General features: G+C 66.3%; 233 protein-coding genes, 1 tRNA gene and 6 pseudogenes (2 of these 240 running past the window's edge). 122 read left to right on the top strand and 118 right to left on the bottom strand.

Annotation, left to right across the window (positions count from 1 at the left end):
- The 12 genes from MNOD_RS12020 to MNOD_RS11965 form a co-directional block, all read right to left on the bottom strand.
- Window positions 1-33, bottom strand: partial view of a hypothetical protein gene (locus tag MNOD_RS12020; protein ID WP_015929160.1) — the start only. The gene continues 384 nt to the left of window position 1, outside the view; 33 of the gene's 417 nt are visible here — the first part of the coding sequence; it begins with the start codon at window positions 31-33; its stop codon lies beyond the left edge, outside the window.
- 2 nt (window positions 34-35) lie between these two features.
- Complete coding sequence (locus MNOD_RS12015; protein ID WP_015929159.1) at window positions 36-482, bottom strand: hypothetical protein; 447 nt, start codon at window positions 480-482, stop codon at window positions 36-38.
- Window positions 483-492: 10 nt separating this feature from the next.
- Window positions 493-978, bottom strand: a complete 486-nt coding sequence (locus MNOD_RS12010) for a hypothetical protein (protein ID WP_015929158.1) — start codon at window positions 976-978, stop codon at window positions 493-495.
- A 3-nt stretch (window positions 979-981) separates the two neighbouring features.
- Complete coding sequence (locus MNOD_RS12005; protein ID WP_015929157.1) at window positions 982-1,938, bottom strand: recombinase RecT; 957 nt, start codon at window positions 1,936-1,938, stop codon at window positions 982-984.
- A gap of 20 nt (window positions 1,939-1,958) precedes the next feature.
- Entirely contained in the window at window positions 1,959-3,035 is a 1,077-nt protein-coding gene (locus MNOD_RS43045; RefSeq protein WP_015929156.1) for a PD-(D/E)XK nuclease-like domain-containing protein, read from the bottom strand.
- Entirely contained in the window at window positions 3,032-3,259 is a 228-nt protein-coding gene (locus tag MNOD_RS11995; protein ID WP_015929155.1) for a hypothetical protein, read from the bottom strand. Before MNOD_RS11995 ends, MNOD_RS43045 begins: the two co-directional genes overlap by 4 nt.
- A gap of 5 nt (window positions 3,260-3,264) precedes the next feature.
- Window positions 3,265-3,579, bottom strand: coding sequence for a hypothetical protein (locus MNOD_RS11990; RefSeq protein ID WP_015929154.1), 315 nt, complete (start codon window positions 3,577-3,579; stop codon window positions 3,265-3,267).
- Window positions 3,576-3,860 (bottom strand): hypothetical protein, encoded by a 285-nt coding sequence (locus MNOD_RS11985; protein ID WP_015929153.1) that lies wholly within the window; start codon window positions 3,858-3,860, stop codon window positions 3,576-3,578. Before MNOD_RS11985 ends, MNOD_RS11990 begins: the two co-directional genes overlap by 4 nt.
- Entirely contained in the window at window positions 3,860-4,267 is a 408-nt protein-coding gene (locus tag MNOD_RS11980) for a hypothetical protein (RefSeq protein ID WP_015929152.1), read from the bottom strand. Before MNOD_RS11980 ends, MNOD_RS11985 begins: the two co-directional genes overlap by 1 nt.
- Window positions 4,264-4,512 (bottom strand): hypothetical protein, encoded by a 249-nt coding sequence (locus MNOD_RS11975; RefSeq protein WP_015929151.1) that lies wholly within the window; start codon window positions 4,510-4,512, stop codon window positions 4,264-4,266. Before MNOD_RS11975 ends, MNOD_RS11980 begins: the two co-directional genes overlap by 4 nt.
- Window positions 4,512-4,769 (bottom strand): hypothetical protein, encoded by a 258-nt coding sequence (locus MNOD_RS11970; protein ID WP_015929150.1) that lies wholly within the window; start codon window positions 4,767-4,769, stop codon window positions 4,512-4,514. The genes MNOD_RS11975 and MNOD_RS11970 overlap by 1 nt, the downstream gene beginning before the upstream one ends.
- A gap of 83 nt (window positions 4,770-4,852) precedes the next feature.
- A complete protein-coding gene (locus MNOD_RS11965) occupies window positions 4,853-5,485 on the bottom strand; it encodes a helix-turn-helix domain-containing protein (protein ID WP_244424715.1) in 633 nt (210 codons plus the stop codon).
- Window positions 5,486-6,346: 861 nt separating this feature from the next.
- Here MNOD_RS11965 and MNOD_RS11960 point away from each other — a divergent pair.
- Window positions 6,347-6,574: a hypothetical protein gene (locus MNOD_RS11960; protein WP_015929147.1), complete on the top strand. Its 228-nt coding sequence runs from the start codon at window positions 6,347-6,349 to the stop codon at window positions 6,572-6,574.
- On the opposite strand, the gene MNOD_RS11955 is transcribed toward MNOD_RS11960, so the two are convergent.
- Window positions 6,571-6,864: a hypothetical protein gene (locus MNOD_RS11955; RefSeq protein WP_015929146.1), complete on the bottom strand. Its 294-nt coding sequence runs from the start codon at window positions 6,862-6,864 to the stop codon at window positions 6,571-6,573. The two genes, MNOD_RS11960 and MNOD_RS11955, sit on opposite strands and share 4 nt — an antisense overlap.
- A gap of 107 nt (window positions 6,865-6,971) precedes the next feature.
- Between MNOD_RS11955 and MNOD_RS11950 the strand changes: the two genes are divergently transcribed.
- The 12 genes from MNOD_RS11950 (at window position 6,972) to MNOD_RS11895 (ending at window position 15,388) form a co-directional block, all read left to right on the top strand.
- A complete protein-coding gene (locus MNOD_RS11950) occupies window positions 6,972-7,304 on the top strand; it encodes a hypothetical protein (protein WP_043748570.1) in 333 nt (110 codons plus the stop codon).
- A 554-nt stretch (window positions 7,305-7,858) separates the two neighbouring features.
- Complete coding sequence (locus tag MNOD_RS46390; RefSeq protein WP_157091438.1) at window positions 7,859-8,266, top strand: hypothetical protein; 408 nt, start codon at window positions 7,859-7,861, stop codon at window positions 8,264-8,266.
- Between the two features lie 98 nt (window positions 8,267-8,364).
- A complete protein-coding gene (locus MNOD_RS11940) occupies window positions 8,365-8,754 on the top strand; it encodes a VRR-NUC domain-containing protein (protein ID WP_015929142.1) in 390 nt (129 codons plus the stop codon).
- A 2-nt stretch (window positions 8,755-8,756) separates the two neighbouring features.
- The gene (locus MNOD_RS11935; protein WP_015929141.1) at window positions 8,757-9,182 is read left to right on the top strand and encodes a hypothetical protein; all 426 of its coding nucleotides are present in this window, start codon (window positions 8,757-8,759) and stop codon (window positions 9,180-9,182) included.
- Window positions 9,183-9,239: 57 nt separating this feature from the next.
- On the top strand, window positions 9,240-9,746 hold the full coding sequence (locus MNOD_RS11930) for a PDDEXK-like family protein (RefSeq protein ID WP_015929140.1): 507 nt from the start codon (window positions 9,240-9,242) through the stop codon (window positions 9,744-9,746).
- Window positions 9,739-10,305 (top strand): MT-A70 family methyltransferase, encoded by a 567-nt coding sequence (locus MNOD_RS11925; protein WP_015929139.1) that lies wholly within the window; start codon window positions 9,739-9,741, stop codon window positions 10,303-10,305. The genes MNOD_RS11930 and MNOD_RS11925 overlap by 8 nt, the downstream gene beginning before the upstream one ends.
- Before the next feature lie 4 nt (window positions 10,306-10,309).
- The gene (locus MNOD_RS11920; RefSeq protein ID WP_015929138.1) at window positions 10,310-10,558 is read left to right on the top strand and encodes a hypothetical protein; all 249 of its coding nucleotides are present in this window, start codon (window positions 10,310-10,312) and stop codon (window positions 10,556-10,558) included.
- Window positions 10,555-11,652, top strand: coding sequence for an ATP-dependent DNA helicase (locus tag MNOD_RS11915; protein WP_015929137.1), 1,098 nt, complete (start codon window positions 10,555-10,557; stop codon window positions 11,650-11,652). The genes MNOD_RS11920 and MNOD_RS11915 overlap by 4 nt, the downstream gene beginning before the upstream one ends.
- Window positions 11,649-12,218, top strand: a complete 570-nt coding sequence (locus tag MNOD_RS11910; RefSeq protein WP_015929136.1) for a hypothetical protein — start codon at window positions 11,649-11,651, stop codon at window positions 12,216-12,218. Before MNOD_RS11915 ends, MNOD_RS11910 begins: the two co-directional genes overlap by 4 nt.
- Entirely contained in the window at window positions 12,215-13,843 is a 1,629-nt protein-coding gene (locus MNOD_RS11905) for a hypothetical protein (protein WP_050783314.1), read from the top strand. Before MNOD_RS11910 ends, MNOD_RS11905 begins: the two co-directional genes overlap by 4 nt.
- 366 nt (window positions 13,844-14,209) lie before the next feature.
- Window positions 14,210-14,614 carry a Ros/MucR family transcriptional regulator gene (locus tag MNOD_RS11900; RefSeq protein ID WP_015929134.1) on the top strand — a complete coding sequence of 135 codons (405 nt, stop codon included), beginning with the start codon at window positions 14,210-14,212 and terminating at the stop codon, window positions 14,612-14,614.
- Window positions 14,615-14,701: 87 nt separating this feature from the next.
- Window positions 14,702-15,388: a transcription termination/antitermination NusG family protein gene (locus MNOD_RS11895; RefSeq protein WP_015929133.1), complete on the top strand. Its 687-nt coding sequence runs from the start codon at window positions 14,702-14,704 to the stop codon at window positions 15,386-15,388.
- A gap of 177 nt (window positions 15,389-15,565) precedes the next feature.
- On the opposite strand, the gene MNOD_RS11890 is transcribed toward MNOD_RS11895, so the two are convergent.
- Complete coding sequence (locus MNOD_RS11890) at window positions 15,566-15,841, bottom strand: hypothetical protein (RefSeq protein WP_015929132.1); 276 nt, start codon at window positions 15,839-15,841, stop codon at window positions 15,566-15,568.
- A gap of 420 nt (window positions 15,842-16,261) precedes the next feature.
- Here MNOD_RS11890 and MNOD_RS43025 point away from each other — a divergent pair, with 420 nt between their 5' ends.
- Window positions 16,262-16,753: a DUF3828 domain-containing protein gene (locus tag MNOD_RS43025; protein ID WP_015929131.1), complete on the top strand. Its 492-nt coding sequence runs from the start codon at window positions 16,262-16,264 to the stop codon at window positions 16,751-16,753.
- A 655-nt stretch (window positions 16,754-17,408) separates the two neighbouring features.
- Here MNOD_RS43025 and MNOD_RS11885 read toward each other — a convergent pair.
- Window positions 17,409-20,477 (bottom strand): tetratricopeptide repeat protein, encoded by a 3,069-nt coding sequence (locus tag MNOD_RS11885; RefSeq protein ID WP_015929130.1) that lies wholly within the window; start codon window positions 20,475-20,477, stop codon window positions 17,409-17,411.
- A gap of 1,027 nt (window positions 20,478-21,504) precedes the next feature.
- On the opposite strand from MNOD_RS11885, the gene MNOD_RS11880 reads away from it, so the two are divergent.
- Window positions 21,505-21,981, top strand: coding sequence for a hypothetical protein (locus tag MNOD_RS11880; RefSeq protein ID WP_015929129.1), 477 nt, complete (start codon window positions 21,505-21,507; stop codon window positions 21,979-21,981).
- 381 nt (window positions 21,982-22,362) lie between these two features.
- The gene (locus MNOD_RS41360) at window positions 22,363-22,992 is read left to right on the top strand and encodes a hypothetical protein (protein ID WP_015929127.1); all 630 of its coding nucleotides are present in this window, start codon (window positions 22,363-22,365) and stop codon (window positions 22,990-22,992) included.
- A gap of 37 nt (window positions 22,993-23,029) precedes the next feature.
- Here MNOD_RS41360 and MNOD_RS11865 read toward each other — a convergent pair whose 3' ends face one another.
- Window positions 23,030-23,212 carry a hypothetical protein gene (locus tag MNOD_RS11865; RefSeq protein ID WP_015929126.1) on the bottom strand — a complete coding sequence of 61 codons (183 nt, stop codon included), beginning with the start codon at window positions 23,210-23,212 and terminating at the stop codon, window positions 23,030-23,032.
- A gap of 385 nt (window positions 23,213-23,597) precedes the next feature.
- Here MNOD_RS11865 and MNOD_RS47995 point away from each other — a divergent pair, with 385 nt between their 5' ends.
- On the top strand, window positions 23,598-24,575 hold the full coding sequence (locus tag MNOD_RS47995) for a phage tail tip lysozyme (RefSeq protein WP_015929125.1): 978 nt from the start codon (window positions 23,598-23,600) through the stop codon (window positions 24,573-24,575).
- A 209-nt stretch (window positions 24,576-24,784) separates the two neighbouring features.
- Here MNOD_RS47995 and MNOD_RS11855 read toward each other — a convergent pair whose 3' ends face one another.
- A complete protein-coding gene (locus tag MNOD_RS11855; protein WP_015929124.1) occupies window positions 24,785-25,291 on the bottom strand; it encodes a Ros/MucR family transcriptional regulator in 507 nt (168 codons plus the stop codon).
- A gap of 402 nt (window positions 25,292-25,693) precedes the next feature.
- Between MNOD_RS11855 and MNOD_RS11850 the strand changes: the two genes are divergently transcribed.
- Together MNOD_RS11850 and MNOD_RS11845 are read left to right on the top strand one after the other, a co-directional pair.
- Window positions 25,694-25,909, top strand: coding sequence for a hypothetical protein (locus MNOD_RS11850; RefSeq protein WP_157091437.1), 216 nt, complete (start codon window positions 25,694-25,696; stop codon window positions 25,907-25,909).
- Between the two features lie 270 nt (window positions 25,910-26,179).
- On the top strand, window positions 26,180-26,389 hold the full coding sequence (locus MNOD_RS11845) for a hypothetical protein (RefSeq protein WP_015929122.1): 210 nt from the start codon (window positions 26,180-26,182) through the stop codon (window positions 26,387-26,389).
- A 29-nt stretch (window positions 26,390-26,418) separates the two neighbouring features.
- Here the strand turns inward: MNOD_RS11845 and MNOD_RS46385 are convergent, their stop codons facing one another.
- Entirely contained in the window at window positions 26,419-26,580 is a 162-nt protein-coding gene (locus MNOD_RS46385) for a hypothetical protein (protein WP_015929121.1), read from the bottom strand.
- 477 nt (window positions 26,581-27,057) lie between these two features.
- Between MNOD_RS46385 and MNOD_RS11840 the strand changes: the two genes are divergently transcribed.
- Window positions 27,058-27,432 carry a nucleotidyltransferase domain-containing protein gene (locus tag MNOD_RS11840; RefSeq protein ID WP_015929120.1) on the top strand — a complete coding sequence of 125 codons (375 nt, stop codon included), beginning with the start codon at window positions 27,058-27,060 and terminating at the stop codon, window positions 27,430-27,432.
- Between the two features lie 50 nt (window positions 27,433-27,482).
- On the opposite strand, the gene MNOD_RS46380 is transcribed toward MNOD_RS11840, so the two are convergent.
- The 5 genes from MNOD_RS46380 to MNOD_RS11830 all read right to left on the bottom strand — a co-directional run bounded on the left by MNOD_RS46380 (window position 27,483) and on the right by MNOD_RS11830 (window position 29,646).
- Window positions 27,483-27,635, bottom strand: coding sequence for a hypothetical protein (locus tag MNOD_RS46380; RefSeq protein ID WP_015929119.1), 153 nt, complete (start codon window positions 27,633-27,635; stop codon window positions 27,483-27,485).
- Window positions 27,636-27,723: 88 nt separating this feature from the next.
- Complete coding sequence (locus tag MNOD_RS46375; RefSeq protein ID WP_157091436.1) at window positions 27,724-27,882, bottom strand: hypothetical protein; 159 nt, start codon at window positions 27,880-27,882, stop codon at window positions 27,724-27,726.
- 1 nt (window position 27,883) lies between these two features.
- Window positions 27,884-28,381: a Ros/MucR family transcriptional regulator gene (locus MNOD_RS11835; RefSeq protein WP_015929118.1), complete on the bottom strand. Its 498-nt coding sequence runs from the start codon at window positions 28,379-28,381 to the stop codon at window positions 27,884-27,886.
- Window positions 28,382-28,788: 407 nt separating this feature from the next.
- Window positions 28,789-28,983: a hypothetical protein gene (locus tag MNOD_RS46370; RefSeq protein WP_157091435.1), complete on the bottom strand. Its 195-nt coding sequence runs from the start codon at window positions 28,981-28,983 to the stop codon at window positions 28,789-28,791.
- 381 nt (window positions 28,984-29,364) lie between these two features.
- Window positions 29,365-29,646 carry a hypothetical protein gene (locus MNOD_RS11830; RefSeq protein WP_157091434.1) on the bottom strand — a complete coding sequence of 94 codons (282 nt, stop codon included), beginning with the start codon at window positions 29,644-29,646 and terminating at the stop codon, window positions 29,365-29,367.
- 784 nt (window positions 29,647-30,430) lie between these two features.
- Between MNOD_RS11830 and MNOD_RS11825 the strand changes: the two genes are divergently transcribed.
- From MNOD_RS11825 to MNOD_RS11670, 32 genes are all read left to right on the top strand, one after another.
- Complete coding sequence (locus MNOD_RS11825) at window positions 30,431-30,577, top strand: hypothetical protein (protein WP_157091433.1); 147 nt, start codon at window positions 30,431-30,433, stop codon at window positions 30,575-30,577.
- A 147-nt stretch (window positions 30,578-30,724) separates the two neighbouring features.
- Window positions 30,725-31,330: a hypothetical protein gene (locus MNOD_RS48950; protein ID WP_015929114.1), complete on the top strand. Its 606-nt coding sequence runs from the start codon at window positions 30,725-30,727 to the stop codon at window positions 31,328-31,330.
- On the top strand, window positions 31,293-33,242 hold the full coding sequence (locus MNOD_RS11815) for a terminase gpA endonuclease subunit (protein ID WP_244424713.1): 1,950 nt from the start codon (window positions 31,293-31,295) through the stop codon (window positions 33,240-33,242). The genes MNOD_RS48950 and MNOD_RS11815 overlap by 38 nt, the downstream gene beginning before the upstream one ends.
- A 164-nt stretch (window positions 33,243-33,406) precedes the next feature.
- On the top strand, window positions 33,407-34,858 hold the full coding sequence (locus MNOD_RS11810; protein ID WP_244424712.1) for a phage portal protein: 1,452 nt from the start codon (window positions 33,407-33,409) through the stop codon (window positions 34,856-34,858).
- Window positions 34,859-34,860: 2 nt separating this feature from the next.
- Window positions 34,861-35,106 (top strand): hypothetical protein, encoded by a 246-nt coding sequence (locus MNOD_RS11805; protein WP_015929111.1) that lies wholly within the window; start codon window positions 34,861-34,863, stop codon window positions 35,104-35,106.
- Window positions 35,107-35,127: 21 nt separating this feature from the next.
- Window positions 35,128-36,513: a S49 family peptidase gene (locus MNOD_RS11800; RefSeq protein ID WP_015929110.1), complete on the top strand. Its 1,386-nt coding sequence runs from the start codon at window positions 35,128-35,130 to the stop codon at window positions 36,511-36,513.
- Between the two features lie 50 nt (window positions 36,514-36,563).
- Window positions 36,564-37,211, top strand: coding sequence for a head decoration protein (locus tag MNOD_RS11795; RefSeq protein ID WP_015929109.1), 648 nt, complete (start codon window positions 36,564-36,566; stop codon window positions 37,209-37,211).
- 76 nt (window positions 37,212-37,287) lie between these two features.
- Window positions 37,288-38,313 carry a major capsid protein gene (locus MNOD_RS11790; RefSeq protein WP_015929108.1) on the top strand — a complete coding sequence of 342 codons (1,026 nt, stop codon included), beginning with the start codon at window positions 37,288-37,290 and terminating at the stop codon, window positions 38,311-38,313.
- Window positions 38,314-38,322: 9 nt separating this feature from the next.
- Window positions 38,323-38,712, top strand: a complete 390-nt coding sequence (locus MNOD_RS11785) for a hypothetical protein (protein ID WP_015929107.1) — start codon at window positions 38,323-38,325, stop codon at window positions 38,710-38,712.
- Window positions 38,712-39,482: a hypothetical protein gene (locus MNOD_RS11780; RefSeq protein ID WP_015929106.1), complete on the top strand. Its 771-nt coding sequence runs from the start codon at window positions 38,712-38,714 to the stop codon at window positions 39,480-39,482. The genes MNOD_RS11785 and MNOD_RS11780 overlap by 1 nt, the downstream gene beginning before the upstream one ends.
- A gap of 3 nt (window positions 39,483-39,485) precedes the next feature.
- Window positions 39,486-39,746 (top strand): hypothetical protein, encoded by a 261-nt coding sequence (locus MNOD_RS11775; protein ID WP_015929105.1) that lies wholly within the window; start codon window positions 39,486-39,488, stop codon window positions 39,744-39,746.
- Window positions 39,747-40,042: 296 nt separating this feature from the next.
- Window positions 40,043-41,377, top strand: coding sequence for a hypothetical protein (locus MNOD_RS11770; protein ID WP_198157595.1), 1,335 nt, complete (start codon window positions 40,043-40,045; stop codon window positions 41,375-41,377).
- Between the two features lie 65 nt (window positions 41,378-41,442).
- The gene (locus tag MNOD_RS11765) at window positions 41,443-41,814 is read left to right on the top strand and encodes a phage tail tube protein (RefSeq protein ID WP_015929103.1); all 372 of its coding nucleotides are present in this window, start codon (window positions 41,443-41,445) and stop codon (window positions 41,812-41,814) included.
- A 52-nt stretch (window positions 41,815-41,866) separates the two neighbouring features.
- Complete coding sequence (locus MNOD_RS11760; protein ID WP_015929102.1) at window positions 41,867-42,250, top strand: hypothetical protein; 384 nt, start codon at window positions 41,867-41,869, stop codon at window positions 42,248-42,250.
- 70 nt (window positions 42,251-42,320) lie between these two features.
- Window positions 42,321-45,587, top strand: a complete 3,267-nt coding sequence (locus MNOD_RS11755) for a phage tail tip lysozyme (protein ID WP_015929101.1) — start codon at window positions 42,321-42,323, stop codon at window positions 45,585-45,587.
- The gene (locus tag MNOD_RS11750) at window positions 45,587-46,153 is read left to right on the top strand and encodes a hypothetical protein (protein ID WP_015929100.1); all 567 of its coding nucleotides are present in this window, start codon (window positions 45,587-45,589) and stop codon (window positions 46,151-46,153) included. The genes MNOD_RS11755 and MNOD_RS11750 overlap by 1 nt, the downstream gene beginning before the upstream one ends.
- A 7-nt stretch (window positions 46,154-46,160) precedes the next feature.
- Window positions 46,161-46,640 (top strand): DNA circularization N-terminal domain-containing protein, encoded by a 480-nt coding sequence (locus MNOD_RS11745; RefSeq protein ID WP_015929099.1) that lies wholly within the window; start codon window positions 46,161-46,163, stop codon window positions 46,638-46,640.
- Window positions 46,640-47,380, top strand: coding sequence for a hypothetical protein (locus tag MNOD_RS11740; RefSeq protein ID WP_015929098.1), 741 nt, complete (start codon window positions 46,640-46,642; stop codon window positions 47,378-47,380). The genes MNOD_RS11745 and MNOD_RS11740 overlap by 1 nt, the downstream gene beginning before the upstream one ends.
- A 10-nt stretch (window positions 47,381-47,390) precedes the next feature.
- Window positions 47,391-48,551, top strand: coding sequence for a phage baseplate assembly protein (locus tag MNOD_RS11735; protein WP_015929097.1), 1,161 nt, complete (start codon window positions 47,391-47,393; stop codon window positions 48,549-48,551).
- Window positions 48,548-49,033: a phage baseplate assembly protein domain-containing protein gene (locus MNOD_RS41355; RefSeq protein WP_015929096.1), complete on the top strand. Its 486-nt coding sequence runs from the start codon at window positions 48,548-48,550 to the stop codon at window positions 49,031-49,033. The genes MNOD_RS11735 and MNOD_RS41355 overlap by 4 nt, the downstream gene beginning before the upstream one ends.
- Window positions 49,034-49,051: 18 nt before the next feature.
- Window positions 49,052-49,624, top strand: a complete 573-nt coding sequence (locus MNOD_RS41350) for a phage GP46 family protein (RefSeq protein WP_015929095.1) — start codon at window positions 49,052-49,054, stop codon at window positions 49,622-49,624.
- The gene (locus MNOD_RS11720) at window positions 49,611-50,723 is read left to right on the top strand and encodes a baseplate J/gp47 family protein (RefSeq protein WP_015929094.1); all 1,113 of its coding nucleotides are present in this window, start codon (window positions 49,611-49,613) and stop codon (window positions 50,721-50,723) included. The genes MNOD_RS41350 and MNOD_RS11720 overlap by 14 nt, the downstream gene beginning before the upstream one ends.
- A 5-nt stretch (window positions 50,724-50,728) precedes the next feature.
- On the top strand, window positions 50,729-51,691 hold the full coding sequence (locus tag MNOD_RS41345) for a YmfQ family protein (protein WP_015929093.1): 963 nt from the start codon (window positions 50,729-50,731) through the stop codon (window positions 51,689-51,691).
- Window positions 51,692-51,767: 76 nt separating this feature from the next.
- On the top strand, window positions 51,768-52,910 hold the full coding sequence (locus tag MNOD_RS41340) for a glycine-rich domain-containing protein (protein WP_015929092.1): 1,143 nt from the start codon (window positions 51,768-51,770) through the stop codon (window positions 52,908-52,910).
- A 12-nt stretch (window positions 52,911-52,922) separates the two neighbouring features.
- On the top strand, window positions 52,923-53,432 hold the full coding sequence (locus MNOD_RS11705) for a DUF4376 domain-containing protein (RefSeq protein ID WP_015929091.1): 510 nt from the start codon (window positions 52,923-52,925) through the stop codon (window positions 53,430-53,432).
- A gap of 13 nt (window positions 53,433-53,445) precedes the next feature.
- On the top strand, window positions 53,446-53,799 hold the full coding sequence (locus tag MNOD_RS11700; protein WP_015929090.1) for a hypothetical protein: 354 nt from the start codon (window positions 53,446-53,448) through the stop codon (window positions 53,797-53,799).
- Window positions 53,799-55,196 (top strand): hypothetical protein, encoded by a 1,398-nt coding sequence (locus tag MNOD_RS11695; protein ID WP_015929089.1) that lies wholly within the window; start codon window positions 53,799-53,801, stop codon window positions 55,194-55,196. The genes MNOD_RS11700 and MNOD_RS11695 overlap by 1 nt, the downstream gene beginning before the upstream one ends.
- Before the next feature lie 103 nt (window positions 55,197-55,299).
- Window positions 55,300-57,822, top strand: a complete 2,523-nt coding sequence (locus tag MNOD_RS41335) for a tail fiber domain-containing protein (RefSeq protein ID WP_015929088.1) — start codon at window positions 55,300-55,302, stop codon at window positions 57,820-57,822.
- A 31-nt stretch (window positions 57,823-57,853) separates the two neighbouring features.
- On the top strand, window positions 57,854-58,495 hold the full coding sequence (locus MNOD_RS11685; RefSeq protein ID WP_015929087.1) for a glycoside hydrolase family 108 protein: 642 nt from the start codon (window positions 57,854-57,856) through the stop codon (window positions 58,493-58,495).
- 101 nt (window positions 58,496-58,596) lie between these two features.
- Window positions 58,597-59,160, top strand: a complete 564-nt coding sequence (locus tag MNOD_RS11680; protein WP_015929086.1) for a hypothetical protein — start codon at window positions 58,597-58,599, stop codon at window positions 59,158-59,160.
- Window positions 59,161-59,185: 25 nt separating this feature from the next.
- Window positions 59,186-59,746 (top strand): hypothetical protein, encoded by a 561-nt coding sequence (locus tag MNOD_RS47990; RefSeq protein WP_015929085.1) that lies wholly within the window; start codon window positions 59,186-59,188, stop codon window positions 59,744-59,746.
- Window positions 59,721-60,131, top strand: coding sequence for a hypothetical protein (locus MNOD_RS11670; RefSeq protein ID WP_015929084.1), 411 nt, complete (start codon window positions 59,721-59,723; stop codon window positions 60,129-60,131). The genes MNOD_RS47990 and MNOD_RS11670 overlap by 26 nt, the downstream gene beginning before the upstream one ends.
- Before the next feature lie 413 nt (window positions 60,132-60,544).
- On the opposite strand, the gene MNOD_RS48945 is transcribed toward MNOD_RS11670, so the two are convergent.
- Entirely contained in the window at window positions 60,545-60,685 is a 141-nt protein-coding gene (locus tag MNOD_RS48945) for a hypothetical protein (protein WP_015929083.1), read from the bottom strand.
- Window positions 60,686-60,764: 79 nt separating this feature from the next.
- On the opposite strand from MNOD_RS48945, the gene MNOD_RS11665 reads away from it, so the two are divergent.
- Window positions 60,765-61,100 carry a hypothetical protein gene (locus MNOD_RS11665; protein WP_015929082.1) on the top strand — a complete coding sequence of 112 codons (336 nt, stop codon included), beginning with the start codon at window positions 60,765-60,767 and terminating at the stop codon, window positions 61,098-61,100.
- Window positions 61,101-61,348: 248 nt separating this feature from the next.
- On the opposite strand, the gene MNOD_RS46365 is transcribed toward MNOD_RS11665, so the two are convergent.
- Both MNOD_RS46365 and MNOD_RS11660 read right to left on the bottom strand, forming a co-directional pair.
- On the bottom strand, window positions 61,349-61,894 hold the full coding sequence (locus MNOD_RS46365) for a hypothetical protein (protein ID WP_157091432.1): 546 nt from the start codon (window positions 61,892-61,894) through the stop codon (window positions 61,349-61,351).
- 516 nt (window positions 61,895-62,410) lie between these two features.
- Window positions 62,411-64,867 (bottom strand): tetratricopeptide repeat protein, encoded by a 2,457-nt coding sequence (locus MNOD_RS11660; protein ID WP_015929081.1) that lies wholly within the window; start codon window positions 64,865-64,867, stop codon window positions 62,411-62,413.
- 479 nt (window positions 64,868-65,346) lie between these two features.
- Between MNOD_RS11660 and MNOD_RS48940 the strand changes: the two are divergent.
- Together MNOD_RS48940 and MNOD_RS11655 are read left to right on the top strand one after the other, a co-directional pair.
- Window positions 65,347-65,549 (top strand): annotated as a pseudogene (locus MNOD_RS48940) (IS5/IS1182 family transposase); the annotation flags it as partial.
- A gap of 202 nt (window positions 65,550-65,751) precedes the next feature.
- Window positions 65,752-66,552: a tetratricopeptide repeat protein gene (locus MNOD_RS11655; RefSeq protein WP_157091431.1), complete on the top strand. Its 801-nt coding sequence runs from the start codon at window positions 65,752-65,754 to the stop codon at window positions 66,550-66,552.
- 49 nt (window positions 66,553-66,601) lie between these two features.
- Here the strand turns inward: MNOD_RS11655 and MNOD_RS11650 are convergent, their stop codons facing one another.
- Window positions 66,602-66,811 (bottom strand): hypothetical protein, encoded by a 210-nt coding sequence (locus MNOD_RS11650; RefSeq protein WP_015929079.1) that lies wholly within the window; start codon window positions 66,809-66,811, stop codon window positions 66,602-66,604.
- 595 nt (window positions 66,812-67,406) lie between these two features.
- On the opposite strand from MNOD_RS11650, the gene MNOD_RS11645 reads away from it, so the two are divergent.
- The 4 genes from MNOD_RS11645 (at window position 67,407) to MNOD_RS11630 (ending at window position 70,645) form a co-directional block, all read left to right on the top strand.
- Entirely contained in the window at window positions 67,407-67,709 is a 303-nt protein-coding gene (locus tag MNOD_RS11645; RefSeq protein WP_043748558.1) for a right-handed parallel beta-helix repeat-containing protein, read from the top strand.
- 89 nt (window positions 67,710-67,798) lie between these two features.
- Window positions 67,799-69,049, top strand: coding sequence for a calcium-binding protein (locus MNOD_RS41330; protein WP_050783313.1), 1,251 nt, complete (start codon window positions 67,799-67,801; stop codon window positions 69,047-69,049).
- 480 nt (window positions 69,050-69,529) lie between these two features.
- Window positions 69,530-69,742, top strand: coding sequence for a hypothetical protein (locus tag MNOD_RS11635; RefSeq protein WP_015929078.1), 213 nt, complete (start codon window positions 69,530-69,532; stop codon window positions 69,740-69,742).
- Between the two features lie 585 nt (window positions 69,743-70,327).
- Window positions 70,328-70,645: a helix-turn-helix domain-containing protein gene (locus tag MNOD_RS11630; protein WP_015929077.1), complete on the top strand. Its 318-nt coding sequence runs from the start codon at window positions 70,328-70,330 to the stop codon at window positions 70,643-70,645.
- Between the two features lie 1,013 nt (window positions 70,646-71,658).
- Here MNOD_RS11630 and MNOD_RS46360 read toward each other — a convergent pair.
- Window positions 71,659-71,808, bottom strand: coding sequence for a hypothetical protein (locus MNOD_RS46360; protein WP_157091430.1), 150 nt, complete (start codon window positions 71,806-71,808; stop codon window positions 71,659-71,661).
- Window positions 71,809-71,872: 64 nt separating this feature from the next.
- Between MNOD_RS46360 and MNOD_RS46355 the strand changes: the two genes are divergently transcribed.
- Window positions 71,873-72,112: a hypothetical protein gene (locus MNOD_RS46355; protein WP_157091429.1), complete on the top strand. Its 240-nt coding sequence runs from the start codon at window positions 71,873-71,875 to the stop codon at window positions 72,110-72,112.
- A gap of 176 nt (window positions 72,113-72,288) precedes the next feature.
- Here MNOD_RS46355 and MNOD_RS43005 read toward each other — a convergent pair whose 3' ends face one another.
- The 3 genes from MNOD_RS43005 to MNOD_RS49925 form a co-directional block, all read right to left on the bottom strand.
- Window positions 72,289-73,707: an ATP-binding protein gene (locus MNOD_RS43005; protein WP_015929076.1), complete on the bottom strand. Its 1,419-nt coding sequence runs from the start codon at window positions 73,705-73,707 to the stop codon at window positions 72,289-72,291.
- A gap of 121 nt (window positions 73,708-73,828) precedes the next feature.
- Complete coding sequence (locus MNOD_RS11625; RefSeq protein WP_015929075.1) at window positions 73,829-74,209, bottom strand: hypothetical protein; 381 nt, start codon at window positions 74,207-74,209, stop codon at window positions 73,829-73,831.
- A gap of 48 nt (window positions 74,210-74,257) precedes the next feature.
- Window positions 74,258-74,839 (bottom strand): LysR family transcriptional regulator, encoded by a 582-nt coding sequence (locus MNOD_RS49925; RefSeq protein WP_015929074.1) that lies wholly within the window; start codon window positions 74,837-74,839, stop codon window positions 74,258-74,260.
- A gap of 174 nt (window positions 74,840-75,013) precedes the next feature.
- Between MNOD_RS49925 and MNOD_RS11610 the strand changes: the two genes are divergently transcribed.
- The 4 genes from MNOD_RS11610 (at window position 75,014) to oiaK (ending at window position 80,052) form a co-directional block, all read left to right on the top strand.
- Window positions 75,014-76,366, top strand: a complete 1,353-nt coding sequence (locus MNOD_RS11610) for an MFS transporter (RefSeq protein ID WP_015929073.1) — start codon at window positions 75,014-75,016, stop codon at window positions 76,364-76,366.
- 21 nt (window positions 76,367-76,387) lie between these two features.
- Entirely contained in the window at window positions 76,388-77,218 is an 831-nt protein-coding gene (locus MNOD_RS11605) for a phosphogluconate dehydrogenase C-terminal domain-containing protein (protein WP_015929072.1), read from the top strand.
- Between the two features lie 216 nt (window positions 77,219-77,434).
- On the top strand, window positions 77,435-78,679 hold the full coding sequence (locus MNOD_RS11600; protein WP_015929071.1) for a ribulose-bisphosphate carboxylase large subunit family protein: 1,245 nt from the start codon (window positions 77,435-77,437) through the stop codon (window positions 78,677-78,679).
- Window positions 78,676-80,052 carry a 3-oxo-isoapionate kinase OiaK gene (oiaK, locus tag MNOD_RS11595; protein WP_015929070.1) on the top strand — a complete coding sequence of 459 codons (1,377 nt, stop codon included), beginning with the start codon at window positions 78,676-78,678 and terminating at the stop codon, window positions 80,050-80,052. The genes MNOD_RS11600 and oiaK overlap by 4 nt, the downstream gene beginning before the upstream one ends.
- 42 nt (window positions 80,053-80,094) lie before the next feature.
- On the opposite strand, the gene MNOD_RS11590 is transcribed toward oiaK, so the two are convergent.
- A complete protein-coding gene (locus MNOD_RS11590; RefSeq protein WP_015929069.1) occupies window positions 80,095-80,625 on the bottom strand; it encodes a type 2 periplasmic-binding domain-containing protein in 531 nt (176 codons plus the stop codon).
- An 18-nt stretch (window positions 80,626-80,643) separates the two neighbouring features.
- Window positions 80,644-80,892: a hypothetical protein gene (locus tag MNOD_RS11585; RefSeq protein WP_015929068.1), complete on the bottom strand. Its 249-nt coding sequence runs from the start codon at window positions 80,890-80,892 to the stop codon at window positions 80,644-80,646.
- Between the two features lie 374 nt (window positions 80,893-81,266).
- Here MNOD_RS11585 and MNOD_RS46350 point away from each other — a divergent pair, with 374 nt between their 5' ends.
- Window positions 81,267-81,470 carry a hypothetical protein gene (locus MNOD_RS46350; RefSeq protein WP_015929065.1) on the top strand — a complete coding sequence of 68 codons (204 nt, stop codon included), beginning with the start codon at window positions 81,267-81,269 and terminating at the stop codon, window positions 81,468-81,470.
- Between the two features lie 314 nt (window positions 81,471-81,784).
- On the opposite strand, the gene MNOD_RS11575 is transcribed toward MNOD_RS46350, so the two are convergent.
- From MNOD_RS11575 to MNOD_RS11555, 4 genes are all read right to left on the bottom strand, one after another.
- Entirely contained in the window at window positions 81,785-82,024 is a 240-nt protein-coding gene (locus tag MNOD_RS11575) for a hypothetical protein (RefSeq protein WP_015929064.1), read from the bottom strand.
- A 437-nt stretch (window positions 82,025-82,461) separates the two neighbouring features.
- Window positions 82,462-82,746, bottom strand: coding sequence for a hypothetical protein (locus MNOD_RS11570; protein ID WP_015929063.1), 285 nt, complete (start codon window positions 82,744-82,746; stop codon window positions 82,462-82,464).
- A gap of 350 nt (window positions 82,747-83,096) precedes the next feature.
- Complete coding sequence (locus tag MNOD_RS11565) at window positions 83,097-83,363, bottom strand: PilZ domain-containing protein (protein ID WP_015929062.1); 267 nt, start codon at window positions 83,361-83,363, stop codon at window positions 83,097-83,099.
- A gap of 1,057 nt (window positions 83,364-84,420) precedes the next feature.
- On the bottom strand, window positions 84,421-85,044 hold the full coding sequence (locus MNOD_RS11555) for a translation initiation factor IF-2 (RefSeq protein ID WP_015929059.1): 624 nt from the start codon (window positions 85,042-85,044) through the stop codon (window positions 84,421-84,423).
- A 1,002-nt stretch (window positions 85,045-86,046) separates the two neighbouring features.
- Here MNOD_RS11555 and MNOD_RS11550 point away from each other — a divergent pair.
- Together MNOD_RS11550 and MNOD_RS42990 are read left to right on the top strand one after the other, a co-directional pair.
- Window positions 86,047-86,706: a TAXI family TRAP transporter solute-binding subunit gene (locus MNOD_RS11550; protein ID WP_157091427.1), complete on the top strand. Its 660-nt coding sequence runs from the start codon at window positions 86,047-86,049 to the stop codon at window positions 86,704-86,706.
- A 387-nt stretch (window positions 86,707-87,093) separates the two neighbouring features.
- On the top strand, window positions 87,094-87,699 hold the full coding sequence (locus tag MNOD_RS42990) for an AAA family ATPase (RefSeq protein ID WP_157091426.1): 606 nt from the start codon (window positions 87,094-87,096) through the stop codon (window positions 87,697-87,699).
- A gap of 254 nt (window positions 87,700-87,953) precedes the next feature.
- On the opposite strand, the gene MNOD_RS46345 is transcribed toward MNOD_RS42990, so the two are convergent.
- The 3 genes from MNOD_RS46345 to MNOD_RS11540 form a co-directional block, all read right to left on the bottom strand.
- Entirely contained in the window at window positions 87,954-88,166 is a 213-nt protein-coding gene (locus tag MNOD_RS46345; protein WP_015929056.1) for a hypothetical protein, read from the bottom strand.
- A 427-nt stretch (window positions 88,167-88,593) separates the two neighbouring features.
- Window positions 88,594-88,806 (bottom strand): hypothetical protein, encoded by a 213-nt coding sequence (locus MNOD_RS11545; protein WP_244424710.1) that lies wholly within the window; start codon window positions 88,804-88,806, stop codon window positions 88,594-88,596.
- A 417-nt stretch (window positions 88,807-89,223) separates the two neighbouring features.
- Window positions 89,224-89,838, bottom strand: coding sequence for a TetR/AcrR family transcriptional regulator (locus MNOD_RS11540; protein WP_015929054.1), 615 nt, complete (start codon window positions 89,836-89,838; stop codon window positions 89,224-89,226).
- Window positions 89,839-90,001: 163 nt separating this feature from the next.
- Between MNOD_RS11540 and MNOD_RS46340 the strand changes: the two genes are divergently transcribed.
- The 4 genes from MNOD_RS46340 to MNOD_RS11525 all read left to right on the top strand — a co-directional run bounded on the left by MNOD_RS46340 (window position 90,002) and on the right by MNOD_RS11525 (window position 93,278).
- Entirely contained in the window at window positions 90,002-90,244 is a 243-nt protein-coding gene (locus tag MNOD_RS46340; protein ID WP_157091425.1) for a hypothetical protein, read from the top strand.
- A 30-nt stretch (window positions 90,245-90,274) separates the two neighbouring features.
- Entirely contained in the window at window positions 90,275-90,610 is a 336-nt protein-coding gene (locus tag MNOD_RS11535) for a hypothetical protein (RefSeq protein ID WP_043748545.1), read from the top strand.
- Window positions 90,611-91,267: 657 nt separating this feature from the next.
- Window positions 91,268-92,530 carry a class I SAM-dependent methyltransferase gene (locus MNOD_RS11530; RefSeq protein WP_015929052.1) on the top strand — a complete coding sequence of 421 codons (1,263 nt, stop codon included), beginning with the start codon at window positions 91,268-91,270 and terminating at the stop codon, window positions 92,528-92,530.
- A 277-nt stretch (window positions 92,531-92,807) separates the two neighbouring features.
- Window positions 92,808-93,278 (top strand): MgtC/SapB family protein, encoded by a 471-nt coding sequence (locus MNOD_RS11525; RefSeq protein ID WP_015929050.1) that lies wholly within the window; start codon window positions 92,808-92,810, stop codon window positions 93,276-93,278.
- A 39-nt stretch (window positions 93,279-93,317) separates the two neighbouring features.
- Here MNOD_RS11525 and MNOD_RS11520 read toward each other — a convergent pair whose 3' ends face one another.
- Entirely contained in the window at window positions 93,318-93,806 is a 489-nt protein-coding gene (locus tag MNOD_RS11520) for a cupredoxin domain-containing protein (RefSeq protein ID WP_015929049.1), read from the bottom strand.
- A gap of 127 nt (window positions 93,807-93,933) precedes the next feature.
- Here MNOD_RS11520 and MNOD_RS11515 point away from each other — a divergent pair.
- Window positions 93,934-94,281, top strand: a pseudogene (locus MNOD_RS11515) (IS66 family transposase); the annotation flags it as partial.
- A gap of 198 nt (window positions 94,282-94,479) precedes the next feature.
- Entirely contained in the window at window positions 94,480-94,698 is a 219-nt protein-coding gene (locus MNOD_RS11510) for a helix-turn-helix domain-containing protein (protein ID WP_050783309.1), read from the top strand.
- Window positions 94,699-95,127: 429 nt separating this feature from the next.
- On the opposite strand, the gene MNOD_RS11505 is transcribed toward MNOD_RS11510, so the two are convergent.
- On the bottom strand, window positions 95,128-95,496 hold the full coding sequence (locus MNOD_RS11505; protein ID WP_015929048.1) for a DUF1476 domain-containing protein: 369 nt from the start codon (window positions 95,494-95,496) through the stop codon (window positions 95,128-95,130).
- 1,095 nt (window positions 95,497-96,591) lie between these two features.
- On the opposite strand from MNOD_RS11505, the gene MNOD_RS11500 reads away from it, so the two are divergent.
- The 5 genes from MNOD_RS11500 (at window position 96,592) to MNOD_RS11480 (ending at window position 101,367) form a co-directional block, all read left to right on the top strand.
- Window positions 96,592-97,359, top strand: coding sequence for an ABC transporter substrate-binding protein (locus MNOD_RS11500; protein WP_015929046.1), 768 nt, complete (start codon window positions 96,592-96,594; stop codon window positions 97,357-97,359).
- Between the two features lie 19 nt (window positions 97,360-97,378).
- Window positions 97,379-98,032: an amino acid ABC transporter permease gene (locus tag MNOD_RS11495; protein WP_015929045.1), complete on the top strand. Its 654-nt coding sequence runs from the start codon at window positions 97,379-97,381 to the stop codon at window positions 98,030-98,032.
- The gene (locus tag MNOD_RS11490) at window positions 98,029-98,760 is read left to right on the top strand and encodes an amino acid ABC transporter ATP-binding protein (protein ID WP_015929044.1); all 732 of its coding nucleotides are present in this window, start codon (window positions 98,029-98,031) and stop codon (window positions 98,758-98,760) included. The genes MNOD_RS11495 and MNOD_RS11490 overlap by 4 nt, the downstream gene beginning before the upstream one ends.
- Window positions 98,761-98,783: 23 nt before the next feature.
- Complete coding sequence (locus MNOD_RS11485) at window positions 98,784-100,070, top strand: NAD(P)/FAD-dependent oxidoreductase (protein WP_015929043.1); 1,287 nt, start codon at window positions 98,784-98,786, stop codon at window positions 100,068-100,070.
- Window positions 100,071-100,386: 316 nt separating this feature from the next.
- Window positions 100,387-101,367, top strand: a complete 981-nt coding sequence (locus tag MNOD_RS11480; protein ID WP_015929042.1) for an ABC transporter substrate-binding protein — start codon at window positions 100,387-100,389, stop codon at window positions 101,365-101,367.
- A gap of 174 nt (window positions 101,368-101,541) precedes the next feature.
- Here MNOD_RS11480 and MNOD_RS11475 read toward each other — a convergent pair whose 3' ends face one another.
- Together MNOD_RS11475 and MNOD_RS11470 are read right to left on the bottom strand one after the other, a co-directional pair.
- On the bottom strand, window positions 101,542-103,269 hold the full coding sequence (locus MNOD_RS11475; RefSeq protein ID WP_043748543.1) for a cache domain-containing protein: 1,728 nt from the start codon (window positions 103,267-103,269) through the stop codon (window positions 101,542-101,544).
- A 704-nt stretch (window positions 103,270-103,973) separates the two neighbouring features.
- Entirely contained in the window at window positions 103,974-104,540 is a 567-nt protein-coding gene (locus MNOD_RS11470) for an NADPH-dependent FMN reductase (RefSeq protein ID WP_015929040.1), read from the bottom strand.
- A 91-nt stretch (window positions 104,541-104,631) separates the two neighbouring features.
- Between MNOD_RS11470 and MNOD_RS11465 the strand changes: the two genes are divergently transcribed.
- Window positions 104,632-105,039, top strand: coding sequence for a winged helix-turn-helix transcriptional regulator (locus tag MNOD_RS11465; RefSeq protein WP_015929039.1), 408 nt, complete (start codon window positions 104,632-104,634; stop codon window positions 105,037-105,039).
- Between the two features lie 216 nt (window positions 105,040-105,255).
- Here the strand turns inward: MNOD_RS11465 and MNOD_RS11460 are convergent, their stop codons facing one another.
- From MNOD_RS11460 to MNOD_RS11450, 3 genes are all read right to left on the bottom strand, one after another.
- On the bottom strand, window positions 105,256-105,489 hold the full coding sequence (locus MNOD_RS11460; RefSeq protein ID WP_015929038.1) for a hypothetical protein: 234 nt from the start codon (window positions 105,487-105,489) through the stop codon (window positions 105,256-105,258).
- Window positions 105,490-105,762: 273 nt separating this feature from the next.
- Entirely contained in the window at window positions 105,763-106,014 is a 252-nt protein-coding gene (locus MNOD_RS11455; protein ID WP_015929037.1) for a recombinase family protein, read from the bottom strand.
- A gap of 385 nt (window positions 106,015-106,399) precedes the next feature.
- On the bottom strand, window positions 106,400-106,744 hold the full coding sequence (locus MNOD_RS11450; RefSeq protein ID WP_043748542.1) for a DUF3459 domain-containing protein: 345 nt from the start codon (window positions 106,742-106,744) through the stop codon (window positions 106,400-106,402).
- Window positions 106,745-106,961: 217 nt separating this feature from the next.
- Here MNOD_RS11450 and MNOD_RS11445 point away from each other — a divergent pair, with 217 nt between their 5' ends.
- A complete protein-coding gene (locus MNOD_RS11445) occupies window positions 106,962-107,432 on the top strand; it encodes a hypothetical protein (RefSeq protein WP_244424709.1) in 471 nt (156 codons plus the stop codon).
- Between the two features lie 318 nt (window positions 107,433-107,750).
- Here the strand turns inward: MNOD_RS11445 and MNOD_RS11440 are convergent, their stop codons facing one another.
- Window positions 107,751-107,993: a hypothetical protein gene (locus tag MNOD_RS11440; RefSeq protein WP_015929035.1), complete on the bottom strand. Its 243-nt coding sequence runs from the start codon at window positions 107,991-107,993 to the stop codon at window positions 107,751-107,753.
- A gap of 946 nt (window positions 107,994-108,939) precedes the next feature.
- Between MNOD_RS11440 and MNOD_RS11430 the strand changes: the two genes are divergently transcribed.
- Window positions 108,940-109,821 (top strand): hypothetical protein, encoded by an 882-nt coding sequence (locus MNOD_RS11430; RefSeq protein ID WP_015929032.1) that lies wholly within the window; start codon window positions 108,940-108,942, stop codon window positions 109,819-109,821.
- 144 nt (window positions 109,822-109,965) lie between these two features.
- Here the strand turns inward: MNOD_RS11430 and MNOD_RS11425 are convergent, their stop codons facing one another.
- The 9 genes from MNOD_RS11425 to benA all read right to left on the bottom strand — a co-directional run bounded on the left by MNOD_RS11425 (window position 109,966) and on the right by benA (window position 118,727).
- Complete coding sequence (locus tag MNOD_RS11425; RefSeq protein WP_015929031.1) at window positions 109,966-110,808, bottom strand: 3-oxoadipate:acetyl-CoA acetyltransferase; 843 nt, start codon at window positions 110,806-110,808, stop codon at window positions 109,966-109,968.
- 81 nt (window positions 110,809-110,889) lie between these two features.
- Window positions 110,890-112,245 carry an MFS transporter gene (locus MNOD_RS11420; protein ID WP_015929030.1) on the bottom strand — a complete coding sequence of 452 codons (1,356 nt, stop codon included), beginning with the start codon at window positions 112,243-112,245 and terminating at the stop codon, window positions 110,890-110,892.
- Window positions 112,246-112,336: 91 nt separating this feature from the next.
- Window positions 112,337-112,615, bottom strand: a complete 279-nt coding sequence (catC, locus tag MNOD_RS11415) for a muconolactone Delta-isomerase (RefSeq protein ID WP_015929029.1) — start codon at window positions 112,613-112,615, stop codon at window positions 112,337-112,339.
- Window positions 112,616-112,619: 4 nt separating this feature from the next.
- The gene (locus tag MNOD_RS11410; protein WP_015929028.1) at window positions 112,620-113,789 is read right to left on the bottom strand and encodes a muconate/chloromuconate family cycloisomerase; all 1,170 of its coding nucleotides are present in this window, start codon (window positions 113,787-113,789) and stop codon (window positions 112,620-112,622) included.
- A gap of 175 nt (window positions 113,790-113,964) precedes the next feature.
- Window positions 113,965-114,894 (bottom strand): catechol 1,2-dioxygenase, encoded by a 930-nt coding sequence (catA, locus tag MNOD_RS11405; protein WP_015929027.1) that lies wholly within the window; start codon window positions 114,892-114,894, stop codon window positions 113,965-113,967.
- A gap of 33 nt (window positions 114,895-114,927) precedes the next feature.
- The gene (locus MNOD_RS11400) at window positions 114,928-115,731 is read right to left on the bottom strand and encodes a 1,6-dihydroxycyclohexa-2,4-diene-1-carboxylate dehydrogenase (RefSeq protein ID WP_015929026.1); all 804 of its coding nucleotides are present in this window, start codon (window positions 115,729-115,731) and stop codon (window positions 114,928-114,930) included.
- Window positions 115,728-116,744, bottom strand: coding sequence for a benzoate 1,2-dioxygenase electron transfer component BenC (benC, locus tag MNOD_RS11395; RefSeq protein ID WP_015929025.1), 1,017 nt, complete (start codon window positions 116,742-116,744; stop codon window positions 115,728-115,730). Before benC ends, MNOD_RS11400 begins: the two co-directional genes overlap by 4 nt.
- A gap of 13 nt (window positions 116,745-116,757) precedes the next feature.
- Window positions 116,758-117,249, bottom strand: a complete 492-nt coding sequence (gene benB / locus MNOD_RS11390; protein WP_015929024.1) for a benzoate 1,2-dioxygenase small subunit — start codon at window positions 117,247-117,249, stop codon at window positions 116,758-116,760.
- A gap of 128 nt (window positions 117,250-117,377) precedes the next feature.
- Window positions 117,378-118,727, bottom strand: a complete 1,350-nt coding sequence (gene benA, locus MNOD_RS11385) for a benzoate 1,2-dioxygenase large subunit (RefSeq protein ID WP_015929023.1) — start codon at window positions 118,725-118,727, stop codon at window positions 117,378-117,380.
- Between the two features lie 253 nt (window positions 118,728-118,980).
- Here benA and MNOD_RS11380 point away from each other — a divergent pair, with 253 nt between their 5' ends.
- The 5 genes from MNOD_RS11380 to MNOD_RS11360 all read left to right on the top strand — a co-directional run bounded on the left by MNOD_RS11380 (window position 118,981) and on the right by MNOD_RS11360 (window position 122,122).
- On the top strand, window positions 118,981-119,886 hold the full coding sequence (locus MNOD_RS11380; protein ID WP_015929022.1) for a LysR family transcriptional regulator: 906 nt from the start codon (window positions 118,981-118,983) through the stop codon (window positions 119,884-119,886).
- Between the two features lie 122 nt (window positions 119,887-120,008).
- Window positions 120,009-120,533: an acyltransferase gene (locus MNOD_RS41325; RefSeq protein ID WP_015929021.1), complete on the top strand. Its 525-nt coding sequence runs from the start codon at window positions 120,009-120,011 to the stop codon at window positions 120,531-120,533.
- A gap of 282 nt (window positions 120,534-120,815) precedes the next feature.
- On the top strand, window positions 120,816-121,346 hold the full coding sequence (locus MNOD_RS11370; RefSeq protein ID WP_015929020.1) for a Ros/MucR family transcriptional regulator: 531 nt from the start codon (window positions 120,816-120,818) through the stop codon (window positions 121,344-121,346).
- Window positions 121,347-121,627: 281 nt separating this feature from the next.
- Window positions 121,628-121,870, top strand: coding sequence for a dodecin family protein (locus tag MNOD_RS11365; RefSeq protein ID WP_244424708.1), 243 nt, complete (start codon window positions 121,628-121,630; stop codon window positions 121,868-121,870).
- Between the two features lie 51 nt (window positions 121,871-121,921).
- Entirely contained in the window at window positions 121,922-122,122 is a 201-nt protein-coding gene (locus tag MNOD_RS11360; protein ID WP_015929018.1) for a hypothetical protein, read from the top strand.
- A 120-nt stretch (window positions 122,123-122,242) separates the two neighbouring features.
- Here MNOD_RS11360 and MNOD_RS11355 read toward each other — a convergent pair whose 3' ends face one another.
- The 6 genes from MNOD_RS11355 to MNOD_RS11330 all read right to left on the bottom strand — a co-directional run bounded on the left by MNOD_RS11355 (window position 122,243) and on the right by MNOD_RS11330 (window position 127,567).
- Window positions 122,243-122,575 (bottom strand): cytochrome C oxidase subunit IV family protein, encoded by a 333-nt coding sequence (locus MNOD_RS11355; protein WP_015929017.1) that lies wholly within the window; start codon window positions 122,573-122,575, stop codon window positions 122,243-122,245.
- Window positions 122,576-122,584: 9 nt separating this feature from the next.
- On the bottom strand, window positions 122,585-123,310 hold the full coding sequence (locus MNOD_RS11350; RefSeq protein WP_015929016.1) for a heme-copper oxidase subunit III family protein: 726 nt from the start codon (window positions 123,308-123,310) through the stop codon (window positions 122,585-122,587).
- Window positions 123,311-123,327: 17 nt separating this feature from the next.
- Entirely contained in the window at window positions 123,328-124,029 is a 702-nt protein-coding gene (locus MNOD_RS11345; protein ID WP_015929015.1) for a cytochrome c oxidase subunit 3, read from the bottom strand.
- A complete protein-coding gene (gene ctaD, locus MNOD_RS11340; RefSeq protein WP_015929014.1) occupies window positions 124,026-125,801 on the bottom strand; it encodes a cytochrome c oxidase subunit I in 1,776 nt (591 codons plus the stop codon). Before ctaD (MNOD_RS11340) ends, MNOD_RS11345 begins: the two co-directional genes overlap by 4 nt.
- Window positions 125,802-125,812: 11 nt before the next feature.
- Entirely contained in the window at window positions 125,813-126,655 is an 843-nt protein-coding gene (locus MNOD_RS11335) for a cytochrome c oxidase subunit II (RefSeq protein ID WP_015929013.1), read from the bottom strand.
- A gap of 120 nt (window positions 126,656-126,775) precedes the next feature.
- The gene (locus MNOD_RS11330; protein WP_015929012.1) at window positions 126,776-127,567 is read right to left on the bottom strand and encodes a DUF2189 domain-containing protein; all 792 of its coding nucleotides are present in this window, start codon (window positions 127,565-127,567) and stop codon (window positions 126,776-126,778) included.
- Window positions 127,568-128,015: 448 nt separating this feature from the next.
- Here MNOD_RS11330 and MNOD_RS11325 point away from each other — a divergent pair, with 448 nt between their 5' ends.
- Window positions 128,016-128,318, top strand: coding sequence for a hypothetical protein (locus MNOD_RS11325; protein ID WP_050783308.1), 303 nt, complete (start codon window positions 128,016-128,018; stop codon window positions 128,316-128,318).
- Window positions 128,319-128,719: 401 nt separating this feature from the next.
- Here MNOD_RS11325 and MNOD_RS11320 read toward each other — a convergent pair whose 3' ends face one another.
- On the bottom strand, window positions 128,720-129,223 hold the full coding sequence (locus MNOD_RS11320) for an Hsp20/alpha crystallin family protein (RefSeq protein WP_043748525.1): 504 nt from the start codon (window positions 129,221-129,223) through the stop codon (window positions 128,720-128,722).
- 311 nt (window positions 129,224-129,534) lie between these two features.
- Between MNOD_RS11320 and MNOD_RS11315 the strand changes: the two genes are divergently transcribed.
- Window positions 129,535-129,777, top strand: coding sequence for a hypothetical protein (locus tag MNOD_RS11315; RefSeq protein WP_015929009.1), 243 nt, complete (start codon window positions 129,535-129,537; stop codon window positions 129,775-129,777).
- A 474-nt stretch (window positions 129,778-130,251) separates the two neighbouring features.
- On the opposite strand, the gene MNOD_RS11310 is transcribed toward MNOD_RS11315, so the two are convergent.
- The 10 genes from MNOD_RS11310 to MNOD_RS11265 form a co-directional block, all read right to left on the bottom strand.
- Window positions 130,252-130,653, bottom strand: a complete 402-nt coding sequence (locus MNOD_RS11310) for a c-type cytochrome (RefSeq protein WP_015929007.1) — start codon at window positions 130,651-130,653, stop codon at window positions 130,252-130,254.
- Window positions 130,643-131,596, bottom strand: coding sequence for a cytochrome c oxidase assembly protein (locus tag MNOD_RS11305; protein ID WP_015929006.1), 954 nt, complete (start codon window positions 131,594-131,596; stop codon window positions 130,643-130,645). Before MNOD_RS11305 ends, MNOD_RS11310 begins: the two co-directional genes overlap by 11 nt.
- Entirely contained in the window at window positions 131,593-131,982 is a 390-nt protein-coding gene (locus MNOD_RS11300; RefSeq protein WP_015929005.1) for a hypothetical protein, read from the bottom strand. Before MNOD_RS11300 ends, MNOD_RS11305 begins: the two co-directional genes overlap by 4 nt.
- A gap of 7 nt (window positions 131,983-131,989) precedes the next feature.
- Window positions 131,990-132,631 carry a cytochrome c oxidase subunit 3 gene (locus MNOD_RS11295; protein ID WP_015929004.1) on the bottom strand — a complete coding sequence of 214 codons (642 nt, stop codon included), beginning with the start codon at window positions 132,629-132,631 and terminating at the stop codon, window positions 131,990-131,992.
- Entirely contained in the window at window positions 132,628-134,544 is a 1,917-nt protein-coding gene (gene ctaD / locus MNOD_RS11290; RefSeq protein ID WP_015929003.1) for a cytochrome c oxidase subunit I, read from the bottom strand. The genes MNOD_RS11295 and ctaD (MNOD_RS11290) overlap by 4 nt, the downstream gene beginning before the upstream one ends.
- On the bottom strand, window positions 134,541-135,557 hold the full coding sequence (gene coxB, locus MNOD_RS11285; RefSeq protein WP_043748524.1) for a cytochrome c oxidase subunit II: 1,017 nt from the start codon (window positions 135,555-135,557) through the stop codon (window positions 134,541-134,543). The genes ctaD (MNOD_RS11290) and coxB overlap by 4 nt, the downstream gene beginning before the upstream one ends.
- Window positions 135,554-136,117 carry a c-type cytochrome gene (locus MNOD_RS11280; RefSeq protein WP_015929001.1) on the bottom strand — a complete coding sequence of 188 codons (564 nt, stop codon included), beginning with the start codon at window positions 136,115-136,117 and terminating at the stop codon, window positions 135,554-135,556. Before MNOD_RS11280 ends, coxB begins: the two co-directional genes overlap by 4 nt.
- Entirely contained in the window at window positions 136,114-136,947 is an 834-nt protein-coding gene (locus MNOD_RS11275; RefSeq protein ID WP_015929000.1) for a substrate-binding domain-containing protein, read from the bottom strand. The genes MNOD_RS11280 and MNOD_RS11275 overlap by 4 nt, the downstream gene beginning before the upstream one ends.
- The gene (locus MNOD_RS11270; protein ID WP_015928999.1) at window positions 136,928-138,763 is read right to left on the bottom strand and encodes a methanol/ethanol family PQQ-dependent dehydrogenase; all 1,836 of its coding nucleotides are present in this window, start codon (window positions 138,761-138,763) and stop codon (window positions 136,928-136,930) included. Before MNOD_RS11270 ends, MNOD_RS11275 begins: the two co-directional genes overlap by 20 nt.
- A 105-nt stretch (window positions 138,764-138,868) precedes the next feature.
- Window positions 138,869-139,582 carry a LysR family transcriptional regulator gene (locus MNOD_RS11265; protein ID WP_015928998.1) on the bottom strand — a complete coding sequence of 238 codons (714 nt, stop codon included), beginning with the start codon at window positions 139,580-139,582 and terminating at the stop codon, window positions 138,869-138,871.
- A 439-nt stretch (window positions 139,583-140,021) separates the two neighbouring features.
- Here MNOD_RS11265 and MNOD_RS11260 point away from each other — a divergent pair, with 439 nt between their 5' ends.
- The 7 genes from MNOD_RS11260 to MNOD_RS11230 all read left to right on the top strand — a co-directional run bounded on the left by MNOD_RS11260 (window position 140,022) and on the right by MNOD_RS11230 (window position 146,108).
- The gene (locus MNOD_RS11260; protein WP_015928997.1) at window positions 140,022-140,885 is read left to right on the top strand and encodes an alpha/beta fold hydrolase; all 864 of its coding nucleotides are present in this window, start codon (window positions 140,022-140,024) and stop codon (window positions 140,883-140,885) included.
- Between the two features lie 64 nt (window positions 140,886-140,949).
- Complete coding sequence (locus MNOD_RS11255; RefSeq protein WP_015928996.1) at window positions 140,950-141,672, top strand: GDSL-type esterase/lipase family protein; 723 nt, start codon at window positions 140,950-140,952, stop codon at window positions 141,670-141,672.
- A gap of 54 nt (window positions 141,673-141,726) precedes the next feature.
- A complete protein-coding gene (locus MNOD_RS11250) occupies window positions 141,727-142,038 on the top strand; it encodes a hypothetical protein (RefSeq protein ID WP_015928995.1) in 312 nt (103 codons plus the stop codon).
- 57 nt (window positions 142,039-142,095) lie between these two features.
- On the top strand, window positions 142,096-142,665 hold the full coding sequence (locus MNOD_RS11245) for a DNA-3-methyladenine glycosylase (protein ID WP_015928994.1): 570 nt from the start codon (window positions 142,096-142,098) through the stop codon (window positions 142,663-142,665).
- A 752-nt stretch (window positions 142,666-143,417) separates the two neighbouring features.
- A complete protein-coding gene (locus MNOD_RS11240; protein WP_015928993.1) occupies window positions 143,418-144,161 on the top strand; it encodes a CBS domain-containing protein in 744 nt (247 codons plus the stop codon).
- 115 nt (window positions 144,162-144,276) lie between these two features.
- On the top strand, window positions 144,277-144,612 hold the full coding sequence (locus MNOD_RS11235; protein WP_015928992.1) for a phasin family protein: 336 nt from the start codon (window positions 144,277-144,279) through the stop codon (window positions 144,610-144,612).
- 1,208 nt (window positions 144,613-145,820) lie between these two features.
- Window positions 145,821-146,108, top strand: a complete 288-nt coding sequence (locus tag MNOD_RS11230) for an MTH1187 family thiamine-binding protein (protein WP_015928990.1) — start codon at window positions 145,821-145,823, stop codon at window positions 146,106-146,108.
- Window positions 146,109-146,406: 298 nt separating this feature from the next.
- Here MNOD_RS11230 and MNOD_RS11225 read toward each other — a convergent pair whose 3' ends face one another.
- The 5 genes from MNOD_RS11225 to MNOD_RS11205 all read right to left on the bottom strand — a co-directional run bounded on the left by MNOD_RS11225 (window position 146,407) and on the right by MNOD_RS11205 (window position 152,923).
- Complete coding sequence (locus tag MNOD_RS11225) at window positions 146,407-146,679, bottom strand: hypothetical protein (RefSeq protein WP_015928989.1); 273 nt, start codon at window positions 146,677-146,679, stop codon at window positions 146,407-146,409.
- Between the two features lie 212 nt (window positions 146,680-146,891).
- A complete protein-coding gene (locus MNOD_RS11220) occupies window positions 146,892-148,163 on the bottom strand; it encodes an arsenic transporter (protein WP_015928988.1) in 1,272 nt (423 codons plus the stop codon).
- A gap of 139 nt (window positions 148,164-148,302) precedes the next feature.
- Window positions 148,303-149,631 carry an MFS transporter gene (locus MNOD_RS11215; RefSeq protein ID WP_015928987.1) on the bottom strand — a complete coding sequence of 443 codons (1,329 nt, stop codon included), beginning with the start codon at window positions 149,629-149,631 and terminating at the stop codon, window positions 148,303-148,305.
- Window positions 149,632-150,068: 437 nt separating this feature from the next.
- Window positions 150,069-151,469 carry a sigma-54-dependent transcriptional regulator gene (locus tag MNOD_RS11210; protein ID WP_015928986.1) on the bottom strand — a complete coding sequence of 467 codons (1,401 nt, stop codon included), beginning with the start codon at window positions 151,467-151,469 and terminating at the stop codon, window positions 150,069-150,071.
- Window positions 151,454-152,923 carry a sensor histidine kinase gene (locus MNOD_RS11205; RefSeq protein WP_015928985.1) on the bottom strand — a complete coding sequence of 490 codons (1,470 nt, stop codon included), beginning with the start codon at window positions 152,921-152,923 and terminating at the stop codon, window positions 151,454-151,456. The genes MNOD_RS11210 and MNOD_RS11205 overlap by 16 nt, the downstream gene beginning before the upstream one ends.
- Before the next feature lie 297 nt (window positions 152,924-153,220).
- On the opposite strand from MNOD_RS11205, the gene MNOD_RS11200 reads away from it, so the two are divergent.
- Window positions 153,221-155,431, top strand: a complete 2,211-nt coding sequence (locus MNOD_RS11200) for an NADP-dependent malic enzyme (protein ID WP_425277507.1) — start codon at window positions 153,221-153,223, stop codon at window positions 155,429-155,431.
- Window positions 155,432-155,584: 153 nt separating this feature from the next.
- Here the strand turns inward: MNOD_RS11200 and MNOD_RS42985 are convergent, their stop codons facing one another.
- From MNOD_RS42985 to MNOD_RS41320, 9 genes are all read right to left on the bottom strand, one after another.
- The gene (locus tag MNOD_RS42985; RefSeq protein WP_015928983.1) at window positions 155,585-156,181 is read right to left on the bottom strand and encodes a hypothetical protein; all 597 of its coding nucleotides are present in this window, start codon (window positions 156,179-156,181) and stop codon (window positions 155,585-155,587) included.
- Window positions 156,182-156,305: 124 nt separating this feature from the next.
- Window positions 156,306-156,656, bottom strand: a complete 351-nt coding sequence (locus MNOD_RS11185; protein ID WP_015928982.1) for a phasin — start codon at window positions 156,654-156,656, stop codon at window positions 156,306-156,308.
- Window positions 156,657-157,101: 445 nt separating this feature from the next.
- A complete protein-coding gene (locus MNOD_RS11180) occupies window positions 157,102-157,341 on the bottom strand; it encodes a hypothetical protein (RefSeq protein ID WP_015928981.1) in 240 nt (79 codons plus the stop codon).
- 12 nt (window positions 157,342-157,353) lie between these two features.
- Entirely contained in the window at window positions 157,354-157,695 is a 342-nt protein-coding gene (locus MNOD_RS48925) for a hypothetical protein (protein WP_244424706.1), read from the bottom strand.
- Window positions 157,696-157,825: 130 nt separating this feature from the next.
- The gene (locus tag MNOD_RS11170) at window positions 157,826-158,500 is read right to left on the bottom strand and encodes a dienelactone hydrolase family protein (RefSeq protein ID WP_015928979.1); all 675 of its coding nucleotides are present in this window, start codon (window positions 158,498-158,500) and stop codon (window positions 157,826-157,828) included.
- Window positions 158,501-158,660: 160 nt separating this feature from the next.
- Window positions 158,661-160,670, bottom strand: coding sequence for an erythromycin esterase family protein (locus MNOD_RS11165; RefSeq protein ID WP_015928978.1), 2,010 nt, complete (start codon window positions 160,668-160,670; stop codon window positions 158,661-158,663).
- A gap of 431 nt (window positions 160,671-161,101) precedes the next feature.
- Entirely contained in the window at window positions 161,102-161,560 is a 459-nt protein-coding gene (locus tag MNOD_RS11160) for a DUF6691 family protein (RefSeq protein WP_015928977.1), read from the bottom strand.
- A 3-nt stretch (window positions 161,561-161,563) separates the two neighbouring features.
- On the bottom strand, window positions 161,564-161,989 hold the full coding sequence (locus tag MNOD_RS11155; RefSeq protein ID WP_015928976.1) for a YeeE/YedE family protein: 426 nt from the start codon (window positions 161,987-161,989) through the stop codon (window positions 161,564-161,566).
- 5 nt (window positions 161,990-161,994) lie between these two features.
- Window positions 161,995-162,222, bottom strand: a complete 228-nt coding sequence (locus MNOD_RS41320) for a hypothetical protein (protein WP_015928975.1) — start codon at window positions 162,220-162,222, stop codon at window positions 161,995-161,997.
- 59 nt (window positions 162,223-162,281) lie between these two features.
- Between MNOD_RS41320 and MNOD_RS11145 the strand changes: the two genes are divergently transcribed.
- Complete coding sequence (locus MNOD_RS11145; protein WP_015928974.1) at window positions 162,282-162,740, top strand: YgaP family membrane protein; 459 nt, start codon at window positions 162,282-162,284, stop codon at window positions 162,738-162,740.
- 130 nt (window positions 162,741-162,870) lie between these two features.
- Here MNOD_RS11145 and MNOD_RS11140 read toward each other — a convergent pair whose 3' ends face one another.
- From MNOD_RS11140 to MNOD_RS11130, 3 genes are all read right to left on the bottom strand, one after another.
- Window positions 162,871-163,068: a polyhydroxyalkanoate synthesis regulator DNA-binding domain-containing protein gene (locus tag MNOD_RS11140; protein WP_015928973.1), complete on the bottom strand. Its 198-nt coding sequence runs from the start codon at window positions 163,066-163,068 to the stop codon at window positions 162,871-162,873.
- A 163-nt stretch (window positions 163,069-163,231) separates the two neighbouring features.
- Window positions 163,232-163,555: an ArsR/SmtB family transcription factor gene (locus MNOD_RS11135; protein ID WP_015928972.1), complete on the bottom strand. Its 324-nt coding sequence runs from the start codon at window positions 163,553-163,555 to the stop codon at window positions 163,232-163,234.
- A gap of 217 nt (window positions 163,556-163,772) precedes the next feature.
- Entirely contained in the window at window positions 163,773-165,776 is a 2,004-nt protein-coding gene (locus MNOD_RS11130; RefSeq protein ID WP_015928971.1) for a tetratricopeptide repeat protein, read from the bottom strand.
- A gap of 1,053 nt (window positions 165,777-166,829) precedes the next feature.
- On the opposite strand from MNOD_RS11130, the gene MNOD_RS49920 reads away from it, so the two are divergent.
- Window positions 166,830-166,958: a hypothetical protein gene (locus tag MNOD_RS49920; protein ID WP_015928969.1), complete on the top strand. Its 129-nt coding sequence runs from the start codon at window positions 166,830-166,832 to the stop codon at window positions 166,956-166,958.
- A gap of 677 nt (window positions 166,959-167,635) precedes the next feature.
- On the opposite strand, the gene MNOD_RS11115 is transcribed toward MNOD_RS49920, so the two are convergent.
- Genes MNOD_RS11115 through MNOD_RS11105 form a run of 3 tightly spaced genes read right to left on the bottom strand, consistent with a single transcriptional unit; the run spans window position 167,636 to window position 172,723 of the window.
- Window positions 167,636-169,435 (bottom strand): hypothetical protein, encoded by a 1,800-nt coding sequence (locus tag MNOD_RS11115; protein WP_015928968.1) that lies wholly within the window; start codon window positions 169,433-169,435, stop codon window positions 167,636-167,638.
- 4 nt (window positions 169,436-169,439) lie between these two features.
- Window positions 169,440-171,311 carry a flagellar hook-associated protein FlgK gene (gene flgK, locus MNOD_RS11110; protein WP_015928967.1) on the bottom strand — a complete coding sequence of 624 codons (1,872 nt, stop codon included), beginning with the start codon at window positions 171,309-171,311 and terminating at the stop codon, window positions 169,440-169,442.
- A 41-nt stretch (window positions 171,312-171,352) separates the two neighbouring features.
- Window positions 171,353-172,723: a flagellar hook protein FlgE gene (locus tag MNOD_RS11105; protein WP_015928966.1), complete on the bottom strand. Its 1,371-nt coding sequence runs from the start codon at window positions 172,721-172,723 to the stop codon at window positions 171,353-171,355.
- 241 nt (window positions 172,724-172,964) lie between these two features.
- On the opposite strand from MNOD_RS11105, the gene MNOD_RS11100 reads away from it, so the two are divergent.
- Together MNOD_RS11100 and MNOD_RS11095 are read left to right on the top strand one after the other, a co-directional pair.
- Window positions 172,965-173,432 carry a BLUF domain-containing protein gene (locus MNOD_RS11100; RefSeq protein WP_015928965.1) on the top strand — a complete coding sequence of 156 codons (468 nt, stop codon included), beginning with the start codon at window positions 172,965-172,967 and terminating at the stop codon, window positions 173,430-173,432.
- Window positions 173,433-173,548: 116 nt separating this feature from the next.
- A complete protein-coding gene (locus MNOD_RS11095) occupies window positions 173,549-174,001 on the top strand; it encodes a response regulator (protein WP_015928964.1) in 453 nt (150 codons plus the stop codon).
- Window positions 174,002-174,081: 80 nt separating this feature from the next.
- Here MNOD_RS11095 and MNOD_RS11090 read toward each other — a convergent pair whose 3' ends face one another.
- Together MNOD_RS11090 and MNOD_RS11085 are read right to left on the bottom strand one after the other, a co-directional pair.
- On the bottom strand, window positions 174,082-175,704 hold the full coding sequence (locus MNOD_RS11090; RefSeq protein WP_015928963.1) for a peptide chain release factor 3: 1,623 nt from the start codon (window positions 175,702-175,704) through the stop codon (window positions 174,082-174,084).
- 211 nt (window positions 175,705-175,915) lie between these two features.
- Window positions 175,916-176,677 (bottom strand): SDR family oxidoreductase, encoded by a 762-nt coding sequence (locus MNOD_RS11085; protein ID WP_015928962.1) that lies wholly within the window; start codon window positions 176,675-176,677, stop codon window positions 175,916-175,918.
- Between the two features lie 116 nt (window positions 176,678-176,793).
- Between MNOD_RS11085 and MNOD_RS11080 the strand changes: the two genes are divergently transcribed.
- The 7 genes from MNOD_RS11080 to MNOD_RS11050 all read left to right on the top strand — a co-directional run bounded on the left by MNOD_RS11080 (window position 176,794) and on the right by MNOD_RS11050 (window position 181,666).
- Window positions 176,794-176,868: transfer RNA gene (locus MNOD_RS11080), tRNA-Gln, on the top strand.
- A 904-nt stretch (window positions 176,869-177,772) separates the two neighbouring features.
- Complete coding sequence (locus MNOD_RS11075) at window positions 177,773-178,012, top strand: hypothetical protein (RefSeq protein WP_015928961.1); 240 nt, start codon at window positions 177,773-177,775, stop codon at window positions 178,010-178,012.
- 1,673 nt (window positions 178,013-179,685) lie between these two features.
- Window positions 179,686-179,994, top strand: a complete 309-nt coding sequence (locus tag MNOD_RS11065) for a hypothetical protein (RefSeq protein WP_015928959.1) — start codon at window positions 179,686-179,688, stop codon at window positions 179,992-179,994.
- A gap of 90 nt (window positions 179,995-180,084) precedes the next feature.
- Entirely contained in the window at window positions 180,085-180,279 is a 195-nt protein-coding gene (locus MNOD_RS46330) for a ribbon-helix-helix domain-containing protein (RefSeq protein ID WP_015928958.1), read from the top strand.
- The gene (locus tag MNOD_RS11060; protein ID WP_015928957.1) at window positions 180,276-180,557 is read left to right on the top strand and encodes a YARHG domain-containing protein; all 282 of its coding nucleotides are present in this window, start codon (window positions 180,276-180,278) and stop codon (window positions 180,555-180,557) included. Before MNOD_RS46330 ends, MNOD_RS11060 begins: the two co-directional genes overlap by 4 nt.
- A gap of 91 nt (window positions 180,558-180,648) precedes the next feature.
- Window positions 180,649-180,870 (top strand): hypothetical protein, encoded by a 222-nt coding sequence (locus tag MNOD_RS11055; RefSeq protein ID WP_015928956.1) that lies wholly within the window; start codon window positions 180,649-180,651, stop codon window positions 180,868-180,870.
- A 580-nt stretch (window positions 180,871-181,450) separates the two neighbouring features.
- Entirely contained in the window at window positions 181,451-181,666 is a 216-nt protein-coding gene (locus MNOD_RS11050) for a hypothetical protein (RefSeq protein WP_015928954.1), read from the top strand.
- A gap of 481 nt (window positions 181,667-182,147) precedes the next feature.
- Here the strand turns inward: MNOD_RS11050 and MNOD_RS48920 are convergent, their stop codons facing one another.
- Both MNOD_RS48920 and MNOD_RS42965 read right to left on the bottom strand, forming a co-directional pair.
- On the bottom strand, window positions 182,148-182,480 hold the full coding sequence (locus MNOD_RS48920; protein ID WP_244424705.1) for a DUF5602 domain-containing protein: 333 nt from the start codon (window positions 182,478-182,480) through the stop codon (window positions 182,148-182,150).
- Window positions 182,481-182,740: 260 nt separating this feature from the next.
- Window positions 182,741-183,706 (bottom strand): TAXI family TRAP transporter solute-binding subunit, encoded by a 966-nt coding sequence (locus MNOD_RS42965; RefSeq protein WP_244424704.1) that lies wholly within the window; start codon window positions 183,704-183,706, stop codon window positions 182,741-182,743.
- A gap of 295 nt (window positions 183,707-184,001) precedes the next feature.
- Here MNOD_RS42965 and MNOD_RS48915 point away from each other — a divergent pair.
- Both MNOD_RS48915 and MNOD_RS11035 read left to right on the top strand, forming a co-directional pair.
- Window positions 184,002-184,258 (top strand): annotated as a pseudogene (locus tag MNOD_RS48915) (hypothetical protein).
- Between the two features lie 117 nt (window positions 184,259-184,375).
- Window positions 184,376-184,696, top strand: a complete 321-nt coding sequence (locus tag MNOD_RS11035) for a hypothetical protein (RefSeq protein ID WP_015928951.1) — start codon at window positions 184,376-184,378, stop codon at window positions 184,694-184,696.
- A 263-nt stretch (window positions 184,697-184,959) separates the two neighbouring features.
- Here MNOD_RS11035 and MNOD_RS11030 read toward each other — a convergent pair whose 3' ends face one another.
- Both MNOD_RS11030 and MNOD_RS48910 read right to left on the bottom strand, forming a co-directional pair.
- The gene (locus MNOD_RS11030) at window positions 184,960-185,295 is read right to left on the bottom strand and encodes a hypothetical protein (protein WP_043748487.1); all 336 of its coding nucleotides are present in this window, start codon (window positions 185,293-185,295) and stop codon (window positions 184,960-184,962) included.
- Window positions 185,296-185,426: 131 nt separating this feature from the next.
- Window positions 185,427-185,534: pseudogene (locus tag MNOD_RS48910) on the bottom strand (SOS response-associated peptidase); the annotation flags it as partial.
- Window positions 185,535-185,730: 196 nt separating this feature from the next.
- Here MNOD_RS48910 and MNOD_RS46320 point away from each other — a divergent pair.
- The 3 genes from MNOD_RS46320 (at window position 185,731) to MNOD_RS11020 (ending at window position 189,175) form a co-directional block, all read left to right on the top strand.
- Entirely contained in the window at window positions 185,731-186,069 is a 339-nt protein-coding gene (locus tag MNOD_RS46320; RefSeq protein ID WP_015928949.1) for a Rap1a/Tai family immunity protein, read from the top strand.
- Window positions 186,070-186,388: 319 nt separating this feature from the next.
- Window positions 186,389-186,571, top strand: coding sequence for a hypothetical protein (locus MNOD_RS41315; RefSeq protein ID WP_050783307.1), 183 nt, complete (start codon window positions 186,389-186,391; stop codon window positions 186,569-186,571).
- 402 nt (window positions 186,572-186,973) lie between these two features.
- Complete coding sequence (locus tag MNOD_RS11020; protein ID WP_015928947.1) at window positions 186,974-189,175, top strand: glycoside hydrolase family 3 N-terminal domain-containing protein; 2,202 nt, start codon at window positions 186,974-186,976, stop codon at window positions 189,173-189,175.
- Window positions 189,176-189,444: 269 nt separating this feature from the next.
- On the opposite strand, the pseudogene MNOD_RS46315 reads toward MNOD_RS11020, so the two are convergent.
- The 3 genes and pseudogenes from MNOD_RS46315 to MNOD_RS11010 form a co-directional block, all read right to left on the bottom strand.
- A pseudogene (locus MNOD_RS46315) lies at window positions 189,445-189,660 on the bottom strand (IS5/IS1182 family transposase); the annotation flags it as partial.
- Between the two features lie 212 nt (window positions 189,661-189,872).
- Window positions 189,873-190,547, bottom strand: coding sequence for a class I SAM-dependent methyltransferase (locus tag MNOD_RS11015; RefSeq protein WP_015928946.1), 675 nt, complete (start codon window positions 190,545-190,547; stop codon window positions 189,873-189,875).
- A gap of 106 nt (window positions 190,548-190,653) precedes the next feature.
- A complete protein-coding gene (locus tag MNOD_RS11010) occupies window positions 190,654-191,292 on the bottom strand; it encodes an HD domain-containing protein (protein ID WP_015928945.1) in 639 nt (212 codons plus the stop codon).
- 89 nt (window positions 191,293-191,381) lie between these two features.
- On the opposite strand from MNOD_RS11010, the gene MNOD_RS11005 reads away from it, so the two are divergent.
- On the top strand, window positions 191,382-192,386 hold the full coding sequence (locus MNOD_RS11005) for a GlxA family transcriptional regulator (RefSeq protein ID WP_244424703.1): 1,005 nt from the start codon (window positions 191,382-191,384) through the stop codon (window positions 192,384-192,386).
- Between the two features lie 372 nt (window positions 192,387-192,758).
- Here the strand turns inward: MNOD_RS11005 and MNOD_RS11000 are convergent, their stop codons facing one another.
- On the bottom strand, window positions 192,759-193,172 hold the full coding sequence (locus tag MNOD_RS11000) for a PaaI family thioesterase (RefSeq protein WP_015928943.1): 414 nt from the start codon (window positions 193,170-193,172) through the stop codon (window positions 192,759-192,761).
- A 271-nt stretch (window positions 193,173-193,443) separates the two neighbouring features.
- Here MNOD_RS11000 and MNOD_RS10995 point away from each other — a divergent pair, with 271 nt between their 5' ends.
- The 5 genes from MNOD_RS10995 (at window position 193,444) to MNOD_RS10975 (ending at window position 200,644) form a co-directional block, all read left to right on the top strand.
- A complete protein-coding gene (locus MNOD_RS10995; protein ID WP_015928942.1) occupies window positions 193,444-195,618 on the top strand; it encodes a carboxypeptidase-like regulatory domain-containing protein in 2,175 nt (724 codons plus the stop codon).
- Window positions 195,619-195,674: 56 nt separating this feature from the next.
- Window positions 195,675-196,484: a fumarylacetoacetate hydrolase family protein gene (locus tag MNOD_RS10990; RefSeq protein WP_015928941.1), complete on the top strand. Its 810-nt coding sequence runs from the start codon at window positions 195,675-195,677 to the stop codon at window positions 196,482-196,484.
- Window positions 196,485-196,611: 127 nt separating this feature from the next.
- Window positions 196,612-197,574: a TAXI family TRAP transporter solute-binding subunit gene (locus MNOD_RS10985; RefSeq protein ID WP_015928940.1), complete on the top strand. Its 963-nt coding sequence runs from the start codon at window positions 196,612-196,614 to the stop codon at window positions 197,572-197,574.
- A 1,666-nt stretch (window positions 197,575-199,240) separates the two neighbouring features.
- Window positions 199,241-200,110 (top strand): Hint domain-containing protein, encoded by an 870-nt coding sequence (locus MNOD_RS50580; protein ID WP_244424702.1) that lies wholly within the window; start codon window positions 199,241-199,243, stop codon window positions 200,108-200,110.
- A gap of 279 nt (window positions 200,111-200,389) precedes the next feature.
- Window positions 200,390-200,644, top strand: coding sequence for a hypothetical protein (locus MNOD_RS10975; RefSeq protein WP_015928938.1), 255 nt, complete (start codon window positions 200,390-200,392; stop codon window positions 200,642-200,644).
- Window positions 200,645-200,702: 58 nt separating this feature from the next.
- On the opposite strand, the gene MNOD_RS42935 is transcribed toward MNOD_RS10975, so the two are convergent.
- The 6 genes from MNOD_RS42935 to MNOD_RS42920 all read right to left on the bottom strand — a co-directional run bounded on the left by MNOD_RS42935 (window position 200,703) and on the right by MNOD_RS42920 (window position 204,485).
- On the bottom strand, window positions 200,703-200,987 hold the full coding sequence (locus MNOD_RS42935) for a helix-turn-helix domain-containing protein (protein WP_083786671.1): 285 nt from the start codon (window positions 200,985-200,987) through the stop codon (window positions 200,703-200,705).
- Window positions 200,988-201,098: 111 nt separating this feature from the next.
- On the bottom strand, window positions 201,099-201,824 hold the full coding sequence (locus MNOD_RS42930; RefSeq protein WP_015928937.1) for a DUF2270 domain-containing protein: 726 nt from the start codon (window positions 201,822-201,824) through the stop codon (window positions 201,099-201,101).
- Between the two features lie 119 nt (window positions 201,825-201,943).
- Window positions 201,944-202,261 carry a LysR family transcriptional regulator gene (locus MNOD_RS50575; protein ID WP_083786370.1) on the bottom strand — a complete coding sequence of 106 codons (318 nt, stop codon included), beginning with the start codon at window positions 202,259-202,261 and terminating at the stop codon, window positions 201,944-201,946.
- A 390-nt stretch (window positions 202,262-202,651) separates the two neighbouring features.
- Window positions 202,652-203,278, bottom strand: a complete 627-nt coding sequence (locus tag MNOD_RS10970) for a 3-oxoacid CoA-transferase subunit B (RefSeq protein WP_015928936.1) — start codon at window positions 203,276-203,278, stop codon at window positions 202,652-202,654.
- A gap of 4 nt (window positions 203,279-203,282) precedes the next feature.
- Complete coding sequence (locus tag MNOD_RS10965) at window positions 203,283-203,930, bottom strand: CoA transferase subunit A (RefSeq protein WP_043748485.1); 648 nt, start codon at window positions 203,928-203,930, stop codon at window positions 203,283-203,285.
- A gap of 144 nt (window positions 203,931-204,074) precedes the next feature.
- The gene (locus tag MNOD_RS42920) at window positions 204,075-204,485 is read right to left on the bottom strand and encodes a hypothetical protein (RefSeq protein WP_015928934.1); all 411 of its coding nucleotides are present in this window, start codon (window positions 204,483-204,485) and stop codon (window positions 204,075-204,077) included.
- Between the two features lie 160 nt (window positions 204,486-204,645).
- Between MNOD_RS42920 and MNOD_RS46310 the strand changes: the two are divergent.
- Window positions 204,646-204,768 (top strand): annotated as a pseudogene (locus tag MNOD_RS46310) (IS256 family transposase); the annotation flags it as partial.
- Between the two features lie 312 nt (window positions 204,769-205,080).
- Here the strand turns inward: MNOD_RS46310 and MNOD_RS10955 are convergent.
- From MNOD_RS10955 to MNOD_RS50570, 6 genes are all read right to left on the bottom strand, one after another.
- Window positions 205,081-206,751: a SulP family inorganic anion transporter gene (locus tag MNOD_RS10955; protein WP_015928933.1), complete on the bottom strand. Its 1,671-nt coding sequence runs from the start codon at window positions 206,749-206,751 to the stop codon at window positions 205,081-205,083.
- 349 nt (window positions 206,752-207,100) lie between these two features.
- On the bottom strand, window positions 207,101-207,529 hold the full coding sequence (locus MNOD_RS10950; protein ID WP_015928932.1) for a potassium channel family protein: 429 nt from the start codon (window positions 207,527-207,529) through the stop codon (window positions 207,101-207,103).
- A 1,019-nt stretch (window positions 207,530-208,548) separates the two neighbouring features.
- Window positions 208,549-209,085 carry a GNAT family N-acetyltransferase gene (locus MNOD_RS10940; RefSeq protein WP_015928931.1) on the bottom strand — a complete coding sequence of 179 codons (537 nt, stop codon included), beginning with the start codon at window positions 209,083-209,085 and terminating at the stop codon, window positions 208,549-208,551.
- Window positions 209,086-209,118: 33 nt separating this feature from the next.
- Window positions 209,119-209,583, bottom strand: a complete 465-nt coding sequence (locus MNOD_RS10935) for a hypothetical protein (RefSeq protein ID WP_015928930.1) — start codon at window positions 209,581-209,583, stop codon at window positions 209,119-209,121.
- A gap of 118 nt (window positions 209,584-209,701) precedes the next feature.
- A complete protein-coding gene (locus MNOD_RS10930; protein WP_015928929.1) occupies window positions 209,702-210,790 on the bottom strand; it encodes an AraC family transcriptional regulator in 1,089 nt (362 codons plus the stop codon).
- 1,273 nt (window positions 210,791-212,063) lie between these two features.
- Complete coding sequence (locus MNOD_RS50570) at window positions 212,064-212,795, bottom strand: DEAD/DEAH box helicase family protein (RefSeq protein WP_198157684.1); 732 nt, start codon at window positions 212,793-212,795, stop codon at window positions 212,064-212,066.
- On the opposite strand from MNOD_RS50570, the gene MNOD_RS42905 reads away from it, so the two are divergent.
- Window positions 212,679-213,029 carry a hypothetical protein gene (locus tag MNOD_RS42905; RefSeq protein ID WP_083786368.1) on the top strand — a complete coding sequence of 117 codons (351 nt, stop codon included), beginning with the start codon at window positions 212,679-212,681 and terminating at the stop codon, window positions 213,027-213,029. The two genes, MNOD_RS50570 and MNOD_RS42905, sit on opposite strands and share 117 nt — an antisense overlap.
- 483 nt (window positions 213,030-213,512) lie before the next feature.
- Entirely contained in the window at window positions 213,513-214,535 is a 1,023-nt protein-coding gene (locus MNOD_RS10915; protein ID WP_015926997.1) for an IS110-like element ISMno14 family transposase, read from the top strand.
- Window positions 214,536-215,089: 554 nt separating this feature from the next.
- Here the strand turns inward: MNOD_RS10915 and MNOD_RS10910 are convergent.
- Together MNOD_RS10910 and MNOD_RS10905 are read right to left on the bottom strand one after the other, a co-directional pair.
- Complete coding sequence (locus tag MNOD_RS10910) at window positions 215,090-216,250, bottom strand: alpha/beta hydrolase (protein WP_015928925.1); 1,161 nt, start codon at window positions 216,248-216,250, stop codon at window positions 215,090-215,092.
- Between the two features lie 287 nt (window positions 216,251-216,537).
- The gene (locus tag MNOD_RS10905) at window positions 216,538-217,518 is read right to left on the bottom strand and encodes an aldo/keto reductase (RefSeq protein WP_015928924.1); all 981 of its coding nucleotides are present in this window, start codon (window positions 217,516-217,518) and stop codon (window positions 216,538-216,540) included.
- Between the two features lie 260 nt (window positions 217,519-217,778).
- On the opposite strand from MNOD_RS10905, the gene MNOD_RS10900 reads away from it, so the two are divergent.
- A protein-coding gene (locus MNOD_RS10900; protein WP_083786670.1) for an alpha/beta hydrolase crosses the window boundary here: on the top strand, window positions 217,779-217,888 show its beginning. 904 nt of this gene lie beyond the right edge of the window; only the first 110 of its 1,014 coding nucleotides appear in the window; its start codon is at window positions 217,779-217,781; the stop codon falls past the right edge of the window.

Here is a 217,888-nt window from a genome sequence, read left to right as displayed (position 1 = left end):
AAAGTCGAATTCGCGGAGATCAGCAGCGCGCATGGTCAGGCGTCTCCCGGGATGGCGACGAGGCGGAGGGAGCCGCCCCAGATGGTCTCGATGTGCAGGTGTAGACGGGCGAGCACCGCGTTGGCGCGGCGCACGAGCTGGGATTGCCGGGCGTCGCTCATCGGCTTGCCGGGCCGGGCCGCAGCCATGGCCTCGGCGCGGCTCACCGCGAGCCCGACCCGCTCGCTGAACAGGAAGGCGAGCAGCTCGAACGTGCCGACCTGACGGAGGTCGAGGCGATGCCGGCCGCACCGGAGGCAGCGATAAGCCTTGTCCAGCACCACGGCGCCGGGGTTGGCGAGCGCGGTGTCGTAGCCGCAGGCCTTCACGATGATGATCGTCGGCAGCGGCAGGACAGGCCGCTCCGCCGCCTCGCGCGCCGCATGGGCGCGGCGCGAGCGGATGTTGTGGCGGACGGCCTGGGGCGCGGTGGTGCTGAGCATCGCAGCGCCCTCAGAACAGGATCTCGGCGTCCTTCACCCCGCGCGCCGCATTGGCGGCACCGAGGAGAAGGCTGCGCACCTCACGCAGTCGCTCGAGGCACGGTGCGCGATCGTCGGTGGTCGTGGCATCGGTCGGACGCGCGGCGTTGAAACCCTTCGCCCACCAGAGCAGGTCGGCGAGGCCGGCCGCGATCTGGTAAGCCGTCTCGGCTGGCAGGCGGATCTCCGCCATGTCCGGCGCCGGCGGCTCCTCGCGCCGTGGGACGCACGGAACCACATCGGGAGCGACCTCGCCCCGCTCCGGAGCGGCCACCGCGCGGACCTTGCTGATGCCGTACGGCGCAGACTGGATCTCGGGGTGGGTGAGCACACCCACCATGCCGAGGAGCTCGTCCCACGCGAGGCCGGTCGCGTGCTGGGTGTTCTCGCCGTTCCCGATAGCGAGGTTGAAGTGCCCCGAGTCGTCGGCCGTGATCGTGATGGGGAGGGCGCGCATCGGTCAGGCCTCCCGCCTGGACGAGCGGCGGCCCGTGCGCATGTCGCTCAGGGCGTCGTTGCCCGGGAAATCGTCTGCGGCGCCACCCAAGGCCGGGTCGTGCTCCTCGCCGGCCTCACCATCGTCGGCGGCCTGGGCGCCCCTCTCGGCCTCGTCGTCCGCCAGCGGTGCATCGGCGCCAGGTGCCTGATCCGGCTGGTGCTCGATCGTGTCGGACAGCGGGTTGGCAACCGGCTGGAACAGGCCCGTGATCTGCCCGTCTTGGCCCGGCTTGCGGCTGAAGTCGTACAGCTCATCGTCCCGCCGGATCAGGTCATCGAGATCCGACGAGAGCGGCAGCACCTTGCTGTGGCGGCGCGCGACGGTCTTGCGCGCCATCTCCTCCCACCACTGCGACCAGGGGCCGCCGTTCCGCGCCCGGCTGACCTTCCGGACCTTCTCGATTTCCTCGACGGTCATGACCTCGCGGGAGCGCTCGCCGCTCTTGAGCACCGCGATGGAGTAGGCGGCGATCGGCTTGCCGCGGTTCACGAGGACGGGCCGATGGATGATCTTCGGATCGTCGCCGAGCTGGTACTCGAACTCGTCGTTCTCGAAGACGACGTTCGCCTCCCAGGTCGAGACCTCGCCCGAGTTGCGCACCTTCTTCCGGATGCCGGCGATCATCGGCATCCACTGTGCGCGCCCGTTGAACTCGACGATCGCGCCTTCGCGCCCGTCCGGCAGCAAGCCGTCCTGAGCCGCCCGCATCGCGGCGTTGAAGAAGGAGCGGCGCTCCAGCTTCAGGAGGTCCGGATTGTTCTGGACCGCGGTGAGAAGCACCCGCTTGAACCGCTCGACCGGGATGTGGGCGGGCAGCGCCGCGGCGAACTCGGCCTCGCGGCTCTGGATCTGCTCGCGCACCAGGACGAGCGGATTGGCGGGCGGATTGCGCTCGGCGACGGCCGTGGATGCAGCCATGGAAGTTCTCCTGTCGGGATTCAGCGGGACAACCACACGGGCAGGTCGGAGAGTTCGATCTCTTCGAGCGGGGCGTGCTCGACCCACGGCGCGTCGAGGCCGTGTGACCGGCGAGCGGCGACGTAGTTCCAGAGAGCGAGGTCGATGGTCTTCTCGGCGATGCCGAGCACTTGGTTGCCGGGCGAGAGCGCGACGCCCCACGTCAGCGGCGCGTCGCCCGTGCTCCAGAACACGAAGACGAAAGCGAAAGCCGGCGCTGCTGCGACCCGGGCCAGCCAGGCCGGATCATGGTCGCCGAAGACCCGGCCCTCGCCCGCGAGCCGCGCCAGCTGCGCGCGGGCCTGCAGGTAGGCGGCGGCCTGCACCGGGTAGCCGTATTCGGCCATGGCGCGCAGGCAGTTCGCCTTGAACGACGTCGGGCGGCTCGGCCGCGTGCTCTTGAGGTCGATGACCGCGCGCGGCTTCAGGTAGTCGAACCGTGCCTTGCGGCGCACCGGCTCGCCGTCCACCTCGTCGGTCCAGAAGAGCGACACCTCGGACATGCCGCCGGTGAAGGAGGCGGCGAGGTGCGGATTGGCCAGGATGCTCTCGGCAGCCCCGCGAATCCGGTCGAAGTCGTCGGCCTTGAGGATCTGGCGGCCGGCGCGGGCGGCCTCGGCCTGGATCAGATCCAGAACCGGAGGCATGGTAAGCGGAGGAGCGCAAAGCTCCTGAAGCATTTCGATCTTGCCGGACTTGCTGCGGGGGATCTTCACCGCACCGCATTCACGGAACAGGTAATCGGCAAGATCTGCGTCCGTCCGGAGCACATCGTCGCCAGTCGCCTCGCGCTCGAAGGCTGCCGAGAACGATTGCTCGCCCTCCAGCACCAGCTTGTGCACCGCCTTGCCGATGATCTGCGAAGGCGTGGAGTCCTCGGCCGGCCGGTTCGGGTTGAGCACCGAGCCGAACCAGTAATCCGCCGGCTCGGCCGCGAGGCGCTTCAGGTCGGAGGAGCCAAGCGCTGGGTCGACATGGTAGAGCGCCTCGTCCAGGCTGAAGTAGATGCCGTCTGCGAAAGTGGTGGCAGCCGTGTCGGTGCCGTCCATCATCTTCATGACGCAGACTCCGCCAGACGCTTCGCTTCGGCAGCCTGCTGCTTCTTGACGTAATCCTCGTGCAGCTCGTCCTCAGCGGCCCGGACAAGGCATGACGCCATGGCGGACGCATCCTTGTTCGGATGGTCGTTGAAGTAGCGAGCGACGCGGCCGGCGAAGCGGTCCATCTCGCGCCACGACGTCTCAATGACGCCAGCCAGAAGCTTGTCGCGCTCGTAACTCATCGCCGTCACTCCCCCGCCGCAGCGCCAACGCGCCGGAGGAAATGCGCCGTCTCGGCCGACAGCGCGTCGAGGTGGGCCGGGTCGAGCGGCGCCATGGCGCCCGCCGGCAGGACACCGGCCATCGCGTTGACCGCCGAGCAGATCAGCTCGGCCCGCTCATGCACGATGGCCACCGAGGCGACCGGCATCGCCGAAGCGCAGGGCTTGCCCTCGGCGTCCACGATCATGCGGCCGGACCGCTCAACGACTGCCCACGGGGCCGGGCAGCCGAGCGCGTCGAGGTAGGCGCGGAAGGTCTGGGAGGCTTCGGCGGGGCTCACGGACGCACCCTCCCCGCCTGCACCGCGGCTGCGGCCCGCAGCTCCGCGATGATCACGCCGCCGGCGTGGCTCAGGAGAGCATCGACCTGCGCACTCGTGACTGGGTCGGCGATGGCGAGCAGGCTCTTGATGCGCAGGAGGTCGTCCGCCACGACGAGAAGGGCACCAGCTTGCTCGGCAGCGAGGGTAGCGCGCTGTTGGGCCCGGAAATCCGCGAAGGCCGGCAGAGTGACGGGATCCACCGGGCGGCCGGTGACGAGGCTGATGACGGGCGACATCATCACAGCCCCCGCCCGTGCACCTGGAAGACGTATTCGCGGCGGCCGACCTCAATGAAATCGAGCCCATCCGGCACGCGCGGCGCCTTCTCGGCCGGCCCGGTGACGCCATGGCGCCGGGCCGCATCCTCCAGGCTCGCCGGCAGCGCATCGCGATCGTCGTCGTGATCGATCAGGTCGACGACCTTGCCGAGCGCCATCGCAGTGACGTTGCGGGCGACCGGCGTCAGCGGGTCGGTGATGTCGAGCTCGTAGACCTCCTTCAGCGTCGAGCCCTGGCGCTCGTCGGCGGCAAGGAATGCCGTGATCGCGGTGAGGCCGTTTTCGACGGTGGTTTCCTCGATCCACTTCCGGCCCGAGGCATCGACGAAGTGGGCGAGATACGTGCGGGGCGGCTCGCGGCGGCTCATTGCGCGCCTCCCCGATTCATCTGCCGCACGACGGCGCGCGTACCGAGGTAGTCGACGCCGGGTACCGGGTTGCACGGCTCGTTGCGGAGCGATGGCGTGAACTTCGGGCCGCGGATGTGGGTCTTCAGGACCTCGGCGGCCTCGGCGCGGGTGACCGCGCGGATGGTGCCCTTCTCGCTCGTGAAGTCCTTCAGCTCGCCGTAGCGGATGGTGCGCGGGTCGCGCCGGGAGGCCGGGGTTGCCATCACAGCACACCCCCACGCACCGCGTTGACCAGCGCGCCGCCGCTCAGGGCCAGCGCGATGAGGATCGCCGCCGCGAAGATGACGAGGCCCGTCGCGAGCCAATCGCGGTCCGCGGGCTCGCGCTGAGGCTCATCTTCAGGGAGCGGCTCCCGCAGGAACAGCGGCGGCTCGAAGGCAGGGAAGATCTCAGTGGGGAAGTGCGGCGCCCGCGGGGGCGGCGCAGAGGCGAACGGGTCGGGTTGGGGGCGGGTGAGCATGTGGGGGCATCCGTGGTGGATGACCCCATAATCGCGGTTTTCGCGATTTGGTCAACAAGGAAATCGCGATTTTGTCGATTATCTCAGAAGCGGGTCCCCGATCGGATGAAATCCAGGACAAAGCCGATCACGCGGACGTTGTCTCCGCCGTCACCTGCAACGACGAGTGGTCGCTGAAAACGGCCGTCGTTGCTGTCAGGCCACAACTCCCATGCGCCCTCACTGCCCCGCACCTGTTTTACGGTTGTCTCGACGAGGTCGCCGCACCGCTGCTCAACGACAACCCAGTCGCCCAACTGGTACGGGCGCGGCGCTGCATTTGCGTCAAGTACGATGATGTGATCCCCGTCACGGGCCTGACGGTTAATGCTCTCCCCGCGTACTATGTACGCGGTTATGGCTTCTTTAGGCCAACGCGGATCAGCGACGTAGGGGATGTCGTAGTCTACGAAATCGACATACTGCATGTCTACAAAGGCGCCTGCCGCGACCTCTCCCACGACCTTAACGTAAGACACATCGCGCGCGGGGAGTTGTGCTGTCAATGGTGGGCTAACACCTAAGAACGCGCAAATGCGCTTGAGTTCGTCGGCTTTGATCGTGCGCTTGCCAGACAGCATCCGACTGACCGCGTCCTCGCTGAGGCCGATCGCGGACGAGAGGGCTTTCTGCGGGATCCGTCGATCGCGCAATTGCCCAGCGATCCATTCTCGCAACAATTCCCGATCCCCGTTGGATGCTGCTCTCCGGCGCCTTTTTGGCACCCTAGGCACGGATGTCATTCGACTATTTCCCAACGGGGGTGGGCGAGGGCCGTAGACAAAATCGCGATATGGCTTGACATGGCTTGTGAATATCGCGATTTCTGAAGGCATGACGAGCCGCACCCGCCCCGCCTCGCTCCGCTGTGAGCCGGCCCGATCCATCATCCTGAAGCTCGGGGGGATAGATCCCGTAGCCGAGGAGTGCGACGTGCACCGGAGCCGTGTCTGGGCGTGGGCGCAGCCCCGCGAGCGGCACAGAGCTGCGACGGGCGGGAACGTACCGCAGCGCCACCACGTCCGGCTGCTCAATATGGCTCGTCGGCTGAATGTGCCTATGACCGCTGAAGATTTCCTTCCCGTCCATAATAACGAGTCTCTCTCGGTATGCGTAGCTGCTGCGCCAGACGCTGTAGCAACATTGTGATGTATTTCAAAATGTAGCTTGCCGGTGATCATCTTATCACAACCGTTACTAGAGCGGATTGGGCCAGCCGAAGAGAGGTGCGAACACTCAATACAGGCTTGAATGTACCTAATCTACGTTCGACGCCGGTGGTTGAGAGCGCGCAATATTCTTGGTGCGGATTGGGGGTCGATAGAATGGTGCCCGCGCATATTGCAGCTTTTGCCGTGCAGAATGTGGCGACACGCGCAGTGGTGATTGCGCGACCTGCAACCAGAGGTGCTCTTGAGAGCGCTCAATCAGACGGGCCCGCAGCAGCCTCGGCGGCAACCCCTCCCAACACCCCTACTCCTCCCACCATGGCGGAGGCGGCGCGATGATCCGCCTCCTCACACATCAGGAGACACACCATGCGCAGTCGCTCCATCAGGCTCGATTTCAAGGGCCGCATGCATGCGCCGTCCAAGCCGGCCAAGCGCGCCGGCAAGAAGCTGCCGGCGCGGCCGGAGAAGCGCACGGGGTACTTCGGGTTCGTCACGCGCGGACTGGAGCGGGCCGCATATCATGCCGAGCGGCGCGCGGAGGTCGCCCGCATCCGCGCCGCGCGCGAATTCGAGCGGCGGATGCGCGCCGCCTAATCGATCTCGGGCACCTTGCCGCCATAGGCGTCGGCTTGACGACGCCATCTTCGCTGGAGCGCGGCCACGCCCTCGCCGGCGCTCACCGACGATCCGCCCTCGATCGCCTGCCGCAACAGATCGGCGTGGAACTCCTCGCCCTTGTTGCCTGTCGCACCCTCGATGAGGGAATCCACGATCTCGCTGCGGAGATCGTCGGTCAGCATCCCGTCTTTGCCCATGTGCTGGATCAGGCTCAGCACGAGCCGCTCCAGCACGGCCACACGATCTTCGAGCTCGTCGCGGGTCACGGTTATCTCCCTGTCCGTGATCTTCGGCGCGAGAGGCCGGGCCGCTACCCGGCCTCTCACCGATCCATGCTGTCGTCATCCTACACCTTCCGCAAGGGAGCCGCCGCGTGATCCGGCCCGCTTCGCAGAAGATCGGCCCGCTCCGCGTCGCTCCGATCGGCAATCTCGTGCGCGGGCAAATTCCTGAGGCCGGCCCATCTGCCGATTTTCAGCTCACGCGCACCGAGGCCGTTCAGCTGCGGGCGTGGCTCGACCGCTTTCTGGACGGCGACGCCGTAATGGCGAGCGGTGGCCCGCACCAGAGCGGTCCGCGCCTCGTCCGCGGCCTCTCTGCCGACGGCGACCCGCCCGTGTTCGAGAAGGCCGGCGATGCGCTCAGCGGCGGCACCAGCCCCGCACCAGCCCAGCGTCTTCACTCGTCCAGTCGCGGGGAGGCGTGAGCCGTCATGCGCTCCGCCTCCGCCCCCGAGACCCGCCGGTCCAGCAAGCCTGGCCCAGCCGGCGGCGCGCCCGGTCCGGCAACGACCGGCCCCTGTCCGTTCCGGGCCGGGCGCAACCCTCTTCGCGGAGCTCAGCCCAGCAATTCTGTTCGCGCCGGCCGCCCGGCCCGCGCTCCGAGGCCCCGGCCGGCGGTGGCGTCGCCGGTCGGAGCACTGCCCGTCGTGGGCGATTCCTCCCTGACTGGCCCCCTCTCCCTGTGCGGAGAGGGGGGCTTCTTGGGGCCTCAATTCCGACGTGCCGCGCTCGGCGGCGCGTGCGCCCGCGCCATCAAGGTCTCTCGCATCGCTGACCGCGCGGGCGCTCTCCTTTTCCTGGTTTCGCGTGACCGCTCGCCGGCAAGCATCGTCGGTCGCGCGCGTGTTGTCCTGCGTATCCCTGTCCACCTCCTGCATCTCGAAGTTCCTTTCGGTTCGACGCTGTTGAACCACAGGAGCCTTCCGACGTGCCGGGAAAACATACCGAGGGCTCGGAAAAGTATTCCGAGGGCGGTCGCATGACGACGGTCGATCAAGCCTCTCAGCTTCTGCGAGAGCTCGCCGAACCGCGGCCGGTCGGCGACACCGTGAAAGCTGCCATCACGCGCGCCGCGCGCGCGGTCTCTGCCGTTCTTCAGGAGCCGATGAGCTATGGCCGTGCCGAGGATATCTGGCGGCGCGAGGCTCGCCGGATCGACGCCGCCGAGATGGACGCCATCCGGGCCGCGCATGCCCGCCGCGCCGGCGAGCTTCGGACCGAAGTTCAGAAAGCTGCGGCGTTGGCTCAACGCCTTGAGCGCCTGGTTGCCCAAGCATCTCCTGCTTCAAGCGGCGAAGATCTGGAGCAGCTCCGGTCTACGGCAGATGAGGCGTGGAAGGCGGCGCGTACGCTTCGCCGTCTTGCTTCGGAAGCGCGCGGAGCGTGACCGGCGATGACTGGCTTCGTCGATTTCAGTCCCTCCGAGTTCACGCCGCCGGAGACGGGCCGGCCGGCACCGACCGATGGCCGCGCGGGAGGCCAGCGATGACCCGCGCCCGCCCCGAGCAGGTGATCCAGACCAAGATCGTCGTGGCCATGCACCGGCGGTTCGACTGCCGGTGCGTGCACGTGCCGAACGGCGGCCGCCGCGGCAAGCTCGAGGGCGTGGCGTTCAAGGAGATGGGCGTCGAGGCGGGGCACCCCGACCTGATCGTGTACGGCCGGGGCGGTCGGTGCTTTCTCATCGAGGTCAAGGCGCCCGGCGGGAGCCTCAGCGCGAGTCAGCGCGCCTTCCTCCCTGGCCTGCGGGAGCGCGGCTTTCCGGTGCACGTGGTGGACTGCGTCGAGGACGCGCTCGCGGCCGGCGCGGCATTTGGGCTGCCGCCAGCCGCGGCGCGGCCGCGTCCGGCGCCCGAGCCGGCGACGGAGTTCTGAGCGTGGCGGCGCTCCAGTCCCATTCCGAGAGCCGCCGCAGCCGCGGCCCGGCGCAGATGCGCCTCTCGGGGCTGGAGGCCGAGATTCGGCTGCGCGAGGACGAGCAGCTCTCGAAGCTCTACCGCGCCTGGAAGCGGCAGAAGCTCGAGGCGCTGCTCGCCGGTCCTCACGGCGAGGAGATCCGCGACCTTGATCGGTTCATGCGCCGGATGGGCCTCGCCGACGGGCCAGCCCTGATCGCGCGCGTCGAGGCCGCGGCGTGGATCCAGGAGATGGACGCCGACGCCCGCCACGATCTCCTCAGCCTGATCGGACGCCGCATCGCCCTGATGCGCGAGCGGAACGGGCTCGAGCCCTTCAACGACGGCGTGCCCGGCGATCCGCCGCGCGCCTTCGAGCGGATCAAGACCCTGATGGGGTGCCGATGACCTGGCCCTTCGACCCGCTGCCGCCTCTGTCGTTCGGGCTGATCATGGGGGGTCGTCATGAACGTTGACCACGACGTTCTGCGGCGGCTCGCTAAGGGTGGCGCCAACGCGCTCGACATCGGCAAGGCGGCTGAGCATCTGGTTTGTGCCGACCTGATCTTGTCCGGCTACAGGTGTTATCTCAGCGATCAGGGGCTTTCCTACGACATCGTCGTCGATGTTGAGGTCCGCCTTATCAGAGTGCAGGTCAAGGCGACCTGCTTTCCATCGAACATGAACGCTCGAGGGCGTGCAGAGCGCATCGGTTATACGTTCCATGTGAGGAAACGAGGAAAGCTTGCTCGTGGACGGCGTCTCAGTGAGGAGCATTGCGATTTAGTCGCGCTAGTTGCTCTAGACATTCAAGCCGTCGCTTATCTGCCGCTGCGCGAAGTTGGCCAGTGCTGTCAGCTTATGCCGCCTGGCCATGCATTCGCCGGTAAGTTCAAGCGCAGTCGCATCGTGCCTATTACGGGCTTGCCTTTCGCGGATGCGCTCAAGCGAATGGGAGGCCAGAATGTTTGACTGGCCTTTCGGAGATCTCCGTCCGCTGTCTTACAGCATGCTGATGGTAGATCCACCCTGGTCCTACGACCTCTGGTCCGAGAAGGGCATGAGGAAATCGGCCATGGCGCAGTACGCGTGCATGTCCGATGAGGCGATCTGCGCCCTGCCCGTCGGCCAGCTCGCCCGCGGCGACGCCGTGCTGTGGCTGTGGGCCACCGGCCCGAAGCTCGACGTCGCGCTGCGCGTCATGGCGGCCTGGGGCTTCCGGTACCGGACCTTCGGGACCTGGGACAAGCAGCGCTGGGGCACGGGATACATCATGCGCTCCGTCGCCGAGCCGTTCCTGATCGGCACGCTGGGGCGTCCCGTGTTCGACGGGCGCAGCATCCCGAACATCATCCGCGGCGGCGCGCGCCAGCACAGTCGCAAGCCGGAGGAGGCCTACGCGATCGCCGAGCGGCTCGTGCCGGCGGCGTACCGTTGCGAGCTCTTCAGCCGCCAGTCGCGCACCGGCTGGGCCACCTGGGGCGACGAGGCCGGGCGCTTCGACGCGCCCGTCCTGCAGGCCGCGGAGTGACACCATGGCGGGCTTCCGCTCCCTGCCCGTCTTCCGTCCTGGCCTCGTCGGCGTCCACACGCGCGGGGCGGACGCGGTGCGCCTCTCCGGAGCGCTCGTCGGCGTGCCGGACGCCTATCCGGCCGCTGTGGCGCTGGGCGATCCATCCATCCCGGAGCGGCGCGCCCGCGCGCTGCGGATCCTGGAAGGGCTGCCGGCGCGCCAGCGGGAGCGGATCCTGGCGGCCTACGAGCGAACGGGGCAACGCGCATGACGGCGTGGTCGCCCCAGCAGGATCAGGCCCTGCGCGCCGTCAAGGCGTGGCTCAAGAGCCCGGGCCGGGCGCCGTTCTACCTCGGCGGCTACGCCGGGACCGGCAAGACCACGCTCGCCCGGCACCTTGCCGAGGGCGTCAAAGGCGATGTGCTCTTCGCCGCCTTCACCGGCAAGGCTGCGCTCGTCATGCGGGCGAAGGGCTGCACCGGCGCCACCACGATCCACTCGCTGATCTACCGGCCGAAGCCGCGGCGCGACGGCAGCGTGACCTTCGTGCTGAACGAGGACAGCCCCGTCGCATCGGCCGCGCTCGTCATCGTCGACGAGTGCTCGATGGTCGGTCCTGAGCTTGGCCGAGACCTGATGAGCTTCGGCACCAAGGTGCTCGTGCTCGGCGACCCCGCGCAGCTGCCGCCCGTCGACGGCGCTGGCTACTTCACGGGCGGCGACCCCGATTTCATGCTCACCGAGGTGCATCGGCAGGCCGCGGACAACCCGATCATCGCGCTGTCGATGCGCGTGCGCCAGGGCGGGCGGCTCGCCGCCGGCGCCTACGGCGAGAGCCGCGTCATCCAGCGCGCGGCGCTCGGCCAGCGCGCCGTGCTCCGCGCGGACCAGATCCTGGTCGGTCGCAACCAGACCCGGCGCGGGCTGAACGCGAAGGTGCGACGGCTCTACGGTCGCGACCCGGCCGGCCCGGAGATCGGCGACCGGCTCGTTTGCCTGCGCAACAACAAGGACAAGGGCCTGCTCAACGGCGGGCTCTGGGAGGTCGCCGACGTCGCGCAGAACGACGGCGCCATCGTCGAACTTGAGGTCATGCCGGACCACGACCCGGACGCCGCGCCGGTCCCGGTGGAGGTACGCAGCGAGTTCTTCCACGGCCAGGAAGAGGCGCTGAGCCCGAAGCAGCGCAGAGGCTTCGACGAGTTCACGTACGGCTACGCGCTCACCGTGCACAAGGCGCAGGGCTCGCAGTGGAATCGCGTGGTGCTGTTCGACGAGAGCTGCGCCTTTCGCGAGACCGCGCGGCGCTGGCTCTACACCGGGCTCACGCGCGCGGCCGATGCCGTGACGGTGGTGCTGTCATGAGGGCGCGGCCCGCCCTCGACCCGGAACGGGAGCAGGCCCGTGGGCTGCCGCTGGGGCGCGCCGACTTCGCGGCGTTCCGGCGCCGCGGCGTCGAGGGCCGGCATCTCGCCTGCGCTCGGCATGGCGTCGACCTGGTGCTGCGCGACCTCGTGGTGTTCGGGAAGCGACAGCGCTTCGGCTTCGCGCGGCACGACGGCGGCGAAGGGCCGGGCGCGGTCGAGGCCTACACGATCCCGGCCCGGGACGCCGGCGGCGCGCTGGTCGACGTCGTGGCCTGGGATCCCGCCGCAGGCCGCCTCGCGACGTGGCTCGGCGCGGTCGGCATGCTCGGCGAGGACAGCCTGTGGCGCCCGCTCGCGGACAAGGAGCCGCTCGTGGTGCACCGCGACCCCGTCGGCTGGCTGGCGGCGGGCTGGCGCGGCGTGGTGGTGATCAACGACGCCCTTGCCCGGCCTGCGCTCCTGGGAGCCGGCACGCTGCTGACGCAGGACATCGCCCACGGCGAGGCCGTGGAGGCGATGCTCAGGAAGGTCAGGATGCCCCGCATCCTGGTCGAGGCACCATGATGACGGCGCCGATCGACCTCGATCAGGCCCGCCGGGCTAAACGGCTTCGTGATGCCGGTGCCCAGGGTGCCGGCGGCGCGTCGGGATCGTCGGGTCTCCTGCCGGTGATCAAGGTGGTGGCCTCCGAGCTGCCGCGGGTCGTCGACGAGGCCGAGGACGCCCTGATCGAGAGCGGGGCCGCGGTGTTCGCCCGCGCCGGCGCGCTGGTGCGGCCGGTCGTGGAGCCGACCCCGACCGCCAACGGCGGCCTCGCCCTCGTCGCCAAGCTGAAATCCCTGACCGCAGATTCCCTGGCCGACATCCTGGCCCAGGTCGCCAAGTTCCAGCGCTTCGACGGGCGCGCCCAGCGCTGGGTGAACATCGATCCGCCCGACAAGGCCGTGGCGATCCTGCTGTCGCGCGAGGGCCGGTGGCGGCTTCCGCCGATCTCCGGCATCACCACGATTCCGACCCTGCGGCCCGACGGCTCGCTCCTCGACGAGCCCGGCTACGACCCCGCGACCCGGCTCTTCCTGATGCCGGACGAGGCCGTGGTCATGCCGGCGATCCCGGAGCGGCCGAGTCGCGCCGAGGCGCAGGCCGCGCTCGCGCTTCTGCTGGGGCCCCTGCAGGAATTTCCCTTCGTCGGGCCCGTGGATCGCGCCGTGGCACTGTCCGGCATCCTGACCGCGGTGCTGCGGCCCACGCTGCCCTCGGCGCCCTGTCACGGGATCCGGGCCTCCTCCGCGGGCACCGGCAAGTCGTATCTCGTCGATCTGATCGCCGCCATCGTCACCGGGCGCCCCTGTGCCGTCATGGCGGTCGGGCGCACCGAGGAGGAGACCGAGAAGCGTCTCGGCGCACTCCTTCTCAGCGGTACGCCCCTGATCTCGCTCGACAACGTCAACGGCGAACTCGGCGGAGACGCGCTCTGCCAAGTGACGGAACGGCCGGTGGTCAGGGTGCGCATCCTGGGCCGATCCGAGGTGCCGGAGATCGAGTGCCGGGCCGCGGTGTTCGCCACCGGCAACAACTTGACCTTGATCGGCGACATGACGCGGCGGGCCGTGCTGTGCCGGCTCGACGCCGGCGTGGAGCGGCCGGAGCAGCGCGAGTTCGCGTCGAACCCGATGCAGGCCGTGATGGCCGACCGCGGCGCCTACGTGGCCGCCGCCCTCACCATCGCCCGGGCCTACCGCGCCGCCGGCGCGCCGCGGGTCTGCGGCCCGATCGGCTCCTACGGGGCGTGGTCGGACACGGTCCGCTCCGCGCTGGTGTGGCTCGGCGAGGCCGACCCGGTCGCGAGCATGGACATCGCGCGGGGCGAGGATCCCGAGCGCGCCGCGCTGTCGGAGCTCATCACGGCCTGGGGCGAGCACCTCATCGAGGGCGCCTACTACGCCACCGGCGACATCGCCGCGGCCGCGCAGGAGACCGGCACCGACGGGCACCCGCTGCGGCCGTCCTTGCGCGAGGTGCTGATGCGCCAGGCCGGCAAGGGGTCCGCGATCTCGACCCGCAGCCTCGGCCGCTGGCTTACGGGCGTCCGCGGTCGCGTCGTGGCCGGCATGCGCATCGAGATGGTCGCCGACGAGAAGCGGGGCAACCGCTACGCGCTCTGCAAGGCGCCGGAGGAAGGGAGGTGAGCACGCGCGAATGGGGTTTCTGCTGGGGTTTGTGGGGTTTCGAAAAATGTAACCCCACCGGAAACCCCACGGAAAATCTGACGGTGGGACAGGGGTTTATGGCCGATTTGGGGGTTTTCGGGGTTTTTTCGCCAATCTTCACGCGCGACCTTTCCTGCGCACGCGTAAGAATGAGAAAAAACCCCAATAACCCCCAAAACACCTCTAAGTCTCTGACAGATCAGCAGATTTTGGTGTGGGGTTTCTCGAAAAAAAACCCCACCCTAACCCCCCAAAACCCCACCGAAACCCCAGGACCGGACTGGTGCGCCACCGCCGTTCCAGATGAAGAACAGTTGGTAGTTCAGAGACATAGAGGAGATCCCGATGCCCGAGATCGACACCCAGTCCCCCGACCTCGCCGGCCTCACCGGCCGCATCGTCAGCGCCTACGTCGCCCACAACGCCGTCCCTGCCGCGGAACTGCCCGTGCTCATCGCGTCGTTGCACGGTGCCCTTGCAGGCCTGGGCCAGCCGGCCGAGCCCGAAGTGCCGGCCCTCGTCCCGCCCGTGCCGATCCGCAAGACCGTGACGCCGGACGCGATCATCTCGCTGGAGGATGGCAAGCCCTACAAGACGCTCAAGCGGCACCTTGCCGGGCGCGGGCTGACGCCCGAGCAGTACCGGGCGAAGTGGGGCCTGCCGCCCGACTACCCGATGACGGCGGCAAACTACGCTGCGCAGCGCTCCGAGCTGGCGAAGAAGACCGGGCTGGGCCGGTTGCGGGCCTGAAGACCGGCGCTTGATCCTGCCGGCGGCCGGGCCTGTTCCGGCCGCCGGCGATCGTCTCCCTGTCGCCTACCGAGGAGCCCAGCGAGCATGGCCCGGAAGCGGAACCGCCGCCGCAACCGCACCAAGATCTTCGACGCGAAGGTCACCCCGACACACCACGTGCGGCTGCATCGGCTGCGGGTCGTGGTCGATGGAGACCGCCGCTGGTACGTCGTTCGGATCGACCCCACCCGCGAGCGGAAGATCCGCGAGGGGCTGGAGACGGCAGGCTTTGCGACCTGCGTGCCCGCCAGCAGCGCCGTAATCGAGCATCGCGGTCGGTACCGGGAGACGCGCCGCCGCGCCGTCCCGGGCTATCTGTTCGTCGGGGCGGATCGTGGCATGGACGGGCGCGCGGCGCTCTGGGCCTACCACGACCGCGTCATGGCGAGCCTGCCGCCCCGCGTGTTCGCGCTAGAGGACGAGGGCCGCCTCGTCCGGGTCCGGCAGCAGGGCGAGGCGGAACGCCCCTTCTACCGCGTGATGGGGCCGTTCGGGCCTGAGCAGCTGCAGCGGTTCTCGGACAAGGTCGGCGCCGAGCTCGTGGCGGTGCTCTATGCGGGCACGGAGCCGGTCGGGCAGTTCCCGGCTGCGGCCGCGCGCATTCTGGAGGGGCAGCGCCTGGACTTCTGCGAGGTTGGCGACTTGGTACGCAGAGGGCCTTCGGGGCCTCTATATGTAACAGCTGGCGCGACGCGCAGACCTAACCCTTTGTATGCTGAGATCCGCCAATGAGCGCCGAAGTGAGTTTTTCAACAACATCCGGCAGGAGCGGAAGTTCGACCAACACAGCGAGAACGACCACTCCTGCTCATATAGCTGCCCCTGTTGAAAGCCGTGTAGTTAGCTTGGCGTTTGCGCTTCACCTCGGTGAACCGCCGGCTTGAGCTGGTGGTAGAGGGCTGAGGAGGGTTAGCGCCAGCAGCTTCCCCAATGGAGGAAGCGGCCCGTCCGCCGGTTCATGCAGTAGACCCGCGGCCGCGACACGCGGCGGCAATACCCCCAGTGGAGGAAGCGTCCGGTTCGTCGGTTGTAGCAGAAGACCCGCGCATCCTGCACCAGCGGGTTCTCCTGCAGAGAGCCGAGGATCGCCGCGCCCTGGACCGGCGCGCTCCATCCGCTGGACGGGCTGCACAGCACGAAGCCAGTCACAGCCGCTGCAAGCATCCATTGGCCATGATGCGCCATGAATACCTCCTGACCAGACTCAATCTCCGGGCGATCTCGACCGCCAGCCTCGCTCGGGGGTGGCAAATCAAGGCGTCAGGAAAGACTATTGCTCCAAGTATGGCGAAGATCTCTCCGGTGTCAATGATTTGGACCGACTCGGTGCACCCTCGATGGGGGATCCTGCACGGAGAACGACTCGGTGCACCCTCAACGGGGGATTCCGCACGCGCTGCGCGGATCACCACACTGCTTTCCGGTACTACCGTGTCATAAAGATTTATAACCTATTGATATTGAACGCTTTTGCGGTAAATGATGTCAGGGATTGCGGAGCTATGTCTTCCGCCGGGGCTTTTTGCTAAACTGGTCCTGAGAGCCCGCTGCTTGTTTAGCGAGGCTGCCGTCCTGCCGACGGAGCAAAAATTTGAGGAGCTTAATATGGCTGCCCTCATGCGACTGCTGCTATTCGTATTCGCAACAGGTATCATATCGTTCGAAGTATCGACTGCCGTACAGGCTCAGTTTGCGACGCCGGAAGCTGCCGTTCAAGCGGTCTACGCCCAATATCAGGGTTCAAGCAAAAGGCCAAATTTGCTTTCACTTCGCTTGGACAGCGCGGCTGCGAACCATTTCTTCGAGCCAGAGCTTGCAAGGGCATGGCTCAAAGATCTCGCCAGTGCATCAAACGGCGACAATGTCATTGATGTTGATCCGTTCATCGGCGCCCAGGACGCAAACGTTTCAAAGCTGTCGATCGAACGGAGCAAAATGATGGGCGAATACGCAGTCGTCCAAGCGAATCTCCGCAACTTCAGCAAACCCACGCATGTCACATACCGTCTGAAGCGCGCTCCAGATGGCTGGCGCATTTACGATGTCACATCCAACCAAGCGCAGGGACTCCGCCGTATGCTAGGCTTGAGAGACTAATTGTGCTGTTTGCTTAGGGCAAAGCGGTTACGGTAGATTTGAACCGGCGAATGTTTTCATGTGGATTTTTGCTGTTCTTGTCTGTTCTTGATATAGTCGAGTAGTTGTATTCGGGACAAGACAGCATGATTACGAGCGGGTGCCCTTTGAACATAACATTGTCCTGGGTGGGCAATTTGCTCAGACTGAGGAGAATTACAAATGCGTGTAATGCTTATTTCTTCCGTCCTCTCGCTAATCGCAATCTCGCCAGCGGAGGCGACCTGTACGTTGCGCTCCGAGGGACATTGCCTCAGCGAATCCGAAGAGGGCCGATGCTTAATTGAAATCGGGGGAAAGAAGTATCTTAACGGCAGGTGCAACATCGAGATTAGCTCAGATGGAAGTTTTTCAATCGGAACCGGAGATCGCCGCCGCGCTTCGCGCTTCTTTGCATATATAAACAAAAACGAGGACGGCACAGCTGAAGGCAGCTGGAATGGAGTACACGGAGGGAGTCATGCTCATGATAGCCTCGGAACCTTAAGGCGAGAAGGAAGCGCATGCTGGGTCAACTCAACCGCAAAAATTTGCGCATGGAGATGACGGCACCTGATCCGCGCCCACAGCGGCAGATCAACTGACGGCGGTCGGGCAGAGGCAGCCGTCACATACGTTAGCGCATACTGAAAAAGTAATCCTCACCTCCGAGGGCACCATAAACGAAAGGCTCCTGCTTGCGACCTGTGCTTGCCATGACATCATCGTGTACTAACCCAAACATCTTTCGGATCTCAGTGTCAGGTTTTGCAATGTTCTTGATCAAGGCCGTTGCGAAAGGGCTATTTGCCTGACCATCCTGCACATCTAGTGCAACTTGGCCGTGCTTGGCTGCAAAAGCCACCAGTGTGCCACTTGTCTCTGGCTCGATCTTCGCCAAGCCGCGCCCCACTGATCGTGACGAAACTGTGCGCGTCATCTGCTGCAGGAACGGATTGTCACGACAGGCATCCAAGATCACAAGACGGAGCTTACGTGCGCCTTCGATGCTGCCCAGCACTTGATCAAGTGGAACCGCTTCGAACTGCACGGCCCGGTCCGTCTTCAGCTGGGCATCGACAGGCACAAGGTAGTTAGTGCCCCCGACTTCAATGCCGTGCCCAGCGTAATAGACCACGGCCCAATCAGCCTGGTCAGCCTCGGCCGAGAAGCTGTTCAGAGCTCGCCGCAGATCATCATAGCGGAGGTCATTTTCCAAACGAACGCTCTTGAAGCCAGCTTGACGCAAAGAGCGCGCGATAGCGCTGGCGTCTCGCGTCGGATTGTCGAGTGCGGCGACGGAGGTATACGCACCGTTGCCAATCACCAGCGCGACCCGCCTCTCGGAAAGTGGTGTGATGACCGACATCGTGGGCGGAGACACGACCGGCGAGGTCTGGACGGCTGTAACAACTACGGCGGCTGCGGTCCGGCTAGTTTGAGCTGCCTGCGCCTCGCGGCGGGCCGTGAGAAAGGCTGCATCGTCCTCAAGCTCAGGCTTCAGCCGTGCAGCCTCAGCGAAATCTGCAAGAGCCCGGTCCGGTTCCCCTCTGGCCTGGTACGTGATGCCCCGATCTTGATAAGCCTCGGCGTACTTGGGATTAAGCCGTATGGCCTCACTCAAATCAGAGATACTGTGATCAAGGTTGCCTTTAAAGCTGAAAACCGTTCCACGATGATAATATGCGTTTGCTAACCCAGGTTTAAGCAGCAACGCATGATCGTAATCCGCAATTGCGAGGTCATACGCACCCTTGCTTTGGAAGGCGAACCCGCGATTGTTGTAGGCGACTGCAGATTTGGGATCGAGTTGCAAGGCGCGATCATAATCTGCGATTGCCCGATCGTATTCACTCTTCTTCTGGAACGCAAATCCCCGATTGACAAAGGCGGTTGCGTACTTGGGGTCAATCTGCAGGGCATGATCGTAATCTGCGATTGCCAGGTCGTACTCCCCTCTGTTTTGGAAGCATAGTCCACGATTGTTGTAGGCAAGCACGTTATTGTGGTCAAGTTCGAGACCTTGATTATAATCGGAGACCGCCCGATCGCACTCACCTTTGCTGCGAAAGGCATCCCCACGATTGATGTAGGCGACTATGTATCTGGGATTAAGCTGAAGGGCTTGGTCGTAATTTGCAATCGCCCGGTCGGGCTCACCCTTATTTTGGAGGGCTAGCCCACGATTGTTGTAAGCTACTACGTATTTTGGATTGAGCTGGATGGCTTGATCATAGTTTGCAATTGCTCGATCGTACTCACCTTTGCTCCGAAAAACATCCCCACGATTGGTGTAGGCGATCGCGTACTTTGGATCGAACTGCAAGGCGAGATCATAGTCTGCAATTGCTCGATCGTATTCACCCTTGCTCTGGAAGACGAACCCGCGATTGGTGTAGGTTATCGCGGACTTGGGATTGAGCTGTAAGGCTTGATTGTAGTCTGTGATTGCTCTATCGTACTCACCTTTGCTTTGGAGGGCGAACCCACGATTGTTGTAGGCGATCGCCGACTTGGGATCGAGCCGGATGGCCTGTTCATAATCTGCAATCGCTCGATCGTACTCGCCCTTGTTCTGAAAAGCCAGCCCGCGAGTGTTGTAGGCAGTACTGTAACTTGGATTTAGACGGAGGGCTTGATTGTAGTCAGCGATCGCGACGTCATTTTCACCTTTGTTTCGAAAGGCGTCCCCGCGATTGACAAAGGCGATTACGTATTTGGGATCGAGACGCAGGGCTTGGCTGTAGTCTGCAATAGCTCGATCGTATTCACCCTTGTTCTGAAAGGCCAATCCTCGATTGTTGTAGGCTATAGCGTAATTTGGGTTAAGATGGAGGGCTTGGTCGTAGTCAACTATTGCGCGATCGTACTCACCCTTGATCCGAAAGGCATCTGCACGATTGACAACGGCAATCACGTATTTAGGTTCGAGCCGTAAGGCTTCAGTGTAATCCGAAATTGCTCGATCGTATTCGCCCATATTCTGAAAGGCGAGACCGCGATTGTTGTAAGCGATTATGGGCTTAGGATCGAACTGTAGGGCTTGATTATAGTCGGCGATCGCCCGGTTGTACTCACCTTTGCTCCGAAAAACGTCCCCACGATTGGTGTAGGCGATTGCGTATTTGGGGTCGAGACGCAGGGCTTGGCTGTAGTCTGCAATAGCTCGATCGTATTCACCCTTGCCCTGAAATGCAAATCCGCGATTATTGTATGCAAATGTGTAATTAGGATCAAGCTGCAGGGCTTGATTGTAGTCTGCAATTGCTCTGTCGTACTCTCCTTTGCCGTGAAAGGCGAACCCGCGATTGTTGTAGACGATCGGATGCTTGGGGTCCAACTGTAAAGCTCGGTTATAATCTGCGATCGCTCGCTCATAGTCGCCTTTGTGGTAGAAGGCGTCGCCGCGATTATTGTAAGCGATTACAGACCTGGGGTCGAGCCGTAAGGCTTGATTGTAGTCGGCGATCGCCCGATCGTACTCACCCTTGCTTCGGAAGGTGAACCCACGATTGACGTAAGCGGCGGTCAATTTGGGGTCGAGCCGTAAGGCTTGATTGTAGTCGGCGATCGCCCGATCGTACTCACCCTTGTTCTGAAAGCTGTACCCGCGAGTATTGTAGCCGGCCGCATCTAACGCAAGAGCTGTCGAGCTCGATTGGCCAATGAGCCCCAAGGCAAGCAGCAATGCATGTGTTTTGCGCATGGCTTCACCCTGCGACTATAGTACCTGTCGCAACTTCGCGACACGGGTAACTGTTTTAGTATAAAGGCTGAAGGGAGCGTACTGCAAACTCGGAGAGAGATTGCGGGGCTGCATCAGCATAGCTTCATTCTTTGCTCGCCTCGGCCCGGGTCCAGAGACGTTGGTTCACTCTGGCATCGCTCTGGCCTGCAACGAGGGCAGCGCAAGTCCTTGTGCCCACGTTCCGATCTGGCGCTGTCCGTGCCGATCCCATGCGCTGGCCGTGTATCGAACGTCTGGACGACGCTCGAAAGCAGTTGCTCGCCGCGGGGGCGGCGAAGTTCCCCGCGCGGGTCAGGAGCGCTGGTTCATCAAACAGTCGTCTGTGTTCAACCCCTCAAGGGTGCCGACCGAGCTCCTCCTCTTGCTCGAATGGCGGTAGCATGCTACCTCGGCTGTTGGACGACCACGCTGTGCGTGATCCGCGAGCTTCGCGTGCATCTCCGGTGTGGCCCTGGCCCGGAAGACCCGTGCGCCGCGACAGGGGGAATGCATCCTTTGTCCAGGTCCCGTCGTGGCGGCTCAGGGACGCGCCGCCATGCTCCGAAGCGATCTGACACCGCGACGCGAGAAGCCCTGCGCTTCGCCCGTGATGTCGTCACTGCCGCGGGCGCGATCGACCCGAGGGTTGAGAACTTCGACACCCCGCAGTGCCAAAGCTGCCCGCTCAGCGGGCCTGCCAGCCTCACCGCCTGCGCGATCTGCGGCCAGGGCCCGTGCCGCGAACGGCAGTAGGGGTGAGAAGAGATTGGTGCGGGTGGGCCGGTGCTGCCCCGCCGCCGATCAGTGAGAACCCTGACCGTCGCCTACTTCACCCGCATGTCCGTGAGACTACGCGGGGCATCGGATCCGAGCAATCAATCTTCCGGGGTACCCTGGACGGTTGGTCGAAGGGTCGACCACGGATCCCACCCGAGCTGCACTGTGGCTGATCCTCCGGAAGCAGCACCTTGACCAATGCTAGCCAGGCAATGATTGAGAAGCATGCATGACTGAATTGCGACTGGTGGCCGAGCAGTCGGAGCGCGATATCGCTCTGCGCCATGCGACTGAGCGCCTTGGTGGCTGCCTACGCGAGATGCTCGCCAACCTGCTCCGCATTCAGAGGGGTGCCGGGAAGCCCGAGGAGCTGGGCAACACGGTTGTCGAATGTGCCCAGGCGTTCGACGCTTATCTCGACTTGACCGGCGGTCGGCCGGGTCGTGATGTCGTTGATGCGGCGCTGAATATCTGGCGCAGTGAGAGCGGTGCTGATGAATTTGATCGCGCTCGGGATCAGTCGGTCCGCGGCGCAATGCAGATCATCGCTTCTCGCCTACTCGGTCAGCTGACCCAGGAGCGCCATGGGCAGCACGAGTTCCACCGTGGCTTGGAGCGCATGGAGGCAGTCCGCGCCAGGAACCGTGCGGCGATCCGGTATGCACCGGTTGCGGACGGGCCGGAAAATCTCGATGCCCTGTTCTGAAAAGAGGCCGAGAGGCAGGCCACGCAAGGCGGAAGGCGTAGCGAAAAGGCCGACGCTGACGGTCCGCCTGCGTCCCACCATTCGAGAGGCTGTCGAGGCTCGCGCGCAGGCGAATGCGCACTCGCTCAGCGAAGAGGTCGAGCACCTGCTGGAGGCGGCCATCGCAGGGGAGGGCATGACCAGTCTCCTTCAGCAGCTAGCGTCAGAGGTGTCGCGCGCTGTGGCGTTGCTGGAGGAACGAGGCAAGGGAGAGCCCTGACTGACGCCCTGTCCCGCCTCTTCCTGACGAAGCGTCAGGGCCCCTGGAGGGTCGAAATCGATACGGGTGGGCGGGGCCCCGCCTGTTCCTAGCGCTGACCCCGAAATTCGAGGTACGCACCCATGGCCGACGGCGTCTCGGCAAGGCAGCTGGCGAAGGTCCTCGGCGTGACCGAGGGCGCGGTGCGGAAGGCGCTCAAGGCCAACCGGATCAAGCGCTTGCCGAATGGCCTGATTGATCCCGAGGCAGTCCGCGAGGCGTGGCAGGGCTCAACCGATCCGGCGCGTACCAAGGTGCGTACCGAGCCGCAGACGGTGCGCACCCGCGGTACGCACCCCCGCGCGGAGGTGCGCACCCCGGCCGAGGCTCGCGAGGCGGTCAGCCTGATCGCCCGGGTGCTGGCCGAGGAGGGGGTGGAGGATGCGGACGGCGGCATCGACTTCGGCAAGGCCCGCACCGCCGAGCTGATCCTGAAGGCCCGCCAGCGCAGCCTTGACCAGGCCGAGCAGCAGGGCCGCCTCATCGAGCGGACCGCGGCCGAGGCCGCGTTTTTCGACGCGGCGCGCGAGAACCGCGATGCGTGGCTGGCTTGGCCGGCTCGCATCGCGATCGAGGCCGCGGACGAGATCCAAGTCGATCCGCGGACAGGCAAGGTCGATTCTCGCTCTCTGGTGGCCGTGCTCGACGCTCAGGTGCGTCGCCACCTCGCCGAGATGGGCGAGGCCGAGCTGCCTCACTGGAGGTCCGTCTGACGAGTGCTGACAAGATCCTGTCGGGATTAGTAGCCGGTCACTCGCCGAACTCAGATCTGATGAAGGCGAGGACCCTCAGTGCCGCGAGAAGTTCGATGGCGCTCTCGCTCGACAGCCCTGTCTGCTCCCGCCCGTCCACGCGGACGGGCTCACCCGTGCCGACGACATAGACGCCCCAGCCCTCACGTGCCCTCCGCACGGTGTACCCGCGGTGCGGCATGGCGTTCCTCCGGCCCCACGCTCTCCTGGCTTGAGGGAGGCCCCCGGGACAAGAGCCTGCTCCGAGCGCGCACAGAAGAATAGCGCTGCCACTGCTCCGGCCTCGGTGCAACTCTGCCGCGCCGCGCCGTCGAACGCCCGATCAACTCTAAAACATGATTTTGCGCTCACAAATCTGTCCAGCCGGGCGAATACCCAAGCTTCATCAAAGCGCGAATTCCCTGCACGCCCAGCGCATGGGCTGAGCCAATCAGGACTGATTCTATGATTGTACGTGCGAAAACGCACGCCATGGTGCATTCAACCGCACCCACGTGCAGCGATTTCTAGCCATACAGAGCAACCTGTGAGACCCTTATCGCTAGTTGCTGATGTCGAGGTGCTCCATGGCGACTGCATTCGATAATCTCGCGCCGAGAGTCATGCGAGAGCTGATCTCCGACTTCGACCTGACGGTCGAGCAAGCAGCCGGAATCCTCGGCAACCTGGGAGCGGAAAGTGGCCTGCGAGCCATCCAGGAGCTGCGCCCAGCCATTCGTGGCAGCCGTGGCGGTTTTGGCTGGGCGCAATGGACGGGCGCGCGCCGTGTAGCCTTCGAGCGCTGGGCTCGTGCCCGCGGCTTCGATCTCACCAGTTACGAGGCGAACTACGGCTACATGAGAGCCGAGCTGACCGACGCAATCCCGGATCTTAAATTCAGCCACGCCATCACGCAGCTCAAGAAGACGACGACGGTCCGAGCTGCCGTAGAAACATTCGAAGCGCATTACGAGAAAGCCGGCATCAAAAGGATTGAGGCCCGACTCAACTTCGCCCAGCGGGCAATCGCGCTCTACTCCGCAAGCCATGCGTCCGACCTTGCCAAGGAGACACCTGCCATGCCGAATCCGTCGCTCCCCGATACAGCGGCAAAGCCCTGGTACCAGTCTAAGGCTGTCATCGGCGGCATCATGGCTATCGCGCTCCCCCTGCTTAGCGCCGCCTTTCCGGCCCTCAAACTCGTTGATCCGAATTCGGCAGCGGACTTCGTATTGAAGGCGATCCAGATCATCGGCCCGGTCGTGGGCGGCGGGCTGGCGATCTTCGGACGCGTGCAAGCCGTACAGCCGATCGCCGGGTCGAAGGCCGCCGGCATCGTCGCCGATATGCAAGCTGGGCGACAGGCTGCCAAAACGGCAGACTTGGACGACGAGGGGCCCCGCATTATGAGCATGCCGCTCGAAGCGGTGCTGGCCGAACTGCCCATCGTGATTGATGCGTTGAACCAACTCCGGCGGGCTGCCGCTCCGGGTCCTGTCGAGGTGACAGTCGCGCCGCCTCATGGAATTGCCGAGACCGTACCTCTAAGATCAGATGCCGCTTAGTCGAACCCAGGATTCAGCTTAATACATTGAGATCTTCTGTACTCTTATCAGGCAAGGTTCCGCTACTATTCATCAGAATGGCGCTGGACAGATGGGCTAATCTGAACAGCGCCAAACTCAAGCTCTTCCGAAGCGGCATGCCGAAGGACGATGGCTCTTCGGAACGTCGGCGCTGGAATTCTAAAATGCCAGCGCCGATCTGTTGCGCCTTACTTGGCAGCTGCAGGTTTGACCTTGCGGGCCCGCTTGGCCTTCGCAGGCGCCGTCACGATGGCATCAGGCGCGGCGGCCTTGGCGGCCGCCTTCACTGCCTCCTGGCGCTTCTGACCAAGCCCGATGCTCTTGGCGAGCTCCGAACGCTGGGCCGCGTAGCTTTCGGCCACCATCGGGTACGTGACGGGTAGGCCGAACTTCGCCCGGTAGTCCTCCGGCGTCATGCCGTGCTTGGTGAGGTGCCGCTTCAGGCTCTTGTACGGCTTGCCGTCGATGAAGCTGATCATGTGGTCCGGCGTGATAGACTTCCTGATCTGGGCCGGGGTCGCCTTAGGTGCCTCCTCTACGGCCGGAGCGGCCGGCTTCCCCAGAGCGCCGAGCGCTGCATGGACGCTCTGGATCAGGGCCGGCAGTTCGGATGCAGGTACGTTGTTGTTCGAGATGTAGGCCGAAACGATGTCGGTGGCGAGTTCTACGGAGTTGGTGGAGACGGAGTCGGTCATTTTGTTGCTCCTATGCGACCAGCTTCCCCCTGAGCTTGATGAACCAGCCTGTCAACACCACGATCGCGGAATCACACGCGATTTGTGAGCGGATACCCTTGAGTATGCACCAGACATTTCGCGCGATGCTCACGAAACCATCCGGAAACGAGGTCTCCTGAGTTTCGAGGATACCCCACTGCGACCCTGAGGACGGCCGTGAGTGGCATCGTCCCTGGGCCTTGCAAATCAGATGCCCGACGGCATCAGGATGTTGATGGAGGAGCAGCCTGATCTAGTTTTGGCCTACCCGGGCGGCACGGGGACGGCAAACATGTTGGAGTTGGCGAGGGCGGCCGGTGCGAGGGCGCGTGTCCTCTCGTGACGGTCACGGCCAGTCCGCGGGGCCCTGACATCGTCGCCATGGCGATCGTCAATGTTGCCTTCCGCGACGCGTATCGCGAGTTGAGCCCAGCAGAGAGGGCCACCATCTTGGTTCAAATCCAGGATGCAGTGCATCACGGTTTTACCAATCCAAAGGACATCGCCATATGCGCGCTGGAGCGTGCCGGCTATGCGCCTCGGTATGTGGTGCGTGGCGAAATTGGTCTGATCACGATCCGCGACGACGGTCGGTAGCGGCCGAGCGGATGCACAGCGGTGGACCGGCTGGAAAGCATCAGCTGGCGCTCTCACTACACGGTCGAGGTGTCCGCCAGCTCCGGCCCGCAGGCCGGACGCGCGGCATGCGCGCGGACGGGAGCGGCCGCGTCTCGGCTGGCGGGCGCTCATCCTCTCGGCGCCCGCTTGTGCGCCGAGCGCGAGCGGCCACAACGCGCGGTCAACTTCCACACATCCGACATCTTCTGGGTTTTGGCTTGCTTAAGGACTGCTCGAGGGAGGTCCGTGATGGACGTGAGCGGGAACCTGCAGGTACCGACGCAGCCGTCAGTCTCGCTGAAGGGCTTGGTCCTCACCCTGGCCGGCGTGGTGGTCGGCGGTCCGGGCTACTACTGGTCCTACATGCACCACTCGACAGCCGGAACGGTCGTGGGCGTTATCGGCGTCGCGCTGTGCATCCTCGGCACCGCCAAGGCGGAAGGGCCGGTGCACCGGTAGGGATCACCTCGCCGGCCGGAGAGAAACAACTACTGGCGCGGGATGTAGGCGGCTTGAGAGAGCGCGGGCGTTGCTTCGGCCTTGGAAGGTAGCTGAACGCTCTTACGCTCGAGATGAACGTGCAGCACGGCCAGGCTGATGAACGCGACGAGTGCTGCTGTCTTCAGGAAGCCCAGAACCAGGTCTGCCATGTGAAGGCTCCGGTCGCTATGGCAGGGCGAGCCACTCTTACATCAAGAGCAAGTCGCTGCTAGGGTTCCGCGGCGCGTCGGAAGCAGGTCGTCTCCCGGCGCCTTCTCTCAGAGCCAATTGCCGCCAATTGCGGCCGCGATCAGCGCCCTCATCTGCACGAGGGCCGCCGAGCCGAGCGTCAGGCTGCGCTTGCGCGCGGCCTGTCGCGATCGGAAGGAGCTGTGCACTTACTCGGACGCGGCGGCCTTGGGCTTGCGGGTCCGCTTGGCCGATGCCTTCACCGTTGGATCAGGAGCACCCGCCCTGGCAGCGGCCTTGCGGGCCTCGGCAGCTTCCGGCGGCGCTGACCAAGACCAGCGGGCCTGTGGGAGCTCGGAGCGGGCCTTCGCGTAGCTCTCAGCCACCATCGGATACGTCACAGGCAGCCCGAGAAGCGGCGTTGGCTTCGACGCGAAATCAGGAGGGACGAGGAGAGCATGACGCCGGACCAGCACACCATCCTGTCGTTTCTCGCCGAGCGCGTTGCTTCGCACGCCTCCATCGAGCGCATCGCTGTCTTCGGCAGCACCGCCCGGGCCGACCTCGGTCCGCTGAGTGACGTCGATGTCTATATCATCTGGTCCAATCTCGACGGCAGCGACGGGAGCCTGATCTCCGACTTCGTACAGGTGCAGACCGCGTGGCAGGATTGGGCGGAAGAGCTGGGGCGCCTCGTTGAGCGGCCCGTATCAACCCACAATAGTCATCCTTGCGATCCGCCGGACGATGCGTGGCCCGCGATCGAGAGGGGGCTCGCGAGCCCGACGGCGCAGATCGGCAAGGTGATCCTGATACCGACGCCCGCGAAATGACGCCTAGAAGCATAGAGCTCAGGCGCGCAATGCTCGCAGGCAGCCGCCCGCTACTTCGCCTGAGCCTCAACCCGCGTCGCCGGCGCGACCTGCAGCGCTCCTGCCAGCCGGTAACGCGCATCCCGGTCCATCGCCACCATCGCGGCCGCGGCGACGAGGGTGCTGATGATGAAGCTAACGACAGCAAAACGAAGGGTGTGCAAGGGCGGCGTCCTGGTTCGCGCCGCTGTAGCGCCCCGCCGTGTCTTGAGCTGCTGTTTGCATGCCACACTCTGCCGCCAAGAGCATGGCTTATCGCGGGACCGGCAGCCCTCCGCCGAAAAAGTCCTGCGCAGCGAAGACGATGCCGATCACAGCAATCACCGCGCCGAGCAGCACGAGGAGCGCCGAGGCGAGCGACAGGCTACGAGTGGGCGCAACTTGTCGCCTTCGTGAGAAGGGGCTCTTCACGCTACTCCGCGGCGGGCTTACGCGGCCGCTTGGTCTTCGCAGGCGCCTTCACGATGGCATCAGGCGTGGCGGCCTTGGCGGCCGCCTTCGCCGCCTCCTGACGCTTCTGGCCAAGCCCAATGCTCTTTGCGAGCTCCGAACGCTGGGTCGCGTAGGTCTCGGCCACCATCGGGTACGTCACCGGGAGCCCGAACTTCGTGCGGTAGTCCTCCGGCGTCATGCCGTGCTTGGTGAGGTGCCGCTTCAGGCTCTTGTACGGCTTGCCGTCGATGAAGCTGATCAGGTGGTCCGGCGTGATCGACTTCCTGATCTGGGCCGGGCTCGCCTTGGGGGTCTCCTCTACGGCCGGCGCGGGCGGGTTCGTGAGGTTGCTGAGCGTCTCATAGACGGCCTTGATCAGCTCCGGCAGGCTCGCGGCTGGCACCGGGTTGTTCGAGACGTAAGCCGAGATGATGTCACTGGCGAGTTCTACGGAGTTGGTGGAGACGGAGTCTGTCATCTTGTTGTTCCTATGCGAACAGTTCCCCCCTGATCCTGATAGGTTGCCCTGTCAATACCGTAGATACGGACTCACAGGAGATTTGCAGACGGAACGATCCTGACAGCAATATGAGAAACTCCGAAGCGCCCGATCGCCGTCGCTGCGTTCGATTGTTATCGCGCGTATTCAGCGGGTCAGGCCGACGTGCGCCGCAGCACAGTTGTGGCGCGGGAAGGCATTCATCATCCGGGCTACTATCACGGCAAGTGTCTGTATGAGGGGGCATTCCGGATCTGCGCTGCTGAAGTTGGCGACCGCAGTTTGGCGGAGGCATGATCCGGCACACCTGGAGATGTCGATGCGCAGGTGGCTGAAAACGGTGTGGTGCACCCTCGCGCACGGCGCCGATCGCCAGGAGTGGCCTCTCAACCACGGCTGGCAGTGTCACTGCAGGCGCTGCGGGCGCGACTGGATCGAATGGGACTGACCGGCGCAGGGAGATGAGAATAGACGAACAGCGCACCAAGCTGGCGGTCGATCGGCTTAACCAGATCCAGCATGCTGCCAAGCAGTTGCAGCACGACTTCGGCCAGGTGTGGCATCAGCCGCGCATGCCGCACCGCAAAGCATCCTGCCCCGGCGGGCTGGTGCGCCTCCACATCTCACGATGCCGCTCGCTAACCGGAGGAGCGTAGCACAGGCGCGTTCCGCGCGCCTGTGCTTTGTTATTTCGTATTGCTGACTTCGTTGTCGCGGCGAACGGATTCGACTTCTGCTCCGCTCCCGTCGACATCAATGATGCGTGCCATGTCGGCCGAGTGACGGATCAATCCGGCCTTTGCGAACTCCACTGTATCCTGCAGAGGGCCAGCGTGTGGAGTTGACCCTTTTTCCTCGCCTTCATAATATATGACGCGATATACCATGTTCACCGACCTAGATGTTCAAAAGGACAACAGCGCCTCAAATACTTACGTAAGCCGCAATCCGAATCAAGTGCCTCACCGCCGGCTCTTCAGTCGCTCCGTCACGGTCTCCACGCCGGCCTGCACCGCCTCGCAGATCGGCGCGGACAACTCCTCGGCCGACTCGAGCTCCGACCACTTCACCCGCCGCAGGTCGCTGTAGCTCTGGCCTGTACGGGGCGACACGCCGGTCACCGTCACGTCGATGCCCAGCACGGTGAGCGCCAGGCCCACGTCCATATTGCGATCGGCCCCGATCTCCGCTGCGTCGAGAGCGAGCCGCCGCAGCAGCTCCGGAATGCCCGCAGGATCCGCCATCGTCACGCCCCCTGGCATCCGCGTCACGCCGCCTGTCACGCCCCGTCACGGGGCGAATCGCAGCGCGTCGTAGCCCCGAATCCCGACCCACCCCGAAAACCTGTCAAGCAAAGAACACTGTTCACGGGCCGATCCGCGTTCCAAATCGGTGTAACGGGTTTTGGTGCATTTCTCCCTTCGAGAGCGTGGGGTCACGAATAGGGCACAACCCTCTGATCCCACACACGAAAACAACGTTCACGGGCGTTACAAAATTTTGTAACGGGTTTTGGCCCGTTTTTCAGCGCACGGCACTTGCCGCCCGACACGAAATCGGGCTCTGTCCCGCCCGAGGTACGGCTCGCCTTGCGCGGAGACGCCAACGCCTCCCCTCCAGCCCCGACGAGATGCACGGCTGCCGGATCGCCTCGATCGCGACCCCCTCAAGGGGCGCGAGCGAGCGAGGCGATCACCCGCGACATCAGCCGGTGCGCCTCCTCTCCCCTCGGTGCCCCTGATGAAGATCAACCCGCTGAACCAGCGTGTGAGCGAACGCGGGCCGATGACCCTCCCGGCTGGTGAGCGTGTCAAACCCCGAATCCCAGTCGAGCACTCCGCGCGCGATGACCGATTCGAGAATCTCACCGGCCGCTTCTCCACCCGGCTTCCGAAGGCCCCGTCCGCGCGAGCCTGATCCCTCCACCCCTCGCGGCCTTCATCAGCTGGGATCACGCGCATGGGATGCCGGTGTGCCGAGCGGCGGGCGGCTGTCACCGCCGCCGCTCACGCCGTCCTGCAAGGCGACATGCAGGCCGCCCGCAGAGAGGCTGGCGTCATCACCCGCACCGCCGTCGAGGATATGGCAAGGGTTATCAGACTGGCCCGGGCTGGACGCAAGACGATTGAAGACAAGACCATGATGGTGTCGGTCAATCGAAGTCAAGCCTCATGAAAAAAGATAGATAAAAGTGCGATTTATCGATGTCGAGGGGTTGACTTTAAGAACTTAAGGGACCGTAGCAAGTAGAGAGGGGGTTGCGGCCGAAAAGGGCGCGCCTCCCGCCCGTTTCTGCGCTCCCGCAGTTTCAGGTTGGAGTGGATGGCCGATACCCCCGAGCAGCCCTTCACCCCCGTCGTCGGCGATGACGGGCGGATGGATTTCGAGGTCGGGCTCACGACCCTCTGCCTCTGGGCGGACTGCTCCGACGAGACGATCCTGAAGCTCGCCCGCGCCAGCGTGATCAAGCGATACGGCAAGGGCCGGTACCGACTGCGCGAGGCCCTGGTGGCGCGACTGCGGTACCTGCAGGACGAGCAGCGGCGGGCCACGAAGTCGGCCGGCGAGAGCCGGTTGAAGGACAAGCGGGCCGAGGAGATCGACATGCGCCTCGAGGAGCGCTCCGGCGCGCTCATCAACGAGGCGCGAGCCGAGGCGCTCGCCATCGTGGACGAATTCGCCGGGCCACTCCGGGCGGACCTCATGAGCATCCCCGCGCGGGTGACGAAGGACCTCGCGCTTCGCCGGCAGATCGAGACGCACATCGATGACGCTTTCGGAGCGGCTGCGAAGCGAGCTGCAGACACGGCCGGCGGCGCTGGCCCGGCTGGCGAAGCTGTGGGAGCCAAGGCCGCAGACAAGCCCCGACGCGTGGGCACGCGCAAACCGCGTGTATCCCCTCAGCGCCGGCGTACCCGGTTCTCGTGACCCTGGGCTAACCCCTTACATCATCCCGTTCGAGCGGTTCTTCGAGGATCCGCGCTACGAGGTCTGCGCGCTCATCACGGGCACTCAGTCGAGCAAAACGGACGGGATCCTCGACGTCATCGGCTGGCGGCTCGACACTCGGCCGCGCCCGCAGCTCTACGTGGGCCCCTCGAAGGATTTCGTCTCCGAGCAGTTCGAGCCCCGGCTCATGAAGCTGTTCGACGAGGCCGAGCGGCTCGCTGGCCTCGTCGCTCGCGGCAAGCGGAACAAGAAGACCCGGAAGACGGTCAACGGCGTGTCGGTGCGCCTGGCCTGGGCCGGCTCGGCGACCTCGCTGGCCTCGGATCAGGCCGGCGACGTCTACATCGACGAGTACGACAAGATGCTCCGCGGCGTGCGGGGCGAGGGAGATCCCTTCACCCTCGCCAAGGCGCGCGCGGACACCTATGCGGACCGCAAGATTGCGGTCACCTCGACCCCGAAGCGTGGTCGGGTCGAGACCGAGCGCTGCGAGCGCTCGGGCCTCGAATTCTGGAAGGTGGCGGACCCCTCCGTCCTCGACAGCCCGATCTGGGTGAAGTGGCAGAGCGGCACCCGCCACCATTGGGCGTGGCGCTGCCCGTCCTGCTCGGAATGGTTCATCCCGCGGCTCAAGGACCTGAAGGCCCCCAAGGACGCGACGCCCGCGCAAGCGCGCCGCGAGACGTTCCTCTGCTGCCCGGTGCACGGCTGCGTCATCACCGAGGAGTTGAAGCCCGAGATGAATGCGCGTGGCGTGTTCGTCGCGCCCGGGCAGACAATCCGGCCGGACGGTGCGGTCGAGGGTGAGGCTCCCGATTCCACGGTCCTGTCGCTGTGGGTCTCGGGCCTCGCCTCGCCCTTCGTGACTTGGGGCGAGCGGGTCGAGGAGTTGATGCTCGCCCGCCTGACCAGCGACCACGAGGCGATCCAGGGCTCTGTCAACAAGGCTGGCGAGGTCTACGCCGAAGCGCCGATGAACGCGCCGAAGGCGGAATCGGTGCGGGCGAAGATCGTGCCCTACCGGCTGGGCGAGGTGCCGCGTGAGGTGATGCGCCTCGTCGCCGGCATCGACGTCCAGAGGCGCTCGATCTACTACGTGGTGCGCGGCTTCGGCGCCCGCGGCGCCTCCTGGCTGATTGAGGCCGAGGAGCTGCTTGGCCCGACCGATGGCGAGGAGATCTGGGACGACCTCGCGGACGCACTCACGAGTGCCTACGGGGGCCTCCACATCGAGAAGGCGCTGATCGATTCCGGCTTCAGGCCTGACAAGCCCGACGCCGGCGACGTCCACAAGGTCTACGAGTTCTGCCGGCGCTACGACTGGCTGGTCAGCCCGACGAAGGGCAGGGCGACCCGGACGCAGCCGCTGACGGTGAAGAAGCATGAGGTCGACGCAAAGGGCAGGGCGGCGCGCTTCAGCGTGGACCTGGCGACCCTCGACTCGGACTTCTTCAAGAGCCTCGTCACCTCGCGGCTCCTGACGCCGATCGGCCGGCCGGGCTCGCTCCACGTGCCCTCCGACGTGCCGGCCCGGTACTGTCAGCAGCTCGTCTCGGAGGTCCGGGAGATCGTCGCCGGCAAGCCAGTCTGGACGCCGATCTCGGCCGAGAACCACTTCCTCGACTGCGAGGCACTCGCGGCTGCGGCCGGCTACCTGCTGAACGTGCAGCGCATCCCGGAAGGCGTCATGCGGGACTGGGACGACACTGCGCCCCCGCCGCTGCCGGCGGCGGGGAGCGCACCACAGGTGCCCTTCGAGGAGCCCCCGAAGCCGGTTCCGGAGGTTCCAGCGCCCGCCGGACCGCCCCAGGCCGTGGTGGCCCAGAAGTCCCTCCGCGAGACGCTCGCGGCTCGCATGGCAGCCCGCGCGGCGCGCCTCAACGGCAGGTGATGCGGATGGTGTCGGTTGTGCCTCGGATCCGGCAGGGCTCGATGCCGAGCGGCGTGCCGGCCGTCTCCGGCAGCCGGCCACAGCCGCGAGCATCCGTACCGTCGTGGGCGTCCGGCTACATGCGAGGCGGCCATGGACCCTTGTTTCGCGGCTGGAACCCGCCAGTGCGCGACGCCTCCGATGAGGTCCAGCAGGCGTGGTGGCGGGCAGCGGGCCGCGCCAACGACATCATCCACAACAGCGGGTGGGTCGCTGGCGCCGTTGACCAGGCAGTGGCCAACACCGTCGGCACCGGCCTGCGCCTCTCGGCGCTGCCCGACGCCGTCGCCCTCGGTCTCACCGAGGGCGAGGCCAGCAAGCTTGGTCGGCTGATCGAGCAGCGCTTCGAACTATGGGCACGGAACCCCTACGAGTGCGATATCGAGTGCCGTCGCAGCTTCGGGCAGTTGCAGGCGGCCGCGTTCCGCGGCTGGTTCGCGCCCGGTGAGATCGTCTCCGAAACAGCGTGGAAGACCCGACCTGGAGGACAGTACGGCACCAAGGTGCGGCTCATTCCGCCCCACCGCCTATCACAGCGGTCGGAGTACCCTCGCCTCGTCCAAGGCGTGCGCATGGATCAGGACTGGGCGCCCCAATCCTACATCTTCTGGCGCCGCCAGGGCCTCTCCGACGTCGAGATCGAGGTCAGGGCGCGCGAGGCCGGCGGGCGGGTGCGCATCGGTCATGTCTTCGACGGCGTCGCGGGTCAGTACCGGGGTATCTCGCCCCTGGTGCCGGCGCTCCAGGTCGCTCGCCAGTTCGACCAGCTCGCGGACGCAACGCTGACCGCCGCGCTGATCCGCGCAGTCTTCGCGGCGACCGTGAAGTCGAACGAGCCGACCGAGGAGGTGCTCAAAGGGCTCCTCACCCCCCAGGAACAGGCGCGGATGCACAGCGAAGGCCTGACGGCCTTCGATTGCTGGGCGTCGATGCAGGATGGCTGGTACAAGGGCACGACGATCGACCTTGGGGAGAAGGGTCGCTTCGCGCACCTCTTTCCCGGCCAAGAGCTCACGTTCCATTCAGCGCAAGGATCCGCGTCCGACTACAAGGACCAAGCGCTGTTTCTGCTTCGCGAACTCCTCCGCTGCCTTGGCCTGACCTACGAGAGCGGGACCGGCGACTACACGAACGCGACCTACTCGTCGGTCAGAATGGCGACGGGTGAGATCTTCCAGATCACTCTCTACCGCCGCCGGAACATCGTCGCGCCCTTCTGCCAGCCCCATTACGAGGGCTGGCTCGAGGAGGAGATCGAGAGCGGCGCGATCCCGTTCCCAGGTGGGATCGACGGCTTCATGGCCAACCGCACCGCCGCCTGCCGCGCTGAGTGGCGTGGCTCGCCGAAGCCCCAGGCCGACGATCTCAAGACCGCCAAGGCCCATGAGACCTACCGCAACATGGGCGTTATGACCGACGAGATGATCGCCAACGACCTCGGCGTCGACATCGAGGACGTCTACCGGCAGCGCGCCCGCGAGCGAGACATGCGGGAGGAGTACGGCCTGCCCGAGAATGGCGCCGGTACCGTGCCCGACACCGTCTCCGACAAGCTCGTCACGCAAAAGGACGATTGAGCATGGCCGACGCGGTCGACTGGACCGATCCGTGCGCCCGCGCGACCGCGCTGCGCACGGCCTACTTTGGCCTCCTCAGCGGTCAGCACGAGCAGCGCATCCGCTTCCGCAACGGCGACGTCGACGAGGACGTCTGGTTCACCGCTCCCAAGATCGACCTTCTGCGCACCGAACTCGCGGATGCGGAGGCGCAGTGCGCCGCGAGGTCGCTGGGCAAGCCCCGGCGGTTCGCGTTCACCGCGGGCTGATCGGCCCGACCGAGAGGCCCCATGCAGTACCATCGCGTCGCCGGCCGGTTCTACAACCGGGCGCTCCTGCTCGCGCCCTCCGCGGCCGAGACGATCTCGGTCTTCCTGCTCTCGCGCATGGCCGCTGGCCCGGCCGCCCTCGGCAACGTGGGCGGCGTCGAGCACGATGCCGGCGAGAGCGTGCAGCTCTTCCGCAGCCAGGAGCGGGCGGACGGCTCGATCGAGGCCCACACGCCGCGGGCGAGCCGCTTCTACGGCGAGTACCCGATGGCAGAGGACGGCACCCGCCGGCCTCTGCCGTTCCGGCGCACAGCCGACGGCGTCGCGATCATCACCATGGTCGGCGAGCTCGTGAATCGCGGCGCCTGGGTCGGCGCCTCGTCGGGCCTGATCTCCTACGAGGGGTTCGCCTACCAGATGCGGATGGCCGCGGCGGACCTGCGGACGAAGAGCATCCTGCTCGACCTGGAGAGCCCGGGCGGGGAGGCGGTCGGCGCCTTCGAGGCGGCCGAGGTCGTGCGCCAGGTCGCGGCCCAGAAGCCTGTCACGGCGCTGGTGAATGGCATGGCGGCCTCGGCCGCCTACGCCATTGCCTCGGCGGCAAACCGCATCGTGACCATCCCGACCGGGATCTCGGGTTCGATCGGAGTCGTGCTCTGCCACCTCGACTTCTCGGAGTGGCTGAAGGCGGAGGGTCTGAAGCCGACCCTGATCTTCGCCGGCGACCACAAGGTCGACGCCAACCCCTACGAGCCACTCCCCGACGACGTCCGCGCCAACCTGCAGGCCGAGGTCGAGGGCTTCTACGGGAAGTTCGTCGAGACGGTCGCCAAGGGGCGCACCAATCTCGACGAGACGAAGATCCGGGGCACACAGGCCCGCTGCTTCATGGGCGAGGAGGCGGTCGCAGCCGGCCTCGTCGACGCGGTCGGCACCTTAGAGGAGGTGCTCGCCGATCTCTCCGCCGCGCCCGCCGGGCGCTCCACCCAGTCGCGATCGAATGGAGCTTCCATGAGCGACGACAAGACCGTGCCCGGCGCCACCGCTTCGGGCTTCACCCAGGCCGACCTCGACAAGGCGCGAACCGAAGGTCACGCCGCAGGCCTCGCCGAAGGCACCAGGGCCGGCGCCACCGCCGAACGCGAGCGCATCTCGGCGATCCTTGGCTGCGACGAGGCGAAGGGCCGCGAGGCGAGTGCCCGCCACCTCGCGCTCACCACCGACATGACGCCCGACGCCGCGAAGGGCGCGCTCGCCGGCCTCACCAAGAGCGGCAGCCTCGCCGATCGGATGTCCGCCCGCGAGCCGCTGGTGCTCGACCCCGAGGCCACCACCTCGCCCGAGCCGAAGAAGGCCGTGATCGACACCGATGCGATCTACGCCGCCCGCCGTCCGAAGGACGTCTGAATCGCTTCCGCGCGCCTGCTGCCCGCCACCCCTGATCTTGAGGTCCAGCGATGTTCCCCACCTATCCGACGTTCACCGAGGGTCGGCACACCGCCGAATTCCTCAAGTCCGAGGCCGAAGGCTACCGCTCGCGCGAGAACATTACCGTCGCGTCCGGCTCTGGCGTCCTGATGCCTGGCACCGTGCTGGGACGGATCACCTCGGGTGCCGCAACGGCTGCGGCGAAGGCGGGGAATGCCGGCAACGGCACCATCTCGGCCGTGACCACCGGCACCAACGTCCAGCCGGGCGTCTACCGGGTCGAGTTCACGGCGGCGACGAAGTTCGTCGTCGTCGACCCTGATGGCGAGGAGGTCGGGCAGGGCAGCACGGGTGTCGCTTTCGCGGGGCCGCTCGGCTTCACCATCACGGCGGGCGGGACCCCGTTCGCCAGCGGTGATGGTTTTGACATCACGATCGCGGCCGGATCGGGCAAGTACGTGCCCACCGATCTCGCGGCCGTGAACGGCAGCGCCCAGGCCGCGGCGGTCCTCTACCACCGCGTGGATGCCACCTCCGTCGATGTCCTGGCGGCCGCCATTGCGCGCGACGCCGAGGTCTACGGCGCCCGCCTCGTCTACCACGCTTCGGTCGATCAGCCGGGCGAGGTGGCCGCCAAGGTCGCCGAGCTAAAAGCCCTCGGCATCATCGTCCGCTGACGCGCATCCCGCTCGCCAGTCCCCTCTATCCGGCCGCCTGACGGGCGGCCTTCTGCGTTTCAGAGGACCCCCGTCCATGTTGAACATCTTCGAGAATGACGCCTTCTCGGTCGTTTCGATGACCGCCAAGGTGAACAAGCAGCCCTTCGTGCCCGGCCAGATCGGCGCGACGGGCATCTTCCAGGAAGAGGGCGTCACCACCACGACCGTCATGGTCGAGGAGATGAACGGCACCCTCGCCCTTGTCGCACCGACGCCGCGTGGCGGAGTCGGCGAAACGACAGATAATGAGAAGCGCAAGGTGCGCGCCTTCCCGGTGCCGCACTATCAGCGCGACGACAGCGTGATGGCGGACGAGGTGCAGGGCGTCCGCGCGTTCGGTGCCGAGGGGCAGGCTTCTCAGGTCGAGACCGTCGAGCGTCTCGTCGAGAGCAAGATGGGCAAGCACACGCGCGCTCTCGACGTCACGCTCGAGCACCAGCGGGTCGGTTGCCTCAAGGGACTCATCACCGACAAGTACGGGAACACGATGTTCGACCTGTACCAGATGTATGGGCTGACGCGTCCCGACCCGATCGAGTTCCACCTCGACATCGCCACCACCGACGTCCGCATGGTCTGCTTCGACGTAATTGATCAGGTCGAAGCGGCGCTCGACGGCATGATGATGTCGGGGCTGCACGCCTTCTGCGGCAACGGGTTCTGGAAGAAGCTGCTCGCCCACAAGACGGTGCGTGAGACTTACCTTAACACGATCCAGGCAGCCGAGCTGCGCGGCAACGCGCACGTCTTCCGCTTCGAGTTCGGCGGCATCACCTTCGAGCGCTACCGGACCGGAACGCAGGCCACCGCCTCGGCCAACGGCCCGTTCTTCGGGTCGGAGGAGGTGCGCTTCATCCCGGTCGGCGTCCAGGACCTCTTCATCACCCGCTTCGCGCCGGCGGACTACGAGGAGACGGTTAACACGATCGGACTGCCGCGCTACGCGCGCCAGTGGCGCAAGGAGAACGGTAAAGGTCGGAACATGGAGGTGCAGATGAACGCCATCAGCATCTGCACCCGGCCAGAGGCGCTGCTCTCCGGCGTCAGCACCAACAACTGATCGGCGGCCATGTCCAGGACCGCGCAGCGCCGCGCCCGCGTGGCGGCCGCGGTCGATCGCCAGTGGGGCGAGAGCTTCCGGCTCTCGCCCCGCATGGCGCCTGCTGGGGATCGCTCGGCGCGCCACGTCCCGGATCCCTCCCGCCTCGCCTTTGATTTCCTCGGCCGGTTCTCCGGTTCGGCCGAGGACGTCCGGGCGCGGGACCGGAACGTGTCCCTCAACATGACGCGCCCGATGGTCTCCGCCATGCCCCGGGTGACGGTTGCCAAGGCGAACCTGCTCAAGGAGGTGCGCGAGGGTGACCTCCTCGAGCGCCGGGAGACCGGCGAGCGCTTCGTTGTCGGTCAGGTCCTCGACGGCCGCTTCGACCGCGCCGTCTTGCAATTGAGGCCCGCCTGATGAGCCTGAAGCGCACGGCAGCCCGCCTCGCGATGTACCAGGGAATGCTCGCGGATCCTGTATTCCAGACGATTTGCCAGGACTGCATCTGGGACAGCCGCATCGGCAACTTCAACGCGCGCGAGCCCCATCCCGTCGTTATCCTGACCACCGAGGATTCGAGGGGGCGCGCGTGGAACCCCCAGAACGGCGGACCGCCCTTCGACGACAGCGCCGGCCTCACCTTCGAGATCGCGCTGCGTACGGTCGAGTTCGACGAGGCCGGCGAGTTCCTGGGCTATGGGACGCCTGTCACCGACCGAGAGGCCGAGGCGATCCTCGACGTGCTGGAGGATCGCATCCTCTGGCTTGCTGGGTCGAGCGCCGGCCGCCTCGTGCGCAAGGTCATCCGTCGGGTTACCGGCTATGAGAGCGAGCGCTTCGCGACCGAAGACATCGGCGAGAAGCTCGCGATCCGGTTGCTGACCGTACACGTCGAACTGATCGGAGACGAGGCGGCGTCGGTGTGGGACGCCCGGCCTGGGGAGTTCCGCGCCCTGCCGGATCCGCTGCGCACCGTCTGCGAAGCCATGCCCATCGGCTCCTCGGGCTACCAGACCTGCGCGCTGATCGCCGGGAAGTACCCGCCCGTTGCAGGTCAGCCTGCGCCGCGCCCGTTGACCGTCGGGATGACGATCGCGCCCCAGCCGCTCGTTGAGGGCGAGCCGGTGATTCCGCCCGAGCAGAATCCCCCCTCAACCTCGATCATCGTGCCGCTCGACCAAGGCTGACCCATGAAGAAGCTTATCAAGCCGGCCGTACCGGGCGCGGTGATCCCCGACATCGAACGCGGACGCGATCTCCCACCCGAGGGGCTTGTCCTCGATTGGACCCCCCATTGGGCGCTGCTGGAGCGCCGCGGCGACATCGTCGCCGAGGATGTGCCGAACGAGGGAGTTCAGGCCTCGGGCATGGCCGCAAGCACCGCGGCGCCCACGGGCGATGCAGCCACAGCGCCGACGTTCGAAGGCGCCCCTCTTCGACCCCGGCGCTGACCGCGCCATCAACCCCTGACCCCACCCCAAGGCCGCCCCACCCGGGGCGGCCTTTTCGTTGGAGCTGAAACCCGATGGCCGCCTCCCAGGTCGCGTTCAACCAGGTCCCGGGCGACATCCGGGTTCCGATCTTCGCCGCCGAGATCAATGCGGGGCCGCCGACCGCGCGCGGACCCTCGCAGCAATACGTCCTCGGGCGCTCGCTCACGGGGAGCGCCTCGCAGCCGCTGACCCCCGTGAATATCGGCTCTACCGATCCGAACGCACTCTGCGGCGTCGGATCGATCGGGGCGGAGATGATCGCCTATGCCCGGGCGATGAACCCGCTCGGCGAGATGTGGTACGTTGACGTCGGCGATCCCTCCGGCGGTCAGAAAGCGGCGGGCGCCATCACCATCAACGGCACGGCCACCGCAGCAGGCGCGCTCGTGCGCTACATCGGTGGTGAGCGATATCAGGTCGGCGTCGGGGTCAACGACACCAAGACGACGATCGCCGCTGCCCTGGCGGCCAAGATCAACGCGGGTTACGTGAAGTTCGGTCGCCGCCTCGGCGCCCCGGTCGTCGCGACCATTGACGGCACCGACACCGGCAAGATCATCCTCACAGCTCGCCACACCGGCGCGGAAGCGAACGACCTACGCATTGAGGCAGGCCTCGACGGCGACGAGGTCGACCCGGCCGGGCTCACCGTGACCATCACGGCGATGACCGGCGGCTCTGGCCTGCCTGATATGGCGAGCGTGCTCGCCTGCCTCGGTAATCGCCCGGCCGACTTCATCACGACACCATACAGCAGCGTGTCCGATCTGAATGCGGCCGGTGACTTCCTCTCGGACACCGGTACCGGCCGCGCTGCCCCCCTCGTCGGCCTCGACGGGCACTACATCACCGTCAAGAACGGCACGCTGTCGACGCTGACTGCCTTCGGTGTGACCCGCAACGACCGCCACGCCACGGTGCTCGGCATCAACCAGGTGCCGACCGCGCCCTGGTGCATCGCGGGCGCTCTCGGCGGCGCGATCGCCTTCTACAAAAACCTCGGCCGCGAGTTGAAGACGGCGATCGAGATCGCCCGGCCGATGCAGACCATCGTGCTTGTCGGCGTTCGCCCCCCCAAGGATCCGGCGGCAGTCTTCGGCATTGCGGACCGTGATTCTCTCTACCGGAACGGGATCAGCGCGCTGGTCTTCACGGCGTCCGGCGATGCCGCGCTTGACCGGGTCGTCACCACTTACCGGACTAATGCCGCGGGTCTGCCGGACACCACCTTCCTCGACATCGAGAAGGTAATGATCTCGGTCTATGTGAAGCGCCACATGAAGGCGAAGCTGCTCGGGACCTACCCGCGGCACGTTCTCCGTGAGGACAATCCGAACAGCATTCAGGGGGTGGCGACGCCTCCGCAGCTTCGGGCAACGGTGATCCACGGCTACGTGGAACTCAGCAACATTGCCGGGGTCGTGCGCCAACCAGATCTCTTCGCCGCGAACCTCGTGGTCGACCCCGATTACGATAACGACCGGGTCAACTTCTACTTGCCGGCCTCGGCTGCTGCGGCGCTGCGCGTGTTCGCGGTCAACGAGACGATCTTCACCAACCTCACCGCCGCGAACGCGTCGGGCCTCTGACGGCCGATCCGGGCGCGCGCTCTCGCGCGCCTGGACGTTGCTGATCTCTTGCCGGAGCACGGGATATGGACACCAAGGGTGGGCGCTACACCATTGACATCGGCGGCCGCCGGTTCTCCGGCCGAAGCGAAGGGAAGGTGAGACCAGCGCGAGCCGTCAACGCGAACGGCGTGAACTGGGACGGGTCGGCCTATTCGTCGGTTGCCCCGAAGCTCGCCTCGATCGAGTTGAGCTTCGACCGCGGGCAGGGCATCCCGTGGGACGAGACGATGCTGCTCCAGAAGCCGGACGTCACCTTCGAGGAGACGGACGCGGGTGTCGTCCATTACCTCACTGCGGCTGGCTGGGATGGTGAGCCGGAGATCAACACGAAGGACGGTGAGGTCACGGGCCTGAAGCTCGAAAGCGACCAGTACCGTTGGGCGCGCACGCGCTGACCTGCCCCGTCGATTCCTGCCGATATGGCTCGCCTCAACACAGGCTCTTCCCGTGGCAAATAAGATCGTCATTCTCGACCGTTCGATTACCGGTCACAAGGTCATCCACCAGCTCGAGTTCCGGGAGCCGGTCTGGAACGACATCATGGAGATTGGTGACGTCTATGTCTGGACACCGCGGGGCGATGACCGGATGATCCCGGTCCCCATGTACGGGAACATCAAGGCCTATGCCGAGCGCCTGATCGCGGAAGGCGAAAAGCCGGGCGACCCGATCACCCTCTCGCTGCTCGGCGCGTCCGACACCCGCAAGGTGCGGGACGTGATCATGGATTTTTTCCTCGACGTCGATCCGCAGGTGATCCGTGGCTCGACGTCATCGTCGAGCGACTCTTCTTCGACGTCGGAATCCAGCCCGACACCATCGGCCGAATGACCATCAGCCAGTTGCTGTGGTGGTGGAGTCGCGCAGTCGATAGGGCTGAGCGCAAGGCGCAGGGCAAGAGATGAGCAGCATCATCGAGGCCAAACTGGTCCTCTCTGGCGAGGATCGGGCTACGGCTGCCGTCGACAATGTCGTCAAGGCGCTTAAGCAGATCGAGGACGCATCGAAGGTCTCGGCCTCGGTCGACAAGCTCGCCCGCTCGCTCCTGGAGACCGAAAAGGCGCAGAAGGCCGTCACGGCGGCGATGAACGCGCGCAATGGCCTGCAGCAGGCGCAGGCGACCCTCAAGGCAGCCAGCGCCGAGGCGGCGCGGCTCGCGGGCGAGTACGACAAGGCGCGCGCCGCGGCGGCTGCCTTCAACGGGGTGCGTCTCACCAAGGGCTCGGAGCAGGCCCGCACCGCCGCGGCTGCCCGCACGGCGGTGCGCGAGCTCGGGAAGGAGTACCGGACGGCCGAGCGGTCGGTCCGGGTCGCGACCGCGGCAGTGGCCGCCCAGACCGCGACGCTGCAGCACGCCGAGCGGGCTGCGACCGCGCTTGGGGCGGATCTCTCGAACCTTGCCGGCAGGCAGCGGCAATTGAAGGCTGCGACCGAGAGCACGACACAGGCGCTGCGCCAGCAGATCTCGGCCGAGGAGCGCGCGGCCCAGGCCGCGGCGCACCACCGCCGGGAGATGCAGGAATACGCCCGGCACATGCGTCGGCACGGCGCTCTCGGCACGGCCGCCGCCGCGGCCTCGGGCTATGTCGGCGCCCACACCGTGGCGCACGGCGTGTCAGAGACTGTGCGAGCCGGCGCTCGCTACCAGCACGAGGTCGTGGCGCTCAAGAACGCGGGCCGCACCGCCCACGAGATGGAGGAGATCGAGGCGGCCTCGCGCGCGACGACCCGCGCGGTGCCGACCGCGACCTTCGAGGAGAACCTGAAGGTCATCAACGAGACGACCGGCGCGTTCGGTGATCTGCACCACGCGATCGAGAACCTGACCTTCATGCAGAAGTCGGCTTCGGTGCTGCACGCCTCGGCCGGCGACAAGATCCATGAGGGCGCGGGCGAGCTCGGCAACAAGCTCGCCCGGTTCTTCGAGATGCGCGGCACGGCCGGCAACACGCCCGTGTTCCAGCGGGAGGCCGGCGAGTTGATCCGCGCGATGGCCTTCACGCGCGGCAACTTCAACCCGCGCGAGGCGGTCAACTTCGCCCAGCAAGCGAAGGCGTCGCTGCCGCTCTACAGCGAGCGATTCCTGACCAAGATCGCGCCGTCCCTGGTGACGGAATACGGCGGCGACCGCGCCGGCACGGCGGCCAACGCCTTCAGGAACGTCATCCTCGGCAAGGCAAACGACAAGAAGCAGGCCGAGGCCTGGCTCAATCTCGGGCTGCTCGACCCGAAGAAGACGATTACGAAGGGCGGTCACGCCGTCTCGTGGTCCGGCGGGGCGGTCAAGAACACCAACCTCGCCCTGTCCGACCCGCTGGAATGGGCCCAGACCGTGCTGCTGCCGGCCCTGCGCAAGAAGGGCGTCAACGTCGACGACAAGCTGGAGCTGACGAAAGCTCTCGGCACGATGTTCCGCAACTCGAACTCGAACCTGTTCGCCGAGGCGCTGACGCAGAAGCTGTCCGTGCAACGTCTGCTCAAGGACGAGGTCAACATCAACAAGGCCGGAACTCTCGACCAGATCTATGCCCGGAACCTCTCGGAGGATCCGACACAGGCGTTCAAGGCGGTCACGGCCTCGCTTGAGAACCTGATCACCACGGCCTCGTCTCCGCTGATGGCGCAGGCCTCGGTCGGACTGAAGTCGGTTGCCGAAGGCGTGCAGAGCCTCGCGCTCGTCGCCAAGGACCACCCGAACCTTGCGGTTGCGGGCGGCATTGGGGTTGCGGGGGCGGGCTTCGGGGCGGCGGGCTATCTCTCCTACAAGCTGGCCACCGGGTTCGGCCTCTCTGGGTCGGCAACGGCCCTGACCCACTCGGCGGCCATGCTCGATGCCGCAGCCGTGCGGCTGGGCGCGGGTGGCGCGGCTGGGGTGGCAGGCACGGCCGCCCCAGCTGCGGCCGGTGTAGGCCTTGCCGGCGGCGTGGCGGCGGCAGGTGTGGCGGCCGGCGCGGCAGTCGCCGGCGTCGCGACCGCGGAACAGTTGCCGAAGGTTCTGAAGGAGAAGGGCCCGACCGCGATTGATCCGGCGACCGGTGGTGTGATCGACCAGAACCCAATGGGTGAGTTCGGCCCAGCGATCAAGGAGTGGTGGAAGAGCCATGCCCCGACGTGGTTCGGCGGTGAGCCGGCCAAGGAGGCCGGCCGCGCCGCCGGGCAGGGTATCGCAGATGGCGTCAAGGAGAAGGCGTCCGAGGTTCAGAGCCAAGGCCAGACGATCTACGATCGGATGAAGGCCCTGTTCGCGCAGGGCATCAACATGCCGATCAACCTCGCGCCCGGCGAGGGCTTCGGCGGGGGCGGCTCGTTGATCCAGCGCGCCTCCTTCGGCGGCGGCACGGCGGGCGGTGCCGCTGGCGCTCTCGCCTCGATCTCCTCGGCTGCGCCGGGCGGCAAGGGCGGCGGTGCCGTCGGTTCCGGCAGCGGGCGCTATGCCTCCCTCCCGAGTGGCAGAGGAGGCGGCCGGGATCGCTACACCGGCGCCCCGAACTGGCTCGCGGCCGGAGCTCGGGAGTCCTACGACTTCTGGATCGGGAAGGGCGCGACGCCCGCCCAGGCCGCCGGCCTCGTCGGCATGGAGCAGGGCGAGAACAACTTCAAGCCGCACGGCTACGGCGACCGGGGTACGTCCTACGGGTCGTTCATGTGGAAGATGGATCGGCGCCGCGAGATCCTCGCGGGGACAGGCATTAACGTCCACGGTGCGACCCACCAGCAGCAGCTCGAGGCGGCCTACTGGGAGATGACCCAGGGCCGCCACAAGGGCTTCTGGGGGCGCTTGCGCCAGACCACGACGCCCGAGGAAGCGGCGGCGCTTGGCGTGCGGCGGTTCGAGATCCCGGCCGACATTCCGGGGGCGAGTCGGCGCCGCGGCGGCTTCGGGCGGGACTGGTACAACCGGTTCCAGCGCGAGGACGACGAGCGCGCCAAGACGATGCAGCGCGCGCTGCCGCCCAAGCCCGCGCAGGACGACGCTTCGGCCTCGCTCCAGAACGTGGCCGCCACGCTGCGGGACATGTCCTTGCGCACGCATCACCTCGTCGAGGTCTCGGCCTCACCGGGGCTGCAGGCGCGCACCCGCGGCATGCGCGCGACGACGTCGGGTCCGATCAAGGCCGATGTCGGCGTGTCGATGCCTCAGGCGCGCTCGGAGGGGGACTGGATCTAATGCTCTCCATCCATCTCAGTACCACCGGCGTCATGGACATGGCGCGGGCACTGGAGGTGATGGGCAAGCGCCTCCCCAGCGCCCAGGCCCTCGTCCTCAACCGCGTCGGCACCCGCACGAAGGCCGTCGTCGTCGCCACGCTTCCCGAGCAAACTGGATTGCCGCGGCGGATCATCGTCAAGGCCGTCAAGATGAACCGGGCGTCGCCGAACAAGCTGCGCGTCGACATCTGGACTCGCGGCGGGGATATTTCACTGAAGTACTTCCATCCCCGGGAGGAGGGGGGAAGCGTTGTGGCGCGGGTCTATGGCGACAAGGTCGTGATCGCGGGCGGCTTCCGCCGCTCTGGCCGCGACCCGAACCGCCGGATGGTCAAGAAGCTCAACGGCCATGTCTACGTGAACACGGATGGCGGTCGCTGGCGCGGCCACATCCGCAAGGTCAAGTCGGGCGTGCTGATCCCGGCCGAGATGATCCGGGGCAAGACGCGAGCGGCTTTCGACGAGGTGGTGCACCGCGAGTTGCCGGCGGAGATCGCCAAGGAACTCGCAAAGATCCTGCCCTGAGGATCGCATGCGCAATTGGCCGAAGACCGTTCCGGGAGCCAGCTTTCGCGGGACGCCCTTCCATGTGTCCCGCGAGACCGTGGACGACGCCGGGCGCTACGTCGCGTTCCATCCCTTCGCGAAGGCGGAGACGCACGGCACCGAGGATATGGGCCGCAAGGCCTGGAAGTTCCGGGTCCAGGCGTATCTCACCGGCGATACGGTGGACGCCGACGCGATGGCCTTTCTGGAGGTCTGCTCGACGCCGGGCGCAGGCATGCTCATCCTGCCGATGCTGCCCGGGATCATGGTCCGCTGCCTTAACTGCTCCCGTGCCGCCGAGAAGAACAGTCAGGGCTATGTGCAGTTCGATCTTGAGTTCGGCGAGGCCGGCGCGCAGGGGGGCGGGTTCCCGGCGATCCCCCTCGGCGACCGCATTGCCGAGGGGGTGCTCAACACACTGCCGAGGCTGATCGGCTCCGCCCTCTCCGCCTTCGGGGTCCGCTGATGGCCGACATTCCATCGAGCGCGCTTGCCGCCTGCGCGGTCAGCGCGCAGGCGCTCGCCCGGATCCTGCTCGACCTCGCCACAGCGCTCTCGGCCCCGGCGGCCACAGCGGATCCGGTTGGGCGCCGCGCTCGCCAGATCATCCGGGTTCTGGCGCCCCGGGTGCGCGGCATGGCCGACGTCGGCGCCATCGGCCGGATGCTGGCGCAGGGCGTCCAGGATCTCGCCAGGGCGGCGAACCCCTCCGACGCGGCGACCGGCCTGTACGCGGCTGCGGCGCGCGCGAGGGACGCCTATCCCCGCACGGCCTCGCCGGTCCTGACGCGCGCCTACCGCGCTGCACAGGCGCTCGCGACCGGCATGGAGGTCGCCTGCCTGGGTGAGGCCTTCCTGGCCGAGTCGCGGTCCGCCTTTGCGGACCGTCCCTCCGGCGAGAGGGCACGGGCGCGCATCGCGGCCGCGATGGACGCCTCCGGCGACCGCATCGCCGGGCTGCTCGGGCAGGAGGTCTACGGCGCGCTGAACGCGGTGGCGCTGGAGACGGGCACCTATCTGGCCCAGCAGCTCGCGAGCCTGCGGCCGGTGGTGCGCGTCCAGGCCGCCCGCGCGCTGCCGTCGACGGCGCTCGCCTGGGCGCTCTACGGCGACCCGGCGCGCGGCGCCGAGCTGGTCGCCCGCAACAATTCTGGGACCCCGCTTTTTCTGGGGCCCGTGATCGAGGCGCTGTCCCCGAACCCGTGAGGCCTGACGCGTGTCCGCGACGTGGGAGATCGTCACCCTTGTGGTCGACGGACAGGCCCTGCAGGGCTGGCAGCAGGTCAGCGTAACCCGCTCGGCCGAGGCAGCCGCGATCTCCTTCAGCCTCGTGGCCACGAACCCGGCCTGGTCGCAACAGGCCCGCCTTCTGCGCCGCGGCAAGCTGGTGCAGATCTACACCGCTCCCGATACCGAGGGGCAAGGCTTCGGGAGCTTCAATCCCGGAGATGCCGATCTCCTCTGCACCGGTTACGTCGACGATTACGATGTTGAGATCGGCGCGAAGGGTCACCGCGAGGTCGGCGTCTCGGGCCGCTCGAAGGCGGGCGATGCCATCGACTGTCCGCCCGCCAAGCACAAGACCGGCCGGGTCGAGAACAAGGACCTCAAGGGGGTCTGCGACGAGTTCGACGAGTGGGGCATCGGCTTCAAGGCCGACATTCCGCTGAAGAAGCTGCGCGACGTACAGACCGTCCCGGGCGAGAGCTTCTTCAAGACGGTCGAGCGGGAGGCGCGCCGGATCGGCGCGCTTCTCACTGGTCAGCCCGACGGGTCCGTGAAGATCACGCGCGCAGGCAAGACCCGACACGCGGGCGCCCTCGTCGAGGGGCAGTCTCCGGTCACGAAGTGGAAGCTGCGATTCTCGATCCAGAACAAGCGCTCGCCGATCATCGTGCGCGGTCAGACCGCCCGGGGCACAGGCGGCAAGGCCCTGCGCCAGGAGGAGCGGGAAGAGGATCCGAGCGTCGAGCGCTACCGGCCCGAGATCCTGTTCAACGAGGGGTCCGACACCGCCAAGGAACTGAAGCGCCGTGCGAAGTGGCAGCAGCTGCGCCGCTCCGGATCCGGCGTCACCGCGTCGCCTTGCGTCGCGACGTGGCGTGATGCCGGCGGCAAGCTGTGGGAGCCCGGCTTCCTTGTCGCGGCACGGGTGCCGAGCGAGGACCTCGACCAGGACCTCGCGATCAAGACCATCAGCTTCGTGCAGGTGATGGGTGAGGGGGAGGGGGCCGGCACCTATGCCGATCTCGTCCTCGTCGAGCCGCGCACGCTTGGGGGCGCGAAGTCGGGCGGCGGCTCCTCGAGCGGGGATCTCGACACCGGCAGCGAATTGGGCGCCGACGGCGAGGACCAGGGCGGCGAGGAGGAACCGTGAGCGGACGTCTCTTCCGGGTCGAACATGTCGAGACCGATGACAAGGGCGACCTGCAGACCACGACGCTCCTGGGGCCCGCGGGCGAGGAGCTGAAACGGGTCCACCGCCTTCAGCCTTTCGGTTTCCATTCGAGCGTGCCGAAAGGAGCGCACGGGCTCGGGGTGCAGTTCGGCGGCGGTCCCGAAGGGGGCCGCCGCCTCAACATGGTGCTTGGGCTGGAGCACCCCGACCACCGCCCGAAGAACCGGGAGGTCGGCTCGACCGCGCTCTATGACGCGAACGGCTCGATCGTCTCGCTGGTCCAGCAGAACATCCGGGTCGTGCACTCGAAGGCGGTCCACATCGTCGCCCCGGAGATCGTGCTGGAGGGCACGGTCTACCTCGGCGGCAAGTCGGGCGCGAAGCTCGTCCACCGCAAGGACGACCTCGACAGCGACGGCGACATCGCCGTGGGAAGCGCGTCCAAGGTCTATGCGGTCTGAACCAGGGATACCGGCTCGATGCAGCTCACCATCACGCCGCTCGCGGACGCGCGCGTCGTCGTGCTGCCGCCGGACATCGTCTGGCTGCGTATCGACGGCGCCCCGGCCGGGCGGGGCGAAAGCGGCGTGGTCGGGGACTTCAGGGTCTCGACGCGGGCCGCGGACGGCCCGGTCGGCGGCTTGGTTGCAGCCAACCCGCTGCGCACCGCCACCATCATGCTGCTGTTCTCGGACTGCCGCGTCGAAGTGCATGAGCTTCGGCCCGAGCACCGCGGCGATCGGCGCGGCTGGGTCGGGGATGGGTTTGACGTCGACACGGCGAATGGCGAGGCGCCGCTCGGCTCGAAGGTCTGGCTCTACCGCCGCGAGACGCTGTCCGCGCAGATCGCGATGCAGGTCGCGGCCGAGGCCAAGCGTGCCCTCAATCCGCTCCTCATGCAGAGGGCGGTCGCCCGCATTGATACGGGCTACGACCTCATTCTGGAAAACGACCTCCTGATGCTGTTCGTCGACCTCTACGGCCGTGACGGTCGCAAGGTCTATTCCGATCGATTCGACATGTTTTGGGGGCGCAGCGATGGCGGGCTATAACATCCGCTCGCTCGCCGAACTTGGGTCACAGGCGCGCAAGTATTTTACGCAAGCCGTCGAGGGGGCGGTCGCGCTCGTCTGGGCCAACACCTTCACGGTGTTTGCCAAGGTCCTCGCCCTCCTCGACTTCGAGCACGAGCAGCGCCGCGCGTGGCTGTTCAAGCAGATGTTCGCCTCGACGGCGGACGAGATCTGGCTCGTCCGCCACGCCTTCGAGCTGGGGCTGGCGCAGGGCGCGGGTCAGACCGCCTTCGGACGGGTCACAGTCGCGGCGACGCCCGGCCTCGTCGTGCCCGCGGGTCTCACGTGGGTCCGCGAGGACGGGCTCACCTATACGACGCTGGCGCAGGCCATCGCGGCCGGCAACTCGGTCACCCTCTACGTCGAAGCCGACCTCGTGGGCGAGGTCGGGAACGTCGCAGCCGGGACCGAACTGACGCTCTCGCCCGACAGCGACGCGCCCGAGGCGCTGGGCACCGTTGCCACCGTCGTCGCGGCTGAGGACGGGTCGGGCCTCTCGGGCGGGATCGACGCCGAGGACCTGGAGTCCCTGCGCGCCCGGGTGCTCGCCCGCAAGCGCAACCCGCCCCATGGCGGGGCGGAGGGCGACTACATCGCCTGGGTGACGGAGGCGCTACCGGGCGTCGTGCGCGCGGTCTGGGTCGACAGCTTCTCGAACGACGCGCGCTCGGTTTGGGTGATGTTCACCGTCGCCGACCAGCCGAACGGCATCCCGACCGCGGCCCAGGTTGCGACGGTTCAGGCCCACATCGACGACGGCGTGCGCCGTCCCGTGACCGCCCGGGTGTTCGTGTCAGCCCCCATCGCGCACCACATCAACCTCCTGATCGCGGGCCTCTCCCCCGACACACCCGACATCCGCGACGCGATCGCCGCCGAGGTCGAGGCCGTGTTCGTCGATCGCGCCGAGCCGGGCAAGCCGACCAAGGGCGCCTTCGCCCTCTCGCGCTCCTGGCTCACCGAGGCCATCTCGCGCGCGACGGGCGAAGACCGCCACCGCCTCGTCACGCCCGCCGACGACCTCGTCTTCGGGCCGGGTCAGCTCCCGGTGCCGGGGCTCATCTCCTACACGGATTAGGGCCGATGCTGCGCCGCCTGTCCGTCGACCGGCTCAGCCCTACGGCCGACGCCACCGGCCTCACCGCCGATGCGACCGCGCTCGGCTTCATCGATCCGCCGCGCCCCCTGCCCACCGCCGACCGGCTGCTGCCGACGGTTGACGGCGAGGGCTACACGGTCGACCTGGACTATCCCGGCCAGCTGCCGCCCGGCTGGCCCTGCGCCCACCTCGGGGCGGAGCCGCCCTCCGTCTACGACATCCAGGCCGAGCCGACAGCCGAGCGAATCCTGCCGCAGCTCCTCGCGCTCACGCCGCGGGGTCCCGCCTGGGGCACGGACGAGGCCGGCGACGGGCGGGGCGCCTCGCCCGTCATGCGCCAGGTCTGGAGCGCGCTCGCGGCCTGGGTCGCGGAGGTCAACCGGGTCGAGTTCGACCTCGCGACCCAGGCCCTGCCGTCCGCCGTCTCCTGGGCTCTGCCTGATTGGGAGGCCGAGCTCGGGCTGCCGGACCCCTGCGGCACCGGCCCGACGGGACGGGAGGCGCGGGTTGCGGCGGTCCGCGCCCGCTTCGCCGCGCAGGGCGGCGCGTCGCCCGCCTATTTCATCTGTCTCGCCGCCTCGATCGGCTACGACATCACCATCGAGGAGCCGACTCAGTTCCTGTGCGACGTGTCGGAGTGCTCGAACGACTCGCTCGAAGAGACGTGGTTCACCTGTGATGAGGGCGAGTGCGACAGCACCCCGCTCGAAGGCTACATCCTCAAGCCCGACATCGAGGACACCGACCAAGTCTCCGACGAGACCCAGTGGAAATACTGGGTCGTGCACGTGCGCGGCTACGGCGAAACGTGGTTCTACCCGGACGAGGGCGAGTGCGACACGGACCCCCTCGAAGGGTTCACCACCGCGCAGGATCTGGAGTGCCTGCTCCACCGCTACGCGCCCCAGCACACAAGGCTGATCTTCGCCTACAGCCTCGCCGCCTGACCATCCTCATTCGCCTGCGCCGCTGATCGGCCGCCCCTCCGCGGCCGGGTGCGCGCGCCTGCCTGCCGGAGCCCCCATGGACTACGTGCCCCCGACCGGGTCGCTCGACCCGAACGCGCCTTATGTAAGCAAGAACACGGCTGCCGGCACCCAGGGCTCGAAGGTGCCGCCGAAGGCCATCGAGCATCCGATGCGGGAGCTGAAGGCGCTGATCGAGGGCGCCGGGCTCATCCCCAGCGGGTCTGACCTTCAGCAGGTGCTCAAGGCCGTCAAGGCGCTGATCGGCGGCGCGGCGCCGCCAAAGGCGCTCCTGCACATCGGCACCGCGACAGGGTCCGGCGGCGCGTTTGCCGTCGCGAGCCTCTACCCGGCCGTCGAGGCCCTCGAAGAGGGGATGCTGATCGAACTGATCTTCCCCACCCCGAACGTTGGCGCGACCACCGTGACGTTCACCGGGTTCGAGCCGGACATCACGCGCAGCGTCTGCCGGGCCGATGGCTCGGACCTCAAGGACAACGACGTGCTCGCGGGGGCCTTCCTGGTCGCGGTGCGTGCGGACGGCAGGCTGGGGCTTGTGAACTTCAACCCGGCGCGCTTCGCGGCGTCGGGCACGCTCATTGTGCGCACGAGCCAGAACTGGGTCGTCCCGGCCGGCGTATTCGAAATCAAGACGCTGCAGATCTGGGGGGCAGGCGGCGGCGGCGGCGGCGCCGGGGGCGCGGCGGACGGCAACGGCAACTGGTCGTCCGCGGGCACGGGCGGCGGCGGCGGCGGCTACAAGGAGCTGACGGCGATCAAGGTCGTGCCCGGCACCACCATCGCGCTCACCGTGGGCACGGGGGGCGCCCCGGGGGCGCAGGGGGGCGGCAACGGCGGGGCGGGCGGCACCACCTCGGTCGGGACGCTCGCCGCGGCGACGGGTGGCGCAGGCGGCGAGGGCCGCGCCTCCGGCTTCGGCAACACTGTCGCCTTCGGCGGCAACGGCATCGGCTCTGACGGGTTCAACGTGCCGGGCCTGTTCGGCAGCTTCCCCTACAGCCTCGCAGGCGCGCTGTTCGGCGGTGCCGGTGGCTCCAGCTACCTGGGCACCGCCCCGGCAGGCGGCTATGGCCCCTATCCCGGCGCCGATGCCAGCGCGCCGGGGTGTGGCGGCTCCGGGGCGTCCTCGAACGCCGTCGGGGGCCGCGGCGCCGACGGCCTGATCAAGCTCACATTCTGAGGAGACGCGCCCGTGGCCGTTGCCCGCCTTGTCAATGGCGTCGTGGTCGAGTTGCTTGACCCGACGCCGGGCCGCTACCCGGAGGCCCTTATCGAGCTCTGCGTGCCGGCTCCGGCGGAGGTCGGGATCAGCTGGCGCTACGATGGGGCGGAGTTTGCCCCGCCTGTCGCGCCGCCGCCCACGGTCACGGACCTCCTCCAGCACGCCGCTGCCCAGCGCTACATTGCCGAGACCCGAGGGATCACGGTCGACGGCGTCGCGGTCGCGAGCGACCGCACCTCCCAGGCCATGCTCACGGCTGCGGTCGCCTACCTCCAGTCCTCCGGCGCGCCGAGCGTCGCGTTCAAGGGGCTTGGCGGCTTCGTGATGCTGACGGCGGCGCAGGTCACCGCCATCGCCCTGGCGGTCGGCGCCCATGTCCAGAGCTGCTTTGCCACGGAGGCCGCCCTCGTGGCCGGGATCCGCGCCGAGCCACCGACCGTCACGACTCTGGCCCAGATCGACGCCGCCTTCGCGGCCTGAGGAGAGGCCGCCGATGGTCGAGATCGAGCACGTCAACATCGGGCGGGTGCCCAACGACGGGCAGGGCGACACCCCGCGGGTGTCCTTCGCCAAGGTCAACCGCAACATGGCAGCGCTCGTGGCCGCCCTCTCGGACGTCCAGAGCGCCATCGGGGCGGCGGTCGCCGCCGCTGCGGCGGCCACCGCTTCGGCCGACCAAGCGCTCAGCAAAGAGCAGGCCGCCTTCAACGCCGCCTTCGAGGCGCTGTTTGTTGCGTGGCTGTTGAGCCGCCCGACCGCGCCGGACGGGCTCGGGACCAACAAGGTGTACCGCCAGGGCGACGCGTCGGGCGGCTACACCCTCTTCGTGACGGGGACCAACACCTGATGCGCCTCTTCCTCGCGATTCTCGCGCTCGTCCTCGCGAGCGCCGCGCCGGCGCGCGCCCTCGACGCCGCCGCCCTCGCCAAGCGCCCGCCGCTCGCCGGCAAGAGCCTGGAGGCGATCACCGTGACGGCCCCGGGCGCTATCTCGGGCGGGCGCCTGGCGGTCACGGGCGGCGATGCACCGCTCGACCTCATCTCCGGCGGCATGCCCACCAGCGGGACCTGGGTCACGCAGGGCTCGCTCATGGCCGAGCCGATCCTGGGGCCGTTCTGGTCGCGCGACGGATCCGGCAACATCTCGCCGGCCCTTGTGGCGCAGGATCTGACCCGGGCTGGATTGGCGCGCTACTATACTGCCTCGCAGAACAGCGATAAGGGCGAGTACGCTAACCTGTTCAATATGAACGTGACCAACGGTTATCCCGGCAACTGGACGCCAAACACGGTCTATAAGCACCGCTCGACCGTCGTGCATGGCGGCAATATGTATGTCGTTAAGGACGGCACCTACGGCGGTACGTCCGGCAACTCGGGCGGCCCGACCGGCACCACGCCGGGCGTCGATATCCCGGATGGCACGGTGACGTGGCGCTATGAACCAAATAAGTCCCCAGCTAACGGCGGTAAGACCAATCTTGGCGTCTTCACCTATGCCGAAGATAATGCCGGGGCGACTTGGGGGGTCGCGGTCGATACGCAGATTTCGCAGGGTGACGGAAGACGGATCAACGTCTATTCGCAGGAAATCGACCTCGTCAACTACCGGACGGACTACGGAGTGGCAACACCCGGCGGTGTCGCAACGGCTCTTCAGATTTTCATGAACGGGCCGCGGCGCTCCTCGTCCGGGCTGTCCATCGCGGGCCTCGACGACGTGAGCGATCCCGCGCACGTCGTCAACGGCATCACGCTGTGCTGCGACAAGCTCGTCTCGGATAATGGCTACTACGACCTGACACACGCTGGAACGGCCATTCGATTAGGCGGGACTTATGGTGTCGGTCTCGCGTTGAGCGGCAGCTTCTCCGGATTTCAGATCCAAGGGCCCGGCTGGAACGTCAATCCGTTCGGCGACATCACCCACCACTCCCTGATCTCGACGGGTGCTCAAGGTGTCGGTCTGACCTTCGCGGGCACCTACGCCAATTTCCAAATCAACGGTCAGGGATGGAACGTCAACCCAATGGGCGTCATCACGGCCTCGGGCATTGTGATGACGGGCGGCCTCAAGTTGGCCCCCTATACGGTCTCTACGCTGTATCCATGCGTGTCCGGGTCGGAGGGCACGATGGCCTACGTCACCGACGCCACGGCGGTGACGTACAATGCCGTGCCTGTCGGCGGCGGCAACTTGAAGACCCCCGTATTCTGCGACGGGACGTCCTGGAAGATGCGCTGACACCGCCCGGTGCGGCCGCCCGACGGCTGCCGATCCCGTCCCTCATCCCTCGCCCCATCGCAGCCGCCCCACCCGGGCGGCTCTTTCGTGAGCGCGGAGCGCCATGGCCTTCGAACTGATCAACATCGGGCGGGTGCCCAATGACGGCACCGGCGACGACCTGCGCACGGCCTTCCTGAAGGTCAACTTGTTCCTGCGGGCCTATGCTGATCTCGCCGAGGCGCTCGGCACGACCGATGTGGTCGCGGCCCTCAACGGGCTCTCAAGCACCATCGCCGGCCGGCAGCCCGCGACGGAGGTGCTGAGCGCCCTGAGCACCCTCGGCAGCCTCACAGCCCTCGCAGGGGCCGGGAATCCCGTCGGCGACGCCATCGCCGCCCGCATCGCGGATACCGAGAAGGGCGCAGCCAATGGGGTCGCGACACTCGGTTCGGACGGCAAGCTCGCATTGGCGCAGCGCCCTGCGGCCGACATCCCGAACGTCAAGGACTTCGGTGCCCAGCTTGACGGTACGAAGGAAGACCTTTCGGCCTTCAGCGCAGCCCGCGCCGCAACCCCGAACAACGGCACCGTAGAAGTCCCCCCGGGTACGTGGAAGGTGAGCGGTACCCCTGCCGGAGGACCATCCACTCCGATTCTCTGGCGGTTGTCAGGCAATACAACCCCGGAGGGGTGGCCGGTCATTGGTATCGGCACCGATGTCGTTGAAACGATGGTCGAAGGTGGGAAATACTTCGCCAAGGCGAACAGCCGCCCCAATGACGGCCCGGTTGTACGTATTGACCAGACCATCAACCATTCCGGGGGGACGCTTGCTAACGTCATTCCTGCGTTTCGTGTGAATCAAACAATCACTAACGTAGGTGGGCTGAATAACTTCGGTTGGGCGAACTCTACTATTCTGACTTCGTCAGGCCGCGGAGCGGGAGAGCACGTAGCCCTTGCTTCACTTGCAACACGTCCGGCGGATGCTCTGAGTGACGGGCAAGGGCAGCGTTCCCCTATTTGGGGTCTGTACGTGGAGACCAACGACCAGACCAACCAACCCCCGGACGCTACGGGCAGCATGGTCGGGTTTGAACACGACATGTTTGCTAACGGTGAGGACCACTTCACCGGGGCTAACCGCATCAATCACCACATGGTCTTAGGGCGTCAAAACCCGACCGGACCCAAGGCGTATTTCGGTTGGGGCAGCGTCATCTCGAATAAGGATGGCGGTCTTGGCTACGCTTGGCCCGACCAATCCTATGTCGGGGTTGGCTACGGCTTACAGATCGCCTTTAACGGCGCCGGCTTCGATGCGTCCCAGGGCTTTTCAATTGCTCAGGCACCGGCCTTCAGAATGGCTGAAGGCATGTCGATCTCCTTCGACGCCGAAAACCGGCCCATGTTACGGCATGACGTCGGGGCTCTTCGCTACTACTACAACGGAACTGAACTATTTAACATCAAGGATACTGGCGAGTTTAACATCGGCGGCGCAATTTATCTACAAGAGTCGAACCCGGTTGTCTTCACGAGCGATGCAAAAAGTCAACTCAAGCATACGAGCGGCGCTCTTCGGTACTACTATAACGGAGCAGAGATCTTCAATCTCGGCGATGCCGGCGGTATGAGCCTAGCCGGCAGCGCAGCTGTGTCTGGTGTTCTAACCTCGGTCGGACTGAAACACGGGAAGAATTTTACGATAGCCGGCTCGTTCGACCTCAATACTCTCACGGAAGCCGGCTTCTACGATGGGGCTGGCATGGTCAACGCCCCGACAGCCGACTGGTATCATATCGAGGTCCAAACCCACTCGAACAGCCCGCTCTACTGCAAGCAGACCATCACCCAGCTATCGGCCGGTCGGAAGACCTACCAGCGCACCCGCGATGCCGGCAATTGGTCGGCGTGGGAGGAGATCGTCCGGGCCGGAACCGACGTCACCTTCGGCACCGTCGCCGCCACCGCCGCCAACGTGAGCGGTTTGGTGCAGTCGCTCGGCACCGGCTCAGGCTTCGTGCTCTCTGACAGAGCGGCTGGATCTACACAGTGGACCATTTACCAGTACGGTGGTCCGCTGAGACTGTTTCGGAGCGATAGCGGCGACCTCTTCACCTTCAATACCCCCTACTTCGCTCCCGGCAATGACGGCGGGATGGCGCTCGGTCAGCCAACCGCGAAGTGGAGCATGGTCTACGCCGCGTCGGGCTCAATCAACACCTCGGACGCCCGCAAGAAGACCGGGGTCGCGCCGCTGACCGAGGCGGAACTCGCATGGGCGCAGGATCTGGCCCGGGAAATCGGCGCCTTCCAGTTCCTCTCCGCGGTTGCCGAGAAGGGCGAGGACGGGGCGCGGCACCACATCGGCCTGACGGTGCAGCGGGCGATCGAATTGGGGCAGGCCCGCGGCCTCGATCCCTTCCGCTACGGCTTCATCTGCTACGACAAGTGGGACGCCGAGCCCGAGGTCTCCGAGCCGATCATCGGCGAGGATGGTGAGCCGACCGGCGAGACCCGCGTGCTGTCGCCCGCCCGGCCGGCCGGCGACTGCTACGGCTTCCGGCCGGATCAACTCGCCCTCTTCATTGCCCGCGGCCAGGAGGCCCGCCTCGCCGCGCTCGAAGTCCGCCTGGGCTGACCCCATCCATTCCCCACATTGGAGATCCCCCATGGCCGCGTCGACTTTCGACCGGGCGCTGACGCTCGTCCTGGCGCACGAGGGCGGCTACGTCGATCACCCCGACGACCCTGGCGGGCCCACCAACCTCGGGGTGACCATCGGCACGCTCTCGGCGGTGCTCGGGCGGCCCGCCACCCGGGCAGAGGTGAAGGCGCTGACGCCCGCCAAGGTCGCTCCGATCTACCGCACCCGCTTCTGGGATGCGGTGCGCGGCGACGAGCTGCCGGCCGGCGTCGACTACGCCGTGTTCGACTTTGCGGTGAACAGCGGGCCGGCCCGGGCGGCCATCGCGCTGCAGCGCCTGGTCGGCGTGGCGGACGACGGCGTGATCGGCTCGGTGACCCTGGCGGCGGTCGCGCGGACGGATCAGCGCTGGCTCGTCAAGGCGCTTTGCGACAGCCGCCTGGCCTTCCTGCAGTCGCTGACGAAGAGCTGGCCCACCTTCGGGAAGGGCTGGACCACGCGGGTGGCCGGCGTCCGGACGGAAGCGCTCGCCCTGGTCACGGCACCGGTCGTCGGGACCGCGACCACCATGGCGCGGCCTGAAGGCGGTGCGCCGAAGGCGGGCATGATGCAGACCGGCGGCCTGCTCGCGGCGCTCAAGCGCCTGTGGCGCGGCAAGGTCGCCTAACCGAACCGCCGCAAAATCTGCGGTAGTTCCCCCCGAGCCGGCCGGGCCCGCCGCGCGCACGCCCCCTCTCTGGAACAGCAGAGGGGTGGAGACCTCCTCCCATGGATTGGCTTCAACTCGCCGGGCAGCTCGCGCAGGTCGGGCTGCCCTCTCTTGGCGCACTCCTCGGCACCACGCTGGGCGGGCCGATCGGCGGCGGCATCGGGGCCGCAGTGGGCAAGGGCGCGGCCGCCGCCATCGGCGCGGCCCTTGGCGTGCCCGCAACCCCGCAGGCAATCAGCCAGGCACTGCAGGCCGATCCCTCCGGCGCCCAAGTGAAGCTCGCCGAGATCGAGGCGGCCGCAAAGCTGCAGATGGCCGAGCTGGAAGACCTCGCCAACGCTCGCCAGATGCAGCTCGGGCTGGCGCAGGCCAGTCACTGGACCGCCGCGATGCCGGCGATCGTCACGCTGGCGATCCTCACCGCCTGGGCGCTGCTGACCAGCGCGCTCTACTTCATCCAGGGCGAGATCCCCGAGCGCGTCTACCAGCTCTTGAGCCAAGCCTATGGCGCGGCCAACCTCGCGCTGGGCACCGCCATCGCCTTCTGGCTCGGCTCGTCGCGCTCCAGCCAGCAGAAGGATGCGCAGATCAGTGCCATCCTGCCGAGCGTGGTCAAGCGCTGATGCAACCGGCAGCCCGGAGGCGGCCATGCGGATCTCCAAAGGGCGCTGCTGGCTGGCTTACCTTGCGCCTTGGCACGGAACCGCCATGATCCAGTACGACCCCGACCCCATCATCAACGAGCGCATCCGCAGAGCCGTCCGCTACGGCCAGACCCGCTGGGCCGAGGTCTGGCTCTCCCTGATCATGGTCACGCTCGGGGCGGTGCTGCTCCTCCCCGAGCCCACCTTCGTCGGCCCGGAATGGCGCGTGATCGCCTCCTGTGTGACGGAGCGAACGGCCGGGACGATCTCCATTGCAGTGGGCGGGGCTCGCATCCTTGCCCTCTGGATCAATGGCCGCCGCGGCCGGGAGACCTCCCTGATCCGCACCCTCGGGTGCATGTCGGGATTCGCCTTCTGGCTCGCGACCGCGGCCGGCTTCGCGGCGGCCTACCCGCCACTCTCCACCGGCATCGCGGTCTACGGCGTCCTCGCCCTCGCCGAGCTTCATTCGTCGGGGCGGGCCGCCTCCGACATGGCGGCCGAGGACACCTTCGGCCTGCGCAAGAGGAGGCGAGCTGGTGGCCGACTCGGGCGTCTCCTTTGACAGCTGGCCGGCGATCGTCGTCGGCATCACAGCCGCGCTGGCGGGCGCGCTCGTCCCGCTGAACGGCTTCGTCAAGACCCTGCTCGATTACCGGCTGGAGGCGAAGAAAGCCGAGGCGTTGAAGCCCGAGACGGCTCGGGACATCGCTACCACAGCCGGGCCAGCGGTGTTCGATGCGATCGCCGTGGCCGACCTGACGGACGCGGTGAAGGAGCTGGCCCTGGCCATCCGCGAGGACACCGCGTCGGACACGGCCCGGCACAATGACCAGCTGATCAGCGTCTTGGAGCGTCTCACCGACCGCCTCGAAGAGCTGGAGGAAGGCGGCCGCGGGCCGCACCATGGCCAGCCTCGCGGCTCCCGCCGCGACCAGCATCCCCGCTGACCGGCCGTCGATCTGACCACCCAAGCCCGCCCGGCCCCCGCCGCGGCGGGCTATTCTGCCCGTAGATCCCGCGCACGGATGATCGCCTACCCCCGAAGAAAAGATGCACCTTACGCGGAGGATGTGCTTATCTATAGCTGCTGATAGCGAGGCTTTGCCTTTCACCCCGTCCGGCCCTGCCGCGGCGGGGCGCTTTTTGCGTTTCAGGCCTTCTCATCCGGCCACAGCACGTCCCGCCCAACCACCTTATAGTGTGCTGGCAGCGGGCCGGATCCGGTCGTGCGCCAGCCGCTCTCAGTGTGGATCTGTGCGTAATGCGCCAGGATGTCCCGGCGGACCTCCGGCCGGCGCGCCCCGCAGCGGGAGCAGCGCAGGCGGGGGGCAAAGCGATCCGAGGGCAGATCATCGGGGACTCAATCCGTCGCGATGACGGCGTTGTGCCCGCAGCCGATGCGCCGGCAGAAGACCTCAACCGTCGTGACGCCGGCCGCGCGCAACTCGGCAGTGGTGGAGGGTGGACCGCTCTCGTCGTCTCGGTCGCGGCCGCGGCGCATCGGTGCCTCCGGGGCTGCCGTTCGTTCTTATGCTGTTCTAGCATCGCTCCGCATATGAGTCTCGCGGGAATGGCAGAGCATGGGGCAGGGACGAGGCATCGGCGGCGCGCGGATCACCTGCTTAGCGCAGTATCCGTTCGTGATCGTCCGTGTGGCCTGCGGGATTTGCGCCTCCCGGCAAGACTCCTACCGCCTTGCCCGGCTGGCGGAGAAGTTCGGGGCCGACACGCCGCTCGAGCGCGTGCTGGAGAGGATCGCGGCCGACTGTCCGTACCCGCCGCCCGACAAGGTGCGCGGGAACCAGTACGTCCCGCGCTGCCATGCCTACTTCCCCGATCTGGTCGGCCCGCCAGTGCCACCGGATCTGCCGCCCGCTTTGGGAGGGCTGAAGATCATAGGGGGTGGCATGGGCTGATCACCGGGTGAGCCCGCATCCACGAAATCAGCCTGCGTAATGCGCAAACTGCGAGGCGCCCGGCTGCAATCATCACGCCATTATCTGCCTGGCATGCCGTCCATCGCGATGACGACCGAGCAACCGCTCGCCGCGACAATTTCTCAGCAAGAGAAAGGTTAGCTGCCTCTCACGATAGGAACATTTCCGCGGTCCTTAGCTATCCAACGATGTGCCAGAATCGCGGCTTCAGTGGTGGTGAGTGATTATCACCATTCGTCACCCGTTGGTCTTGCTCCACGGTTATAAAGTACGTCATGTTCTTGTTGAGTGAGTCCGCTTTTTTTGAGTCTGAATGGATCATTGGTGTTGGTTGAGGATTGAGAAGATTGACCTCTAGAGTTGATTCTCCTCATTTCTCGATTCTGTATGCGACCTCTCTCAAATGCTGCGTCATTATCGTATTTCTCTGGCTTGGCCAGCCGGTACCTCTTATTCATAATGGCGGTTGCAGCACCCGCCATAGCGCTTAGATCAATGCCTCTACCTCTATTTCTCTCAACAATTAGTTGATAAATTCGATTCGATTCTGCCTCGTATTCATCTATCGTGAGGATTTTCCTTCCAGAGGTCGTGCTCTCGCTTCTGCCGACGGACACTACGCCTCCGGCACCAGCTCCTCCACTACCTCGCATACCCGTTCCTCCTCCTCCGCTCATGCCGCCTCCGCCCCTCGGATCTGCATGAGCGGGAAACACGGTTAAAGCGCTGGCGAGGAGCACCAGGGCGAGAGGATATCTTAGGGGGAAACGCATGGACGGCTCCTTCCTTGGCATCGGACCTGCCGAAACAGCGCTGCCAATAGCCAGCGCCGCGAGGATTAGTTTCCGCCAATACCTAAGTTTGTCGCCGATTATGAGCCCGGTTTTGAACACCTAGCAAGCAAGTATGTGCTCGTTTCTAAGTGCCGTCCAGTTCAATCGGCTGCCGAGCTGATCTGCCCCAAGAAGGCTCAACGCAGAGTTGAGAGGCGGCTTATATTTGGCAATGCAGTTTTCTGCCACTAACGCTAAGCTTGCTACGGCTGAGTAAGTAGTGGCCTGTCGGGACTGCCCGGTTTATCGACAGCTCTCCATCGCACCTGCAATGCCATCGAACACACGTTCCAGCGCTTTATTGTCACGAAGACCCAATCGGCAGCATGCCTTTAGCGCACGGCCCCAACCGCCTCCGCGACCCCGTTCGAATCTCGCAAGCCGCGCCGATCACCGCCGCCCTGCCGTCCCGGCTCGCGTACAGACTCTAAGCTCGCAAGTCAGCGTCAGCCACAATCAACGCGCTCTGAAAAAGTAATCGTCTCCTCCGAGGGCGCCATAAACAAAGGGCTCCTGCTTGCGACCTGTACCCGCCAGCACATCATCATGCACCAGCCCGAACATCTTGCGAATTTCGATGCCAGGCTTGGCAATGTTCTTGATCAGCGCTGCCGCGAAGGGACTGTTCCCCGGACTGCCTTGCCCATCCAGCGCCACCTGGCCGTGCTTGGCTGCGAATGCCACCAACGTGCCGCTTGACTCCGGCTCGACCTTCGCCAGGCCTCGTCCCACCGAACGCGCCGCGATCGTACGCGTCATCTGCTGCAGGAACGGATTATCGCGACAGGCATCCAAGATGACGAGGCGCAACTTGCGCGCACCCTCAATGCTGCCCAGAACTTGATCGAGCGGTATTGCCTCGAACTGTACGGCCCGGTCCGTCTTCAGTCGGGCATCGACGGGCACGAGATAGTTGACGCCGCCGACCTCGATGCCGTGCCCCGCGTAGTAGACGACGGCCCAGTCGGCTTTGTCCGCTTCCGCCGAGAAGCTGTTCAGAGCTCGCCGCAGATCATCGTAGCGAAGATCATTCTTGAGCTGAACAGTCTTGAAGCCGGCCTCACGCAAGGAGCGGGCGATTGCGTTGGCGTCCCGAGCCGGGTTGTCGAGCGGCGCGACAGCGGCATACGCACTGTTGCCGATCACGAGCGCGACCCTGGTCTCAGTTAGCGGTGTGACAGCCGACACAGCAGGCGTGTGGACGACCGGCGGGGTCTGGACGGCCGCCACCACCGCGGCGGCTGCAGGCCGGCTGGCCAGAGCCGCCTGCGCCTCGCCGCGCACCTTGAGGAAGGTGGCGTCTGCCTCAAGCTCAGGCTTCAGCCGCACAGCCTCAGCGAGATCCGCCAGAGCCCGGTCCGACTCGCCCCGGGCCTGGAACGTCACCCCGCGTTCCTGGTAGGCGTCCGCGTACTTGGGATTGAGGCGCACGGCTTCATTCAGGTCCGCAAGCGCGCGGTCGAGATCGCCCTTGTGCCGGAAGGCCATCCCGCGATGGTAATGCGGGTTGGTGAACCCGGGCTTGAGCCGGAGGGCTTGGTCGAGGTCTGCGATCGCCCGGTCGTAATCACCCTTCTTGTTGAGGGCCGCTCCGCGACCGTTGTAGGCCGCTGCAGACTTGGGATCGAGCCGCAGGGCCTCTTCGTAGTCCGCGATCGCCCGGTCGTGCTCGCCCTTGCGGTAGAAAGCTGCTCCGCGATTGGTGTACGCCGCTGCGTCCTTAGGATCGAGCCGCAGCGCCTGATCGTAGTCCGCGATTGCCCGGTCGTACTCGCCCTTGTCTTGAAAGGCTAACCCGCGATTGTTGTAGGCAGTTGCGGACTGGGGATCGAGGCGCAGAGCTTGAGTGTAGTCTGCAATCGCCCGGTCGTATTCACCCTTGTTCCGGAAGGCATCCCCGCGATTTCTGTAGGCATAGGCGTACTTGGGATTGAACCGCAAGGCTTGGTCGTAGTCGGCGATTGCCCGGTCGTTCTCACCTTTGCTCCGGAAGGCATCCCCACGCCCGGTGTAGGCGATTACGGACTTTGGATCGAGCCGCAGGGCCTGATCGAAGTCCGCGATTGCCCGGTTGTACTCGCCCTTGCTCCGGAAGGCATAGCCGCGATTGATGTAGATATTTGCGTACTTAGGATCGAGGCGCAGGGCCTGATCGTAGTCTGCAATTGCCCGGTCGTACTCGCTCTTGCTTTGGAAGGCTAACCCGCGATGGGTGTATGCGGCTGCGTCCTCAGGATTGAGCCGCAGGGCCTGATCGTAGTCCGCGATCGCCCGGTCGTACTCACCCTTGCTCTGGAAGGTATCCCCGCGATTTCTGTAGGCATACGGGTACTTGGGATTGAACCGCAAGGCTTGGTCATAGTCTGCGATCGCCCGGTCGTACTCGCCCTTGCTCCGGAAGGCATCTCCGCGATTGGTGTAGACGACCGCGTCCCTGAGATCGAGGCGCAGGGCCTGATCGTAGTCTGCGATCGCCCGGTCGTACTCGCCCTTGCGGTAGAACGCTAACCCGCGATTGATGTAGATATTTGCGTACTTAGGATCGAGGCGCAGGGCCTGATCGTAGTCTGCAATCGCCCGGTCGTACTCGCCCTTGCGGTAGAACGCCAGGCCGCGATGGGTGTACGCGACTGCGGACTTAGGATCGAGGCGCAAAGCCTGGTCGTAGTCTGCAATCGCCCGGTCGTACTCGCCCTTGCGGTAGAACGCTAAGCCGCGATGGGTGTACGCGACTGCGGACTTAGGATCGAGGCGCAAAGCCTGGTCGTAGTCTGCAATCGCCCGGTCGTACTCGCCCTTGCTCCGGAAGGCATCTCCGCGATTATAGTAGTCAGTTGCATCCAATGCATAAGCTGTTGAGGTTGCCAGACCAAGCAACCCTAAAACAAGCATCAATACATGAGCTTGATGCATGGCTCCGCTCCGCCCCCGATGGCCGGGCATCAGCAGCTAAATTATAGCTCTAAAATCAGCACATTCTACGTTCCAATCAGCACGCGGAGTGACAATCGACACGCGGAGCGACCTGAAGAGGGGCTCGCAAGCCGAGCGGAGCGACATTCTTGGCTCGGCCGCCGTTTGGGTCACCTAGCTGGCGCTTCAGCGCCGTGTGCCGGACCCGCAGCAGCGTGAGCGAGCGGATAGGCAAGCGCAAGGTGCGCGGCCCTGCGGACGATCGCCGCGCGGCTGAACGCCGAGGCGACGGGGTGACCGCGAGGCGGGCTGGCGCTGCCCCCGGCCGTGCCGGGCGGCGCCAGCTGCGACCTGATGAACGCTTGTGCGTGGCCCCACTTGGACCCGCCCCCCTGAGGCACCACAATTCCGTTCTGGTCTCAGGCGAGGGGGCGCACCGCTGTCTGCCGCTGATGGGCCAGCTACAGCCACCTGCCGGCATCACCATCGAGATCGTCCGCAAGCTACCCGATCAAGTGGGCTTTGCAGGGCACCCACGCGGGTGGGTCGAGGCTCTTCGCCTGGATCAGCCGGGATTGGTGGCCATGGAAACACCCGGAAGCGACGCTAGCTTCCGCCCGAGCTTTCCTCTTCGCCGCCTCTTATCATGATCCTGATGCGGCTCATCGGGCGCTGGGCCTGAGTTCTTGAATGTAAACCGTGACAAGGGCCAGATCACGTGCTATCCGAATTTGCTGTCCATATAGGCGAGTAGATGGTAGTATTGCCCCTCTCAGCCTAAAGGTGGACCATGAATTTGGTGCGCTCTGCTCTCCTCACAGTAGCGGCATCTGCTGTCACTGCATCCTGAGGTTGACATGCTGAGGCGGGGTCAATGGGGAGCCATGAGCTTATGGCTCGGCTTCGTGCTGTCATTATGGACGAGCGGCGCAGTGGCCCAGGAAATGCACGTTGTCGATTACATCAATACAATCTACCAGAAACACTTTACCAGCAAAATTGATGACGATGATTACATGCAGATGCTGCTGAGCGCGAGCGTCGCCAATGTTGTCAGGGCAGCCAATCGCCTGATCGAGCGCGGAACGGCGGATTCGGAGGCGTTGGCGTATGCGCACGCCCGGCGGTCAGAGTTCTGGGGATCCAGCACGGACGCCTGGGCAGCGGCCGTCCGCGACCACGAGCAAGCTGTGCAACTGAGCATGCAATGCAAGCCCTTCTACCTGGTGAGGCTAGGAGAAATCGTCGCCGAACGAGACTGGGGGCGGGCCATGAGCTACTTCGATCAGGCCATTACCCTCAGCCCCCAGGACCCCTATGTCTTCTTTCGGCGGGGCCGCCTGCACGGGAAAGCTCAGAAAAACGAGTTGGCTCTGCGTGATTTTGATGAGGTGATCCGGCTGGTGCCGCATCGGCCGGCGGCTTATATTCAGCGGGCCGAGGTATGGCGAGCGGTAGGCGACATAGATCGAGCGCTTCGGGATTATCATGCAGCGTTTGACCGGGCAGACTCCCAATTCATCAAGAATACGCAGTGGAATTTGCGAGACAAAAAATTGTACCGAGGTGAGCCCGACGGGATCGACAACGATACGTTTCGAGCGGCGGTGTCCGATTGTGTTAGAGATCGGGGGTGCCAGGTGGTCTCGGGCTGGAGCGCCGACACCCAAGACGACAGCCCTTAACCATTGGCTGGAACCTGTTGCCATCTTCGCTGAAGTGAAAGTCTTGAGATCAACAGGCCGAGCAGCGCAGCGGGAGCGCGTTGTCAGGGAACGGCAGCTCGGCCGGGAAGCGATCGGTGCTGATGACCACGTGGTAGCCGCACCCGTGGCAGGTGACCGCCGCGGTTCGGTCGCCCTCCGCGCGCAGATCGCCGATGATCGGCGGCGGGATCTCCCGGCCGTGCTCGTTGTAGGCCCGGCGCGGGTTGCGGCGTGGCATCTCAGTAGCCCCTGTCCAAGGCTGTGCGCCCTTGATCCGTGATGCGCAGATCACGTGCCCCTACGCGGTAAGACAAGCCTGCAGCGGAACAGGCCGCGCCGCGCCTCGATTGATTCAGTGGCCATGCCTAACCCCCATGGCCCTTGCCCACTGCCGGCTGGGATCACGCATCTCCGGCCGGCTTCTTTCCTAGCCAGCGACGGCCGGCGCGCCGGCCTCGGGCAGTGTTCTCACCCGCGGTCGGCGTTCTCTTCGTCTGGAGCACTAGGAGGAGCGCGGGCCGAGTGCATGTTGATCGAGGCCCTTCACACCCGGCCCGCTGTCCCGCGCCCGGGTGGGAGACGAGCGTGGAACGGCGGCGCTCTTTGCATAGAACGTGCCCGTAGATCAACGCAGTACATCCGCCGGCCCGCGAGGCCCCGCCAGAGGCCGATAGACTGGCCCTCAACTACCTGCCGGCTCGAGGTCTGCGCGAGACCTTCCGAACACTGTCCGGAGGGGCGGAATCCGGTTCCATAAAGCCGCTTACGCGCCTCCTACCCCGACCAGAGTCACCCTGCTATCACTTCACGTGACAACGCCGGAGGGTACGCTCATGGCTGAGACGTCGGTCACGCTCACCCGTCACGATGGCACGATCGTCGCGCATAGCGGGGACGTCATCAAGGATCTCGACATCTACGTCAACAGCGGAGCTGGCATCGAGGTGAACGGTGTCCAGAACGTCACCATCAGCAACGTCCGCATCCACTACAACGGCGCGGGCAACAAGAGTGACGACCTCGGCAACAAACCCATCAATATGGGAATTAGAGCCGTCAATGCCGCCGGCCTCAAGATCGACCAGGTGGAGATCATCAACGCCGGTGCGCCGGCGTCTGGCGCTGAGCTGAGCTGAGCCCGGAGCACTATGGCATTGCGCTCTACAGTAGCCCCGGGACCCAGATCAGCAACGTCACCGTCCGCGATACCTCCACGGGCATCTATGTGCAGGACTCCCCGAACACCGCGCTGCAGGGCATCGAAGGCTACGACATGCGCGGGCCATTTCCGCGCGGACAGCTGGTGCAGTTCAACGGCTCCAGCAATAGCTCGCTCACCAACTTCTATGTCAAAAATGATTTGAACAAATCTTGGACCGAAGACAACATCAATATCGGCGGCAGCGATAACGTTCACATCAGCAATGGTGTCGTTGACGGCAACAACTCTCCGAGTGGGGTTGGTGTTATCTTCGAGAATTCCTCCTATGGTGTGGTCTCCCATGTGGATGCGATCCATATGGGCGACGGCGCGTTCTCGGACTACGGGAGCCACAACACCTTCGACTACGTCCGCTCGTTCGACAACCATGTGACCGGCTACGCCGGACGCAAACCTCCTCTCTCGAACGGCCTGATCTTCGCGCTGGCGAACGATACCACCATCACCAACGCCGCGTACCAGAACCCGGCCAACCCTGGGAACATCGTCTCCGGCGGTGGGTACACAGACGGCACCTTCACTGGAACGTTCGACGCCCATGAGATTACCGGCCAGACGCCGATGTCCGGATGGCTCAACACCTTTTCCTCCTGGTACCCTCTGGTGGAAGGTACTCCAGGCGCCGACACCCTGCAGGGCACCTTGGGCGCCGACACCTTTCGGGGCGGCTTAGGCGATGACACTTACGTGGTGAACAATGTCGGCGACAAGGTGATCGAGGTTCCTGGCGAGGGCACCGACACCGTGCTGGCCTCGGTCAGCTTCAGCTTGGCAGGTCAGGACGTCGAGAACCTGACCCTGACTGGCTCGGGCGCGATCAATGGCACGGGCAACGGCCTCGCCAACCTGATCATCGGCAACGGAGCCGCCAACGTGCTCGACGGCGGTGCGGGCGCCGACACGCTGCAGGGTGGTCTGGGCAACGACACCTTCGGTTTCAGCACCGCGCTGGTGACCGGAAGTGTCGATCACATCCGGGATTTCAGCCCGTCGGCGAGCGGCAACGACGACACCATCCAGCTGGCGCAGAGCGCGTTCCGATCACTGGCGACGGGGCCTCTTGCAGCCGCAGCGTTCAAGGACCTGGGCGTAAAGGGCGCCATGGTCGATGCCAGTGACCGCATTCTCTACAATAGCCGCACAGGCGTGCTGTCCTATGATGCGGATGGCTCCGGCACGGCATCTACGGCTGTGCCGTTCGCGACACTCGACAACAAGCCCGTGATCACTGCGAGCGACTTCACGGTCGTGTAGCGCTGGAACCGAACCTCGGCGGTGAGATGGCGAGCGGCTGCCCTGGCCTTTGGCGGCCTCATCCATTTTGGGCTGTCACTGGTAGCTTCTTACCGTGCTGATACCGACAGGCCGCTCATCCAGAGCGGCCCTTGTCGTTCGAACCCATACTGGGGCTTATGCGAATGGCCCGCCCTCACGCGCGAGGGACGATCCGGTAGCGCAGGTTAAGGCGCAGCGCCGGTAGGTGTGCTTGGCTGCGCTGGTCTGAACATGAGGATTCCTCCAGCCCGCCCGGTCCCGCCGTGGCGGGCTTTTTCGTCTGAGACGCGAGAGGCTCTGGTTCCATACAGCGCCTCACGCGCTCGGCGCTCGTTATTTGATCCAGATTTGATCCAGCTTAATGCCACGATACTCCAGCGCAGTATGCTTCAGCCCCAGTCGGGTCGGGGAATGCGCGTTCAAGAGGTCTGAGCGGGCCTTGGGCCGAGAGGACAGACCATGCTTCAGGCGCCCAACACCCTCGCCGACCTGGACCGCCTCATCACCCTAGTCGGGCAGGAGCGGGAGGAGGAGATCCGGCAGGTCGCGTGCCTGCGGCCAGACAGCCCCGAACTCGCGGAGGCGAAACGCGGCCTCGCCATCCTCACCCAGACGCTGGCTGCCTTGCACCGCTACCGGCTTGCCCTGGAGGGCTTGTTGAACCGGCAATGAGCTGGCCGCTTGAGGTGGTTCCATACACCGGCTTACGCGTCCCGCGAGCAATGACCCATGCCCCTCGCGCGCGAGGGGCAATCCAGCAAGGCAAAGGAAGGCCGCTCTTGCGGAGCGGCCCGAAGGTAGGGTGATAAAACCCCAGAAGGAGATGCTCCGCCGCGGCGCCAACGCGGCGGAGCATCTGCATTGTGCCATGCTGCGGTTGCGCCGCTTGATCCGATGAGACTCACATCGCCCTGGCCGGCCTCACGCGCGAGGGGCGATCCAGTAGCGCAGGTGAATGCGCCGCGCCGGCAGGTGTGGTTATCTGTCGGCACACTCTCTGTTTGCCTTCAGCCCGCCCGGTCCTGTCGTGGCGGGCTCTTCTCGTCCCATACTTGCGCTTATGCGAATCGCCTTCCCGCGTGCGAGGCCAGATGAGGGCATCTGAACGAGCGCGAGATCTCCACGGCCCATAGCCACATGTGGCTGGCAGCGCAGATCAGATATCGGCAAGTCTGTTGGAGTTTGTTTGACAATGTGGAAGGCTAGTGATCTAGTTCTGGCACCGATCTAGTGGTTTAGACTGTCGTTGCCGCTGACATGACAGACGAGCTTCACCAGCGCTTGCGCGCCACGATGATTGAGCAGCCACTCAGCAAGCAGCAGGTCGCGCAGCAGATGGGGATCCATCGGCGCACGCTGAGCCGCCGGCTGAAGTCCGAAGGCACGAGCTTCACACAGATCGTCGACGAGGCGCAGCTTGGCATCGCGAAGCGGTTGTTGGCTGATACCACCATGAGCATGGCGGAGATCTCGGCCGCGCTGAAGTTCTCCGAGCCGGCCGCGTTCACCCACGCTTTCCGGCGCTGGACCGGCACGACACCAAGCGCGTGGCGGAAGGACCACCGGCGTCGTTGAAAGGCCGTGTGGCGCGCGATGACCGGCTTGCCATACCTGCGTTACGCGTCCTGCGACCCCTCACGTGGACCCATGCGAGGCTCCCCGCGTGGAAACGCGGGCGGGCCATCTTGGGCCGCATCACGAAACGTCTACCGCGAAAACGTGAATCCCGGAGATGCGTGCACCTTGTGACTGCGTCTATGCGTTAACACCGGCAGCCGCCACAGCCGCCACAGCCGCAGCGGCAGCCGCGGCAGCCGCGGCAACCCCAGCAGCGACATCCTCTGCAGCCGCGCCATCCCCAGCAGCCGCGGCAGCCCCGGTAGTAGCCTGCGAGCTGCACGTCACCGCGCAACGTATCGGTCATTTCCCTGTCGAAGACGAAGAATGTCGCAAGGCTGACGTCGCTGACTTCTTCCTCGTGGAGACCGAGCGCGATTTCGGGCCGAGGCGGGCCGTCCTGCGATGCGGCATCCGCCGCAGGAGTACTGACAGCAGCGGACGCCCCGCTGGCCATCGACAATGTCAAGCCGACGACGCCAACCGCTGGCACAACTTCGCTCCGACGCTTACTCTTGGATATGCGCGACACGGTTCCCTCCATTGATGGAGTGAAGGTCCGATAAGTCCTACGCGTTCCATGCTGGCGCACGTAGTTGCGCCAGGGTGGCGCAGCATACCGGTTTTTGAAGCCGCGTCCATATAGGATAAATCGCCCAGCTCGACTTTTTGCAGATTTGCCTGTCCAGTAAAGCGTCGGAGTAGATATTTGGGAGGCTCACCCAGCAAAAGCCCTTCTGTGCGGTCCGGTGCGGTGAAGGGCTCGCATGGCGCCGACGCTCTCCGCGAGACTGCATGAATCTCGCAAGCCACTCCGGCCGCTGCCGCCCTGCTGTCCCGGCAGCCCTTGCGACGGTTCCGCTGGCCTCTGCCCTCACAGTCTTATCCCCTTGGCAAGCCACGCGAGAGCAGCTTCGAGGGCCGATTCAGTCTCTGGCCGATTCCGCTCGCCCATAATCCAGCCGGTTCGCTCACGCCGGCCTCGCCAGCAGGATCGCGGTCCGCACTGCCATGTGCCGGGCGGCTTCGCTCATTGCAGGTGGTGGGATCTCCCGGCCGTTCTCGTCGTAGACGAGGCGTGGGTTGCGGCGGGGCGTGTTAATGCTTGATCCTGTGGACAACACGCCGGCTCCGCCCCGAAATCGGCTATGGTTCCTCCCCTCTTATCAAAAAAGGGAGAACTCCGTGAACATGCGCGATGAGGATGGACCGGTTGTGGCACGATGGATCACGAACCCGCCGAGCAAGCCGGGTATTGTATCCCGGAATGGCGCACAGCGCGATTTCGCTTCCATCGGAGATGCTTTGGTCTTCATTGCGGGCTTGCCTGCCGAGCAAAGGCAGACTGTTATGATCGACTGTCAAGGCAAAACCTTGCAGGGCAACGCTCTTGAGGAGCGCATCTCTCGTATAGCTGCGCGCTGATCATCTGAGCGCTCAGCCCGAGCCGATGATAAGGCCAGCCTCGGCACAACCGGCGAAGCTGGTATCACGCCGGCCTTTCCAACAGAATCGCGGTTCGTACCGCGTTTCAGGCGGCTGACGGCCACACGCAATAATCGCCACGACCTGGAGTGACCTGCGACATTTGCGAAACACCCTCATGCCACCGGTGGACTGGCTTCATTCTCAACGGGCGCCGGTACGAGCTGCCACGCCGCAGCATTGCCCTTGCGGCCCGCTATCAGCTCAATCAAGCCCTTGTCGCGCAAGCGATAAAATACCTCCTTCATTTGGTTTTCTGACTTAATACCTGTAATCTCTCGTGCCTGCTTGTTTTTGATTTCAGGGTGCTTCTGCAGGTATTCCATTACGAGTTCCTCGGGCGAGGCCAAAGGTGTATGCGGGATGGTGACGAGCACATAGTTACCGTCTTCGACCAAAGTTGGGCTTTTTAACTTCCACTCCTTCATTTTTTCAAAGGCAGTGTTAAGGCCCTCGCCAAGATCTTTGTTGGGCGCGTCTTTATATTTTGCGAGACTGCGGACGATTTTGGAGTTACGGCTGTAACGAACGTCCAGAAAATTCTCCGTGGTTACAAACCCCGGCAACCTTCCTGGACTTCTTATCTCAATTCGGTTCTGGTATATCACAATCTGAATGTCATCGGCGATTGAGTAGTCACGGTGTATAACCGCATTAACAAGTATCTCCCATATCGCTTCGGGGGGGTATTTTACGCGCTGCAGCCCCTCAGGCGTCATAATGCTAATGCTAGACATAATGTCCGTTACTAACCGAGCAGCTTCGTGGATTTGCCTATAAAGTGGCCCCTCGACAGTTTTGTTGACCTTCAGGTGTTCTCGCTCGGGAGCTTCTTGGCGTGTATCATAGAAGATAACCTTGATTGCACAGCGGCGTGGAAACATAGGCTGCGGCCGATCAGAAAACAGGAGGACGCCGGCGCAACTTGGTGCAAAAGTCTTGCGGTCTACTAGCCCTTCGTTAACGCAGTAAGCGAGCGGATGTGTGACTGGCGCTAGGTCGCGCGTGAATGCTGCTATTTCTCGACTCTCTACGATCTCTTCAGGGTCGAGATTGAGTAGTGTGTCCTCATAACTCGCGGCGCCCTTTGCAAAAGAAAGCGCGGTTATCTTGTCCGGATCGGTAATTGGGAGCGACTGCGCTCCGACCCGCTGATAAACTTTGCCGTCGGACGCTTTCGCGACGTTCGGGCATTTGTCAATATAGACGCGCATTGCGATACCCGGCATTTTGTCTGCTTGTAGAAACTCATGCCGGAAGTCGACCGCCGGGTTCAAATTGAACAAGGCTTGTAGAATTCCATTGTAGGATTCAGGGGCGGCAGCCCCTTGCCATCTTTTGGCAGGATCAGGCTCGTCTTTGCTATCGGCAATTCCGATTACAAACTCTCCGCCATCAGAATTAGCAAAAGCGACTGCAATTTTCTCGACCTTTCTAGCTTCGATCTTTGCCGCCTTGTGGTCAAACAAGTCACCCTCATTGCGGCTGCATAGGGCCAACGCTTCGTCGTAGGAAATTTGAAAGATGTCCGGCATCGTTCGTCAGCACTCCAAAGGACGTGTTTGATGGATTTTGACTGTTCTTACAGATACGCGCTGCGCTCGTGTTTCAGGCGCCCGGTAGGTTTTGGTGCGGATCTGTTCTAAAGTGTGCCGGTCAGCCGCGCCCGAACTCCCAAACCGGCACGCCCCGATACCGCCCCGGCTTGTGCCGCGGGATCGTCCAGAGGTGCTTCCGCATGAAGTCGGCCCGCACCTCCAGGACCGGGTAGAGGCTGACCAGCAGCACGCCTGTCCAGTCGCCGCGAATCACGCCGGATTTCGGATGCACGCCGAACAGGGTGATGGTGTCCCAGCCGAGCCGATCGGCCTCGGGCCCGAAGTCGTCCACGAAGCGCCGGGCGTTGCTCAGGATCACGGCCCATTCGTCAGGCCGGAATCCCGGGCACGGCGGCTGACCGGGCGAGAGGCTGGCGAGCCCGCGGGACCATTCCAGGACGGTGGGGGAGAGGGCGTTGAGCGTGGCCGAGTCGGACATGGCGGGACGCTACCCGCGGGCGAGGCCGCGCGCGAGAGCCGCCAAGCCTCACCCGCCTATCCGTCTCACCGGAATGCCAGTAGCCTCGGCCTTGCCGATGCCACTAACCGCCCAGAGCCCGCCCGGCCTCGCCGCAGCGGGCTTTTTCGTGCTCGGAGGGTGCGGTATGGCGTGAAAATAACCCATTGCGACCAAAGGGGGCGAAATTCCCGCACCTGGGGCTAGATCCCTTGATTTTATTGAGTTTCTCGACTTCGTGTTCAACTCGACCTGCACGTCGCCGTGCACCGCGTGGAAGGCCGACATCCGCGGGATCAACCAGCACAGCATGATCGAGGCCGAGCAGGACAGGGTCAGCGGACCGGGCGTGACGCGCTCGATCGTGGCCTGGATCAGCCCGAAGGCTGCCGTCAGACCCTCGGCGAGGCAGGCGCCCTCGGGCGTCGGGTCGGAGGAGAGCGCCCCGCGCCGCATCAATGGCACGCCGAGGGCCGCCTCCAGTGCCTTGACGTGCCGGCTCACCGCCCCGTGGGTGACGCACAATTCCTCGGCGGCCCGGGTCAGGCTCCGGTGGCGGGCGGCGGCCTCGAAGGCACGCAGGGCCACGAGGGAAGGTAGGGCCTGGACCATCCGCGCACTTCCGCAGGAAAGCTCATGGTGTGAGTTTAGCTCACGTCTCGGCGCGCACAAATCGATTGTCGCGGCTGTGGAGCGCCCTCACTCTCCGGCCGGCTCGCGGCCAAGCGGGCGAACCAATCAGCCGGGACGGGGCGCCCCCGGATCCGGTCCAACCGGAGGAAGCCCATGTCCACGCCCGCTATGTCCACGCCCGGCATGCCGGCGCGGCACAGCGTCGAAGAGACCGCCATCGCCAAGATCGCGTGGCGCCTCGTGCCGTTCATCGGCCTGATGTTCTTCATCAATTTCCTGGACCGCACCGCGATCTCGTTCGCCGGCCCCAACGGCATGACGCGCGACCTCGGGCTCACGGCGGCCCAGTTCGGCTTCGCGGCCGGCATCTTCTTCTTCGGCTACATCATCCTCGAAGTCCCGAGCAACCTCGCGCTGCACCGCTTCGGCGCCCGGATCTGGCTGTCGCGGATCATGGTCACCTGGGGCATCGTCGCCCTGCTGTTCACCTGGGTGGAGAGCGCGGAGGGGCTTTACCTGCTGCGCTTCCTGCTCGGCGTCGCCGAGGCGGGCTTCTTTCCCGGCGCGATCCTTTTCTTAAGCCTCTGGGTGCCGGCGCGCCACCGCAGCCGCATCCTGGCCCTGTTCTACGTCGCCCAGCCCCTCACCATCGTGGTGGGCGCGCCGCTCGCCTCGCTGCTGCTCGGCGCGGACGGGCTGTTCGGGCTCGCCGGCTGGCGCATCATGTTCTTCGGCGTCGCCGTGCCGGCGATCGTGGTCGGCGTCGTCGCGTGGTTCTACCTCCCGGACCGGCCGGCGGATGCCCGCTGGCTCTCCCCGGCGGAACGCGACTGGCTCGTGCAGGAACTCGCCCGCGAGGAGCACGCCAAGGCGACGCCGCACGGGGTGCATGCCGGCCGCGCGATGCTGAACGGCCGGGTCTGGCTCCTGAGCCTGATCTATTTCGGCCTGATCTACGGTCTCTACGCGCTCGCCTTCTTCCTGCCGACGATCATCGCCGGCTTCGAGGGGCAGTTCGGCACCAAGTTCAACGTCTTTGAGAAGGGCCTCATCACGGCGATCCCCTACCTGCCGGCCGCCATCGCCCTCCTGCTGTGGAGTCGCGACGCCGCCCGCCGGGGCGTGCGCTCCTGGCATGTCGGCCTGCCGGCCCTCGTCGGCGCGGTGAGCGTCCCGGCCGCGCTCCAGATGGGGTCGCCCGCCGCGACGGTCGCCTGCATCACGGTCACCGCCTGCGCGATCTTCTCGGCCCTGCCGAACTTCTGGGCGATCCCCGCCCGGTTCCTGTCGGGGGCGGGGGCGGCCGCCGGCATCGCGCTCATCAACACCATCGGCAACGCCGCGGGCTTTGCCGCCCCCTACATCACGGGTGCGGTCAAGGACGCCACCGGCTCCTACGCGGCGCCCATGCTGATCGTCGGCGGCTTCATGCTGCTCTCGGCAGGGCTCTCCTTCGCGGTCGGGCGCGCGGCGCCCGAGCCCGCGCTGAGCCCCCGCACCGCCTGAACACGAATACGGAGAGACGAGATGAACGAGAGAATTGCCCTGTTCGGCGCCGGCGGAAAGATGGGGGTGCGGCTCGCCCGCAACCTCGTGAAGTCGGAGTTCCGCGTGTCCCACGTGGAGGTGGGCGAGGCGGGGCGCCGGCGCCTCAAGGACGAGCTCGGCCTCGACTGCATCGACGCCGATGCGGCCCTCGACGGCGCCGAGGTGGTGATCCTGGCGGTGCCCGACACCCTGATCGGCAAGGTCTCGCACGACCTGTCGCCGAAGCTGAAGCCCGGCACCATGGTGGTCATCCTCGATGCCGCCGCGCCCTTCGCCGGCCATCTGCCGGAGCGGCCGGACCTGACCTACTTCGTCACCCACCCCTGCCACCCGCCGATCTTCAACGACGAGACCACCCCGGAGGGCCGGCGCGACTATTTCGGCGGCATCGCGGCGAAGCAGTCGATCACCAGCGCCCTGATGCAGGGGCCGGAGGAGGCCTTCGACCTCGGCGAGCGGGTAGCGAAGGCGATCTGGGCACCGATCCTGCGCTCCTACCGCCTCACCGTCGAGCAGATGGCGCTGCTCGAACCCGGCCTGTCCGAGACGGTCTGCGCCACGCTCCTCGACGTGATGCGCGAGGCCATGGACGAGACCGTGCGCCGCGGGGTACCGGCGGAATGCGCCCGCGACTTCCTCCTCGGCCACCTCAACATCCTGGCGGCGGTCACCTTCAAGGAGGTGCCCGGCGTGTTCTCGGACGCCTGCAACAAGGCGATCCAGTTCGGCAAGCCGCGGCTGATGCGCGACGACTGGCTCGGCTGCCTGGATGAGGCCGAGATCGCCGAGAGCATCCGGCGGATTACCTGATACGGCTTCCGGTTGATTCCCTCCGAGACGAGGGCGCGCGGGAAACCTCTCTCCCACTCGGGAGAGAGGATCCCGCGCCCTCTTGTCTCCGGACGGATCAAACGGAAGCCGCAAGAGGTCTCCCTTCGTGGCCGCCCTTCCCGGGCTCCTCCCGCCAAGGTCCGGGCCTCGGCTCCGGACGGGGAGGGGCCGCCCGGACAGATTACGAGAACCCCAATGCGCGAACGCGTCCACGCCACTTACTGGATGGAGACCGGCGACGACCCGGCCCGGACCGCGGAGGTCATCGCCGGCGAGCAGTCGAGCGGGACCTTCGTGGCGCTCGCCACCGAGACGCCGGAGCTCAAGCAGCGCTCGGGTGCCTTCGTGGAGCGGCTCGAAGTGCTGGAGACGGTCTCAGGCCCGAGCCTCCCGGGTGCGCGGCCGTCCGACCGCTATACCCGGGCGATCCTCGAACTCTCCTGGCCGGTGGAGAATTTCGGCCCCTCGCTGCCGAACCTGTGGACGACCATCGCGGGCAACCTGTTCGAGCTCGGCCAAGTCTCGGGTTTACGCCTGACCGGGCTGTCGCTCCCGCCCTCCTTCACGGCGCCCTTCACGGGTCCCGCCTTCGGCGTGGAAGGGACGCGGGCGCTGTCGGGGGTCGCGCAGGGGCCGCTCATCGGCACGATCATCAAGCCGAGCATCGGGTTGTCCGCCGAGGAGACCGCCCAGCAGGTGCGGGAGCTGGTGGCCGGCGACATCGACTTCATCAAGGATGACGAGTTGCAGGCCGATGGTGCCCGCTGCCCCTTCGAGGAGCGGGTGCGCGCGGTCATGCGCGTGGTGAATGAGGCCGCCGACCGGCGCGGCCGCAAGGCCATGGTGGCCTTCAACCTCACCGGCGACCTCGACCAGATGCGGCGCCGGCACGACCTCGTGCTGAGGGAAGGGGGCACCTGCGTGATGCTCTGCCTCAACGCGATCGGCCTCGTCGGCGTGCAGGAGTTCCGCCGCCATAGCCAGCTTCCGATCCACGCCCACCGAGCCGGCTGGGGGGCGCTCACCCGCTGCCCGGCCCTCGGCTACGACTACGCGCCCTGGCAGCAGCTCTGGCGTCTCGCCGGGGCCGACCACCTGCACGTCAACGGCCTGCGCAACAAGTTCGCGGAGGCCGACGAGAGCGTGATCGCGGCCGCCCGTGCGGTCTTGGCGCCGATCGGCCCGGACGCCCGGATGGGTGCGATGCCGGTGTTCAGCTCCGGGCAGACCGGATTGCAGGCCGCCGAGACCTACGCGGCGCTCGGCTGCACCGACCTGATCCACACCGCGGGCGGCGGCATCTTCGGTCATCCGGGCGGGGTCGCGGCGGGAGTCGAGGCGTTCCGGGCCGCCTGGACGGCGGCGGCGCAGGGCGTACCGCTGCGGGAGGCCGCCTCCGGCAGCGGCGCCTTAAGGGACGCCCTGGAGTTCTGGCGGTGAGCGGAACAGGCGCCTGGCCCGAGGGCCTGCTGCTCGCCTATTACGGCGACGACTTCACGGGCTCGACCGATGCCATGGAAGCGCTGACGGCGGCCGGCGTGCCGACGGTGCTCTTCCTGGAGGCCCCGGACGCGCGCTGGCTCGCGCGCTTCCCGCATGCGCGCTGCATCGGCCTCGCCGGCTCGTCCCGCGGGCGCTCGCCCGAGTGGATGGACCGCGAATTGCCGGGGCTCTTCGCCGGCCTCGCCCGGCTCGGCGCCCCGATCCTGCACTACAAGGTCTGCTCGACCTTCGATTCCTCGCCGGAGACCGGCTCGATCGGCCGCGCCGTCGATATCGGCGTCGGGCTGATGCCGGGACGCTGGAGCCCGATGATCGTCGGCGCACCGCGCCTGAAGCGCTACCAGGCCTTCGGCAACCTCTTCGCGGTGGCGGACGGCGTCGGCTACCGGCTCGACCGGCACCCGACCATGGCGCGCCACCCGGTCACGCCGATGCGGGAGGCGGATCTGCGCCGCCACCTCGGCCGGCAGACGACCCGCCGCATCGAGCTCATCGACTTCGTGGCCCTCAAGTCCGGCGCCGCGCCGGGCCGCCGGGCGGCGCTCGCCGGCCCGGACGTGCCGGTGGTGCTGATCGACGTCCTCGACGAGGAGACCCTGGCGGAGGCCGGGCGGCTCGTCTGGGAGGAGCGGGGAGGGGGCGTGTTCTCCGCCTCGTCCTCCGGCCTGCAATACGCCCTCGCGGCCCATTGGCGGGCGCAGGGTCTGATCCCGGCGATCCCTTCGCTCCCCCCGCTCGCGCCGGCCCCGGTCGTCGCTGCCGTGAGCGGCAGTTGCTCGCCGGGCACCGCGGAGCAGCTCGCTCGGGCGCGGGCAGCGGGCTTCCTCACCGAGCGCCTCGACCTCGCCCGGGCGCTGCGAGACGCGAGCCGGGATGACGAGATTGCCCGCGTGACGGCGGTCGCCACGCGCGCGATCGCAGACGGGGTCAGCCCCATCGTCTTCAGTGCCGAGGGCCCGGACGATCCCGCCGTCACCGGGTTCGACGCCACGGCGGCCGAGGCTGGTCTCTCGCGTGGTGAGGCGGCCCGCCAGGTCGGCGCGGCGCTCGCCGAGGTGATGCGCCGGATCATCGCCTGCTCGTCCGTGCGGCGGGTGGCGGTGGCGGGCGGCGACAGTTCCGGGGAGGTGATGGGAGCGCTCGGGATCAAGGCCCTCGAAATCGCCGCCGCCCTTGCACCCGGTGCTCCGCTCTGCCGGGCCTACGCGGATGACGCGACCTATGACGGCCTGGAACTCGTGCTGAAGGGCGGGCAGATGGGGGACGCAGACTTCTTCGAGGTGCTGCGAGCCGGAAGAGACTCGTCTTGAAGGCCGACGTCACCCGCGCCTCCTGAGACCGCGATCCCGCGCTCACGCACTCGGGGCCGGAGCTTTAGAGCCGAACTCGCCACTAGGCCCGACGAAGAGCCGCTCAACCCGGGAGGCCGGTACACCGACATAATCGAGCAATGCGTCGAGGAGCCGGGCATCGTCGTCCTGGAACGGGCCCGTCGGGATAGCAACCGCCCGGCCGGCGAGGTGGCCGAGGGTGGTGACGGGGCTGTGCGGCGGCAGCACCAAGGCGACCACGTCACGACGCAAGATCGCGACGGTCTGCCCGTTCGCCGGCGGCGGAAGATCGCTGCGGATCACGGCGAGGTCGACCCGCCCCTCCTCCAAGGCCTTCGCGTTCGACGCGAGGCCGCTCTCCTCCACCGGGACGAGGCGCACGCGCGGATGCAGCCGCGCGTTCGCCGCCGCGAAGGTCGAGATCAGGCGATGGATCGCGCTCCCGGGCGGGCCCGTGGTGACGCGCAGCTCCGCATGGGCGAGCCCGGCATAGAGCGCCGCCACGGTCAGGCCCGCGAGCGCGAAGAGCCCCGCGGTCGCTCGGAGGATCAAGGCGCCCTCGGCTCCTCCTCACCAGCGGCGGAAGCCGCGCCGGTAAACCACCGTGCGCGGCCGGTAATAGCCCCGCCGCACCACGACGCGCCGTGGGCCGTAGATGCCCCGCCGGACAGCGACCGAGCCCCCCGGACCAACGCAGCCGGCCCGATATACGCCACGGGCGCAGACCACGGCGCCAGCCGGGCTCGGCGAGAGGGCGGCGAGGCCAGCGACGAAGCCGACCAGGATCAGCACGTGTCGCAGGATCTGAGCGTGTCTCATGGCGGATCTCCTTTCTGCGGCTGAGGATTACGGATCGGCGAGGAGCTTCGGGCAGGTACCGGCCTTCTCGGCGGCCGGGCGGGCGTCGGCCTCGCCGATTCGACCGGCCTCCGCGACGGAGCGGGTCTCCGTCACGACGTGTCGCACGGCGTCTCCAGACTCTTCATAGTGCGGAGCACGGCGGCCTCGCCGCCGAACACGGGGACGCCCGTGTCAGCGAGACGTGGATTGACGCGCATGACCAGGGGCTGTGCCCGAACCCGCAAGCAGAGCGGCACGGCGGCCGCACCAATGCCCATGCGCGCACATACCCTGGTGGATCTCCGTATCATGAACAGCGCCGTCCTCTCCGCTTCCGTCGCCTGAAGGGGCGGATGAGCCCGCCCCTGTTCATCCTGCGTCTTTCGATAGAGGCGCGCTTGATCGGACGAGACCTGCATTGCCCCGATTCGGCGGAACGATCTCGCACGGCTGAAACGGCGCTGCGCAGCTTCGATGGTGCCAGCTGCGACACCTGGAAGCCCGAGCGCCTGCGCTCGCCGACCGACCAGCCCTGGATCCAGAACATCACGTCATAGGCGCGGCGGCATGATCGCGGGCCTCGGCTTCAACGTCTGCTGCAATGCAACGGGCAGACCCTGCACGTGTGGCCGCGACACCCGAAGGTTCCGTCCTGTTCTTCTCTCTTCCGCTGGTACATCGCACCCGGCCAAGACCTGTGGGCGCCAGGAGCCGCAGTCTCCGCATCAGCTGCTCGGGTCCCAAGCGGTCAGTGCCTTCACGCCATCCGACGCCGGACAGGCTGGTCAGCGGCGGAAGCGCGGGCGAGTCTGGACCGGATCGCGCGCCGACCACTGCATCACCGGTTCGGGCGAGCCCTCTCGAACGACAATCACAGTCGAGCGCTCAGGCGCTCGACCTCGATCAGGATCTGTTCAAGATAGGCCTTGATGCGGCCGATGGCGGCCCTGCTTGGTCCCGTAATGCTGAAGCCGACCAGCTCGCCGCGTTCATGAACCCTTCGGACGAGGGATTCCGCCTTCATGGCCACCTCACGCTCGGTCGGGGCGCGCAGGATGCTGTGCGTCTGGCACGTCGCGATTCGGATCTCGAAAGCAGTCGGCTCAGTCATGGCACCTTCCAGACAGCAACCTCATTGAGGCGAAAGCGTGTCAGTACGGTTCAATACAAACATCGAGCGTTCGAAGGCGCACAATCGATTGATATTTATCGTTTCTTGCTTGGCCGACCCGATTCCGGTTCGGGGAAAACAGGCGCCTGTGACCAGCGCCTATCGGCAGGCGGCATGGATGCCGCCGCTGTGCGGGACCTCCCGATCGGACGGAGCGCATCATGCATGCTTCTCGGGGAGATGCATGCCGTGACGTGAATGGAACGGTCGAGCGGAGAGGTCGGCGTCAACGCCCGCGTGGGCGGCAAGCAAGCCGCATACGCATGGGCATGAGCGAGATCGGCGGACCAAGCGCCGGCCTCCGCAGTGGCGGATTCTGACTCCGCGCACCGACCCGCTCCCACGTGATCGACAGCTTGGCGGGCGGCATGGCGGCTTCAGTGACGCTGGATGGAGACAAGGGAGGGCTCATCATCGGGCAGACCCAGCATGGTCACGATCTCCGCCAGAACCCGGTTCGCAACCTGTGGCCCCCCAACCTTCTCCGGCGCATTGATGAGATAGCTCGTCAAAACGCTAATAGCATTCTGCCGAAGAGCATGGCAGACCCTCGCAAAATCGTCGAGCTTTCCTGTCTCATTAGCGTAAGGTAAAGTCTCGATCGCCTCCCGCATTACATTCATATAGACCTGAACGGTGGCGGCATGTTTGGTATGCACCATTTCTTCCTGCCCGCTTCCAATGCAATCGGCCGCTTGTCACTTGGCCTATCTTTAGTCGATGCAATATCTCCGGACATCCGGAGACGATCGCGCCATCTATGCTTGATATGCGCACCGCCCAATCACGCCGCTGCAAGCTGCGCAATCCAGCGTCCCTGGCGAAGCGGTTGAAAACCGTCGCCGATATCTGGATCACAAGTGCAGTTGCCGGATGAGCACGTGACCCTCGCCCGCCTCACGGATCTATTTGCCGGCAGCGCGCTCAGCCTCGTCATACGAGGCGGAGCGCGCCAATCCTGCAGCCGCTCCTGGTGCGAGGTGACGATCCCGATCCGTTCATCCCGTGCCAATCATGCCGCCGGCCCGAGTTCCCAAGTGAAGACGACGCCGATCTCACCCGCGCGGCGCCAGACGACTTGGCAGGGAAGCGTCTCGCGCTCTGCATCAATAACGAGGCGCAGTCGATCCGGGAAACTGATTGCGTCCGGCACCAGCAGGCGTGCTCCAGCGCTCGACAGGTCCCGCAACACGCAGGAAACGAGCCCTGGCGGAAAGTCGACTAAGATTTTACCGGAATCAGACAACATGGCACGCGCATCGATCGGACCGCGTTTCATTGGTAGTTCTCCGGTGGAGCATACCGCGAATCAACTGCCTTACTTGCTGATAATGGGTGGCATACCGAATTTCGCAGCGCAACGGCGAATTGCGGATTCTGCGCCGAGACAAACCGGATTTCGCACGTCGTGGTCGCCGATGACGCAAGCGCGCCTGTGTCAGCGTCCTGCAAATCCGCCCTCTCCCACCTCACCCTGCCCCGGGGTGCCTCGATTGCTCATCTGCAGACGGACGCCGCCCATGAGCGCGGACCCTCTCAATAGAACCTGACCGGCGTGGCAGCCGCCCCGCTCCTCATGCTGAGGTGCTCCGAAGGAGCCTCGAAGCACGCCGGACCGGTGCTCCCATCCCGCCAGAGCCTCGGACCAGCGGTCAGGCGTGCGTGCCGGCTGATGCCGGCCAGAGGCTCCGTGCGATCTTCGATCGCCAGGAGCGCCTCAGCATGAGGGCCGGGGTTGGCTGCCATGGGGCGCGCCCTCGCGGCCGGTTTCATCCGTCAGGGTCGGCGCAGCCGGTGGCGAACTCATACCGTCCGAGACCGGAACCGACGGTCATCTCCAAGGCCCGTTGGTATAAGTTGCTGGTTCATTTGGAAGATTTGGTAAGCGCGCTGGGACTCGAACCCAGGACCTACAGATTAGAAGAACGTTGATGCCGGCCAATTCAGCTGAAAGGTCAAGGGGTGCGGCTACCAAACTGCACGGCGAGAACGCGCCGAAGCCGCTGTTATAGAATGCCAGCACGGCAACCGGCGCCGTTGCCCTCATGAGGTGTGGGGCTTGATAGGCGACGGCCTTGCCTGTCGGTCCATCGGGACCCCGCCCCGATGCACGAGCTCAATTGACTTGCCCTCACCCACTATCCTCGAAGGGAGCTGTGAGCTGGCCAGCCACCATGCCCTGATTCAGGCCGGAGGCGAGGGTCGAGACGGCGGCGCCGCCAGTGCGCGAGGCGCGTGACGTGGGTGCCCGGCCCGCGGCCCTACATTGCCGGCTTGCCCGCCCCCACCATCGACGAGATGTGCAAGTTCGAGCAGGTCGACGCGGTCGTTCGGGACTACCGGCAAGTCCTGTCGAGCTTGAAGCCATGCGGACCGCTGAACCCGACGAAACGGCAGCCGCCGATGGTTCCCTCGAACCCGTAGGCATCCCGCCCGGTTTTCCAGGTCGCACCCCCGCCTCCATCCCATTTCGCCGTGCGATAGCCGACCGGGCGGTTCGTCCGGCGATAGTCGGACGGAGCCTCCACAACCTCCCTCTCCGGGGTACGGGTCCTACGCGGCGCCGGCGGCTCGTCGGCGGTGGGTTCCTGTACAGGGGCCGTTGGCTCGACCTGCGACAGGCGCTCGGGCTGAGGCCCTCTGGCCGGCGCCGCCGTCGGGGCCTGAGCCACGTAGCCCTGGTTCGGCGCGTCCGCACGGGGCAGGGCGATCACGCGCGGAGCGGCCTTGCTGGCTTGGGGCTGCTCGTCGGCATCGCTCTGCGTCACGGGGGCGAGGGTCTTCACCTCAGCGTAGGCCCGCGGTGCGGTGCGAATCGGTGTCTGCGTGAGGGTGGGTTCGGTCTGAGCACTGGGCTGAGAGGACGGCGGGGCCGGTTGGTTCAGCGTGAGATTCGCTTGTGCGACAGTGGCCAGCCCGATGGTGAAGACCGCAGCAGCGGCGAGCGAGCGCTTGATCATGGCCAACTCCGGTGAGGCAGCAGCCCGCGAAGGGCCCGCCAGGACCAGATCAGCATCGCAACCAGAGCTTTGGGACGGCGTGCTGGGGCACACCCGCCCATCACGCGCCATCTGCCGCCTCAAGCGCGACCGTCGCACGCAATCCTGCAGCAACGGGCGTCGTGCATGCCTCTCTCCATGAGACAGCGCCGCAAGCCCCGCCGCGCCTACGATGAGCATGGCCGGGAGATCCACCGTCGGCGATCGGTGAACTGCGCGCCGAGGGCGACCGGACGGCCGCCGTCCACTGCGAGGTGATCGACTGCGGCCACAGCGCGGTCATCACCGACCGCTTCCCGGCCGATCCGCCCTTCCCGGACTTTGCGCTCCGGCTGTGCTGCCCGGCCTGCGGCTCGCGGGAGGTCGGGGCGATGCGCGACACGCTGGGCATCCACGCTCGGATCCATACCAAGCCGGCTGGCGCATGGGATCTGCCAGCCCGCTGCCGGCCCACTACAAGGTCGTCGGGCGGGACGTGCCGTGGCCGGATGAGGCTTGAGACGAAAAGAGCCCGCGCAGCCGAAGCTGGCGGGCTCAGAGCGACCTCGGAGAGAGCGCAGAAGAGCACAACGTCCCCGGCAACGAAACAGCCCTCTACGGTGGGGCCGAGCGGGGTTGCCGGCTCTGTGGCGCGGGGCGCATCAGGGTCGAAACCCGGTCACCTTGTCTATGAAGGGGCCGCTACGGGTAGACAGCGGCCCTCTACCCCTTCGCCTGCGGTGACCGGGGCTGACCTGTTCCGGACGGTCGCAGCCTGTGTGCTGAATGCCCGGTTCGGAGCGTTTTTCCGGACATCTGATTTCGACACAGGATTTCGGCCCGCGAGCCGGCAGAGGCTCGAGCGCCGCACCGGGCTGGGTGCGCATGGAAGAAAATCGGTGGATCTAGGGCACTCGGCCCGGCGATCCAGGAGCATCGGGCCGTGGCGGCTGTCGCGCGGGCGACGAGGCACGCCGACCCTGATTGCCCTCGACGAGGGGTGAGGCGATCCACCGGCGCTATCCGGGATTGGAGACCGTCGAGGTGCCGGTGGGCGCCTTCCGGGGTTGGCCCGCGGTGCCGGCCGAGACCGTCAACAGTCTCGTGGTGACCTACCGGCTCGTCGTCGCGCACACGATGCTCGACATCGTGGCGGCGGCCGTTGCCCGGTCGGTTTTCACCGCCCGGGCCATGCTGACCGCCTCGACCCCGTTCGCCGGCCACATCGAGGCGCCGGACCTCGACGACAAGACCCCGCTTCTGCCCGTCCACCCAGGCGTGGCGGCCTACCTCACCAACGGCGACCAGAGCTTCTTCGACACGTCGCAGAACTATCTCTATCTCGGCGGCATTGGCCTGAGCCTCGCCGGGTCGGGGCTGGCGCTCGCGGTGAGCCACGGACACCGCCGCCGCGCGGCGCGGGAGCGGCGCCTCGTCAAGCGTCTCATCGAGATCGCGGATGAGGCCGATGCTGCGGATCGGGCCGAGCTCGAGGCCCTGTCACGCGAATTGCGAGCGCTCGTCAGTGCTGCGCTGATGGATCAGGTCCTCGCCAGTGACGGGTCGCCCTCCGTGCTCGGTACCGCCGTCGCCCACACCCGGGAGGCGATCCGAGACCGGCAGGCAGAGCTGGGGCGCGGATAGAGGTGTCGCTGGTGGGCTCTGTCGAAAAACCGTCCGATGAAAGCTTCGCCCCGTTCTCCCGGATGCATGACCATGCTCGGCGGAGATGGTCGTAGAACCAAGCTGGACCCGTCTCGTCCCAACGGGCCTTGAAAAGGACCGTTGGTTCGGTTTCGAACTTTTGCCAAGCTTCCCCACAAAGCCTCCGGCTTGGCATCGACAACGCAAGATGGGTCAACGGCCCGATGCATCACATCTCGGGCCGTCGGGATCATGGGGCAGCTCTCGGCTGGTGCCATGCATTCGCGGGTACCCCTGGACAGGGGCCGCATGTGGCGGACGATCCGGCCACATAGGTCGCGGCACCCCGTCCATATTTCAACCCTACAGCTTTCGTGCAGCACTACGATGGACTGCCGAGGCGAAATTTATGTAGAGTGCGGTACCATTTGGAGCCGAACGAGCGTGTCTGAAATCCAAAACCAATGGTACGTTATCACGGGCCCACCTTGCTGTGGGAAGTCGACAACTATAGAACTTCTATCTCGGCGTGGATTCTGGGTGAGGCCGGAGGTCGCACGAGAATATATAGATAGAGAAATGAGAAAAGGGCGAGAAATTCAGGAAATTCGCGCCAGCATGCAGAATTTTCAAGTTGACATTTTAATGAATTCGCTGGAAACGGAGCAATATCTGCCGAAAGAGAAAATTATATTTTTTGATCGTGGAGTTCCTGACAGTCTAGCCTACTTCAGATTGCATGGCATACCTGTAGAAAAATACATGAAGTTTATCAAACCAGCTCGATACAGAAAGGTTTTCTATTTGGATCCCTTAGATAACTATTCCGTCGATTATGCGAGAGTTGAAAGCGTCAATGAGAGGGACAAGCTTGCTCATCTTCTCTGGCAGGCGTATTCCGATCTGGATTTCCACGTGGAGCGTGTGCCTGTCTTGGCTGCGCAGGAGAGGGTCGAATACATCCTGCACCGTATCACGCAGGATCCGTGTTAGCTCGAGCGCGCGCTTTCCATGACGCTCCGCTCTAGATCTTTGGCTTTGCCGCATTTTCTTCGACGAACCGATGTCCACTTCGTCGAAAGATGCTCTGGTACTCTGCCAGGGTCGTTTGATGGGTCTCGCGTTATCCCTGGATGGAGGGCGGAGACGTGCGATGAAGAAGTATCATGTGACGCTCACAGCGCCGGAATGCCGGCGGTCGAACCCGTCCGGGAGCGGCGAGTTCGACCGCTACTTCGGGTCTGCGATCAGAACGTGACGCTGCCATATTTCCCGGTATACGTCTCCTTTTGATCCATGTTGATTACCTTGATGCCAGCTGAAATTCCATTTGCAACCGCATTGACAACGCCTGTAAGGACGCTGTTGATCGAGCCGCCATTCACGAGATCGAGTTGTGACTCTGTGAGCTCGCAGGTTTCTGCAGAAATCTTCTGAATCTCATTCGATGCATCCAACATCTTGGGGCTCCTGCTGGCTTGTGTCGAAGTTGTATCTTCCGGATCAGCCAATTCGAACCCGGAGAATGCTGCGATTTTTGATCTTAATCTGACATTAATCTGTGCGCCTGCGCACGTGAGAACGGGATGCCTCGGGCTTGCCCGTCACGACATGGCGACGCAACCGTGGAGCGCCCGTCTCTGCAATCTTGGCGGTGCGGTTATGTCCCGGAGCTTCAGGACAGTCCCGCCGTCGACGCGAGTGGGCCCACCCGCGTCGGCGTGCAGCAGCCGGGCCGACAGGGCCGTGATCCGGCTGCCGGTCACGGAACCCTGCCTGACCGGATCGGGCCCGAAGGGCAGCGTGACGGCGGCAACGAAATCGCCAAGAGCAGCTGGTGCGGTCGATACGACTGATTTTCTTACGTGCTGGACGTCGCATCCCGCCTCAGGCTGGATCCCAGTCGGGGAGATCCTTCACAATGGCCGAGGCGAAATCCGCGAGTGGCATCGGTGTACCGCCCGGCGGCGTGATGAAGACCTGACCGACGCCCTCCCGCTGCATCAGGCGGCCTGTCTCGATGGCCGCCTCGGCTGTGTCTCGACGCAGGGAGAGTGGTCCGACGGGCGTCTCGATCGTGACCGTGAACGTATCCATCATGCTCCCTCATCCCGTGGGAGCACACATGGTCCATCCTGGCCCGGCGGACAGATGTGAACGACGACGATACAAACGAAGCGGGAGGCTGGGGCGGCAGCCGAGGAGCCTCCGCACCGAGTTCCGCCGCCCCTGCCTCCACAGGCCGCCTGGTCCCACCTCGGCTGCAGTGAAAATCGGCATCAAGTCGGGCTCGAAGGCTCGAACCGCGGCTGTTCGTCAGGCTTCGCCACGTCCTTCGCGCAGGAGGATACCGAGGCCGCTCGCCGGCAATGCGGGGGAGCCGAAGCACGGTTTTGCTCGGATCATCGTCGATCTCGGCCGTGGCGGCCGCGAAGGTGGGCGCGGGCATCTGCGCACAACCTGTCGGGCGGCAGCGCGCAGCTGGATGCCCACCGTGACCGAGCCGGATCCGCGAGCCTATCCGCCGGACCTGGTCAGGCCGGCGAGCAGGATCTCGACGGCCGATTCGATCGCGGGTTCATCTGTCTTGCGGATCTGGTCCGTCAACAGGTGATACCAGTTGAAGCCGTTGAACATGTCGACGGCCGTCTCGATGCTGGCGCTCGCCGGGATCTCGCCGCGCTGCTGTCCACGCCCGAAGACCTGACGGGCGAAGCGTCGCCGGTCCGGCATGAACGTGTCGCGAAGTCGACGCAGGGCCTCCGGATCGGTCTGCGCCTCGGCGATGATGCCGCGGACTGCATCACCGGCCGCGGTCTCGCGCCACAGCGCCCAGTTGCTGCGCGCGAGCGCGATCAATTCCGCGGCGACCGAACCGAGATCCGGCACGTTCAGGACGTGGGCGGTCTCGCGGTCGTAGAGCTCGATGATCAGCGCCGCCTTCTGGGGCCAGCGCCGGTAGATCGTCGGCTTGGAGGCCTTCGAGAGCCGGGCGACCGCATCGATCGAGAAACCGCCATAGCCGCGCTCGCGCAGGACCTGCTTTGCGGCGGCCAGGATGGCCTCGTGGCTTTCCGAGCTGCGGACCGGGCCGACCGAGGTCCGGGAAGGCGGGGGCGAACTCGCAGGCATCCGGGGGCAACTCCCACACGAAACACTTGACGGCACGGCGTGGATGGTCCATTCAGCAATAGAAACGGTACGTATCGTTTATATGCCCATGACCGCTGTTCATGCCCGCACTCCGCTCCCGCTCCCCGCCCGGACCTCGCGCCCATGGCTGCGGCAGGTGCCCATGGCAGACGCCCCGGCACAAAGACGAGACAAAGATGATGGTAATATTCTGCGCATTTATGGGCGCTCTGCTCCTGCTCAAGGCCGCATCTCATCTTCAATCGCAGCTGGAGATGAGAGCCAAGATAAGGAGCATCTCGAAGCTTTGGTAGTCTCACCTCGTGTGCTCATGTTCGGGATCCTGCTGGGTCTCGTGCTGATCATCGACATTCTTGCCGCCACCCTTCAACTCGCCACGCTTTAGGAGCATTTGATGTGCTTTCGGTCGATATGCATGGTCGCTGCCGTCGCCACCATGGTGATTCTCCCCGCTGCCGCGCAGGCGCAGAGCCGGCCTGACGGCGTGACCTACGCAACGAAATATTCGTGCCTGCCGCAGGACGCGACGGGCAAGCCCCTCGACAACCCCAATGTGCCGTTCATCTGCGGCCAAGTGGATGCGTTCCGCAGCGACTGCGAGATGCAGATGAAGCTCGGCAACACGGCCGCCATGGCCAGCCACTGTTTCGGCTGGGAGCCTCGCCACGTCCGGGGCGGCATGCCGGCGGTGGCCCAGGAGACGGCGCCGGGGCGGACGGCGCCGCGCCGGGCTTACACGAGCGGGCGCTGAGCCCCGTCCCGGCGGAATCGGCGCGACGCGCCCCGGGCGCATCGAGCACGACCAATCGCCGCTGGGCTGCGCGCGCCTCGAGCATGGTGCGACGCGTGGATGCCGGTCCATCGCACCCGATGCGGCACGATCAATCTCGCGAGGAGGGTCCGTTCCGACCGGAGCGGACCCTCTCGTCGTGGCCCGGTCGCTTCGGAGGGTGGGCCCTGGCTGGCCTCGCGGGTCCGTAGGGTCGATCTCGCCACGACCGCAGCCTGGGCCCGTCAGGCCGAGGTGCCGCGTGTGCCGAACAGGCGGCGGGACGAAGCGCGCGGCGGGATCGCCGGTGAGATGCCGGCCGCTCGGCCGCGCAGGGCTGAGTTTCCGCTCGCGAGCGGGGGAGGGCCGGCCCCGGCACCATCAGCCCCGATGGGTGGACCATGGCGGTTGCCGCATCGGCGCTCGTCTCTCGGCAAGCTGCAGTCGAGCCTGCGGTCTCGCGACAACGACGGTGCGGAGCGGATCGTTCAACGGCCGATCGGCCAGGACGCGCCGCGGGCCGGCGAAAGCCGCGCAACCCACTCGCCGGAGTGGCGTTGTTCGTCCTGAGGGAGCACCGGATGTCATCTCCGGGCGCTTGCGCGCGCCGGAGGGCAGGGCGTTGTGCGGAGCGTTCCGATGGCGGCTCTCATCCCAAGTCTGTTCGGCCGGGCGCTGCGGTCGATCGATCTGGCCGGCAACCTCACCATCGTGTCGGCAGACGGCCGGCGCCTCACGGTCGGGGACCGCGACGGACCATCGGTCACGCTGCGGCTGCGCGACTGGGCGGCCGCCCGCAGCCTTCTCCTCGATCCCGAACTCAAGTTCGGGGAATTGTACACCGAAGGCCGGATCGTCCTGGAGAACGGCACGCTTCCCGACCTCATGCGGGTCCTTCTCGCCCGCACGCACGGCGAGGTGCCGCTGCCCTCAATGACCGCCATGGCGGCCCTGCGCCGGATCCTGCGGCGCGTCGGCCTGCGCAACACGCCGACACGCGCTCGCCGCAACGTCTCCCACCATTACGAGTTCGACGAGCAGCTCTACGCGCTCTTCCTCGATCGGGCGTGGCAGTATTCCTGCGCCTATTTCGAGACGGACGCGGACGACCTCGAAACCGCGCAGCGCGCCAAGATGCGCCACATCGCGGCGAAGCTGCTGGCGGGTCCCGGGCAGCGGGTGCTCGACATCGGCTGCGGCTGGGGCAGCCTCGCCCTCTACCTCGCGGCAGTGGCCGGCTGCGACGACGTGCGGGGCATCACGCTCTCGAGCAAGCAGCTCGCGCGGGCGCGGGCCCAGGCCGAGGTGCAGGGGCTCGCCGACCGGGTGCGCTTCGCACTGGAGGATTTCCGCCGGACGCAAGGGACCTTCGACCGGATCGTCTCGGTGGGCATGTTCGAGCATGTGGGGCGGGCGGACTACGCCCGATTCTTCCGCATCGCCCGCGAGCGGCTCGCGGAGGATGGCGTGATGCTCCTGCACACGATCGGCCGCACGGGGGCGCCCTATCCGACCAATCCCTGGATCACCCGCTACATCTTCCCGGGCGGACATCTCCCGACCCTGTCCGAGATGGCGCCGGCGATCGAGCATTCGGGGCTGATGGTGACCGACATCGAGGTGCTCCGGCTGCATTACGCCCGCACCCTGGATGCGTGGCGGGAGCGGTTCCAGGCGCAGCGGGACACGGCGCTCGCCCTCTACGGCGAGCGCTTCTGCCGGATGTGGGACTGGTACCTCGCCGGCTGCGAGGCCGCTTTCCGCTACGAGGACTTGGTGGTGTTCCAGATCCAGCTCGCCCGGCGCAACGACGTGGTGCCGCTCACCCGGGACTACATCGCCGCCGCGGAGGCCCGCCTGCGGGAGCGCGAGGCGGCCTTTCTCGTCCCCGCGGCGGTCTGACGCCCGCGCGGGCGTCAGGCCCCCTGGGGGGCGCGTTGCTCGGCGTCAGCCCGAACAGCACCCGGCCCAGACGAGGCCCGCCCCGGCGGGTGCCCCGTGCCTGCCGAACGCTTATAGAAGCATCCGACAGACAATCAGGCTGCGCAGCGCCCGGCGGAGGCCGATCGATGCTCCCGCAACACGATCTCATCACCGCGCCCTGGCCGCGGCGCCGGACCGGCGCGGCGGTCCCGGTCGTCGTTCCGGGCGCGGATCCCGGGCCGGGGCGCGGCCCCTGATGCTGCCGGACGCGACCGCCCTTCCGCTCGCGGACGTGCTCCTGAGGCTGGGGGCGGCGACGCTGTGCGGCCTGCTGCTCGGGATCGAGCGGGAGATGCGCGGCAAGGATGCCGGCCTGCGCACGCATGCGCTCGTCAGCCTCAGCTCGGCTCTGATCACCACCTCGGCGCTCAGCCTCTATGCGACGGTGCGCGAACAGGGCGGCGAGGCGGATCCGCTCCGGGTGATCCAGGGCCTGGCGCAGGCGATCGGCTTCATCGCAGCCGGAATGATCTTCGTCGCGCGGCGCAGCGTGAAGAACCTGACCACGGCGGCGAGCATCTGGTTTGCGGCCTCGGCCGGGATCGTGGCGGGCGCGGCCCAGTTCATGCTGCTCGCCGTTGCGATGGGATTGTGCCTGGTCGTGCTCGTGCTGCTCCGGTTTCTCAACCGGTTCGGCCTGTCGCGCCCGGACGAGGAGGAGCCCTGACGGTCGGGAGGCGGGCGATCCCCGGAGGGCGGCCCTGCCTCAGCGGGCCGGATCGACCAGGGTCAGCTTGCCTTCGAACGGCTTGCTCTGCTCGGTGATGCTGGTGCAGCCATAGGTATACTGGCCGGGCGCGATGGTCCGGATCCGGATCTCGCCCGTGCCCCTGGCCTTGATCAGGTACCCGTCGTTGCTCGCGACGTGGACCACGTCGCCGTCGTGGTGCAGGACGTTCTTGTTCTGGAAGATCTGCGGCGCCGTGATGGTGACGCGCGCATCGGACTGGTTGGTCACCTGGAGCGCGACGTTGCTGTTGGCGGGCAGGCGCAATTCCGCCGGATCGCATTTGGCCGCGCCGTTCTCGGACGTGATGGTCACCTTCACGGGCGGCATGACATCGCCGCCCGCCGTCGGGGGCGGAAGGTCGTTCGCCGCAACGGCGGGCAGGGCCGTCCCGGCGCCGATGAGCAGGGCAGCGGCGATCGCGACGCGGAGGCGCCGCGGCCTGGCCAGAGAGGAGTTCGGAATCATGGTTGGCTCCGTCCGGCTGGAGGTGATCTCGCAGGCCAGAACGTTGCAGCCGACGCGATGTTGCCGGCCGCGACACGAAGGCCCGCTTCGCGGCACCGGGTCGAGGGCGCCCCCAACTCTCCGGTGCGGTGTGCGTCATCAGACCTGCTTGGCGCATCTGGCGCGTGACGTCGCCTACGCGGTCGAGGTGAGTAAGGATCCGGTGCCGCGCGGCCTGACGCTCGCCTTGCAGGCCAAGATCAGCCGGGCTCGCGACCAGCTTCTGGTCTTCCTCGCTCATCCCGGCCGAGTGGCGGTCACGAACACCGCCTGCCAGCGGGCGCTGCGCCCGACGGTCGTGCAGCGGAAGGTGACGAACGGCGACCGGGCCTTGTGGGCGGCCGAAGGCGAGGCGGACGTGCGTACGGTCGTCGACACCGCCCGCCTCTCGGGTGCCGACACCTTCGGCACCATCCTCAAGACCATCGGCGCTTGATCCCGCTCTCACGGGCGTGGGTAATTACTGCGAATCAATATGTCCGTGGGCGTACATTCCACTGCGGACCCGCAACGACCACCGTTGTCCAGAAACTCCGACCGACTTTAACGAATTGTTAATCATAGCAACGCAGCTTCTCCGCGCAATCAACTGACAACGTCCAGGGGTGTCCTCGATCTTTATGAGGAGAACAGCATGGCGCAAGCGACCACTATAGCGGATGCCGAACGCAGGCTCGTGATCGAAACCCTCATTCGCTGCCGCGGCAATCGCACCCATGCAGCCAAGCTGCTTGGCGTATCAGTTAGAACGATTCGCAATAAAATTTCCGAATACAAGAAGGTTGGCATCTACCTTCCAATTTACAAAGACATCGTAGACGCCGAGAAATGCACGGACGCCAAGTTGAACTAGAGCCGTGCCTGCCCCGATTGGGTCGGATCATGGCTCTCAGGTCTTGAGGTGACACGCTCCCTGGCGCCGAACCGGTGCTCATTTCGGCGGGGAGCACTCTTGCGGGCGGATTGAGACCGACCCTCAGCAGGGCGCAAGCCGATGACCAGTGGCATCATCCATCCGCGGATGACCGCCGGAGGGCGGGGCGGTTCGCCGAGTGGTCGTCGGCATGCGGGCGGCCAGGACCGGGGGGTGACCGTCCATCGTCAGCCCCGCCCGGCCCTGCCTGCGGCAGGGGCTTTCTCGCCAGATCCCGTCTCGTCCGGTCACGGCTCGCCCCACCCGGGCGGTCCGGCCACCGATCCGCGGGCAGGGTTCAAGACGGGACGCGGCCGAACCTCGCCGAAGCCGGCTCGGGCATCTCCAATTCTCGATTGTGTCTGCGTGCTACACAACAGGCTGGCTTCTTGAGCTTTGATTCAGTTCGGCTGACATGAGGCCTGCGGCGCCGGCTGTCTGCGCTGTCGAGCGCATCAGTTCGATGCGAAGCTCGGCAAGAGGAACATCGACACCGTTTGCTGCCAGGTCGGCCTGGACGCGTGTGATCAGGGCCTCATCGTCCGCAACGCCTTCGATCAGGGTGGCAATCAGGGCGCGGGCATAAGCCTCAGATGTCTGTCCATCCACACCGAGCTTTCTCATCGCGTAAGCTGCAAGCGACCGGACTGCATAGCAATGAGCCGCGAAACGCATCTCCTCGCCTCTGACAAAAAGAAGCTCAGCTGCTCGCTCGCGCTCCTCGAAAGCTTTAAGCATTAATATTCCTCCCTGATTGCGATGCAGGCTCCAGCATCGAGTAAGCTTCCAGCAATGACATTTGTTATGGCGCAGGACGCGCAATTGCCGCGTGAGCTTGCAGGCTGCGCGACGACGTACTTTCGCACAAGGGCTCGTCGGAGGCGGGCAAGGACGGCGGCGGGCACTGACCCGGCCGCGGCCATCACGGCAGAGTTCTCCGGCACCGGTCCGGAGCGGTCGAGGATCGTCACCTGGCCCGTGAGTTCGGGCCGTCGCGCCAAGGCTCAGGCGGATGCGCAGGAAAATGCCGCCCGCGGCCCCTTGGCGCACAATTTTGCATCGAAGGGGGTTGCGAACCGACGAGGCTCTCGGTTATCACCCTCGCGCCTAGCCAGAAAAAAGGCCGCCCTTTGCGAGACGGCCGGAAGTCTAGGGAGGAAACGCCCAAAGAGGGCAGGCACAGCCGCGATGCCATCGCGGCTGTGCAGGTTCATAGTATCCCAAATTGCGATGCACAGTTCAACCGGCCCTGAATGGTATGCGGTGGTGTGTTGCAATTGTGGAACTTGCCGCGGTTCGGAACCGAGCATCCGGCCTGCGGTTCGGATCCGGGTCGGGCAGGCCCTCCCGTCGATGTCTGCGCCGGCTGCCGCAAGCGGCCAAGCGCGGATCGATGCCGGATCTGCGAGGACATCCTCACGTCCGGCCTCCGATCATCCGGGCCGTCGTCCGGCCAGCTCGGGCTCCGCCTTCCGGTCCTGACATCAATCCAACGGGCATCGACCATGACCCGTTGGCATCACCCGCGAAGCGACCGGCGCCGGAGAGCGTCGAGGGCGGGATACTCGCCGCCGGCGAGCCTGCGCGCGTTCCGCCAAGCTTCACCCTCCTGCAGTCCTCACGTGCCTGATCCGGCGGCCGGGCGGTGCGGGGGCAGGGCGAGGGCGGCTTTGCCGGCCGGGACGGGCACGATCCCGCGACTTGTGGATAAGCCTTTGATTTGTTTTGCTCATTGCGCCACTCAGCCGAGTATGCCCAAATGATCGCGTCAGTGAGATTCACGGCCGCGGAGGCCCGCCTCCGGGCGCGTCCGCCCCGATCAGGAGCATGGAGATGAAGCGTCTCATTCAGGCCGCCTGCGCAACCCTCGCGCTCGGCCTTGCGGGCCCTGCCGTGGCCCAGACGACCCTGAAGGTCGGCTCGACGCCCACCGGTATCCCCTTCACCTTCCTGGACACCAAGACCAACACCATCCAGGGCGTCATGGTCGACGTCATCACGGCTGTCGGGCGCGAGGCGGGCTTCGCGGTCCAGGTCGAGCCGCTTCAGTTCTCGACCCTCATCGCCGCGCTGACCGCCAAGAAGATCGACATCATCTCGGCCGCGATGTTCATCACGCCGCCCCGCAAGGAAGTGATCGACTTTTCGGAGCCGGTCTACACTTACGGCGAAGGGATGATCGTGCCGAAGTCCGACACGCGGGAATACGTCACCTTCGCCGACCTCAAGGGCGAGACGGTTGGGGTCCAGGTCGGCACCGCCTTCGTCGAGCCGCTCAAGAAGTCCGGCCTCTTCGCCGAGGTCAAGATCTACGATACGATCCCCGACATCCTGCGCGACGTGAATGCGGGGCGGCTCAAGGCCGGTTTCGCCGACGGGCCGATCCTCGCCTACAACCTCAAGCAGGGCCTGTTCCCGAACGTCCGGCTCGTCGAGTCCTACAAGCCGACCGTCGTCGGTTCGGTCGGCATCGGCCTACGCAAGGAGGATTCCGAGCTGCGCGCGAAGATCGACGCGGCGCTGTCCAGGATCAAGCAGAGCGGCGAACTCGCCAGGATCCTGGAGAAGTGGGGCCTCAAGCCCTCCGTGAACCCGTCCTGAGCCGGGCTCGCACCGTCTCATGGAGAGCTTCCTTGCGGATGCCCGGGAATTCGTTCCGATCCTGCTTCAGGGCGTGCAGCTCACGATCCTGATCACGGTCGGCTCGCTCGTCGTCTCGACGGCGCTCGGGCTCGTCTGGGCGATGATGCGGGTCTCGGGGATCCCCCTGCTGTCGGGGCTGAGCGCGACGTTCATCAACGTGATCCGGGGCATCCCGATCATCGTCCAGCTCTTCTACATCTACTTCGTGCTGCCGGATTTCGGCATCGCGCTCACCGCCGTGCAGGCGGGCGTGCTGGGTCTCGGCCTCGCCTACTCGGCCTACCAGGCCGAGAACTTCCGGGCCGCGATCGAGGCGATCGACAAGGGCCAGATCGAGGCGGCCCAGACCATCGGCATGGGCTGGGGCCTGACCATGCGGCGGGTGGTGCTGCCGCAGGCGCTGCGCATCGCGCTGCCGCCCTACGGCAACGTCATGATCATGATGCTCAAGGATTCCTCCCAGGCCTCGACCATCACGGTCGCGGAACTGGCCCTCCAGGGCAAGCTGATCGCCTCCGCGACCTTCAAGAACACCAGCGTGTTCACCCTCGTCGCTCTGATGTACCTGACCTTGAGCCTGCCGCTGATCCTGATCGTGCGCCATTTCGAGAAGCGGACAGGGCGGCCATGATCGAGCTCGACGGCGTGAGGAAGCATTATGGTGCGGTGCCGGTGCTCAAGGGCATCACCGCACGGATCGCGCGCGGCGAGGTGGTCTGCGTCATCGGCCCGTCCGGCTCCGGCAAGTCGACGCTTCTGCGCTGCATCAACGGGCTCGAAGCCTATGATGGCGGCGAGATCCGCGTGAACGGGCAGCGGGTCGACCGGGCCAGCCGGACGATCCGCGCGGTGCGGATCCAGGTCTCGATGGTGTTCCAGCGCTTCAACCTGTTTCCCCACCGCACGGCCCTGGAGAACGTGATCGAGGGACCCGTCTATGTGAAGGGCGAGAGCCGGGCCGAGGCGGTCGCGCGCGGACGGGACCTCCTGGCCCGCGTCGGGCTCGCCGGCAAGGAGGAGGCCCATCCGCCCCAGCTCTCGGGCGGACAGCAGCAGCGGGTCGCGATCGCGCGCGCGCTCGCCATGCGGCCGGACGCGATCCTGTTCGACGAGCCGACCTCAGCGCTCGATCCGGAACTCGTCGGCGAGGTGCTGGGCGTCATGCGGGCGCTCGCCGAGGAAGGCATGACGATGGTCGTCGTCACGCACGAGATCGGCTTCGCCCGCGAGGTGGCCGACCGCGTCCTCTTCCTCGACGGCGGCGTCATCGTCGAGGAGGGGGCGGCCCGCTCCGTCCTCACGGCCCCCGAGCATCCCCGCACCCGCGACTTCCTGCGCCGCGTGCTCCACCCCATGTAGGCCGTCCCATGATAGGCTGATCCATGACCGAACCGTTTCCGCTCCAACCCTCGCTCTGGGCCACGACGGCCGCGCCCGCGCCCGCGACAGCGCCCCTGGACGCCTCCGGGCGGGCGGACGTGGCGGTGATCGGGGCGGGGTATGCCGGCCTCTCGACGGCCCTGCACCTCGCCGAGGCCGGGCTGAAGCCGGTCGTGCTGGAGGCGCGCGAGATCGGCTTCGGGGGATCAGGCCGCAATGGCGGGCAGGTGATTCCGGGGCTGAAATACGATCCGGATGAACTCGTCGCTCAGTTCGGGCCCGAGCGGGGCGAGCGGCTCGCCGCCTTCGCGGGCGCGACCGCCGACACGGTGTTCGACCTCATCGCGCGCCACCGCATGGACGTGCCCCACACGCGCACGGGCTGGATCCAGGGCGCCCACACGGCGGCGGGGCTCACCCAGGCGGAGCGGCGGGCGGAGCAGTGGGCGCGCCGGGGCGCGCCCGTGCGGGTCCTCGACAAGGCCGAGACCGACCGGCTTCTCGGCAGCCCGCGCTATCTCGGAGGCTGGCTCGACGGGCGCGGCGGGGCGGTCCAGCCGCTGAGCTATGCCCACGGCCTGGCGCGCGCGGCGCTCCAGGCGGGCGCCGCGATCCACACGCAGACGCCGGTCACAGCCATCGACCGGCGGGACGGGGCCTTCGTTCTGCACACGGCGCACGGCCCGGATCTGCGCGCCGACAAGGTGGTCATCTGCACGAACGGCTATACTGGCGGATTGTGGCCGGGCCTCGCGCGCACGATCATCGCGGCGAATTCCTTCCAGGTCGCGACGAAGCCGCTCTCGGACAACCTGCGCCGCTCGATCCTGCCCGAGGGGCAGGTCTCCTCCGACACCCGCAAGCTCCTGCTGTATTTCCGCCTCGACCATACCGGCCGGCTGCTGATGGGCGGGCGCGGCCCCTTCCGCGAGCCGCGCGGCGCCGCGGATTGGGCGCATCTGGAGCGGATCGTGGCCAAGATCTTCCCGCAGGCCGCGGATGTCGGATTCGACCACCGCTGGTGTGGCCGGGTTGCGATCACCCGGGACTTCCTGCCCCACCTGCACGAGCCGGTCCCGGGGCTCGTCATCGACATCGGCTGCCAGGGTCGGGGCGTCGGGCTCCAGTCGAGCATGGGCCGGGCCATCGCCGCCTATATGGCGACGGGCGACGCCAGTGCTCTGCCGCTCCCCTTCAGCCCGGTGCGGCCGCTCCCGCTCCACAGCCTGCACCGCGTCTACGCCTCCGCGGTGATCGCCTGGTACCGCATCACCGACGGCGGCCTGTAGGAACCCGCTTTCGCGCCGCGACCGGCGGGCCGGTGTCGGCCACGCCCGAAGCGCACCAGCATCATTGAGGTCGGTGCGAATCCGGTCCAAGAATTCGGAAGCGGTCGATCAATCGGCGCTTCCAGAGCGGAATGCGCGGCAGCGAAGACAATTCGGGTGGGCGACACGCGCAGCCGTCCGGATCGCGGTACAGCTGCCGGATCCGGGTGACGGATGGAGGGATGCACATGGCCCTTCCAGAGAGTCTCGGTCATGGGAGCGGGATCGATGGCCATCCTCTGCGCCGATTCCGCCCATTCGTCGAAATGCCGGTCGGATGAGACGGCGCGACGTCATCGCGTTGCTTGGTGGCCTCGCCGGATGGACGCTCCCGGCGAGCGGGCAGCAGCCGGCCGTGCCGGTCATCGGGTATCTCGGCCCCGAATCGCCGGGGCGCTACGCCAGTCGCCTGCACGCGTTCCGCGAAGGTTTGGCCGAGACCGGCTATGCCGAGGGCCGCAATGTCGCGATCGAGTTCCGGTGGGCCGAAGGCCGCTACGATCAGCTGCCGAGGCTCGCGGCAGATCTGGTGAATCGGCAGGTCGCCGTCATCGTCGCGCCCGGAGGTGCAGAGATCGTGCTTGCTGCACGATCGGCCACCACAACGATCCCGATCGTCTTCGAGCTGGGCGGCGACCCGATCGCGCTCGGCGTGGTGGGCAGCCTGGCCCGGCCGGAGGGAAATCTCACCGGGGTCTCGAGCCTGAGCGTCGGGGTCACTCCGAAGCGGCTGGAGTTCATGCACGAGTTGCTCCCGAGCGCCGGCGCATTCGCCGTTGCGGTCAACCCGACCAGTCCCACCGCGAAGTCGCAGGTGAGGGACCTCCAGAGAGCCGCGACCAGCCTCGGGGTTGAGCTCCATGCGTTGCACGCCAGCACCGAACAGGAGTTCGAAGCCCTGTTCACAGCCGTGCCCCGGCTGCGGGCGGGCGGCCTCGTGTTCACCTCCGACCCTTACTTCGCGTATCGCAGTCAGCAGCTGGCTGCGCTCGCGGCTCGCCACGCCGTGCCGGCGATCACCCAGTCGCGCGACTTTCCCAACGCTGGCGGCCTGATGAGCTACGGCGGCGATTTCGAGCAGTCCCACCGGCATACCGGGATCTATGCCGGACGCATCCTCAAGGGCGAGAGGCCGTCCGGCCTGCCGGTCCAGCTCGTGACGAAAGTCGAGCTCTTCATCAACCTGAAGGCGGCCGACAGCCTTGGTCTGACCGTCCCGCCGTCGCTGATCTCCATCGCCGATGTCGTGATCGAGTGATCCCGACGGGTAGTGAATAGCAACGGTCCGGGCTGCTGACGCAGCGGACCGTTGACTCATCTCGGATCGTCGACACCAAGCCAAAGGCTTTGTCAGAGGCTTGGCGACAATGCGAGAGCGGAACCACCGGTCACATGAAAATGACCGATGGTATGACCGTTGACATCATCTGGTTCAGCGCAGGATTGCAAAGACCGGGACCCCGGAGGCCAGCCCCTTCAGCTGTCGCGCCCCGAGCGGGGTGATCTCCGCACAATCGCGCGCATTCTGGAACAGAACGGCGTCGATCAGGATCTGCCGGTCCTCCGCGGCCGAGCAGAGCCGCGCCGCGAGATTGACCACCGGTCCGATCGCCGTGTAGTCGCACCTGTCCTCGTATCCGATTCGTCCGACCGTTGCGGTTTCCATCGCGGCGCCGACACCAAACCCGATGGCGTAACCTTTGGCCCGCCACTCCGCGACGAGCGGCTGGACGGCATCCTGCATGCCGATCGCCAGCCGAACGGCGGTCAAGCCAGGGTCGGGGCAGGATACGGGAGCGTTGACCAGCACCATGAGCCCATCGCCGGTGAACGAGGTCAGGGTGGCCCCGTGGGTGGTGATCACCCGGCCGAGCGCCGTGAAGTACTCCGCCAGAACCTGCATGACGTCATCGGGCGGCGTTTTCGCCGAGAAGGCGGTGAAGCCGCGCAGATCCCCGAAGATCACCGCGACCTCGACGCGTCTCGCCTCGAGCACGCCGTCGTCGCCGGTGCGGTCGACGAGTTCGGCAACTTGGGGAGCCAGGAAGCGCTTGAGCCGCGCGATGCGCTCCTGCCGCTCTTGGGAGAGGGCGAGCTCGCCCGCCATGGCGTTGAAGCGGGCGGCGAGCCGGCCGAGCTCGTCCGCCGAGGCGATCTCGATGCGGTGGTCGAGGTGTCCGGCGCCGATCTGCTCCGTCCCGTATTCGAGCAGCCGGATGGGACCCGTCATCCGCCGGGCGAGCCAGAAGGCGAGGGCGCCAGCAAAGGCCATGCCGAGGAGCAGCAATGCTCCCGTGCGCCAGAGCGCCCCGTAGATCGGGCCGAACGCCTCCACCAGGGGCTGACTGACGATCACCGTCCAGTCGACGCCCGGGATCGGCGCCATCGCCGCGATGACGGCAGAGCCTGACGCATCCTTGCCGATTGCCGACTTGTCGCCAGCCGCTCGGATCACATCGCGGAGCGTTGACAGGGGGCGAGCGACCGCCTCGTCGCCCCCGCGCAGCACGAGGCTGATGTCGGGATGCGCGATCAGCCGCCCTGGATCGTCCAGCACGAAGGCTTGGCCGGTTTGCCCGACGCGAATGGCCGAGATGACATCCCAGATCAGCTTCAGGTTGATCTCGGCGATCGCGATCCCGACCGAGGCGCGGTTGCCCGCAACCGCAATCGTCATGAAGGGCTCGGAGCCGCGATAGAAGGTCACCGGGCCGTACCAGACCCGCGCCGCCCTGGCGCCGAGAACCGCCGCCTCCGCGGAGCGGTCGACCCCGCTCCCGATCTGATTGAGGCCGACGCGGGAGACGCGCAGGCGCTCCTTGCCGGTGCCATCGACCACCGTGAGAGTCATGACGGCCGGCACCTGTCGCAGCAACCTCAAGGCATCCAGCCGCTGCCGATCGTCGGATCCGGCGGTCCAGGGAAGCTGGACCATCCAGCCGAGCTGATCCCTGATGCCGTCGATGAAGCTCTGGATGCGGGAGGCGGCCGCACGCGCTTCGACCCCGAGCAGTTCGTTCAGCTGAGCGCGCTGATCGCGGTAGCCGAACCACGCCTCCACGATCCCGTTCGCGAAGAGAGGCACGACCACCGCAGCGAAGAACGCAAGGAAGTACTTGCGGGCAATGGAGCGGGGCGTTGGTGCCGACGCTTGTGTCATGGTCGGCTTGCCCGGCCCGGATGCGCTGGCTGCATATCCGGCCTCCCTCGCTTCCCTCATCGGCGGCATCGGCCGAGTGTCGGGCATCGTTGGTCCGAAGACCCCGTCGGTGCGAAGGGGCGGCTGGTTCGACCAGGCTGGAGCGCTGTCGCCGACATGGAGGCCGCCCCGGCGCAAGGGAGCGCCGCGCGACAGGCATCGGCGATGCGGCCCGACCCGGCGGCAGCTCGGGCCCGGCTCTCGTGCCGACCGGCGGCGATCCATCACGACACAATGTCATCTGACAGGATCAATATCGACTTGCAATTTTTCCAGTTCGGCGACGCAGAGCAATCGATAAACTCGCCGAATCTTGACAGAAGTCGCCGGCCGTCAACTTTTCCAGCTTGACCGCAGGCCGGCAGGCCCGAAGCCGCAGCGGCGATCACGATGGTTTCAGGTGTCGCTGGCTTGGCTGGCGGCTTAGCCCCATGGGGCTAGAGCATTTTCCGACGAAGTGGATCCCGGTTCGTCGCAGACAATGCGGCAAAATCAAAGAGCTAGAGCAGGATCCGTTCCACCGTGAACGGATCCTGCTCTAGAGCGCTCCCTGCCGAAGTGGAGGCCGGTTCGGCGTCAGGGAGCGCGTCACATCAAGGCTTGAGAGCCGCCGCAGGATGCGCCGGCTCACGCGCCTGCCGGCGCGACTGACGGATTGCTCGCGCTCAGGCCGCGCGCATGGGCTTCAGCGCCGCGGCCCAGCGGCTGAGTTCGTCCAGCATCGTCTTGGCGCTGAGATCGATCAGCTCATTGGAGACGAAGGCACCATCCTTCAAATGGCCGCCGACGTTCGGGATCCCGACCCCCTCGGGCGGCGTCACCATCTTCAGGGTCGCGAGGGTCTGCTTCAGGTGCTGCGCACCCCGCAGCCCGCCGGACACGCCGCCGTAACTGACCACGCCCGCGGGCTTGTAGCCCCATTCGACCACCAGGTAGTCGAGCGCATTCAGCAGCGCCGGCGACGTGCCGTAATTGTACTCGGGCGTCACGAACGCGTAGGCATCCGCGGCCGCCACACTGTGCGACCACCGCCTCGTGTGCTCATGCTCATATTGTTGCGCCCGCGGATGTTTCGGCTCGTTGAAGAGCGGCAGATCGAATTCCGCGAGGTCGACCACAACCGGCTCGAAAGCGCCATGGCGGCGGGCATAGCCGTCGAACCAGCGGGCGATGCTCGGCCCGATCCGTCCCGGCCGGGTGGAACCGATGATGACGTGGAGCTTGAGGGACAAGGCGATCTCCTTCTCGGCAGAGCCGCGAGCAGTTACTGTTTGTGCCTATCGGATACGAGTTCGGCAGGGGGCCGCACAAGGAGGCACATCCGTGAGCGACAGTGACATCCATGTGCCCGCCGAGTGCCGGCGAATCGCACCGGTCCTGCAGCGGATCGGCGACAAGTGGTCGATCCTGGTCGTGATGGCGTTGGGGGACGGATCGCTGCGCTTCAACGAGCTGAAGCGGCGGGTCGGCGGGATCTCGCAGCGCATGCTGACGCTGACTTTGCGCGGCCTGGAGCGTGACGGCTTCGTGAGCCGCACCCTGTTTCCCACCGTCCCGCCCGCTGTGAGCTATGAGCTGACGCCCATGGGGCGCTCGCTCCTCGAACCGGTCCGGGCGCTGGGTCTCTGGGCGCGGGAGCATCTCCCTGCCATCGAGGCGGCGCGGCAGCGCTTCGACGCGCATGGGCCTGGCACCGGATGGGAGAGGACCCGACGGGACGCCGCCGAATAGCGGCGGCGCACGGTCTCGACCTGCCGCCGCCCTCGCGGCCGCTTCGCCCTGCGGGAGGGAGCCGCCCTATCGCCACCTCGCCGCGGCTTCACAAAAGCGTCCCGAGCCGGTGGCCGAAGCGGCACGTGATCACGGCGAGCGTCCGCATCGCGGGAGGGCAGGGCAGGGAGACGACGTGGTCCGCGTATGGAGCTTGCCGGCTTCCGGTTCGGCTATTCAACCGCGCATCAGCGCCGCCGCAAACCTGCACTCGTCATCCTCGACCTGCTGCGCAAGCGACCGAAGATAGCTTGCGGCCGCCGCCGCGCCCTGGCGGTCGGCATAGGTTCTGAGCGCGACTTCAGCCATCGTTTCCAGGGCCACGGCTTCATCGCAGCCTTTGCTCACGAGATGCCCCAAGGCGAACTCCCACGCTTCCTGCGCGCGTTCGCGCTGCTCTACAAAGTCCATCTCGCCCGACTCATCTGCTCAGGTTGAAGCAGCTAATGGCCCAGCTTCGTGGCAAGAAAGTGATTTCATGGAGTGTATTTGAGCGTACACTCTCTGCTGCCCCAGACTACGCGGCGTGCGGTCATCCGACCTGCGGAAGAACCTCGCAGGCGAGCCTCTCTGGCTGGGAGGCTCGCTCCGTCGAAGGCAGTCCCGGCCCGCTCTCACTCTCCGGTCCGGCTCGCAGCACCCGGGACAGTTTTCGGGCGCTGATGGCGGTTGGGGAACCGATGGTCAGACCCGTTGCAACACGCGCTGCACCTGGACCGCGCTCCAGGACTTCCCCCGCGCAGTCTGGATTCCGCGATCGTTGAGGGCATTCGCAATCTCACGCAAGCTTGTGGCCCCCGCCGCCTGCACCTCGCGGATGATCGGAATAGTCACAGCCGCCCTTTGCGCCGCGGCTGCGGCGCGTATTGTCACGCTGGTCTGGACGCCTTTGTTCCGCGACCGCCTCAGCTTGTCGAACTTGTTTTGGACTTGCATTGGTCTCTCATCCGAGACCCCCCTCGCGCCCCAGCTATCATCTCGACTGCTGCTCCACAATGCCGGATTGCCGCGCGCGCGGCAGGTTCGGCGGCATGACTGTCGCGTAGTGGCGCCGTTGCACGTTCACCGGCACGCCGGGCAAGCTCGTCGTTCTGAGCCGCCCTCATGAAATCTTGCTCTTAGGGGCGATGCGACCCTATGCGACGCTTGCTCAACCGGCAGTCTGAGCATGTCTTCGTTCCATAACATACCTTATGCGAATCAAAGTGTCTCACCTGGGCCAAGTAGGAATGTCACACTCCCCTGTCCGTCGCGTGGGCGTGGGAAGCTGGTGTGAGATCGATTGTGACGGGCGAGTACGAGCCGCGGCTGGTCGTTTGGCTCATCCGCCCTCGGCCGCGGCGATCACGCCCTCGTGCGGAGACAGCGAGACTTGGTCCTCAATCCTCTCGCCCTTCCGGCCGAGATCGGTGCCGAGGATGATCCTGCCGCGGCAGGTCAGAGCTGGGGTCACGTCCGAGGCGCTGAGGTTCAGCACCACGACCAGCCCCGACCGTCCCTGCCATCGCGCAAAGGCCAGCACGCCGCCTTCACTCAGCAGTCGCCGGTAGCGGCCGGCCTGCAGTTCCGACCTGTCGCGCCGCAGGCCGATCAGGCGGCCGCGGTCGTGCAGGGAGGACGCATCGTTGGGGCTCTCCTCATCGAGCCTGTCCGCAATCTCTCTCATCGGCTCCGTCTGTGTGACTCGCAGCCTTGATGGTCGGCTGCGAGCCACCAACCGCCAGCGCTGAAGGGGCAAGGGCCAGACTCTGCAATCCTGACCGGCCGGCACAGCGACCGATCCATAAAGATCGTACGCAATTCAATTGCTGGATTGGCATCTTGCCCCTGCCCTTCGGAGGAACCGCGCCGGGGCAGATGCGATGTCCCCACGGATCGCAGCCATGGAGGATGCCATGCGGACAGCTTCGTCACTGATCAGCGCAGCCGCCATTCTGACCCTTGCCACGGCCTCGGCTCTCGCGGGCCCTTGTGTGACAGGAACGACGGGCAGCACCGGAAGCAAGGGACAGCAAGCGTCGAACCCGACCAGCTCGAGCGCCGATCAGTCCACCAAGAACCTGGCGGACGGCCAGCAGCCCAGCTCACCGAAGACGGTGGGTGCCATGAACAACGCGGCAGCCGGTCGAGCGACCTCGCCGGCTGATGTGACGCTCCAGGCTCAGGGCAAGCCGACGATGGCGGAGCAGGGCCAAGGGCAGCAAGCCTCGAACGACAAGAGTTCGAACGTGGATCGCTCCACCAAGAACATGGCTGGCGGTCAACAACCCAGCTCACCGAAGACGGTAGGCGCCATGAACAACGTGGGAGTGAACGAACTGCCGGGCAATCAGGGCGGAAACGACGGCTGCTAGAGCGCTCCCCGCCGAAGTGGACGTCGGTTCGGCGCAAGAGAGCGCGACAAATCAAAAACTGAAGAGCCGTGATCCGACCCCTTGGGTCGGATCACGGCTCTAGCAGCCGGAGCGGAAACCGGCCGCGCAGTTCCGGCGGTGAACCACCAGAATTCTATCACGGGCCCGGCATCGGCCTATGACCGCACCAGGGGGCCCGTCAGCGTCGCGGTGTGCCGGCGAGGCGGGCTGCAACGCTGAAAGCATAGCCACCGCTGCCGTCCCTACGGGCCATCGCGATGCCGCTGGTTCTCCGGCTGTGTGAGCTGCAAGCTGCGTCTACCGCCAGGCGGGGACCTCGCCGCAGCCCTGCCCTGCCGGCCGATCATCATCGGCGACCAGCCACAGTTCGACCGGCACGCACGCCTCGCCGAAATCGATAAGATAAAACTCGAATGTTTTTCGTGCCGTATTTTCTGTTTTTTGCAAAATTTGCCTCTGCCCTGAGACCAGGACGCGTCCGCGCAAGGTCGCCCCATTGATGGAGAGCGTCGCGTACGCGGGTTGTATGTTGCGGCTCATGACCAGCCTCCCCGGCATATCTGCGAGGCGTCAACGAATTTGTCTTCAAGTTGTGCCAATCGCGCGGTGCGTGCAATTAACGAAAGCTTAAGCCATTCTCTTACGCGGCGTCTGCGTACCCGCTCCAGCATCATTTCGCCCGCCCCAAGGAGGAGGCGCGCAGACGGTCCCGACCGCCTCCGGGTTTGGCCAGCTGGCAGGGAAGCAGGTCCGTAGAATGCGCCCGACCCCGTCGGAGCCCTCAGCGCCCCGGCTGCGCATCAGGATGTGCTCAGGCTGATCTTTACCAGCCGGCGAGCCTGGCGCAGTTCATCATCGTGCAGATGCCCGGCGCCCCACCCGGCCGGTGCTCATCCCTCACCCGCAGCAGGAGATACCCTGGATGCGACAGTCTCCGCCGCCCGTAGACAGCGCTGCGCCGAGCGCCATCGAGCCATGCGCATTGCGGCCGGGGTACCGGGCTTCGTCGCGGAGGCGGACCATGCACGCAATCTCGCTGTCGCCGCATCGCAGCTGCCGGCGTCATAACATTTTTCAGGAACTGTGCCTCTGTATCGGGGCTGAGGACGGGTGTAGAATCCCCGCCAGCCATGAACCCGATGAACCCATCCCACCTCTGGAACTGGTCGCTGATCGGGGCGCTGACCTTGCTCGTGCTCGGACTCGCGGTCGCCGAGGTTATGTAACTCCGCCCTCAGGTGGAGCGCACGCCTCCCTGCCCAGGGAGGCGTACCATGGCGGCTGACCCTGCCCGCGCCATCTTCATGGCCGCCCTGCCCTCCGGCATGGCCGCCGCCCGGGATGACCTCCCGCCGCGGGACGAGACGGTGTGGCGCCGTGTAGCCGCTCGTCCGGATCGCGGAAAGGCGGCGTCGCTCGCCCTTCCATGCCAGGGCGTGGCGCAGGCCGGCCGTGCCGCTCTCCGTCAAGCCCCCGAGCCACAGCCATGACCTCGCCCGCCTCGAAGCAATGCGGGGAGGTCGCGCCTGCCGGCAGGATCACCCACTCCGAGCTGGTCGAAATGTTCGGCGAGCGCCTGCCGATCGAGGCGCTCGCGCTTCTCGGCGATCCGCCGCTCTATGACACGATCGAGGAAACACGGGCCGCGCTGCGCGATCTGGCTGCCCAGCATCGGACGACCGGCGACCTCCGCGAAGCCATCGCCACCATCATCCACGATGAACTCGACGGGCTCGCGCCGAGAGGTCCCGACACCGCGGTCCAGCATGCGCTCGGGAGGATCGCCCAGAGGATACTTGCAGGCCCGCTCGCAGACCTCCGCGACAGCCTTGCCATCGCCCAGGAGACAACGATCTCTCTGCGCATGGCGCACTCGGAAGACGCAGCCACGATCGCAGACCTCCGTGCCCGCACCGAAGCCGCAGAGGCTGCCGTCGAGCGGCTGACCCGCCAGCGGGACGAGGCCCTGGCCGCTCTCTCCGCCTCGCGCACTTGCGACGGATCAGGGGGCGGCGCAGGAGAGGTGTTCGGTGCGCATTGCGCCGCCCCTCCCCCACCATCCGCTCCCGCCTCGGGCACCGGATCGCAGCCGCTGTTCCAGAGGGAGACAGCAAGAACGGGCTCGGGGCGGGAATGCGGACGCTCGCAGGACGGCACGTCCGGCACATCCGTGCTCCGCGCGGAGTGGTGCGACCATTGCCACATGAGCTGGGGCGCGATTTGGGTGCGCCAGCCGGATGGCCGCCTGAGCTCCCTCCCCTGCCCGAAATGCGGGGGCCACGGTTGCTACCTCGCTGAGGACGCGGCGGCACCCGCCACCGGCGGTCAGCACGGGGATCGCGCGCCTACCGAGGCCGACCTGCGCTGACGACAGGCCGGATGCGGTCGCCAGCGCGGCCAATCCCGACACAACAGGACACCCGACGGTGCCGGGCCACAGGATCGGGAGCCTTCAGACAATTCCGAGCCTGCCACCTCGTCTGCAAAGAGCCGGCCTCCATGTCGCCGGAGCCTAGGCGGCCGGCCTGAGGTTCAGGATCTGGCGGGCCTCGGCCGGGGTGGCGACGCGCCGGCCGTGGCGGGCCACCATCTCAGCCGCCAGCGAGACCAGCTCGGCGTTGCTCGCCGCCAGCCGCTCCTTGCTGATCCGGATGTTGTCCTCCAGCCCGGTGCGCACCGCATCCGCGCCGCGCGCCAGTGCCCAGCCCATCACCCGCGCCTGCTCGCGCCCGATCCCGGCCGCCGTCCAGGTCGCCTGCGGCAGGATGCGCCTGGTCTCGGCCAGCAGGATGTCGAGCAGGTGCTCGTCGGCCGGCATGGCGTTCTGCACCCCCATCACGAACTGCACGTGGGGCGCGGCGTCCATCAGCCCGGCCTCGATCAGCCGCTTGGCCCCGTGCAGATGCGAGAGGTCGAAGATCTCGATCTCCGGCCGCACCCCGTGCGTGCGCATCTGCGTGGCGAGCTCGGTGACCAGCGAGGCGGGGTTCTCGTAGACGATGCTGGGGAAGTTGACCGAGCCGGTGGAGAGCGAGGCCATGTCGGGGCGGTGGACCAGCGACAGCCCGCGCGCGCCCGGGTCGCGGCCGCGCCCGCCGGTGGAGAACTGCACGATCATGCCCGGGCAGTGCTGGCGCACGCCCTCCTGCACGGCGGCGAACTTGTCCGGATCGGAGGAGGGGCTCTCGTCGTCGTTGCGCACGTGGATGTGCACCAGCGTGGCGCCGGCCTCAAACGCCTGCTGGGTGGATTCGATCTGCTCGGAGACCCGGATCGGGACGGCCGGGTTGTCCTTCTTGCGCGGCACCGAGCCGGTGATCGCGACCGCGATCACCACGGGAGAAAGAGAGCTCATCGGAGGACATGTCCGTGGGAAGGGGACCCGGGCATCCTTGCGGTCCCGGGTCGGGCGGAGGCGGCGGCGCGCGATGCCGCTTCAGGAGCCCTGGACCGCCGGGGCCGGCGCCGCGACGGGCAGCACCGGAGCACCGAGCCGGCCCTTGAGGACGATGCTGATCGCCGCGACGAGCGCCGGGACCGCCACGAGGCCGAAGGTGGCCGGCAGCCCGAGACCGAGGCCGAGGAGCGAGGCGCCGACCATCGAGCCGACCACCGACCCGATCCGGCCGACCGCATTCGCCCAGGCTACGCCCGTGGCGCGGTTCGCGGTCGGGTAGTAGCTCGCCGACAGCGCGTTGATGCCGATTTGCGAGCCCGCGACGCAGAAGCCGGCGCCGAACACCGCGACAGCCAGGAGCACGACCGAACCGGTGGCGCTGCCGATCAGGGCCACGAAACCCGCCGCACAGAGATAGGAGAGGCCGAGCACCGCGTGCGGGTTCGCGCGGTCCATCAGCGCACCGAGCACGAGCCCGCCGACCGTGCCGCCGGTCGCCAGCATGACGGTGACGAGGGAGGCTTCCTTGAGGCTCAGGCCGGCGCTGCTGATGATGGTCGGAAGCCAGCTCGACAGCAGGTAGAAGATCAGCAGGCTCATGAAGAAGGTGAGCCACAGGCACAGGGTGCCGGCGACGAGGCCCGGCTGGAACAGCTGGCCGATCGGTGAGCCCTTTGGTTTGGCGATGCCCGTGAAGGTCGCCGCGGACAGATCGGCCTTTGGAGCGATGCGGTTGAGGAGCCGGGCCACCCGGGCGGACGGCGCCTGCTTGAGGACCAGGAAGCGCACCGACTCGGGCAGGCCGATGACGAGCAGCGGCAGGATGGCGAGCGGCAGGACGCCGCCGAGCACCAGGACCGAGGTCCAGCCGAAATCGGCGATCAGGTGCGCGGCCGCAAAGCCGCCGAGCGCCGAGCCGACCGTGAAGCCGCAGAACATCGCCATGGCGAGGAAGGAGCGGCGGTGCTCGGGGCAGTACTCGGAGGTGAGGGTGATCGCGTTCGGCATCGCGCCGCCGAGCCCGAGCCCGGTGACGAAGCGCAGCGCCGTCAGCATCTCGATCGAGGTCGACCATGCGGAGGCGAGGCTCGCGAGCCCGAAGAAGGCGGTGGTCACGACCAGCACCGTCTTGCGGCCGAGGCGGTCGGCGAGCGGGCCGAACAGGAAGGCGCCGATCATCAGGCCGAACAGTCCGGCCCCGAACAGCGGCGCAAGCTGCGCCTGGCTCACCTGCCATTGGCTTCGCAGCGCCGGGGCGATGTAGCCGATCGCGGCCGTGTCGAAACCGTCGATGGCTACCACGAGGAAGCACAGCATGACGATCCGAACCTGGAAGCCGGATACCTTGTGCTGATCGATGAAGTCCTGAATGTCGATGGTGCGTGACGGGGGCATTTCCTGATCCCTCTGGCATTCCGGTTTCTTGTTGCGCCGGCGCGCCAGCGCGCCGGCGAAGCGCGCCAGGGCGCCGGCGAGGTGCGGCCGTTCAGGCAATGGCGGAGGGATGACGCGCGAGCGGCGTCACCCGGATCGTCATGAACGGGAAGAGCGGCAGGGTGGACAGGATGTCGTGCAGCTCGTCATGGCTCGCGACATCGAAGATGCTGATATTCGCGTAGCGCCCCGCCACGCGCCACAGGTGGACCCACTTGCCCTGGCGCTGCAGATCCTGGGCGCGGGCCTTCTCGTCGGCCTTCAATCGGGAGACGTACTCGGGATCGAGGCCGTGCGGGATGGCGACATCCATCTCGACGCAGTACAGCATGGGATCAGCTCCGTGCGTAATGGCGCAGCTTGTCGGGATCGAGCGTGACGCCGAGGCCGGGGCCGGCCGGCAGGTGCACCTCGAAGTCGTGGAAGCGCAGGGGCTCGGTCACGAGGTCGTCGGTGAGGATCTGCGGCCCGAAATGCTCGCAGCCCCAGGCGAGATCGCGCAGCCCTGCGAAAGCCTGCAGGTGGGCTGCGGCCCCGATCGAGCTCTCCAGCAGGCACCCGCCATAGAGCCCGATGCCGGCCGCCTCCGCCACCGCCGCGACCTTGCGCAACCCGATGAGGCCGCCATGCTTGACGAGCTTCAGCGAGACGGCATCGGCGGCGGCTCCCTGTGCCACCGCCAGCATGTCGTGGGCGGTGAAGACGCATTCGTCGGCGAGCAGCGGCGGACTATCGTCCCGGGTCCGCAGGCGGCCCATGCCGGCGATGTTCCAGGCCGGCAGCGGCTGCTCGACGAGGGCAATCTTAAGATCGCGCAGGCGCGGCAGGAAGCGCCGAGCGGTGGTCTCGTCCCAGGCCTGGTTGGCGTCGACGATCAGGGTGGCGCGGTCGGCGAGCGCGGCCGCGAGCCGGGTCAGGCGCGCGAGATCGGCTTCGGGAGCCTGGGCGCCGATCTTGATCTTGAAGGTGCGGTGCAGGCGTGCGTCGAGCTTGGCGTGGGCTTCCGCGATCTCCTGGTCGGGATCGCCGGAGGCGAGCGTCCACAGGACGGGCAGGCTGGAGCGGACCGCCCCGCCGAGGAGCGCCGCGGCCGGCAGCCCCAGCGTCTTGCCCACCGCGTCGAACAGGGCGGTCTCGATCGCCGCCTTGGCGGCGTTGTTGCGCTTGGCGGCGGCGTCGAGGACGAGGCCCGCCGTGACGAAGTGGTCGGCGCGCTGCCCGATCAGGGCCGGTGCCAGATAGGCGTCGATGGTCGCCTTGATGCCCTCGACGCTCTCCTCGCTCCAGCGCGGACCGCCCAGGGTCGCGGCCTCGCCGATTCCCTCGACACCGTTCTCGAGCCGCACCTGCACGATGACGTAGCTCTGGGCCGTGACGGAGGTCTGCGAGAGCTTGTGCTGCCGCACCGTCGGCACGTCCACGATGGTGGCGCGGATCTGCGCGACCGCGAGGTCACGGGCCGGCGAGCCGGCCGCGTGGTCGTGGATCTGGGTTTTCGCGAGCATGACAGGGCCTTGGGAAGCTGGAGGGCGCTAAGGGCGCGCGGCATCCGGTCCCGCCCTGCCCTACTGCGTGGATGGTCGAAGGCCGAGGTCGGCACGCGGGAGACGCGTCCGGGCCGGGCGACCTCGTGCGGGGTGATGGCGTGGTGCTCCTCCCCGGGGAGGAGCACCGGGCGGATCAGGCGGCCTGCGCGTGCGGCCGGATCACCACCGGGTCGGGCGCGTCGGCGATCTCGGGATTGAGCGCGAAGTCGAAGCGGATCTTCGAGAACGGCTCGTTCAGGCCCGCCGCCGCGATCGCCGCCGGGTCGGTCACCCGCTCCACCTCGACCACGAGCCCGTCCCGGGTGCCGAAGGCGAAATCGTCATAGACGTAAGGGTCGTCCGCGAGGTTGATCTGGGTCGTGAGCTGCCGGTGCTCCGGCCCCGAGACGAAGAAGTGGATATGCGCCGGGCGCTGGCCGTGACGGCCGAGCTGGTCGAGGAGCTTCTGCGTCTGGCCCTGGGGCGGGCAGCCATAGCCCTTCGGCAGGATGCTGCGGAACCGGTAGCGCCCTTGTGCATCCGTCTCGATGCGGCGGCGCAGGTTCCAGGGGCTCTGGCTCTTGTCGAACACCGAATAGTTGCCGAGGGTGTTGGCATGCCAGACATCCACCACGGCGCCCGCGAGCGGCACGCCGCCCCGGCCCGTCACCTGGCCCTCGACGATCAGCACCTCCCCGTCCTCCGGATCGTCGTCGAGGCGCGCCTCGCCCTTCGCGAGCGGCGCACCCGCGACGTAGAGCGGCCCCTCGATGGTGCGCGGCGTGCCGCCCTCGATCCCCATCGCCCGCTCCCTGGCATCGATGCACAGGTCGATGAAGTGCTCGATGCCGAGCCCCGGCATCAGCAGGCCGAACTCGTTCTTCTGACCGGTCTCGGTCAGGTAGCTCATCGCCGTCCAGAACTCGTTCGGCGTGACGTCGAACTCCTCGATGATGCGGCAGGCATCGGCCACGACGCGGCGCACGATCTGCTTGATGCGCGGGTTGCCCGCGTCGGTGTCGAGCCCTGCGACCTTGTCGAACAGAGCCTGGACCTCGGGGGAATCGGTGAGCGTGGTCGTCATCGGGCGTCTCCTCTCGTGGGTTGTTGAAGGGTGTCAGCCGAGGTCGCCGCCTGCCACGGGCAGCGTGACGCCGGTGACGTAGGAGGCCTCGTCCGAGGCCAGGAACAGGATCGCTGCCGCCTGCTCGGCCGGGGTGCCGTAGCGGCCCATCAGGCTCGACGCCTTGGTCTGGGCCACGACCTCGTCGATCCAGGCACGCTCCTGCTCGCTCGGCGCGGCGGGATTGCGCGGGATCCGCCGCGGGGGCGCCTCGGTGCCGCCGGGCGCGACCGCATTCACCCGGATGTTGTGGGCCGCATATTCCCAGGCGAGGCAGGCGGTCAGCGCGTTCACCCCGCCCTTCGCGGCCGCGTAGGGCACGCGGTTGACGCCGCGCGTCGCCACCGACGAGACGTTGACGATGCTGCCGCCCCCGCCCTCCAGCATGAGCGGCAGCGCCGCCCGGCAGCACCAGAGCGTCGGAAACAGCGAGCGCCGAATCTCGGCCTCCACCTCCTGCGGGGCGTAATGGGCGTAGGGCTTGAACCAGATCGAGCCGCCCACATTGTTGATCAGCACGTCGAGGCGCCGGAAGCGCGAGACGGCGCCGGCCATCACCTGCTCGGCGCCCTCGTAGCGTTCGAGGTCGGCCAGCTCGACGGCGACGGTCGCGCCGAGGTCGCGGGCCTCGGCGGCGGTCTCCTCCACGATCGCGGACCGGTCCGTGAGGAGGAGATCGGCGCCCTCGCGGGCGAGCCGCAGCGCCACCTCGCGGCCGATGCCCTGCGCGGCACCGGTCACCGCCACGACTTTCCCGGAAAAGCGCCCGGGTGCGATCACGCCTGCGGCCCGGCTCATGCGCCGCCCCCGACCGTGCCGCTCGCGGAGAATTTCTCGTAGTGGAAACTCGCCGGGGTGAGCCCCTGCGCGGCGAAGGACTTGCGCACCGCGTCGACCATCGCGGGCGGGCCGCACAGATAGGTGTCGACGTCGCCGCCGTTCAGATGCTCGGCCGCGAGGTGCTCGGTGACGTAGCCCTTCTTCGGATGCGCGCTCTCCGGCGAGGCCACGCAGGTGTCGAAGCTGAATCCCGGGATGCGCTCGGCGGCCGCCTCCAGCGCCTCCGTCTCGACGAGGTCGGCGTCGTGCGTCACGCCATAGACGAGGTGGATCGGGTGGGCGCTGCCGGTCTCGGCGATCCGGCTCAGCATCGACAGGAACGGCGCGAGCCCGGTGCCCCCCGCCAGCATCAGAACCGGCCGCTTGATCTCGCGCAGGTAGAAGCTTCCCGAGGGGCCGGTCAGGTCCAGGCTCACCCCGGGCTTGGCGCTATCCGCCAGGAAGCTGCTCATCAAGCCGCCGGGAATGTTGCGGATCAGGAACTGGGCCTCTGGGCTGCCGGGGATCGAGCTGAACGAGTAGGAGCGCGTCTGATCGCTGCCCGGCACCGCGACGTTGACGTATTGTCCCGGCAGGAAGCCGATCGGCTCCTCGGTCTCGACCGTGAGCCCGAAGGTCGTGTCCGAGAGGCGCCGCACCGAAGCGATCGTGCCCTTGTGCGCGGCGATTTTGGTCTTGCACAGGTCCGAGGAGGCCGCGACGGCGAGCACGAGGTCGGTCTGCGGCCGCATCTGGCAGGCGAGCGCGAAGCCCTGGGCGGCCTCCTCGTCGGTCAGCGCGTCCTCGATATAGCTGCCCGGATCGAAGCGGCCGCCTTCGCACTTGACCCGGCAGGTGCCGCAGGCGCCGTCCCGGCAATCGAGCGGGATGTTGATCCCGAGCCGGTAGGACGCGTCCGCCACCGTCTCACCCGGGCGGCAGCCGATGAAGCGGGTGACGCCGTCCTCGAAATTGAGCGCGACATTGTACATGGCTGCGCCCCCCTCAGATATGATAGATGTCGATGACATGATGGATGTAGTCGTTCTTTAGAACGACCTTCTTGTTCTTGATCAGCGGCGTCTCTCCGCTGGTGTCAAGCGTGTAGAACGATGTTCCGAAATGCGTATCTATTGTCTTGTAGCGGTAGTTGAAGGTGAGCCAGTTGAAGCGGAGCTTGCAGGAGACCTCATCCTGTTCGAGGATCTCGACATTGCTGATGTTGTGCGAGGTGCGCGGCTCCGGCAGGCTGGTGGCGCTGGAACGCTCGGTGCGGATGCGGAACACCCGGTCCTCGAGCCCGCTTCGGCTGTCGTAGTAGATCAGCGAGACCTCGCGCTGCGGATCGGTGACGAGCTCGTCGTCGTCGTCCCAGGACGGCATCCAGAATTCGGCGTCGGGCGCGTAGAGGGCGAGCCACGCGTCGAAGTCGCGGTCGTCGAGATAGCGGGCCTCGCGGTAGAGGAACTGCTGAACCTGCTCCAGGGTGAGGGTCATCGGGGTGTCTCCTCCCGGCGTGGCAGGGCGTTCGGTGCCGCTGCGGGCCCGGCCCTCCTCGCTCGTCTGTCTTGAACCTGTCTGTTGGGAATCTCCCGCCGGACCGGCCGGGCGGGAGGACCGGTGTCTCAGCCCTGCTTGGCGTCCGCGGCCGCGATGTGCCGGCGCATCGTCTCCATCCAGTAGCGGTGCTGGATGCCGAACAGGCCCTCGTCCTCGGTCTTGGCGCCGCTGAGCAGCGGCTTGAGGCCGATCGCCTTCGCGCCCTCGTCGGCGCCCGAAATCCAGTGGGTGGCGCCCCGACTGAGGTCGTTCCACCGCGCCGCCCGGCCGCGATAGCCGAGCTGGCAGGCGCGGAACTCTTCCAGGTCGTCGGGCGTGGCCATGCCGCTCGCGTTGAAGAAATCCTCGTATTGCCGGATCCGCCGCGCCCGCGCCTCGGCGCTCTCGTTCTTCGGCGCGATGCAGTAGATCGTCACCTCGGTCTTATCGACCGCGATCGGCCGGTAGGTCCGGATCTGCGACGAGAACTGGTCCATCAGATAGACGTTCGGGTAGAGGCAGAGGTTGCGCGAGCGGCTGATCATCCAGTCCGCCATCGCCTGGCCGTGCTGGGCGATCAGCTCCTCGCGGCGCTCCCAGAGCGGCCGGTCCTCCGGGTTCGACCAGGTCGTCCAGAGCAGCAGGTGGCCGTGCTCGAAGGAGTAGAAGCCGCCGCCCTGCTTGGCCCAGCCGCCCGCATCCATGGCGCGGGTCTTGTCGACCACATGCGCCTCCTTGCGGCGGCTCGTCGTCGCCGCGTAGTTCCAGTGCGTGGCGCTGACGTGGTAGCCGTCCGCGCCGTTCTCGGTCTGGAGCTTCCAGTTGCCGTCGAAGATGTAGCTCGAGGAGCCGCGCAGCACCTCCAGGCCGTCCGGCGACTGGTCGACGATCATGTCGATGATCCTGGCCGCCTCGCCCAGATGCTCGGCGAGCGGCTTCACCTCCGGGTTGAGGCTGCCGAACAGGAAGCCGCGATAGGACTCGAAGCGCGCCACCCGGGCGAGGTCGTGGGAGCCGTCGCGGTTGAAGCTCTCCGGATAGCCCGCCCCCTCCGGATCCTTGACCTTGAGGAGCTTGCCGCCGTTGCTGAAGGTCCAGCCGTGGAACGGGCAGGTGAAGGTCGCCTTGTTGCCGCGCTTGTGCCGGCAGATCATCGCGCCCCGGTGGCTGCACGCATTGACGAAAGCGTTGAGCTCGCCCTTGCGGTTGCGCGTGATGACCACCGGCTGGCGGCCCATATAGGTCGTGAAGTAGTCGTTCGGGTTCGGGATCTGGCTCTCATGCGCGAGATAGATCCAGTTCCCCTCGAAGATATGCTGCATCTCCAGTTCGAAGATGTCCGGATCCGTGAAGATGTCGCGCCGGCAGCGGTGGACGCCGGTTTCCGGGTTCTCCTCGACCGCGGTCTCGACAAGCTGATGCAGATCTTCCAGCACGGTGTCCTCCTGGCCGCGAAGCCGGCCTTGCTTGCGGGCGAAGAGGATCGGTGCGGGTCGACGCAAGGTGCGCGGCCAGCTCAAGCTCTTCGTCCATCTGTGCCAAGGAGGGCGTGGCGCTCGATCCGGCCGTTCGGGCCGCTCCTGACGAGCCTCGCTCGCTCCTGTGCGTTTCCTCTTTTTTCAGTTCTAGTCAGGACGCATACCGGCGTCCAAGACCGATGAGGAACACCATTATGCCTGGGAGGAATGATTGGAGTTTCGGCATCTTCGCTACTTCGTGGCGGTCGGCCGCGAGCAGAGCTTCACGCGAGCCGCCGAGACGCTGCATGTGGCCCAGCCCGCGCTGAGCAAGCAGATCCAGCAGCTCGAAGACGAACTCGGCATGGCTCTGATCGAGCGGGGCTCGCGCCCGGTCCGCCTGACCGAGCCGGGACGGCTGATCTTCGAGCAGGCGATCCAGATCCTGGAGCGCATCGACGACCTGCGCGAGACCGGGCGCCGCCTCCGCTTGGCGGAGCGCAACCGCTTCCGGGTCGGCTTCGTCGCCTCGACCCTCTACGGACGCCTGCCCGAGATCATCCGGGGCTACCGCCTGAAGCGGCCGGACGTCGATCTCACCCTGCTCGAATTGCTGACGCTGGAGCAGATCGCCGCCTTGAAGGAGGGACGGATCGATGTCGGCTTCGGCCGCATCGAGATCGAGGACCCGGCCATCGCCCGCGTGCTGCTGCGCAACGAGAGGCTGATCGTCGCCGTGCCCCTGGGCTGGGATTCCGGCCTGCGCGGCCCGTTGCGGCTGCGGGACCTGGCCGATTCACCGCTCATCGTCTATCCCAAGGGAGCGCGCCCGAACAACGCCGACCGCATCCTGGCGCTGTTTCGCGATCACGGCGTGCGCCCACCCGTCATTCACGAGGTGCGCGAGCTGCAGACGGCCCTGGGGCTGGTCGCCGCAGGAGTGGGGGTCTGCGTCGTGCCCGCCTCCGTCGAGCGCCTGCGCCGCGACGGCGTGGCCTACCGGCCGCTGGACGAGGAGAAGGCGCTCATTCCTGTCATCATGAGCTATCGCAAGGACGACCCCTCCCCCGAGATCGGCCTGATCCTCGACTGCGTGCACGAAGACTACGAGCGGGAAGGCATCGTGTTCGGCGTTTAGAGCGCTCTCCGCCGAAGTGGACGCCGGTTCGGCGCAAGGGAGCGCTCTAACATTTCTTATCCAAGCCGCACGATCGGTATTGTACGATTTGTCTTTGACCATGAGAATCCAGGGGGAAGAAAATGACGGCAATATTTATGATGATAAAGTATACATTTCTGTTCATCGGCAATTTGATACCCGGATTTCAGGCATTTGCACCGCTGAAGGTGATTTTTTACCGCCTATCCGGCATGAAAATTTCTCATGATGTACAAATCGTTGGCCCGATGCAGACCGATTATAGCATGACCTATGATACGTTGGGGTCGATTTCGATCGGGAGGGAAACTTACATCGCCCGCGATTTTCGTATATCCACCTACAATAGCCGTGTGTCGATTGGAGAAAGATGCCAGATTGCATCGAATGTAAGCCTGGAAACGAATACGCATGAAATCTATGAAAGGGACGGCATTCACAGAAAGCGCATCCAGAAGCCAATCACCATCCATAATGACGTATGGATTGGAGCCAATGCGCTGATCCTGCCGGGCATCACGATCGGCGAGAATGCAATCGTGGCTGGCGGCGCCGTGGTGACGAAAGATGTCCCGGCCCATGTGCTTGTCGGGGGATCGCCGGCCAGGATCATCAGGGAATTGTGATCCGCATGCTGGCCCCAGTCTTCGGCGGGATCCCGGCCGCCGGGCCCGCGCCGGCCGCGCATCGTGAAGATGACCGCGCCTTTCACCTTGGCGGTTGTGCAGGATCGGGCGGCCGCAGCTCAGCGATGTGATGCTCAAGTCATCTACGTATTCTCCCGCAAATCGCGATCGCCAAATTACGCAGGGAGTTCCATCGTAAAATCGTCTGTGAGTTGTTGCGAGATCGCATTGACTGCGGCCGCAATTCCTCCAAAACCCTGCCTCGTTAGGGAGATTCTATCCATGAGCGACGAAGCAGGCACTGTCACATTGCAATCGGAGATGAACACGATCGATCTGGTCGCCGCCATCGTCTCCGCCTACGTGTCGAATCACGTCGTGCGTCCGGCCGATCTACCGGATCTGATCGCGGCGGTAAGCCAGACGCTCGGCGGGCTTGGCAAGCCGTCGGAGCCTGCCGTCGAGGAGACGCCCAAGCTGACCCCGGCTCAGATCCGGAAGTCGATCACGCCGGATCACATCGTCAGCTTCATCGATGGCAAGCTCTACAAGTCGATGAAACGGCATCTGACCAAGAATGGGCTCACCCCTGCCGAATACCGCATGAAATTCGGCTTGCCGACCGACTACCCGATGGTGGCCCCGAGCTACGCGGCCCAGCGCTCCGAACTCGCCAAGAAACTCGGTCTCGGCCAGTTGCGGCGCGAGCGCGCCGTTCAGAATCGCCCGGAGAGCGGGGCCGCGATGAGTGCGCCGGCCGAGGCGAAGAAAGCTCCGGCCCGTTCGCGGAAGACGCCCGCGTCGTCGAAGTAGGACCGCGGCGGCCGGCAAACCCGCATCTCGCTTCCCTGCCCTGGCGTTCCTGCGGTCGCGAGCGCCTCCTGACGCGGGATCCATTGCGGCGGGGCCCGAAGGGGCTCCGCGGCGAGCGCCACCACGCGGCCGCCGCAGCCTGGAACCTCCGGAACTCGGCCAGGCTCAGTCCGATAACCGCGGGCCGGGGAGTGTCGGGATTGGACCTGACCGACATGGCAGCCGCCCCGCCTGCAGCGGCACGGCGAATTGCCTCCCGGATCGTCTCGGCATAGGATCTGATGCCCAACCCGCTCAAGGAGGCCATCATGTCGGTGGTCAAGTTCATCGAGCTGTCGGCACAATCTCCGCAAAGCTACGAGGACGCGATCAAGCAAGCGGTCGAGACCGCGTCCAACACGCTGCGCAACATTCAGTCGGTCTGGGTCAAGGAATTCGAGGCTGTCGTCGAGAACGACAAGGTGACCCAGTACCGGGTCAATGTGAAGCTCTCGTTCCTGCTCGAGGGCACAGGCGCGGCCTGAGGCGACCGCTCCGGGTGTGCCATGATCGTGCAGGCTGCCTCTGAGACGAGAATGCTGCTCGTCTGGGCCGGCGTGCTGCTCGTGTTCGGCGGCGTCCTGTTCACCGCCTTCAAGGGGAACTGGGGCGCGCGATTCCGGGCAAGGATCAGAACCGACAGCGCGGCCGGACTGAGCCCACGGGCCACTTGGCCCGGGCTGGTGATGGTCGCTGCCGGTATCGCCTGCTTCCTGGCCGCAGCCGCGCCTTCCTGATGCTAGAGCTGTTCCCGACCTGATTGCATCAGGTCGGCGGCTCTCAAGCCTTGACGTCCTGCCGACCCGGGTCGCCCGACTCGAACCCGACGGGTTCCGGGAGATCCGGGGCGGCTCGGATCAGCTCGCGCCGAAATAGGCGATCCGGGTGAACAGCGTGTAGCTTGCCTCGGAGGCCATGATCACCACGAAGATCAAGAGAGCGGTCGGCGGCACCAGGATCACGTAGATCAGGGCGAGCCGCTCCCAGGCCAGATGCATGAAGACCGCCGTGATCAGTCCCGCCTTGACGACCATGAACAGGAGGATCAGCGACCAGCGCAGGAGACCCTGCAGGTGGAAGTAGTCGACCAGGTAGGAGCAGGCGCTGAGCACGAACAGCCAGCCCCACACGACCAGATAGAGCCGGATCGAGTGGCCCTGTCCTGTTCCCTGCCCTGCGGCACCCTGCATGGCATCCTCCTACCAGAGATAGAAGAGAGCGAAGATGAAGACCCAGACGAGATCGACGAAGTGCCAGTAGAGGCCGGCGATCTCGACATTCTCGTAGCGACCGCGCTGGCTCGTGAAAAAGCCCCGCCGGCCCGTGTCGAAGTCCCCGCGCCAGACCTTGCGGGCCACGATCAGCAGAATGATCACGCCGATGGTCACATGGGTGCCGTGGAAGCCCGTGATCATGAAGAAGGCGGAGCCGAACTGGGCGGCTCCCCAGGGATTCGTCCAGGGACGCACGCCCTCGTGGATCAGCTTCGTCCATTCGAAGGCCTGCATGCCCACGAAGGTGGCGCCGAGGAGCGCGGTGACGATCATCAGGAGCGCCGTCTTGCGCCGCGCGCGGCGATAGCCGAAGGCGACCGCCATCGCCATCGTGCCGCTGCTCGAGATCAGCACGAAGGTCATGATGGCGATCAGGATCAGGGGCAGCGACGCGCCGCCGATCTCCAGGGCGAAGACCTGGCTCGAATTCGGCCAGGGCTCCGTCGTCGACATGCGCACCGTCATGTAGCCGATGAGGAAACAGCCGAACACGAAGGTGTCGCTGAGCAGGAAGATCCAGATCATCGCCTTGCGCCACGAGGCTCCGGCGAAGGCCTGCCGATCTCCCGCCCAGTCGTCCGTGAGCCGCCGCCACTGGCTCTTCGGTGCTTCGGCGGAGGGCGGCAGCGAACGCAAGGCTGTATCGGTCATGATTGGTCTCGCGGTGGTCAGGCGGGCCTGCACAGGACGTCGATCAGGCCCGACCACGGCGTCCGGAACAGGAGGCCGAACAGGACGAGCCAGATCGCCAATAGGGCGTCCCAGTAGAGAGCGCAGAGCCCGATGCTCGGGGCGACGCGCGTCGGAAGCGTCTCCCGCATGGCCCGAACGGTGACGCAGGCGAGCGCGACGAGGCCGCCCGCGAGATGCAGGCCGTGCAGCACCGTGATCAGATAGAAGAAGGAGCCGGCGGCGTCGGGCGTGCGACCGGCCCCGGCCTCCCACAGCAGCCGCCACGCGAGGCCCTGCCCTGAGAGGAAGCCGAGGGTCGCCACGCCGGCGACCAGAAGACCCGCTCGCACCTCGTTCCGCTCGCCGCGCCGGGCCGCCGATCCGGACACGTGCAGGGCAAGGCTCGCGAGACCGAGCAGGCCCGTGGTGAGCCAGACGAACCAGGGGTCGAACTGGATGCGCGGCGCGCCGGGCGGCACCCGCATCCCGTAGGCGCCGATCAGCAGCGCGAACAGCAGCCCGACCGCTGCGAGGAAGAATCCGAGCCCGACCTTGGCCGGCTCGGTCGTCGGGCCGCCTGGCGCGAACGCCAGGGCCGGTCCCGCCCCCAGCCAGGGCTTGGCGGTGAGGCGCTGCCGGGCGAGCCACCGCGCCGACACGATACCGAGCGCTGCCAGATACAGGAGCACGATGCTCATCGCGCCGCCCCCGCCAGGACCGGGCCGCGGTCCGGCTGATTCTGCGGCACGAAGTCCTGATCGGCGCCGGGCACGCTGTAATCGTAGGGCCAGCGGTACACGACGGGCAGCCTGTCGCCCCAATTGCCATGGGCCGGAGGGGTCTGGGGCGTCTGCCATTCCAGGGTGGTGGCGCGCCAGGGATTGCCGCCGGCTTCTGCCCCGTGGGTCCGGCTGCGCACGAGGTTCACCAGGAAGACGATCTGCGCCGCCCCGACCGCGAAGGCCATCAGGCTGATGAAGGCGTTGAGCGGCGACACCGACGCCGGAATGAAGTCCAGCCCCGTGATCTCGAAGTACCGCCGCGGCACGCCGAGCAGTCCGAGATAGTGCATCGGGAAGAAGATCGCGTAGGCGCCGAGGAACGTCACCCAGAAGTGCAGCCTGCCCAGCCGCTCGTCGAGCATGCGCCCGGTGACCTTCGGATACCAGTGATAGATGCCGCCGAAGATCACTAGGATCGGGGCGACCCCCATCACCATGTGGAAGTGGGCGACCACGAACATCGTATCGGAGAGCGGCACGTCGACCACGACGTTGCCGAGGAACAGGCCGGTGAGGCCGCCGTTCAGGAAGGTCACGATGAATGCGATCGCAAACAGCATCGGCACGGTCAGGTGGATGTCCCCGCGCCAGAGCGTCAGGATCCAGTTATAGACCTTGATGGCGGTCGGGATCGCGATGATGAGCGTCGTCGTCGCGAAGAAGAACCCGAAATACGGATTCATGCCGCTGACATACATGTGATGCGCCCACACCACGAAGCTGAGCGCCCCGATCGCGATGATCGCCCAGACCATCATCCTGTACCCGAAGATGTTCTTGCGGGCATGAGTGCTGATCAGGTCGGAGACGATGCCGAAGGCGGGCAGCGCGACGATGTAGACCTCTGGATGGCCGAAGAACCAGAACAGGTGCTGGAACAGGATCGGGCTGCCGCCCCCGTATGTCAGGCGCTGGCCCGCCTCCACGATGGCGGGCATGAAGAAGCTCGTCCCGAGGAGCCGGTCGAGGAGCATCATCACGGCCCCGACGAACAGGGCCGGGAAGGCGAGGAGCGCCAAGACCGTCGCGGTGAAGATCCCCCAGATGGTGAGCGGCATCCGCATCAGCGTCATGCCGGGCGCGCGGGCCTGCAGCACCGTGACGACGTAGTTCACGCCGCCCATGGTGAAGCCGATGATGAACAGGATGAGCGAGGCGAGCATCAGCACGATGCCCCATTCCTGCCCGGGCGTGCCCGAGAGGATGGCCTGCGGCGGGTAGAGGGTCCAGCCCGCCCCTGTCGGACCACCCGGTGCGAAGAAGCTCGCGATCAGGACCAGCACGGCGAGCAGGTAGACCCAGTAGCTCAGCATGTTCACGTACGGGAACACCATGTCCCGCGCGCCGAGCATGAGCGGAATCAGGTAGTTGCCGAAACCGCCGAGGAACAGCGCCGTCAGCAGGTAGACCACCATGATCATCCCGTGCATGGTGATGAACTGGTAGTACTCGGTCGGCCCGATGAACGAGAAGAGGCCGGGGAAGCCGAGCTGAAGCCGGATCAGCCACGACAGCACCAGCGCCACGAGGCCGATCGCCATGGCGGTGCATGAGTACTGGATGGCGATGATCTTGGCGTCCTGGCTGAAGACGTAGCGGGTCAGCCAGCTATGCGGATGGTAGAGGTCGGCATCGTCCAGTTCCGTCCTCGGAAATGGGCCCGCGGTCCCGAGCTGGGCATCGGCCATGGTGTCAATCCTCAGCGGTCTTCCGCCACCCGCCGAAGCAGGGCGGCGTCGCGTGTTCCGCCCGGTGAGCGGGTGGCGAACTGGGAGAAGGTCTTCTGCTGATCGAGCCAGGACCGGTACGCGGGCTCCGCGTCGACGACCACGCGGCTGCGCATGGCGTAGTGGTTGACGCCGCAGACCTCGTTGCAGAGGGCGTCGAACGCGCCCGTCCGGGTCGGCGTGAACCAGACATAGGTCACCATGCCGGGGATCATGTCCATCTTGGCCCGGAACTCCGGAACGTAGAAGTTGTGCACCACGTCGTAGGAGCGCAGCAGCGCCTTCACGGGGCGGCCGAGCGGCAGGTGCAGATCGCCGCCATCGATGATGACGTCGTCCCGGCCGGCCGGATCCTCCGGGTCGAGCCCGAGCGGGTTGTCGTCGCTGACGAAGCGGATATCGGCGGCGCCGAGGCGCCCGTCGGCGCCGGGCAGCCGGAAGCTCCAGCGCCATTGCTGGGCGACGATCTCGACCTCCGCGGCGTTGTCGGGGACCCGGACGAATTGCGCCCAGACGGCCAGGCCCGGGGCCAGCATGGCGGCCACGCCGAGCGCCGTCAGGGCGGTGAGCCAGCCTTCGAGCCGCCGGCTCTCCGGCTCGTAGGCCGCCCGCTGCCCGGGGCGGTGCCGGAAGCGGTAGAGGCAATAGGCCACGAACAGCACGATCGCGGTGAACACCACGCCCGTGATCCAGAAGGTGATGATCAACGTGGTGTCAATGTAGCCCCAGTTGGAGGCGATCGGAGTCCACCACCATGGGCTGAGAAGATGGAACGCGATCGATCCGAGAGCGATCAGAACGAGGATGACGGCCATTGTCGCCTCCCGCGCCCAGTCCGGAGAGCGGGACGCGTCGGTTTCGTCGTCAGAACACGCAACCGGACAGACCTGAGGGCCGTGCCTGATCCAGCCCGATCGGGAACGGCTCTCGCGACATCAGGGTGCGACGGCCCGACGGTAGAGGTGCCAGGTCGCGTGGCCGAGAATGGGCAGGACGAGGGCGAGCCCGACGAAGAGCGGCAGCATGCCCATGACCAGCAGGCCCGCGACGATGAGGCCCCAGGTGATCATCGTGCGCGGGTTCTCCCGCAGGAGGGCGACCGAGGTCTCGATGGCCGTTCCGGCATCGGTGCCCCGATCGATGATCAACGGGAACGAGACGGCGCTGAGGGCCAGCGCGACCAGCGAGAAGGCGGCTCCGACGAGATTCCCGAACACGATCAGCATCCAGCCCCGGGGCGTGGTCAGAACCTCCCGCGCGAAGGCGAACACCGAGTCATGGGTCTCATTGCCGTAGAGCGCCCAGTACAGCCCCATCGCGGCGACGAGCCAGGCGACGAAGATCAGCATCAGGAGGAAGCCGACCGCCACGATCGACCCGGCGGAGCGGCTCGTGAGCGGCTCGTAGGCGTGAGCCCAGGAGACATCGAGACCCTGCTCCCTCCGCCGGCTCAGCTCGTAGAGGCCGATCGCCGCGAACGGCCCGATCAGCGCGAAGCCGGAGGCCAGCGGGAACAGGACCGGGATGAGTTCATTCTCGAAGGTCACCGTCGCGATGATCACTCCCGCGATCGGGTAGATGGCGACCAGGAACAGCACGTGAGTCGGCATCGCCATGAAATCCTCGACGCCCTTTATCAGGGCAGCCTTCAGATCCCGGGCGCCGATGGGGCGCACGCTTGGACGCGCCATCACACGGTGAGAGGAGGCAGCATCAAGCATCGCCATCGCGCGTCCCTCCACACGAAAGACCTGTCTGCGACGAGCGGCCAAGCTTTAAACAGCAGCAGCCCAATCGCTAAGCTCTCGAGCACGGCAGAGCGAACCATATCAAATTACATCCAGCCTGTCGCGCCATTTTCGCTTACGACATCGATCGCGTATGCCGGTCCGGCGCGGCGGCCATCAAGGCCGTCGCCGCACAACCGTCGGCATGGCGGAGATCGCCGCGCAAACTCCGGATCGGCGTCGGGTTCGCGCACCGGGCGCTGTCCGCAATGGAGACGCCACCCCTGCCGTACCCGTGTCGATTTGGGTCGACCGAGCCGGAAGCCGAGTTGGTTAGTCCAGAATTGCAACGCCGGCGGCCAGCACAGCACTTGCTGCACCCTGTCCATCGCGGTGCGATCCTGCCATATTTCGGGCAGGAATGTGGCGGCGGTCGAAGGCGCAAACGATGCACTCGCCTCCTGGAGACCATCTGGCTGTTCTGCGCACCGCCGAGGAGATCGCGGCCTTGCGAGCAAGGGCGATCGCGGATGCCAATCAGTTGCGGGCTCTGGCTTTCGTCGCGCTGCGGGACGGCATGCCGATGGCGGAACTTCGGTCCAGCAACGCGCGATCGGCGGCCCGCAGCATTCTCAAGTCCGTGAGGCAGCTTTCGCGCGATCGGATCGCGACGTCTGCCGGCAGGACACCGCCCGCTCACCAGGCCCAGGCTTCCGAAGGTGCGCCGCAGGACGCGCTCGAGCCCGCCTAATCCGGCCGCCAGGAGCTCGAACTCCGATAGCGCTTCGATCACGGCGTCGATCCGCGACTGTGGTTTGAGTTCGGGAACTGCCCTGCAGGCGATCTGCTCCGCCGCGAGCTCATCGCGCGCCCATGACAGCCCATGACAGCAGGATGATGCGCTTCTCGTCGTCGGTGAACCACGGATGTCAGACGACCTCGCACGGATCGCGGAGGACGCTCACCGGATGGATGAGCGCCTCCAGGAACGACGGTTCGGAGACACCCGGGCTGTCTCCGCCGCGGAGGACGTCCGGGCGATCTCACGCTGCGTTTCGGCTTGCATCTGCTCCATGGTCTCGCTCCCTCGTCCCAGCCAAGGGAACGCCCCCGGCGGGCGGCGTGGCACGCGGGGGCGAGTCTGCATCCATGCTATGCGTTGCTCTTGCCGTTGATGGCGATGCGCTTGGCGCGCTCCTGCGCCTTGGCCGACTTCGGCAGGGTGACGGTGAGGACGCCGTTCTTGAACGACGCCTGCGCCCTGTCCTCCTCCACGCCGTAGGGCAGCGGGATCACGCGCTCGAAGCGGCCGTAGGTGCGCTCACTGAAGCCGCGCTCCTTGTCCTCCGTCTCGGCCTTCTTCTCGCCGCGGATGGTCAGGACATCATCGTCCACCAGGATCTCGACATCCTTGTCCTCCAGGCCCGGCAGCTCGGCCGAGACGCGGACCTCCCTGTCCGATGCGCTCACCTCGATGCTCGGCCAGGACGGCCCAAGCAAGGACGGCATGCCCGTCTCGAAGCGGCTGAACACATCATCGAACAGCCGATTCATCTCACGGTGCAGCGTCAGGAACGGGCTCACCTCGGAGCCGGTTGCGCTGCTCGGGACCGAATTGCGGCTGCGTCCCCAGGGAATCAGATTTCTCATAGCCATATCCTCCATTGAGCAACATGGGTATGAGAGCGCTGGACACTTGCCAGCGCCCATGGCGCCAAGCACTCTAGCCTTGGCGATGTTAAAGATGGTGGCGCCTCTCTCTGTGTCAAGGGCGCGAAGCGGGTGAAACGATCGATCTGCCGCTCATGAGATCCGCGGGACATCGGACCATCCCCGTCCGGATAGCGGCCGTGGCGGCGCGGTCGGGCAGAGCCCCGCAAGCGATACCCTGCGCTCGGGCCGGTTGAACCCCGTGCCGCCCTTCCCACATCGCATCCCGTCACCCTTCACGATGATGGAGGACCGTCTTGGCGGACACGCTGACATTGTCGGAGGCCAGGGCGCTCGCCGGGCCCGTGGATGACCTGACCCTGGCCGAGATCCTGAAGTTGGGCGCGACGCGCGCCGAACTCGCGGAGGCGCGGGCCTGGATCGAGAACGATGAGGCCATGCTGAACGAAGGGCGGCCGATCCCGTCTGGGCGTGCGGCACGGATCGTCGAGTTGTTGAGGGCGGCCGACGAGGAGGCTTTCACGCCACCTGAGCCGTGAAGCCTCGGGCCCGACGCGGCTCCGTGCAGGCTGCGGGCCTCGGCGCCGTGGCTGCGCGAAGCGGTGGAACCGCTCCTCGCTCTCGCGCAGCGCGTCTTCCGCCCGCTTCCGGTCGTCCACGTCCTGGACCACCACGAGGGCCTGCGGATCGCCGTCGTGCACCGGGATGCCGCCGACGCGCGTTCAGCACTCGCGGCCGTCGTCGGCCCGGTGCAGGAAACTCATGGTATGGACGACCTCGCCCCTGACCGCCCGTGCGAGGGGATACTCCTCAGGGCTCAGGATGCGACCAGCTGCCGATCCGCCGATGGCGCCGGCCTCGGAACGGTCCGCCATCCGGTGGTGTCGGCCGACGAGCTTGTCCGGGAATGGGAGCAGGTCGTCCTTCTCTCACGCAGGCTGAACGGAGCGGGACAGGGCGCCGCTCATGGGGTGAGCCGCGACCCATCCCGATCAGCAGGCACGCCTGATCGCTCAGCGGTGAGCGTACAGATAGGCGGCGACGTCCCGGGCCTGCGCCTCCGAGATCCCGGTGACCGGCATCGCGGTCCGAGGGGCGAAAGCCTTCGGGTTGACGATCCATCGCACCAGGTTCTCGGGCGTGTTGGCCGCGACGCCGCCAATGTAGACGCGCTCGGCCAAGGTGCGCAGCGGTGGCCCGACCCGCCCTCTGGGACCCGCGAGATCCGGGATCTCGTGGCAGCCGGCGCAGCCATAGGCGATCATCAGATCAGGCGCCCGGTCGGGGTCGCCTCCCGTCAGGGTCCTGGCCAGTCGGACCTGCTGCTGATGGCGCTCGATCCGATGCACGGCAATGCCCCCCGCAACCGCGAGCACCGCCACCGCGGCGAAGAAGGCGATCCATCTACGTCGCATGGGCCTGCCCCGATGCTGGCCCCGAGCGCCGGATCCAGAGACCCGCCAGCGCCAGAGCGGCGACCGCATAGACCAGCCCGGCCGGCACCCACATGACGAGGCCGGCGAGCTGCTGGTCCTCCAGCGGCGTCAGGCCCCACTCGGCCGCCGCCGCGACCTGACGCGGGTACCAGAGCCGAGGTGACATCGTCAGCAGCACCCCGAGCAGGCCCGTATGGAGGCTCGTCAGGAACAGGTAGAGGAACGAGGCGCCGTAGCCGCGGATCCGGGCAGGCCCTCGCAGCAGGGCCCACCAGAACAGGAGCGCCGAGAGCAGGAAGCTGAGATGCTGGAGCCAGTGGGCAAAGGCGTTCACCAGCACGAGATCGTAGAGGCCCGGCATGTGCCAGGCCCAGAGCGCGAGCGCGTGGAGCAGCGTCGCCGGCAGCGGCGCACTGACGGCGCGCCACATGCCGCCGAGGATGGGCAGGCGGGCGATCCCGCCGGCGGGCGCACGCCAGCGCACCGGCAGGGCCCACAGCATCGTGCTTCCCGGACGGGCGAGCACGAGGAGCGGGGCCGCGACGGCCATCAGCAGCTCGTGCTCGATCATATGCGCCGTGAACAGACGCTCGCCGAGCCAGTGCAGGGGGGAGAGCAGCGCCAGGGCGAGAACGGTCCAGCCGCTCCAGAAACAGACGACCTGCCAGCGGCGCACCCCGCGGCCATGGCCGGCCCGCCGCCACAGGCGCAGCGTCCCGACGAGGAACAGGACGGCGCTGAGGTAGAGCGGGATGACGACCCTCGGGTCGCTCGTCCAGGCCGGTCCGGTCAGCCAGAGCTCCCCGAGATCACCGCCATGGGCCGAGGCGTCGGCCGGCAGGAGGGGGATTGCGGCGAGCAGGGAGACGCCTGCCGCACTGGGAGGCGCCCGTTTCCTGCCCAGTGCCCCGCATCGGCTCATCGCTCGCACCCGTCGAGGACCAGTCCGGCCGCTCCCTGCGCCGCGATGACGAGGGCGAACAGGAGAGCGATCAACACGCCCATCGCCGCAACCAGACGGTGGGGGCGACCGCCCTCGGGAGCGTCGAGGGATGCGGCGCGCGAACCGTCCGGCGCGGGCACGGTGGTCTCGTCGGCCTCCGGCGGCCGGAGATAGGCCCGCCCCGAGAGGAAACCTCCCCACAGGCTCAGGACGACCAGCACTGCCGCGAGGACTGGGATGGCGGGCAGCCTTTGCGCACAGACCCAGGGGACGAGCGCGTAGTTCGCCTGCGTGCTCACCAGCCAAGCCACCGGGCCGGCGAAGAGACCGGCCGACGGCAACCCCTTGGTCAACCAGTTCCGCATCGCAGCCTCACCAGCGCGGCAGCCAGTACACGGCCAGATAGATCGGTAGCCAGGACAGCACGACGAAATACCAATAGAAGGCATTGTCGCTGACGTCGCTGAACCGCTTGCCCGTCGCGTGACGGGTGAACATCAGCGCCGTGAGCACGAGGGTGTCGCCTGCATCCGTGATCAGATGCGCCAGGTGCAGACCGAGCAGAATCCAGGTGATGGAGCCGTAGGCGTTCTGATCCCAGCGCACGCCGAGACCCCTGAACTCGTAGAGACGCACGGCCACCGTTACGAGCGCGACGAGCGACATGATCACGAGGTCGCGCCGCACGCGCCCGAGATCCTCCGCATGCGCGTCGCGGTCGGTCACCCGGTTCGGCCAGAGGCTCGCGAGCAGCAGCACGGTGTTGAGGGTCCCCGCCCAATGATCGGGCGGGACCGGCGCGAGGGGCCAGTGCGGGTTCTGCTGGACCAGGTAGAAATAGGTGCCGAGCGCGAGCGCGAAGCCCATGCCTTCGATGACGAAGAAGCCGAGCGTGCCCCACCACATCGGGCTCGTCGGGCCGAAGCCGTAGGTCGGCAGGGCCGAGAGGTCGCGCCCGACAGGCCGCGATGCATCGGCCTCGACCGGTCGCGCCTCGACGCGCAAGGGGCTCATTGCTCATCCTCCGCCGTGTTCTTGGGCCAGAACCAGCCGGTGAGCGCCGCCGCGATCGGCGGCGCTCCCCAGAGCACCGCGTAGGGCGTGAAGATCGAGCCGAGGAAGGTCGCCCCCACCGCGAGCGCCGCCACGAGCGGCCAGATCGAGGGCTCAGGCGAGGTCTCGCGCAGTTGCGGCTCGGCCTCGGCCACGCTGCTGACCACGAGTTCGCGATAGCCGACGCTCAGGCCCGTCACCGCCGGCAGGCCGTTCCGCTCCGCCCAGAGTGGCTCGCGGTGGGTCACGAGCGGGATGCGGTCGAAGTTCTGCGGTTCGGGCGGAGAGGCTGCCGCCCATTCGAGGGTGCCGGCGCCCCAGGGGTTCGGGCCGGCCGTCGCTCCGTCGCGCAGGCTCGTCGCCACGTTCCAGACGAAGACGAGGAAGCTCGCGAACAGGATCAGCGCGCCCGCCGTCGAGAGGAGCTGCAGGTCGCCCCAGCCCATCTCGGGCCCGTAGGTGTAGACGCGCCGCGGCATCCCCATCAGCCCCGCGATGTGCATGGGGAAGAAGGCGACGTTGAAGCCGATGAAGGCGAGCCAGAAGTTCCAGGCGCCGAGGCGTTCGCTCAGCAGGCGGCCGGTGAATTTCGGGAACCAGTAGTAGATCGCGCCGAGCAGCGGAAAAACGTTCCCGCCGATCAGCACGTAGTGGAAATGCGCGACGACGAAGTAGGTGTCATGCACCTGCGTGTCGATCGGAACCGAGGCGAGCATGATGCCGGACAGCCCGCCCGCCACGAAGATGAAGAAGAAGCCGGCGACGAACAGCAACGGCGTGCGCCAGACCGGCCGCCCGTCCCAGAGCGTGACGATCCAGCAGAAGATCTGCAGCCCGTTCGGGATGGCGATCAGCATGCTGGAGGCGGTGAAGAAGGCCGCCCCGAGCTGCGGCAGCCCGGCCACGAACATGTGGTGGACCCACAGGCCGAAGGAGAGGAAGCCGGTGGCGATGAGCGAGAGGACGAGGGCCAGGTAGCCGAAGATCTCGCGGCGGGCGAAGGTCGGGATGATCGCCGACACGAAGGCGGTGCCCGGCAGGAAGATGATGTAGACCTCCGGGTGGCCGAAGAACCAGAACAGGTGCTGAAAGAGCAGCGCGTCGCCGCCCTCGGCCGGGTTGAACAGATGCGTGCCGAGCAGCCGGTCGAGGATCAGGAAGGTTGAGGCGATCATCACCGCCGGCAGCGCGAAGACGATGATGAAGGAATTGACGAACATGGCCCAGACGAAGACGGGGATGCGGTCGAGCGTCATGCCGGGCGCGCGCTGCTTGAGCACCGTCACGATGATCTCGACGGCGACCGCGAGGCCCGAGAGTTCCGTGAAGGTGATCATCTGCGCCCAGACATCGGCGCGCTTGCCCGGGGAGTATTCCGGCCCGGAGAGCGGCACGTAGGCGAACCAGCCGATATCGGGCCCGATATTGAGCAGGAACGAAACCCAGAGGAACAGGCCGCCCGAGAGGTAGACCCAGTACGAGAAGGCGTTGAGGCGCGGGAAGGCGATGTTGCGGGTGCCGACCATCAGGGGCACGAGATAGACGGCCAAGGCTTCCCCGATCGGCACGCCGAACAGGAACATCATGGTCGAGCCATGCATCGTGAAGAGCTGGTTGTAGGTATCCGGCCCGACCAGCCCGCTCTCCGGCCGCGCGAGCTGCAGACGCATGACGACGGCGGTCAGCCCGCCGAGGAACAGGAACAGGAAGGCCGTCACGATGTAGCGCCGGCCGATGGCCTTGTGGTCCACGCTGGACAGCCAGCCGATCACGCCTTTGCGCGTGCCCCAGACCCGGGCGAGGCGTGCGCGGAGCGCCGTCCCGTCGAGATCGGTGTCGCGCAGGTCGCCCGCTGCGGAGGCCGCGTCGCTCATTTGAGCCCCTCGAGGTAGGCCGAGATGGAGTTCAGCTGGTCGGGGTCGAGCTTCACCAGGGGCATGTTCACCCCGGGCTTGATGCCGTGCGGGTCGACGATCCAGGCGGCCAGGTTGCCCCGGCTCATCGGCAGGGTGCCGGCCGCCAGGGTGCGGCGCGAGCCCACATGGGTGAGTTCCGGACCGTTGCGGCCGCCCGCCGAGGTGCCGCGCACCTGATGGCACATGGAGCAGGGAGCCGCGACGAAGGCGGCCTCGCCCGCGCGGGCCTCGTCGCTCGCAGGCTCCGGGCGCGGCGCGATCTGCCCGTCGCGCCAGCGCGCGAAATCCGCCTCGCCCTCGGCGATCACGAGCAATCCCATCTTGGCGTGCTGCATCCCGCAGAACTCGGCGCACTGGCCGCGGTAGATGCCCGGGCGCTCGGCGGTGAAGCGGATCGCGTTGCTGCGCCCCGGAATCAGATCCTGCTTGCCCATCAGGCTCGGGACCCAGAAGGAGTGGATCACGTCGGTCGATTCGAGCGTGATGAAAACCGGCACCCCGACCGGCACATGGATCTCGTTGGCGGTGTTGAAGCTGCGGCTCGGGTCGGAATCCTCGTAACTCACCTCCCACCACCATTGGTGCCCGAGAATGCGGATCGTGACGCCCGGCTCCGCCTCGCCGAACAGCCGCCTTTGCCCGGCATAGCTCAAGCCCGTCAGCACCAGCACGACGAGGCCGGTCGCGACGGTGAGCCCGGCCACCAGAGCGGTCGCCCTGCCCTCGCGCCGCGGGTCGACCGCCAGCGGGTCGGCTCCTTCCGCCCTCCGCGCCGGGACGCTCGCGAGGAGCGCGAGCATCACCGCGAGCCAGATCGCCGCCAGCACGCCAGAGAAGATCCAGAACAGCCACAACAGGTCGCGCGCCTGCGGGCTCACCGGGTTCAGAGGGGATTGCGCGAGGTTGCAGCCCGCCAGCATCGCGGCAAGCCCGAGGGGCAGGAGGCGCCAGGCACTCATCCGCACGCTCATTGGGGCATCTGGCCCGAGGGCGGGACGATCCCGCCCGAGACGGGCGGGCTCGGGCTCGTCCGGTTCTCGGACGGATGCGCGTGCATGCTGTCGCTGCGGGCGGGCGCGGCGCTCGACGGGGCGTTGCCGCTCATCGAGCGCACATAGGCCGCGAGTTCCCAGATCTGCTCGTCGGGCACCCGCCCGCGAAACGAGGGCATGCCGTTCGGACGGCCCTCGCGGATGGTCTGGACGATGTTCTCGATCGAGCCGCCGTAGATCCAGCGGTCGTCGATCAGGGCCGGCCCCATGCCGCCGCCGCCCTGGGCGTGGCAGCCGCTGCAATTGAACCAGGTGAAGAGCTTCTTGCCCTGGCTCAGGTGATAGGCGTTGCCTTCGAACGCCTTGGCCCTGCCGCTGGTGGAGGTCGTCGGCTGCGACTCGCCGGGCGACAGGGTGACGAGGGCAACCTGCTCCTGCGACTCGGATCCGACAGGGCTCGGCCGCGCCTCACGCTCTTCTCGCTGGCAGGCCGAGAGCGCGAGCGCGCCGAGGAGCAGGGTGGATAGGCGCCGGATCATGGCTTGGCCATCTCGGTTCGACGGAGGTCGTCCAGACGCGGCACGTCGTATTCGGCGAGGATCGCGTCGATCTCCGCCCTGTGGCGCTCCAGGGCCGCGCCGACCTCCCGGCGCAGGTCCTCGTCCTCCCGCCGCACTCCCATGGCGATGTCGAACACCATCGGCCCCTTCGGCCCGTCGATGGCGGGCCGGATCGGGGTCACCCGCAGCGGCGGCTCGGAGCGGGCGGCGAAATAGCCGGCCATCGGCCCCCAGGCGAGCGCGAGGTCGATGTCGCCGTTCGCCACCGCCTCCACGATCCGGGCGGGCGGGTTCGGCTTCTCGTAGTCGCCGGTGAGGAGATAGCCGCGCACGTTCTCGGTCATCCCCCGCCGGGCGAGCGCCTGTGCCGGCGGCGTGCTGGCCGCATCGTTGCCGGCAAGCTGCACGCCGACGGTCAGGCGTCGCAGGTTCGGGTCGTCGAGGGAGGTGACGGAGGGGCCGTCCGTGCGCGAGACGACAACGTAGGACGAGCGATAATAGGGCCGCGTCGGCCGCAAGGCTTCGAGTCCGACCGGCATCGCGGTCACGAGATCGCATCGGCCGGCCAGGATCGTGTTGCGCAGGAAACCGCGCCGCTGGGCCCACCACGTGTAGGTGACCGTGGCGCCGAGATCATGGGCGATCAGTTCGGCGATCCGGTTCTCGAACCCGCCGCCGGTCCGGCTGGAGAACGGCATGTTGTTCGGATCGGCGCAGACGCGCAGCTCGCGCGCCTCGGCCCCCGAACACAGCACAATGGCGGCGCAGCCGATGGCGGCCCGACGAAGCCTAAGGAAGGGCGAAGTCATAGAGCATGCCCCCCTTGGTCGTGACCTCCTTCAGGTCGCGCATGACATTGAGGAAGCCCAGCGCTCCGGTGCCGTCGCGCGGGTCGAGATCGGCCGAGACCACGACACCGGGCCAGCCGCCCACGCCCGACAGGATGGCGACGTGCTGGCGCCCGTCCGGACCACGGTAGGTGGTCGGCTGGCCGATGATCCCGGATCCGGTCTTGAACTGCCACAGGACCTCGCCCGTGCGGGCGTTCACCGCTTTGAACCAGCCGTCCATGGTGCCGTAGAAGGTGACGTCGCCCGCGGTGACGAGGGTTCCGCTCCAGACCGGGAATTCCTCCTTGATCGACCAGGCGGCGCGCTCGCCCGCGACATCCCACGCGGTGTAGACGCCCCGGTGCCCGCCGGGACCCGGCTTCATCCGCACTTCCGATCCGAGATAGGGCGTGCCGGCGATGTAGTTCGCCTGCATGTGCTCCTCGTCCATGCAGAGATTGGTGTGAGGCAGGTAGAGAAGGCCGGTCCGCGGCGAGTAGGCGGACGGGCTCCAGTCCTTCGCCCCCGAGGCGTTCGGGCAGATGTCGCGCATCACCTTGCCGACCTGCGGCTTCTTCTCGGGGATGTACTGCAGGCGTCCGGTCTTCAGGTCGACGCCGGTGGTGGTGGTGATCGCGTGGAAGGGCTTGGCCGACAGCACCTCGCCGCTGGTGCGGTCGAGGACGTAGACGTAGCCGTTGCGCTCCGGGCGGACGAGCACTTTTCGGGGCCGCCCCTTCCAGGTCATGTCGAGCAGGATCTGCTCGTTGATGCCGTCCCAGTCGTAGAGGTCGTGCGGGCTCCACTGATAGAACCAGCGCGCCTGTCCGGTGTCCGCGTCGCGCGCGAAGATGCCGGAGGTCCACTTGTTGTCGCCGGGGCGCTGATCGGCATTCCAGGGGCCGGGGTTGCCGGTGCCGTAATAGATCAGGTTGAGGTCCGGATCGTAGGAGAGCCAGCCCCAGACGGTGCCGCCGCCCTGCTCCCAGGCGTTCGGCGGCCAGGATTTCACGCCGAGGTCCTGGCCCTTGTCCGTGTCGTAGTAGGGCTTGAAGTCGGACCCGATCAGCACGTCCTTGTCGGGACCGGTGCTGAAGGCCTTCCAGGCGACCTTGCCGGATTGCTGGTCGAGGGCCTGGATCCAGCCTCGCACGCCAAGCTCACCACCCGAATTGCCCACGAAGACTTTGCCGTGGGCGACGAGGGGCGCCATCGTCATGGTCTCGCCGAGGTTGATGTTGCCGACCTTGGTCTTCCAGGCTTCCTGCCCGGTCGCGGCATCCACCGAGACCACGTTCCCGTCGAGCGTGTTGAAGAAGAGATGCCCGTCCGCATAGGTCGGCCCGCGATTCACGACGTCGCAGCAGGCGACCCCCTGCGCGGCGGCCTCGGGCTTGGGGTTGTACTGCCACTTGAGCGGCGCTCCGGGCTTCGTCAGGTCGAGGGCATAGAGGATGTTGGGATAGGGCGAGAGCACGTACATCGTGCCGCCCACGACCAGGGGCGAGGATTCCTGCCCTCGGTTCACGCCGACCGAGAACGTGAACGACACCCGCAGGTTCTTGGCGTTGTCCGGCGTGATCTCCGCAAGCTCGCTGTAGCGGGTGCTCGCGAAGTTCTTGGCCGGCATCGTCCACTGGCCGTCATCGGCCGGGGCTGCGGCGGCGGGAGGGCGGGGATGCTCGGCCCCTGTCGACGTGTCGGGTCTCGGCGGGGCGGCCGGTTCCTGCGCGGCAGCAGGGATTGCGAACGGCAAACAGAGGAGGACGAGGGTCGATGGCGCGAGCCTCTTCACGAAGGCCTCTCTCGTTGAGCGGGACCGAGATTCACCATTCCATTATGCGGTGTGATGTTTCCCACCGCATGTACCTGGATCAATCTGGAGGGGTGCACCTGGCTGTCAATGGTGAGCGCGTCTTACGACCTTGGAGCGGCGTGCGATCGTGCTTAATCTGCGCCGTGGATCAGTATTATGTGTGAGCCGAAGGAACTGGCTCACGGTGGGCAGGACGAGTTCATAGCGGCGCAGCGCCTCGATGGTCGCCGGGCCTGCGAAGATCGGAGGCTCCGCTCGGGCCAGGATCGAGATCGGCTCGGTCCGGAGGGGCTCGCGCAGGAATTGGTCCGGCAAGGCGGGCGCGTAGAGGCGCCCGACGACGAAATCGAGTTCTCCAGAGGCGAGCAGCGGCAGAAGCTCCTCGGTCCGCCCCTGCTGCAGCCGGATCGGGATGTCCGGATGCGTCGCCTTGAGGCGGGCCAGAGCCCCCGGAAGCATGCCGGCCGCCGCCACGGGAAGCACACCCACCGCGACGGAGCCGCCGCCCGGCGCGGCCAGCAGGTCGAATTCCTCGTCGAGGCGCCGCACCTCCGCGAGAATGCGGCGGGCGGCCCGCACGAACACCATGCCGGCTTCGGTGGGGCGCACGCCGCGCGAGTGGCGGTCGAACAGCCGCGCCTGCAGGATGTCCTCGATCTCGTGCAGGCTCTTGCTGAGCGCCGGCTGCCTCACCCCGAGCACGGTGGCCGCCTTGAGGAGGCTGCGATGCACTTCGAGGGCGTCGACGATGCGCAGCTGGGACAGCCTGAGGCGCTGATCGAGGAAGCGGCACGGCATTGATGAGGGTCCCGTGGGCGGCTCTGCCGCGTCATCCTCGTGCGTTGGCCAGTCCCCCGTCCAGGGCCCCCGCAGCCCGGGGCTCTCAACCGATGCAGCCTTCGAAGCCGCCCTGCCCTGCTGAAACCCTCGTCCGGTCTTTGTGCAGCCGCCGAGAGACGCAAAGGCGTTGCGCGGCTTGCCCGGGTCGGAAGCCATCCGGGACGGGAGAAGTCGGCTGATCCATGCTCATATCGCGTCGAGCGCCGCTCCCCGCCGTCCTCGACGGTGCACGGTCAAGGCGGCCGCACCCGTGTTCTCAACCACCGTGCCCGATTGGAGATCCGGCGCCTTCGGCCGCTCAGAACCTGACCGTCGTGTCGGCAGTCCGGGGCTCGGTCCGGCCGGGATCCGCAGCCGGGCAACGACGTTGCCGGGAAGGCCCACCCCGGGAGCCGCCATGGCCCTGCTGTCCGAATCCGACCTGTCGTTCGTGCATCTGCCGGACGTGACGCTTGGCCTCGTCTCGGCCGGGCCGCGGGACGGGCCGCTCACGGTGCTGCTGCACGGCTTCCCGGAATTCTGGTTCGGCTGGCGCCATCAGATCGGCCCGCTCGCCGCGGCGGGACTGCAGGTCGTCGCCCTCGACCAGCGCGGCTACAACCGAAGCAGCAAGCCGGCGGAGGTCGCCGCCTACCATCTCGACCGGCTCGCCGACGACGTGCTGGCCCTGGCGGATTCCCAGGGCGCCGAGAGGATTCGGCTCGTCGGACACGATTGGGGCGGCATCGTCGGCTGGTGGCTGGCCTCGCGCGACCCCGACCGCATCGACCGGCTCGCCGTTCTGAATGCGCCGCATCCCGACCTGCTGGCGGCCTACGCGCTGCGCCATCCCACGCAGGCCCTGCGCGTCTTCTACTTCGCGGCCTTCCAGGTGCCCTGGCTGCCGGAGATGGGCCTGCGTGCCGCCAACTTCCTGGCCCTGCGGCAGGCTCTGCGACTCACGAGCCGGCCGGGCGCCTTCACCGACGACGATCTCGCGCACTACCGGGCGGCGTGGTCCGAGCCGGGCGCGCTCGCCGGGATGCTGAACTGGTATCGCGCCGCTCGCCTCAAGCGGGAGGCCGCGCGCGGCCGGGTTCGGGTTCCGACCCTGATCCTGTGGGGCCGCAAGGATCCGGCGCTCAGTCCGAACCTCGCGGCCGAGTGCCTTGACCTCTGCGAGCAGGGGCGGATCGAGTGGCTCCCCGATGCCACGCATTGGCTGCATCACGAGGAGCCCGCGCGGGTGAACGCGGCCCTCACCACATTCCTGTCCGGCTAGGGGGCGAGCCATCGCGCCGTCCGTGCCCCCGCCTTCTCCGCCCTCGCGGTCTCCGGTCGGCCGCATGGCGCGACGGAGCGTTCTGGCGCTCCCGCTGTTCCTGCTCACCGGCCGGGCCCGGTCCGGATCCCAACCCGAAGGCGACACGCTCATGCCGCATGTGGTTCTTCTCGGCGATTCCGTGTTCGACAATGCCGCCTACGTGCCCGGGAGCCCGGACGTGGTGCGGCAGGTGCGGGCCGTCCTCCCGCCGGGTTGGCAGGCCACGCTGCTCGCACGCGATGGCGCCGTCCTCGCGGACGTGCCCCGTCAGCTTGATCGCCTCCCGGAGGACGCGACCCATCTCGTCGTGAGCGCAGGCGGCAACGATGCGTTGAGGGCCTCCGGGGTGCTCGATCGCCCCGTCCGATCGGTCGCCGAGGCGATCGGCGCGCTCGCCGACGTGCAGCAGCATTTCCAGGCGCAGTACGCGGCCATGCTGGAGGCCGTCCTGGAACGCCGGCGCCCGACCGCGATCTGCACCATCTACGATCCGCGCTACCCCGACCCCGCGCGCAGGCGCGCCGCGTCGGCCGCCCTGGCGCTCATCAACGACGTCGTGACGCGACAAACCTTCGCGCGCGGTCTCGCGCTGCTCGATCTGCGTCTCCTGTGCGGCGATGACGCGGACTTCGCCAATCCCATCGAGCCCTCCGCCCGTGGCGGCGAGAAGATCGCTGCGGCGATCGCGTCCTATCTGGGCCAGGGAACCGGACGCGGGCGCAGCGCGGTCTTCGCGCGGCCGTGACGCCGACCGATGTCCGGTATCGGAAACCTCCTCTCGTGAGCGTTGCGACCGCTGATGACCCGCTACCTGATCCAGATCCTTCTGCCCCTGTCCGACAATGACGGGCAGCCCTTCGCGCAAACCGAGTATGCGCGGGTTCGGGACGAGCTCACGGGGCGGTTCGGCGGCATGACGGCCTTCACGCGCGGCCCTGCCGAAGGCTTCTGGAAGGAGAAAGCCGACACGGTCCGCGACGACATCGTGGTGTTCGAGGTCATGGGCCCGGATCTGGATCCGGGCTGGTGGGGCCGCTACAGGCGCACGCTCGAGGAGCGGTTCCGGCAGGAGAGCATCGTCGTGCGGGCACAGGAGATCCGCCTGCTGTGATTGCCGCCGCGCGCCGCAGAGGGACAGCCATCGGCAGCTTGACCGAGACACACCCCCGTGACGCAGCTCCCCCTCCCCTGGTTTGCTCGCAGCGCTGCCAGCGTGGCGTCCGATCTGATAGGATGCCGATTGCTGGTCGACGGCGTGGGAGGCCTCGTCGTGGAAACCGAAGCCTACGACCGGTCCGACCCGGCCTCCCATAGCTTCGCCGGGCCAACGTCCCGAAACGCCAGCATGTTCGGTCCGCCCGGACACGCCTATGTCTACCGCTCCTACGGACTGCACTGGTGCATGAACATCGTCTGCGAGCCCGGTAGCGCGGTTCTCGTCAGGGCGCTCGAACCGATGGCGGGCCTCGACAGAATGCGGGCGCGCCGGCTCACGACGGATCCGCACCGGCTCTGCGCCGGGCCTGGTCGCGTCTGCCAAGCCCTCGCGATCTCCGGTGAGCACGACGGCCGGCCTCTCGACCGCGCTCCTTTCGTGTTGCTGGCGCGAGATCAGCCGGTCACCGTCATGTCCGGCAGCCGCATCGGCATCACGCGCGGCGTCCAGACGCCCTGGCGGTTCCTGCTCGCGGGCTCGCGGTTCGTCAGCCGGCCACTGCCGCGCGGCAGGCCTTCATAGGAAGCGCTGCAATTCGGGCTGCGCGAACAGGAGCAGGCTGCCGGGGCAGATGAACCGCTCGAGCGCCAGCCGGCGCTCGGGCCTGGACACCGCACCCTTGCTTCCATGGCCGAAGGCGCGCAAGCCGCTCGACGCGTGATATCGGCGTGCCTTCGCCCTGATCCAATCCCATGAACCATGTTGCGCCGAGATGTGGGTGACGCGGAGAACGCGTCAGCACGAACGCTGACCACCCGCCTCGACATGATGTCACGAGCGCGCATGGCGCCCCCCTCGGACCGGCAGGATCTGCCGCCTCGCCGGTGGGCTTGTCGTAGACCCGACGATTGGGGCCGCCCGCGGGGTTTGATCTGGATCATGATGCCCCGGGGTTGAGCGAGATCATCACCGGCGGGGCGAGCACGGCGCAGGATGGCCGCATTCCGAGACGATCGAGGATCGTCTCGCCCGGCCTGTCGCCCATTCTCCCTGTCCCGGGCGCATGCGGCGCCAGCGGAAGGAGATCCGGGAAAGAGGGAGCAGGAAGGGGTGGAGCGCCTGTGATCCGGTCTGCGACCGCTCGTTCGAAGACGGATCACCAAGCCCGCGCGGTGCGGAGCTCCGCGCCGGCCCGAGCGACGCAGAAACCCATACCGCCAAGCAATCAACCGGATTTCGGATGATCCATATCAAATCTTCCCGCGATCTACGCTGATAGGTTCGAAACCGCAGACTGCCGCACCGGAGCGGCAGGCCGGGATCGGGAGAGGCGGATGCGCGCGCGCGACATCATGACCAAGGAGGTGACGAGCGTGCGGGCCGATCTCTCGGTCGAACTGGCGATCGCCCTCATGCTGGAGAAGCGGATCAGCGGACTGCCCGTGCTCGATCCGGATTGCGCCGTCGTCGGCATCGTGAGCGAGGGCGATCTCCTCGCCCGTCCCGAGCTCGGCACCGCCCGGCCGAAGCCGGGCTGGGTTCAGTACCTGATCAGTCCGGGTCGGCTGGCGGAAGCCTATGCGCGAGAGCGCGGGCGCCGGGTCGGCGACGTGATGACGCGCGAGGTCGTGACCGCCTCGCCGGAGACGCCGCTCGACGAGATCGTCGACCTCATGACGCGGCGGCGCATCAAGCGCGTGCCCATCGTCGAGGGCGGGCGGCTCGTCGGGCTCGTCACCCGCGCGGATCTGCTGCGCAGCCTCCGTCGGGCGCTGCAGGAGGCCCGCGAGGCGCCGCCGCGGGACGACGCGGCGATCCGGACCGACGTGGAGACGGCCTTCGTGGATGCGGGCGTCATCCCGCTGGAGCTGATCGAGATCTCGGTCGTGGACGGCGAGGTCGGCCTGCGGGGCTCCCTCACGGACGAGCGGCAGCGCGCCGCGATCCGCGCGGCGGCCGAGTCGGTGTCGGGAGTGCGCGCGGTCCACGATCGTCTGACCTGGGTGGATCCGATGTCGGGCCTCGTCCTCCTGTCGACGCAGGAGGCCGACCCGCGCGGCGGCACACGGGCGGTCTGAGCAAGCCGGGGCCCTGCCGGCGGGTCCTCCAGCCCGCCGCTCCGGCCCTCCTGATCTGCGTCACGAGCGCCGCGCCCGCCATGCCGGTGATGACCGATGGTCAGAGGAGGCATTCATGACAGTCGAGCAGAAGAGCAGAGAGAACTTCCAGGCATTCGGCCTCAACGATCCGCTCCGGGGCCCGTTCTTCGACGCCAAGGTCTGGCGGCCATACGGCATCGACCTGCCGCTGCGGCTTACGGCCGAGCTCTTGACCTTTGCCAGCCGGCGCCTGCAGGCGCAGGCGGAGCACGTCGAGGCGCTCGGCCGGTGCAACTCCCCGGCGGAGGCACTCAAGCTGCAGATGGCCTTCCTGACGCGCGCGCTGTCGGAGTACCAGAGTGAGGTCGGCACGCTCTCGCAGGACGTGGCGGATACTGCCTATCCCCGTCCGGCCGCCAAGGCGGCGTGACGCCGACCGGCGGGCGCATCGGGAGCGCGCGAAGCGGCACCGGAGGCCGAGCATCGCCGCGGGCGGGCCGCCCCGCAACGCAGGATCGACGGCCGGGCAGGTGTCCGCGAGGAAGGCTGGCTCATGCCGACGACGGGGAACGCGGGTGTGCTTGGGCGGGCAGCCGCAAGACGACCAGCTACCTTTAAGCCCAGTTCCAGCGCTTGCGGCACCGGCGCGGGCCTAAGAAGGCGATCTGTGCCGTCGCTGCCTCGATCCTCACCGCCGTCTATCACATGCTGCGAGACGGCACTTTCTACCGAGACCTCGGCGCCGACCACTTCCGCCACACCTCACCAGAAGATCAGGCCAACCGCCTCGCCCGCCAGATCTCCAAGCTCGGCTTCATTTGTACCCGCGCTCCCGCCACTGAGAGGCCAGTTTCTGTTTAGACCGGCATTCCTGCGGTACATTCCGCAGTTGCCAAACCCCTGTACCAAGATGGCGGTTTTACCCCATTCGTGCCGTGAAGCTTGGCAACCGCCCCTTTGATGTCTCAGCCAATTTGGCCGCCATCAACATTCTTTTGATCTTAATCTGCAGGTCCTGGATTCGAGTCCCAGCGCGCTCACCATTGAAATCAACAACTTAAACCGGATTTTCGGCCTTGTTCCAGGGTCTAACTCCGCACCGGGTAGCAGCACGGGTAACTGCGAGCCACCTGTGGGTAGCACGGCGCCAAGCTTTCTCCGGCCGCACTCAAGCGGCAGCCAATCGCGGGCCGAATGGACGAGAGCCCCGTGGGGTACTGACCGGCGCAACGAACCATCATTGCGGTCCTGCTCACGCCAGCGGCACTCCTTGGGGGTGCGGGCCGCCATCAGGAAGGCCGTCCAGCTTCAACCTCAGGAGCGCCGCAACTACCGTGCCGCAGCCGGATACGAGGATGACTTGGCCCTCGCAACCTGAGCGGGAACAGCTCTAGAGCACTCCCCGCCCGAGTGGCTACCGGTTCAGCGCAGGGGAGCGCGTGACGGCAAGACCTGAGGGCCGTGAGCCGACCGGTCGGGCACGGCTCGAGCGCAGCCCGCCTGCGCTACGGCCGGACAGCCTGCCGGCATGCTGGTCGCGGGCCTTAAGGCCCAGCTCACCGAGAACCGTCATGCTGGTGCGGCGTTGGCCTCGATCGAGATCGAGGACGGACACTCGCGGAAGAAGGGAGAGGACGCATGAAGGTTGTTGCGGATCTGTGCATCGTACCCATGGCGGTCGGACCATCCGTCTCCTCGTATGTGAAGGAGATCAAGGCCGTCATCGACGCCAGCCCTCTCCATGCGGAAATGCATGCGAACGGCACGAATATCGAGGGTGAACTTGGCGATATCTGTCAGCTCATCGAGCAGTGCGAGGCAAGGCTGAGCGAGTTGGGTGTTCAGCGCGTCTTCTACACGATGACTTTCGGGTCGCGCCGGGATAAGCAGCAATCCATGGCTGACAAGCTCAATGCTGTCTTATGATACCGGCGGGCATTTTCGATGCCCGCTGGAATGAGAGCCAGCATGCTCTGGCGCCGCTGCGGGGCGGCATTCTATCGGGGCGCTTCCACGGCGGTCGCTGCCGGAGCGCGACGGGACCGAGGGGCGCCGTCGCGCGGGCGCGTTGAGTCTTCGGGCCCTGGTCCAAAGCTGTTTCGGCATTCGACCGAGCCGCATGATGGTCGCGGGAGTGCGCAATGCTCTCGCGTCGCCTGCCGTGATTCGCGACTGGGGGTGAGACCGCCCATGCCTCACCCTCGATCACCGAACGACAGCCGCCTCAGTAGGCGCGGTAGTGGTAATGGTAGTGACGGTGGCGGTAATGCCTCGGGCCGTAGTGCACGCGGCGGTACGGGCGAATGCCCAGGGCGCCGTTCACGCCACCGACACCGGCACCGATCGCGCCACCAACGATGGCGCCGATGGGGCCGGCCGCGCGGTTCCCACGCGCCGCCCCCTCCTCAGCGCCACCGATGATGCCCTGCGCCTGAGCCACACCGGCGAACGAGAAGATCGCGGCGCCCAGACTGCAAGCCAACAACACTCGTTTCATGATCGTTTCCTCCTGGCTTCCGGCCCATCTCACGGCTGAGCCTGCCTTACGAAGAGAACGGGCCTGCGCGCGGAAGGTTCGGGACAAGCCTGGACGGCACAAGACTTTCTTCACATCGGTCATGACGACGCTCTCCACGCCGCATGCCAAGGCGCTTCGCGCGCGGGCGACGAGGAGGACGGGATTGAGCAGCGCGGCAATCGCCAGGGAGCTCAGGGTCCGAGAAGGAGGCCGGCGAGCGCCAGCAGGAGGGCGGGCGGCGTCACCAGCGCCCCGAGCTTCAGGAAGCGCCACGCCCCGACCTTCTGGCCCTCCCGCCGGATGGCGGTGAGCCACAGGATAGTGGCGAGCGAGCCCGTGACCGACAGGTTCGGGCCGAGATCGACGCCGATCAGGATCGCGCCCGCCACCCTGTCGGACACCTCCGCCGTCTGCACCGCCGCCCCCGCGATCAAGCCAGCCGGCAGGTTGTTCACGGCGTTGCACAGCAGCGCGACCAGGGGGCCGACGCCCCAGGCCGTCCCGGCGGGGGCGGCCTGCGCGGCCCATCGCAGGGCCGCCGCGATCAGGCCCAGCACGCCCGACCTCTCCAGGGCCTCGACCAGCACGAACAGGCCGGCAACCAGGGGCAGGACGCTCCAGGACACGTCCCTGACCACCGCCAGCGCGCCCTCCCGCCGGAGGGCGAGGACGAGGAGCGCGGTGGCAAGGCCGGCCAGGCAGGTGGGCAGGCCGAGATCGAGGCCGAGGGCCGAGGCGCCGATCAGCACGCCACCCGTCGCCAGGATGCCGAGGCCCGCGACCAGCCCGGTGCGCGAGAGCTCCGCCGTGGGGATGTCGCTGACGATCATCTGCGCGCGCAGGATGGGCGCTTGCGTGAGGCGCAGCACGCCGTAGGTCGCCAGGATGGCGAGGCCGGAGGGCAGGCCGAAGCGCGCCAGCCACTCGCCGAGCGGCGGCATGTGGGCGGCGTAGACGACGAGGTTGGCCGGGTTGGAGATCGGCAGGACGAAGCTCGCCGCATTGGCGACGAAGGCGCAGACGAACAGATAGGGCAGCGGGTCGCGCACCCGTGCGGCCCTGGCGGCGCAGGCGACGGCCGGGGTGAGCACGACCGCGCAGGCATCGTTGGACAGGACCACCGTGACGAGGGTGCCGACGAGGTAGACGAGGGTGAAGAGCCGCGTCGCCGAGCCTTTGGCCTGCCGCACCGCGATGCCGGCGAGCCAGTCGAACAGCCCTTCCTTGCGGGCGACCTCGGCGAGCAGCATCATGCCGATCAGGAACAGGTAGACGTCCGTTCCCTTCAGCACCCCGGCCCAGGCCGTGCCGGCGGGAAGCAGGCCCAGGGCCACCAGGGAAGCCGCCCCGAGCACCGCCCAGATCGCCTCCGGCCAGCCGAGCGGACGCAGGATCACCCCCAGGGTGGTAAGCGCCGCGATCCCCCAGGTGGCGAGGTTGGGTGTCACACTCAGGCCGCCCATGGCTGCGGAACTCCGGGTCTCAGAGGGCGCGGCGCATGGCCGGCCGGTGTGGTTGAGCTGCCGCATAAGAGAGGAAGCTGGTCCGGGGCCTGCACGAGGCGTCCCCGGACGATTGCGGCAGTGAGGATGACGACTCCGCTCACTCCGCCGGGATCGCCAGCGGGGTGCCTGCGCCCGCCCCGGAGGGGGCCGCGTGCGGACCGAAGCCGGAGGTCTCGGGCATCAGGAGCAGGTACAGCCCGAACCCGAGCGCCGCGATCGTCGCGAGCACCAGGAAGGCGGCCGCGTAGCCGGCCGAGACGATGATGAGGCCGGCCAGCGTCGCGCTGAGCGCGGCGCCGATTCCCTGCGCGGTGGCGATCGCGCCCTGGGCCGCGTTGAAGTGGCCCGTGCCGCGCGTGAGATCGGCCACCACGATCGGGAACAGCGCCCCGAAGATGCCCGCGCCCACGCCGTCCAGGCACTGCACCGCCACAAGGTAGGCGGGGTTGTCGGAGAGGGTGTAGAGCACGCCCCGCAGGGCCAGCACTCCGAACGCGGCCAGGAAGATGGGCTTGCGCCCGAAGCTGTCTGCCTTGGTGCCGACGAGCACGGCCATCGGCACCATCACGACTTGCGCCGCCACGATGCAGACCGCGATGAGCGAGGTGGCGTCCTCCTTGCCGACGATTCGGGCGAGGAGCTGGCCGACGGCGGGCAGCATCGCCGCATTGGCGAGATGGAAGGTCGCCGCGAGGGCCGCAAACAGCAGCAGGACCTTGTTGCGCAGGAGCAGCGACCAGCCGGACGGCTGATCGTCGCTGGCCTTGTCCTCGGCGCAGCCGAGGCCACGGGCGAGGTCGTGGTCGATCGCGCCTGCGGGCACCATCAGCATCGCGCTGATGCTCAGGGCCGTCAGCACGGCCATCAGCCAGAACACCACCACCGGACCGAAGAAGTAGGCTGTCGAACCCGCAATGGCGGCCGAGACGGCATTGCCGGCGTGGTTGAAGCCCTCGTTGCGGCCGACCCGCCGGGAGAAGGCCCTGGGGCCGACGACGCCGAGCGTGATGGCTGCGATCGCCGGCGGGAAGACCGCACCCGCCATATGGGCGAGCGACTGGGTTGCGGTGACGAGGTAGAAATTCGAGATCCACGGCAGGGCGAGGCAGCTCGCCGTGATCGCAAGGGCACCGGCAATGACCATGGCCCGCTTGTGGCGGGTGCGGTCGATGAGGGCACCGGCCGGCGTCTGGGCGATCAGGCCGACGATGCCCGCAATGGTCATGACGAGGCCCGTCGTTGCCTCGTTCCAGCCCCGATCCGGCCCCTGTACGGCGATGAGGTAGATCGCCAAGTAGGGGCCGAGGCCGTCGCGCACATCGGCGAGGAAGAAGTTGAGCGCGTCGAGGCCGCGCAGGGCCCGAGGTGACGGGTCGGGCGCGTGACACAATCCGGCAGCATCCGGAGACGAAGGCGTGTTGGTCATGGCCATCTCCCCTGACGCAAGGTCGTCTGCAGGAAATCGCCTTTTCTGCAGTCGTTGCCGCGCGATGAACGGCATAAATCCGTAAACATTCTCTCTGTCTCTGATGAAGACAAGGTGATCTGCGTCTGTCGAGACGGCCGGCGCCGGGGCAGCTGCCTCTGCCGGCGAGGGCGGCTCCGCTCAGCGTGGCGGCGGAGCAGCGGGAGCGGGCGGCGGGGAGGACGCAGCCGGTGTTGCGAGGGCGTGGTGGCCATCGGGACCGGGTCGGCGCCGTGGCTTCGGCGGTCTCCTGTCGAGCTCCGCCTTCTGGTTGCCGACCATCATGGACATCACTCCTGCGCTCTTGGGCCGGAACCGGCTTGCGAGGCACAGGAGGGCAACCGGCGTGCCAGGATCTAAGGTGTTGATTTAGAATTGGATTGCTGCAGCCGCGCGGGTCAGGTGTCGTCTTTCCCGACACCGGGCGTCGTCCTTTCCGACGTCCCGCCCCCCCTGTCGGCGAGCCCGTAGCGCTCGATCTTGGCGTAGAGGAGCTGGCGCTGGATGCCGAGGCGCTTGGCGGCCTGGGCGCGGTTGCCGCTGGACTCCTGCAGGGCGCGCGCGATCATCGCCTTCTCCAGCCGCGCCACTGCGGTCGGCAGGTCGCCGGACAGCCAATCCTCGGGTGCCGGCCCGCCCGGCCGATCGAACCCGGGCAGGTCGAGATCGGCCGCGTCGATGACCTCACCCCGCACCAGCACAGCGGCCCGCTCGATGATGTTGCGCAGCTCCCGCACATTGCCGGGCCAATCGTAACGAAGCAGGCGAGCGGCGGCCTGCGGGGTGAGCCGCCGGGGCACTCCGCCGCCCCCCGCACCGAGGGCGAGGAAGTGCTCGGCCAGCGGCAGGATGTCGGCGAGGCGCTCCCGCAACGGCGGCAGCACGATCGGGATGACGTTCAGGCGGTAGTAGAGGTCCTGCCGGAAGCCGCCGGAGGCGACCAGGGCCGGCAGGTCGCGATGGGTCGCGGCCACGACGCGCATCTCGACCGCCACCGGCCTGCCGCCGACCGGCGTCACCACCTTGTCCTGGATCGCGCGCAGGATCTTGGCCTGCATGGCGGGAGGCATGTCGCCGATCTCGTCGAGGAAGAGCGTGCCGCCCTGCGCTTCCCGGAAGGCGCCCGGGCGATCCGCCGCCGCGCCGGTGAACGCGCCCTTCACGTGCCCGAACAGCTCGCTTTCCAGAAGCTCGGCCGGAATCGCCGCACAATTGACCGGAACGAACGGGGCCGACCAGCGGCGTCCGTGATCGTGGAGGGCGCGGGCCACGACCTCCTTGCCGGTTCCGGTCTCGCCCTGCAGCAGAACAGTCGCGTCGCTGTCGGCGGCGAGGCCGATCGCCTTCTGCACGCGCCGCATCGCCTCGCTCGATCCGACCAGACAGGTCTCGGCGGCCGCCGCCGGAGCCGCGGGGGCGGCCTCGCCCGGTGCCCGCAGCGACAGCATGCGGCCGAGCAGGGCGCGCAGCTCCTCCCGGCCGACCGGTTTGGTGAGGTGGTCGAAGGCGCCGAGACGCATCGCCTCGATGGTGTTCTCCGCGCTGGCATAGGCGGTCAGCACCACCGCCGGCGGGGCCCGTGGCCGGTCCCGGATACGCTTCAGAACCGCGATGCCGTCGAGATCTCCCGGCATGCGCAGGTCGAGCAGCACGGCGGCGATGTCCGGGTTCGCCGCGAGCCGGGCGAGAGCCTCCCGGCCCGAGGCGGCCAGGACCGGCTCGTGACCGAGATCCGCGATGGTCTCGGCCAGTCCCTCGCGCAGGGCAGGCTCGTCATCGACGATCAGGACGGTTGCCATGGCAGGTCGAGCTCGAAGGTTGCGCCGGGTCCGCCCGGCTCGAGGCGCGCCTCGCCGCCATGGGCCCGGGCGATCTCGCGGACGATGGCAAGCCCCAGTCCCGTGCCGTCGGGCCGGCCCGTGACGAAAGGTTCGAACAGACGCGCACGCAGCGCGTCCGGCACGCCCGGACCCGTGTCCTCGACCGCGATCCGCAGCCGGTCTCCGGCCCGCGCGGCGGTCACGCGCACGAGGGCGCCTTCGGGACAATTCTGGACGGCGTTGAGGATGAGGTTGTCGGCGGCCCGCCGAATCTGGCCTTCGTCGAGGCAGGGCTGATCGGCCCGGGCCAGCGCGGGTGCGACGATCTCGATTCGGATGCGCTTGGCCCCGGCAAGCTCCTCATGCAGGCGCGCGCTGGCCGCAAGCACGTCCGCAATGTCGGTCGGCGCCAGAGCGGGCGGACGAGGCTGGATCAGGCTCAGCAGATCTCGCAGCAGGCGGTCCATGCGGTCGATCTGTTCGAGCACGACCGTCAGGGCTGCCCGGGACCGAATCGGGTCCCGACTCGCGAGCGCGTTCTCCGCCTTCAGGCGCATGGCCGCGAGCGGGTTGCGGATCTCGTGCGCGACACCGGACGCCATGCGACCCACCGCGGCGAGCCGCTCGGCCGAGGCGGCGCGCTGCCGGGCCGCCGCGAGGCGGGCGCCCGCCGCGTTGAGAGCCAGGACCAGACGGTCGAGCTCGCGAATTCCCGTAGGCTCCAGATACGGCAGGTCCCCGCTATCCTGGTCATGCGTCCTCAGCCGCATCTCCAGCCTGCCGATGCGGCGCGACAGCACGTAGAGCAGACGGCCGAGCAGAGAGGCGGACCCGATCACGGTCAAGGCCAGGAAGCCGAGTCCCGTCAGCAGTTGAATGTAGGCCGGTCCCTGGTCGGTGTGGACGCGCATCATGGTCCAGGCCGTGGCGTTCGGGATCGGGCCTCGCAGAGGACAGGCCTGCAGCACCAGGCTCTGCGTCCGGGCCGCAATCCGGACCGTGACGGGCCGCTCGCTCCGGGCCGCCTCGGCGTTGATGCGCCGGATCGTGTCGAGTTCGGCACTCGGCAGATCCGTCTTGGGGCCGGTGCCCTCATAGGTCGGGAAGCCGTAGGCGGCCGAGCCGGATCCGCCGGTCCAGATGCCGCCCTCGATGCCGGGGGCTCGCGCGAGGGCGGCGTCGACCACGTCGGTCAGCTGCGTCTGCAGCGTCGGGTCGATCTCCCGCCCATTGCCGCTCCGGCCCGAGACGAAGACGGCGTAGCGCTCGCCGATATCGCGGCAGGCCCGCGCCACTGCCCCCTCGGCCGCGGCGACCTGCACGGCGGCGGATTGCTTGTAGAACTCGACCAGCAGGTAGGCAGTCGCCGCGGCCGAGGCGAGCAGCAGGATCCAGAGCGCGAGCAGTCGGGTGCGGAGCGCATGCAGGATCATGCCGGCGCCGCTTTCCGCTGATCGACCGCGTTTGTGTTCATGGTGTTTCCCGCTCGCCTTTCCGCCCGGTCGGCCTCGACACGGGACGGCGCGGGCGGACGCTTGCCCGATTCCGCGTTGTCACGCACAACTGCACGGCGCGACGACAGGCCGCGCCCAACACAGATCAGGGAGGCGCTCGTGAGCGAAGAGGCCAATCTCAGAACTCCGGGTGAAGCGACGAGTGGTGATGCCGGGTCCGACGACGCGCTCAACCGAGCCGCACTGACCTACCACCAGTTTCCTCGACCTGGGAAGATCTCGGTCATGCCCACCAAGGACATGACAACGCAGCGGGATCTCGCGCTCGCTTACTCTCCCGGCGTCGCTGCCGCCTGCATGGCGATCCACAACGATCCGCTGGCAGCGTCCCAATACACCTCGCGCGCCAACCTCGTCGCCGTGATCTCGAACGGCACCGCCGTGCTCGGCCTCGGCAATATCGGCGCGCTCGCCGGCAAGCCGGTGATGGAAGGGAAAGGCTGCCTGTTCAAGAAATTTGCCGGCGTCGACGTCTTCGACATCGAGATCGACGAGACGGATCCGGACAAGCTTGTTCCGATCATCGCCAGCCTGGAGCCGACCTTCGGCGGAATCAATCTCGAGGACATCAAGGCACCGGAATGCTTCATCATCGAAACGCGCCTGCGCGAGATCATGAAGATTCCGGTCTTCCATGACGATCAGCATGGCACCGCGATCGTGGCGGCTGCCGCGGTCCTGAACGGATTGACGATCGTCGAGAAGCAGATCGCCGAGGTGAAGCTGGTCTGCTCGGGAGCCGGCGCCGCTGCGATCGCCTGCCTCAACCTGCTGGTCGGCATGGGGCTGCGCAAGGAGAACATCCTGGTCACCGACAGCCGTGGCGTCCTGACCAGGGACCGCCTCGGATCGCTGGATGCGCAGAAGGCCGCCTACGCCCGGGAGACGACGGCACGGACCCTCGCCGATGCCGTCCGGGACGCCGACATCTTCCTCGGCGTGTCGATGGCGGGCGTCCTCACGCCGGACATGGTCGCCAGCATGGCGAGGAAGCCCCTGATCCTGGCGCTCGCCAATCCGGAGCCGGAAATCTGGCCGGAGCGCGCCAGAGCCGTCAGGCCGGACGCCATCATCGCGACGGGCCGGTCGGACTACCCGAACCAGGTCAACAATGTGCTCTGCTTCCCGTTCATCTTCCGCGGAGCCCTCGATGTCGGTGCGACGGCGATCAACGAGGAGATGAAACTCGCCGCCGTGCACGCCATTGCCGAACTCGCCCGAGCGGAGCAATCCGACGTGGTCAGCGCCGCCTACGGGACGAAGAACCTCAGGTTCGGGCCCGACTTTCTGATCCCGCGTCCCTTCGACCCGCGGCTCATCCTGCGGGTTGCTCCGGCCGTGGCGCAGGCTGCGATCGACAGCGGCGTGGCGACACGACCCTTCGCGGATCTCGAAGCGTACCGCCGCTCGCTGCAGAGCTTCGTCTACACCTCCGGCACGGTGATGCAGCCGGTCTTTGCGGCCGCGGCGGAAGGTGCCTTGCGGCGCATCGCCTTTGCGGAAGGTGAGGACGACCGCATCCTGAGAGCCGCGCAGGTGATCGTCGACGAGCGCCTCGCCAAGCCGGTCCTCGTCGGCCGGCGCGACACCATCGCGCACAGGATCAGGGAGCTGGATCTGCGGCTTCAGCTCGATCGCGATGCCGATGTGGTTGGATTCGACGACGAGGATTTTGCGACAGCCGCAGCGGATCGCTATTACCAGCTGCTGAAGCGCCGAGGCTTATCGCGCGAGTCCGCCTCGGTCGAGATGCGTCGGAACGGGACGCTCGTGGCCGCCATGCTGCTCCAGAGCGGGCAGGTCGACGGAATGTTGTGCGGGACCTATGGCAGCTACGGCGCGCACCTGAAGCATGTCGCGGACGTCATCGGCCTCAAGCCCGGGGCGCACAGCTTTGCGGCCATGAGCCTCCTGCAGCTCCCGAGACATACGGTGTTCATTTGCGATCCCTTCATCCATCTCGATCCGACGGCTGAAGAGGTTGCGGAGATGACGGTCCTGGCAGCGGCGGAGTTGCGCCGATTCGGCCAGACACCTCGCGCTGCGCTGTTGTCTCACTCGAATTTTGGGACTGCGAACGATGGGGCAGCCGGCAAGATGCGCGACGCTCTCGCCCTGATCCGGGAGCGGGCGCCAGAGCTCGAAGTCGAGGGCGAGATGAACGCCGATGCGGCGCTCAGCTCCCCGACGCTTCAACGGATCTTTCCCGATGCGGCGCTCAGGGCTGAGGCGAACCTTCTCATCATGCCGAATCTCGACGCCGCGAACATCACCTTCAACGCACTGAAGATCGTCGCAGGCCAAGGCATTTCCGTAGGACCGATCCTGCTGGGAGCAGCGAGGCCGGTTCACATCCTGACACCCACGACGACAGTGCGCGGCATCGTCAACATGACTGCGCTCACATCGGTCGCCGCCAAGGTCTGACGCGGCCCCCTGTGCCGGATGTCCGGACGAGAATAAGGCGTTCACGTCGCCCGGACGGACTCGCGTGCGTGAGCACGCGACCGAAGCCGCCGCCCATCATCAGCGGGGGCGGCTTCGTCGGCGGCGCTCGCCAGGCGAGATGAGGCCAGAAGCTTACGCTGATCTCATCTGGCTTACGAGCAAATCGGCGATGAGGTTGTTGCTTGAGATCAACACCCGCACGTATTCAGCATTTGACTTCACGGCCAAATCTGACGGTGTCCGCACGTTCTGGAGGGCGCCGGCAAAGGCAAGCCGCGCTTCGATCTCGCCTTCGACGTAGGACAGCCAGATGCCCTGCTGGCTGCCCAGCTTGTCGAGCAGGCGACGAGCCACCGAGGAGGCGCTGGCCTGAGAGGCAGCGGGCTGCGGTGCCGCAGTCTCGGGAGCGGCCGGTGACTGGCTCGCGACCGGAGCGGGCGCGTCATGCAGCGGCTCGGCCACCTCGGCCGGGCTGGACTCGAGGGCTACCGGCTCCGGCTTCGGCTCCGGGATGATGTTCTCGGGGACCTGCTCCGGCTCGGGAGCCTCGAGTCGTGCAGCTTCCGGCGCGAGAGCCTCGGGTGCCTCCTCCTGAGCGAGCAATGGCTGAGAATTGCTGCCCGGATCCGCTTCGTGCGCCGCCTGCTCACCGGCGTCAGGCTGCTCAGCAGCCTCACCCTCGAAGCTGGCTTCAGTAGACTGCTCACCATGAGCCACTGACTCGATCATAGAGTTTTCCCTCTGGACCGGTGGTGACCGTCGGCCGCGGCGTGCTGCCATGTCGCTGCACTCCTCTTTCAGAGGCAGACCCGCGCCTCTGTCCGAGGCGCGGGTTCCTGCCGTTCACATCCCGTTACGCAGCCTGCGGAACCGCGTAGATTTCCTTGGCCTGCGCCTGGAAGGCGGCGATCTGAGAGCGGACGTACTCAGCCTGGATCTGAGCGGCTTCCTGCACGTCGCGAGCGCGGATGATCTTGTGGGCGACCTCGAAGGCAGCGTTGGCGTTCTGCTCGGCGAAGTCGAGGCTGCGCGTGTAAGCGACGCTGAGGGGAAGCTGCGAAGACTTGAACGAGGACTGGAAGGTCTCGTTGATCTTGCGGGTGTTCTGCAGGAAGGCGGTGACGGCCTTCTGCGCCTGCTCGACGCTCTTCTCGGCGAAGTCGCGCAGCTCGGCGGGGACCTCGAAGGGGTTCTGGGTGGTCATGGACGTTTCTCCAGGGCTGGTACGCACCGCCCTATTGTGCGGCGCATCATGTATGCTGCATTGCACAACAGAATGCAACTAAGCCGACTGGCCTAATCCACGAGACGGCGCGATGCTGCCAAGCGCCTCGAGCCGAACTCCGTCACCGCAATATCTCGCAAGGCGACATGGTGGAGCGATTGTGGTCATTCTGTGATCCGAGGCAGAGGGCCTGCACTTGATCAGCTAGTCGCCGCAAGTTTGCAACCTAGGGGGGCATAACTGCGGTTGGCCTAGGCCACACAGCGATGCCGTATGATACAATGGCCCAGCTGTCCTGGCGAGCCTTATCTCAGTTCCTCCGGCGCTGACAGGGACGCATCGGACCCGCGGCCGAGAGCAGGCCGGAGGCGCCGCGATCTCGACGGGCAGCGAACGCGGGTTGCTGTCCGGCATCGCCGGCTCGTCACACCGCTCCCGTGCGGATGAATACTCTCCGCGCCACGGCTACCGCAGCGGTCAGGTCATTCCGATCCGTCCCGTAGCGCCGCCACAGGTCGTCCAGCCATTGCGGCGGCCTCTCATCCACGGACCCGATCTCCGCAGCAGGAACGTGGTACATGCCGTCGAGCGCCTCGATACCATAGCCGGTCACGGCCCATTGCCGTCCCTGCCAGTACACGGGCTCGGTCAGAGATGAACTCATCCTGGTCGCTCCTCATGCGGCTAGGTTGGTGATCTCGCGGATCTCGCAGCTGTCGGCCCGCATCTGCCAATCGGCCACGCCCAGCCGTTCACACAGCATCGCCTTGGCTTCAGCGAGAGCGAACATCTCCGAGGACGACCGGATGAGGCACCTCCATTGAAGGACGCGACGGTCATGCCCGGTGTCGTCCGAAACGACTTTGTGGAAGGCGACAGCGAAGGTGCGCATTCGATGACTCCCGTACCAAACAATACCGACGGGCATTTTCATGTGACCATTGGTTCCGTTCTCGAATTGTCGCCAAGCCTCTTCACAAAGCCTCTGGCGTGGCATCGACCAGTCGGGATGGGTCAACAGCCCGCTGCGTCAGCACCCGCTGCAGCAGCAACCCGGACCGTTGGTATAACATCGCCCCGCCAGCTTACGTTGATATGCCTCAAAAAGGCGGCAGGGCCGGCTCGGCCGGTCGCAGTGCGGCCCATTCTCAGGGCCGGTCGGCGCGCAGGTGCTGCTGGAACCAGTCCCGCGCGAGTCGCGCCACCCTGTCGAGCGCACCGGGCTCTTCGAAGAGGTGCGTCGCTCCCGGTACGACCGCAAGCTGCTTCACGCAGCACAGTTGGGACAGTGCGGCCTGGTTCAGCTTGAGCACCTCGACATCGTTCCCGCCGATGATCAGCAGCGTCGGCGCCGCCACCCGCGACAGTGCTGCTCCCGCGAGATCGGGACGCCCGCCGCGCGACACGACCGCACCGACGCGCCGCGGGCGCGCCGTGGCCGCAAGGAGTGCCGCCCCCGCCCCCGTGCTGGCGCCGAAGAGGCCGCACGGCAGGTTGCTCAGGGTCGGCTGGTCCGCGAGCCAGTCCGAGATGATGCAGAGCCGCCCGGCCAGGAAGCCGATGTCGAACCTCAGATGTCCCGTCGAGCGGTCGATGCGCTCCTCGTCCGGCGTCAGGAGATCAGCCAGCACCGTGGCGAAGCCTGCCTCGTTGAGCCGCCGCGCCACGCTCCGGTTCCGGGGACTGAAGCGGCTGCTGCCCGAGCCGTGCGCGAAGAGGACGACTCCATGCGCGCCGCCGGGCTGGCAGAGGGTCGCATCCAGGGCAACGGAATCCGCCGCGATCGCGACCTGATGTTCCGTAAGGTCGAACGGGCCGTCCATGCGCGCTCTCCGTGACTCATACCAACGGCCCCTAGATGCTGCTGCATCGGGCCGGCGACCTGTCTCGAATTTTCGATGCCAAGCCAAAGGCTTGGCAAAAATCCGAGAACGGAACCAACGGTCATTTGACCGCTGGGATCAAACCGGGGCGGAGGCCGCCTCACAAGCCGGCCGGGAAGGTCTCCGGCACGTCGCCCGCCTCCCACAGGGCCGTCGTCTCCAACGGCGTGACCGCGCGCGTCTCGTCGACATGCAGCACGGCATCGAACTGGTCCGGAAGATGCGCGCGGACGTAGTGGCTCTGCCGTTCGGCCTCCGGGCGGTAGATGACCCCGATCGCCCGCTCGAGCCGCGCCGGCCACAAGGCTTCCGCCGCGTGCGTCCCGGCCGTGAGCGGCAGGCAGAAGCGGCCGAGGCCGAGGGCGTGGAACAGGGCCTCGTAGCTCCCGGGCAGCGCCGGGGAGATGCGCATGCGCTCGACGGGCGCGCCCCAGTCCGAGGCGGCCGCGACGGTTCCGGCATAGGTGGTGAGGCCGATCCGCACCACCGCGTCTCCGTAGCGCTCGCGCAGCAACTGGCCGAGATTCAGCTCGCCGCGCTCGCTCATCTGGGTCGCGCGCGCATCGCCCAGATGCGAGTTGTGGGCCCAGACGGCGATCCTCGGCTCGGACCCGCCCTGGCCGAGATGGGCGACGAGCGCCTCCACGCACTGGGCCATGTGACCGTCGCGCAGGTTCCAGGACGAGACCTCGCGGAGGAACATCGTGCGGTAATATTCTTCGGCGCTCTTGACCACGCGGGCGTTCTGCTCTGCGCTGAACACCTCGTCGCGGTTCATGCTGTCAGCCCAGGCCAGACTGGCTGCCGCCCGGCGCTGCAGCGCCGCAAGCTGCGCGACGGCCTCATCCTGGCAGGAGCGCGCGAGGTTCAGCCCGGCCACGAAGCCGTAGACTTGGCAGTCCTCGCCGAACTGGTCGAAGCACGCGTAGCGGGCGCGGGCCTGCTCGGCTGCCGCGGGATCGACCGATGCGAGGAAGTGCAGCACCGCCTTCATCGAGGCGCGCAGGCTGTAGAGATCGATCCCGTAGACACCGACCTTGGTCGCTCCGTGGGGGAGGGAATGGTTGTGGGCGCGCAGCCACTCCAGGAACGCAACCATCTCGGTGTTGCGCCACATCCAGGTCGGGAAGCGCCGGAAACCCGCGAGCGCCTCGACGGCATCGAGATCCTCGCTGTCCCCGCGAACGTAGCGGTTGACCCGCCATGCATCCGGCCAGTCGGACTCGATCGCCACCGCCGTGAAGCCTTTCTCCCGGATCAGCCGCTTCGTGATCTCCGCCCGCTCGCAGTAGAATTCGTGCGTGCCATGCGAGGCCTCTCCCAGGAGGGCGAACCGCGCCTCCCCGATCAGATCCATCAGCGGGTCGTAATCCCGCGCGTCCCCGGTCAAGCTGATCACGGCCTCCCGGAGGCTCGCAACGAGCGCGGGATCGGGATCCTCCCGGACGGGCTCGGCCTCCGGCGTGAGCAGGGGCCGGCCGAGCAGCCGTCGCACCTCGTCGTCGCTCGTCTGGGTGAAATCCCTGTAGGAGGCCCCCACGGCCCAGAAGGGCTCGGGAATGATGGCGCAGACGATCTCGTCGGCCTCCCGCTCCAGCCGCTCGACCGTGTCCCGGGACGCGGTCGGCACGGCCACGATGATCCGCGCCGGATTGCGTTGTCTGACGGCCTGGATCGCGGCCTGCATCGTGGCGCCCGTGGCCAGCCCGTCATCGACGAGGATCACGATGCGCCCTTGCACCTCTGCGGGTGGCTGTCCGCACCGATAGAGTTGCTCGCGCCGCTGCAACTCCTCCTCTTCCCGGGCTGCCACCGCATCGATGACGGCGGACGGGATCTCAAGGGACGACACGATGTCGGAATTGAGCACGCGGACGTTGCCGCTCGCGATCGCGCCCATCGCGAGTTCCTCGTGTCCGGGTACGCCGAGCTTGCGCACCACGAATACGTCGAGGTGCGCGCGAAGCGCCTTCGCAACCTCGGCCGCCACCGGAACGCCGCCGCGCGGGAGAGCCAGAACGACGACGTCCGGCCGGCCCGCGTAAGCGGTGAGCCTGCCCGCAAGCACCCGTCCCGCTTCGGTGCGATTCTGAAAGACTCGTCGGCTCATCCTTGCCTCCGGCCAAGATGACGTGCCGGGGTCGGCGCACACGGCCGATCCGAAACGCTCGCAGGGGCGCCAGCCGAGAGCCGTGCCTGCTCCGGTTGGATCGGCCGCTCCGGTTGGATCGGGCACGGCCCTTCAGCTCTTGCTGTGTCGCGCTCTCGGGCGCCGGACCGGCAGCCACAGCGGCTTGGAGCACTCTAAAGCAACGAGCCATTACGAGGATTGTGCCAGATCAATTTCGGTCGATTCAGCGCTGCAAGCGCCCGCTCGGAGCCTGGTCCTCCGCAAATGGCGGCATCGGGATCAGGTGCGCCGGCGATACATCACGAAATCACAAGTCCGGCGGCATGGGGCAAGCACACGCTCACCCTATCGGTCGGGAGCGGCACCGCCAGGATCGAGCCCCCGGAAGTCCGAGGCGACCGAGCCCGGGATCACGCGTCCACGCCCGCAGGCGAGGTCCTCGCATTCGGCCGGGAGCCGGCGGAGGGCAGGAGGCGGAACAGCAGCATGCCAGCGACCATGGCGGCTACGAAGGTCGCCGCCTGGAGCGGCACGACCGACAGGATGGTCAGCGCCGGCCCGGGGCACAGGCCGACCAAGCCCCATCCGATGCCGAAGACCGCAGCGCCCATGAGCAGGCGTGGGTCGAGGCCGCGCCGGGTTGGGATCTCCAGCCGCGGCGCGAGCACGGGGCGACCGCGGCGGCGCGCGACGCGGTAGCCGACGGCCGAGGCCGCGACGGCCCCCGCCATGACGAGGGCGAGGCTCGGGTCCCAGCGGCCGGTCACGTCGAGAAAGGCCAGGACCTTGGCCGGGTTGGCCATGCCGGAGACGAGCAGGCCGAGCCCGAACAGCAGGCCGACCGCGAAGGACGAGACGATCCTGGACATGGCTCAGGCTCCGATGAGGTGGCGGGTGACGAAGACCGTCAGGACGGCGACGGCCACGAAAACGCCGGTCGCGACGAGGGAACGGGGCGAGCCGCGACCGATGCCGCACACGCCGTGACCGCTGGTGCAGCCGGCCCCGAGCCTCGCCCCGAAACCGACCAGCAGCCCGGCGAGAGCGAGGAGGGCGTACGAGGCAGCGACCGTGACCGGCGGCAGGGTGCCGCCGAGGCCGGCATAGACGAGGGGCGCCAGGACCAAGCCGGCCAGGAAGGCGATGCGCCAGCCGGTCTCGCCGGGCTCCGACGGCAGCAACCCGCCGAGGATGCCGCTGATGCCGGCGATGCGCCCGTTGAGGACGAGCAGCAGCGCGGCGGAAGCGCCGATCATGAGGCCGCCGAGAAGGGCGGGAAGCGGGGTGAAGGCGTCCATGAGGCTCACTCCTGGCCTGCCGCGCCGGTTCTTCGGCAGAACAGGCCGTGCAGGGTGGCGAACTGCGTCTCGATACGGGCGGCGGCGATGTGGTGCCAGGGCCTCTGGCGCTCTCGCCGGACGATGACGATGCCCTCCTGCCGCACGGCGAGCGCGCGCAGGATGCCTGCGACCTCGGAGGCGGTTCGGGGGTTGTCGGAGGGGATCGCGATGCCGGTCACCGGTGCATTCATGAATTAGCTTAAACTTATTCAGATGCTTCTAATGTTCGGTCAAGGCGCAGGAGGGCTCGATGATTCCCGGCACCTCGAAACGGATCCCGCTCCACACCAGCCGCCGCGTGACCCGGCGGATCGAGGCGGAGCTCAATGAAAGCGTGCGCTGGCACGCCGCGCATCCCGAGACGATCGGCCGGCGTCTTCGCCAGCTCGACGAGGAGTGGGATATCGAGCGCATGCTGGAGGCCAATGCGGCGACGCTCGCGCTCGCGGGAACCGTGCTCGGCGCGACGAGGGACCGGCGCTGGCTCGTCCTGCCGGCAGCCGTGACGGCGTTCCTCCTGCAGCATGCCATCCAGGGCTGGTGCCCGCCGCTGCCGCTCCTGAGGAGGCTCGGCTTCCGGACCGCCCGGGAGATCGACGTCGAGCGCAATGCCCTGAAGGCGCTGAGGGGCGATTTCGGCCCGATCGGGCCGGGCGCGGGCGACCATGACACTCGGGTGAGCCATGCGCTCATGGCGGCAAGGCTCTAGATATGCAGTGATGGTGCGGGATCGGCCCTGACGCGCCAGGCGGAGATGCGCCCCCTGGCCGATGCCTTGCCGGCCTGTTCCTCAAGGGAGGCCGCGCGGCGCCGCCATCGGCAGGGTCCGGCCGTGACGCTCAGTGAGGGCTCGGCGGGATGACCTCATGGGTCACGTCCTGCCCCGTCTCCACCTCGCGGACGCTGATCCTCACGCCCTGCCGGATCAGGTGCTCAAGGTCACTGGCCGACAGATAGACCTTGCTCTCGGGGTCGTAGAGCCGGCAGCCGCCGTAGCGCCTGAGATGGCGGATGGGTGGGGACTTCTTGCTGGACATCGCAGCGAGGGTTCGTCGGCAGCCCGCCGCCTCCAGCGGGCAGGCAGATCTTAACTAGAATCATTACAGACTGATGTCGAACCGGCAATGGCCGTCGACGCGGTCCATGCCCGGCAGGGTGCGGATTGAAACGGCGCATCGGACGGGTGCGATCCTCTTCCGCTCAGCCCGCTTCCGGACAGAAGATGTCCTTGAGCGTGGCGAGCACGCGGACGGCCCGCGGATCCTCCAGGCGGTAGTACAGGGTCTGGCTCTCGCGCCGGAACGCGACCAGCCCGTCCTCGCGCAGCTTGGCGAGATGCTGCGACAAGGCCGACTGGCCGAGTTCCACGGCCCTGGCGAGGCGCGTGACGTCCATCTCGCCGCGCGCGACCAACAGGCACAGGATGAGCAGGCGTTTCTCATTCGCGAGGAGGCGCAGCAGGCGCGCGGCGTCGGCCGCCTTGTCCTGGAGCCGCAGCAGGTCGGAGGGCGTCACGGCGTCCATTGATGCACGCTCCCATACATTGGAATTGCCTGATCGAGATGTGACCAACGTATGGTCGACGGCCCGATCCGACCATCCCGGGAGGGATCCATGGGGCAAGCGAAGGCCCTGTGATCAGGGCCTTTTTCGACGAGCCCACCAACATCGACGGCGACCTCGCGGCCATACCTGGAGTGCGTGATCAGCTTGAGCCACGCAACCGGGGCGGTCCCGGGACCTATTCCGGCAAGCCGGCTTCACGTAGCCCCTGTGCGAGGAGGTCGGTCTGATGCACGAACTCCGGATGGGTCGACTGGCTTTCCTGGCGCCAGCGACTGATCGTGTAGCCAGGTCTGATCGCCGCGAGCTGGGCAGCCGCGGCCCTCGCCTCCTCGTTCTGACCCTTTCGCGCATACGCGGCGGCAAGATTGAGATAGCTGACCGCCCTCAGGGGCGCTGGTGCCACGAGTGATCGCGAGCACCAGGTGATCGCCTCATCGTGCCGCTGCCGACGTTCTGCGGCCTCGCACAGCGTCGCAGACCACAGGCTCAGCAGAGGATCGTGTGGGCTGAGCCGGACGGCCCGCTCGGCCAGCGCGAATGCCTCGTCCGCTTGACCGAGCTGCAACTTGGCGTTGGCCATGGACCCGTAAGCGGGTGCCAGGCTGGCATTGTAGGCGATCGCAGTCTGGTGGGCGGCAACCGCCGCTTCGTACTGCTTCTGCCCCCGCAGGATCTCCCCCTTGATGCAGTAGGCCATCGCTTCGTCCGGCCGGCTGGCGAGCACCGTGTCCACCAGATAATCGGCACGCGCCAGGTCACTCGTCACCGAGGTGGACCAGCCGAAATTCACCATCAGCGCCAGGGACCGGGCAAGGCCCACACGCGCACGCACGCTCTCGCCGTCTCGCTTGAGAGCTTGCTCGAACAGGGTTCGCGCCCGCAGCAGGCTCTCCCGTGAAAGCGGCCGGTTGAGAACAGACCAGCCATGTGCGGCCAGATCGGCGGCGTCGGGGTTGTTCGGCCGCTCGTGCTGGAACTGGCGCACCTCAGCCTCGGTCAGCTCGATGTTCAGCGCTCTCGTGATTTGGGCGACAACATCGTCTTCGATATCGGAGATGGCAGATGCATCGCTCTTGAAGCGCTCTGCCCAGATTTCCGCGCCCGTGACGGTGTCGATCAGGCGAGCGTTGATGCGAACGCGGGTGCCGGTGTGGCGCAGGCTGCCATTCAGGAGGTAGCGGACGCGCAGCTCACGTCCGAGATCGCGCACGTCGGCAAGCTTGTCCTTGTAGGCCAAGGCGGTGCTGCTCGCGATGACGAAGCTGCCCTCGATGCGAGACAGGTCGGAGGTGATCTCGGCAGCGATGCTCTCCGCCAAGCGCTCGTATTCCGGACCGCCGTCCCGGCTGGCGAAGGGCAGGACCACGATCGAGAGCCGAGCGGCCAGGCTGTCCTGGAGCTGAGGCCGAACCGGATTGGCGGAGACCGTTGCGGCTGCCTGGACTGCGGTCGAGGACGATTGTTCGGAGGTCGGGCCAATCGAGACCGGATGCGTGTCGAGGTAAGACACCCAGATCAGACCCGCGATGGCGAGCGACGAGCCGGCCAGCCAAAGGACTGCATGCGATCGCGGCCGGTTTTCCTGTGGGGACTTCACCGCCTCAACCATGTCCGGGAGCTGCGCGATGGCGTCGGACCGGATGGCAAGGACACGGACAGGCTGGTCTATATTCTTGAGCGACCGCTCGCCCCAATCCTCGACGGGATAGGGCAGCCTTCCACGCATCTGGTCGTGAGCAGCCCGCGACAGGCATACCCCTCCGGCGGGCGCGATCGCCTCCAGACGGGCGGCGATGTTCACGCTGTCGCCGTAGATGTCGCCATCAGGCTCGACGACCAGCTCGCCGATGTTGATGCCGATGCGCAGGGCGATCCGGAGCGTCTCCGGCACGCCCTCGTTCCAGGCACCCATGCCGTGCTGGATCTCGACCGCACAGGTGACCGCCTCGACAGCACTCGGGAACTCGGCCAGGACGCCGTCGCCGGTGGCCTTCACCACCCGGCCGCCATGTTGCTTGATCTGCGGATCGATGAGGTCACGGCGGAGGGATCTCAGACGTGCCAGCGTCCACTCCTCGTTCGCGCCCATGTAGCGGCTGTAATCAACCATGTCCGCGGCGAGCACGGCAGCCAGATGCCGCTCCACGTGATCGGGCCGATAACGCTGAGCTCTGCGCATGTCAGCCTCCTGGCCGCACGCCTTTGCCGAATCAAGCCACAGCAATCCGGGTTGTGCAATAAAATTAAAGCAGCCCGCATCCTGCCTCGCCATCGGCTGATCAGCGTCGCGAACAGCACATCCGGGTGTGCGCTGCTTCATTGTGCACTGCCTTTAACTTGCGCTAGAGACAGCTGAGGCGATCTGCACCAGAGGTGAGGCGCGATGGGCCGGGTGATGGCGACGGGGCGGCGCAGCGGAGAACAGGAACCGCGTCGCCGGCTGGACCACCTCGCCCGCGGGTGGAGCAAGCGCCGGATCCGTCAGGAATGGTCCGTGCCGCCACGCTTTGCCGACTCTGCGCCCTGATCTGCACGGGAGCCAGCATGGTTGCAGCAGCGAAAGCACCGCGCGCTGGGGTCGGTCCGATTCTCGGGTGCGCCCGACCCGGCCGGCCCGCATTCTTCAACATCAGGCTGGCCGCGGCGAGCAGGCCAGACGACGTGTGGCGGCAGCAGGAGCACCGGAGCCTGACCGCCCGCGAGCTGATCCGCATGGCTCAGACCGTGCGGCGCCGCGCTTCAGCATCGGCGGAGTGAAAGGTTCCGGCAATACCTGTTGCGCGCACGTTCACCGCGCTTCTTAGCCGTCGATTCAAGGTTGCCCTGCATTCTGCCTTCATGACTTCGGGGCTGGGAGGCAGAACCCGAGGCGACCGGGCAACGATCCGGATCAACAGAGACCAGACGTGGAGATGGCCTCGCAAGTTCGGCAGCGACCGGCGGCGGGGCCTTCTTCGTTTCAGCACGGAGCTCTGCAGCGGATTTCCACCGGGCAGAAGGCCATCAGGAGTTCCGAGGGGCCGGGTGGCGCGATGAGATCGGCAGCGTGACCCCTCCGCCCGACCCGACCTTCTCGTCCCGGCGCACCGGACGGCCGTTCGGAATGGCTTCTGCTGGCCGAGTGACCGGCGCTGGTGGCACAATCGGCACGAGGGTGAACCCGACCGTGAGGCGTCCGCTCACGCGGGCAGCCGCCCGAACCCGGTCCGTGGGGCCCCGGGAGCCTGCTCGCATGCGCTTCGCCGCCGCTCTCGTCACGATCGTCGCGCTGGGCCTGCTGCTCCTGGTCCCGCCACCCGTGGCCATTCTGCTGTCCTGCCTGATCCTGCTCGCGTGGCCGATATTGGACCGTTCCCGGTAGACGGGCAGCGCCGGCATCCGGCCGAGCCGGGCCGCCCCCGAGATCCGGGTCATCGCCTCGCATCCGGGACAGGCGCTTGGCCTATGCCTCCTCGAAGGCGCCGCGCCCCGGCGCCTTCGCCCTGTGCGAGCCCGGTCATCGCGCCCGTCGCGCGCGCGATGAGGTCGTACTTCGTGCGTGTGAGGTTCGGCGACATCGTTTCGATTTCAGCGACCCAGTGTCCGGCTGATCTGGCCTTCTGATGCTGTCGCGGCTGTGGAGCTGTGGGCAGCGCGGCACGCGCTGTCCATCAGATCCTCAGCCGGGGCGGGAGACGGCCATGGATCTGGCGACGGCACGGGATCGGTCGAACTCTATGCCCGGACCGGCGATGCCGGCCTCGTCTGCCGGCGCTGCGGCATCTCGCGCCCGATGCTGGCAAGGGGTGGCGGAGGTCTCAGGCCGAGGGCGCCGCACGCCCCAGCACGGCTGGTGGCTCACCATGGCCGAGATCGAGTTGAGCGCACTGGGGCAGATGTGCCTCGCCCGGCGCATCGCCCAGGCCGAGACGCTCAGCAGTCAGGTCGCCCTCTGGGAAGAGCGGCGCAACGCCGCCAAGGTGAACTGGCACTTCACGACCTGCCAAGCTCGCGACAAGCCGCGCAGCCTCTCCCCGGCACTTGATCTAGGACAAAACACTAGAGGTAGTTTGCCAGCGACAGCTTCGCCAAGGTTGCGGTGGTCTGATAGCTCGCCTGCAGCTGCGTCTGGATCGTCAACAGCTTGGCGGCCACTTCCTCATTGCTCACGCTCTCGATGCCGTCGAGCGAGTTCTGCAGGACGAGACGGGTGGCGCTGTTCTGCGATTTCTGGGTCTGGATGCGGCTCGACGCGAGGCTGAGATCGGTGTTGATCTGCTCGATGGTCTGACCGGCATCGGGCTGCAGGAAGCTCTTGAGACGGTCGGCGAAGGCCGCGAAGCGGGCATCGTCGGCCTTGTCGTCCGTGAAACCCACGCTCGCGGCAACGGCGATGCCCGCGAGCGCATTGCGCAGGGCGGGCTCGTTCGCCTGGAGCCCGACCGCCACGGACTCGCCGGACGACACCTTCAGGCTCAGCGTCTGGCGCGGGTCGGCCGAGGCGTCGTCGCCCCTGTACCAGATCACGGTCCGGTCGCTCGGGTCGGCGACGTAGCCGGTGGCCGCGCCGGCGGCATCGAGCGCGACCCGCCGCGGCGCGAGGCCCGGCGAGGCGGAGCCCGCGAAGAAGTCGGAAGCCGCCCGCGTCGCCGAACTCGCCGTCAGCTCGTTCGCGGCGGCATCCTCGAGGGCGGCCGAGAGAGCCGCCGAGAGATGGCTCGCTGTCTCCTCGGGCGTCGCGCCGATCGCGAAGCGGCCGGCGGCGGTGTCGCCGTCCGCCGCGGCTATCAGGGTGATGGTCGTGCTGGTCCCGTCGCGCAGCCCGAGGGTGATGCGCAGCGTGTCGCCGGGGCTTGGCTGCGCGGCCACGCTGATCGACGCCGCGGCGGCGGTGCCGCCGCTCAGGGTCGCGGCCACGCCCGGCGGTGCGGCGCTCTGGGCGCCGACGACGGTTCTGCCGCTCAAGGAAGCGGCGAGATTCGCGGCACTCTGCGCGGCGTCCGCCCCGATCGCGAAGGTGTTCCGGCTCTCCGGTGCCGGCGAGATCCGCGCCATGAGGCCGACGAAGCTCTGGCTGCCATCGGCATTCTGCACCGTCACGCGGACGATGTCGCCGTCGCGAGGCTGGCTCGCGAAGGCCAGGGAGGCCGTCGCGGCCGAGCCCACGACGCTCGCGAGGCCGAGCGCGGACGGGTTGGAACTCACGGCACCCTCGATCGTGAAGCCGAAATTCGCGCGCACGGATGGGTCGGCGCTCTCCGAGAGCGTCAGCGCAGCCCCGGCCTGGGTCAGGGACAGCCGGCCCGTCCGCGGCGTCCCGGTGCCGAGATCGGCCGCCTGCCGTTCCGCGATCACCGCACCGATGCCGTCGAGCGCCGCCGCCGGGTCGCCGTTCAGGATCTTGTCCGCCGTCTCGACCGGCGCGATGTCGGTCACCCGCCCGCCGAACAGGTACTGGCCGGCGGAACTCTGGTTGAGGGCGTCGACGAAGCCGCCGAGCCGCCCCTCCGCGATGCTCTTCAGGCTGAGGCGGGCGCTGCCGCCGACCTGGGCGACCGTGTTGCTGAGCTGGTTCCAGGTGTCCGAGGCGAGGGTCGCGGCCTGCCCGACGCCGGCGCTCGCGAGATCGATGCGGATCCTGCCGAGATCGATCGCCGCGTCGTAGCCGTCCAGGGCGGAGAGCTGGGCATGGGCGTTGAGGCTGGTGCCCCGGCCGGATCCGAGCCCGCCATAGGTCTCCGATACCCGCCCGGTGGCGAGCTGCCCCGACAGGTCGTTGAGCTGGCCCTTCAGCGCGACGAGCCGCCTCGTGTTGATGTCGTTGGCGTAGGTGCCGGCGGCATACGGGGTGATCGCCATGGCGTCAGATCCGCATCAGGGTGTCGATCATGTCCTTGGCCGCCGTCAGCACCCGCGCATTGGCGGCATAGGCGGATTGGAGCTGGATCAGCCTGGACAATTCCTCGTCGATGTTGACGCCCGATTGCGTGCCGAAGCGGCTCTGGGCCGTCGAGAGCGCGATCTTCTGCCCCTCGTCGAGCTGCTGGGCCTGCGCGGCGGCCGCGCCCTGAGCATCGATGATCGATTGCGCGAAATCCTGCACGCTGGTGCTGTAGGGCGCGCTGATTCCGCCGATCCCGCTCGCCGCCGAGAAGGTGCGGCTGCGGCCGGTGAGCGCGTCGTACAGGAAGGAGGGGCGCTTGGCGTCGCCGGCTCCGGTCGTGCCCGCATAGCCGATCAGGCTCGACGTGTCGGCCATGAGGGCGGGGTTGACGGTCAGCCGCTGCGCGAGGCCGGTGAGGTGCGAGCCGCCCTCGAAGGATCCCGTGTAGACGCTGTTGCCGGAGCCGGAATCCACGAAGAGAGGGAGTTGCTCGGCCCCGTTCCGCGTGTCCGTGGCGCTCGTCGGGACGGTGATCGATGCTGTCGCGCCCGTGAGCGTGAGGCCGCTCGCGAGGATCCGCACCGCGCCCGCGCCGCCGGACGGTGCCGCGCTCACCGCGAATCCGGTCCCGAGCGCGGAGGCGATGGCGCCCGCAAAGGTCGAGGGCCCGCCCGCGATGTCGAAGGGGACGACGAGCGCAGTCGGATCGTCCATGAGGTTCGGGTCGATGGCGGCGGGCGCGTTGCCCATCGTCGGCATCAGGATGACGTTCCGCGCCACGCCGGACGTGCGCAGGGCGAGCGTGACCGTGTTGCCGGCCTGAAGTCCCGTGAGGTCGATGTCGAACCCGCTGCCGCCCTCGCCCGTCGCGGCTGTGCCGCTCACATTCCTGTCGCTCATCGCCCGCGACAGTCCGGCCGCGAGGTCGTCGAGCTGGCGCTGGGCCTGGACCAGGGTGTCGTCGCGCAAGGTGAGCGCCGCCGCAATGGAGCCGGAGCGGATCGCCTTATCGGCCACGAGGTCGATGCGGGCCCCCGAGGGCGTCGTGGCCGTGATGGTGCCGACGCCGCGCATGCTCGCATCCGTGGAGTAGACCGCCGAGGGCCCGAGCTGGCTGCGCCCGTCGAAGGCAAGCGTCGCGGCCGAGCCGTGATCGACCAGGGTGACGCCCGAACTGGTGAGCACCGTCACCGAGCCGTCGCCCACTGCGTTCGTCTGAACGTCCATGGACTGGGCGAGTTCGGTGATGCGCTGGTCGCGCTGGTCCAGAAGCTCGGCTGCGAGCGAATCCCCTCCCCCGCTTCCGGTCGAGCCGACGATCTTCACGTTCAGGGCGGCGATCTCGGACAGGAGCTTGCTGGCCGATGCGACATCGGCCCCGAGCCGCGATTCGAGGCCGGTGCGCAGCTCCTGCACGCCGTTCGCGACGTCGCTGATCCGGTTGGCGAGCCGCCCGGCATCGCTGAGCACGGTGGAGCGGTTCGGCGCCGAGCTCGGATCGCTCGCAAGCGACTGGAGGGACTGCGCGAAGGCGTTGACGACACCGTCGAGGGCCGCCTCGCTGCCCGGCGTGCCGTAGAGCGCGTCGATCTGGGAATGGATCGAGGCAACGAGGTCCGTATAGGCGGCGCCCGAGGTTTCGAGGCGCAGCTGCTTCTGCGCGGCGGCGTCGAGGACACGCGTCACCGTGCCGGTGCCGACCCCGGCATTGCCGGACTGCGATACCGGAGTGAGCGTGCGCTTGACGTAGCCGGGCGTGCTCTGGTTCGCGACGTTCTGCGACACGATGCCGATCGCCGCCTGCGTCACCTGCAGGCCGGCCGTCGCCGTGTTGAGCGCGTTCAGGGCCATCGTCGCACCTTATTTCCGGTCGCCGATCTCCAGTACCGCCGTCACCGGATGATGTTGATGAGGTCGGTCATCATCTGCTGGGCGGTCGACATCACCCGGGTATTGGCCGAGTAGGCCTGCTGGGTGATGATGAGCTTCGAGAACTCGTTGGCCGTATCGGTGTTGGACTGCTCGACATTGCCGCCCACGACGGTTGCCCCCTTCAGGCCGATGAGCGGCTCGCCGGAATCCGCGGTCCGGGCGTAGTTCCCGAGCGACTCCGCCCTGAGGGCGTCGGGGGCGTTGAACCGCACCACCCCGACCTGCGCCAGGGCGAGGTCGTTGCCGTTCGAATAGGTCCCGGTGATCTTGCCGTCGCTCGTCACCGCGAGCGCCGTGAGGGTGCCGGAGGCGTAGCCGTTCTGCTGCAGCGTATTGGTCGTCACCTGCCCGTTGGCGGCGCCGTACTGGGTCAGGCCCCCCGAACCGGTATCGAGGGTGAGCGTCCCGAGCGAAGTGCCGTCGACCGTCACGTTCGGGATCGCGAGGGTGCCGCCGGTCGGCGCGGTGAGCTGCCCGCTGGCATTGAAGGTGAAGGCGGTGCCGACATTCTTCCACGTGGACGAGGCCGAGGTAGTGCCGTTCTGCGCGGCGTAGAACAGGTTCCAGGTGTCGCTGGTGCCGGCGGTGCTGTCGGCGGACGCGACCTTGGCCCAGCGCAGCTGCAGGTTCACTGGCGAGCCGGTCGACGAATAGGCGGTGAGCGAGCCGCCGGAGATGCTGGAGGACAGGAAGCCGTCGGTGTCGGCCGCGGCCACACTCGCCGGCGTGGACGCGGTGCCCGACAGCACCCGCACGTCGCCGCCCGGGAGCGCCGCGAGGAGGGCCGAGCCGGTGGTGGTAGGGGTGCTCGGCAGGTTCGCCGCATAGGAGAGCGCGGTCGTGGCCTTGGCGGGCAGCACCTGGTTGGAGATCTTGATGACGCCGTCGCCAGTGGTCTGGCCGGTGAGCGGGTCGAGGCTCTGACCGACGAGGTAGGACCCCGCCCCGTTCACGAGGAAGCCGTCCTTGTCGACCGTGAAGTCGCCGCGCCGCGTGTACAGGTTCTCGCTCGAGAAGCTGCGCTGGCCGGCGGTATCCGTCCCCGGGATGCGCACCACGAAGAAGCCGTCCCCGTTCAGGGCCATGTTGGTGCCGATTCCGGTCGAGGTGAGGTTGCCCTGCAGCGTGTTGGTGAGCTGCGAATAGGCGGCCACCGAGCCGCTTGTCTGAGACTTCACCGGCTGCTCGGCGAGCAGATCGACGAAGGTGGTGTCGATGCGGCGGTAGCCGGTGGTCTGCGCGTTGGCGATGTTGCCCGAGATGTTGTCCAGGGAGAACGCCTGGGCCTTGAGGCCGGAGACCGCGGTCTGCAGCGCGCTGAAAACGTCCATCTCGGCATCGTCCTGTCGGCATCGATCGGGGGGGCGCGGCAAGCCCGATGCCAGGCCTAACTGCTTGATCCACCTGGCCCTATTGCGCCCCGGAGAGGCAGTTTCTGCCGATCCGGCCGCGCAAGCCGGGCAGAAGCTGCCGGGTGCGGCCGCGGGAGGCTCGAAAGCCGGTCACCGCGTTTACGGGCTGTTGAGCGCGCAGCGCCTATGACCGGACGAGGCCTTGCCGGACCTGAAGCGCATGCGGACCAAGCGGAACAGTCTCATCCACCTGATCTACTTCTCCCGCGCGCTCCTCTCGGCCGAGGCGGGCGCCCGCTCGCGCGAACTCGCGGAAATCGCCCGGCAGGCGCAGAAGCGCAACGAGTTCTCGGTGATCACGAGCTTCCTGATCTTCGAGCAGGGTTACTTCCTTCAGGTGCTGGAGGGAGAGCGCACCTCGATCCAGGACACCTTCGCGCGCATCGTCAACGACCGGCGCCACCGGGACGTCCAGATCATCGAGTGGCGTGAGATCGTGAAGCGCGAATTCGTCACCTCGTTCAACATCGCCCAGCGCACGGCCGGCAACGACGCCCTGTTCCAGAAGGCGAACCTCCTGCCGATGCTCCAGCGCGGCACCCCGAAGGCGCCGATCATCTACAGTCTCGCGCGGGCGCTGCAGGCCGACACGATGGCCAAGCAGGGCATCGACCACCTCTTCGTCTGACCCCTAGCTCCGCAGCGCATCGGGGTAGCGCTTCATCAATCATTTTGGTGTGGCATGCCACGCCAAGCACTGCATCGGAATGGGTGCAACACCGTAGTCAGGTCCCGTTTGTCTCCATGAGCGACGCTCCTCCCATCCTCATCGTGGACGACCAGGCGAAGCTGCTTCGCCTGGTCACCGAGCTGATGAACCGCCTCGGCTTCCCGGAGGTCGATGGCGTGACGGACGGAATGCAGGCGCTCGAGCGGCTCCGCAGCCGCAAATACGGCCTCGTCATCTCCGACCTCGACATGGAGCCGATGGACGGCATCCAGCTGCTGCGCGAGGTCCGGGCGGACGACGCGCTGATGACCACGCCCTTCATCCTCACCGAGACGTCGTTCAGCTTCGAGGACATCAACCTGGCGCATGTCGCGGGCGCGGATGCCTTCATCCTCAAGCCCTTCGACCTCGCCCTGCTGAAGGCGAAGCTCAAGCAGGTGCTGAACGGCCGCCCGCGCAAGCGCGACCAGCCCGCCGCGCCGGTCTCCGCCCTCTCGGCGGATTTCCCCATGCTCGGCAAGCTCTGATCCGGATCTCGTATGACGAACCGGAGACCGGTTCGTCAGGCTCAGGCCACGGGCGGTCGGGCCCTGTGGCGGCCGCCGGCTCAGGCCGCCCGCTTCTGATAGTCCTTCACGTCGGTGAAGCGGATCTCGGTCCAGCGGTCCTGCTCGTATTTCAGCGAGAAGGCCGTGGTCGCCATGAAGACCGGCGCGCCGTCGAGATCCGCCGCCATCGACGAACCATGGGCGGCCATGAACTTGTCGAGCTCCGCGGGCGAATCGGCGTCGATCCAGCGGCAGATGGTGAATCGCGTCGGCTCGTAGTCGATGGGGAGGCCGTACTCGGCCTGAAGGCGCTCCTTCAGCACGTCGAGCTGCAGCGCGCCGACGACGCCCACGATCGCGCCCGAGCCGTCATGGGGCAGGAAGAGCTGCACGACGCCTTCCTCGCCCATCTGCTGCAGCGCCTCGCGCAGCTTCTTGGCCTTCATGGCGTCGGTGAGCTTGATACGGCGCAGGATCTCGGGCGCGAAGCTCGGCACGCCGCGGAAGACGAGATCCTCGCCCTCGGTGAGCGTGTCACCGATGCGCAGGGTGCCGTGATTGGGAATGCCGACCACGTCGCCCGCATAGGCCTCGTCCGCAATGGCGCGGTCCTGGGCGAAGAAGAATTGCGGGGCCGAGAGCGAGATCGGCTTGCCGGTGCGCACCAGCCGGGCCTTCATGCCCCGCGTCAGCCGGCCGGAGCAGACCCGCATGAAGGCGATGCGGTCGCGGTGGTTCGGGTCCATGTTCGCCTGGATCTTGAACACGAAGCCCGTCATCTTCGGCTCGGTCGGCGCCACCTCGCGCCGGTCGGCCGCCTGGCCGCGAGGCGGGGGGGCGACGCCCGCGAGCCCGTCGATCAGGTCGCGCACCCCGAAATTCCGCAGGGCCGACCCGAAGAAGACGGGCGTCAGATGTCCCTCCCGGAAGGCCGCGAGGTCGAAGGGCTTGCAGCCGGCCTCGGCCAGCTCCGCCTCCTCACGCCACGCATCCGCCTCGCCGGGCTCCGGCAGCAGCGCGTCGAACAGCGGGTCGCCGAGGCCGGAGACGGGCGCGGTGGCGGCCTCGTCCGCCGCGTCGAGCCGGCGCACGCGCTTCTGCCCGAGGTCGTAGGTGCCCGCAAAGCTGCGCCCGCGCCCGATCGGCCAGGTCACCGGCGCCACGTCGAGGGCGAGGGTCTTCTCGATCTCGTCGAGGAGGTCGAAGGGATCGCGGGATTCGCGGTCGAGCTTGTTGACGAAGGTGACGATCGGGATGTCGCGCAGGCGGCAGACCTCGAACAGTTTGCGTGTGCGCGCCTCGATGCCCTTGGCGGCATCGATCACCATCACGGCGGAATCGACCGCCGTGAGCGTGCGGTACGTGTCCTCCGAGAAGTCCTCGTGGCCCGGCGTGTCGAGCAGGTTGAAGACGCAGTCGCCGTACTCGAAGGTCATGACCGAGGTCACGACCGAGATCCCGCGCTCTTTCTCGATCCCCATCCAGTCCGAGCGCGTGGCGATGCGGTTGCGCTTGGCCTTGACCTCGCCCGCCAGCTGGATGGCGCCGCCGAAGAGCAGCAGCTTCTCGGTCAGCGTCGTCTTGCCGGCGTCCGGGTGGGAGATGATCGCGAAGGTGCGCCGCCGCGCCACAGGGTCGGCGGGCCGCGCGGTCGCGGTCGTGGGATCGGTCTGCATCAGCATGGGAACGGGACAATCTCAAGGCCGCGCGGGGCCGCGCGGCCGAACAACCGGGAGATGGGGTGCCGCGGGCGCCGCGTCACCATGCGGGCCCTTCTACAGGATGCCGGCCGCCCCGGCCATCGGGGCGGCGCCCTCCGGCCGGACGGGTCACGCCATCGGCCGAGGCCCCTGGACCGCTCCGCTGTCACTGCGCCGCAGCCCCCTCCCAGGCTCAGCCGCGGCCGATATACGGCATCTTCGTCGCCATGACGGTCATGAACTGGACATTGGCGTCGAGCGGCAGGCTCGCCATGTAGACGACCGCATCGGCGACGTGGCGAACATCCATCACCGGCTCGACCTTGACGGAGCCGTCCGCCTGGGAGACGCCGGTCTGCATCCGCGCCGTCATCTCGGTCGCGGCATTGCCGATGTCGATCTGGCCGCAGGCGATATCGAAGGCGCGCCCGTCGAGCGAGGTCGACCGGGTAAGCCCGGTGATGGCGTGCTTCGTGGCCGTGTAGGGGGCCGAGTTCGGCCGCGGCGCATGGGCCGAGATCGAGCCGTTGTTGATGATCCGCCCGCCCCGGGGGGTCTGCGCCTTCATCAGCCGGAAGGCCCCCTGCGTGCACAGGAAGGCGCCGGTGAGGTTGGTGTCCACCGCGGCCTTCCAGGCCGAGACCGGCAATTCGTCGAGGGGAATCGGCGGCGCAAAGATGCCGGCATTATTGAACAGCAGGTCGAGACGTCCGAAGGTCTCGGCGACGGCGGCGAACAGGGCGGCGACGGAGGCTTCATCCCCGACATCCGTCGGATGCGCGAGGGCGCGGCGCCCCTTCGCCTCGACCTCCGCCCGCACCGCCGCGAGGGGCTCGAGCCGCCGGCCCGAGAGGACGACATCGTAGCCTGCACCCGCGAGACCAAGCGCCACGGCCCGTCCGACGCCCGATCCGGCTCCCGTCACCAGCGCGACCTTTTGCGGCCCGTTGCTCATCTGGATCCTCCCTGGGGTCTTCTCCCCTCCCTGGCCTTATCACTGCGGTCCCCAGGGCTCCAACCCGGCGGTTGCCACGCCCGCCCTCCGCCGCTATGGAAGCGCCATCCGCACGGTGGGGCGTCGCCAAGCGGTAAGGCAGCGGTTTTTGGTACCGCCATTCCCAGGTTCGAATCCTGGCGCCCCAGCCAATTGTCCCTTTGTTTTTCAACGCTTGGGTTGAGGGACAAAGCGGACATCTCGGAGCATCACGCGTACACCGGACGCACAAGAGTCGGCACACCCTCCCCTCTGTGCGTGCAGCCGTGCGAACGGCGTTCCTGCTGGTCAGGGTGACGTCGGCGACCTCAACCAGTCTCTCACTGCATCGACTCCCGCCGCTATCATCCGGGTGATGACCGAAGGGGCTGATCCGTGAGACGCCGCAACCCACGCCGCGCCTACGACGAGCACGGCCGGGAGATCCCGCCGCCGCCGATCGGCAAGCGGCGCGCGGAGGGCCACATCACTGCAGCCGTGTTGTTGGCCCTCTGAAGGAAAGCGGCCCCTCGGTCGCTGCGGCGGCCCAGCCAAAACCACGTGCGGTCCCAAGGAGCCTACCCGTGCCGGTTGGTGCCCCGGCACGGGATCTCGGGATAGTCAGGCGGCCGTGCCGATGCGGTCGAACGCCCGCTCGTAGGCCGCAACTTCCAGTTCACCCACCGTCCGGTTCACGGCATCGCGCTCGGCGCGCGGGAGCCGGTGCAGGGCCTCAGCGAGCTCCTTCGGCGACCTGCCTCGGGTAACCGGCGCCCACAGGCCGCGCGCCGACCCATTGCACCCACCCGGCCGTCCTCGACGTTGACTGAGAGCTCGCGGGTTGTCGCATCCCATAAGCAAAGCTCAGGCGGCGCTGTTCTGCTGATGGGGGCGAAGCACCTGCCCCGGGCCGAGGCGCCAGGATCTCCACTCGAAGCGGCCTTGGCCCGCTGGCACAACGCCATCGAGGGGTGCAGGGGGCATGTGTTGTGCTTCTGCCAGAGTCGAGAACTCAGCGCGCAGAGCTCTGGCGCATAACCATGGCTTGAAACACAATCAGGAACGGGAGGAGGGATCATGCTTGAAGTGAAGATCTGGAAGGATGGACAGCAGCCACCCGATCCAGGCAACGCCGTAATGGTCGTTGAGCATGACTATCAGGGATTCACGCCCAGGTACGAGGTCATCCTTACCAAGGATGGGACCGTTCACACCGGCATTGTCTTCAAGACGATCATTGAAGACGCAGTAGATGCGGCTGGCGAGGAGGCCGAGAGGCAAGGCATCGACACGACGGTATATCTGAAGCCGATCTAGGCCGGCTCCTCGGCCTTGAAGGCGCCCGCGATCACGGCATCATCATCCATCGGTGCGCTGGGTGGTCAGTCGTATCGATTGCCCTGGCTGCTCTCTGCCCCGTCGTTGCCGCCGTCACGCCGCCCTTCGAGCCCCATCCGCGAGGCAGGGTGCCGTGACTGGCGGCCGGACCAACGGACCTGTCGGTTCGGCCGCTGCATGCTGAGCAGCGCAGTCTGCGGATCCAGAGGTGCTCTACGCGCCAGGCATGGCGATGACAGGAGCTCTCGCCGACATCCTCAGACGCGCGGCCGCCGCTCGTAGCCCCGCCTGATCGATCCACGTCGCCAGTTCGGGATCGCCTTGTCGAGCCCGCACGTTCAGGCTGGCGAAGCGGAGGAGCACCTGCTGCACCTCGTCATTGACCAGCAGACCGGGAGGCGGAGCGGCCGTCACAGGCGACGGCACGACGAAGGAGCGTGAGGTCCCGGCCAACCTGTGCCTGCGCGAATCAAAGTGAGCTGGCTTGGTAGCCTCGACGAGGGCGAACGGCATTCACCCTGGAGGCTGAAGGCGACGAGTTGAAGGGGGCTCAGCCTCGCACGCGTGAGGCGCGGTGGGTGCGCAATGGCCCTTATGGAGCGGGTGGGACGGTGCTGCCCCGCCGCCGATCAGGGGGGACCTGACCGTCGCCTGCTTCACCCGCGTGGGTAGAACTGTACTTGGCCGAACACTCCAGACAAGAAACCTTTCGGATTACCCCGATCGTCGGCAGGATCGCCGCATCAGCAGCGCGTAAGCGGTAGTATGGCTACTGCGTACCGGCCCAGAACGAGAAAGGCCGCGCAGAGGGGCGGCCCAATTCATCGGCCGATCAGTGGCCCCACTTCCCCGGGGAGAGGGAAACGGTCGACCAACTCGGAGTGGCGGGATAGAGGCCGGTGGGGTGGATCCAGGACGGCGCGGGAGCATTCACGGGCGGGTGAAAGTTCGCCGCGCTCCACCCCGTACCACCCGAAACACCGTCTAGCTCATTGAGGGAGAGTTCGGAGCAGGCCATCTCGTCAGCCGCTCCAGCACCCTTGGTCTGATCGGCGGAGGCGGTCTTGAAGAAGCTCATCGTCTCACTCCCGGGTCTATGGCGGTTGGCGCCGCTGCGATGAGGGCAATCTGCCAAGCCTGATCCCGGGTCTCTGTGCGCCGGCACACTCACCTCGGCCGTGCGCGCGTGAAGCTTCGCCGGGCGCGTAAGCGAGCCTTTGGAACGCGAAACCGCCCCTCCAGACAGTGTTCCGAAGGTCTCGCGCGGGCCTCGCGCTGGCCGGCTGTGGAGTGCCAGTCAATCGGCCTCTGGCGGGGCCTCGCGGGCGGGCGGCTCTACTGCGCTGATCTATCGACCCGAGCCGGGCAGGCGCCGGCCAAAAAATGCCGGCACGGGGATGCGACCGTCCGGCCGGCAGTGTCGATGGGGCCACATGAGGGTTAGAGTGGCCCGATAGAGTCAATCGGGGGTCGGTGAGGTCTGTTCCGCTGCGGGGTCGTCTTCGCGGAGCAGCTCGGGCGCTACGCCCGCCGCCTCCTGTCCTCGGTCGAAGTGGCAGCAGCACAGGCGTGGCATATTGAACGCCTATGCACCAAGCACGGAGAGGGGCACGCATGGTGAAAATTCTTGTTTCTCGTTTACACGGGCGACAATGTGCGCACTGCAGCTCCTCGCGCTTGAACGCCTCGCCCGGCTCATATCCGTAGCGGGCGCGCATGACCGCCGCTTCGTAGACGACTGCGGGCCTGAGGCTGACCGGCTCTGCTGGGACACGATCACCCTGTTCGGGGTGCACCCTCAGTCCGGCGTGATCCACGGCGACTGGTCGGGCGTGCTGATGCCGTGCACCTGCCCGGTCCTGCAGGTGCGGGCCGACTTCATGCGGAAGCACCTCTGGACCGTCCCACGGCACAAGCCGGGGCAGTATCGGGGGATCCCGGTGTGGGAGTTCGGGCGGTAGACGCAGTATCCACCGGGGCGAGGCTGGTCAGAGCACCACGCCTTGTTCCTCCGGACGGTTTCTGACATTATAAACCTACCGAGGTTGTGAATGTCAGAAACCGAGAAAAGCAAGGGCGGTCGCCCCCGCGTTGACGCCACCCCGGTTACCGTGCGCGTGCCCCCGGCGATGCTCAGTCCTCTCGATACCTGGATAGCAGATCATCCAGATCCGAAGCCGTCGCGGCCCGAAGCTATCCGGGAGGCAGTCGCCGAGCACCTCAAGGTCAAGGGCTATCTGAAATGAAGCGGCGCCATATCCTCGTCGCGCCTGCGACGTGCGTCCTTCTCTCACTGGCGCAGGCTGGCCCAGCTTTCGCACAGTCGTGCGAGGAGGCTTGGTACCAGCGCAACATCCTCTTCAAAGAGGCCGGCTATTGCTTCAAGACGCCACGAGCGATCCGGACGTTCGGAAATGCGGGCTGCCGGTACGACGATCAGGCCGATGTGCCGCTGTCGGCCCGTCAGCGTGCCGCCATAGCTGAGATCCAGGCGTTCGAGCGCGCGAGGGGGTGCCCGCCGTAGCACCAGCCGCGTTCGATGCCGCAGGCGTGCGCCTCCGAAATGGCAACGCCTGAGAATGATCAGGGGCAACCTGAATGGCTGAGGCAAGCCGATGACATCGACCGAGATCGAGGCTCTCACCCAAGCTCGTGAGCAGCTCGCGAGAAGCCGTCTCCTGCTCGCCCGAAGGATCGCCGGAACGGGAGAGCTCGACCTCTCAAGCGTAGAGGCGCTCACCAAGGTCATCGCCGCCATCGAAAGCATCGATCGCGTGCTTCTCGACGCCGGCCAACCCTACATGCCGAGAGGGATGATAAGCGAGTCGGCGCCATAGGCCGCGGCGTCATCCTCATCGCGGAGAATGGCGGGGGCTCCCTGGCGTTCGCCTCCGCAAGCAGGAGGCCAGATGATCAGCCTTAAGACCAAGGGTTGGCTGAAATGAAACGACTTGTGCTTTCGCTCGCTGGCAGCGCCCTAATGGCCGTCACACTACTTGGCCCCGCAGCCGCTCGGCCGCCTAGCAAGGTAGGGATGTGCTCAGCCTCCGTCATTGTCCGCATCGGAACGCGATTCAGCGACAAGCTCGTCAAGCCGAAAGGCGACGGCGTTGACGAGGGGACAACTGTGCAGCTGAAAAACGGTGTGTATGGTGTGTCTTACGAGTATGTGCCCGAAGTCGGGCGTTCGCGGGTGGGTGACAAGGTGATGACCTGCCTTGTGTCAGTGCCGAAAGGCTGCCCTAAGGGCGATGACCGCGGAAAAGCCTATACAACGACGAACTTACGTACTCAGGAGTCGTGGACAATGAGCGACTCTCAACATATGTGCGGCGGAGCATAAACGATGCAGGTCCGCATGCTAGGTTTTTCAGATGCAATCAGTCCGATGCCAGCAATGAGACTGAGGAGCAGAAGATGTCCGAGCTTGAACGTAATCTTGAGAACCTGAAGGGTGGCGCTGAGATCCTCGACACGCTGCGGGAAGAATTCGCGCAGTGGCTTGAGGAGGCTAATGAGGAGGGCCAGAGGGAAGCATATGAGAACGTCCTCGGACACGTCGATGCTCTGGTCCGGGAATATGCGACCCGCTGCCGCGAGCTGGAGGCCGCACTTCACGCTCAGCGGGGATGACGGGCATCAGCTGCTCACTACGCTAGACGAAGATCATAAGACCCCCTCGAAGCCGCTGGGATCCTCTTTATTGAGGAGGGTGGCGAGGGGCCGGGCGTCGGACTTCGGAAGCAGCTTTAGAGCGCTCCCCGCCGAAGTGGAGACCAGTTCGGCGCAAGGGAGCGCGTCACATCAAACGCTCAGAGCCGTGATCCGACCCAACCGGGGCGGGCACGGCTCTAGGTGGCCGGGCTGGACGTGCCGTGGCCGGATGAGACGCGCTGAAACAGAAAGAAAGCCCGCCACGGCGAATCGGGCGGGCTGATGCGACCAACGAGGCTCCAAACGAGCTGGTAGAGAGCGAACTGCTCGCCTGATCCGCCTGCGAGGTTCGCTCAGCCCGCTTTTATACAGAGGGTTTCTGGTTCTACACTCACGTCAATGGTAAACACATTGCAGGAAAACACAGGAATGGCGGCGCGCCCACACGGCGCTTCTTGCCCTACGGTGCCACGCGTGCCTCGTCCTTCTTGCTAACGTGCCAGATGACAATGTGATAATGCGGCATCTCAACGCCAGCATGACCAGCGTTAAAGTACATCGTGACATGATCCCCCTTGCCGGCAGGGCGTTGCAAATCGAAGGTCTTTTTATTCTCGAAGTCCTCAATGGGGATCATATAAATTGTGCTCACCAACCGATCTTGCCGGTCGAAGGCGCGGAAAGGCCCCACCGGCAGAGTCTCAGGCCTAACATACAGCACGCCAATTCCCGGCAAAAAGCTAGGAAGATTCACTAGGGAGCTCACTTTCCTATATCCCTGTTGCTCGCTCATCCTGCGCTCGTTAGGTCTCTTATGTGACCGGCGGAAATGTTGATGATCTCTCCTTCGATAACGAACTGATTGCCTTTTCGATTTCAGCCGTGTCCAAGCAACGTTCGCCGCACTAAGATCGTAGCTTTTAATACATATCTGCCTTTCTTGTGCGTTAACACAAGCAACAGATGAAAGCATTGCAGAAAATACGAGTGGTAACAAGACCATGATTTGCTCCCACAAATGGATCTGAAAGGACCGAAACCGATTCATCCACTTCACCGCAGTTTGTCTGACGGGAGTGGAGCCCCTGACTGTACAGAGCCGAACTGGGGATCGTCCCCACGATACTGGCGGAGCCAGCTCTCAGCCGGGCCAAAGCGCCTCCATCCTGGCAACACTGCAGCGAGGTTGACTTCTTTCCATTTCGGGTGATGTGGCGCAGTGCTAAACTCGGCAAAGTGCGAAAAGAACTTGTAGACGAAGCTTTGCAGCAGGCGGCGGCGGTTACTTCGTTCCGGCCAATCATATACCATCAACGCCGTAAGCACCGCGACAGTTTCGACGGACTTCCCCGGAGCTATGAGGTTGGGGTAGTCATCAGCAGTTAGGGTGGTTGGAAAGTACACATCGTCAACAATTAGCGATGCCGGCACAGGAACAAGATGAAATCCCGCATCTCGTCTGTATTCGTGAAGCCAAGACAGTGGCTTACCTTCAATAATGAAGGTAGCTGCGAGTTCGCCAGTCCGAATCCTCTCCAATGCATCATGCTGACCAATGTTAACCGGCCAAACCCTAAGGTTCATCTTGTTGAGGAGCTCACGCCCCAAAATGTCAGCCGCACCACCCGGAGCTCCTAGATTAACAGCTTTACCAGCAAGATCAGCTATGCTCTGAATATCGGGGCGCGCAATGACATGGACTTCTTCGGTGTAGAGCGGTGCAATATAGACGATCTTCTGCGCGGAGCCACTGAGCGCTTTGGTGGCTCGCACGAAATCGACCAAAATAGCTGGAGTGATGCTCATATCGACACCGGGTTTTGTGAGAAGGTCGCGGATGTCTTGAATTCCCCCACTTCCGACCGTAGCTACTACACGCAGTGCCATCTCACCTCTTGGGCCAGTCTCCTGCCCAGCGGCAATAACGGCGGAAATCTCGTTTGCGATCCTCTGGCCGGTACCTGCTGTGGTGACAATGCCAACTGTATGCGGGTCGACTCGGCCACGGGTCTTCGTCAAGAGCGCCCGCTCTTGAGTCTGAGCCATGACAGCGGAGGCGCAAAAGATTTGACCAACAATGAGCCAACTTGCTATGGCAGCGCCACACTGATACCGCTTGCTCGCACCACGCATTTTCTTAAACCGTTTAGGTTGGGAAGTGCGCATTCCAGATGTATGAGCACATCCGGATGGTTACCACCTTGACGCAGACCTTGGTTCTCCGCAAGAGCCGCGCTCGCCCATGTCGAGCTATGCGAGCATTTACGGTGAACTTGTGAAGCTTGAACTGAGCTAGCAAGCGCGCGGCCTTCGCATGCCCGGCACCCCGACCATCGGCGAACTCTACAAGGCCAAGCACGTCACGGACGAGCAGATCGACGCAGCCGTCCGTGAGTACCTCGATGACCCGACGCCCGGCATGCGGCTGATCGCGGAGGGGGCCGCTCTCGACCTCGCCGCGGTCGTGCTGGCCCACCCTATGCCCGCGAGGTGCTCGCACGGGAGAATGCACCCGAGGCGCAGCGCCGCATGGCGGTGCGGACCGCGATTCTGCTGGCTAGACCGGCATAGCCGCACCTGCACGCAATCGTGGCGCAATGCGCGCGCTGTTTGGTGTCTGCGTGGCAAGATCCTGAACCGCATCCGCCGGCCTGCGTTGAGGGTGAGACCTCACGAAAGGACCGTCAGATGCGCTCGATTTCCTTCGCCGCTCTCACCTCCGTCCTCATCGCGGCTGCGGGTGTCGCCTTCGCTCAAGCACCGGCCGGGACCGCCACGCCTGATTCTGCGGCGCCTGTCGCGCCCGGCCCGGCGACCACGGGGACCGTGGGTCGGACACCCGGCACGACCGGCACCGTCCCGGACGTGACCGTCGCGCCGGGCGGGACGGGGGCCTCTCAGATCAGCAGCGATCCCGCTGCGGGCAGCAACGCCGATCAGCCGGAGCGCGCCATCCCGCAGGGCGGCGGTGGCGGCAGTGGCAGCGGCGCCGGCGGTGGCGGTCGGTAACCAACGCGACGCACAGCGCCCGGCGAGGGTCCATCTCTCGCCGGGCATTACGCCGACGTGCCCGCCGGCACCGCCCGGCAGACAACGGGCCTGGATCAGCCACCGCCAACAAGGCCGCAGGCGGCACCGGCAACGGCGGCCTGATCTGGATCGTGAAGGGCGGCGGCTACTGGAGCGAGTGCAACAAGCGGCTCAAAGGCTGATCCAGATCGGCACAACGGGCCATGGATCGTGCGCGCCGGGCCGCCGCCCCTGCGAGACGGTCAGCTCTTGCCGCCCTGTACGACCTTCAGCACTGCGAGGCCGGGCGGGAGATCGGGCGGCCTCGGTGCATCGATAAGGTCCGGGAAGTAGGCGTGGCAGCGTGGCACGTACTGATTCCCGCGCACCTTGTCGGGCGGCGGGTATGGGCAGTCATGGGCGATGCCTTCCAGCACGCGCTCCAGCGGTGTGTCGGCGCCGAACTTCTCGGCCAGCCGTGCGAGGCGGTAAGAGCCGCGCCGCGAGACGCATACTCCGCAGGCCACGCGGACGATCACGAACGGGTACTGCGCCGGACAGGTGACGCGCGCTCCACCGATGCCTCGCCCGGATCTCATAGAACAGATCAGGAACATATTCTCCGATCGGCGGTCAAGACCCGGACGCCTGGGACGGAGCCCAGGCGATCACATCCCGTCCCGCCGCTCGCCGCGCGCCACCTCCATCATCCGGTCGTCCGGCAGGGGACGGGGAAGATGCCGGGCAGCGGCGGCAGGTTGCCGGTCTCGTCGCGCACGCCCCCGAAGCTGCGGCGGATCTCGTCTTGCGACCGGGAGAGGCTGTAGAGATTGCATATGGGCCGGATCGTAGCCGGGTGACACCTGTCAGCCCCTTGCTGCGCGGCGGCCGTCAACCGTGAATGTGGCCTTGGCTCCGGAATTTAAATTCTCAGCCATGGAGGTCTGGGTGCGATAACCAACCCTCGATGATGGCTCTGACACAAGGGTGCAGAGCTGGTGGCCATTCCGGAAGCGTGCATAGGAGATGCGGTCATGCGCCGATGCGTGCTGGTCTTGGGCCTGACCCTGGCGCTTCAAACAGCCATTCAGCCAGCAATCGCAATCAGTGGCAAAATACTGTACGTGGATTGCGTAGCATTCGATGAGCTTTACGCCCGTGGAAGCGCGCTAGGGTACATTCTAGGCGTCTATGAACATGCACTTTCATACCCGCGCAGCAAGGTCAAATTCTGCGTGCCTGATGGCATCACTGAGGGAAAAGTTCGTGATACTGTTTGCGAATGGCTCGCAAGCCATCCGGAAAAACGCGCCCAGCGGGCCGCTGATCTCGTCGTGGAGGCTCTGAACGAGGCGTGGCCCTGCAAGCCGTAAGCGCTGACGGAGCCATGCCTGTGGTCAGCGGGGATCCGGGCGGCAGGTGCATCCTGATGGAGCACCCATGTCCCGGAGGATACCGCCTGCCTCGTAGCGTCGAGGACAGGCTCGAAACGGCGTTGCAGGGCCGGAAGAACGCAAACCTGCTCCGGGTGCGGCTGCAAGGGCGGGCCGGGCTATCGCGGTCCCAACGGCCGGTGCGTATCCTATCGGAAGCTGAATCGGTCTGCGGCCGCCAGCCGACGACCCGCTGCACGGCTGAGCCGGTCAACGCGCGGCCGGGCGCCAAGCCGGAGGGCCGCGTAGCGCTCGATCCATGCCGCGGCATGCCGTCGAGGAGCACGTGGCCGTACTGGCGCTCTGGCGAGACGCCGGGATCGGGGATGGTGCCGGCGAGCATGTGCTCTACGCCATAGCGGTCGAGGACCCTGTGAAGGAGAGCGGCGAGATCCTGCGCGCTCGCGGTGTGGGCGAGCGCGCGCAGCTAGACGAGGGTTAGGTCGAGGGTCTTGCGAGGTATGGGGAGACTCTGCCGTTGTGGCAGAACCACAATTTTCCCATCCATGGAAGAGCAAGATGTGGACTATCTCATTTTGAGTAGAACAAGATCAGAATAATGTCCTCCCGCGTCATGGCCGATAGGCGACTCCTAACTTTGGGGGACGGCCCTGCCGAGTGAGGGCTGCAGGCAATCGTAGATTTGCGGTGAGTGCTGCGCAGTAGCGCGGCCACAGGTAGCGCTTACCCCGACCGCGATGGGGATTCTCGATCAGCTCAGCGGTCGATCGGACAGTTCGAGCTCTGGTCCACAGATGATCGGGATGCTATCGACGTATCTTGGAACTAAGAGGCGCCTGCACCCGCTTCTTGGTGCATTCGCTTCGCGACGGTCGGCCCGGCGATGTTCCTCACTGCCCTCCTGATCGCTTTCCTTCTGTTCACAAACTTGCCAGTGCGTGCGGATTCGATTGAGGACAGGATTGAGACGCTCCTCAGGCAAATGACTCTGGAAGAGAAGGCAGGACAGCTGAATCTAGTTTCACTTGGCCCTGACTTCGATCCAGAGACCGTGCGCAAGGGCCAAGCTGGCGCCGTGGTCAACTTCAACAACCAGCACCTAATTGCCGAGATAGATGCCATAGCTCGATCGTCGCGGCTTGGCATCCCTCTTCTGATCGGATTGGACATTGTTCACGGCTATCGAACCATCTTTCCGCCTCCATTGGGTCTTGCTGCAAGCTTCGATCCCAACCTTCTGCGCCGTGTCGCTGAGGCGCAGGCTCAAGAGGCTCGAGCCATCGGGCTCAATTGGACATTCAGCCCCATGGCCGATGTTGCCCGCGACGTGCGGTGGGGCCGCATCATCGAGGGTACAGGGGAGGATGCTTGGCTTGGTGCGCAGCTCACGCAGGCTCAAGTCGAAGGCTATCGGGCGGGCGGCTTGGCGACCGCTGTGAAGCACTTCATCGGCTACAGTGCTGTGGAAGGTGGCCGAGATTATGATGCAACCCGGGTCGTGCCGACTGACCTGCACGACGTTCATCTTCCGTCCTTCCGTGCCGCTATTGCAGCCGGAAGCGAGGCGGTTATGACCGCTCTCACCAGCCTGAACGGAGTTCCTGTTTCGGCTGACGCGGATCTTCTCGTCAAGCTTCTGCGTAAGGAGCTTGATTTCGGTGGTGTCGTTCTAGCCGACTGGCAGGCCGTGGAGGGGCTCATTGCCCATGGCGTCGCTCGCGACGGTGCAGAGGCGGCGCGAAAGGCATTCCTGGCTGGCGTCGATGTGGACATGACGAGCGGCCTTTTCGTTCGCCACTTGCCAGACGAGGTGAGGGCGGGCCGAGTTACGATGGCGCAGCTCGACGCGGCAGTTCGTCGAGTGCTGCGGATGAAGCTCGCCCTCGGTCTGTTCGAGCGTCCGGCGTATGAGCCAAGGGACGCAGCGGGTGCACTCCTCAGCCCCTCGGCACGAGCTTTGGCCAGAGCAGCAACGCGTGCAAGCCTCGTTCTTCTTCAGAACCGCGATGGACTGCTTCCGATAGATCCCGCCCGGACAAAGCGGATTGCTGTCGTGGGCCCGCTTGCCGATGCGGCGTGGGATCAACTTGGCCCGCATGAGGGAGCCGGACGCCCGGAGGACACCATCACGATTCTGAAGGGCCTTGAAACGCGTGCGGCAGCTATCGGGGCGACGGTGACGACACATCCAGGCTGCGATCCCCTCTGCCGAAGTCGGGCAGGCTTCGCGTCCGCTGTCGCGGAAGCCAGGGAGGCCGATCTGATCGTGGCCGTACTCGGTGAGCCGCGTACATTGTCCGGCGAGGGATCCTCCCGAGCATACCTGACACTGCCGGGCTTCCAACAGGAATTGCTTGCGGAGTTGGCGCAGACAGGCCGGCCTGTGATCCTTGTGCTGATAGGCGGTCGCCCCCTCGAACTCGGCACTGCGCTTCAGCACGCGGGTAGTGTGCTGATGGCTTGGTTTCCCGGCACAGAGGGTGGTTCGGCCGTGGCCGAGGTTCTGTTCGGCGACGAGAGCCCAGCAGGCAGGCTGCCAATTACCTGGCCGCGAACCGTCGGGCAGCTGCCGCTGACCTATGATCGGTTGCCGGGTGGGCGGCCACATGACCCAGGCATGCGCTGGACGTTGCGCTATGCAGATGAGTCTCCCGAGCCACTTTTTCCGTTTGGATTTGGCCTGTCCTACACGCAGTTTGCGTACGGCAAGCCAGAGCTGCAAACGCCACGCCTCGGCGAGGGCGGGTCGATAGACGAAGAGCTGAGCGTACGCATTGCGGTGACGAACACCGGCCAGCGCCCAGGCCGCGAGGTCGCACAGCTTTACATTCGCCAGCCTGTGGCCCGGCGGAGCCGCCCGACGCGCCTTCTCAGAGGAATGAGATTGGTTGAGCTGGAGCCCGGACAGACGCGGACAGTGATTTTCCGCGTGCCTCTACGCGATCTTGGCTTTCATGACCCGGACGGAGCACTTATCATCGAGCCTGGTCAATATCAGATCTTTATAGGGAGCAATTCTGCTGTTAAAGATTACACGGTTGTAGAAATAGAGCGTCATTTTCACTTCGAGACCACATTACAATAGAAGACCTGCCCCGATTTTTGGCTGAATGATATTTGTTTTCGCTGCGTTGTGCGGAGGCATAGCCCAGAAATCAAACATCCGGAACATGCCCGGGTTCGGACGCTCGGCACACGCCTCGCGAATGTCTGGAACAGGTTAGGAGCACCGGTTCGCCTGTGTCTCGTGTGCGGTCCGAGTAGGGTCGGATCCGGACGGCTTGATGCCCAACCTCCGAACAAAGAAACCCGCCGCGGCTGGATCGGGCGGGCTCAGATTCCGTTAGGAAAGGATCATTTCATAGTGATAGACGCAAGAAGCCTCGTTATTGAGGCGAAAAACATGGCAGACACCGAGATATGAAGCAGCGTATCGTAGTCCAGCTTGAGACGGCGCGACACCGTGAGAGCACCGATGCTTTGCTCAATCCGCTACCGTTTCGGCAGAAGCACAAAGCCCTTCGCACATTGCGGCCGTAGGACCACGTCCACGACACGGTTCATTCCAGCGAAGAGGTCGGCTCGCGTCGCCGCGATAGGAACACCCGTCTCTCCCTCCCACCAACCGGCGGGTGCAGCGATACAAGCTCGCCCGCATCCGACCAAAAAGCAGGCGTAGGCAAATATTCAGTTATCGGTTACGCCATGATGGAGAGGTGATTATCGCGAAACGCTGACCGCTTCAAGAGCACAGCGCATTCCAGCCGCCTGTCAGAGGCCGTTCACTGCGGTTTGCGGGCGACGAAAAGTGCACCGCAGCCAAAGATCCTGACATCGATTTCCGAGAAACGCCGTTGAAGGGCCTCTCTCAGGCTCTCTGCATCGTCTGCTTGGTTCGAGAACACGCCTTTTCGATTATAGAATGCCATGAGTCGCTCCGCCGCTCGCGTTCTCCGCACGCCTCTCGACAAAAGCGTGGCCCCAAACACCACCCCTTCCGGGCGCAGTAGAGGCAGAATGTGATCGAAGGCGACCGCCTTCTCTGCCATTGCACCCGGAAGGCAATGCAGCAGGTAGGTCATCGCGATCGACCCGAACGGCCGTGCTGAAATCGCAATCGGCCGCAGCACATCCGCCTGGTACTGCTCGGGTCGATAGCGCGCGACGCGCTGGGATGCCGCCCGGAGTGAGTGCGGGTTGAGATCTAACAGCCCTAGTCTCGGCCGCGAACTCGGGAACCGGCAACGATCAAGGTACCACCCCGTGCCCACCCCAATGTCAAGGTGCTCGTCCGTTACGTAGTGATCGTAAAGACGCAGGATCTCGCGAGTAGGACACCGCCACACCAAGGTGTTCGAGATTCCGAGCACGACGAGATCGTACAATGCCAGGGTCGTCCGGGTGTAGATGGCTTGGCCGGGATGGCTCCGGTCGGCGGTCGAGAGTGCTTCGGGCATGTGCTCACACCTATCATCGCGGCCGCGCGGGGGAAACCTTGGCGCGTCTAGCGCGATGGATGCGCCGCAGCAGATTGATCGGCCCGCACTTCACCGTGGCGGGTCGTCAGCCCCTCCACGGGGACTGACGGATGACGCTGCAGAAGTTGCCCCGGTGGAAATGAGGCTCCTTGTCGGCGATGACGTCGGCCTTGACATTGCCGAAGGTGGTGTCCGGCTTGTGCTTGATGCCGTCGTAGAAGGCTCGGATGATGTCCTCCTTGAAGTGCGGCGTGCGCGGGAAGGCGGACACCACCGCCTCGCGCTCCGCGTCGGAATACTCGCCGTAGGTCAGACCGAGCACGTCCATCTCGACGCCCGCGGTGACGAGGGCGACGACGGGATGCATGTGGACCGGGATGCCGGGCGTGGTGTGGAGCGCAATGGCGGTCCAGACCGTGTAGACGTCTTCTTCCGGAATACCATGAGACCTCAGGAAGTCCCGGGCGGCGTTCGCGCCGTCCACCTCGAAGCGCTCGTGCGCGCTGCCGTGACCGGGCATCAGGCCGAGGTCGTGGAACATGGCTCCGGCGTAGAGCAGCTCGCGGTCGAAGGTCAGGCCGCGACGGATGCCGGCCAGGGCGCCGAACTGGTAGACCCGGCTCGAATGGTTGAAGAGCAGTTCGGTCTCGTTGTCCCGGACGAACTCGGTGATGGCCCGGGCGAGCCGGCTATCGGGAATCGCGGCCTGGGAACTCGGGGTCATGGCGGGATCTCGTTTGCGCGAGGGACAGCGATGAGGTACGCACATCCGTGGACGGCAGCAATCGCCTGAGTACGGCGATTTCTGCCATCATGCAGGCTCGGACGGACATGGAAGGCGAGCAGGTGGTACGCAGCGTCGCGGTTCTGGCCCTGCCGGGCGTGCAGCTTCTCGACGTCGCCGGCCCGCTCGACGTCTTCGCCGAAGCGAACACCCAGGCCGGGACGACGATCTACGACCTCGCCGTCGTCGGGACGCGTCCAGGCCCGGTCGAGACCTCCTCGGGCAGGTGCCTCGTTGCCGACCTCGTGGCGGGCGCGGAAGACCCGGCCGGCTTCGACACCCTCCTCGTCGCGGGCGCGCCCCGCATACACGAGCTGCAGGCGGACGCGGCCCTGTGCGCGTGGCTCGCCTCGGCGGCGCTCAAGTCCCGGCGCTACGGCTCGGTCTGCAGCGGGGCATTCCTGCTTGGGCAGGCGGGCCTCCTGCAAGGGCGCCGGGTCACGACGCACTGGGCGGTGGCGGACAGCCTGGCCCGCCGCTACCCCGAGGCCGTGGTCGACGGCGATGCGATCTGCCTCTTCGACGGTCCAGTCCGGACGGCGGCGGGCGTGACCGCGGGGCTCGACCTCGCGCTAGCGCTGGTGGACGAGGACCTGGGTTCCGAGGTCGCGCGCAGGGTCGCCTCGCAGCTGGTCATGTATTTCAAGCGCGGTGGCGGCCAGATGCAGTTCAGCCGACGCGGCGTTGGCGCGCCGGCTGGGCGGTCAGCCCTTCAGGAAGTTCAGCGCTGGGTGGCGGCCCACCCGGCCGCGGACCACGGCGTCGCCAAGCTGGCGGCACGCGCCGGCATGAGCCCGCGCCATTTCGCGCGCCTGTTCCGGGCGGAGACCGGCCTGACGCCGGCCACATTCGTGGAGAACGTCCGCATCGAGGCGGCGCGCCGGCTCCTGGAGGAGGGCAAGGCGGCTTCCAAGCAAGTGGCCGGCGCCTGCGGGTTTCACGACGCCGACACGCTGCGACGTGCCTTCGTTCGCCGCATCGGTCTGACCCCGGCGGAGTACCGGCAGCGGCACGCATCTCAGGGGACGCGATGACCGCGTGCTGGCATCCTTCGGCAGAGAGCCCTCGCCCTGCACAGTCCGGGACCTTCAGAGAGGTCCGCTCCAGGCCGACGAGCGGCCATTCCAACGGCAACGATCGAAGGTCTGCAAGTGGCGCATCTGAGCCCTTGGCCGAACCGCCCCCAGAGCGGGTGAGACTGGCATCAAGAAGGTCTTGGCATCGGTCAGGGGGTGGATGGCTCCCCGGCGGCGTTCGCCGATGAGCTTTGACCCCCCCTGCCCTGCAGAGACGGCGTCGCTCGTCATTGGCGCATCGCTGCTGCCCACCTCGACTGGATCGTGAACGGGAGGCCTGACCCCCCTTGTACGAACCGGCCGCGTTTCACAGCTGAGCTCGTGCTTGAGCTAAGCCCCCAGGATCTTCCAGGTCCCCTGCGCGACGGCGCAGACGCGTTCCCCGACCCGCAAGGTTCCGTGCATGAACATGATCGAGCGCGTGGCCCGCACGACGCGGCACTCGGCGACAAGGAATTCGCCGACCTGCACGGGAGCGAGGAACTGCACGTCGAGGTTGATCGTCGCCTGCTTGCGGCCGCCCTGGGCCTCCGACGAGGTGCGGCCGAGCGCCATGTCCAGGAGCGTCGCCATCACGCCGCCGTGGGCGACCCCGTTGCGGTTCCTGTGCTTCTCCGCCACGAGCAGCCCATAGTGTGTGCTTTCGTCGGTGTGCCGCTGCCACACCGGCCCGATCAGATCCATGAACTCGGACAGGGCGACGGTCTGCCAGCCGGCTTCGGCCGGATCGAACGAGGCTGTCACGGCAACGATCTCCGTTTGTGGATCGGCCTTGTCTCATCGCTGAGGTGAGGGCGCCAGAGCCATGCGCAGCCAATTGGACGGCCGAGCGGCATCCAGAAGACTATCACCAGCTCCGCTGGCCTCTTTGCGAACCGGTGTGGACGATGGCCCGGCAGGCTCGTCCCGCTCGTCAGGTGCACCATACTGTGACGATATGCAGGCTGCCGACCTGCGGACCGACTGCCATTTCGGCTCGGCCATGCTGACGGATCGGCTCGAGGGAGGAGGGTGCATGCCCCTCACAGCAGGCCATCGGCTCAAGATGTCCAGCCTCGCCCTCTCGATCATGCTGGGGACCATCGGGCCAACCAACGGTCAGCAGGCGCCTACGTCCAAGGTCGCGATCAGCGCCAGTGACATCGGCGGGACCGTTGTCAGCGAGCACGGCCCCGAGGCAGGCGTCTGGGTTATTGCCGAGACGCGGGACCTGCCGACCCGGTTCGCCAAGATCGTGGTCACCGACGACCAGGGACGCTTCGTTATCCCAGACCTTCCCGCGGCCACATACCGGGTCTGGACCCGCGGCTACGGCCTCGTCGATGCCCCCAAGGTCGACGCGAGGACCGGGGGTCTGCTCGACCTGCGAGCCGTTCCGGCCCCCTCCGCGCGCGAAGCCGCCCAATATTATCCCGGCATGTACTGGTACGCCCTGCTCGGCGTGCCGCCGCAATCCGAGTTCCCGGGAACCGGCGACCTCGGCAATCACATCCCGCCGACCATGAAGTCCCAGGCGGCGTGGGTCGACACCATCAAGAACATGTGCCAGTCCTGCCACGCGCTCGGCAGTCGCGGCATCCGCGAGATTCCGGCTTTCTTCCGCGCTGGGAATGATTCCCAGACCGCCTGGGCGATTCGCACCCAGGCGGGCCAGGCGCAAGCCTACATGGCAGTCGCGCTGGGCAGTCTCGGGGTCGACAAGGCCTACACCGTGTTCGCGGACTGGACCGACCGGATCGCCGCGGGAGAGCTGCCCTTCGCCAAGCCCGAGCGCCCGCAGGGCGTCGAGCGCAACGTCGTCATCACCTCGTGGGACTGGGCCGACCCCAAGCACTACCAGCACGACGCCATCTCGACCGACAAGCGGGATCCGACCGTCAACGCCAACGGCCTGATCTGGGGCTCGCCGGAGGAGAGCACGGACCTCGTGCCGACGCTCGACCCGGTCCGGAACATCGCGGGCGAGGTCAGGCACCCGTACCTCGACCCGAAGATCCCTTCCTCGCTGGATGCCCTGCGCGGCCCCTCCGCCTACTGGGGCGAGGAGCCGATCTGGGACGGTCACACCAGCATCCACAACGTGATGATGGACGAGAAGGGCAAGGTCTGGTTCACGGCCCGCCTGCGGCCGCGGGAGAACCCCGCCTTCTGCAGCACGCATCCCTCGGCAGCCGCGGCGCCGCTCCAGGTCTCCGACCGGCAGCTCTCGATGTACGATCCCGCGACGGGGCGGTGGGACCTGATCGACACCTGCTTCACCACGCACCACCTCTACTTCGGTCACGATCCCGACAACACGCTGTGGACGAGCGCCGGCGGTCCGGCGAGCGGCGTGGTGGGATGGCTGAACACGCGCGTCTACCGCGAGACGCACGATGCCGCGAAGGCGCAGGGGTGGACACCGATCATCGTCGACACCAACGGCAACGGCAGGCGCGACGACTTCGTCGAGGCAGACCAGCCCCTCGACCCGAGCAAGGACAAGCGGGTGATGGCGGCCTTCTACGGCGTCATGCCGAGCCCGGTCGACAACACGGTCTGGGGTCAGTCGATGGATCGCGGCTTCTCCCGGATCGACCAGCCCGGCTACATCATCCGCCTCGACCTCGGCCCGGATCCCGCCCGCACCGCCCTCGCCGAGATCTACCAGCCGCCCGAGGGCAGCTTCGGTCCGCGTGGGCTCGACATCGGCCTGGACGGGGTGGCGTGGACCGCGCTGTCGAGTGGGCACTTGGCGAGCTTCGACCGCTCGAAGTGCAGGGGCCCCCTCGGCGGGCCGCAAGCCGCCGAGGGGCGGCTCTGTCCGGAGGGCTGGCGCCTCTACCGCTTCCCGGGCCCGCAGATCCGGGGATTGGACACCTCGGGCAGCGCCGAGCACGCGTACTACGTCTGGGTCGACCGCTACAACATCCTCGGGCTGGGTGCGAACGTGCCGATCGCCTCGGCTAACGGCGGCGAACGGCTGCTGGCCCTGGTGAACGACAGTTTCGTGAGCCTACGAGTTCCCTACCCGCTCGGTTTCTTCACGAAGAATGTCGACGGGCGCATCGACGATCCGGCGGCGGGCTGGAAGGGGCGCGGGCTCTGGACCACCTCCGGGACGCGCGCGAACTTCCATGGTGAGGGTGGGACCGAGGCCTCGCCGAACGTGTTCAAGTTCCAGCTGCGCCCGGATCCGCTCGCGCATTGAGGGATCGGTGCTTATCACCCGCCGCCTGTGGACGAGATGAGCTCGGAGAGACGACGATGACCACGACCACCCGGCGGGATGCCATGAGGACCGCGGCCGGCGCGGTGCTCGGCACGGCGTCGCTGGCAGCCCCTGCCGCCGCGCAGGTGACCGCCACGCCGAAGGCGCTGTTCGCCCTGCCGCAGGCCAGCGTGCCGATCGCCGGCGCGGCAGAGGTGTTTCCGGTGCGCCGGATCTACTGCATCGGCCGCAACTACGCGGCGCATGCCCGCGAGATGGGATCGGATCCCACCCGCGAGCCGCCCTTCTTCTTCCAGAAGCCGGCCGATGCGATCCAGGTCGTGCCCACCGGCACGGTGGCCGACCATCCCTATCCGTCACTGACCAAGAACTACCACTACGAACTCGAACTCGTCGCCGCGCTGAAGTCGGGCGGGCGCAACATCTCCAAGGATGCCGCGCTCGACCACGTCCACGGCTACGCGGTCGGGCTCGACATGACGCGGCGCGACCTCCAGCGCGGCATGGGCGAGCAGAAGAAGCCGTGGGAGATCGGCAAGAGCTTCGACCACTCGGCGCCGATCGGGCTGATCCATCCGGTGGCCGCGGTCGGGCACCTCACCCGCGGCATGATCCGGCTCGAGGTCAACGGGCAGGTGAAGCAGGATGCCGACCTGTCCCAGATGATCTGGTCGGTGGCCGAGCAGATCGCGAACCTGTCCGAGGCATTCGAACTCAAGGCCGGGGATCTCATCTTCTCCGGGACGCCCGAGAACGTCGGGCCGGTCGTGCGGGGCGACGTCCTGCTGGGCCGGATCGCGGGGCTGCCCGACCTCTCGATCCGCATCGCCGATGGCGGGCCGTGAGCGCTTCACCTGCCCTGCTCTATCTGCTTGATACACATGTCCGAAGCAGCAGCGAGAAAGGGACTGTGCAGGCGCGGAGGTCGACTCCGGGCAAGGACCCGTGCAGATCCGAAAGGCTTGGCCTGACATGCTGAGGCGCCGGCTGTTCGTCGCTGCCGTATGGGTGGCCAGCATTCCCCTCTGGCCGATGCAGGCAGCGCGCGCCCAGGAGCCTGCTCGCCTCGTCCTCGGGACGGCGACGCCCGGAGGCGGCTTCAGGGCGTACGGTGAGGCGCTCGCCGCAGCTGTTCGGGAGGCGAGCCCGACCGTTGAGCTCGAGCTTCGCGCCACAGGCGGTTCGGCCGAGAACCTGGCCCTGCTGCGAGACGGCAAGCTCGACCTCGCTCTCGTGCAGGGCGAGTTCGCCTACAAGGCCTTGGCCGCAGAAGAGGATCGGCCCAAGCTCACGGTGGTCGCCCCCATATACGCCACCCCTGGTCTCTTCGTCGTGCCGGCATCGAGCCCGATCCGATCGGTCGAGGATCTGCGAGGACGGGAGGTTGCCCTGGGCACCCGGAACTCCGGTCTCACCATGATGGCCCGAGCTGTGCTGCGAGGATCCGGCATCGACCCTGATCACGATATTCAGCCGATCCTGCTCGATCGCGCCGGAGACGGCCCGGGCATGGTCCTCGACGGCCGTGCCGCCGCGCTGTGGGGTGGAGGACTCGGCTGGCCGGGGTTCAGGACGCTGGCCGAAACACCGGGCGGGGCACGCTTCTTTGGTCCGGCTCCTCAGGCCATCGACAGGATCCTGGCCCTCAGCCCCTCGCTGCGGCGTATGACGGTGCCGGCCAGCTCCTTTCCCTTGCAGACGGAGGCCATCGAAACGGTCGGTTCCTGGAGCTTCATCATCGCCAAGCCGGGTCTGGACCCCGCAGCGGTGTCACGTCTCGTCCGGGCAATTGACCTCGGCCAGAGCGCCTTGGCGCGGCGGCTCCCGCAAGGACGTGCGAGTGATCCGCGAGACCTCGCGGGCGTGGTTCCAGCCACATGGTTGCATCCCGCAACAGTAGCGTTCCTGCGCGAGGTCGGCGCCTATCCAAAATGAAGTGTGCTGGACAGCCTGATGAGGCAACAAGCTCCCGCGGTCTCCCGGGATTTCCCGCGCTTCGATCGTCCCGAAACCGTCCCCGCGGAAACGGCGGATTGAGCTGAGTGTTGGTGAGCGCGCTGGGATTCGAACCCAGGACCTACAGATTAAAAGTTTGTAGGTCTGAGCGATCCGGTGCTCTCATGCCAACCTGCTCGTTGAGCCGAGTCATGAGCCGTCACCACGCTCATCGAGGCCGCATATGCGCTGCGCACCCCAAGCTTGTTCGATCGTGATATCCGGGGCTTCTTTGGGCATGCTGCAATGCCGAGACGCGGCAGGGAGCATCATGCCTCGGTGCGTCAAGACCGATGGCGCGAAGGGCAGCTAACCTCCTATCTCCATCCGAAAGGCTCCCGGACGACGATGCTAGAGCCTGAGGCCGCGCCGGGCTCGTGGGCCACAGAAGCGTTCCTGGAGGGGGAGATTCATGTCGAATGACTCATGCCCTCCTGCGGTGACATCGGGCGTTGCCCGGCTCGCGAAGGCTCAAGCCACCATTCCGTTCCTTCGTCCCAGCTCGGTTTCGTGTTGCGTCCGTGTTGCGCGGAGCAGCCGACGCTCGCATGTAACCCATTGTAAATTCACAGGTCGTGTTGCAGCTCATCACAACACTTTTCGGCCAGGGATCGGGCACCAAAAAGCCCGCCAAGTCATTGACCAAGCGGACTAAACGGATGGTAGCGGAGGTCCGTTTCGGTCAGGTCCCCCACTCCGATCCCCTTCCGTTCCGCTCGCGCGCATGGGGAACGGCCGCGTGAGCGCAAAAGGCCCGCCGCGGCGTTGTGTCGAGCGGGTCACGTCCAGCGCCTCGCCCGCAGGGCGCGTCCCGCCATGGCCGACTCAGCCACGCTTAACGCCCCCTCCCCCGCCGTTCTTGCATGGAGCCGTGGGCTCGCCTGCCTGTTGCCCGTGCCTGGCATTAAGCCCGAGAACTGGTTGAAACACCATTGAATTGCCCACGGATCGTCAACAGCTTCGGGATGGATCCATTGAATATATCCTATGCGGCAACACGTGCGACAATCACTTCAGTTTGAAACTGCATCAGGAAGGCTGTTGATGCAGATACGACACACCCCTCCCTCTTGATACGTGGTAAGATCAAAACCTAAATGCGAGGGAGGAGAGCGCGATGGCTTCTGGCCCATTTCCGACAAATGATGACATCGCTAACGCAACCCCGATCGCGGCTGCCACAACGGCTCAAAGCACTGCTGGCGCAACAACAGCTTCAGGCGAAGACGTTAGCGCAGAGATACCTCAGGACGTTGGTAGCACGGTTTGGTTTACATATACCGCGCCCACTAGCGGAACGGCGAGCATCAATACGGCCGGATCAGACTACGACACCACACTTCAGGTATTCAGTGTCACGAATCCGGCACAGCCAGTTTCCTATACAAATCTCACCGAACTCGATGCTAGTGATGACATTGGACAGGGACCGCTCCCGCCGGGCGGAACCTCGACCGTTATCTTCAATGCAACAGCCGGCCAAACCTACTATGTCCAGGCCGGCGGCTCTCTGTCGGGAGGCGCAGCCTCAACCGGAAATCTCGTCCTCAACGCCTCCCCTCCATGCTTTGTGAGTGGAACTCACATTCGCACGGCGCGCGGCGAGGTGTCCGTTGAGGACTTGGCAATCGGCGACGTCGTCGTCACTGTTTCTGGGGAGCATCGCCCCATCCGGTGGATTGGTCATCGTGCCTATACCGGTCGTTTCGCCAACGCCAATCCGGACGTCCTGCCGATCTGCTTCAAAGCCGGCTCGCTCGCCGATGGCACACCCGCCCGCGACCTCTGGGTCTCGCCCAAGCACGCCATGTTCCTCGACGGCTGCCTCATCCCCGCCGTGCATCTCGTCAATGGCGTGACCATCACCACGGCCGAGCGGGTCGACAGCGTCGAGTACTGGCACGTCGAACTCGACCGCCACGACGTTCTGCTCGCCGAGGGGGCGCCCTCCGAGAGCTTCGTCGACGATCACAGCCGCGGCATGTTCCACAACGCACACACCTTCGCGCAGCTGTATCCCGACACGCCGCCGCAAGAGGCGATCTACTGTGCGCCCCGCGTCGAGAGCGGCTATGTGCTGGAAGCGGCACGGCGGCGCTTGGCCGAGCGCGCCGGCCTGCCGGTTCCGGCAGCACGCGTCTTCGGCCCGCTGCGCGGCTCGATCGATCGTTGCGACACCGACGCGCAGGGCGGCGTCACGGTGGTCGGCTGGGCGCAGGATCTGGCCCATCCGGACGGCCCGGTCTGCCTGGACGTGGTGATCGACGGCACGGTCGTGGCCCAGGCCTTTGCCGAACGGTACCGCGCCGACCTGGAAGGGATCGGCATCGGCGACGGGCGCCATGCCTTCAGCCTCACGCTGCCGGAGGCGCTGACGCAGCATGGGCCGCATACGATCGAGGTGCGCCGCTCGGCCGACGGCGCCCCGATCGCGGCCGCCTTGCAGGTCGCGGCCCCGGAGAGGCATGCGGCCTGAGGCGGCCCCGGATATCGACGGCCCGCGATGCGGATGCAGCGGGCCGTTGGCCATCTCGACGGGTCGATGCCGAGCCGGAGGCTTGGAGCGGCTTGGGCGGCCATTCGAGACCGGAACCAACGGGGCTTGAACAGGCCCGTTGGGATGACCCCTGCGTCTGCTGCAGCATCGCAGGCTGCAAGTGCGGCACCGTCGTCGTGGGCCCGCCCTCCCCACCTGTTGCAGCAGCCTGAGCGCGGCTATCTCGCGCGGTGAGCAGTTCATCGGCAGCGTCCCGCCATGCCCGACTCGGCCACGCTCAACGCCCTCTCCCCCACCGTCCTCGCATGGAGCCGCGGGCTTGCCAGCCTGTCGCCGGGCCAGCCGCCGTGCCCCGGGTTCAGGCCAGACGAATGGGTCGAGACGCTCGCGAACTGCCGGCGGTTCGTGGACGACTTCGGGCCCGAGGCTGACCGGCTCGGCTGGGACACGATCACCCTGTTCGGGCTCCTTCCGCAGCCGGCATCATTCGGGCCGCCTGGTCAGGCGTGCTGATGCCCAGGCTATACCCGGTGCCCACCGTAACCGAGGAGCACTCAAGCCGCACCATTAGCTAGCTTGGCAATTGCATCCAGTACGCTACCGAGACGTGCCGGCATGGGGCTTCGGGCGGTAGGCTTTCCTGCTGCGCTGCTCGTGACATGGAGATCACGTTTCTATGGAACAAACATGCTTTGAGCGATTGCTCAAGACTGGCCACCTGACGGCTAACGGCTGATTGACTCAGATTGAGTCGGAGGCCAGCTCGTGTGGAGCTTCCTGCAGCGGCGACTATGCGGAAGGCGCGAATCTGATTGAGATCGACGTCTGCTAAATCATCAACAAAAACTTGCTTCATCATCGCACCTGACCTAGTGCGCCTAGGGCACGACTGCATGACCATAACAAGCTAGGGGCAGCGCCTGCATGACTCGAGATTCAACTATCCAAACCGTCGGGTCAACGGCTTTCAAACGTGGACCTGACCATCGTCACGGTTCATGCTCCATTTGGAAGGGCGGCAGGCCTGAATGAGAAGTGCGCCATAAAGCACACAGACCACTACGACAATAACTTGTCCTGGAAGTGGGCCGAGCGCCGCCCTATCGGCAACTTTCTGAAGCAACGACGCGGGTTGCACAGGGACAATGCAGCTAGAATTCCCTGCAGATGCAATCTTGAGTATCCATGCAGATAGTAGTATTAGGAACATCCAAAGGTAATTGCGTCGCAACCTTCTTGTAAGTGCGTCCATATACGTCATCAGAAACACCGGCCTTCGAAGATCTTCGGCAACAAGAAAAGTCCAGTCTGCGCCCTTCTCTTGAGTTGGAGCAAATATCTGCGCAAGATAATGGCGCTCTAGCTGCCGTAGGCGCACTCGGTAGACGTCGAAATACCGGTACCGTCGCGCCTCAACGATCAGAAAAACGAGCAATAGCATCATAGCGAACAACAAAATACCGTGTTGCTCGACCGGCGCCGCCAAGGACACAGAGAGCATTGCGCCGATGAGGGTAATGGCCCAATTCGTAGTTCTGTCAATGCGATCGCGCCAACCTGTCGCTCGAGCGATCTCACCTCGGTAGTAATGCGCGATGACGGTCGTGATTTCACTTGCAGTTTGCGGCAACGGAATAGACGGCGATCCAGAACGGTAGCTTTGCCCAAGGTCTGTATTTGCAGCAAGGCTCATGGCAGCCTCCGACACATTCTTAGCCAAGCTAAACCAAAGCGACCTTTTGGCGTGACGGTGGTGTCTATCGAAGTAGATCCGATAGCGCGACGTTGTCTGCGCTGGCGATCCGCTTTAGCTCAGCTAAAGTGTTGAATAGGGGCCCTTCCCCTCGAAAGTGCGGCGGGAACGATGAGGCGCGCCTGACAGCACGGGGCACGGCTGCGAAATGACTCCAGTTCTCGGAGCATAGCGCCACGGTCGGCCAGAATGTGACGGCACCATTCAACGATCCGCTCGCCCTCCGAGGTAGAACCTTCGAACCGCTCATGACGCTGTACGATCGGGGTTCCGAGTTCCATCTCGAGCGCCTTGAGCACGCTTGAGAGCGCCGGCTGGGTCACATTGCAGGCTGCCGCGGCCCTTCCAAAGGGCCGCTCCCGAGACCGCGTCACCATTATTCCATATGGCGCAGAAGCATCGGCGTTTCCTATAACTACGCTCTCCAGCGTAACGTTCCCTTGCACCAAGTTAGCAGCGGCCCGTCAACTCTGACAAGCCGAACCTGCTGCTCGTCGCGTCCAACATGCTTGGCGGCAGGAGAGGCCCGTTTTCAGTGCCAAAACGCTCGCTGTATTACCCACGGCGGGCATTGTCGCGGGAACCGAGATGCGGCTGCAGGAACACCAGAACCCGCCTCATCACAGGCCGAAGCAGTCGCCTTCTGCTGGCTACCGGATATGTGCTGCTGATTGGATGGGCGCGGCAGCTCCCGGTCGAGGATGGGCTACGGATTGATAGCCCGGCGCCGAAATTGCGATTCTGACTCGCACCCCTTAGTCCGCGCCCTAAAGCACGATAAGTTCGGCCTCGGTGGCGGCCAGCACCTCCTCGACGGTCACGCCCTCCGCTGCCTCGATGAGGGTGGCGCGCCCGTCTGGGAAGGCGATCACTGCCAGTTCCGTGACAACCAGATCTACCGAGCGTGCCGAGGTCAGGGGAAGAGAGCACTCGCGGACGATCTTTGGCCGGCCTTTCGCGGTGTGCTGCATGGCGACAATGACACGCTTCGCCCCGGTCACGAGATCCATCGCGCCGCCCATGCCCGGAATCATCTTGCCAGGCACCATCCAGTTCGCGAGCCGCCCGTGCTGATCGACCTGCAGGCCGCCGAGCACCGTAAGATCGAGGTGACCGCCACGGATGAGCGCGAACGACATCGCGCTGTCGAAGGCGGATGCCCCGGGCAGCGCCGTCACCGGCTTTCCGCCGGCATCCGTGAGCCAGCGCAAAGTCATGCCTTGTTCCGGCACCGGGCCCGTGCCGATCAACCCGTTCTCCGACTGGAAGAACACGTGCATGCCCGCCGGAACATAGTTGGCAACCAAGGTTGGGATGCCGATGCCGAGGTTCACCAGCATGCCGTCGCGAAGTTCGCGAGCGATGCGCTGCGCGATCCGGATTTGCGGGTCCATGGGGTCAGCACCTGGCAATGACGTAGTCGACGAGAGGAGCGGGTGTGACGACGTGGTCGGGTGCGATCACCCCGACCGGAACGACGTGCTCCGCACAGACGATGACCGTGCGTGCGGCCATCGCGATCAACGGGTTGAAGTTTCTCCCAGTCAATGCATATGTGAGATTGCCGAGGTAGTCGCAAAGGAAGGCCTGGATGAGGGCAAAATCAGCCTGGAGTGCGGTCTCAAGCAAGTATTCTTGGCCCTCGATTTCGATCTTTCTCTTTCCTTCCTCAACGACGGTGCCGACCCCCGTGGGGGTGAGAACGCCGCCGAGGCCACAGCCGCCGGCGCGGATGCGCTCCACCAGCGTCCCTTGGGGCACCAGTTCCACCTGCAGGCTGCCCTCGATCATCTGCTTCTGAGTCTCGGGATTGAGGCCGATATGGCTCGCGATCACCCGGCTGAGCGCCTTAGCCGTCACCAACTTGCCGATACCGACGCCGGGCGAGGCGGTATCGTTGGCGATCACGGTCAATTCTCGCCGCCCCTGCCTCACGAGTTCGTCCACGAGCGGCTCGGGGGTCCCAACACCCATGAAGCCGCCCACCATCAGCGTTGCCCCGTCCGGAATCGAAGCGACCGCTTCGCTGAGCACGATCGTCCGCATGTCACCCATCGGTCCTTCTATGTGAGCGCGCTTCTATGTGAGCGCGCTTGACCTTTGCGGATCCAGGCGGTGCACCGTCCGCGCCTCGAACCTGTTCGTCGGATGTGGCCGACGAGCCTAGGCGCATGCCTGCCGGAACGCCGGTCAGTAGGGGCGGCAGACGCCGGCATACGAGTCGTAATAGGCATAAGGCCCGCAGCCACCGTAGGCCGCGCCAGCTGCAGCCGCGCCAACCGTAGCCGCGCCAACCGCAGCCGCGCCCAGTCCGTAGCCATAGGGACGGTACCCATAGCCGTACCCGTACCGGCCATAGCCATACCGGCCATAGCGGCCATAGCCGTACCCGTAGCGGCCGTACCTGCCGTATCCACCACGGTAGCCGCCCACTCGGACGCCATGGAACCCGCCAGCGCGGAGCCCACCGCCACGCAAGCCGGCCCCATGGAAGCCGCCGCCGCGGAAGCCGCCACCGCCGCGGAAGCCGCGTGCTTCTGCCACCACGCTGGTTGAGATCAGTGCGGCTATGGCTGCCGCTGCAAGAATCAGGCGCTTCATGGGCCAGTCTCCTGGCTAGAGGGAATCCTGTTCAGATGGACCGTGCTCAGCATAGCCGTTTCGGCCGGAGCCGAGGCTTTCGCGGCCGAGGACGCAACACAGCATTTTTCTGATGGTAGTTTGTGTCACTGGTGTCGCTTGATCCAAGAGGACACCTGAGGGCGCGCTCCTGCTGGAGCAGAACGACGAATGAGCGGTGCAGCGCTGCCGGTACTTCACCCTGGAAAGCATCGCCCCGATCAACGATGATCCTCTCGTCAGCCTGCCCACCCTGGCAGCCTGACCATTCCGGCCCGAGCCGTCATCGTGGTGGCTCCACTTCAGATACACCACGCCTTGGGGCACGATCATGCATCCAGAGTTACGCCGTTCACCTCGTGGAACAGTCGGCGCCCGCAAGCCCTATCGCAACGCAGCGCCTGCCTAGCCACCGACGGGAATGGCCGATTGTTTCTGACGGACAGGGCGAACGATCTACAAGTCGTTTGCGGCATCAGCTGCCATAAGCAGCCGTGCATGCCTAAGGCCATCGCTATCCCACTTTCGCAGCAATCCTCAACTCACTTGGTGCGATGTTTATCCTGCGGCGACGATCCTAACCAAGAGCTGACCTCTCCAGAAGTTCCTTGTAGCGCTCAATGGCCGTTCGAGCATTGAACAGCAAGCGGTCCGGGCCGAGTTCCTTATCCAGCCCAGCGCGCCTCACCATTTCGAGGACGCCAGGATTCAGACCTGCCAGCCAAAAGGCCACACTGGCCCGCCGCGAGCCCTCCTGAAGCATCTGCAGGGCTGAATACTCGATATCTGGAACGCGGCTGAGATCGAGGACAACCACGCGAGGCTTGTGCTCGGCAATTAGTGTCCTGATCTGGTCGGCCACGTTCTGAGCATTGGCGAAATACAGACGTCCCTCGGGGCGTATGATCAGAAGGTCGTCGAACGTCTCATCGTCCGGGTGCTCGGGCGAGAGAGGGCGCAGGACGTCTGCCCCGCGCTTGCGGCCAATGACGGAGACCGTGGGGTGAGCGGTCTGAAGGGCAAGCCCGATCAGCGAGACGACGATGGCAACGACGATGCCCTGGAGCGTGCCGAAGACGAGCACCCCGATAGCCGCTACGATCGCCCACCGGAACTCCATCTGCCGCACCTTGAGGATGGCTCGAAACTCTACCGGCTGGATGAGGCTGACGGAGTATACGATGACGACTGCCGCCAGGGTCGCATGCGGCAGGAGGCCCAGGATCGGCGCCAGGACCAGCATCGTGGCGAGGGCGGCCGCCGCCGTGACGAGCGAGGCCGTCTGGGTGCGGCCTCCGGCGGCCCGGACAACGCCGGTCTGCGACGTCCCGCCGCCGGCCGGCATGGCGCTGAGGAAGGCTCCCCCCAGATTGGCCGCTCCCGTGGCGACGAGTTCGCGATTGGCATCGATGGGCGGATCGCCTGAGGCCACGAAGGCTCGTGCTGCGGCGATGCTCTCCGTGAAGCTCATGAGCGCGATGCCCATGGCACCCGGCAGGAGCGCCTGGACGAGCGCGGGATCGGGCAGGGTCAGGGAGGGAAGGCCCTGCGGGATGATTCCAACGATCGAGACCCCCCGGGCATTCAGGTCGAAGAGCCACGAGGCCGCGATCGCGCCCGCGACCGTGACAAGCGGTGCCGGCGAGTGGGGCTTGAGGCGCTCCATGCCAACGAGCACGGCCAGCGTGCCCCCCGCGACGGCCAGGGTCGGCAGGGAGGTTTCGGAGACGTGTCGGACGAGACTCACCACATCGGCGAAGAACGACTGCTTGGCGATGTGGAGCCCGAGAAGCTTGGGAGCCTGGTCCAGCAGGATCACGAGACCGATCCCGGCCTTGAACCCCGTCAGGACCGGCACCGAGATGAAATTGGCGACAAAACCGAGCTTCAAAAGCCGCGCTGCGAGGAGCAGCGCACCGACGAGAGCCGTCAGCGTTGTCGCCGCGACGAGGAGCTTCGCGGGATCGCCATCCGGCACCATGCTGCCGAGTTCAGCGCCCGTCAGGATCGCCAGTGTCGTCGTCGAACTCACGCTTAGGACGCGGGACGAGCCCAGCAGGCCATAGATGATTGCGGGAACAAAGGCCGTGTAAAGGCCGACCGCCACCGGCAGTCCGGCCACAGTGGCATAGGCCATTGCCTTGGGCAGGACGACTGCCGCGGCCGTGAACCCTGCCACGACATCGAAGCGAAGCTCTGCCGGCGCACCTTTCCGAGAGGCCTGCGTCGTCGATCCGAGACCTGCCATTTGGACTCCTCCGCATTGGGAGCGAGTTCTCCCTATGGCGGCGTTCCGCGCCGATCAGGATACCTGATTGGCGACGGTCCTGTCCTTCCGCCCACCGGCTTGAGTTCGGGGCGGACGAGGTCTACCAGATCGGCTTACGTCATCGAGAACCCGTCATAGCCTCAGGGGCATGAGAACTGTCGCCGACGGTTGTAGCAAGGTTGTGCAGCAGAGCTGCTCCCAACACGATTTTCACGCCTTCTACGCGGGACACCGACATCCGAATTTGCCCGTCCCCTCCGGACTGAGACAGTACCAAGGGATAGCTGAAAGCTGAGCGGAACAGTTCGCCACGTGCCCTTCGACGACCTTAATGCGTGAGTTCGTCCATGTGGATCAGGGTGCGCCGCAGGATTTCGAAGATGACCGCGGTAGACCACCCGAAAAGCAGGATGCCATTCATGGCAGCGACAGGACCGAGGAGGCGCCACCGCTCAACCGGCGTGATGTCGCCGTAGCCAAGCGTAGTGTAATTTACGAAGGCGAAGTACATAAGATCGGATTCGGCCGAGGCTACTCCAACTACTTTGTAGATAAGTGCCCAGATCACCACCTCGAATATGTGTGCTGCCATCAAGACGCACACAGCGGGTGCCATGACCCGAGACAGCGCCAGGGCGCTGTACTTGGTCAAATTGGTATGCGCACGGGCCAATTTTATTAAAGCGGTCATCATAACAGAGTGAGCGATTATGTTGCAGATGCTTCCGATTGCGCCGACCGTCAGTTGAACCAACATTTTCGGACTCCTCCGAGCGATCATGCTTGAGCACTCATACCAATGACCTTGGTGCCTGGCTTATGGCGCTTCCGTGTGAGGCGCTACGGCAGTTGCCTGGTGCGGGGAGAACCCATGCCATGCCAGCAGAGTGCGGCTCAGGGGCTTGTCACGTTAGCAGGAGTGATAGCGTGCCCACGCTAATTGAGCGGTGTCGCCGGCCGGGATGGGTGTGCCCTCATGCGCCAGCTACCGCTTGCGATCCGACATCATCCAGCGCGCCGCGTGAATGCGCCTGCGTTTCACCCTCAGCGACCGCTACGTTGAGGAACTTCTCCGAGCGCTGCATCACTGTCGCCAATAAGAGTATCCGGCCCTGGGTGGTCACCTTCGTGCCTGCGATCGCACACCGGCTGCGCGCATCTCTCCCGAGACCGCGTGGGTGATGGCACCTGAATGAGGCGTCGTGCAGATCACCGACCGCCAGCCCAAACGCAACGGGCGGGCGGCCCTGAAGCTGATTCGCAAGCTGCTGAAGGAGGACGGCATGACGCCGGGCACGTGGATCACTGACAAGTGACCAGACCATGGCGCTGCGCTTCGTGAAATGAACCTGAGCAAGACACCTCACCTGCAGCACAAGCGAGCGAACAACTGAGCCGAGAATTTGCATGTGCCGGTGCGATGACGAGAGGGAAAGAGGCAGTGCTTCAGGCCGCCCAGCTCAGCCCTGCGGTTTTTGTCGATGCATGCGATCACTGACTAAACTTTCACGGCTCCCCGTCACGTGGTCTCCGCTCGGATGAAGCGGATTTTCAGAGCCGAGGCGTTGAGACATGGTGCTAAGCTGCAGGCGTCACCGCCTGAACCTAAGCAGAATGGGTCTTTTTGCAGCCGTTTCCGACAACGTGACAAGGCCCACCGTAAAAGCCCCGTGCAGGCGCAGACAGGTGGCCATCGCCGCAGCCGTTGAATTGGTGCGGATCTCTGAGTCCCGCACCTTCGGTGAACGGATCAGGACGACGGCGCGGCGGCATTGATCATGACGACGTACCCGCGGACATATGCAGCGTGACATGCACCACCTGCGCTTCTCGCCTCTTGACCAAGCACAACCCGCACCTCTCGAATAGCTTCAGCATGGCGGCATTGTCCGGAAGAACTTCCGCCGTCAGTTCCCTGAGTCCCGCCGCTCGTGCGATGCCGACAAGGTGCCGCATAAGCGCTGCGCCAATTCCCTGGCCTTGGTATTGGTCAACCACCGCAAACGCCACTTCGGCCTGCCCCGGTCGCGTGACGACGTAGCGACCGCCGCCGACGATCACGCGCCCCTCGCCCTCGTTCGCGACCGCGACGAGGGCTACGTGGTCGACAAAATCAACGTTGAGGAAGAAATCGATCTCCTTGTCAGTGAAATGGCGCTTCGCACCGAAGAAGCGGCGGTAGAGGGAGCGCTCACTGGTGTGGTCGACGGCGGCCAGCATACCCTCCCGGTCTTCCGGGTGGAGTGCACGGATCTCCACTGGCTGTCCGTCGCGCAGGCGCTCGACCGCTGAGTAATGCGACAGGTCATTCATCGCAGCTGCACTCCCCAGGACTATCGCCGGCCATCATTTGCCCGAGCAGCGCTGATAGGTGGTTCCCGTCGGGTCCTGATCATTGTAGTAGCGCCTCAGAACTCCATTCGGCGCGATTGCCATGAGAACCGTTACCTCATTGGCCGCCACGGTGTTCGCACAGTCGAGGGCGAGGATCTGACGGTCCCCGGTCGGTCGAACCGATTTGATACGGCACGATGCCATCGGAGTCCTCAGGCGATTGCCAGAGACAATGAAGGCAGGAGCGAAAATGTCGAGCGGCTTCTTGAACGAAGTTCCTTTCCCTCCGGATGAATAAACCTCCGCACAGTCGCGCCCCTCCAGCACCCAGGCTCCTTGGTAGCCCGAAAGACCAGCCTCCGCCGCCAGTGTGGCCGACATCCCGACCCACGCTGCAAGGCCCAGCCCGAGCCCACGGACACCCACGAAACTTGCAATCCTCATTGCTACCTTCTCCAAGGACAAGATCTGCGTCATTGCCTGTCCTAAGGCAGGCCCCGGCGGCTGATCTCTAACCCGGACGCTGAGACCCGAGTGGTGGGCGGGAATGACAGCGTCCGATCAGGAACCCCGGCCGACGCGAGCTACGTGATCTTCATTGCAGCCGGCACTCCTTCCGCCACGCACTCGGGGTCGTGCCGGTCCACCTCCGAAACGCATGCGTGAACGCGGCGGGCTCCGAGAACTCCAGGGCGGCTGATATCTGCGCCAAGCTCATGTCGGTGTCGCCCAACAACTGCTTGGCGATGCCGAGCCGCGTTTCGTTGGCGATCAGTTTGAAGGTCGTACCCTTGGCCTTCAGGCGGCGGCTCAGCGTGCGCCGACAGATCGCCATCGTCTGCGCGAACTGTTTCCCATTGATCTGCTTCCGGATCGCGGTGGTGCGCAAGCGCCGCCGGATCTCATCGGTCACGTCGGTCGGAATGACGGCCTCAAGCTGCTGGATGTGCCGCTCCAGGGTCTTCCGGGCAACGGGGTTCGCGCCTTTGATGGACCGCCTCAGGAGCCGTGTCGGGAACACCAGAGCGGCGATCTCCTGCCCGAACCGGACGGGCGCTCGGAAGAAGCTGGAGTAGGGTGTCGTGTCCGGCGGCTCCAGGCGCGGCAGCAGGACTTCGTCGGGTGACCAGTTCGCGCCGCACAGCGCCCGCAGGACGATGGTCAAAGCCGCGAGGGCTCGCTCGCAATGGAGCGCAATTCCCTCCGCCTCGGGCTCGTAGGGGGCATAGCTCACAATCGCCACGGTGCCGTCGGTCGACAACTCGACCACTGCGCCGCGGTTCAGGAGATCGTGGTGCATCTCCAAGGCCCGCAGGGCGTCGCCGACTGTCTCCGAGTGTCGCATCAGCGACCCGAGGAGGCCGAGCGAGGCGAGAGTCGTCCGCTGGCCGACGAGGAGTCCGAAGTGAGCGCACTGGGAGTGGTTGGCAGCCAGAGCCGTCAGCCGACCCAGGGACGCGAAGGAGATGGCGTCGGTGACACTGAAGATCTGCGTGCTGACGCCAGCCTGTTCAAAGATGCTCTCTGGATCAACGTCTAATTCGATCAAGATCTCGCAGATCGCTTGAACCGCATGGATGTGGACGAAATCGATGGGGACCGAGCGCTCGGTTTTGCAAGAAATTTCCTGACACGCTGCCGAGTACAGCGGAAGGTCTTGTCCTGACAAATCATCGGAGGGCACGGATCTGCCTCCAGTGCTGCTGGATCAATGGCACGGCTTAGATCATGAATTCGCCGTATTTGCAATCGCGGTCATTGACGGCATATGGCACAATGTTTGCTGTATAATATCAAATGTTGTTGATAAAAATATACCCATATGAAGTATGTCAGACGATAGAATTGGAGTGAATTCTTGACCTCTGATCGGCCCGACCGAACCGACCGCGGCCACCACGAGGACCGCCCGTCAGCACCGCGCCGTGGCATCGCCAGGGATGCGAACGGGCCTGTCAGAACGCGGTGACGTCCCCGGGCCGTTAGGCATGCGTGCCCAGCTGAACCCTGCGAATCAGGGTCTCTGCCTTTGTGGCCACCTCGCGCTCGGTCGGCGCGCAGGATGCTGCCCATCTCGCAGGTCGTGTTCCAGATTTCGAAGGTGGGCGACTCAGCCGTGGTGTTTGCTATGCCGCGATTCCACTGAAGCGAAAGCGTGTCCGTATGCGTCCATACAGGCGACAAGCGTGCGACGCTGCGTTAGATCTGGAATGCTCGCCTCCCCTCGGCGGCATGATCTCGCTCCAGGGGATAGTCTAACCGTTACCGGCGCCTGTAGGGGCCACCGTAGCGCCGAACTACACTTTTTAGTCTGCGAAGTCCGCTTTCGGGCGCACACCCGCCGTTGAATTCGTGTCAGCTGAACGTCGGCTTGTGTGAAGGGTTTCGGATGCCGAGCCAAGCGCGACGGATCTGACGCGGCAGAGGGCCGGCATTCGCAGAGGGGCAAGGCTGTGTGAAAACGGCTGCTACCCGGGAGCTTGTAGAACGATCTCCTCCACATAGAACGATGACGAAAGGCAAGATCACATACACTTCTACACGCCCGCCATATTGCGGAAGATTTTACTATGCTATCCAGGCGAAGCGCCGTTTTCACACGACCTCGGTCGCGATCGGACCACATGACACGTTCCACGCAATAGAAAAGCCCGCCTCAGCGGGCCGGGCAGGCTCAGAGCATCGGGGGATCAGGCGGGCGCCAGAGGCCTAGGCTTGATTACGGTCAAGCCCCCCCTGGGCTGCCGGCCGTGCGCCTCAGATAGCGGCGCCTCAACTCGGCGACCGCCTGCTGCAGCCATGCTGCATTCAACACGACCGGAGTGCCCATCTCGGCGGCCGTGCGATCGACCTCGTCCAGAGCAACCCGGATGAGATCGCAGCTCAACCGCCGATGCTGCTGCTCGGCCCGAGCCAGCCGCAGGCGAGCCCCCCATGAAGGCTCGACCTGTGGCTCATCAAGCTGCGGCCGGAACCAGTGGAACGGGTTCACTTGCCCACCTCCCGCGCCGGGAGACGCAGCGGGCCCATGAGGCAACCCAATCCCAGAACGGACGCATGGCGGGCTTCTTCAGGCGGTAGCGGCCGGCATTCGACTGCTCGGCGATGAACCAGCGGGACAGCATCTCCGGCGGGCGCATCACGCCGAGGAATTCGCTGTGCTGGCCGAGCTCGGTGTGGTCGTTCGGAGCCGGCGTCGCCGTACAGCAGAGCCGATAGGGCGTGGCTGCGAACGCCTCCACCAGCTTGCGCTTGGTGGCGCCCGTAAAGCTCTTGAGGATGCTGCTCTCGTCAAGGATCACGCCGGCATAGTCGGCCGGGTCGAAGCGCTCCAGGCGCTCATAATTCGTGACGGCGATGCAGGCCCGCTCCGGAACCGTGCCGAAGCGCGAGAGTCGCGCGTCGACGCCGATGCGGTGCGCCTCCGCGACGTGCTGGGCGGCAAGCCGGGCGCAGCGGCAATCTAGATCCGGGCCGACAACGAGACCGGCGAGTTGGAGAGCGTCGTGATCCTCGGGCGCTTCGGCGAGGTGCCGGAGGACTTCGCGGACCTGGTCGCGGGCGGGTAGCCGATGCGCCGCGGCCGCGACCGAGGCGACGAGAGCGGTCCGCCCTCCACCACGGCCGAGTTGCGCGCCGAGGGCATCACCACGGTCGAGGTCTACTGCCGGCGCACCGGCTGCCGGCACCGCGCTGTCATCGCGACGGATCGATTCCCGGATGATCTGCCCTCGGATCGCTTCGCCTTCCGCCTGCGCTGCTCCCGCTGCGGAGCGCGCCGGCCGGAGGTCCGCCGGGACATGCTGGCGCATTATGCACGGATCCACGCCAAGACCGGCTGGCGCCCGACCGAATCTGGCCCGCTGCCAGCCCACTACAAGGTGGTCGGGCGGGACGTGCCGTGGCCGGATGAGGAGCCCTGAAACGAGAAAAGCCCAGCTGCGGAAGGGCAGCCGGGCTCAGAACGACCTCGGATCAGATGCAGGAGGGCACAACGTCCCCGGCAACGAAACAGCCCGCTGCGGCCGGGCCGGACGGCCTTGCTGGCTCTCTGGTGCGGGGCGCGTCAGGCTCGAAACTCAACCAGCTTGGCTATGGAAGGGCGGCGATGGGTGGAGGCTGTGTGAAAACGGCATCTCGCCTGGATAGCGCAGTAGGATTTTCCCCGAGATGGCCAGAGCGTAGATGGTCATATGCTCTTGGCCCATGCTATCGCTCCGTGGATAGAAAATTCTTCTACAGGCGCGCGGGCGTCGGTCGTTTTCACACATGGGGTAATCGCGGGAGCGTTCCCCCTCGGGCCGGAGTGACGCGGCCTACAATGGAAGCGGTGGTTGTTCCCCGGCAGGATGAAGTTGCGGGCTCACGACTGGACGCCGGGCCCATGCATCGAGCGGAGAACAACCATGGGTGAGTATATCGGTCTCGACGTGTCCCTGAAAGAGACGGCGCTCAGCGTGCGGCGGGACGGCAAGCGTGTTTGGCGCGGCAGGTGCGCTTCCGATCCTGCCGTCATTGCCAGGGTGCTGCGCAAGCATGCGCCCGAAGCCCAACGGATCGTATTTGAGACGGGTCCTTTGTCAGTTTGGTTCTACCACGCGCTGCGCGCCGAAGGCTTGCCAGCGATCTGCATCGACGCGCGCCATGCCAAGGCCGCGCTCGACATGGCCGCCAACAAAACCGACGCCAACGATGCCGACGGGCTGGCCCATCTGGCCGAGGTCGGCTTCTTCCGCGAAGTGCGGGTGAAGGGATACGACAGCCTGCTCGTGCGAACGCTTGTCGCCGCGCGCAGCAAGCTCGTGCAGGTGACGACCGAGCTATCCAATCAGATCCGCGGCCTGATGAAGACGTTCGGCTTGATCGTGCCGGGCGCAAAGGGCGGATCGTTCGAGGCGGAGGTTCGACGTCTCCTGTCGGGCGATCACGGTCTGGCTCGCGTCATCCTTCCGCTGCTTGAGGCCTGGAACGCGGTTCGCCGTCGAGCAGCGGAGCTCGGACGCCAGCTTCTGGCCGGTGCACGGCAGAGCCAAGCCTGCCAGCGGCTGATGGCGATTCCCGGGATCGGGGCGATCACCGCGACCGCCTTCGTGACCGCGATCGAGGATCCCGCCAACTTCCGATCGTCCCGCTCCGTCGCCGCCTGGTTCGGGTTGACGACGCGGCGCTATCAGTCGGGCGAGGTCGACTATGACGGGCATATCTCCCGGAGAGGAGACGCCCATATGCGAGGGCTTCTCTACGAGGCGGCGACCGTTCTCCTGACGCGTAGCCAGGTGGACAGCGACCTGCGAGCCTGGGGACTGAAGCTGCGCGAGCGGCTCGGCTTCAAGCGCGCCGCCGTGGCGGTCGCGCGCAAGCTGGCCGTCGTCATGCACGCCATGCTGAAGTCCGGCCACTCCTACCGTGCGAAGGCTGCCATGGCCTGATCCCAGAACACCCCAGCTTGTCGCGTCCCGAAGGCGCGTCGAGGCGTCCCTGCCGGGACGTGGGCGAACCATTCCGCCTAGGCTGTTGCACCGTGAGATCCAGACCGGTCCATCGAGTGCGCTTCACACATCGGAAGGTTCATCCTGCGAAGCCCCATCATGCGGCGGCTCATGCCGACCGCGAAGACGACCGTGCTCCCGGCAAACGACGGCCCGACAATCCAAAAAGGACTTGCTTTATGCGAGGCGATTAGACGACAGCCTCGGTGGACAGCAGCTCTCTACGCCTTTCGCCTGCAATGACCGGGGCTGACCCTTTCCAGACTTTCGCGTCGCGCGTGGCAAATGTCCGGTTCTAGGTACATTTCAGACCCGAACCGGCCCCACCTTCAGATCCATCAAGATGCCAGTCCGACGTTCGCGCCCAAACAACATGAATTGAATTCAGGAGGCGATTCGAATATCGACCGCCTCACTGCGTAATTTATATAAAATTCCTATCAGGTAATCGGCGCTTAGAAATTAATATGTAACGTTAAGCCGCAATCGGCTGCTTAGTGCAATTTTGTATGAACCCAGTTGATGATCGCATCGGCAACCTCACCATTGTTGGCCTCCAGCATCATCATATGACCGTTGCCCCGGATGCCGTGCTCCGCCAGAGCGAGCCGATCCGGCCGCGCCCCTGCCTGCTCCAGGAAGGCGCCCGTACAATCGTCCATCGTTGCCCGGAACGACGCTTCACCGGTGACAATGACGGCAGGGACTTTCGCCAAGTTCGGCAATCGGCGAGCTGGTTCGGCCTGGAGCCAGCAGCGAATCTGACCTGGCCGCAACGGCTTCTCAGCCTGCGCGATCGTCAGATCGGAGGGTGAGGTGACCGGCGGATCGAAATGCAGCGGCACACGGGTGATGCCGTAGGGCCGCGCCCGAGCATCTCCGATCTTCTCATACCAGTCCTCCCCGCCCTTGAAGCGGATGTCGAAGAACGTCGGTCCGTTCGGCTCGACGGCGACGTGCGCCTTCACGAGATCCGGCCGCTGATCCGATACGGCCCAGCCAAAGACGCCTGCCTGTGAGTGGGTCAGCAGGACCGACGGTCCGATTTTCTCCAGGAGGGCAATGAGCGCCGGGTCGACGAGCTCCTCACTCTTCAGCGCGCTCGCGATGAAGGGCACTTGGGAGAGATAGAACTGGTCGAACGCGGCATTGCCCTTCACGCCCGAACCGCCAGGCCACTGCGTGTGCAGCTTGGCCTGCGGAAAAAGATTGAAGTTCTCCTGGCCGGTGAAAATGCTCTCAAGGTCACCGGTGGTGAGCCGTGCGTATGGTCCATAGACTTCGGGGTTGTCACCGGACCGGCCGCGCCCAACCTGGTCGACGACATAGACGGCGAAGCCGCGCTCGACGAAGCGATCAACCCAACCCGGCCGTCCGTCAGGCGTGCCCAGGAAGTTGATCCCGGTCTGAGCGGTGCCATGCACCATCACCACGGGATAGGGCTGAGTCACCTGAGATGGTGCATGATACTGAACGAACATGTGGCCGACGGCGATCTCCTTCCCCTGGATCGTCTCGTAGTGACCACCCACGAAGAAGTATCCCTCCCGCTGGGCTGGCTTGAATGCGGCGGGCGGGTTGCTGTCCCGATCAGCCGCCTCAGCGGGGAAAAGGCACGCCAGCGCGAGCGCGCAGGCTGTGACAGCCCGAATCATGATTTCCTCCCATTGGCGTCTGATGCGCCTGCTGAAACCTAGCATCGGTGGCAAAGACGAGCGCGTGCGTCCAGCATGGGGTGGAGAGCGATCCACCGGACCGGAGTCAAGCTTCGCGCGTTTTCGTTGTGGCGGCGCGGCGAGCCGCCCAAACTGGCGGTGCGCGCTGGCCGGCTCAGCGAGCCGATGCACTGCGCCCGCTCAGGATCGTCCGTCGTCTCACCGTGAGGCCCTCAGGACAGACGACCAGCGCGGAGCTGCGACGAACGGCTTCACGAGGATCATCCCTATACGAACCCTTCGACCCTGTGCGGGACGTAAGGCGCCTCCAATGCGGCGATCTCCTCCGCCGACAGATTCAGCGAGAGGGCAGCGACGGCGTCCGTGAGATGGTTCGGCTTTGAGATGCCGACGATCGGTGCGGTCACACCGGCCTTCTGTGCAACCCACGCCAGGGCAACCTGTGCCTTCGGCACGCCGCGCTTCGCCGCGATGGCTGCAACCTCTTCGACGATCCGACGGTCCGCGTCCTCCGCCTGCCGATAGAGGGTGCCGCCGAACACGTCCGTCCTCTGGCGCTCGCTGGTCTCATCCCAGGCGCGCGTCAGACGCCCGCGCGCGAGGGGGCTCCAGGGAATTACCGCGATGCCCTGATCGGCGCAGAATGGCAGCATCTCGCGCTCCTCCTCGCGGTAGAGCAGGTTCAGGTGGTTCTGCATGCTGACGAACTCGGTCCAGCCATGCAGCCGCGCCGTGTAATTGGCCTTGGCGAACTGCCACGCAAACATTGAGGATGCGCCGATGTAGCGGGCCTTGCCGGCCTTCACGACGTCGTGGAGCGCCTCCATCGTCTCCTCGATGGGCGTGCCGTGATCCCAGCGGTGGATCTGGTAGAGGTCCACGTAGTCCGTGCCGAGCCGTTTCAGGCTGGCGTCAATCTCCATCATGATCGCCTTGCGCGACAGCCCGCTGCCGTTTGGACCGGGCCGCATGCGGTTGAAGACCTTGGTGGCAAGCACGATCTCGTCGCGCTGGGCGAAGTCGCGGATCGCCCGGCCGAGGATCTCCTCGGACGTGCCCGCCGAGTAGACGTTTGCCGTGTCGAGGAAGTTGATACCGGCTTCGAACCCTTGGCGGATCAGCGGCCGGCTTCGCTCCTCATTGAGCGTCCAGCTGTGGGTCCCACGTCCGGGATCGCCGAAGCTCATGCAGCCGAGGCAGAGGCGCGACACCTTCAGGCCGGTCGAGCCGAACTTCACGTAGTCCATCGGCAGGTTTCCTCGAGAGATTGGGCTGCGGCGCCGCCCGGATGGAGGTCGGATCGCGGGAGTGTGGCGCGCATGCCGATAGTAGGTCTCGTGCCGGGGGCTGGGAAGTCTTCCCCACCCTCGTGAATCGCCACGGCACATTGCCGAATGACCATTGCGGGACCGCGCGGCCGAAGCGCTAACCTGTGCCCGAGGGCCCCGATGCGGCCCTGGAGAGCCGGCGGCAAGCCGGCCCAGTCAGGGAGGGTTCGATGAGGCGCATGACGCCCATCTTGTGCGCGACGGTGTCCGCCGTCCTCTTCGGCGTACCCGCGCAGGCGCAGGTGCTCAAGGAATTCGGGAGCTTCCACGTCGGAGGGCGTCAGGTCAG

The sequence above is a fragment of the Methylobacterium nodulans ORS 2060 genome, assembly GCF_000022085.1.
In the GTDB taxonomy this organism is placed as follows: Bacteria; Pseudomonadota; Alphaproteobacteria; order Rhizobiales; family Beijerinckiaceae; genus Methylobacterium; species Methylobacterium nodulans.
The sequence above is the reverse complement of the archived record's forward strand: the minus strand, read 5'-3'. Positions and strand labels throughout refer to the sequence as shown.

Excerpts from the sequence above, each read along its gene's own strand:
- MNOD_RS12015 (WP_015929159.1), bottom strand. The coding sequence starts at position 482 with ATGCTCAGCACCACCGCGCCCCAGGCCGTCCGCCACAACATCCGCTCG.
- MNOD_RS12010 (WP_015929158.1), bottom strand. The coding sequence starts at position 978 with ATGCGCGCCCTCCCCATCACGATCACGGCCGACGACTCGGGGCACTTC.
- MNOD_RS12005 (WP_015929157.1), bottom strand. The coding sequence starts at position 1,938 with ATGGCTGCATCCACGGCCGTCGCCGAGCGCAATCCGCCCGCCAATCCG.
- MNOD_RS43045 (WP_015929156.1), bottom strand. The coding sequence starts at position 3,035 with ATGAAGATGATGGACGGCACCGACACGGCTGCCACCACTTTCGCAGAC.
- MNOD_RS11995 (WP_015929155.1), bottom strand. The coding sequence starts at position 3,259 with ATGAGTTACGAGCGCGACAAGCTTCTGGCTGGCGTCATTGAGACGTCG.
- MNOD_RS11985 (WP_015929153.1), bottom strand. The coding sequence starts at position 3,860 with ATGATGTCGCCCGTCATCAGCCTCGTCACCGGCCGCCCGGTGGATCCC.
- MNOD_RS11980 (WP_015929152.1), bottom strand. The coding sequence starts at position 4,267 with ATGAGCCGCCGCGAGCCGCCCCGCACGTATCTCGCCCACTTCGTCGAT.
- MNOD_RS11975 (WP_015929151.1), bottom strand. The coding sequence starts at position 4,512 with ATGGCAACCCCGGCCTCCCGGCGCGACCCGCGCACCATCCGCTACGGC.
- MNOD_RS11970 (WP_015929150.1), bottom strand. The coding sequence starts at position 4,769 with ATGCTCACCCGCCCCCAACCCGACCCGTTCGCCTCTGCGCCGCCCCCG.
- MNOD_RS11960 (WP_015929147.1), top strand. The coding sequence starts at position 6,347 with ATGCGCAGTCGCTCCATCAGGCTCGATTTCAAGGGCCGCATGCATGCG.
- MNOD_RS46390 (WP_157091438.1), top strand. The coding sequence starts at position 7,859 with ATGACGACGGTCGATCAAGCCTCTCAGCTTCTGCGAGAGCTCGCCGAA.
- MNOD_RS11940 (WP_015929142.1), top strand. The coding sequence starts at position 8,365 with ATGACCCGCGCCCGCCCCGAGCAGGTGATCCAGACCAAGATCGTCGTG.
- MNOD_RS11930 (WP_015929140.1), top strand. The coding sequence starts at position 9,240 with ATGAACGTTGACCACGACGTTCTGCGGCGGCTCGCTAAGGGTGGCGCC.
- MNOD_RS11925 (WP_015929139.1), top strand. The coding sequence starts at position 9,739 with ATGTTTGACTGGCCTTTCGGAGATCTCCGTCCGCTGTCTTACAGCATG.
- MNOD_RS11920 (WP_015929138.1), top strand. The coding sequence starts at position 10,310 with ATGGCGGGCTTCCGCTCCCTGCCCGTCTTCCGTCCTGGCCTCGTCGGC.
- MNOD_RS11915 (WP_015929137.1), top strand. The coding sequence starts at position 10,555 with ATGACGGCGTGGTCGCCCCAGCAGGATCAGGCCCTGCGCGCCGTCAAG.
- MNOD_RS11910 (WP_015929136.1), top strand. The coding sequence starts at position 11,649 with ATGAGGGCGCGGCCCGCCCTCGACCCGGAACGGGAGCAGGCCCGTGGG.
- MNOD_RS11905 (WP_050783314.1), top strand. The coding sequence starts at position 12,215 with ATGATGACGGCGCCGATCGACCTCGATCAGGCCCGCCGGGCTAAACGG.
- MNOD_RS11900 (WP_015929134.1), top strand. The coding sequence starts at position 14,210 with ATGCCCGAGATCGACACCCAGTCCCCCGACCTCGCCGGCCTCACCGGC.
- MNOD_RS11895 (WP_015929133.1), top strand. The coding sequence starts at position 14,702 with ATGGCCCGGAAGCGGAACCGCCGCCGCAACCGCACCAAGATCTTCGAC.
- MNOD_RS11890 (WP_015929132.1), bottom strand. The coding sequence starts at position 15,841 with ATGGCGCATCATGGCCAATGGATGCTTGCAGCGGCTGTGACTGGCTTC.
- MNOD_RS43025 (WP_015929131.1), top strand. The coding sequence starts at position 16,262 with ATGGCTGCCCTCATGCGACTGCTGCTATTCGTATTCGCAACAGGTATC.
- MNOD_RS11885 (WP_015929130.1), bottom strand. The coding sequence starts at position 20,477 with ATGCGCAAAACACATGCATTGCTGCTTGCCTTGGGGCTCATTGGCCAA.
- MNOD_RS11880 (WP_015929129.1), top strand. The coding sequence starts at position 21,505 with ATGACTGAATTGCGACTGGTGGCCGAGCAGTCGGAGCGCGATATCGCT.
- MNOD_RS41360 (WP_015929127.1), top strand. The coding sequence starts at position 22,363 with ATGGCCGACGGCGTCTCGGCAAGGCAGCTGGCGAAGGTCCTCGGCGTG.
- MNOD_RS11865 (WP_015929126.1), bottom strand. The coding sequence starts at position 23,212 with ATGCCGCACCGCGGGTACACCGTGCGGAGGGCACGTGAGGGCTGGGGC.
- MNOD_RS47995 (WP_015929125.1), top strand. The coding sequence starts at position 23,598 with ATGGCGACTGCATTCGATAATCTCGCGCCGAGAGTCATGCGAGAGCTG.
- MNOD_RS11855 (WP_015929124.1), bottom strand. The coding sequence starts at position 25,291 with ATGACCGACTCCGTCTCCACCAACTCCGTAGAACTCGCCACCGACATC.
- MNOD_RS11850 (WP_157091437.1), top strand. The coding sequence starts at position 25,694 with ATGGCGATCGTCAATGTTGCCTTCCGCGACGCGTATCGCGAGTTGAGC.
- MNOD_RS11845 (WP_015929122.1), top strand. The coding sequence starts at position 26,180 with ATGGACGTGAGCGGGAACCTGCAGGTACCGACGCAGCCGTCAGTCTCG.
- MNOD_RS46385 (WP_015929121.1), bottom strand. The coding sequence starts at position 26,580 with ATGGCAGACCTGGTTCTGGGCTTCCTGAAGACAGCAGCACTCGTCGCG.
- MNOD_RS11840 (WP_015929120.1), top strand. The coding sequence starts at position 27,058 with ATGACGCCGGACCAGCACACCATCCTGTCGTTTCTCGCCGAGCGCGTT.
- MNOD_RS11835 (WP_015929118.1), bottom strand. The coding sequence starts at position 28,381 with ATGACAGACTCCGTCTCCACCAACTCCGTAGAACTCGCCAGTGACATC.
- MNOD_RS11830 (WP_157091434.1), bottom strand. The coding sequence starts at position 29,646 with ATGGCGGATCCTGCGGGCATTCCGGAGCTGCTGCGGCGGCTCGCTCTC.
- MNOD_RS11825 (WP_157091433.1), top strand. The coding sequence starts at position 30,431 with ATGCAGGCCGCCCGCAGAGAGGCTGGCGTCATCACCCGCACCGCCGTC.
- MNOD_RS48950 (WP_015929114.1), top strand. The coding sequence starts at position 30,725 with ATGGCCGATACCCCCGAGCAGCCCTTCACCCCCGTCGTCGGCGATGAC.
- MNOD_RS11805 (WP_015929111.1), top strand. The coding sequence starts at position 34,861 with ATGGCCGACGCGGTCGACTGGACCGATCCGTGCGCCCGCGCGACCGCG.
- MNOD_RS11800 (WP_015929110.1), top strand. The coding sequence starts at position 35,128 with ATGCAGTACCATCGCGTCGCCGGCCGGTTCTACAACCGGGCGCTCCTG.
- MNOD_RS11795 (WP_015929109.1), top strand. The coding sequence starts at position 36,564 with ATGTTCCCCACCTATCCGACGTTCACCGAGGGTCGGCACACCGCCGAA.
- MNOD_RS11790 (WP_015929108.1), top strand. The coding sequence starts at position 37,288 with ATGTTGAACATCTTCGAGAATGACGCCTTCTCGGTCGTTTCGATGACC.
- MNOD_RS11785 (WP_015929107.1), top strand. The coding sequence starts at position 38,323 with ATGTCCAGGACCGCGCAGCGCCGCGCCCGCGTGGCGGCCGCGGTCGAT.
- MNOD_RS11780 (WP_015929106.1), top strand. The coding sequence starts at position 38,712 with ATGAGCCTGAAGCGCACGGCAGCCCGCCTCGCGATGTACCAGGGAATG.
- MNOD_RS11775 (WP_015929105.1), top strand. The coding sequence starts at position 39,486 with ATGAAGAAGCTTATCAAGCCGGCCGTACCGGGCGCGGTGATCCCCGAC.
- MNOD_RS11770 (WP_198157595.1), top strand. The coding sequence starts at position 40,043 with ATGATCGCCTATGCCCGGGCGATGAACCCGCTCGGCGAGATGTGGTAC.
- MNOD_RS11765 (WP_015929103.1), top strand. The coding sequence starts at position 41,443 with ATGGACACCAAGGGTGGGCGCTACACCATTGACATCGGCGGCCGCCGG.
- MNOD_RS11755 (WP_015929101.1), top strand. The coding sequence starts at position 42,321 with ATGAGCAGCATCATCGAGGCCAAACTGGTCCTCTCTGGCGAGGATCGG.
- MNOD_RS11750 (WP_015929100.1), top strand. The coding sequence starts at position 45,587 with ATGCTCTCCATCCATCTCAGTACCACCGGCGTCATGGACATGGCGCGG.
- MNOD_RS11745 (WP_015929099.1), top strand. The coding sequence starts at position 46,161 with ATGCGCAATTGGCCGAAGACCGTTCCGGGAGCCAGCTTTCGCGGGACG.
- MNOD_RS11740 (WP_015929098.1), top strand. The coding sequence starts at position 46,640 with ATGGCCGACATTCCATCGAGCGCGCTTGCCGCCTGCGCGGTCAGCGCG.
- MNOD_RS41350 (WP_015929095.1), top strand. The coding sequence starts at position 49,052 with ATGCAGCTCACCATCACGCCGCTCGCGGACGCGCGCGTCGTCGTGCTG.
- MNOD_RS11720 (WP_015929094.1), top strand. The coding sequence starts at position 49,611 with ATGGCGGGCTATAACATCCGCTCGCTCGCCGAACTTGGGTCACAGGCG.
- MNOD_RS41345 (WP_015929093.1), top strand. The coding sequence starts at position 50,729 with ATGCTGCGCCGCCTGTCCGTCGACCGGCTCAGCCCTACGGCCGACGCC.
- MNOD_RS41340 (WP_015929092.1), top strand. The coding sequence starts at position 51,768 with ATGGACTACGTGCCCCCGACCGGGTCGCTCGACCCGAACGCGCCTTAT.
- MNOD_RS11700 (WP_015929090.1), top strand. The coding sequence starts at position 53,446 with ATGGTCGAGATCGAGCACGTCAACATCGGGCGGGTGCCCAACGACGGG.
- MNOD_RS11695 (WP_015929089.1), top strand. The coding sequence starts at position 53,799 with ATGCGCCTCTTCCTCGCGATTCTCGCGCTCGTCCTCGCGAGCGCCGCG.
- MNOD_RS41335 (WP_015929088.1), top strand. The coding sequence starts at position 55,300 with ATGGCCTTCGAACTGATCAACATCGGGCGGGTGCCCAATGACGGCACC.
- MNOD_RS11685 (WP_015929087.1), top strand. The coding sequence starts at position 57,854 with ATGGCCGCGTCGACTTTCGACCGGGCGCTGACGCTCGTCCTGGCGCAC.
- MNOD_RS11680 (WP_015929086.1), top strand. The coding sequence starts at position 58,597 with ATGGATTGGCTTCAACTCGCCGGGCAGCTCGCGCAGGTCGGGCTGCCC.
- MNOD_RS47990 (WP_015929085.1), top strand. The coding sequence starts at position 59,186 with ATGCGGATCTCCAAAGGGCGCTGCTGGCTGGCTTACCTTGCGCCTTGG.
- MNOD_RS48945 (WP_015929083.1), bottom strand. The coding sequence starts at position 60,685 with ATGCGCCGCGGCCGCGACCGAGACGACGAGAGCGGTCCACCCTCCACC.
- MNOD_RS11665 (WP_015929082.1), top strand. The coding sequence starts at position 60,765 with ATGGGGCAGGGACGAGGCATCGGCGGCGCGCGGATCACCTGCTTAGCG.
- MNOD_RS46365 (WP_157091432.1), bottom strand. The coding sequence starts at position 61,894 with ATGCGTTTCCCCCTAAGATATCCTCTCGCCCTGGTGCTCCTCGCCAGC.
- MNOD_RS11660 (WP_015929081.1), bottom strand. The coding sequence starts at position 64,867 with ATGCATCAAGCTCATGTATTGATGCTTGTTTTAGGGTTGCTTGGTCTG.
- MNOD_RS11655 (WP_157091431.1), top strand. The coding sequence starts at position 65,752 with ATGAGCTTATGGCTCGGCTTCGTGCTGTCATTATGGACGAGCGGCGCA.
- MNOD_RS11650 (WP_015929079.1), bottom strand. The coding sequence starts at position 66,811 with ATGCCACGCCGCAACCCGCGCCGGGCCTACAACGAGCACGGCCGGGAG.
- MNOD_RS11645 (WP_043748558.1), top strand. The coding sequence starts at position 67,407 with ATGGCTGAGACGTCGGTCACGCTCACCCGTCACGATGGCACGATCGTC.
- MNOD_RS11635 (WP_015929078.1), top strand. The coding sequence starts at position 69,530 with ATGCTTCAGGCGCCCAACACCCTCGCCGACCTGGACCGCCTCATCACC.
- MNOD_RS11630 (WP_015929077.1), top strand. The coding sequence starts at position 70,328 with ATGACAGACGAGCTTCACCAGCGCTTGCGCGCCACGATGATTGAGCAG.
- MNOD_RS43005 (WP_015929076.1), bottom strand. The coding sequence starts at position 73,707 with ATGCCGGACATCTTTCAAATTTCCTACGACGAAGCGTTGGCCCTATGC.
- MNOD_RS11625 (WP_015929075.1), bottom strand. The coding sequence starts at position 74,209 with ATGTCCGACTCGGCCACGCTCAACGCCCTCTCCCCCACCGTCCTGGAA.
- MNOD_RS49925 (WP_015929074.1), bottom strand. The coding sequence starts at position 74,839 with ATGGTCCAGGCCCTACCTTCCCTCGTGGCCCTGCGTGCCTTCGAGGCC.
- MNOD_RS11610 (WP_015929073.1), top strand. The coding sequence starts at position 75,014 with ATGTCCACGCCCGCTATGTCCACGCCCGGCATGCCGGCGCGGCACAGC.
- MNOD_RS11605 (WP_015929072.1), top strand. The coding sequence starts at position 76,388 with ATGAACGAGAGAATTGCCCTGTTCGGCGCCGGCGGAAAGATGGGGGTG.
- MNOD_RS11600 (WP_015929071.1), top strand. The coding sequence starts at position 77,435 with ATGCGCGAACGCGTCCACGCCACTTACTGGATGGAGACCGGCGACGAC.
- MNOD_RS11585 (WP_015929068.1), bottom strand. The coding sequence starts at position 80,892 with ATGAGACACGCTCAGATCCTGCGACACGTGCTGATCCTGGTCGGCTTC.
- MNOD_RS46350 (WP_015929065.1), top strand. The coding sequence starts at position 81,267 with ATGAGCCCGCCCCTGTTCATCCTGCGTCTTTCGATAGAGGCGCGCTTG.
- MNOD_RS11575 (WP_015929064.1), bottom strand. The coding sequence starts at position 82,024 with ATGACTGAGCCGACTGCTTTCGAGATCCGAATCGCGACGTGCCAGACG.
- MNOD_RS11570 (WP_015929063.1), bottom strand. The coding sequence starts at position 82,746 with ATGGTGCATACCAAACATGCCGCCACCGTTCAGGTCTATATGAATGTA.
- MNOD_RS11565 (WP_015929062.1), bottom strand. The coding sequence starts at position 83,363 with ATGAAACGCGGTCCGATCGATGCGCGTGCCATGTTGTCTGATTCCGGT.
- MNOD_RS11555 (WP_015929059.1), bottom strand. The coding sequence starts at position 85,044 with ATGATCAAGCGCTCGCTCGCCGCTGCTGCGGTCTTCACCATCGGGCTG.
- MNOD_RS42990 (WP_157091426.1), top strand. The coding sequence starts at position 87,094 with ATGGACTGCCGAGGCGAAATTTATGTAGAGTGCGGTACCATTTGGAGC.
- MNOD_RS46345 (WP_015929056.1), bottom strand. The coding sequence starts at position 88,166 with ATGTTGGATGCATCGAATGAGATTCAGAAGATTTCTGCAGAAACCTGC.
- MNOD_RS11545 (WP_244424710.1), bottom strand. The coding sequence starts at position 88,806 with ATGATGGATACGTTCACGGTCACGATCGAGACGCCCGTCGGACCACTC.
- MNOD_RS11540 (WP_015929054.1), bottom strand. The coding sequence starts at position 89,838 with ATGCCTGCGAGTTCGCCCCCGCCTTCCCGGACCTCGGTCGGCCCGGTC.
- MNOD_RS46340 (WP_157091425.1), top strand. The coding sequence starts at position 90,002 with ATGGCAGACGCCCCGGCACAAAGACGAGACAAAGATGATGGTAATATT.
- MNOD_RS11535 (WP_043748545.1), top strand. The coding sequence starts at position 90,275 with ATGGTCGCTGCCGTCGCCACCATGGTGATTCTCCCCGCTGCCGCGCAG.
- MNOD_RS11530 (WP_015929052.1), top strand. The coding sequence starts at position 91,268 with ATGGCGGCTCTCATCCCAAGTCTGTTCGGCCGGGCGCTGCGGTCGATC.
- MNOD_RS11525 (WP_015929050.1), top strand. The coding sequence starts at position 92,808 with ATGCTGCCGGACGCGACCGCCCTTCCGCTCGCGGACGTGCTCCTGAGG.
- MNOD_RS11520 (WP_015929049.1), bottom strand. The coding sequence starts at position 93,806 with ATGATTCCGAACTCCTCTCTGGCCAGGCCGCGGCGCCTCCGCGTCGCG.
- MNOD_RS11510 (WP_050783309.1), top strand. The coding sequence starts at position 94,480 with ATGGCGCAAGCGACCACTATAGCGGATGCCGAACGCAGGCTCGTGATC.
- MNOD_RS11505 (WP_015929048.1), bottom strand. The coding sequence starts at position 95,496 with ATGCTTAAAGCTTTCGAGGAGCGCGAGCGAGCAGCTGAGCTTCTTTTT.
- MNOD_RS11500 (WP_015929046.1), top strand. The coding sequence starts at position 96,592 with ATGAAGCGTCTCATTCAGGCCGCCTGCGCAACCCTCGCGCTCGGCCTT.
- MNOD_RS11495 (WP_015929045.1), top strand. The coding sequence starts at position 97,379 with ATGGAGAGCTTCCTTGCGGATGCCCGGGAATTCGTTCCGATCCTGCTT.
- MNOD_RS11490 (WP_015929044.1), top strand. The coding sequence starts at position 98,029 with ATGATCGAGCTCGACGGCGTGAGGAAGCATTATGGTGCGGTGCCGGTG.
- MNOD_RS11485 (WP_015929043.1), top strand. The coding sequence starts at position 98,784 with ATGACCGAACCGTTTCCGCTCCAACCCTCGCTCTGGGCCACGACGGCC.
- MNOD_RS11480 (WP_015929042.1), top strand. The coding sequence starts at position 100,387 with ATGAGACGGCGCGACGTCATCGCGTTGCTTGGTGGCCTCGCCGGATGG.
- MNOD_RS11475 (WP_043748543.1), bottom strand. The coding sequence starts at position 103,269 with ATGACACAAGCGTCGGCACCAACGCCCCGCTCCATTGCCCGCAAGTAC.
- MNOD_RS11460 (WP_015929038.1), bottom strand. The coding sequence starts at position 105,489 with ATGGACTTTGTAGAGCAGCGCGAACGCGCGCAGGAAGCGTGGGAGTTC.
- MNOD_RS11455 (WP_015929037.1), bottom strand. The coding sequence starts at position 106,014 with ATGCAAGTCCAAAACAAGTTCGACAAGCTGAGGCGGTCGCGGAACAAA.
- MNOD_RS11450 (WP_043748542.1), bottom strand. The coding sequence starts at position 106,744 with ATGAGAGAGATTGCGGACAGGCTCGATGAGGAGAGCCCCAACGATGCG.
- MNOD_RS11445 (WP_244424709.1), top strand. The coding sequence starts at position 106,962 with ATGGAGGATGCCATGCGGACAGCTTCGTCACTGATCAGCGCAGCCGCC.
- MNOD_RS11440 (WP_015929035.1), bottom strand. The coding sequence starts at position 107,993 with ATGAGCCGCAACATACAACCCGCGTACGCGACGCTCTCCATCAATGGG.
- MNOD_RS11430 (WP_015929032.1), top strand. The coding sequence starts at position 108,940 with ATGACCTCGCCCGCCTCGAAGCAATGCGGGGAGGTCGCGCCTGCCGGC.
- MNOD_RS11425 (WP_015929031.1), bottom strand. The coding sequence starts at position 110,808 with ATGAGCTCTCTTTCTCCCGTGGTGATCGCGGTCGCGATCACCGGCTCG.
- MNOD_RS11420 (WP_015929030.1), bottom strand. The coding sequence starts at position 112,245 with ATGCCCCCGTCACGCACCATCGACATTCAGGACTTCATCGATCAGCAC.
- catC (WP_015929029.1), bottom strand. The coding sequence starts at position 112,615 with ATGCTGTACTGCGTCGAGATGGATGTCGCCATCCCGCACGGCCTCGAT.
- MNOD_RS11410 (WP_015929028.1), bottom strand. The coding sequence starts at position 113,789 with ATGCTCGCGAAAACCCAGATCCACGACCACGCGGCCGGCTCGCCGGCC.
- catA (WP_015929027.1), bottom strand. The coding sequence starts at position 114,894 with ATGACGACCACGCTCACCGATTCCCCCGAGGTCCAGGCTCTGTTCGAC.
- MNOD_RS11400 (WP_015929026.1), bottom strand. The coding sequence starts at position 115,731 with ATGAGCCGGGCCGCAGGCGTGATCGCACCCGGGCGCTTTTCCGGGAAA.
- benC (WP_015929025.1), bottom strand. The coding sequence starts at position 116,744 with ATGTACAATGTCGCGCTCAATTTCGAGGACGGCGTCACCCGCTTCATC.
- benB (WP_015929024.1), bottom strand. The coding sequence starts at position 117,249 with ATGACCCTCACCCTGGAGCAGGTTCAGCAGTTCCTCTACCGCGAGGCC.
- MNOD_RS41325 (WP_015929021.1), top strand. The coding sequence starts at position 120,009 with ATGACGGCAATATTTATGATGATAAAGTATACATTTCTGTTCATCGGC.
- MNOD_RS11370 (WP_015929020.1), top strand. The coding sequence starts at position 120,816 with ATGAGCGACGAAGCAGGCACTGTCACATTGCAATCGGAGATGAACACG.
- MNOD_RS11365 (WP_244424708.1), top strand. The coding sequence starts at position 121,628 with ATGCCCAACCCGCTCAAGGAGGCCATCATGTCGGTGGTCAAGTTCATC.
- MNOD_RS11360 (WP_015929018.1), top strand. The coding sequence starts at position 121,922 with ATGCTGCTCGTCTGGGCCGGCGTGCTGCTCGTGTTCGGCGGCGTCCTG.
- MNOD_RS11355 (WP_015929017.1), bottom strand. The coding sequence starts at position 122,575 with ATGCAGGGTGCCGCAGGGCAGGGAACAGGACAGGGCCACTCGATCCGG.
- MNOD_RS11350 (WP_015929016.1), bottom strand. The coding sequence starts at position 123,310 with ATGACCGATACAGCCTTGCGTTCGCTGCCGCCCTCCGCCGAAGCACCG.
- MNOD_RS11345 (WP_015929015.1), bottom strand. The coding sequence starts at position 124,029 with ATGAGCATCGTGCTCCTGTATCTGGCAGCGCTCGGTATCGTGTCGGCG.
- ctaD (WP_015929014.1), bottom strand. The coding sequence starts at position 125,801 with ATGGCCGATGCCCAGCTCGGGACCGCGGGCCCATTTCCGAGGACGGAA.
- MNOD_RS11335 (WP_015929013.1), bottom strand. The coding sequence starts at position 126,655 with ATGGCCGTCATCCTCGTTCTGATCGCTCTCGGATCGATCGCGTTCCAT.
- MNOD_RS11330 (WP_015929012.1), bottom strand. The coding sequence starts at position 127,567 with ATGGCGATGCTTGATGCTGCCTCCTCTCACCGTGTGATGGCGCGTCCA.
- MNOD_RS11325 (WP_050783308.1), top strand. The coding sequence starts at position 128,016 with ATGCACTCGCCTCCTGGAGACCATCTGGCTGTTCTGCGCACCGCCGAG.
- MNOD_RS11320 (WP_043748525.1), bottom strand. The coding sequence starts at position 129,223 with ATGGCTATGAGAAATCTGATTCCCTGGGGACGCAGCCGCAATTCGGTC.
- MNOD_RS11310 (WP_015929007.1), bottom strand. The coding sequence starts at position 130,653 with ATGCGACGTAGATGGATCGCCTTCTTCGCCGCGGTGGCGGTGCTCGCG.
- MNOD_RS11305 (WP_015929006.1), bottom strand. The coding sequence starts at position 131,596 with ATGAGCCGATGCGGGGCACTGGGCAGGAAACGGGCGCCTCCCAGTGCG.
- MNOD_RS11300 (WP_015929005.1), bottom strand. The coding sequence starts at position 131,982 with ATGCGGAACTGGTTGACCAAGGGGTTGCCGTCGGCCGGTCTCTTCGCC.
- MNOD_RS11295 (WP_015929004.1), bottom strand. The coding sequence starts at position 132,631 with ATGAGCCCCTTGCGCGTCGAGGCGCGACCGGTCGAGGCCGATGCATCG.
- ctaD (WP_015929003.1), bottom strand. The coding sequence starts at position 134,544 with ATGAGCGACGCGGCCTCCGCAGCGGGCGACCTGCGCGACACCGATCTC.
- coxB (WP_043748524.1), bottom strand. The coding sequence starts at position 135,557 with ATGAGCGTGCGGATGAGTGCCTGGCGCCTCCTGCCCCTCGGGCTTGCC.
- MNOD_RS11280 (WP_015929001.1), bottom strand. The coding sequence starts at position 136,117 with ATGATCCGGCGCCTATCCACCCTGCTCCTCGGCGCGCTCGCGCTCTCG.
- MNOD_RS11275 (WP_015929000.1), bottom strand. The coding sequence starts at position 136,947 with ATGACTTCGCCCTTCCTTAGGCTTCGTCGGGCCGCCATCGGCTGCGCC.
- MNOD_RS11265 (WP_015928998.1), bottom strand. The coding sequence starts at position 139,582 with ATGCCGTGCCGCTTCCTCGATCAGCGCCTCAGGCTGTCCCAGCTGCGC.
- MNOD_RS11260 (WP_015928997.1), top strand. The coding sequence starts at position 140,022 with ATGGCCCTGCTGTCCGAATCCGACCTGTCGTTCGTGCATCTGCCGGAC.
- MNOD_RS11255 (WP_015928996.1), top strand. The coding sequence starts at position 140,950 with ATGGCGCGACGGAGCGTTCTGGCGCTCCCGCTGTTCCTGCTCACCGGC.
- MNOD_RS11250 (WP_015928995.1), top strand. The coding sequence starts at position 141,727 with ATGACCCGCTACCTGATCCAGATCCTTCTGCCCCTGTCCGACAATGAC.
- MNOD_RS11240 (WP_015928993.1), top strand. The coding sequence starts at position 143,418 with ATGCGCGCGCGCGACATCATGACCAAGGAGGTGACGAGCGTGCGGGCC.
- MNOD_RS11235 (WP_015928992.1), top strand. The coding sequence starts at position 144,277 with ATGACAGTCGAGCAGAAGAGCAGAGAGAACTTCCAGGCATTCGGCCTC.
- MNOD_RS11230 (WP_015928990.1), top strand. The coding sequence starts at position 145,821 with ATGAAGGTTGTTGCGGATCTGTGCATCGTACCCATGGCGGTCGGACCA.
- MNOD_RS11225 (WP_015928989.1), bottom strand. The coding sequence starts at position 146,679 with ATGAAACGAGTGTTGTTGGCTTGCAGTCTGGGCGCCGCGATCTTCTCG.
- MNOD_RS11220 (WP_015928988.1), bottom strand. The coding sequence starts at position 148,163 with ATGGGCGGCCTGAGTGTGACACCCAACCTCGCCACCTGGGGGATCGCG.
- MNOD_RS11215 (WP_015928987.1), bottom strand. The coding sequence starts at position 149,631 with ATGACCAACACGCCTTCGTCTCCGGATGCTGCCGGATTGTGTCACGCG.
- MNOD_RS11210 (WP_015928986.1), bottom strand. The coding sequence starts at position 151,469 with ATGGCAACCGTCCTGATCGTCGATGACGAGCCTGCCCTGCGCGAGGGA.
- MNOD_RS11205 (WP_015928985.1), bottom strand. The coding sequence starts at position 152,923 with ATGATCCTGCATGCGCTCCGCACCCGACTGCTCGCGCTCTGGATCCTG.
- MNOD_RS42985 (WP_015928983.1), bottom strand. The coding sequence starts at position 156,181 with ATGATCGAGTCAGTGGCTCATGGTGAGCAGTCTACTGAAGCCAGCTTC.
- MNOD_RS11185 (WP_015928982.1), bottom strand. The coding sequence starts at position 156,656 with ATGACCACCCAGAACCCCTTCGAGGTCCCCGCCGAGCTGCGCGACTTC.
- MNOD_RS11180 (WP_015928981.1), bottom strand. The coding sequence starts at position 157,341 with ATGAGTTCATCTCTGACCGAGCCCGTGTACTGGCAGGGACGGCAATGG.
- MNOD_RS11170 (WP_015928979.1), bottom strand. The coding sequence starts at position 158,500 with ATGGACGGCCCGTTCGACCTTACGGAACATCAGGTCGCGATCGCGGCG.
- MNOD_RS11165 (WP_015928978.1), bottom strand. The coding sequence starts at position 160,670 with ATGAGCCGACGAGTCTTTCAGAATCGCACCGAAGCGGGACGGGTGCTT.
- MNOD_RS11160 (WP_015928977.1), bottom strand. The coding sequence starts at position 161,560 with ATGTCCAGGATCGTCTCGTCCTTCGCGGTCGGCCTGCTGTTCGGGCTC.
- MNOD_RS11155 (WP_015928976.1), bottom strand. The coding sequence starts at position 161,989 with ATGGACGCCTTCACCCCGCTTCCCGCCCTTCTCGGCGGCCTCATGATC.
- MNOD_RS41320 (WP_015928975.1), bottom strand. The coding sequence starts at position 162,222 with ATGAATGCACCGGTGACCGGCATCGCGATCCCCTCCGACAACCCCCGA.
- MNOD_RS11145 (WP_015928974.1), top strand. The coding sequence starts at position 162,282 with ATGATTCCCGGCACCTCGAAACGGATCCCGCTCCACACCAGCCGCCGC.
- MNOD_RS11140 (WP_015928973.1), bottom strand. The coding sequence starts at position 163,068 with ATGTCCAGCAAGAAGTCCCCACCCATCCGCCATCTCAGGCGCTACGGC.
- MNOD_RS11135 (WP_015928972.1), bottom strand. The coding sequence starts at position 163,555 with ATGGACGCCGTGACGCCCTCCGACCTGCTGCGGCTCCAGGACAAGGCG.
- MNOD_RS11130 (WP_015928971.1), bottom strand. The coding sequence starts at position 165,776 with ATGCGCAGAGCTCAGCGTTATCGGCCCGATCACGTGGAGCGGCATCTG.
- MNOD_RS49920 (WP_015928969.1), top strand. The coding sequence starts at position 166,830 with ATGCGCTTCGCCGCCGCTCTCGTCACGATCGTCGCGCTGGGCCTGCTG.
- MNOD_RS11115 (WP_015928968.1), bottom strand. The coding sequence starts at position 169,435 with ATGGCGATCACCCCGTATGCCGCCGGCACCTACGCCAACGACATCAAC.
- flgK (WP_015928967.1), bottom strand. The coding sequence starts at position 171,311 with ATGGCCCTGAACGCGCTCAACACGGCGACGGCCGGCCTGCAGGTGACG.
- MNOD_RS11105 (WP_015928966.1), bottom strand. The coding sequence starts at position 172,723 with ATGGACGTTTTCAGCGCGCTGCAGACCGCGGTCTCCGGCCTCAAGGCC.
- MNOD_RS11100 (WP_015928965.1), top strand. The coding sequence starts at position 172,965 with ATGCGGACCAAGCGGAACAGTCTCATCCACCTGATCTACTTCTCCCGC.
- MNOD_RS11095 (WP_015928964.1), top strand. The coding sequence starts at position 173,549 with ATGAGCGACGCTCCTCCCATCCTCATCGTGGACGACCAGGCGAAGCTG.
- MNOD_RS11090 (WP_015928963.1), bottom strand. The coding sequence starts at position 175,704 with ATGCTGATGCAGACCGATCCCACGACCGCGACCGCGCGGCCCGCCGAC.
- MNOD_RS11085 (WP_015928962.1), bottom strand. The coding sequence starts at position 176,677 with ATGAGCAACGGGCCGCAAAAGGTCGCGCTGGTGACGGGAGCCGGATCG.
- MNOD_RS11075 (WP_015928961.1), top strand. The coding sequence starts at position 177,773 with ATGCTTGAAGTGAAGATCTGGAAGGATGGACAGCAGCCACCCGATCCA.
- MNOD_RS11065 (WP_015928959.1), top strand. The coding sequence starts at position 179,686 with ATGTGCGCACTGCAGCTCCTCGCGCTTGAACGCCTCGCCCGGCTCATA.
- MNOD_RS46330 (WP_015928958.1), top strand. The coding sequence starts at position 180,085 with ATGTCAGAAACCGAGAAAAGCAAGGGCGGTCGCCCCCGCGTTGACGCC.
- MNOD_RS11060 (WP_015928957.1), top strand. The coding sequence starts at position 180,276 with ATGAAGCGGCGCCATATCCTCGTCGCGCCTGCGACGTGCGTCCTTCTC.
- MNOD_RS11055 (WP_015928956.1), top strand. The coding sequence starts at position 180,649 with ATGACATCGACCGAGATCGAGGCTCTCACCCAAGCTCGTGAGCAGCTC.
- MNOD_RS11050 (WP_015928954.1), top strand. The coding sequence starts at position 181,451 with ATGTCCGAGCTTGAACGTAATCTTGAGAACCTGAAGGGTGGCGCTGAG.
- MNOD_RS48920 (WP_244424705.1), bottom strand. The coding sequence starts at position 182,480 with ATGAGCGAGCAACAGGGATATAGGAAAGTGAGCTCCCTAGTGAATCTT.
- MNOD_RS11035 (WP_015928951.1), top strand. The coding sequence starts at position 184,376 with ATGCGCTCGATTTCCTTCGCCGCTCTCACCTCCGTCCTCATCGCGGCT.
- MNOD_RS11030 (WP_043748487.1), bottom strand. The coding sequence starts at position 185,295 with ATGAGATCCGGGCGAGGCATCGGTGGAGCGCGCGTCACCTGTCCGGCG.
- MNOD_RS46320 (WP_015928949.1), top strand. The coding sequence starts at position 185,731 with ATGCGCCGATGCGTGCTGGTCTTGGGCCTGACCCTGGCGCTTCAAACA.
- MNOD_RS41315 (WP_050783307.1), top strand. The coding sequence starts at position 186,389 with ATGCCGCGGCATGCCGTCGAGGAGCACGTGGCCGTACTGGCGCTCTGG.
- MNOD_RS11020 (WP_015928947.1), top strand. The coding sequence starts at position 186,974 with ATGTTCCTCACTGCCCTCCTGATCGCTTTCCTTCTGTTCACAAACTTG.
- MNOD_RS11015 (WP_015928946.1), bottom strand. The coding sequence starts at position 190,547 with ATGCCCGAAGCACTCTCGACCGCCGACCGGAGCCATCCCGGCCAAGCC.
- MNOD_RS11010 (WP_015928945.1), bottom strand. The coding sequence starts at position 191,292 with ATGACCCCGAGTTCCCAGGCCGCGATTCCCGATAGCCGGCTCGCCCGG.
- MNOD_RS11005 (WP_244424703.1), top strand. The coding sequence starts at position 191,382 with ATGCAGGCTCGGACGGACATGGAAGGCGAGCAGGTGGTACGCAGCGTC.
- MNOD_RS10995 (WP_015928942.1), top strand. The coding sequence starts at position 193,444 with ATGCCCCTCACAGCAGGCCATCGGCTCAAGATGTCCAGCCTCGCCCTC.
- MNOD_RS10990 (WP_015928941.1), top strand. The coding sequence starts at position 195,675 with ATGACCACGACCACCCGGCGGGATGCCATGAGGACCGCGGCCGGCGCG.
- MNOD_RS10985 (WP_015928940.1), top strand. The coding sequence starts at position 196,612 with ATGCTGAGGCGCCGGCTGTTCGTCGCTGCCGTATGGGTGGCCAGCATT.
- MNOD_RS10975 (WP_015928938.1), top strand. The coding sequence starts at position 200,390 with ATGCCCGACTCGGCCACGCTCAACGCCCTCTCCCCCACCGTCCTCGCA.
- MNOD_RS42935 (WP_083786671.1), bottom strand. The coding sequence starts at position 200,987 with ATGAAGCAAGTTTTTGTTGATGATTTAGCAGACGTCGATCTCAATCAG.
- MNOD_RS42930 (WP_015928937.1), bottom strand. The coding sequence starts at position 201,824 with ATGAGCCTTGCTGCAAATACAGACCTTGGGCAAAGCTACCGTTCTGGA.
- MNOD_RS50575 (WP_083786370.1), bottom strand. The coding sequence starts at position 202,261 with ATGGTGACGCGGTCTCGGGAGCGGCCCTTTGGAAGGGCCGCGGCAGCC.
- MNOD_RS10970 (WP_015928936.1), bottom strand. The coding sequence starts at position 203,278 with ATGGACCCGCAAATCCGGATCGCGCAGCGCATCGCTCGCGAACTTCGC.
- MNOD_RS10965 (WP_043748485.1), bottom strand. The coding sequence starts at position 203,930 with ATGCGGACGATCGTGCTCAGCGAAGCGGTCGCTTCGATTCCGGACGGG.
- MNOD_RS42920 (WP_015928934.1), bottom strand. The coding sequence starts at position 204,485 with ATGAAGCGCCTGATTCTTGCAGCGGCAGCCATAGCCGCACTGATCTCA.
- MNOD_RS10955 (WP_015928933.1), bottom strand. The coding sequence starts at position 206,751 with ATGGCAGGTCTCGGATCGACGACGCAGGCCTCTCGGAAAGGTGCGCCG.
- MNOD_RS10950 (WP_015928932.1), bottom strand. The coding sequence starts at position 207,529 with ATGTTGGTTCAACTGACGGTCGGCGCAATCGGAAGCATCTGCAACATA.
- MNOD_RS10940 (WP_015928931.1), bottom strand. The coding sequence starts at position 209,085 with ATGAATGACCTGTCGCATTACTCAGCGGTCGAGCGCCTGCGCGACGGA.
- MNOD_RS10935 (WP_015928930.1), bottom strand. The coding sequence starts at position 209,583 with ATGACGCAGATCTTGTCCTTGGAGAAGGTAGCAATGAGGATTGCAAGT.
- MNOD_RS42905 (WP_083786368.1), top strand. The coding sequence starts at position 212,679 with ATGCGCCGCGGCCGCGACCGAGGCGACGAGAGCGGTCCGCCCTCCACC.
- MNOD_RS10915 (WP_015926997.1), top strand. The coding sequence starts at position 213,513 with ATGGGTGAGTATATCGGTCTCGACGTGTCCCTGAAAGAGACGGCGCTC.
- MNOD_RS10910 (WP_015928925.1), bottom strand. The coding sequence starts at position 216,250 with ATGATTCGGGCTGTCACAGCCTGCGCGCTCGCGCTGGCGTGCCTTTTC.
- MNOD_RS10905 (WP_015928924.1), bottom strand. The coding sequence starts at position 217,518 with ATGGACTACGTGAAGTTCGGCTCGACCGGCCTGAAGGTGTCGCGCCTC.